Annotated in this window: 204 protein-coding genes, 1 tRNA gene, 1 other RNA gene, 2 pseudogenes, 1 CRISPR repeat array and 1 riboswitch (2 of these 210 cut by a window edge); of the genes and pseudogenes, 97 read left to right on the top strand and 111 right to left on the bottom strand. The window is 36.7% G+C overall.

What is annotated here, in order from left to right:
• The 7 genes from IGK81_RS06855 to IGK81_RS06825 all read left to right on the top strand — a co-directional run.
• Window positions 1-268, top strand: partial view of an iron-sulfur cluster biosynthesis family protein gene (locus IGK81_RS06855; protein WP_010719080.1) — the 3' portion only. It extends 83 nt beyond the left edge of the window; 268 of the gene's 351 nt are visible here — the last part of the coding sequence; the start codon falls outside the window, past its left edge; it ends in the stop codon at window positions 266-268.
• 27 nt (window positions 269-295) lie between these two features.
• A complete protein-coding gene (locus tag IGK81_RS06850; protein WP_034698118.1) occupies window positions 296-1,234 on the top strand; it encodes a magnesium transporter CorA family protein in 939 nt (312 codons plus the stop codon).
• Window positions 1,235-1,263: 29 nt separating this feature from the next.
• Window positions 1,264-2,157, top strand: coding sequence for an SDR family oxidoreductase (locus tag IGK81_RS06845; protein ID WP_010719082.1), 894 nt, complete (start codon window positions 1,264-1,266; stop codon window positions 2,155-2,157).
• 18 nt (window positions 2,158-2,175) lie between these two features.
• Complete coding sequence (gene amaP, locus IGK81_RS06840; protein WP_034698115.1) at window positions 2,176-2,745, top strand: alkaline shock response membrane anchor protein AmaP; 570 nt, start codon at window positions 2,176-2,178, stop codon at window positions 2,743-2,745.
• 12 nt (window positions 2,746-2,757) lie between these two features.
• Window positions 2,758-2,940: a DUF2273 domain-containing protein gene (locus IGK81_RS06835; protein WP_010719084.1), complete on the top strand. Its 183-nt coding sequence runs from the start codon at window positions 2,758-2,760 to the stop codon at window positions 2,938-2,940.
• A gap of 14 nt (window positions 2,941-2,954) precedes the next feature.
• Window positions 2,955-3,755 carry an Asp23/Gls24 family envelope stress response protein gene (locus tag IGK81_RS06830; protein ID WP_034698113.1) on the top strand — a complete coding sequence of 267 codons (801 nt, stop codon included), beginning with the start codon at window positions 2,955-2,957 and terminating at the stop codon, window positions 3,753-3,755.
• 486 nt (window positions 3,756-4,241) lie between these two features.
• On the top strand, window positions 4,242-9,461 hold the full coding sequence (locus IGK81_RS06825; RefSeq protein ID WP_034698111.1) for an LPXTG cell wall anchor domain-containing protein: 5,220 nt from the start codon (window positions 4,242-4,244) through the stop codon (window positions 9,459-9,461).
• Window positions 9,462-9,584: 123 nt separating this feature from the next.
• Here IGK81_RS06825 and IGK81_RS06820 read toward each other — a convergent pair whose 3' ends face one another.
• Both IGK81_RS06820 and IGK81_RS06815 read right to left on the bottom strand, forming a co-directional pair.
• A complete protein-coding gene (locus IGK81_RS06820; protein ID WP_010719089.1) occupies window positions 9,585-9,806 on the bottom strand; it encodes a helix-turn-helix domain-containing protein in 222 nt (73 codons plus the stop codon).
• 8 nt (window positions 9,807-9,814) lie between these two features.
• Window positions 9,815-10,288 carry a DUF2975 domain-containing protein gene (locus tag IGK81_RS06815; protein WP_010719090.1) on the bottom strand — a complete coding sequence of 158 codons (474 nt, stop codon included), beginning with the start codon at window positions 10,286-10,288 and terminating at the stop codon, window positions 9,815-9,817.
• A gap of 640 nt (window positions 10,289-10,928) precedes the next feature.
• On the opposite strand from IGK81_RS06815, the gene IGK81_RS06810 reads away from it, so the two are divergent.
• From IGK81_RS06810 to IGK81_RS06765, 10 genes are all read left to right on the top strand, one after another.
• Window positions 10,929-12,215: a sensor histidine kinase gene (locus IGK81_RS06810; RefSeq protein WP_034698104.1), complete on the top strand. Its 1,287-nt coding sequence runs from the start codon at window positions 10,929-10,931 to the stop codon at window positions 12,213-12,215.
• Between the two features lie 2 nt (window positions 12,216-12,217).
• Complete coding sequence (locus IGK81_RS06805; RefSeq protein WP_034698101.1) at window positions 12,218-12,964, top strand: LytR/AlgR family response regulator transcription factor; 747 nt, start codon at window positions 12,218-12,220, stop codon at window positions 12,962-12,964.
• Window positions 12,965-13,072: 108 nt separating this feature from the next.
• On the top strand, window positions 13,073-13,669 hold the full coding sequence (locus IGK81_RS06800; RefSeq protein WP_034698099.1) for an accessory gene regulator B family protein: 597 nt from the start codon (window positions 13,073-13,075) through the stop codon (window positions 13,667-13,669).
• Window positions 13,653-13,811 (top strand): cyclic lactone autoinducer peptide, encoded by a 159-nt coding sequence (locus IGK81_RS06795; protein WP_034698094.1) that lies wholly within the window; start codon window positions 13,653-13,655, stop codon window positions 13,809-13,811. The genes IGK81_RS06800 and IGK81_RS06795 overlap by 17 nt, the downstream gene beginning before the upstream one ends.
• Before the next feature lie 689 nt (window positions 13,812-14,500).
• The gene (amaP, locus tag IGK81_RS06790; RefSeq protein WP_034698091.1) at window positions 14,501-15,064 is read left to right on the top strand and encodes an alkaline shock response membrane anchor protein AmaP; all 564 of its coding nucleotides are present in this window, start codon (window positions 14,501-14,503) and stop codon (window positions 15,062-15,064) included.
• 12 nt (window positions 15,065-15,076) lie between these two features.
• Window positions 15,077-15,265 carry a DUF2273 domain-containing protein gene (locus IGK81_RS06785; RefSeq protein ID WP_010719095.1) on the top strand — a complete coding sequence of 63 codons (189 nt, stop codon included), beginning with the start codon at window positions 15,077-15,079 and terminating at the stop codon, window positions 15,263-15,265.
• Between the two features lie 12 nt (window positions 15,266-15,277).
• Window positions 15,278-15,823, top strand: coding sequence for an Asp23/Gls24 family envelope stress response protein (locus tag IGK81_RS06780; protein ID WP_010719096.1), 546 nt, complete (start codon window positions 15,278-15,280; stop codon window positions 15,821-15,823).
• A 36-nt stretch (window positions 15,824-15,859) separates the two neighbouring features.
• The gene (locus IGK81_RS06775; protein ID WP_010719097.1) at window positions 15,860-16,102 is read left to right on the top strand and encodes a GlsB/YeaQ/YmgE family stress response membrane protein; all 243 of its coding nucleotides are present in this window, start codon (window positions 15,860-15,862) and stop codon (window positions 16,100-16,102) included.
• 282 nt (window positions 16,103-16,384) lie between these two features.
• On the top strand, window positions 16,385-18,145 hold the full coding sequence (locus tag IGK81_RS06770) for a 1-deoxy-D-xylulose-5-phosphate synthase (protein ID WP_412003848.1): 1,761 nt from the start codon (window positions 16,385-16,387) through the stop codon (window positions 18,143-18,145).
• Between the two features lie 202 nt (window positions 18,146-18,347).
• Window positions 18,348-18,821: a YbaK/EbsC family protein gene (locus IGK81_RS06765; protein WP_034698084.1), complete on the top strand. Its 474-nt coding sequence runs from the start codon at window positions 18,348-18,350 to the stop codon at window positions 18,819-18,821.
• Between the two features lie 283 nt (window positions 18,822-19,104).
• Here the strand turns inward: IGK81_RS06765 and IGK81_RS06760 are convergent, their stop codons facing one another.
• Window positions 19,105-19,875: an ankyrin repeat domain-containing protein gene (locus tag IGK81_RS06760; RefSeq protein ID WP_034698082.1), complete on the bottom strand. Its 771-nt coding sequence runs from the start codon at window positions 19,873-19,875 to the stop codon at window positions 19,105-19,107.
• 228 nt (window positions 19,876-20,103) lie between these two features.
• Between IGK81_RS06760 and IGK81_RS06755 the strand changes: the two genes are divergently transcribed.
• From IGK81_RS06755 to pbp4, 4 genes are all read left to right on the top strand, one after another.
• On the top strand, window positions 20,104-20,718 hold the full coding sequence (locus IGK81_RS06755; protein WP_034698079.1) for a flavin reductase family protein: 615 nt from the start codon (window positions 20,104-20,106) through the stop codon (window positions 20,716-20,718).
• Window positions 20,719-21,176: 458 nt separating this feature from the next.
• Window positions 21,177-21,342: riboswitch (M-box (ykoK) riboswitch) on the top strand.
• Between the two features lie 113 nt (window positions 21,343-21,455).
• Window positions 21,456-22,649, top strand: coding sequence for an FtsW/RodA/SpoVE family cell cycle protein (locus IGK81_RS06750; RefSeq protein WP_034698076.1), 1,194 nt, complete (start codon window positions 21,456-21,458; stop codon window positions 22,647-22,649).
• A 79-nt stretch (window positions 22,650-22,728) separates the two neighbouring features.
• Window positions 22,729-23,610, top strand: a complete 882-nt coding sequence (locus IGK81_RS06745; protein ID WP_010737634.1) for an LCP family protein — start codon at window positions 22,729-22,731, stop codon at window positions 23,608-23,610.
• Window positions 23,611-23,731: 121 nt separating this feature from the next.
• A complete protein-coding gene (gene pbp4 / locus IGK81_RS06740; RefSeq protein WP_412003847.1) occupies window positions 23,732-25,768 on the top strand; it encodes a penicillin-binding protein PBP4(5) in 2,037 nt (678 codons plus the stop codon).
• A 113-nt stretch (window positions 25,769-25,881) separates the two neighbouring features.
• Here the strand turns inward: pbp4 and IGK81_RS06735 are convergent, their stop codons facing one another.
• The 8 genes from IGK81_RS06735 to IGK81_RS06700 form a co-directional block, all read right to left on the bottom strand.
• The gene (locus IGK81_RS06735) at window positions 25,882-27,084 is read right to left on the bottom strand and encodes a tetracycline resistance MFS efflux pump (RefSeq protein WP_034698070.1); all 1,203 of its coding nucleotides are present in this window, start codon (window positions 27,082-27,084) and stop codon (window positions 25,882-25,884) included.
• A gap of 175 nt (window positions 27,085-27,259) precedes the next feature.
• Window positions 27,260-27,712, bottom strand: a complete 453-nt coding sequence (locus IGK81_RS06730) for a MarR family transcriptional regulator (protein ID WP_034698067.1) — start codon at window positions 27,710-27,712, stop codon at window positions 27,260-27,262.
• 71 nt (window positions 27,713-27,783) lie between these two features.
• Window positions 27,784-28,935 (bottom strand): cation:proton antiporter, encoded by a 1,152-nt coding sequence (locus tag IGK81_RS06725; protein WP_010719107.1) that lies wholly within the window; start codon window positions 28,933-28,935, stop codon window positions 27,784-27,786.
• A 242-nt stretch (window positions 28,936-29,177) separates the two neighbouring features.
• Window positions 29,178-29,702 (bottom strand): DUF308 domain-containing protein, encoded by a 525-nt coding sequence (locus IGK81_RS06720; protein WP_034698062.1) that lies wholly within the window; start codon window positions 29,700-29,702, stop codon window positions 29,178-29,180.
• 70 nt (window positions 29,703-29,772) lie between these two features.
• Window positions 29,773-30,120 carry a DUF2200 domain-containing protein gene (locus IGK81_RS06715; RefSeq protein WP_034698059.1) on the bottom strand — a complete coding sequence of 116 codons (348 nt, stop codon included), beginning with the start codon at window positions 30,118-30,120 and terminating at the stop codon, window positions 29,773-29,775.
• Window positions 30,121-30,286: 166 nt separating this feature from the next.
• Entirely contained in the window at window positions 30,287-31,822 is a 1,536-nt protein-coding gene (gene ahpF, locus IGK81_RS06710) for an alkyl hydroperoxide reductase subunit F (RefSeq protein ID WP_034698057.1), read from the bottom strand.
• Between the two features lie 11 nt (window positions 31,823-31,833).
• Entirely contained in the window at window positions 31,834-32,397 is a 564-nt protein-coding gene (gene ahpC, locus IGK81_RS06705; protein WP_431393336.1) for an alkyl hydroperoxide reductase subunit C, read from the bottom strand.
• Between the two features lie 212 nt (window positions 32,398-32,609).
• Entirely contained in the window at window positions 32,610-34,157 is a 1,548-nt protein-coding gene (locus IGK81_RS06700) for a helix-turn-helix domain-containing protein (protein ID WP_034698053.1), read from the bottom strand.
• A 143-nt stretch (window positions 34,158-34,300) separates the two neighbouring features.
• Between IGK81_RS06700 and IGK81_RS06695 the strand changes: the two genes are divergently transcribed.
• Window positions 34,301-35,626, top strand: a complete 1,326-nt coding sequence (locus tag IGK81_RS06695) for an LPXTG cell wall anchor domain-containing protein (RefSeq protein WP_431393338.1) — start codon at window positions 34,301-34,303, stop codon at window positions 35,624-35,626.
• A gap of 125 nt (window positions 35,627-35,751) precedes the next feature.
• On the opposite strand, the gene bsh is transcribed toward IGK81_RS06695, so the two are convergent.
• The 6 genes from bsh to IGK81_RS06665 form a co-directional block, all read right to left on the bottom strand.
• Window positions 35,752-36,729, bottom strand: coding sequence for a choloylglycine hydrolase (gene bsh, locus IGK81_RS06690; protein WP_034698051.1), 978 nt, complete (start codon window positions 36,727-36,729; stop codon window positions 35,752-35,754).
• A 304-nt stretch (window positions 36,730-37,033) separates the two neighbouring features.
• A complete protein-coding gene (locus IGK81_RS06685; protein WP_010737621.1) occupies window positions 37,034-38,059 on the bottom strand; it encodes an AI-2E family transporter in 1,026 nt (341 codons plus the stop codon).
• 131 nt (window positions 38,060-38,190) lie between these two features.
• The gene (locus tag IGK81_RS06680; RefSeq protein WP_034698048.1) at window positions 38,191-38,622 is read right to left on the bottom strand and encodes a MarR family winged helix-turn-helix transcriptional regulator; all 432 of its coding nucleotides are present in this window, start codon (window positions 38,620-38,622) and stop codon (window positions 38,191-38,193) included.
• Window positions 38,623-38,680: 58 nt separating this feature from the next.
• Window positions 38,681-39,091 (bottom strand): organic hydroperoxide resistance protein, encoded by a 411-nt coding sequence (locus tag IGK81_RS06675; RefSeq protein ID WP_010719118.1) that lies wholly within the window; start codon window positions 39,089-39,091, stop codon window positions 38,681-38,683.
• A gap of 210 nt (window positions 39,092-39,301) precedes the next feature.
• Window positions 39,302-40,150 carry a YitT family protein gene (locus tag IGK81_RS06670; protein WP_034698045.1) on the bottom strand — a complete coding sequence of 283 codons (849 nt, stop codon included), beginning with the start codon at window positions 40,148-40,150 and terminating at the stop codon, window positions 39,302-39,304.
• A 289-nt stretch (window positions 40,151-40,439) separates the two neighbouring features.
• Window positions 40,440-40,829, bottom strand: coding sequence for a PaaI family thioesterase (locus IGK81_RS06665; protein ID WP_034698042.1), 390 nt, complete (start codon window positions 40,827-40,829; stop codon window positions 40,440-40,442).
• 128 nt (window positions 40,830-40,957) lie between these two features.
• Here IGK81_RS06665 and menB point away from each other — a divergent pair, with 128 nt between their 5' ends.
• The 38 genes from menB to IGK81_RS06475 all read left to right on the top strand — a co-directional run bounded on the left by menB (window position 40,958) and on the right by IGK81_RS06475 (window position 80,935).
• On the top strand, window positions 40,958-41,773 hold the full coding sequence (menB, locus tag IGK81_RS06660; protein WP_010719121.1) for a 1,4-dihydroxy-2-naphthoyl-CoA synthase: 816 nt from the start codon (window positions 40,958-40,960) through the stop codon (window positions 41,771-41,773).
• The gene (menE, locus tag IGK81_RS06655; RefSeq protein ID WP_034698039.1) at window positions 41,718-43,244 is read left to right on the top strand and encodes an o-succinylbenzoate--CoA ligase; all 1,527 of its coding nucleotides are present in this window, start codon (window positions 41,718-41,720) and stop codon (window positions 43,242-43,244) included. Before menB ends, menE begins: the two co-directional genes overlap by 56 nt.
• Window positions 43,225-44,586 (top strand): isochorismate synthase, encoded by a 1,362-nt coding sequence (locus tag IGK81_RS06650; protein ID WP_034698037.1) that lies wholly within the window; start codon window positions 43,225-43,227, stop codon window positions 44,584-44,586. Before menE ends, IGK81_RS06650 begins: the two co-directional genes overlap by 20 nt.
• A complete protein-coding gene (gene menD, locus IGK81_RS06645; protein WP_034698034.1) occupies window positions 44,583-46,331 on the top strand; it encodes a 2-succinyl-5-enolpyruvyl-6-hydroxy-3-cyclohexene-1-carboxylic-acid synthase in 1,749 nt (582 codons plus the stop codon). The genes IGK81_RS06650 and menD overlap by 4 nt, the downstream gene beginning before the upstream one ends.
• Window positions 46,324-47,160: a 2-succinyl-6-hydroxy-2,4-cyclohexadiene-1-carboxylate synthase gene (menH, locus tag IGK81_RS06640; RefSeq protein WP_034698031.1), complete on the top strand. Its 837-nt coding sequence runs from the start codon at window positions 46,324-46,326 to the stop codon at window positions 47,158-47,160. Before menD ends, menH begins: the two co-directional genes overlap by 8 nt.
• Window positions 47,150-48,262, top strand: coding sequence for an o-succinylbenzoate synthase (gene menC, locus IGK81_RS06635; protein ID WP_034698527.1), 1,113 nt, complete (start codon window positions 47,150-47,152; stop codon window positions 48,260-48,262). Before menH ends, menC begins: the two co-directional genes overlap by 11 nt.
• Window positions 48,263-48,588: 326 nt before the next feature.
• Window positions 48,589-50,358 (top strand): glycoside hydrolase family 13 protein, encoded by a 1,770-nt coding sequence (locus tag IGK81_RS06630; protein ID WP_034698028.1) that lies wholly within the window; start codon window positions 48,589-48,591, stop codon window positions 50,356-50,358.
• Between the two features lie 98 nt (window positions 50,359-50,456).
• Window positions 50,457-51,716, top strand: coding sequence for an extracellular solute-binding protein (locus tag IGK81_RS06625; protein ID WP_034698025.1), 1,260 nt, complete (start codon window positions 50,457-50,459; stop codon window positions 51,714-51,716).
• Window positions 51,717-52,123: 407 nt separating this feature from the next.
• On the top strand, window positions 52,124-53,422 hold the full coding sequence (locus IGK81_RS06620; RefSeq protein ID WP_010719129.1) for a carbohydrate ABC transporter permease: 1,299 nt from the start codon (window positions 52,124-52,126) through the stop codon (window positions 53,420-53,422).
• Window positions 53,423-53,425: 3 nt separating this feature from the next.
• Window positions 53,426-54,277, top strand: coding sequence for a sugar ABC transporter permease (locus tag IGK81_RS06615; protein WP_010719130.1), 852 nt, complete (start codon window positions 53,426-53,428; stop codon window positions 54,275-54,277).
• 12 nt (window positions 54,278-54,289) lie between these two features.
• Window positions 54,290-55,105, top strand: a complete 816-nt coding sequence (locus tag IGK81_RS06610) for a maltodextrose utilization protein MalA (protein WP_034698022.1) — start codon at window positions 54,290-54,292, stop codon at window positions 55,103-55,105.
• 149 nt (window positions 55,106-55,254) lie between these two features.
• Complete coding sequence (locus IGK81_RS06605; protein WP_010719132.1) at window positions 55,255-56,421, top strand: class I SAM-dependent methyltransferase; 1,167 nt, start codon at window positions 55,255-55,257, stop codon at window positions 56,419-56,421.
• Window positions 56,422-56,472: 51 nt separating this feature from the next.
• Entirely contained in the window at window positions 56,473-56,643 is a 171-nt protein-coding gene (locus IGK81_RS06600) for a hypothetical protein (RefSeq protein ID WP_158000810.1), read from the top strand.
• 518 nt (window positions 56,644-57,161) lie between these two features.
• Window positions 57,162-58,454 carry a proline reductase-associated electron transfer protein PrdC gene (gene prdC / locus IGK81_RS06595; protein WP_269778944.1) on the top strand — a complete coding sequence of 431 codons (1,293 nt, stop codon included), beginning with the start codon at window positions 57,162-57,164 and terminating at the stop codon, window positions 58,452-58,454.
• A 26-nt stretch (window positions 58,455-58,480) separates the two neighbouring features.
• Window positions 58,481-60,376, top strand: a complete 1,896-nt coding sequence (gene prdA, locus IGK81_RS06590) for a D-proline reductase (dithiol) proprotein PrdA (RefSeq protein WP_034698016.1) — start codon at window positions 58,481-58,483, stop codon at window positions 60,374-60,376.
• A gap of 13 nt (window positions 60,377-60,389) precedes the next feature.
• Window positions 60,390-60,698 carry a CBO2463/CBO2479 domain-containing protein gene (locus IGK81_RS06585; RefSeq protein WP_010719135.1) on the top strand — a complete coding sequence of 103 codons (309 nt, stop codon included), beginning with the start codon at window positions 60,390-60,392 and terminating at the stop codon, window positions 60,696-60,698.
• On the top strand, window positions 60,699-61,424 hold the full coding sequence (gene prdB / locus IGK81_RS06580) for a D-proline reductase (dithiol) protein PrdB (RefSeq protein WP_080292465.1): 726 nt from the start codon (window positions 60,699-60,701) through the stop codon (window positions 61,422-61,424). It begins immediately after the preceding gene.
• Window positions 61,425-61,436: 12 nt separating this feature from the next.
• Complete coding sequence (gene prdD / locus IGK81_RS06575) at window positions 61,437-62,174, top strand: proline reductase cluster protein PrdD (protein ID WP_034698010.1); 738 nt, start codon at window positions 61,437-61,439, stop codon at window positions 62,172-62,174.
• 21 nt (window positions 62,175-62,195) lie between these two features.
• Window positions 62,196-62,675 carry a glycine/sarcosine/betaine reductase component B subunit gene (locus IGK81_RS06570; RefSeq protein WP_034698007.1) on the top strand — a complete coding sequence of 160 codons (480 nt, stop codon included), beginning with the start codon at window positions 62,196-62,198 and terminating at the stop codon, window positions 62,673-62,675.
• A gap of 13 nt (window positions 62,676-62,688) precedes the next feature.
• Window positions 62,689-63,705, top strand: a complete 1,017-nt coding sequence (locus tag IGK81_RS06565) for a proline racemase family protein (RefSeq protein WP_034698004.1) — start codon at window positions 62,689-62,691, stop codon at window positions 63,703-63,705.
• A 116-nt stretch (window positions 63,706-63,821) separates the two neighbouring features.
• Complete coding sequence (locus tag IGK81_RS06560; RefSeq protein ID WP_010737601.1) at window positions 63,822-64,694, top strand: sulfite exporter TauE/SafE family protein; 873 nt, start codon at window positions 63,822-63,824, stop codon at window positions 64,692-64,694.
• A gap of 199 nt (window positions 64,695-64,893) precedes the next feature.
• Window positions 64,894-65,925, top strand: a complete 1,032-nt coding sequence (selD, locus tag IGK81_RS06555; RefSeq protein ID WP_080704582.1) for a selenide, water dikinase SelD — start codon at window positions 64,894-64,896, stop codon at window positions 65,923-65,925.
• A 69-nt stretch (window positions 65,926-65,994) separates the two neighbouring features.
• Window positions 65,995-66,594, top strand: coding sequence for a sulfurtransferase-like selenium metabolism protein YedF (gene yedF / locus IGK81_RS06550; protein WP_034697998.1), 600 nt, complete (start codon window positions 65,995-65,997; stop codon window positions 66,592-66,594).
• Between the two features lie 10 nt (window positions 66,595-66,604).
• Window positions 66,605-66,862, top strand: coding sequence for a DUF3343 domain-containing protein (locus IGK81_RS06545; protein ID WP_010737598.1), 258 nt, complete (start codon window positions 66,605-66,607; stop codon window positions 66,860-66,862).
• A 12-nt stretch (window positions 66,863-66,874) separates the two neighbouring features.
• Window positions 66,875-68,770, top strand: coding sequence for a selenocysteine-specific translation elongation factor (selB, locus tag IGK81_RS06540; RefSeq protein ID WP_034697995.1), 1,896 nt, complete (start codon window positions 66,875-66,877; stop codon window positions 68,768-68,770).
• 1 nt (window position 68,771) lies between these two features.
• The gene (locus IGK81_RS06535; RefSeq protein WP_034697992.1) at window positions 68,772-69,896 is read left to right on the top strand and encodes an aminotransferase class V-fold PLP-dependent enzyme; all 1,125 of its coding nucleotides are present in this window, start codon (window positions 68,772-68,774) and stop codon (window positions 69,894-69,896) included.
• A 14-nt stretch (window positions 69,897-69,910) separates the two neighbouring features.
• Window positions 69,911-71,311, top strand: coding sequence for an L-seryl-tRNA(Sec) selenium transferase (gene selA, locus IGK81_RS06530; protein WP_034697989.1), 1,401 nt, complete (start codon window positions 69,911-69,913; stop codon window positions 71,309-71,311).
• Complete coding sequence (locus IGK81_RS06525; protein ID WP_034697986.1) at window positions 71,308-71,808, top strand: CD3072 family TudS-related putative desulfidase; 501 nt, start codon at window positions 71,308-71,310, stop codon at window positions 71,806-71,808. The genes selA and IGK81_RS06525 overlap by 4 nt, the downstream gene beginning before the upstream one ends.
• Window positions 71,801-72,343 carry a CD3073 family putative ECF transporter S component gene (locus IGK81_RS06520; protein WP_010737592.1) on the top strand — a complete coding sequence of 181 codons (543 nt, stop codon included), beginning with the start codon at window positions 71,801-71,803 and terminating at the stop codon, window positions 72,341-72,343. The genes IGK81_RS06525 and IGK81_RS06520 overlap by 8 nt, the downstream gene beginning before the upstream one ends.
• 110 nt (window positions 72,344-72,453) lie before the next feature.
• A tRNA-Sec gene (locus IGK81_RS06515) sits at window positions 72,454-72,550 on the top strand.
• Between the two features lie 424 nt (window positions 72,551-72,974).
• On the top strand, window positions 72,975-73,853 hold the full coding sequence (locus tag IGK81_RS06510; protein ID WP_051641753.1) for a methionine ABC transporter ATP-binding protein: 879 nt from the start codon (window positions 72,975-72,977) through the stop codon (window positions 73,851-73,853).
• Window positions 73,846-74,499: a methionine ABC transporter permease gene (locus IGK81_RS06505; RefSeq protein WP_010719143.1), complete on the top strand. Its 654-nt coding sequence runs from the start codon at window positions 73,846-73,848 to the stop codon at window positions 74,497-74,499. The genes IGK81_RS06510 and IGK81_RS06505 overlap by 8 nt, the downstream gene beginning before the upstream one ends.
• A 12-nt stretch (window positions 74,500-74,511) precedes the next feature.
• Window positions 74,512-75,360, top strand: a complete 849-nt coding sequence (locus tag IGK81_RS06500; protein WP_034697983.1) for a MetQ/NlpA family ABC transporter substrate-binding protein — start codon at window positions 74,512-74,514, stop codon at window positions 75,358-75,360.
• Window positions 75,361-75,600: 240 nt separating this feature from the next.
• On the top strand, window positions 75,601-76,233 hold the full coding sequence (locus tag IGK81_RS06495) for a PepSY domain-containing protein (protein WP_034697980.1): 633 nt from the start codon (window positions 75,601-75,603) through the stop codon (window positions 76,231-76,233).
• 75 nt (window positions 76,234-76,308) lie between these two features.
• Window positions 76,309-77,241 (top strand): dihydroorotate oxidase, encoded by a 933-nt coding sequence (locus IGK81_RS06490; RefSeq protein ID WP_034697978.1) that lies wholly within the window; start codon window positions 76,309-76,311, stop codon window positions 77,239-77,241.
• A 325-nt stretch (window positions 77,242-77,566) separates the two neighbouring features.
• A complete protein-coding gene (locus IGK81_RS06485) occupies window positions 77,567-79,015 on the top strand; it encodes an amidase (protein WP_034697976.1) in 1,449 nt (482 codons plus the stop codon).
• A 234-nt stretch (window positions 79,016-79,249) separates the two neighbouring features.
• Entirely contained in the window at window positions 79,250-79,939 is a 690-nt protein-coding gene (locus tag IGK81_RS06480) for a hypothetical protein (protein ID WP_034697974.1), read from the top strand.
• Between the two features lie 6 nt (window positions 79,940-79,945).
• On the top strand, window positions 79,946-80,935 hold the full coding sequence (locus IGK81_RS06475) for a sce7725 family protein (protein ID WP_034697970.1): 990 nt from the start codon (window positions 79,946-79,948) through the stop codon (window positions 80,933-80,935).
• Window positions 80,936-81,009: 74 nt separating this feature from the next.
• Here the strand turns inward: IGK81_RS06475 and IGK81_RS06470 are convergent, their stop codons facing one another.
• The 3 genes from IGK81_RS06470 to IGK81_RS06460 all read right to left on the bottom strand — a co-directional run bounded on the left by IGK81_RS06470 (window position 81,010) and on the right by IGK81_RS06460 (window position 84,684).
• Window positions 81,010-81,567: a guanylate kinase gene (locus tag IGK81_RS06470; RefSeq protein WP_034697968.1), complete on the bottom strand. Its 558-nt coding sequence runs from the start codon at window positions 81,565-81,567 to the stop codon at window positions 81,010-81,012.
• A 202-nt stretch (window positions 81,568-81,769) separates the two neighbouring features.
• The gene (locus tag IGK81_RS06465) at window positions 81,770-82,951 is read right to left on the bottom strand and encodes a NupC/NupG family nucleoside CNT transporter (RefSeq protein ID WP_034697966.1); all 1,182 of its coding nucleotides are present in this window, start codon (window positions 82,949-82,951) and stop codon (window positions 81,770-81,772) included.
• A 230-nt stretch (window positions 82,952-83,181) separates the two neighbouring features.
• The gene (locus tag IGK81_RS06460) at window positions 83,182-84,684 is read right to left on the bottom strand and encodes a DUF1846 domain-containing protein (RefSeq protein ID WP_094940296.1); all 1,503 of its coding nucleotides are present in this window, start codon (window positions 84,682-84,684) and stop codon (window positions 83,182-83,184) included.
• 156 nt (window positions 84,685-84,840) lie between these two features.
• On the opposite strand from IGK81_RS06460, the gene IGK81_RS06455 reads away from it, so the two are divergent.
• The 11 genes from IGK81_RS06455 (at window position 84,841) to IGK81_RS06405 (ending at window position 97,383) form a co-directional block, all read left to right on the top strand.
• Window positions 84,841-85,032 carry a hypothetical protein gene (locus tag IGK81_RS06455; protein ID WP_010719153.1) on the top strand — a complete coding sequence of 64 codons (192 nt, stop codon included), beginning with the start codon at window positions 84,841-84,843 and terminating at the stop codon, window positions 85,030-85,032.
• A gap of 329 nt (window positions 85,033-85,361) precedes the next feature.
• Window positions 85,362-86,258 (top strand): hypothetical protein, encoded by an 897-nt coding sequence (locus tag IGK81_RS06450; protein ID WP_010719154.1) that lies wholly within the window; start codon window positions 85,362-85,364, stop codon window positions 86,256-86,258.
• A complete protein-coding gene (locus IGK81_RS06445; protein ID WP_034697961.1) occupies window positions 86,258-87,325 on the top strand; it encodes a hypothetical protein in 1,068 nt (355 codons plus the stop codon). Before IGK81_RS06450 ends, IGK81_RS06445 begins: the two co-directional genes overlap by 1 nt.
• Before the next feature lie 138 nt (window positions 87,326-87,463).
• Window positions 87,464-88,396, top strand: a complete 933-nt coding sequence (locus IGK81_RS06440; RefSeq protein ID WP_412003842.1) for a cation diffusion facilitator family transporter — start codon at window positions 87,464-87,466, stop codon at window positions 88,394-88,396.
• A gap of 192 nt (window positions 88,397-88,588) precedes the next feature.
• Entirely contained in the window at window positions 88,589-89,377 is a 789-nt protein-coding gene (locus IGK81_RS06435) for an AzlC family ABC transporter permease (RefSeq protein ID WP_010719157.1), read from the top strand.
• Window positions 89,370-89,687, top strand: a complete 318-nt coding sequence (locus IGK81_RS06430; protein WP_010737579.1) for an AzlD domain-containing protein — start codon at window positions 89,370-89,372, stop codon at window positions 89,685-89,687. Before IGK81_RS06435 ends, IGK81_RS06430 begins: the two co-directional genes overlap by 8 nt.
• Window positions 89,688-89,838: 151 nt before the next feature.
• Window positions 89,839-91,452 (top strand): polysaccharide biosynthesis protein, encoded by a 1,614-nt coding sequence (locus tag IGK81_RS06425; RefSeq protein WP_010737578.1) that lies wholly within the window; start codon window positions 89,839-89,841, stop codon window positions 91,450-91,452.
• A gap of 157 nt (window positions 91,453-91,609) precedes the next feature.
• A complete protein-coding gene (locus IGK81_RS06420; protein WP_010719160.1) occupies window positions 91,610-92,458 on the top strand; it encodes a DegV family protein in 849 nt (282 codons plus the stop codon).
• A 158-nt stretch (window positions 92,459-92,616) separates the two neighbouring features.
• Window positions 92,617-93,096: a DUF6530 family protein gene (locus IGK81_RS06415; protein WP_010719161.1), complete on the top strand. Its 480-nt coding sequence runs from the start codon at window positions 92,617-92,619 to the stop codon at window positions 93,094-93,096.
• Window positions 93,097-93,117: 21 nt separating this feature from the next.
• A complete protein-coding gene (locus IGK81_RS06410) occupies window positions 93,118-95,352 on the top strand; it encodes an AAA family ATPase (RefSeq protein ID WP_034697959.1) in 2,235 nt (744 codons plus the stop codon).
• 381 nt (window positions 95,353-95,733) lie between these two features.
• The gene (locus tag IGK81_RS06405) at window positions 95,734-97,383 is read left to right on the top strand and encodes a glycoside hydrolase family 13 protein (RefSeq protein WP_034697957.1); all 1,650 of its coding nucleotides are present in this window, start codon (window positions 95,734-95,736) and stop codon (window positions 97,381-97,383) included.
• Between the two features lie 167 nt (window positions 97,384-97,550).
• Here IGK81_RS06405 and IGK81_RS06400 read toward each other — a convergent pair whose 3' ends face one another.
• From IGK81_RS06400 to IGK81_RS06380, 5 genes are all read right to left on the bottom strand, one after another.
• Window positions 97,551-98,105, bottom strand: a complete 555-nt coding sequence (locus IGK81_RS06400; RefSeq protein WP_034697955.1) for a TIGR01440 family protein — start codon at window positions 98,103-98,105, stop codon at window positions 97,551-97,553.
• A 16-nt stretch (window positions 98,106-98,121) separates the two neighbouring features.
• Window positions 98,122-98,610, bottom strand: a complete 489-nt coding sequence (locus tag IGK81_RS06395; RefSeq protein WP_034697953.1) for an ECF transporter S component — start codon at window positions 98,608-98,610, stop codon at window positions 98,122-98,124.
• A gap of 3 nt (window positions 98,611-98,613) precedes the next feature.
• Window positions 98,614-99,414, bottom strand: a complete 801-nt coding sequence (locus IGK81_RS06390) for a hydroxymethylpyrimidine/phosphomethylpyrimidine kinase (RefSeq protein ID WP_412003841.1) — start codon at window positions 99,412-99,414, stop codon at window positions 98,614-98,616.
• Window positions 99,415-99,751: 337 nt separating this feature from the next.
• A complete protein-coding gene (locus tag IGK81_RS06385) occupies window positions 99,752-101,272 on the bottom strand; it encodes an AMP-binding protein (protein WP_034697949.1) in 1,521 nt (506 codons plus the stop codon).
• Between the two features lie 159 nt (window positions 101,273-101,431).
• On the bottom strand, window positions 101,432-102,451 hold the full coding sequence (locus IGK81_RS06380; RefSeq protein ID WP_034697947.1) for a tyrosine-type recombinase/integrase: 1,020 nt from the start codon (window positions 102,449-102,451) through the stop codon (window positions 101,432-101,434).
• A gap of 306 nt (window positions 102,452-102,757) precedes the next feature.
• On the opposite strand from IGK81_RS06380, the gene IGK81_RS06375 reads away from it, so the two are divergent.
• The 4 genes from IGK81_RS06375 (at window position 102,758) to IGK81_RS06360 (ending at window position 105,918) form a co-directional block, all read left to right on the top strand.
• Window positions 102,758-103,831 (top strand): ABC transporter permease, encoded by a 1,074-nt coding sequence (locus IGK81_RS06375; RefSeq protein ID WP_034697946.1) that lies wholly within the window; start codon window positions 102,758-102,760, stop codon window positions 103,829-103,831.
• A gap of 3 nt (window positions 103,832-103,834) precedes the next feature.
• Window positions 103,835-104,524, top strand: coding sequence for an ABC transporter ATP-binding protein (locus IGK81_RS06370; protein WP_010737568.1), 690 nt, complete (start codon window positions 103,835-103,837; stop codon window positions 104,522-104,524).
• Entirely contained in the window at window positions 104,517-105,110 is a 594-nt protein-coding gene (locus tag IGK81_RS06365) for a TetR/AcrR family transcriptional regulator (RefSeq protein ID WP_034697944.1), read from the top strand. The genes IGK81_RS06370 and IGK81_RS06365 overlap by 8 nt, the downstream gene beginning before the upstream one ends.
• Before the next feature lie 229 nt (window positions 105,111-105,339).
• A complete protein-coding gene (locus tag IGK81_RS06360; protein ID WP_034697942.1) occupies window positions 105,340-105,918 on the top strand; it encodes an SGNH/GDSL hydrolase family protein in 579 nt (192 codons plus the stop codon).
• A gap of 127 nt (window positions 105,919-106,045) precedes the next feature.
• On the opposite strand, the gene IGK81_RS06355 is transcribed toward IGK81_RS06360, so the two are convergent.
• The gene (locus IGK81_RS06355) at window positions 106,046-106,918 is read right to left on the bottom strand and encodes a MurR/RpiR family transcriptional regulator (protein WP_034698518.1); all 873 of its coding nucleotides are present in this window, start codon (window positions 106,916-106,918) and stop codon (window positions 106,046-106,048) included.
• 201 nt (window positions 106,919-107,119) lie between these two features.
• Here IGK81_RS06355 and IGK81_RS06350 point away from each other — a divergent pair, with 201 nt between their 5' ends.
• The 9 genes from IGK81_RS06350 (at window position 107,120) to IGK81_RS06310 (ending at window position 114,730) form a co-directional block, all read left to right on the top strand.
• A complete protein-coding gene (locus IGK81_RS06350; protein ID WP_010737564.1) occupies window positions 107,120-108,157 on the top strand; it encodes a Gfo/Idh/MocA family oxidoreductase in 1,038 nt (345 codons plus the stop codon).
• A 158-nt stretch (window positions 108,158-108,315) separates the two neighbouring features.
• A complete protein-coding gene (locus tag IGK81_RS06345) occupies window positions 108,316-108,609 on the top strand; it encodes a hypothetical protein (RefSeq protein ID WP_034697939.1) in 294 nt (97 codons plus the stop codon).
• 171 nt (window positions 108,610-108,780) lie between these two features.
• Complete coding sequence (locus tag IGK81_RS06340; protein ID WP_010719176.1) at window positions 108,781-109,011, top strand: hypothetical protein; 231 nt, start codon at window positions 108,781-108,783, stop codon at window positions 109,009-109,011.
• A 170-nt stretch (window positions 109,012-109,181) separates the two neighbouring features.
• On the top strand, window positions 109,182-110,126 hold the full coding sequence (locus IGK81_RS06335; RefSeq protein WP_034697938.1) for an L-lactate dehydrogenase: 945 nt from the start codon (window positions 109,182-109,184) through the stop codon (window positions 110,124-110,126).
• A gap of 273 nt (window positions 110,127-110,399) precedes the next feature.
• Window positions 110,400-110,870 carry a hypothetical protein gene (locus tag IGK81_RS06330; RefSeq protein ID WP_034697936.1) on the top strand — a complete coding sequence of 157 codons (471 nt, stop codon included), beginning with the start codon at window positions 110,400-110,402 and terminating at the stop codon, window positions 110,868-110,870.
• Between the two features lie 301 nt (window positions 110,871-111,171).
• Entirely contained in the window at window positions 111,172-112,014 is an 843-nt protein-coding gene (locus IGK81_RS06325; protein WP_051641752.1) for a hypothetical protein, read from the top strand.
• Between the two features lie 811 nt (window positions 112,015-112,825).
• Window positions 112,826-113,308 carry a hypothetical protein gene (locus tag IGK81_RS06320; protein ID WP_051641751.1) on the top strand — a complete coding sequence of 161 codons (483 nt, stop codon included), beginning with the start codon at window positions 112,826-112,828 and terminating at the stop codon, window positions 113,306-113,308.
• A gap of 303 nt (window positions 113,309-113,611) precedes the next feature.
• Window positions 113,612-114,319 (top strand): hypothetical protein, encoded by a 708-nt coding sequence (locus IGK81_RS06315; RefSeq protein WP_034697932.1) that lies wholly within the window; start codon window positions 113,612-113,614, stop codon window positions 114,317-114,319.
• 213 nt (window positions 114,320-114,532) lie between these two features.
• A complete protein-coding gene (locus IGK81_RS06310; RefSeq protein ID WP_034697930.1) occupies window positions 114,533-114,730 on the top strand; it encodes a hypothetical protein in 198 nt (65 codons plus the stop codon).
• Between the two features lie 827 nt (window positions 114,731-115,557).
• Here IGK81_RS06310 and IGK81_RS06305 read toward each other — a convergent pair.
• The 11 genes from IGK81_RS06305 to IGK81_RS06255 form a co-directional block, all read right to left on the bottom strand.
• A complete protein-coding gene (locus IGK81_RS06305) occupies window positions 115,558-116,544 on the bottom strand; it encodes a hypothetical protein (RefSeq protein WP_034697928.1) in 987 nt (328 codons plus the stop codon).
• Between the two features lie 426 nt (window positions 116,545-116,970).
• Entirely contained in the window at window positions 116,971-118,881 is a 1,911-nt protein-coding gene (locus IGK81_RS06300) for a hypothetical protein (protein ID WP_051641750.1), read from the bottom strand.
• A gap of 171 nt (window positions 118,882-119,052) precedes the next feature.
• The gene (locus IGK81_RS06295) at window positions 119,053-120,744 is read right to left on the bottom strand and encodes a hypothetical protein (protein ID WP_438757727.1); all 1,692 of its coding nucleotides are present in this window, start codon (window positions 120,742-120,744) and stop codon (window positions 119,053-119,055) included.
• Window positions 120,745-121,299: 555 nt separating this feature from the next.
• On the bottom strand, window positions 121,300-121,584 hold the full coding sequence (locus tag IGK81_RS06290; protein WP_174270245.1) for a hypothetical protein: 285 nt from the start codon (window positions 121,582-121,584) through the stop codon (window positions 121,300-121,302).
• A 102-nt stretch (window positions 121,585-121,686) separates the two neighbouring features.
• Window positions 121,687-123,876: a DNA topoisomerase III gene (gene topB / locus IGK81_RS06285; RefSeq protein ID WP_431393346.1), complete on the bottom strand. Its 2,190-nt coding sequence runs from the start codon at window positions 123,874-123,876 to the stop codon at window positions 121,687-121,689.
• A gap of 264 nt (window positions 123,877-124,140) precedes the next feature.
• Window positions 124,141-125,328, bottom strand: coding sequence for an LCP family protein (locus IGK81_RS06280; protein WP_034697922.1), 1,188 nt, complete (start codon window positions 125,326-125,328; stop codon window positions 124,141-124,143).
• Between the two features lie 127 nt (window positions 125,329-125,455).
• Entirely contained in the window at window positions 125,456-126,319 is an 864-nt protein-coding gene (locus IGK81_RS06275) for a shikimate dehydrogenase (RefSeq protein WP_431393348.1), read from the bottom strand.
• A gap of 266 nt (window positions 126,320-126,585) precedes the next feature.
• Entirely contained in the window at window positions 126,586-127,356 is a 771-nt protein-coding gene (locus tag IGK81_RS06270) for an ABC transporter ATP-binding protein (protein WP_431393350.1), read from the bottom strand.
• Between the two features lie 2 nt (window positions 127,357-127,358).
• Entirely contained in the window at window positions 127,359-128,240 is an 882-nt protein-coding gene (locus IGK81_RS06265) for an ABC transporter permease (protein ID WP_010737553.1), read from the bottom strand.
• On the bottom strand, window positions 128,237-129,277 hold the full coding sequence (gene trpX, locus IGK81_RS06260; RefSeq protein WP_034697916.1) for a tryptophan ABC transporter substrate-binding protein: 1,041 nt from the start codon (window positions 129,275-129,277) through the stop codon (window positions 128,237-128,239). Before trpX ends, IGK81_RS06265 begins: the two co-directional genes overlap by 4 nt.
• Before the next feature lie 356 nt (window positions 129,278-129,633).
• Entirely contained in the window at window positions 129,634-130,278 is a 645-nt protein-coding gene (locus tag IGK81_RS06255) for a hypothetical protein (RefSeq protein WP_034697913.1), read from the bottom strand.
• A 202-nt stretch (window positions 130,279-130,480) separates the two neighbouring features.
• Here IGK81_RS06255 and efbA point away from each other — a divergent pair, with 202 nt between their 5' ends.
• Entirely contained in the window at window positions 130,481-132,190 is a 1,710-nt protein-coding gene (gene efbA, locus IGK81_RS06250) for a fibronectin-binding protein EfbA (protein ID WP_034697911.1), read from the top strand.
• Between the two features lie 145 nt (window positions 132,191-132,335).
• On the opposite strand, the gene IGK81_RS06245 is transcribed toward efbA, so the two are convergent.
• The 29 genes and pseudogenes from IGK81_RS06245 to IGK81_RS06105 form a co-directional block, all read right to left on the bottom strand.
• The gene (locus tag IGK81_RS06245) at window positions 132,336-133,895 is read right to left on the bottom strand and encodes a DUF4097 family beta strand repeat-containing protein (RefSeq protein WP_080704581.1); all 1,560 of its coding nucleotides are present in this window, start codon (window positions 133,893-133,895) and stop codon (window positions 132,336-132,338) included.
• The gene (locus IGK81_RS06240) at window positions 133,876-134,211 is read right to left on the bottom strand and encodes a PadR family transcriptional regulator (RefSeq protein ID WP_034697908.1); all 336 of its coding nucleotides are present in this window, start codon (window positions 134,209-134,211) and stop codon (window positions 133,876-133,878) included. The genes IGK81_RS06245 and IGK81_RS06240 overlap by 20 nt, the downstream gene beginning before the upstream one ends.
• Before the next feature lie 172 nt (window positions 134,212-134,383).
• Window positions 134,384-135,190, bottom strand: a complete 807-nt coding sequence (locus IGK81_RS06235) for a YusW family protein (protein WP_034697906.1) — start codon at window positions 135,188-135,190, stop codon at window positions 134,384-134,386.
• A 263-nt stretch (window positions 135,191-135,453) separates the two neighbouring features.
• Window positions 135,454-136,266 (bottom strand): MetQ/NlpA family ABC transporter substrate-binding protein, encoded by an 813-nt coding sequence (locus IGK81_RS06230; protein WP_034697904.1) that lies wholly within the window; start codon window positions 136,264-136,266, stop codon window positions 135,454-135,456.
• An 11-nt stretch (window positions 136,267-136,277) separates the two neighbouring features.
• Complete coding sequence (locus tag IGK81_RS06225; protein WP_034697902.1) at window positions 136,278-136,949, bottom strand: methionine ABC transporter permease; 672 nt, start codon at window positions 136,947-136,949, stop codon at window positions 136,278-136,280.
• Window positions 136,946-137,668, bottom strand: coding sequence for an ATP-binding cassette domain-containing protein (locus IGK81_RS06220; RefSeq protein WP_034697899.1), 723 nt, complete (start codon window positions 137,666-137,668; stop codon window positions 136,946-136,948). The genes IGK81_RS06225 and IGK81_RS06220 overlap by 4 nt, the downstream gene beginning before the upstream one ends.
• 405 nt (window positions 137,669-138,073) lie before the next feature.
• A pseudogene (locus IGK81_RS06215) lies at window positions 138,074-138,633 on the bottom strand (transposase); the annotation flags it as partial.
• A gap of 146 nt (window positions 138,634-138,779) precedes the next feature.
• Window positions 138,780-140,039 carry a hypothetical protein gene (locus IGK81_RS06210; protein WP_431393352.1) on the bottom strand — a complete coding sequence of 420 codons (1,260 nt, stop codon included), beginning with the start codon at window positions 140,037-140,039 and terminating at the stop codon, window positions 138,780-138,782.
• A gap of 243 nt (window positions 140,040-140,282) precedes the next feature.
• Window positions 140,283-140,456 (bottom strand): hypothetical protein, encoded by a 174-nt coding sequence (locus tag IGK81_RS06205; protein ID WP_010719204.1) that lies wholly within the window; start codon window positions 140,454-140,456, stop codon window positions 140,283-140,285.
• Between the two features lie 721 nt (window positions 140,457-141,177).
• The gene (locus IGK81_RS06200) at window positions 141,178-142,086 is read right to left on the bottom strand and encodes a LysR family transcriptional regulator (RefSeq protein WP_034697890.1); all 909 of its coding nucleotides are present in this window, start codon (window positions 142,084-142,086) and stop codon (window positions 141,178-141,180) included.
• Window positions 142,083-142,787 carry a carbonic anhydrase family protein gene (locus IGK81_RS06195; protein ID WP_412003835.1) on the bottom strand — a complete coding sequence of 235 codons (705 nt, stop codon included), beginning with the start codon at window positions 142,785-142,787 and terminating at the stop codon, window positions 142,083-142,085. The genes IGK81_RS06200 and IGK81_RS06195 overlap by 4 nt, the downstream gene beginning before the upstream one ends.
• A 31-nt stretch (window positions 142,788-142,818) precedes the next feature.
• A pseudogene (locus tag IGK81_RS06190) lies at window positions 142,819-143,460 on the bottom strand (YfbR-like 5'-deoxynucleotidase).
• A 239-nt stretch (window positions 143,461-143,699) separates the two neighbouring features.
• Window positions 143,700-143,999: direct repeats of the CRISPR family, unit length 36 nt; unit sequence GTTTTGGAAGCATTCAAAACAACATAGCTCTAAAAC.
• 183 nt (window positions 144,000-144,182) lie between these two features.
• Window positions 144,183-144,833, bottom strand: coding sequence for an orotate phosphoribosyltransferase (gene pyrE, locus IGK81_RS06185; protein WP_164445105.1), 651 nt, complete (start codon window positions 144,831-144,833; stop codon window positions 144,183-144,185).
• The gene (gene pyrF / locus IGK81_RS06180; RefSeq protein WP_034697882.1) at window positions 144,815-145,531 is read right to left on the bottom strand and encodes an orotidine-5'-phosphate decarboxylase; all 717 of its coding nucleotides are present in this window, start codon (window positions 145,529-145,531) and stop codon (window positions 144,815-144,817) included. Before pyrF ends, pyrE begins: the two co-directional genes overlap by 19 nt.
• Entirely contained in the window at window positions 145,528-146,457 is a 930-nt protein-coding gene (locus IGK81_RS06175; RefSeq protein ID WP_412003834.1) for a dihydroorotate dehydrogenase, read from the bottom strand. Before IGK81_RS06175 ends, pyrF begins: the two co-directional genes overlap by 4 nt.
• On the bottom strand, window positions 146,454-147,230 hold the full coding sequence (locus IGK81_RS06170; RefSeq protein ID WP_034697876.1) for a dihydroorotate dehydrogenase electron transfer subunit: 777 nt from the start codon (window positions 147,228-147,230) through the stop codon (window positions 146,454-146,456). The genes IGK81_RS06175 and IGK81_RS06170 overlap by 4 nt, the downstream gene beginning before the upstream one ends.
• A gap of 177 nt (window positions 147,231-147,407) precedes the next feature.
• Entirely contained in the window at window positions 147,408-150,593 is a 3,186-nt protein-coding gene (carB, locus tag IGK81_RS06165) for a carbamoyl-phosphate synthase large subunit (RefSeq protein ID WP_034697873.1), read from the bottom strand.
• 2 nt (window positions 150,594-150,595) lie between these two features.
• Entirely contained in the window at window positions 150,596-151,672 is a 1,077-nt protein-coding gene (locus tag IGK81_RS06160; RefSeq protein WP_034697869.1) for a carbamoyl phosphate synthase small subunit, read from the bottom strand.
• A gap of 5 nt (window positions 151,673-151,677) precedes the next feature.
• Window positions 151,678-152,958, bottom strand: a complete 1,281-nt coding sequence (locus tag IGK81_RS06155) for a dihydroorotase (RefSeq protein WP_034697867.1) — start codon at window positions 152,956-152,958, stop codon at window positions 151,678-151,680.
• A gap of 18 nt (window positions 152,959-152,976) precedes the next feature.
• Window positions 152,977-153,903, bottom strand: a complete 927-nt coding sequence (locus IGK81_RS06150) for an aspartate carbamoyltransferase catalytic subunit (RefSeq protein ID WP_412003833.1) — start codon at window positions 153,901-153,903, stop codon at window positions 152,977-152,979.
• 12 nt (window positions 153,904-153,915) lie between these two features.
• Window positions 153,916-155,199 (bottom strand): solute carrier family 23 protein, encoded by a 1,284-nt coding sequence (locus IGK81_RS06145; RefSeq protein ID WP_010719216.1) that lies wholly within the window; start codon window positions 155,197-155,199, stop codon window positions 153,916-153,918.
• Between the two features lie 13 nt (window positions 155,200-155,212).
• On the bottom strand, window positions 155,213-155,752 hold the full coding sequence (gene pyrR / locus IGK81_RS06140) for a bifunctional pyr operon transcriptional regulator/uracil phosphoribosyltransferase PyrR (RefSeq protein WP_010719217.1): 540 nt from the start codon (window positions 155,750-155,752) through the stop codon (window positions 155,213-155,215).
• A 238-nt stretch (window positions 155,753-155,990) separates the two neighbouring features.
• On the bottom strand, window positions 155,991-156,902 hold the full coding sequence (locus tag IGK81_RS06135; RefSeq protein WP_034697864.1) for an RluA family pseudouridine synthase: 912 nt from the start codon (window positions 156,900-156,902) through the stop codon (window positions 155,991-155,993).
• Entirely contained in the window at window positions 156,899-157,363 is a 465-nt protein-coding gene (lspA, locus tag IGK81_RS06130) for a signal peptidase II (protein WP_010719219.1), read from the bottom strand. The genes IGK81_RS06135 and lspA overlap by 4 nt, the downstream gene beginning before the upstream one ends.
• A 4-nt stretch (window positions 157,364-157,367) precedes the next feature.
• Window positions 157,368-158,066 carry a CBS domain-containing protein gene (locus tag IGK81_RS06125; protein WP_010719220.1) on the bottom strand — a complete coding sequence of 233 codons (699 nt, stop codon included), beginning with the start codon at window positions 158,064-158,066 and terminating at the stop codon, window positions 157,368-157,370.
• Window positions 158,053-158,439, bottom strand: a complete 387-nt coding sequence (locus tag IGK81_RS06120) for a hypothetical protein (RefSeq protein WP_010737532.1) — start codon at window positions 158,437-158,439, stop codon at window positions 158,053-158,055. Before IGK81_RS06120 ends, IGK81_RS06125 begins: the two co-directional genes overlap by 14 nt.
• Before the next feature lie 357 nt (window positions 158,440-158,796).
• The gene (locus tag IGK81_RS06115) at window positions 158,797-158,952 is read right to left on the bottom strand and encodes a CPBP family glutamic-type intramembrane protease (RefSeq protein WP_232622369.1); all 156 of its coding nucleotides are present in this window, start codon (window positions 158,950-158,952) and stop codon (window positions 158,797-158,799) included.
• A 396-nt stretch (window positions 158,953-159,348) separates the two neighbouring features.
• Entirely contained in the window at window positions 159,349-159,801 is a 453-nt protein-coding gene (locus IGK81_RS06110) for an LMxysn_1693 family intestinal colonization protein (RefSeq protein WP_034697861.1), read from the bottom strand.
• A gap of 329 nt (window positions 159,802-160,130) precedes the next feature.
• Window positions 160,131-161,801 (bottom strand): formate--tetrahydrofolate ligase, encoded by a 1,671-nt coding sequence (locus IGK81_RS06105; protein ID WP_034697858.1) that lies wholly within the window; start codon window positions 161,799-161,801, stop codon window positions 160,131-160,133.
• Between the two features lie 182 nt (window positions 161,802-161,983).
• Between IGK81_RS06105 and IGK81_RS06100 the strand changes: the two genes are divergently transcribed.
• The gene (locus IGK81_RS06100) at window positions 161,984-162,190 is read left to right on the top strand and encodes a cold-shock protein (RefSeq protein ID WP_010719225.1); all 207 of its coding nucleotides are present in this window, start codon (window positions 161,984-161,986) and stop codon (window positions 162,188-162,190) included.
• 851 nt (window positions 162,191-163,041) lie between these two features.
• Here the strand turns inward: IGK81_RS06100 and IGK81_RS06095 are convergent.
• Window positions 163,042-163,431: a hypothetical protein gene (locus IGK81_RS06095; protein ID WP_232622368.1), complete on the bottom strand. Its 390-nt coding sequence runs from the start codon at window positions 163,429-163,431 to the stop codon at window positions 163,042-163,044.
• 385 nt (window positions 163,432-163,816) lie between these two features.
• On the bottom strand, window positions 163,817-164,239 hold the full coding sequence (locus IGK81_RS06090; protein ID WP_034697854.1) for an EbsA family protein: 423 nt from the start codon (window positions 164,237-164,239) through the stop codon (window positions 163,817-163,819).
• 77 nt (window positions 164,240-164,316) lie between these two features.
• On the opposite strand from IGK81_RS06090, the gene IGK81_RS06085 reads away from it, so the two are divergent.
• A complete protein-coding gene (locus IGK81_RS06085; RefSeq protein ID WP_010719229.1) occupies window positions 164,317-164,718 on the top strand; it encodes a ribonuclease HI family protein in 402 nt (133 codons plus the stop codon).
• A 50-nt stretch (window positions 164,719-164,768) separates the two neighbouring features.
• Here the strand turns inward: IGK81_RS06085 and IGK81_RS06080 are convergent, their stop codons facing one another.
• The 3 genes from IGK81_RS06080 to alaS all read right to left on the bottom strand — a co-directional run bounded on the left by IGK81_RS06080 (window position 164,769) and on the right by alaS (window position 169,656).
• A complete protein-coding gene (locus tag IGK81_RS06080) occupies window positions 164,769-165,908 on the bottom strand; it encodes a cation diffusion facilitator family transporter (protein WP_034697851.1) in 1,140 nt (379 codons plus the stop codon).
• 20 nt (window positions 165,909-165,928) lie between these two features.
• Window positions 165,929-166,525: an ECF transporter S component gene (locus IGK81_RS06075; RefSeq protein ID WP_010737525.1), complete on the bottom strand. Its 597-nt coding sequence runs from the start codon at window positions 166,523-166,525 to the stop codon at window positions 165,929-165,931.
• 488 nt (window positions 166,526-167,013) lie between these two features.
• Window positions 167,014-169,656 carry an alanine--tRNA ligase gene (gene alaS / locus IGK81_RS06070; protein WP_034697848.1) on the bottom strand — a complete coding sequence of 881 codons (2,643 nt, stop codon included), beginning with the start codon at window positions 169,654-169,656 and terminating at the stop codon, window positions 167,014-167,016.
• Window positions 169,657-170,022: 366 nt separating this feature from the next.
• Here alaS and IGK81_RS06065 point away from each other — a divergent pair, with 366 nt between their 5' ends.
• Entirely contained in the window at window positions 170,023-170,451 is a 429-nt protein-coding gene (locus tag IGK81_RS06065) for a GNAT family N-acetyltransferase (protein ID WP_034697845.1), read from the top strand.
• A 130-nt stretch (window positions 170,452-170,581) separates the two neighbouring features.
• Here IGK81_RS06065 and IGK81_RS06060 read toward each other — a convergent pair whose 3' ends face one another.
• Complete coding sequence (locus tag IGK81_RS06060; protein ID WP_034697842.1) at window positions 170,582-171,931, bottom strand: DEAD/DEAH box helicase; 1,350 nt, start codon at window positions 171,929-171,931, stop codon at window positions 170,582-170,584.
• 100 nt (window positions 171,932-172,031) lie between these two features.
• The gene (locus IGK81_RS06055; RefSeq protein WP_034697840.1) at window positions 172,032-173,177 is read right to left on the bottom strand and encodes a VanZ family protein; all 1,146 of its coding nucleotides are present in this window, start codon (window positions 173,175-173,177) and stop codon (window positions 172,032-172,034) included.
• 131 nt (window positions 173,178-173,308) lie between these two features.
• On the opposite strand from IGK81_RS06055, the gene IGK81_RS06050 reads away from it, so the two are divergent.
• The gene (locus tag IGK81_RS06050) at window positions 173,309-173,635 is read left to right on the top strand and encodes a hypothetical protein (RefSeq protein WP_034697837.1); all 327 of its coding nucleotides are present in this window, start codon (window positions 173,309-173,311) and stop codon (window positions 173,633-173,635) included.
• 92 nt (window positions 173,636-173,727) lie between these two features.
• Here IGK81_RS06050 and IGK81_RS06045 read toward each other — a convergent pair whose 3' ends face one another.
• The 9 genes from IGK81_RS06045 to IGK81_RS06005 all read right to left on the bottom strand — a co-directional run bounded on the left by IGK81_RS06045 (window position 173,728) and on the right by IGK81_RS06005 (window position 183,033).
• Entirely contained in the window at window positions 173,728-175,080 is a 1,353-nt protein-coding gene (locus IGK81_RS06045) for an APC family permease (protein ID WP_034697834.1), read from the bottom strand.
• A 66-nt stretch (window positions 175,081-175,146) separates the two neighbouring features.
• The gene (locus IGK81_RS06040; protein WP_034697831.1) at window positions 175,147-176,100 is read right to left on the bottom strand and encodes an L-threonine 3-dehydrogenase; all 954 of its coding nucleotides are present in this window, start codon (window positions 176,098-176,100) and stop codon (window positions 175,147-175,149) included.
• A 178-nt stretch (window positions 176,101-176,278) separates the two neighbouring features.
• Complete coding sequence (locus IGK81_RS06035; RefSeq protein WP_034697827.1) at window positions 176,279-177,469, bottom strand: glycine C-acetyltransferase; 1,191 nt, start codon at window positions 177,467-177,469, stop codon at window positions 176,279-176,281.
• Between the two features lie 488 nt (window positions 177,470-177,957).
• Window positions 177,958-178,644 (bottom strand): HD domain-containing protein, encoded by a 687-nt coding sequence (locus IGK81_RS06030; RefSeq protein WP_034697824.1) that lies wholly within the window; start codon window positions 178,642-178,644, stop codon window positions 177,958-177,960.
• Entirely contained in the window at window positions 178,645-180,168 is a 1,524-nt protein-coding gene (locus IGK81_RS06025; RefSeq protein WP_034697822.1) for a carboxypeptidase M32, read from the bottom strand.
• Between the two features lie 30 nt (window positions 180,169-180,198).
• Window positions 180,199-181,362, bottom strand: a complete 1,164-nt coding sequence (locus IGK81_RS06020; RefSeq protein WP_034697820.1) for a THUMP domain-containing class I SAM-dependent RNA methyltransferase — start codon at window positions 181,360-181,362, stop codon at window positions 180,199-180,201.
• 238 nt (window positions 181,363-181,600) lie between these two features.
• Window positions 181,601-181,971, bottom strand: an RNA gene (gene rnpB, locus IGK81_RS06015) — RNase P RNA component class B.
• 18 nt (window positions 181,972-181,989) lie between these two features.
• Window positions 181,990-182,403, bottom strand: a complete 414-nt coding sequence (gene gpsB / locus IGK81_RS06010) for a cell division regulator GpsB (protein WP_010719243.1) — start codon at window positions 182,401-182,403, stop codon at window positions 181,990-181,992.
• Window positions 182,404-182,493: 90 nt separating this feature from the next.
• Window positions 182,494-183,033: a DUF1273 domain-containing protein gene (locus tag IGK81_RS06005; RefSeq protein WP_034697818.1), complete on the bottom strand. Its 540-nt coding sequence runs from the start codon at window positions 183,031-183,033 to the stop codon at window positions 182,494-182,496.
• Between the two features lie 62 nt (window positions 183,034-183,095).
• On the opposite strand from IGK81_RS06005, the gene recU reads away from it, so the two are divergent.
• Window positions 183,096-183,743: a Holliday junction resolvase RecU gene (gene recU / locus IGK81_RS06000; protein WP_034697815.1), complete on the top strand. Its 648-nt coding sequence runs from the start codon at window positions 183,096-183,098 to the stop codon at window positions 183,741-183,743.
• Entirely contained in the window at window positions 183,733-186,114 is a 2,382-nt protein-coding gene (locus IGK81_RS05995; RefSeq protein WP_431393355.1) for a PBP1A family penicillin-binding protein, read from the top strand. Before recU ends, IGK81_RS05995 begins: the two co-directional genes overlap by 11 nt.
• A gap of 45 nt (window positions 186,115-186,159) precedes the next feature.
• Here the strand turns inward: IGK81_RS05995 and nth are convergent, their stop codons facing one another.
• The 10 genes from nth to IGK81_RS05945 all read right to left on the bottom strand — a co-directional run bounded on the left by nth (window position 186,160) and on the right by IGK81_RS05945 (window position 196,807).
• Window positions 186,160-186,822, bottom strand: coding sequence for an endonuclease III (gene nth, locus IGK81_RS05990; protein ID WP_010737512.1), 663 nt, complete (start codon window positions 186,820-186,822; stop codon window positions 186,160-186,162).
• A 1-nt stretch (window position 186,823) separates the two neighbouring features.
• Complete coding sequence (locus IGK81_RS05985; RefSeq protein ID WP_034697809.1) at window positions 186,824-187,525, bottom strand: DnaD domain protein; 702 nt, start codon at window positions 187,523-187,525, stop codon at window positions 186,824-186,826.
• A 227-nt stretch (window positions 187,526-187,752) separates the two neighbouring features.
• Window positions 187,753-188,040: a DUF5960 family protein gene (locus tag IGK81_RS05980; RefSeq protein WP_014834686.1), complete on the bottom strand. Its 288-nt coding sequence runs from the start codon at window positions 188,038-188,040 to the stop codon at window positions 187,753-187,755.
• Between the two features lie 314 nt (window positions 188,041-188,354).
• Window positions 188,355-189,611 (bottom strand): hypothetical protein, encoded by a 1,257-nt coding sequence (locus IGK81_RS05975; protein WP_034697806.1) that lies wholly within the window; start codon window positions 189,609-189,611, stop codon window positions 188,355-188,357.
• A gap of 406 nt (window positions 189,612-190,017) precedes the next feature.
• A complete protein-coding gene (locus IGK81_RS05970) occupies window positions 190,018-191,370 on the bottom strand; it encodes an NADH oxidase (RefSeq protein ID WP_010737508.1) in 1,353 nt (450 codons plus the stop codon).
• Between the two features lie 286 nt (window positions 191,371-191,656).
• Entirely contained in the window at window positions 191,657-192,097 is a 441-nt protein-coding gene (locus IGK81_RS05965; RefSeq protein WP_010719254.1) for a Fur family transcriptional regulator, read from the bottom strand.
• 164 nt (window positions 192,098-192,261) lie between these two features.
• The gene (gene cysK, locus IGK81_RS05960) at window positions 192,262-193,188 is read right to left on the bottom strand and encodes a cysteine synthase A (RefSeq protein ID WP_010719255.1); all 927 of its coding nucleotides are present in this window, start codon (window positions 193,186-193,188) and stop codon (window positions 192,262-192,264) included.
• A 136-nt stretch (window positions 193,189-193,324) separates the two neighbouring features.
• Window positions 193,325-194,185, bottom strand: a complete 861-nt coding sequence (locus IGK81_RS05955; protein ID WP_034697803.1) for a glucosaminidase domain-containing protein — start codon at window positions 194,183-194,185, stop codon at window positions 193,325-193,327.
• A gap of 274 nt (window positions 194,186-194,459) precedes the next feature.
• On the bottom strand, window positions 194,460-196,454 hold the full coding sequence (gene tkt, locus IGK81_RS05950) for a transketolase (RefSeq protein ID WP_034697800.1): 1,995 nt from the start codon (window positions 196,452-196,454) through the stop codon (window positions 194,460-194,462).
• Window positions 196,455-196,552: 98 nt separating this feature from the next.
• A complete protein-coding gene (locus IGK81_RS05945) occupies window positions 196,553-196,807 on the bottom strand; it encodes a DUF896 family protein (RefSeq protein ID WP_034697797.1) in 255 nt (84 codons plus the stop codon).
• Between the two features lie 148 nt (window positions 196,808-196,955).
• On the opposite strand from IGK81_RS05945, the gene lexA reads away from it, so the two are divergent.
• Both lexA and IGK81_RS05935 read left to right on the top strand, forming a co-directional pair.
• Window positions 196,956-197,579 (top strand): transcriptional repressor LexA, encoded by a 624-nt coding sequence (lexA, locus tag IGK81_RS05940; RefSeq protein ID WP_010719259.1) that lies wholly within the window; start codon window positions 196,956-196,958, stop codon window positions 197,577-197,579.
• A 507-nt stretch (window positions 197,580-198,086) separates the two neighbouring features.
• Window positions 198,087-198,305 (top strand): hypothetical protein, encoded by a 219-nt coding sequence (locus IGK81_RS05935; protein WP_010719260.1) that lies wholly within the window; start codon window positions 198,087-198,089, stop codon window positions 198,303-198,305.
• Window positions 198,306-198,580: 275 nt separating this feature from the next.
• Here the strand turns inward: IGK81_RS05935 and IGK81_RS05930 are convergent, their stop codons facing one another.
• The 7 genes from IGK81_RS05930 to obgE form a co-directional block, all read right to left on the bottom strand.
• Window positions 198,581-199,093 (bottom strand): adenine phosphoribosyltransferase, encoded by a 513-nt coding sequence (locus tag IGK81_RS05930; RefSeq protein WP_010719261.1) that lies wholly within the window; start codon window positions 199,091-199,093, stop codon window positions 198,581-198,583.
• A gap of 13 nt (window positions 199,094-199,106) precedes the next feature.
• On the bottom strand, window positions 199,107-201,404 hold the full coding sequence (gene recJ, locus IGK81_RS05925; RefSeq protein WP_034697793.1) for a single-stranded-DNA-specific exonuclease RecJ: 2,298 nt from the start codon (window positions 201,402-201,404) through the stop codon (window positions 199,107-199,109).
• A 207-nt stretch (window positions 201,405-201,611) separates the two neighbouring features.
• A complete protein-coding gene (locus IGK81_RS05920) occupies window positions 201,612-202,049 on the bottom strand; it encodes a LapA family protein (protein WP_034697790.1) in 438 nt (145 codons plus the stop codon).
• A gap of 10 nt (window positions 202,050-202,059) precedes the next feature.
• A complete protein-coding gene (locus IGK81_RS05915) occupies window positions 202,060-202,848 on the bottom strand; it encodes an SDR family NAD(P)-dependent oxidoreductase (RefSeq protein ID WP_010737503.1) in 789 nt (262 codons plus the stop codon).
• On the bottom strand, window positions 202,832-203,785 hold the full coding sequence (gene rnz / locus IGK81_RS05910; protein WP_034697787.1) for a ribonuclease Z: 954 nt from the start codon (window positions 203,783-203,785) through the stop codon (window positions 202,832-202,834). The genes IGK81_RS05915 and rnz overlap by 17 nt, the downstream gene beginning before the upstream one ends.
• A gap of 164 nt (window positions 203,786-203,949) precedes the next feature.
• A complete protein-coding gene (locus IGK81_RS05905; protein WP_010737501.1) occupies window positions 203,950-204,501 on the bottom strand; it encodes a hypothetical protein in 552 nt (183 codons plus the stop codon).
• Between the two features lie 267 nt (window positions 204,502-204,768).
• A complete protein-coding gene (gene obgE, locus IGK81_RS05900) occupies window positions 204,769-206,082 on the bottom strand; it encodes a GTPase ObgE (RefSeq protein WP_010719267.1) in 1,314 nt (437 codons plus the stop codon).
• Window positions 206,083-206,411: 329 nt separating this feature from the next.
• Between obgE and gap the strand changes: the two genes are divergently transcribed.
• Window positions 206,412-207,422, top strand: coding sequence for a type I glyceraldehyde-3-phosphate dehydrogenase (gene gap, locus IGK81_RS05895; RefSeq protein WP_010719268.1), 1,011 nt, complete (start codon window positions 206,412-206,414; stop codon window positions 207,420-207,422).
• 131 nt (window positions 207,423-207,553) lie between these two features.
• Here gap and IGK81_RS05890 read toward each other — a convergent pair whose 3' ends face one another.
• The 3 genes from IGK81_RS05890 to IGK81_RS05880 all read right to left on the bottom strand — a co-directional run bounded on the left by IGK81_RS05890 (window position 207,554) and on the right by IGK81_RS05880 (window position 212,282).
• Complete coding sequence (locus tag IGK81_RS05890; protein ID WP_232622367.1) at window positions 207,554-209,554, bottom strand: hypothetical protein; 2,001 nt, start codon at window positions 209,552-209,554, stop codon at window positions 207,554-207,556.
• A 355-nt stretch (window positions 209,555-209,909) separates the two neighbouring features.
• The gene (locus IGK81_RS05885) at window positions 209,910-210,845 is read right to left on the bottom strand and encodes an alpha/beta hydrolase (protein ID WP_034697773.1); all 936 of its coding nucleotides are present in this window, start codon (window positions 210,843-210,845) and stop codon (window positions 209,910-209,912) included.
• 342 nt (window positions 210,846-211,187) lie between these two features.
• Window positions 211,188-212,282, bottom strand: coding sequence for a DUF871 domain-containing protein (locus tag IGK81_RS05880; protein ID WP_010719272.1), 1,095 nt, complete (start codon window positions 212,280-212,282; stop codon window positions 211,188-211,190).
• A gap of 184 nt (window positions 212,283-212,466) precedes the next feature.
• On the opposite strand from IGK81_RS05880, the gene IGK81_RS05875 reads away from it, so the two are divergent.
• Window positions 212,467-213,225 carry a peptidylprolyl isomerase gene (locus IGK81_RS05875; protein WP_010719273.1) on the top strand — a complete coding sequence of 253 codons (759 nt, stop codon included), beginning with the start codon at window positions 212,467-212,469 and terminating at the stop codon, window positions 213,223-213,225.
• Window positions 213,226-213,352: 127 nt separating this feature from the next.
• On the opposite strand, the gene fabZ is transcribed toward IGK81_RS05875, so the two are convergent.
• The gene (gene fabZ, locus IGK81_RS05870; RefSeq protein WP_010719274.1) at window positions 213,353-213,793 is read right to left on the bottom strand and encodes a 3-hydroxyacyl-ACP dehydratase FabZ; all 441 of its coding nucleotides are present in this window, start codon (window positions 213,791-213,793) and stop codon (window positions 213,353-213,355) included.
• Between the two features lie 216 nt (window positions 213,794-214,009).
• Here fabZ and fabI point away from each other — a divergent pair, with 216 nt between their 5' ends.
• On the top strand, window positions 214,010-214,765 hold the full coding sequence (fabI, locus tag IGK81_RS05865; protein ID WP_010719275.1) for an enoyl-ACP reductase FabI: 756 nt from the start codon (window positions 214,010-214,012) through the stop codon (window positions 214,763-214,765).
• Window positions 214,766-215,217: 452 nt separating this feature from the next.
• On the opposite strand, the gene IGK81_RS05860 is transcribed toward fabI, so the two are convergent.
• Window positions 215,218-216,231: a branched-chain amino acid aminotransferase gene (locus IGK81_RS05860; RefSeq protein ID WP_034697772.1), complete on the bottom strand. Its 1,014-nt coding sequence runs from the start codon at window positions 216,229-216,231 to the stop codon at window positions 215,218-215,220.
• Between the two features lie 168 nt (window positions 216,232-216,399).
• Here IGK81_RS05860 and IGK81_RS05855 point away from each other — a divergent pair, with 168 nt between their 5' ends.
• Window positions 216,400-217,314: a mechanosensitive ion channel family protein gene (locus tag IGK81_RS05855; protein ID WP_034697771.1), complete on the top strand. Its 915-nt coding sequence runs from the start codon at window positions 216,400-216,402 to the stop codon at window positions 217,312-217,314.
• Window positions 217,315-217,404: 90 nt separating this feature from the next.
• Here IGK81_RS05855 and cbpB read toward each other — a convergent pair whose 3' ends face one another.
• The 7 genes from cbpB to IGK81_RS05820 form a co-directional block, all read right to left on the bottom strand.
• The gene (cbpB, locus tag IGK81_RS05850) at window positions 217,405-217,905 is read right to left on the bottom strand and encodes a cyclic-di-AMP-binding protein CbpB (protein WP_010719279.1); all 501 of its coding nucleotides are present in this window, start codon (window positions 217,903-217,905) and stop codon (window positions 217,405-217,407) included.
• A gap of 107 nt (window positions 217,906-218,012) precedes the next feature.
• Window positions 218,013-218,525 carry a metallophosphoesterase gene (locus IGK81_RS05845; RefSeq protein WP_010737496.1) on the bottom strand — a complete coding sequence of 171 codons (513 nt, stop codon included), beginning with the start codon at window positions 218,523-218,525 and terminating at the stop codon, window positions 218,013-218,015.
• Entirely contained in the window at window positions 218,522-219,871 is a 1,350-nt protein-coding gene (gene rph / locus IGK81_RS05840) for a ribonuclease PH (RefSeq protein WP_034697770.1), read from the bottom strand. The genes IGK81_RS05845 and rph overlap by 4 nt, the downstream gene beginning before the upstream one ends.
• 3 nt (window positions 219,872-219,874) lie before the next feature.
• Window positions 219,875-220,696 (bottom strand): glutamate racemase, encoded by an 822-nt coding sequence (gene racE / locus IGK81_RS05835; RefSeq protein ID WP_010737494.1) that lies wholly within the window; start codon window positions 220,694-220,696, stop codon window positions 219,875-219,877.
• Window positions 220,697-220,966: 270 nt separating this feature from the next.
• The gene (locus IGK81_RS05830) at window positions 220,967-226,744 is read right to left on the bottom strand and encodes a hypothetical protein (protein ID WP_438757694.1); all 5,778 of its coding nucleotides are present in this window, start codon (window positions 226,742-226,744) and stop codon (window positions 220,967-220,969) included.
• A 561-nt stretch (window positions 226,745-227,305) separates the two neighbouring features.
• Entirely contained in the window at window positions 227,306-230,011 is a 2,706-nt protein-coding gene (locus IGK81_RS05825) for a hypothetical protein (RefSeq protein WP_051641774.1), read from the bottom strand.
• 602 nt (window positions 230,012-230,613) lie between these two features.
• Window positions 230,614-230,686 carry the final stretch of a DUF4430 domain-containing protein gene (locus IGK81_RS05820; protein WP_223603268.1) on the bottom strand. The gene runs 326 nt beyond the window's last position, so only the last 73 of its 399 coding nucleotides appear in the window; its start codon lies off the right edge, out of view; it ends in the stop codon at window positions 230,614-230,616.

Here is a 230,686-nt window from a genome sequence, read left to right as displayed (position 1 = left end):
TGATTCTTCAGATCCGTTTTTAAGAGATAAAGGGGCTTGTGCAAAAGGCAGTTTTTTCCAGATTATTCCTTTCTTTGTAGAATTTGGGAAATACGTCAATAAAATCGAACATCCCACTCTGGAAATCTACACATCTAAATTAGAGCAATCTTATTTAGGTAGACATTTGAATCTTGCATATGACCACCAATTAAACAGTTTCTCTTTAGAAAATGAGATTGTTGTCTTGGATCGTAACATTAAATTAAGCAACTGTTTCTTTAGCTAACATCCTTTGTAGAAAGGGAGATTGATCATGCTGGACTATTACTTTATTGGAAAAGAGAAAGTAATAACGACAGACAAAAACAACTATAATTGGCTCGTGATCGACAGTAGTGACACTAAGGAAATCGAACAGGTGATTGAAAAGTATCGTTTACCAAAAGATATCTTTGTTGGAACTTCTCTACCAGAAGAAGTTTCAAGAATTGAAGAGCTTGTGGGGACGAATTTGAACCATCCGATTTCCTTAGTGCTACTGAATTTGTCCAACCAGGAACAGAAAATCGAGAATCGATTAATGCCTATTTCGTTTATTTATTCGGATGAGTTATTGATTAGTTGTATCGATAAAAAAACGGACTTTTTTGATCGAGTATTAGCAAAACATGGGAATAAGATCAATTCTTTTGAAACACTTATTGCATATTCTGTCTTGAACATCTATACCCATTACGTGAAAGAACTAACAGAAATGAAAAAGAGGATTGATTCCCTCGATCAAGAAGCGCGTAAAACGACGGAAAACGAAGAACTATATAAGCAAGCGGATTTAGAACGGGACATTGTTTATATTGACCATACGTTGAGAGATCAAAAAGGGACTTTAGATACCTTATGGCAATCAGAAGATTTTGTTGAGAAATTAGCTGATGCTCGTCTACTTTATGACATCCAATTGAGACAAAGACAAACAGAAAAAATGATTTTGATCTATCGTGACTTGTTAGAAAGTATTGGGGATCTTTTTAATGGAATGATGGACAATCATTTGAATCATCTAATGAAATATCTTGATTCGGCGGCACTAGTGATCTCTGTTCCAGCATTGATTGCAGGGATTTGGGGGATGAATACTGGCGGATTACCTGGTAAAAGCTCTGGCTTAGCCTTTTTATTAGTTATCTTTGGCTCGATCGTTGTTGCAGGAGCTGTAGGCTACCATCTTTACCGAAAAGATTATACAAAATAAAAAAGTACCAAACTATGAGGAGGATACACATGACAGAACCAAAATTAATTGATCCACGTAAACTTTACCATACTGAGGAATTTCCTAAACAAGACCAGGATACACCAGCATTACAAAAAGAAATGCAACCAGTTCCTGACTGTGGAGAAGAATCTTATGAAGGATCAAATCAACTAGAAAATCGCCGTGTTCTGATTACTGGCGGAGACTCAGGGATCGGGCGCGCGGCAGCTATTGCTTTTGCAAGAGAAGGGGCAGATATCGGCTTACACTTTTTCCCAGGAGAAGAAGAAGATGCCAAACAAGTAGCTTCCTATATTGAAAAAGCAGGACGAAAAGTTGTTTTACTACCATATGATCTTAGAGACGAAACAGCGCCTAAAGAAATCGTTGAAAAAGTTGTCAGTGAATTAGGTGGCTTAGATACATTAGTATTAAATGCGGGACAACAAATCTCTTGCCCGGCTATTGAAGAAATTCCATTAGAACAAGTGAAAGATACCTTCATGGTGAATATCTTAGCGATGTTTGCGATTGTTAAAGAGGCGGTTCCGCATATTCCAGCAGGAGGGGCAATTATCAACACTACTTCTGTTCAAGCGTTCAATCCAAGTGAACATCTTTTAGATTACGCTTCCACGAAAGCAGCTATTGCAAACTTTACAATTGGCTTAGCAAAACAATTAGCACCAAAAGGCATTCGTGTTAATGGAGTAGCTCCTGGTCCTATTTGGACACCACTACAGTTAGACGAAGGACAACCGGAAGATTCTATTCCTGAATTTGGCCAACAAAGCTTGCTTGAACGTGCCGGCCAACCAGTAGAATTAGCTCCAGTTTACGTTTTCTTAGCTTCAAATAAAGCGAGCTACGTTACTGCACAAATTTATGGTGTAACTGGTGGGGAAGCTATCAACTTATAAAAAATGGGAGGTGCCAGGATGAATAAAGGGACTAAAACAATTGGTGTCATTTTTTCTCTGCTACTTTTGTCTATTCTACTATTTGTCGTCTTGATCAGTGCGGTCTATCCTTTACCATTGATGCTTGAACGATTCCGTTTCTTTACAATAACGAATTACTATATGCAGCAATATATTTTTTGGGTAGCAGTCGGCTTAGCGATTCTACTAATTATTGCATTATTGATCGTCATTTTTTATCCGAAAACGATTGGAACCTTCTTATTGAAAAAAGGGGACGGCGAATTAACGTTAGACAAAAAAGCGATTGAAGGTATGGTTCGTTCACATTTACATGAAGATGAATTCATTCACTCACCTAAGGTTAATATCAAAGCTACAAAAAATAAGATAGCAGTTACAGTTAAAGGTGAATTAAAACGGACTTCTTCATTGATCGGGAAAACAAGAATATTGATGGATGAAATCGAAAAAGAAGTGAAACAGTTACTCGGCACAGATGAGCAAGTAAAAGTGTCGGTGAAGTATACAGGCTACCAAGCACCTACCAATAAATATCAAACAAACGAACACGCTCGTGTGGAATAAGGAGGGGCACAAATGAATGAACTTTTTGCTGCTTATAAGCTTCCGATCATTTGCGGAGCAATTGGGTTGATTCTCGCCGTACTATTGATTACAGTGGGATTCTTTAAAACCTTGTTGCTGATCCTTATGGCGATCATTGGCGTGGCGGTCGGAATGTATTTAAAACAAACGAAAATTTTTGATCATAAATCTTAGGAGGAAATTCTATTATGGATAACAACAAAACAAACAACCAAAACAAACCAGTATCTGCACATCCAGATCCAACGACACCGAACAATGCAAATGGTGTTCATGATGCTAAAGATAAAACAGCACCCGTTTCAGCACATCCAGATCCGGTTGTACCCAACGTTGAAAACAAAGTGGCTCATGATAAAAAAGAAAACGAAGGACAATCAGGACAACAAGGGAAACATGAAAATTCTAGTAAACCACAAGAACATCATGGAGATCAGCCAAAACCTCCAATGCCAGGGCATACACCACCTAAGCCAGAAGCCCCAGCAAAAGATCCAAAAAACACAACGGAAAACGGTGAATCTATGAATGGTGATGTGACATATGAAGATAAGGTCATTCAAAAAATCATAGGCATCTCCTTAGAAAAAGTGGATGGATTATTAACAGCTGATGGTGGCTTCTTCTCTAACGTGGCAGAAAAATTAGTCAACACTGATAATGTAACAGCCGGTATTGACACGGAAGTTGGGAAAAAACAAGTCGCTGTTGATCTTAAGATCGTTGTCGAATACGGCAAAGACATCGAAGAAATTTACCAACAAATCAAAAAAATCATTGCCAAAGAAGTTCATGAAATGACACATCTAGATGTCATTGAAGTCAATGTCGATGTGGTCGACATTAAGACAAAAGAAGAATATGAAGCAAACAGTGAAACAGTTCAAGATAAATTGACAAATGCGGCAAAAGCCACAGGAGAATTTGCATCTGAACAAACGGAAAAAGCCAAATCAGCAATTGAGCAACAAAAAGAAAATAACCAATAATCAACTGATTCAAGCAAGAATTAGCTGTTCGTTCAGTCGCTAAGTAGTTGAAAGCGAAGTAACTAAAAATTAGTTTATTTATAGAGTCAATAGAAGAGATCGAGACAAGTTTTTGTCTCGGTCTCTTCTATTTTTGGCTAAGGCTCCTTTTTTAATGGTAAGTAAAATGTTTTACATAACAAAAACAGCTTCTGTCTTTTAGTGTTTGTCCATTGTGAAAAAGTGACATTACATATTCTTGTGATTCACATTAAACTTAAGAAGTAGGGTTTTATTGAAGTTTTTCCATAAAAATAAACGTAAAAGGGGCGAATTGGGAGAAAAGAAAAAAACTTAAGAAACATAACGTTTTAACTTTACTAAATTGGCAGAAACAAAGGAAGAAATCAAACATAAGTATGGCATAAAAAGGAGTCTTTCTTATGAGAAAACAGACATTACTTTTCTATTGCCATTTAAAGATATAGCCTTAAAAGGAGGAGTACATTGAAAACCAGAAAAAAGTTATTACATAGTACATTAATATTAGCGCTAGCGCTTGGACAAACCAGCGGGACAGTTGTTGAAGCTGTTTCGATGTTAAGTTCAGTGGGAAGTATTGATGTCAAGAAAATTTCAAAAATGAATGAAAAGAAAACTACGACCAAGAAAGAAGTAAAAAAAGACGAGAAACGCACGAAGGAAAAAAACACCGAGAAAGACAAAAAAGTTGCTGGTTCAACAGAAAGTAATAAAATAAAAAGTTCAATTGAAAGTTTTGCTAATCCGACATTTGAATTACCAATACCTGTTGGAGCTGACATTATAGCGGCATCTACTGACTCAGAAAAAGAAATTGGAAAAGCTGTAAATGAATTTCTTTCTAAAAAGTTGAATCATATGATAGATAATTCGACAGATGATTTTAAAGTAGGCGATACAATTACTTATAAAATTCCTGGCGTCTTTCTAGGTGGGAATACGAATGGAGCTGAAATCATTTCTAGTGAGTTCAGTGATTTCTGGGAGAACTGGGAAAACTCTAGTAATTATAGAGTCACTCTTCTAAATATTTTAAGAGGTACATATGCCTTGTTTTATGTTACTAGTGAATCAGAAAGTGGAAATTGGCAAATGAAAATTACCACCTCTGATCAAGCTAATGGACTTTATTATGTAGCACCTTCAGATAATAATTTATATGTTACCTTTACGCGACTAAAAGTAGCTATTCCACAAAAAGAAGTATTCAAAGTAAGTAAGTTCCCTTATAGTAATATCAATCATGATTATGGGGTAGCTTATACTACTCGTTATGTTCCGATGACGTTTAACGTTGATTTTCCTAAAAGTAAAGGAACGCTTAAGGCAGAGGTAAAAGATGGTCCTCATGTGGTCGAAGAAAAGAGCTCTCCTAAACCAGAAGATTATGTAGAGGTGAAAGATAGCCTTGGAAAAGTGACTTATACATGGATAACAAAACCAGATACAAATAAACTAGGAAATCAAAACGTTAAGGTATTAGTGGAAGATGAAACAGGTCGGTCAAAAGAACTAACATTTACGATGACAGTTAAATCTCTGCTCACAGTAAAAAAGGAAGCAGGTGAAATCTATCAATATTCTCTTTTGCCAGATGTCAATGATTATTTTGAGGTAACCACGGAAGGATCCTATACGCTTCAATGGTCTAATAACCCAAACACAATGACAGCAGGAATACATAAGTGGGAAGCTACAGTAAGAACCTCTGATAACCGAGAAATAACGAAATCAATAACCATGAGAGTGCTGCCACATCCTGAGTTACAACTAAAATTAAAACCGATTGAGGATCGTACCGTAACCTTGGTGGAGTCGTCTGATACGTTAGCCAATACATTTAAAAACTATATTGAAGAGGCAACACTGTTAGGGGAACCTGTAGCGATTGATGATCTTGAGTTTGTTGCGAACGAATCGTCCAAGACTGAATTTCAATCGGTTGGTACCCATGAAGTACGCATCACTGTGCAAGCAAAGCATCCTAATTCTAATGTTATGATCAAAGGATCTGGAACTACTACCGTGAACGTACTATGGGGTAATACCATCTTAATACGTTCGGTTGATGGCTATTCCGCCGGAGCTTTTGCGTTAGATGGTAGTAATTCTAATAGTGCCCCAGCTACGCTATCGATTCGTCAGGGCATTGCGTCTCCTTTAAATGAAGGAGTTGGCGATATGACCGATCCATTTGGTCTTTATTATCGTTTGGAAATCTTGCGTAATGGCAATGAAATTTACAAACAAGAGGTGCCGAAACGTGCCACGTTACAAGAAATCATGAATGATTATGGAGATGCTAATAACAACACTACGGTACAAATGAATGATATTATCCAAATCACATATCCAAGCAAGACACCTAATGCTTCGGTTGTGATGATTAAGGAAAAAGAAAATGATTTTACGTATGGTACGGAGATCGCTCGTTACCGTGTGACTCCTTATGGGTTTGATCCAGCACCTGTCATGACGGCAGAAAGTGCGGAAAAAGCGTTCGTTTTAGGCGAAGACGTGAAGCAAACGAATTTGAATGAACTAGTAAAAAATGTGCGGATCAACGGTGGGGTAGCGGACAATGAATTTTATACAGTAGAACCTCTTGATGAGTTTGATACCAGCACGATCGGTAAACGAAATATGCGGGTCAAAGTCACGACAAAAGATAAACTTGCTTCTGAAATCATTGAGATTTCTTATCAAGTGAAATGGGGAGACACTTTTGTTATTAAAGGTTTGAAAGAGGCGACAGTTGGTGCGTTTAGTTTATTGAAGAATCAAAATCAATGGCAAATCCAAGCTTCTCAAGGAGTGGACGGCACAAACTTAAATGATCCGGTGGATAATTATTTTGGGCGTGATACCTACTATTCTATCGAAGTTTTACAAGGAGCTACCAGCAAGTTCCGTTATGAAGTGGCAGGTAATCAGTCGATTCGTGAATCCATCCAGGGATTCAATAATGGGCAACCGTTGACGGTCAGTAATGGCGACGTGATCAAAGTGTATCATGCCGATCCTCTTGGGAAAAATCTTTTAATGAAAGATGAATTAGTCAAGGATTATACGATTGGTTCCAATTATGCCTATTATGAAGTCACTGACCATGGCTTGGAACCAATTTTAGCGGTTGCGGCTGATTCGATGGCTCAAGAATTTATCTTAGGTGAAGATAGTAGTAACGTTGATGGTGCGAAGTTGATCAATAGCATTACGATTAATGGAACGGCAGTGGGAAGTAATCAATATACAGTCAAACAAATGAGTGATTTTGATACTTCGGTGGCAGGATCACAAACGATCAACGTGCGTATTGATACGAAAGATGGACTCGTTTCAAAAGAAATCGAGGTTCCTTATGAAGTTAAATGGAACGATACGATTTTGATGAAAGCTCAAAATGGTCAATCAGCCGGAGCCTTTTCATTACATTCTGGGACTTCCAGTACGAATCGTGTATTAGTCTTTAACCAAGGATTAAAAACCGATCTCAATGCACCTATTAGTACCGATTCTTCGCTTTATTATTCCATTGAAGTATTGCGAGACGGGCGTTCTGTCTATCTACAAGAGGTACCGGGACGTGCTTCTCTCCAACAGGTAATGGACAATTTTGGGACGAAACAAACGTTAAATGTCCAAGCCGGTGATGTCGTTAAAATGTATCATCCTCAACGTTCAGAAGGTAGTTCTGTCTTACTGGTAAATGAAACAGAAAAGGACTATACCTATGGTTCTCCATATGCTAATTACCGCATAACTTCTTATGGTTTTGAGCCCATGCCGGTAATTGAAACTGTAGGACCAAATAAAGTTTTTTCTTTAATGGAAAACACTCAAAATATAGACTTGAGTCAGCTATTAGCGAATATAACGATCAATGGTGAACGGGTGGAAAGCAAAAATTATAAGATTACGCAACTTTCTAAAATGGACACCTCTACTGTTGGTAAAAGAGAAGTCAAATTAAATCTTAAGCCAGAAGATGGCTCAGCAGATATTGAACTGGATGTTCCTTATGAAGTGGCTTGGGGAAGTACTTTCTTACTTAAAGGGTTAGATGACCAGAATGTGGGCGCTTATAGTATTGTGGAACAAGGCGGAGAGTGGACGATACAAGCTGGCAAAGGGGATGATTCCACCGTTTTATCGGATCATGTGAATAGTGCCTTTGGTCGCGATACTTACTATCGAATCGAAATAGTAGGAAATCCAGAAAATCAGTCCGAAGAAAAAACAGGTGTCACTGTCGAAAATATTATGGGCTTAGATCCGACTACTCGATTATCGGAACAAATAAAATACCAGTATGATGTGACGGGCAATATGACAGTGTGGCAGGCGATCAATGGGTTTAATAATGGCCAACCATTACCGATTGAGGAAGGGGACATCGTTAAAGTTTATCATGCAGAGGCGAAGAATAATTTATTGATGCGAGATGACTTGTCGAAAAATTATACAGCGGGTTCCAACTACGCCTATTATCAAGTGGCCAGTCAAGAATTTGTTCCCATCACTGAGATGGAGGCTGAAACAGTTTCGCATGAATTTACCTTGGGCGAAGATACCAGTGACATTGATGGAATGGATTTGATTAAAAATGTCACTTTCAATGGTCAAAAATTAGAGACGACATTATATGATGTCGAACAAGTTTCTGACTTTGATACAAATACCACTGGACAGAAAATGTTAAAAGTGAAATTGTCTACCGCAGATGAGGTGACTTCTACAGAAGTGGAAGTGCCTTACGAAGTGAAGTGGGGAAGTACGATCCAACTAAAAAATCAAGATGGCGATACTGTAGGTGCCTACAGTTTGATAAAAGAAAACAAACAAATCAAACTCCAATCATTACAGGGAGAAGACGGAAGTGACTTATCGAACCGTATCACAGAATATGATGACATGGAAATTTACTATGGGATTGAAGTTTTTACAAATAACAGCAGTAAATATAAATACGAAGTTCGCGGTACGCAAACAATTGAACAATCGATTAATCGATTCAATAGTGGGGAACCATTAAAAGTTTCGGTGGGAGATCAAATTAAAGTGTATCATGCCGATCCAAGTGGGAATGTCTTGATGGCAGAAGAAGAAGAGCGAAATTACACTTATGGTTCCAATTATGCGTATTACAATGTGACTGAATATGGGTTTGAACCAACAGGAGATTTTACCGTGACACCAGCAGAAGCGAAAATAGTTATCGATACGAAACGTGTGGACCTTAAAAATCTTTTGAAAGAAGTTAAAGTCAATGGCAAAGAGCTGCCGAAAACTGCTTATACGGTTGCATTAGATCCTGAAACAGAAATCGATACTTCTTCTTTGGGGTATCGTGTTGCTAAACTAGTCGTGAAAGCTGACCGTTCCTATGGTGGTTTTTCTACTGAAACTGAAGCGGCTTATGAAGTGGTGGAAAAAGGGACGGATGGTGCTTTAGAAGATGGTACAGAAGATAGCATGACTGAAGATAAAGAGATCACAGGAACAGATTCAGAAAAAAAGAACTCAAATGGAGACAATACAAGTGGCGCAAAAAATGGTAATTTACCAAAAACCAATGAAACAAAAAATACGGTTTTTACTGTATCAGGTGTCTTGATTGTTAGTTTAGCGGGAATCATCCTGTTTTGGAGAAAAAGAAAAGCAAATAAAAATTCTAAAAAATAAGATAATCAGTTATTAAAAAGCCCACGTTAGCTAGACTACAGCTGCCGTGGGCTTTTTTGTCGGTCTTCAGATTGATTAGAAAGTAGTTAGCTTTCATTGGTGTCACTCAACTAAAGAAATGAGCTACTCTCTCATTTGGCTTGTATCTTGATATTCGAGGATATCACCTGGTTGGCAGTTTAAAACTTCGCAAATCTTATCGAGCGTAGAAAACCGAATCGCTTTTGCTTTACCATTTTTTAAAATAGAGATATTAGCCATCGTAAGACCTACTTTTTCACTCAGTTCGGTCACGCTCATTTTTCGCTTGGCTAACATGACATCTAAATTGATAATAATAGACATTCGACACCTCACACTGTTAGATCATAGTCATTTTTTAAATAAATGGCTTGTTTGAGTAAATCAATCAAAATGCTTGAAAGGATGTAGATAAAAAAAGGGATAAAGAGTAAGACGAAAGCGATGAGTAGGATTCCTGGACTATCGCTCATATCAGCTATTTGATAAAATTTTGGCAAAATACCAAATGCAAGGATCGTGATACATAAAAGGCAAGATCGGATTTTACTGCTAAGCTTTAGACTCTTCTTAGTAAAAGTTTCCTTTGAAGGGAAGGTTTTGACTAAGCGGAGCAGGAAGAAATTGAGCAACAAAGTCACTAGAAGGATCAGGTAAAGAACTAGAATAAATAGTGTAGTTTGCCAGTTGCTAAATGGATTTGTAGGATTTGTACTCAATTGAATAGTTAATAGCGTTCCCAAGAGAAGGGGAACAAAACAAAAAACAGAAACGATTAATTGGATAAAGAACAGTTTGGATTTCATAAAATGCCTCCTAAATTTTTATTAGTATAGCATGAGGTTTGTTCATTATCAATAATTATTTATCGATAAACGATAAATAAAAGGATGGACAAACGCCTTTTTCAATAAAGAAAAGGCGTTCTAACGAATCATATTATATTTTAAAGCTGTAAAACTATTACTAAAAATGGACTATTTCTCATTTAAACAATGTATTCCCTAACCACTAATACATCCTTGTAACCCTGAAGTTACGCCAGTGGGATTAAATTTCATCAAAACAAATCAAAATCTCGCATAAAATATTTATCGCAATAGATTAATTATAACATATCTTTTGCAAAAAAGATATTTAATTTAGATTACATTTGCGATAGTTTTAAATAACAGAACTTTTAAGTAGAAAAACGTATCATTATCATGTTTATACCCTCCCAAATCTAAAGTAAATATGCTAAAATCACAAATAACAACGAAGATCATGATTGGTTGGGAAAATTTATTTCTATTTTTCGTTATTAAAATTAGGTGTACAAATAACTAATTGTTTTATTTTGTTTGGTTGTGGGGAGTGGAGAAACAAAATACGCTAGTATAAATTGTTATATAAGTATGGATAAAAAATTCAGATAAAATTATTAGGTTGTTAGGGGAAGTTTAAATGAAATTAAATGAAGAAAGTTTATTTATCCTAATTTTGATTGGTCAGCTTTACACTGTTTTTATGGCTCTTGGTTATCTAAGGAATCTTTTATCAAATAAAAAGTTTCAGTTGTTTTCGTTTGTTAGTGTAATCGCTTATATTGCTTTATATCAATGGATCAATATCATAGCGACAGTTATCTTATGGGCTGGGTTATGTCTAAGTATCTATATCATTGATCGAAACATTGATATAGCGATATTTTATCCTTCGATTATTTTATTTTTCTACATATTCATTGATGGAACAGCCAAATATCTATATAAAATTTTAGGGTGGGATATCAGCGATTTTTTTACAGCTGTTTTAGGAACAGGTTGTTTGTGGATCGTTACTGTTTTTCTAAAAAAAATGGTCATACCAAAGATTATTAGGGATAAAACGACTCTAAAAATAGCGGCCATTGTTGTTTTTTTTACGATTATTGTTTACTTTATTAACATTTGTAGTGATCGTTTTTCTGTTTTAGCAAGATTCCTAGTTATCAGTAATGAATTATTTACGGTTCTTTATGGTGTAATGTCTACCATAATTTATTGTGTACTACTTTTTATCAAGAAAAAAGAATTCGAAACACGAGAACAGCAAAAAGAAATGCGTCACCTGATTGAATACAGCGAACAGATCGAAAATAACTATCTTGCATTACGAAAATTTAAACACGATTATAAGAATATTTTGTTTTCAATAGAGGATTATATTCAAACAAAGGATATTGAAGGGCTGCAAAAGTATTTTTATCAAAGTATCAAAGCTACTGAAACGATTTTTGAAGAAAACAATCTCCCAATTGCTTCGATTTCAAATCTTAAAATTAGAGAGATAAAAAGCATTATTTTGAGTAAATTATACGTGGCTAGCCAAAAGGGTGTCGAAGTAAACGTAATGATTCCAACACCCATTACGGATATCGCTATCTCAACAGTCACACTTGTTCGTATGCTAGGGATTATACTGGATAATGCAATTGAAGAATCAGCCTTTTTAGAAAAGGGAAAAATTGAATTGACTATTATGGAGGAAGACAAAAATTGTTTTTTTGTCTTAATGAATCAATGTCGTTCGAGTATTCCTAAATTACATGAATTGAAAAAAGTAAATTTTACTACTAAAAAAGGAAATCAAGGACTAGGACTAACGAATCTGGACGAGCTTGTTCATTTGAACGAGAATGTTTTTTTAGAAACAAAAATTGAAAACAATCGCTTTATACAAATCATAACGATTAGTGGAATGAGGGGCTAGTAATGTTAAAAATATTTGTTTGTGATGATGAAATTGCTCATCGTAATAAGCTTACTCGAATGATTACAAATTATTTATTGATGAAAGACTATGATGTTCAATTCCAATTTGCTACGGATGATCCAATGATGATCTTGTCGTTTATTTCAAAACATAAAACAGAAGGAATCTATTTTTTGGATATTGATCTAAAAACGGATTTAAATGGGATCGAGTTAGCAAAAAAAATCAGAGATTACGACCCAACAGCAAAAATCATTTTTGTGACAACTTATACAGATCTAGTCTATTTAACTTTTTTATACAAAGTAGAAGCATTAGATTACATTGTCAAAGATAATATGGATACTTTTCAAAAGAGAGTGACGGAATGTATTGACGTCGCAATTGAACGCTATTTGAATACAAATCTGGAAACTAGACCCCAAATTTGGATTAAGAATGGTCCAATTGATGTAAAGTTATATGTCGATGAGATATTTTATTTTGAATCTAGTCCAACACCCCATAAATTGATCGTCTATTTAGATAACCGCAGAATTGAGTATATAGGGAAGATCAAAGAAGTAGAAAGTATGTATGAGGTATTTTGTCGTTGCCATCAATCTTATGTAGTTAATCTGATGAATGTGAAAGAAATCAATAAAAAAGAACGAGTGATTACTATGTCCAATGGAGCAAAATGTTTAGTTTCTACTCGTCATTTAAAAAAAGTAGTAAATCAGTTCAAGAAATTAACCAGTTGTTGATTACATCTCCAGGTATTCCGCACTTTTGATCAAATAACGTTCACTTTTGATAAAACCAACTATCTTATAAAAAAACAAATATAATATAGATGAAAAGGAGCGGATCAAATGTCGGAAGAATCTATATCTTTAGAAGAAAAAGTTTCAAAAACAATTAGTAAGCGGATAGGAAGACAATTACAATTGTCAGAAATTGACTTGGCAAAAATGGAATATGGATTAGCTGTTCTTCTGGTAATTAGTTCAAAGATATTTTTTATCTACTGTTTAGCTGGGTGTCTTCATATTATTCTGCCGGTTTTGACTACTCATTTGGCATTTACACTAATGAGAAGAACAACAAAAAGTTTCCATGCAAGAGATAGTAATGTATGTACGGCCTTAAGTCTATTTTTCTTTGTCTTATTACCATATCTAGTTACTACTTTTGCTGTAGATGTCACAAGAGCCACCTTTATGATCTGCAGTCTCATGATTTGCTTGATCTTGTGGTTCAAAGGGATAGTGATCGCACAAAAACCGGCGAAAAGTTCTTTGCTAAATGGAAAGAGCCAGATGATAGTGGTCAGTTTGTTCCTAACTATTTTTGGTGGGATTCAATCAAGTAACCGTATTCGTACCTTACTGTTGTTAGGCATGATGATCTCAACCCTTTTAATGTTTGTTCAAAAAAGAAAGGATGAAGAAAATGTTAAAAAAAATTAGCTCAAAAAAATTAAAATACATGCAAATTTTAGCAACTGTTGCTATTGCTGTTGCTACAGAAGCTATAGGTAAAGGAACAATGTGTACAGGAATTATTTATGAACCAAAAGTACCTGATGCATTGAAACAAATCGAGAAATAAACTTGGAAATAGAAATACTAGTGGAATAAAAAGAATTCATTATACGAATAAGTCTTAGGATCAAAAATAGTAGTTGCTATTTTGACCCTAAGACTTATTTTTTTCGATAATTTTGTAAGAGCAAAACAAATATAAAAAAGAAAAAAGATTCCCATAATGTCGTTGTCCAACTAAATTCTTTTGAAATTCCAAAAAATAAATTCCCTGCATTAGAAACGATTAAATAAATTAAGGTAGTTATTAGAGCATAAATTATTTTCTTTACCATAATCTCACAACACCCCTTTTTTCAAAAACATGGCTAAAGCGTTCCATTTCTTCAAATGATCTTTACTTAAGTATAATTCATTTAAAAGATATTTGGAAAGAAATTTTATCTGTTTTTTACAGATAAGAAAGAAGAAAGAGAGTAGGAAACGATAAATATTAGAAAATTTTCATAGCAACTGATAGTTTTTTGTAATAATAACTGAGCATTATCTTTGCATTTTTTAATGTAGACTACTATCCTTTAAATATACCCAATAGAAAAAAGGCAATACAGTCTATTGGAGGGAAACGTTATTTATGAATGATTGTCATAGAAAGTGAAAAAAGGCTATTAGTATTAGCATGGCATGGTAGCGCTTTCTATTAAATCTTGTAAATAACATGTGTGATCACGGTCAATTAGAAGTAGGAGGTGGAGAATGAATAAAGGGTGGAAGATCGTCGGTATTCTTGCAAGTTTATTCTTGCTGACGGTGCTTTTAGGGATTGCGTTGATCAACGCACCGTATATGATGCCAGAACAGTTGGAACGTTTTCGATTTTTTGTCATAACGAACTACTACATGCAACAATATCTATTTTGGACAGCTGTCGTTTTTGCTATACTTGTGCTTATTTTGTTATTAGTTGTTCTTTTCTATCCAAAATCCAAAGGAACGTTTGTTTTAAAACAAAAAGATGGAAAACTGACTTTAGACAAGAAAGCAATCGAAGGGCTTGTGCGATCACAATTACATGAAGAAGAATTTGTTGGTTCACCAAAAGTTCGAGTACGCTCAACAAAAAATAAAATCAATGTCCATGTAAAAGGGGATTTAAAACGAACATCCTCTTTAATTGGTAAAACAGGAGAATTGATGCGTGACATTGAACAACAAGTGGCACGAGTACTTGGTACTGAACAAAACATCGCTGTAGCTGTTACTTATAGTGGATTTGAAGATTACGACAGTAATGCACACAAGCACGCTCGAGTAGAATAGGAGGGGCCCATCATGAAAGAGATATTTTCAGCGTACAAGCTCCCTATTATCTTCGGGGGACTTGGCTTACTGTTAGCTGTTTTATGGATAACAGTTGGATTTTTTAAAACACTTCTAATATTAATCATGACTGCTATAGGTGCAGGCATTGGTTTTTATTTGAAAGAAACAAAAATATTTGATCAATTTTTTAAATCTTAGGAGGAACTGGACATGGAAAACAAAGAAATCAAAAACACAAATACAATGACATCTGAGAATAACCATATTTCACGTGGAGAATTAACTTACGAAGATAAAGTAATTCAAAAAATCATCGGTTATGCTTTGAAAGATGTTGATGGTTTATTAACATTAGATGGCGGTTTCTTCTCAAACATTGCTGAAAAATTAGTGAACACGGATAATGTCACAGCAGGAATCAATGCAGAAGTTGGTAAAAAACAAGTAGCTGTTGACTTAGATGTCGTTGTAGAATACGGAAAAGATATTGAAAATATCTATGATCAAATTAAAGACTTGATCAGCCGTGAAGTGAATGATATGACACATTTAGATGTAATTGAAGTGAATGTGAATGTAGTTGATATCAAAACACAAGAAGAATATGCAAAAGATCAAGAAACTGTCCAAGACAAAGTGACAGATGCTGCTAAATCAACTGGTCAATTTGCTTCAAAACAAACAGATAAAGCAAAAGCAGCTATGAATAAAGGAACACAAAAAGTGAAAGAAAACACTGAACCACGTGTTCAGTAATTGATTGTTAGTAAAAGAAATTAGGAGGAAATTAAAATGGGATTTATTTGGTCATTAATCGTCGGTGGTATTATCGGAGCAATTGCAGGGGCTATTACAAATAAAGGTTCTTCAATGGGAATCATTGCTAACGTAGTCGCAGGTCTAGTTGGATCAGCGATCGGACAAGCTTTACTTGGCACTTGGGGACCAAGTATCGGGGGCATGGCAATCGTTCCATCATTGATTGGTGCAATCATTCTTGTATTGGTCGTATCATTCTTTGCTCGTAAACTGTAAGAATTTGATCGGATCATTTGATCGATCATAAATAAAATCAGAAGCTGAGACAATAATTGTCTCAGCTTTTTTTATCTACTTTAAAAAAATTCGGTCTAGTTAGTAAAGTTTATTCGTGTAAGCTGTTTAGAATAAAAATATCATTGTTATTGTGAAGTTTTACTCAAAATCCTCTTGACTTAGAGTTGACTCCAAGTAGTACAATATCTTTTGTGGTAACAATTACTAAGGCCGAAATGAGTTATTCTTTTCGGACATGTTATTGCAAAAGGAGAGAGAATAGTGAGTATAAAGACAAACATCTTAGACCAAATCAATGGTCCAACAGAGGTAAAAAAACTAACGATAGACAAAATGTCTGAATTAGCTACAGAAATGAGAGAAAAGATTTTACAAAAAAATAGTGCGATCGGAGGACATGTCGGCCCAAATTTGGGTGTCGTGGAATTAACAATTGCTTTCCACCATGTGTTTGACTCGCCCAAGGATAAAATTGTTTGGGACGTTTCCCATCAATCTTATGGACATAAGTTATTAACTGGTCGTAAAAATGGATTTGAGGAGGGAAGCTACCACGAAATTAGTGGCTATTCCAATCAACATGAAAGTGAACATGATTATTTTACTGTGGGGCATACTTCAACTTCGATCAGTTTAGCGGTCGGTCTTGCAAAAGCCCGTGATTTGAAACAGGAGAAAGGAAATATCATTGCTTTTATCGGGGATGGTTCCTTAAGTGGAGGCTTAGCTTTTGAAGGTTTGAATAATGGTGGAACAATCAATTCTAATTTGATCGTTTTAGTGAATGACAATGAAATGTCCATTGATGAGAATCAGGGAAGTTTATATCGTCATTTAGCAGAGCTTCGTGAAAGCAATGGGACAAGTAATGATAATTTATTTAAAGCGATGGGGTATGATTATCGCTACATTGCGGATGGTAATGATTTAGAAACAGTAATTGAGGTTTTCAGAGAAATTAAAGACATTGACCATCCAATCGTTTTACATGTTCACACCGAAAAAGGTCATGGCTATGAGCCAGCCGTCGAAAACAAAATGAAATATCATTGGCATGTACCGTTTGATTTAGAAACAGGCGAAGCGAAAAATGCTCCTACTAGTGAAAGTTTTAATCAAATAATTATGAACTATCTTGATGAAAAAACGAAAACAAGTGCAACGCCTATCGTGGCTGTGAATGCTGCGATTCCAGGAATGTTTGGCTTAAAGGAATTTCAAAAAAAACATCCAGAACACTACTTTGATGTGGGGATTGCAGAACAACATTCGATCACATTTGCTTCTGCTTTAGCATCTCAAGGGATTCGACCTGTGGTATTCCATTCAAGTGTGTTTTTACAACGAGCATATGATCAATTATCTCATGATTTAGCGATCAACGAAAATCCAGTAGTCATTCTAATTGGAGGAGCAAGCATCTCAGGAAGTGATCGTACTCACCAAGGGACTTTTGATATTCCTTATCTTTCAAGTATTCCTAATATTAAATATCTAGCGCCAGCTACGAAGGAAGACTTACTATCGATGTTGGATTGGAGTTTATCACAAACCGATTCACCGGTTGCTATTAGAATCCCTGCTCATGGTGTGACATCTGGTGAAGCGATCGCAGAAGACTACGCTATTCCAAGATACCAACGTCTGGTTGCTGGAGATAAAGTTGCGATCTTAGCACTAGGTGGCTTCCTTGAATTAGGTAAACAAGCTTTAGAAGAATTTGCGAATCAGGGGATTTCAGGCACATTGATTAACCCTGGAACGATCACCGAACTTGATCATGAAACTTTAGAAGAATTAAAAGAAAATCACCAATTGATTATCACTTTAGAAGATGGTAGTCTTTCGGGCGGATTTGGTGAAAAAATCAGTCGCTATTATGGAGATTCAGCAATCCAAGTTCTAAACTTTGGTTCTCAAAAAGAGTTTACTGATAGTGTACCTATTCAAAATTTGTATGAACGTTACCATCTGACACCAAAACAAATCGTAGCAGATAGTCTTAGCAATTTAAATCAATAGAAAAAAACAGAGTAAATTCGTGATATCAAACGAATTTACTCTGTTTTTTTTAAGAAATCCGACTTAAATAAACTATATTTATATTATGTAAACAAAGTTAGGCATAAACCGAACGAGTAATGAAATAAACATTGCTTTTATCGATAAGAATCCCATAGAATAGAAAAGTAAAGAAATAATCTATTTTTAAGGAGGTATTTTTTTGATTGATTTGCAAGAAATATTTACACAAAACCAGATTGAGTTTGAACTTTATCGCCATCGTCCGATTTATACCAATGAGGATGCGTTAGTTGTAAAAGAGGAACAAGGGTTTAGTGGTACTGAGACGAAGAGCTTGTATCTAAAAGATAAACAAAACAATCGCTATATTTTTTTAACCTTCACGACTAAAAGAAGCGACTTTAAAAAATTAAGCAAACTGATTGGTAAAAGAGTGTCAGTTGTTTCGGCTGAAGAAATGGAAGCGGAAACGGGACAAAAGCCAGGTGCTGTTTCACCATTTGGTTATGAATCATCTGTTCCTGTCATTATTGATGAAGAAATATTCGCTCAGGAAAAATTAGTATTTGCACCTGGTAGACCTGATCAAACCTTGGTAGTCAAAGTGGCTGATTTAGATAAGATCATTCAAATATTAGAAATAAAAACGTATGTATTACCAGCAGGGAAGTGACCTGTAACCATAATGAAACAGGTTCATCTTAAGTAAAACCTTTTGTTTAACGTAAGGTTTCGTGATAGAAAAACTGCGCATGAGTAAAGTAGCAGATGTGACGTTCCATATCAAAAAGCTTAGCTGATCAGAAAGTAAATCGAACATGGTTCAGACAAAAACGATGAGACGATCGTGAAAGTAAAACAAAAAAGCAAATGTCTAAGCTATAAACAAAAGTGTCATTTTGTTATAAAACATCGATCATCAGCTTTTTTATTTGGAAATTATTTTGTTCCTGTAATCAAGTTAATTGAGATAATAGTTGATCATATCCTAATTCTCTGGCATAATCTTCGGCAGTTTTCCCTTGATTATCACGCAATTCTTTATTTGCACCATGAGCCAATAATTCTCGGACGATGTCTTGGTAGATCTTTGAGCCATCTCGCAAAGCCACAGCTTCAATCAAGGCAGTATAGCCATAATGATTTTGATGGTCGATATCAACACGACCATCAGTTAGCAAAAGTTTGACGTTGGCTAAATGTCCTTTTTCGGCAGCTGGTATCAAGGCATTACCACCAAAACGGTTAACGATCGACTGATCAGGTTCACTATTTTCAAGCATATAAGCAAGAATCTCAGTTTTTCCTTGTGCGCCAGCATATAAGTAAGGGCTATCTTGAATATGATCTTGTAAGTTGATGTTCGCACCGTGATCAATGAGGATTTTTGCAATATCGATCATATTATGGTGGACAGCAATCAATAATGGGGATTCTCCTTTTTCATTTTGTTCATCAATCATCGCAGTTGATTGGTCTAACAACGTTTGAACTAGATTTAAATCCTCGGCACTAACAGCTTGTAACAAGCGACCTGGAGCAATTGACATTGGTGTTTCCTCCTTTGATGGATGGTTGGAATTAGTTGGTAAAGGCGCAGAAGTTGTAGAATCCAAAACAATCGAATTCGTGCTAGTATTAGTACCATTTGATTGAGAGGAATGATCGGCACATCCTGCAAATACCAATAACGTAGGGAATAACCATAGGATTGAATAAGGTTTCATGAAAACGCCTCCTCCATATTATTTTAGTTGAAATAGCCATAAACAGCAAAATAAATACTTGCTAAACAATGCACAGCTCTTTATATAGAGGCAAAAACGTAATAAGCAACGCTTCCAAGACGGATTCTTGACAAAAAAAGAACAATGATAGATAGTAAAAAATAGTGTCTGACTAAATCTAGACAGGAGAACAGCTTTTGATTCTGTCAAATGAAAGTAGGGGAGTAGATGTTTACACGTTTGTCATCTCAATTAACAGAAAGAGAAAATTATAAATTACTGATTGGTTCAATTATTCCCAGACCAGTAGCTGTTGTTTCAACATTAACTGAGAAAGGGAACTTAAACATTGCGCCATTCAGCTATTTTAATATCGTTAGTTCAAATCCACCCATCGTTTCGTTAGCTGTCCAAAGAAAAAATGAGCAGATGAAAGATACTGCTAAAAATATCTTAATAAGGAAAGAAGCAATTATCCAAGTTTTAGATGAGCTAAATGTGGTGGAGGTCAATAAAACAGCAGCAACTCTTCCGCAAGAAGAAAGTGAACTAACCTTGACTAACTTGACTACGAAAATAAATAGGAATGGTTCAATTCCACCAATCAATGAGTCAAAAATTGTTTTTGAAACGGATTTATATGACCATCTCGAAATTAAGAATGAGCAAGAAGTTACTGCCGATCTTTTCTTATTAAAAATCCATACGTATCAATTAAATGAAGAGGTATATGATCCAGTATCCGGGAAGATCGATCCCAAGAAACTACAACCAGTTAGTCGATTAGCAGGGAATGATTATGCAACCTTAGGGAAAATCTTTACCATCTCTAGGCCAAAGTGAACCACATGACGATAAATATGTTATTTTTAGAGGATGTATAATCCTAAAAATAGTATTATAATATTGGCGTAAGTTCATTTCTTTCATGAATGGAGTAAGAAATTAAATTTAGCTAAAACATTTTTTAGTTATAAAAAACAATAAAGTTTTTTTAGGTAAACCGAATGATTTAAAGTTTTATTTGAAATATACAAGTAAAAAGGCAGATATGAGGTTTTCTGGTGCATGGATAAACTGGTATGTAAATGTTAAGATAACTTTATAATTTATTCCGAAAAGTGAAAACGAGAAAATTAAAACAGAAAAATCAATTAAGTTAGCAAAGGATTTTCATATTAAACGACTTCCTAAAAAGGGGAAATATATTAAAGATTGATTAATTTTGTTTTTTTATCAAATAAATGATTGCTAAAATAGTTAAAGAAGCTTACTATTAACTCTGTAAAAAATAAAAATAGTAATAACCTTGTTAGGTGAGGCTCCTATACAAATATATGCTATTGCTCAGAAACGTCGAAAGACGCCAATGAGTCAAACAGGAATTGTCGGATTAAGGCTTTTTCAAATAGCTAAGAGTGTTTCTTTACGTTGTATAGTGCTAAAACTCGGACGATGAGATGATGCTAGGTCAGAATTCTTGTTCGAAAAGGTTTCTGACCTTTTCTTATATTCTATAACTGATTCTATATTTAACTGCTCGTATTCGCCTAACTTGTGTAAGAGGAGGGGGATATGCGATGTGGAAAAACAGAAAGATCGACTGGTTGATTTTAGGCCCTTATTTGGCTTTGTCAATTGTCGGTCTTTTAGAGATATATAGTGCTAGTTCCTATCGTTTATTGGTAGCAGGAAGTGATCCTAAAAGCTTATTTATTCGGCAATTTTTGTTTATTATTCTTAGTTGGGGCGTAATTGTATTGACCTATTCCATCAGATTACAAGTTCTACTGAAACCAAGAATAATAAAAGCTGGATTGATTGTATCGGGCTTATTATTAGCGATGATGAAACTCGGGATTTTTGCTGTAACAGTTAATGGTGCCCAGCGGTGGGTTTCAATCGCTGGAATCCAGTTTCAACCGTCAGAAATCGCAACCATTTTTTTGATTTTATATTTAAGTCGTTTTTTTAGAAATGACCGCAGTGTTCCTGAGAAACTTCATATACCAGTGTTGATCGTGGGCGGAATCGCCGTGCTTGTTTTGTTTCAACCTAAAATTGCGGGAGCACTGATGATTTTAGCTATTGCTGGAGCTATCTTTTGGGCTGCAGCTATTCCCATTAAAAAAGGGTTGATAATTATCGGAGCAGCGATTGCTAGCTTGATCTTAGTAGCTGGCTTAGTTTTACTACTTGAAAAGCATCATTTGTTACCTTCATTTTTTGAACACGCTTATGACCGAATCGCAATGGTTCATAATCCTTTTTTAGATGAACATGGTGCAGGATACCAGATGAGTAACTCTTACTATGCACTATACAACGGTGGCCTATTTGGTCGAGGAATGGGGAATAGTATTACTAAAAAAGGTTATCTCCCTGAATCCGAAACAGATTTTATTTTCTCAGTCATTGCTGAGGAGTTTGGGTTGATAGGCGCATTACTTGTTTTGTTTTTGCTTTTCTTATTATGTATGCGAATCTTCCAAAAGAGTACGAAACAAAAGAACCAACAGGCAACTTTGATCTTAATTGGTGTAGGGACATGGATACTCGTTCAGACAAGTATCAATATTGGAAGCATCCTTGGTTTAATTCCAATGACAGGTGTACCATTGCCATTTGTCAGCTACGGAGGAACAAGCTATTTAATCTTGTCTTTCGCTATTGGATTAGCTTTGAATATCTCGTCTCGACAAGTGAAAGAGAAAAATAAGCAGGTTGAGAGGTTACAACTCAAGAAACCTGAACTGTTAAACAAGAACAATTAAGAATCTCTCAATTGGACTATCATAATAAAAAAATGGCTATATTTCAAGTAAGAGGTTCGGTTAGAAAGAGGAATCGAAAATGAAAACATTTCAAAAAGTGATTTTAGGTCTATTGACGGCAGTCGTCATTGTCATCGGCTATTTTTCTTTTGAGTTTGTTCATGGTTATTCTTCAACGAGTCGAGCAGACGATGTACCAAAAGTAGAAGCCAAAAGTGTTCCTAAGATTATCAATGTGGCATTGATTGGCTCTGATGCCCGGTCGAAAGAAGAAAATGGACGTTCAGATTCTTTGATGATTGCTCAGTATAATCAAAAAACTAAAAAAGCAAAATTGGTTTCGATTATGCGTGATTCTTATGTAGATATACCTGGGCATGGTCAAGATAAGATCAACGCAGCTTATTCATATGGCGGGATTGATCTTTTGAACCAAACATTGAAAGAAAATTTCAAATTTGAAACACCTTATTATGCAAGTATCACCTTCCAAGATTTCATTGATTGTGTCAATGAGCTATTCCCTAACGGCGTAGATATCAATGCTGAGAAAGATTTAGACTTGGATGGTGTATACATCAAAAAAGGTGAACAAACGATGGATGGGAATACCTTATTGCAATATGCGCGTTTTAGAGAAGATGCTGAAGGAGATTTTGGACGGATCAGAAGACAACAACAAGTGATCAAAGCAATTTCTAAGCAATTAAAAGATGTGACTTCCATCCTTAAATTACCAAAAGCAATCGGTCAACTCTTGGGAAGTATTAAAACGAATTTACCTGAAAGTGTATTAATTGATTGTGGCATTGATTTCTTAAAAGATGACAAACCAATTGATACGTTATCTGTACCAGTTGAAGGTAGTTGGAATTTTAATGATTACACACCTTCTGGTAGTGTACTAGAACTTGATTTAGAAAAAAATCAATTAGCAATCAATCAGTTTTTAGACCAATAGATTTACATTTTATTTAAAGTGTAAGAAGTTAGAAACAAGCGATTGTCGTTGTGTTCTAGCTTCTTTTCTTATGGTAAAATGGATAGAAGTTAAGATAAGAAAATGTGAGCGGAGGGACAAAATGAAACGAAGTGACAATCATCATAGGAACAAGACTGGCGTTTATCTAACAAGTGCCCTTGTTTTGGTTCTTGCGGCTGGTGGCGGGTATTTTTACTATCAAAAAACGCAAGAAGAGCAAGTGGTTTCAGCAGGAGAAAAAACGATCCAACAGTTTGCGGAACGTTTGAGTACTGGCGATTACAAAAAGGCGATGTCATACACGCAAATTGATTCACAGACTAAGAAGACAATTTCTGAAAAAGAAGCTCTTGAAAAATACCAAAACATTTACGGAGCTGTGGCCATAAAAGGCTTGGAAATCTCTAATTTAAAAGTGACGAAAAAAGATAGTGAAACCTATTCTTTTTCTTATAAAGCTAAAATGAATACAAGCTTAGGCGAATTAAAAGACCTATCATATAAAGGAATTTTGACAAATAAAAATGATCAGATCAAAATCAACTGGCAGCCGAACTTGATTTTTCCTCAAATGGAAGATACAGACAAAGTAAGTCTGACTAGTGAGGAAGCTAAAAGAGGCGATATCCTTGATCGAAATGGAAAGAAATTAGCAACGACGGGCAAATTGAAACAGTTAGGGATCGTTCCTAGAAAGCTAGGAGAAAAAGAAGAGAAAATAGCAAACATCAAAGCAATTGCTGCAGCTTTCGATCTTTCAGAAGATGAAATCAATCAAGCTATCTCTCAAAGTTGGGTACAACCGGACTATTTTGTTCCTCTAAAAATCATTGATGGACAAACCCCCGAATTACCAAGCGGAGCAGCGATCCAAGAAGTTGATGGTCGCACCTATCCGTTAGGCGAAGCAGCAGCGCAATTGATTGGTTATGTTGGTGATATCTCAGCAGAAGATATCAAAAAGAATGCTGAATTAAGTAGTAATGGTAAAATTGGTCGTTCTGGTCTGGAAATGACTTATGACAAAGAACTACGTGGCACCAATGGGGGGAAATTGAGTATTACGGATGCTGATGGGACAGAAAAAGAAGTATTGATCGATCAAGAAGTGAAAAATGGTCAGGATATCAAATTAACTCTTGATGCCGATGCTCAAAAAATCGCATTTGATAGTTTAGGTGGAAAAGCGGGTTCAACAGTAGCGACTTCGCCAAAAACGGGTGAGTTGTTAGTATTAGCGAGCTCTCCAAGTTATGATCCAAACAAAATGACAAATGGAATCTCTCAAGAAGATTATCAAGCCTATACGGAAAATAAAGACCAACCATTTATTAGTCGTTTTGCTACCGGTTACGCTCCCGGATCTACATTTAAAATGATTACTGCCGCAATCGGATTAGATAATCAAACGCTGAATCCAGACGAAGTATTGACGATCAATGGATTGAAATGGCAAAAAGACCAATCATGGGGATCGTATCAAGTTACTCGTGTCAGCGATGTGCCTCAAGTCAATCTGAGAAATGCAATGATTTATTCAGATAATATCTATATGGCTCAAGAAACCTTGAAAATGGGTGAGAAGAAATTCCGCGAAGGATTAAATAAATTCATTTTTGGGGAAGACTTAGATTTGCCGATCAGCATGAATCCCGCACAAATCTCAAATAAGGATAGTTTCAAGTCAGAAATCTTATTAGCAGATACTGGTTATGGGCAGGGAGAACTGTTGATCAATCCGATCCAACAAGCAACGATGTATTCTGTTTTTGCTAATAATGGAAATCTCGTTTATCCAAAATTAGAGATGAATAAAGAAACGAAAGTCAAACAAAATGTCATTGCTTCAACAGCTGTACAGACGATTCTGCCAGATTTGAAAGATGTTGTTCAAGATACAAATGGTACCGCTCATTCTTTAGCTGCTTTAGGCATACCGATAGCAGCAAAAACTGGTACAGCTGAAATCAAAGAAAAACAAGATGAAAAAGGACAAGAAAATAGCTTCTTATTTGCTGTGAATCCTGATACAAATGGTTATCTCATGATCAGCATGTTAGAAGATAAAGCAGAAGGTGATTCTGCAACGAAACGTGCACCTGAGTTACTCCAATACTTGAATCAAAACTATCAATAGACGAATCAATAAAACTAATCAATGACTGTAGTCCCTACTTACATTTAGACTAGGAAACCTAAATTATTTAGAAAACTACAGTCACTCGATTAGTTTTTTTATATAGGGATATTTTAGAATGATCTTTTTACTTTTGGTTTAACGATAAAAGTAGCTAAACCTAATAAAATGAATCCAATAATGAATGGCATCGTATGATGGAAAGTAGCATATAGTTGACCACCAATCATCGGACCGATCACTCTAGCTAATGCTTGGATGCTTTGTGAAGCCCCTTGGATTTTTCCTTGGTCCTCTTTGCTAGCATACGTTGAAATCAAACCATTATAGGAAGGACTAAAAATCGCATCACCTAGCCCGAAAAAGACCATGCCGATGATAAAGCAGGGGATCGAGCTATAAAAAGCGGAAAGGATGATGACAGAATAACCAATCATTTCACTGGTAATACCCATAGTGATGATCTGGTTTTCTCGCCAAAATTTTAATAAAATCGGCATAATCAACAGTTGAGCAAAAATGTCCATAATGCCAATTAACGAGAAAGTAAAACCGATGATAATTGGCGATAGATGGAAAGTATCAATTGAAAATTGAGCAAAAATCGCTTGGAATGAGCCGTTGGGTAGCCAAATCAAAAAACCTGTGATCAATAACCATTTGACTGATCGAAATGTGAAAACCAATTGGAGTTGCTTGAAGGGATTGATTTGCTGAAGAGAAAGATTTCTTGTACGTTCACGTTTAGTCAAACTTTCAGGCATGAAAAAATAACCGTAAACCGCATTACTCAAAGACAAAAAGGAGGCAACGTATAAGGGAGTTGCTGGTCCGTACTGTGCCAAGAACCCACCAATCAAAGGACCTGCTGCAGTTCCAATCCCAACCGTCGCGCTAATCCATCCAAAATATTTTGTTCGACTTTCAATTGGTGTCAAATCAGCAAAATAGGCAAGAATAGCTGAGATTTCACCGCCGGTCAGCCCCTCAATTATTCTACCAAGAAAAAGTATCCATAAAGCTCCACCAAAGCCAAATAAATAGTACCCAATCGCAGAGCCAAACAAACTACTGATCAAAATAATTTTCCGACCAAACCGATCACTGAGTGCGCCTAACATAGGGGCGGCTAAAAACATGGAAAAAGCATAGATCGCACTGAGTAGTGTCACCGTGGTTGCTTGTTGCTGTGTGTTTTTTGTGTATTGCTCTACCATAAATGGGATGACCGGATTAACGATTGTTAACCCTAATCCAATCAAAAAGACCGAAGTGAAACCAAAAACGAGTGCATGTTTGTTGATTGTTGTATTCATATCAAAACTCCTTAGCTATAAAATGTTTCCTAGGAAACATTTTATATGGTATACGTTTATTGTTTCCTTGTCAACAATAAACAGAGAGATACTACGATAGAAGAATGAAATCTAACGAAGCAGAGAGCAAAAAATCAACCGTGATCTTAAGATCACGGTTGATTACACATGCACTTTATTTTTCTAGTTTTGTTCTTTTTAAATTTTCTCTAAAGCGACCGATAAAACGAAAAACAGTATCAAACTCTTCCTTAGTCATTTGTTGAAAAACGACCTCATTTTCTTTAAGAAATTCTTCATGGAGCTTTTGATGCATTTTGTTAATACGCTGACCTTCAGCTGTCAGGCGAAAGTAACGCTCTTTTTTATTTTCAGGTTTCTGATAGCTTTCAAGTAAGCCGTTAGTGATCATTTTTTTAGTTAGCTTACTAATCGCTCCACGAGTCATGTAACTAGCATTTGCTAATTTGGTTACATTTGGATTTGGAATTGATGCTACTTTTTCGATTAAGGCGATCTCATTTAAAGAATAGCCTTCGAGTACTTGTTCTAATTTTGGTTTATTACGCCAAGTGATCTCGTTAGTCAGATCGACCATTTCACTAATCAATTTAAGTCTTGAGTCCATTTTTCACCGTCCTTTTTCTCTAGTATAACGAATGGACATTATCATCACAACATTCATTGATAGATAGTAAGTTAATTGGCGTATACTTTTTTAGTGAAATATTTAAGAATCAGAGGTGAGATCAGAGTACTTAACAAAACAACGATCACTAAAGGAGAGTAGTAGTGATTTTCAATCAAGTTGCTTTGTTGTCCGATCTGTAAAATGATCAGTGCCATTTCACCACGAGAAATCATACCAGCTCCTACCATGAGTGCACTGTTGGAAGAAAAACCAGAGAATTTTGCTCCAATATATCCGCCAATAAGTTTAGTCAGAATCGCTACGAGTGTCAAAATCAAAATAAATAGTATCTGTTCACTAAAGTTAGAAAAATCTACTTCTAAACCAACACTCACAAAAAAGACGGGGATGAATACTGCATATCCTAAAGCTTCAACATTATTGTAAACTTCATGTTTTACTTTTGTTTGACTCACTGCAATCCCAGCAAAAAATGCCCCAATTACTGAACTTAACCCAATCAGGTCTGCTAAATAAGACATTCCTAGGCAAATGACTAATGACATAATGATAATGGCTGAATTCGCATAGATTTTTTCTGCTAGAGACATTAAAAATGGAGCGATCCATTTCACTAATAAAAAGATAAATAAGAAATAGAATAGTTGTTCCAACAAGAGTAAAGGAAGGGGTAGGTTGCTCGTAGACTTACCTGTTAAAAAAGATAAACTGAAGCTTAGCACTAGAACAACCAGAATATCATCAACAACAGAGGCACCTAGAATCGTTGATCCTTCCTTCGTATTCACAACATTTAATTCTTTTAATACTTCGACAGAGATACTAACAGAAGTCGCAGCTAAAATAATCCCAAAAAAGATTGCTTCATTGTTCGCTACTTGAAACGCCTCGCCAGTAAGCCAACCGAAAAAGACAGGGAAGAGGATTCCTAAAAGTGCTACAAACATTCCAGGTTTAAAATATTTTTTCAATAAGGATAAATCACTTTCCAAACCTGCTAAGAACATCAGCAAAATGACGCCAATTTCAGAAAAATCATGAACCAAAATATTAGGATGAACCCAGCCAAGTCCTGCTTGTCCTAGTAATACACCAACTAACAATTGCCCAATAACAGCCGGAATCCCAAATCTTCTTGAAATATGCGAACCAATTGTAGTTGCAACAAGGATTAGACACAAGATACCAATAAACTCCATAAGATAGTCAAACCTTTCTTTATTCAATAGTCTCAAATATATAATAACATTAATTATTTTATTTGTGGTAAAAAGAGATTGCATAAGAAATCAGCAATCAGAGACTCGGAAAATGAAAAATTTTAAAGCAAATAAAAAGAGGGAGCAAACAGAAAGTTTACCCCTAGAAACGAAAGATATTTGGAAAAAGCAACTTCTTCCATCTTCTAGGTAAACTAATAGTCATGCAACCTCTTATTTACTTACGAATATCTCTTGTTCACTTTAAAATAGCTAATGATTTCTGAGATACCCATGAAAATTAATAGCCCACCAAATAATTGGAAGAGTATCATAACGCTTTTGAATGGATTGAATAATAAAATCAAACCACCAATCAATAAGAGAATACTATAAGCACTCCAACCTTTCGAACGGGTATTAAGTCCAACGAATAATTGAAAGAGACTTTTTAGGATAATAACTAAACCTAAGATAACTGGTAAGAGCGAGACGATTGCTGCTGCAAAGACCCACACGATTAGTGCGAGAATAAAAAATGCAATCCCGCTAATTAAACCAAATCCCCATGCACCCGTTTGTTTTCGGTTTTTATTTGCTTCTAAAAGATTCAAAATCCCCAATAAAACAAAATACGCTGTAATGAGGTAGCCAATAAAATGGAATACAGCTGTCGGATTGATCACAATTGCAAGTCCGGCAATGATGTAAATGGCTGACCTTAGCAATGCGTAACGCTGAAAATTAGTACGTATCATTTCAAACATAACATAACCTCCTTTTATTCTATTGTAACGGTAAACGGTTATTCTACCAAACAAAAACCTGTTTTTTGATTTAGCTTCTTAATATTTTATCCATTTTCTTGCCTTTTGCAAGTTCATCAATTAGCTTATCTAAATAACGTATTTCCTGCATCAGTGGGTCTTTGATCATTTCCACTCGCACACCACAAATCACCCCAGTTATCAACTGTCTGTTTGGATTCAGTTTGGGTGCTTGTTCAAAGAAGACTTGGAACGTTACTTCATTTTTCAGTTGTTTTTGTAATTCTTCTTCGGTATAACCAGTCAACCAGCGGATGATTTCATCCACTTCTGACCGAGAGTGTCCTTTTTTCTCAGCTTTTTTTACATAGAGAGGGTAGACACTTGAGAAACTCATGGTGAAAATTCGTTGATTCATGATAGCACCTCCTACGATAAGTTTTCTTTTATTATATTCGTTTGTTCAATAAATGTGTACTTATCGCTATTATCAAAACAGAAAATAAGCATAAACAAAAGGCTAAGGCAAGTTGATGAAAAAAACGCCTTAACCTTTACATATTCTAAAGTGCATTTACTATTCTTTAGTTTCTCATTAAATAGTCAAATGCACCAAGGGCTGCTGTAGCTCCTGATCCCATAGCAATAATGATCTGTTTATAAGCACTGTCTGTACAATCACCTGCAGCGTAAAGACCTGCTTCACTGGTAGCACCATGGGCATCAGTGATGATTTCTCCTCGATCATTTAACTCAAGTGTTCCAACTAACCAATCCGTATTAGGAACCAAACCAATCAGAATAAACACACCTGAAACAGCTATTGTGTGTTCTTCCTGGGTGGAACGGTCGATATAACTCAACGAATCAACCTTTGTCTGACCACTGATTTCTTTCGTCTGGGCATTTAGAATGACAGTGACATTTGTTAAAGTAGCTAGTTTATCTTGTAATACTTGATCTGCTTTAAGTGTCGGAAGAAACTCTAAAATATATACATGTTTCGCCAACCCAGCTAAATCAATGGCAGCTTCAATCCCTGAATTTCCACCACCAATCACTGCGATTTCTTTTCCGGCAAAGAGGGGACCATCGCAATGAGGACAATAGGCAATTCCTTTGTTTTTAAATTCTTTTTCACCAGGAACATTGATTGAACGCCAATGAGCTCCTGTTGCAACAATCGTTGTTTTTGATTTCAGCTGATTGCCGCTTTTTAAATTGATTTCAAAGAGATCTGCTACTTTTTTTAGTGACACAACTTGTTGATTTGTCATAACATCAACAGGATAAGACCGTAAATGTTCTTCGACTTGTTTCATCAATCGTGGACCTTCTGTGTAAGGTGTACCGATTAGATTTTCGATGCCTAACGTTTCTACGACTTGACCGCCAAGTGTATCAGTTACGAGTCCAGTACGGAGGCCTTTTCTAACTGCGTAAATCGCTGCGCTGCTTGCTGCTGGACCGCCACCGATAACTAGAACGTCAAATAATTCTTTTGTATTGATTTCCTTTTGTTCCATAAGATTCGGGCCAGCTATTTTTCCTAAAATTTGTTCAATCGTCATTCGTCCACTAGCAAATTCTTTTTCGTTTAAATAAACGGTTGGCACGGCCATGATTTGTTTTTCAGTGATTTCATGCTGATACATTCCACCTTCGATCATCGTATGGGTGATCAACGGATTTAAAACCGCTAAAATGTTTAACGCTTGAACAACATCAGGGCAGTTGTGACAAGTTAAACTGACATAGCTCTCAAAATGTAGAGGTTGATGAATTTCTAAAATGGATTGAATCAAAGTATCAGCTATTTTAGGTGGTCGTCCACTTACTTGTAATAAAGCAAGGAGGAAAGATGCAAATTCGTGGCCTAAAGGAATACCTGCGAAAGTAATCCCGCTAGTCTTTTGTAAAGAATTGATTTCAAAGCTAGGGGTACGTGGCAACTTCTTTTGTTCAACCGTAATTTTATCAGTCATATCTGCCACTTCGTTCACAAACTCGAATAATTGTTGAGAATTGGCAGTGTCATCTGTACTAACCGAAAAAACAACTGGTGCTTCCATTAAATCAAGATATTGAGCTAAATTTTGTTTCGTTTCCTTATCTAACATCGGCTCATCCTCTAAATCTTTCCAACAAGATCGAAACTAGGTTTTAGTGTTTCACCACTTTCTTTCCATTTCGCTGGACAAACTTCACCAGGATGCGTACGTACGTATTGTGCGGCTTTGATTTTGTCAATCAAGGCATTTGCGTCACGTCCAATACTATCAGCATTGATTTCCATTGCTTGTACGATACCATCTGGATCTATGATAAAAGTTCCTCTTTGTGCAAGTCCACTTTCTTCATTCAATACATCAAATAAACGAGAAATGTGGTGAGAAGGGTCGCCAATCATGGCATATTCTATTTTTCCGATAGCTTCAGATGAGTCATGCCATGCTTTATGTGTAAAGTGGGTATCCGTTGAACAAGAAAATACTTGGACGCCTAGTGATTTTAATTCATCGTATTGTTCCTGTAAATCCTCTAATTCTGTTGGACATACGAAAGTGAAATCTGCTGGATAAAAGCAAATAATACTCCAATTACCAGTAAGATTAGCATCGCTGATATCGATAAATTCTCTGTTTTTATAAGCTTGTGCGGTAAATTCTCCAACTTTTTTTCCAATCAATGACATATGAAAACCTCCAATTTATTTTGCTTTATTTATAATTAATATAATTTAATAACGGTTGCAAAGTCAAAGGTTTTTTGGTTATTTTAAGAATGTCTCGTAAAAATAGGAGGTTATTTATAGGTGCAATAGAAAAAGCCGTACATGGGAATAGTGGCTGCTTCCTTTGTTTAGTAGGATTCATCGACTATTTTTCCATGAACGGCTGCATTGGATCATTTATTAGAAAATGGTGTGCAAGATGTATAATCATTTTCTTGTTTTAATTCAAAGATATATCCAGCAATTTGAGTAATTACTTTTTTCCATTCTTGCGGTGTCACATAATTGTCCAATAAATAGATTTTTTTGATATGTGACGGCAGATGCTCTAAGGGACAGTCACTGACGATGATATCACATTCTTCCATATAATTTTTTTGGATGATGATCGACTCGGAAGAAAAGATCTGCTCGATTTTGACCATCAAATCTTTACTCACATAAAAATCCTTGGTGTAATTGATACCTATGACGATCGAGTGTTGAGGTTTAAAGCGATCATACAAATGAAGTAAGTCTTCAACGATCCATTGCATATTTTCTTTGATCAATAGATCTGGCAGCTCTTTACTGATTTTTTGTCTAAAAGTGACGTAGAATTGTTTGATCTCATTTTGTAAGTTTTCAAAATTTTCTTTTCCTTCATATAAAGTATAGGTAGGTAAAGGAGTATTGGGTTGATCAGGATTCAAAAAAGTACTGAAAAGTTTATTTCGAGCAAAGTTCAAGGCATAAAGTTTTTGTTGGTTGACTGGTACTTTTAAATGAAAGTGTCGGCTAAAAGACTCCACTAGCTTTTTAGAGTAAACGATGTAAGGAACATTAGCTTCTAGTAACATTTGGTAATGTTGAAAGCTAAGCTCGTCACTTTCTAGTTTTGAGATCGCTAATCTTGCTAACAGGTTGATTAAAACCCGCTGCTCATGACAGATAGATAAATGATCGTTAAGTAAATCAAATTCTGGAGTAACCAAGTATTCAATATAGTCATATTCTTTAAACTCTCTTTGGACATTCTTCAACGATGTAACTGGAAAGTTCTCTACACAGATTTTTAATAGTAAAAATAATTTCTCTTTCATCCCTCCACTTAGGGCATCAAGTAATTCTTGTTTAAAATAAGTTGTTAGTTCATACGTAATAGATTGTGGGGTTTCCATGCCGTAGGGGACAGAAGTATTTGAAAAAATATTCCAATAAACATCTAAAAAACAATACTGGATCTGTACTTCCGTTCCTGCTACGATTTTTTTTCCTTTAGCTGTAAATTTAAATGCAATCCCATACAATTTAAGGAACTGATTGACAGCTTTCATTTTGGAATAAAGATAAGAGGAGCTGTAATTTGTTGTTTGACTAATGCTAACAATTGAATGACCAGTTGGTTCTAACAGGGCTGTTAAAATTTTAAAATTTGTCGATTCTAAACAGTATTTACCAAATAATTCATAATAACATTTTGCACTATCTGTATTCTTTAAATCTAACTGGACAAATTTCTTTTGCCTGATCAAAGAAACATCTTCTAAATCAAGTGTCATAAAATCCTGTTCTAACTCTTGGAGATAAAGCAAAAAATTAGAATCAGACATCTCAAAATAATCAGCGAGGTAGTGAGTGGTAATGAAGAATGGGTGTTCTGCAAGAAAAAGAAAAATATTGAGCTTGGTAACACTTTTTTTATTTAAAAGATACTTTTTGATTGCTTCTTGTGTTTGCATGTTATTCCTCCATTTGATTTTCCATCCAGCATTTTACTAAAAAATTAGCTATTTTGAACAAAAAAACAGTAATAATATTTTAGCCGTTTGTATTATCTTATGTATTGCAAGCCAAAAGTGTTTGAAACGGGGGAGATGTAAAAATGAATCACTTAAAACTTATAATGGCTACTGTTGCTTTGACAGGCCTATCGGTAACTGCCGAAGCAACGCAACAAGTAAAGATTGAAGAGCACCACCCAATCGTTACTAAAACGAAAGAGCCTGGGTGGGCAAACGTGAATTGTATCACACTACAGGATGAATTTTCCACAACAAATTCAGGAATCATGAAATTTCCGGTGGGAAAAACGGTACCAGTCAAAGCCAGTGTCAGCTATTCAGGCGATAGACAACCAATCTCACAATCCAATGTAGTATTTGAGAATGTTGATCCAGCATTGACGATCGGGTACGATCCAACTACGCTTCAGATTAATGGACATAAGGCTAGTTTTACCTTTACTGTAACATTAAATCAACATTTAACAAAGCCAGCATTATTTACGATCAAAGTAGCTGATGGCAGTCCGACAGATAATCAGCATCTTACGCCTTATAGTCAACGTCAGACAGTTGAAGAAATGCTTAATGTTGATGAGGATAATTTTACCGAATTACCAGAAATTGAACCAACTGATCCAACACCGGAAGAAAAGCCAGATCCAGTTGAACCAACTGATCCAACGCCAGAAGAAAAACCAGAACCAGTTGAACCGACTGATCCAACACCGGAGGAAAAACCAGATCCAGTCGAACCGACTGATCCAACGCCAGAAGAAAAGCCAGATCCAGTCGAACCGACTGATCCAACACCGGAGGAAAAACCAGAACCAGTTGAACCGACTGATCCAACACCGGAAGAAAAGCCAGATTCAGTTGAACCGACTGATCCAACGCCGGAAGAAAAGCCAGAACCAGTTGAACCGACTGATCCAACACCGGAAGAAAAGCCAGAACCAGTTGAACCGACTGATCCAACGCCGGAAGAAAAGCCAGATCCAGTCGAACCGACTGATCCAACACCGGAGGAAAAACCAGATCCAGTTGAACCGACTGATCCAACGCCAGATGAAATGAAAAAACCTCAAGTGGAAATCGAGATACCTAAGAAAGAAGAGTTTCCAACTGTGGGGGAATCTTTAATTGACGTTAATACGAAAAATCAAGTAATTTTGCCAGATATGATCAAAGAAAAATCGCACCAGATGTCTTTATCAGGTAGTTTAACGCCTAAAAATGAAAACAATTATGAAATAAACAATGATAATTTCTCAGATAATGAAAAATCTCTTGGTAATGGTATAAGTGGTAAATTACCAAAAACAGCAGATAAAGCAACACCAAGTTTTATGTATCTTGGGTTTACACTTATCATTTTCTCTATTTTCGGAGTGAGAAAGTTACGAAATAGTGAAAAACAAAGTTAAAGCAAACAAATAACATTATTATTAAAAGAAGAGAATGAGGAGCACATCCTCATTCTCTTCTTTGATAAAATAGAAAATTACTAGAAAAATAAGTGATGAACCATAAGTATTAAATCACTTATTTTTTATTTGTTTAAATAATGTATTTGTTCTTGATCAACCACTGGATAAGTAATCAATTCAGTGCCTTCGAGATTTTCTTTATGCATTTCAACTGCGGTGATGTGGTGATTGTTGTAAGTAGTATAGTAATAGATCCCTTTGTCCATGTTACAACAAGACGAATAGATCGTATATTCAAACTTCCCATTTCCTACATCACACAATCCTTTTTGTTGTTCCACGGAGGTTAATATATGGAAAAATTGGTTCACGCTCTCCATATCTGAATCTCCTGAGACTGATTGCCATTTTGTAAAGGCAGCTTTTACGAAACGAGAAGCAGATGATAAATCGCCTGGTAAGCCTAATCCACCCATTCCACGACTATACACATCCAACTCTAGATTTTTCGCAAAATGATTGGAAGATACAGTAGGAGAAACATGACGGTAGTTATTTAAATTAAACAATTGATAATCAAAAGGTGGATTATTTGTTAATACACCGACTGGATTATTGTAAATTTTCAAACCATCAATGGTTGATTCGATCACGAGAGCTTCATTTTGGTCAGCAAGCATCCAGTGAAGAGGAGAAAGTGGAAGTTCTTCACTAAAATTGATATTTACTAAGTTGATCTCAGCAAGTAATTTTTTTGCCTCATCGATTGTTGCGCATTTTCCTAATAACCAAGGGATAAATTCGAATGGTGAGATATTGGTTTTACCAGAGTCTTCTTCAAAGTAATGAGCATTTTCAGGGAAATTCAAACCTGCCATGCTAAGTCCTTTTTCATTTGTTGCTTCAAAATATAACGGATAATTATCAACAACTGCAGCCATACCAATTAACGCATAGTGAGAGGGTAGAGGATCCGTTCGACGAAATTTAAAAGGATAGTTTCTAGGCGTAATGGTCACTACTTGTCCATAAGAAAGCTCTAAATCTAAGTTTCGTCCAAAATAATGATCTTTAGTTGCATAAACAATGGACGTACACATGATACATCTCCTCCTTTTATTAATATAAATTAATGATAATACCAATTTTAATTTTTTACCAGAAAAACTGATTTTTGATAAAAACAACTCCTATTATAAAAAAAGATCTTTTCTAAGATGGATTTACTTTGTAAGGATTAACAAGACAAGTGTGCGGTGTTCTAGAAAATTTTAGCGCAAAATAAGCCGAAGAATGCCCTAACTAGAAGGGATTCTTCGACTTATTTCTCAGAGCTAGAGACGTCACAAAATTTTTATGACAATTAAACTGAAGTAAATCTTACAGGTTCTGATTCAAAGAAAGTCACTCTTTGAGGGGATGGTTGGGAATTTCTTTCACTTTTAATATATCTAATAAAAATGTAAAAATTGGAATACCAACAATCAAACCCCATACTCCTAAAAAGCGTTCGCTGATCAATAATACAATAAAGGTATAGAAAATCGGTAATTCTGTTTTACTAGACATCAATTTTGGATTCAAAACATAAGATTCAAGTAAATGGACGATTAAAATCGTTAATAAGATGTAAACCACATCTTTTATGCCACCTTGAGAATACGCAATAAAGGATAAGGGCACACAAGAGATAATGACACCAGCAACTGGGATCAAACTTAAAATAAAGATCATAATTGCTAAACTAAGCAACTGATGGAAACCAAAAGCAGCTAAAGCAATTGTTGTGAGGATCGTGTTTAATAAAGCAATAATGAACTGTGCCTCTAATACTAATCCAAAGGTATTGACAAATTTATCAGCAAAGTAATAAATGTCTTGGAAGAACCAAGAAAATTCGCCTTTTAAGAATAAGCGGGAAAATAGGATTGTTTTTTTCTTTTCGATCATAAAAAAGAAACTTAAGATAAAAGACATAGTAAAGGCGACAGCCATCTTACCAAAGTCTTGCAAATAGCCTAAAGCAATTGATGCACCATTTTGTAATTGTTCAAAGAAATCATTTCTTTCAATGTAATTATGGATATAAAGTAAAACCGGATCAGCGTCTTTGGGTTGATGTTCATAGAAATTGATGACTGATTTGACCATGTCAAATGTTTGGTGTACCAAGACGGGGATATAAATTGTAAATGCTAAATAGATTAGGTAAACCACAAGAGCATAAACAATAATGGTTAATACCCCGGTTGGAACCTTAATGAATCGTTGGATAATTTGCACTAAGTGAATCATTAAATACGTAAAAATAAAAGTTAGTAAAATTGTTGTAATCATGCTTCTCACAAGAAAAAGGACTACAATAATGATTAATAGAACAGTCATACGACGAATTTTTTCATTCGCCAAAAAGCGTTGGTAAACAGACAAATCAACAACCTCCAAGTAATTTAAGTCATAGCGTACATATTTGATTATAAAGCGGAAATAGGGAATTAGGAAGAAAAAAATAAAAACTGCAGACATTGATGAGCAATGTCTGCAGTTTGACTGTTTAGTTCCTAGTGTTTTTCCCGAAAATTAGTTAGCATTTTCTTGCTGAGTTTTTGCAAAAGAACAAGCTCATCCGGTTCAAGTGGAAGACTCGCTAATATTTTAGCAGGAATATCTTTTGCTTTTTCTTCTAAAGCTTTTCCATTAGAAGTCAGTGATAGAATCGTAATACGCTCGTCTTTATCTGCTCTTCTTCTTTGAAGTAGGCCTTTGTCAGCCATTTTTTTTATGACGGGCGTCAAGGTTCCAGAATCTAAACAAAGTAAGCTACCAAGTTCTTTCATTGTGACTTGTTGGTTTTCCCATAAAACAAGCATTACCAGGTATTGCGTGTAAGTTAAATCTAAAGGCTTCAGCAAAGGGTTGTACGAGCGAATGATTTCTTTAGAGGTGGCATATAAAGGAAAGCACAACTGGTTTTCTAAATATAAATCTTCCATTTTCTCCACCTCGATTCTCGTAGTTCCTTGTTAGCATAGCTGATTTTGTAATAAATGTCTAGCTGTTAACGGCAGTCAATGTCACTTCAATATTACCTGCAGTTGCTTTAGAATATGGGCAAACCTTATGAGCTGCTTCCAATAATTCTTGTGTTTCTTCTAAAGAAAGACCTTCAACATGACCTTCAATTTCAACGCCTAAAACAAAACTCATTTCATTTTCAGCATACAAAGATACTTGAGCACTGATGGTAGAAGCACCAGAGATATTTTTTTGATTTTTGATCAATTCTAACGCACTATTGAAACAAGCACTGAAACCTGCTGCAAATAATTGCTCAGGATTCGTTGCATCGGCTACACGACGTCCAGGAGCCGCAATTGCAAGTTCAAATGAATGATCTGGACTATGAACTTCACCTGAACGACCACCAGTATTGATCATTTTTGTAGAATACATTTTTTTCATAAAAAACACTCCTTTAAATTTGATTTTGTACAATTAAATTGTATACAACTTAATTGAGAAAGGCAACTAATTCGTTTCAGCATGGGCATAAAAAAAAACGAGCGACTACACGTTATGGCATCACTCGTTTTAGATAAATTATTTAAGCAGAATCAATTTTTAGAAGAAATACAAAAATAGAAGAGGAAGTATTTATGAATAAGCCTCTTATTACTCAATTGGATGGTAAGTGAAGCCACTACCAGTTACTTCAGCTACACTGCTGACAATCACAAAAGCAGTAGGGTCGATTTCTTCGATCAATGGTTTGACTCTTGAAAACTCCTGGTCTGTTACGACGATCAATAAAACTTCTTTAGATTTGCGGTTGTAGCCACCTTTTGCTTCTAATAAAGTTAAGCCACGACCAATTTCCGCACTTAAACGTTGGCGGATTTCTTCGATAGAAGTTTCGCTCATCACCATTATCGATTTTTTACGATTCATTCCTGTTTCAATATATGACATTACAATCGAGGTAATGACGATCGAAAGAATGGCATATAAAAATTCTTCAAACCCAAAAATAAATAAATTAAGTGATACAACAAACGCATCTGTTACCAATAAACCAATCGAAGTATTCAAATGAAAGTACTTTTTGAAGATCAGTGGTGGAATAGTTGTTCCGCCACTTGAAGAATTATTTTTGTATAAAATAGCGACACCCAGAGCAAAGATCGCACTACCAAAGATCACTGAAAGTAAACGATCCGACGTTATCATCATTTCAGGGACGACCGCAATAATCAGCGGAAAGACAAGACTTCCAAAAAGCACTTTGAAAAAAGGTTTTTTTCCAAGAAATACAAGAGCTAATACCAACATGATGATATTTAATACTAAAATGACCATTGCACGATCAAAACCTAAAGCCGATTCTAAGAGAATACCTAAACCACTTACACCGCCTGCTGCGATATGGTGGGGGCCTAAAAACATATTGATACCTACGCCTAAAATGGTTAAGGCAAACATTATTTTTATGTATGTCCAAATCATCGTTTTCATTTGCTTCATCCATTCACATCCATTCATTATTATATTTTAATTTTTTAGTGCTTTTTTCATTATAACGTAATATTCACCTAAAGTTAACTACTATTTTAAAAAAATGTTAGGTTAGTCTAACATTTCAAGTCGAGAAATAGAGGTGCTATGAGTTCACTATGTTGCTATAGATAGTGAATATTAATATTTTTTATCGATTGAAATAAAAATGAAAGATGTCTTTTACTTTTCCTTATTTCGATAAAGAGCAAATAAAGATGGAAATTTAATGAATGAAAGGTTGGACATAAATGCAACGTCATGTCGATTCGTTACGAACAGTTAGTGTGCAAGAACCATTGGCAATAAGATGAGCAGGGGTTGGTTCGTTTTCTTTTTCTAAATAAATTTCAGCTGCCCAAAATTGGATAGAGCGTCCAATTTTAGTCGGACGTGCGATCACTTGTAATTGTCCATTTTGAGCGCTGTTAAGGTGGTTGACGTGTAAATCTACACCTACCGCATATTGTGGCGAGCTTAAATGTTGGTTAGCACCAATACTACAAGCGGTTTCAATCAAGATACCGTTGATTCCGCCATGAAGGAAGCCAAAAGGTTGGAGATGGATGTCAGAAATCGGTAGTAACAATTCAACCTGTTCTTTTGAGATAGATATTGTCTCAATCTGTAAATATTCGATTAAATTCATTTTTAGGTTTCATTCCTTTTTTTGTTTTTTTGAATAGTATAACAGAAATTCTTAAAAAATATAAAATTACAAACGTTTTCTTTGGCTTTTGTGTATAATAAGAATGTTCAACTTAGAGGAGGAATAAAATGAGAGAATGGCAAACAATTAAAGACTATGAAGAAATACTTTTTGAAAAACATGGTAAAATAGCAAAAATAACAATTAATCGACCTCAAGTACACAATGCATTCACTCCAAAGACAGTGTTTGAAATGATTGAAGCTTTTACTATTTGTCGAGAGCGGCAAGATATTGGTGTGATTATTTTAACTGGGGCAGGAGATCAAGCATTTTGTTCTGGTGGAGATCAAAAAGTTCGAGGAAATGGCGGGTATGTAGGTGATGATCAAATCCCTCGCTTGAATGTGCTAGATCTCCAACGCTTGATTCGGGTCATTCCAAAGCCTGTGATTGCTATGGTCAAAGGTTGGTCGATCGGTGGGGGCAATGTCTTACAACTTGTTTGTGACATCACAATTGCCGCTGAAAATGCGAAATTTGGACAAACAGGTCCGAATGTAGGAAGTTTTGACGGCGGTTATGGATCAGGCTATCTAGCTCGAGTGATCGGTCATAAAAAAGCAAAAGAAGTCTGGTTTATGACGAAACAGTATTCCGCAACAGAAGCTTTAGCAATGAATTGGATCAACACAGTGGTACCTTTAGCCGAAATTGAAGACGTAACGATAGAGTGGGCAGAAGAAATGTTGAAGAAAAGTCCTTTAGCATTAAGAATGATCAAGGCTGCAATGAACGCAGATACAGACGGACTCGCGGGGATCCAACAATTAGCAGGGGATGCCACTTTACTGTACTACACAATGGCTGAAGCTCAAGAAGGACGAGATGCATTCAAAGAAAAGAGAGAGCCTGACTTTGACCAATTTCCTAAATTTCCCTAACAAAAAACCAAAAAGTTGGTTGCAACGACAAGCATTAAAACAGCCAGATCAGCCAGCCTTTTATACGAAAGATGTTTGTCTAACGTTTAGTGAATTGAATCACTATGTACAGCAACTTGCTTATTATTTCAAACGTTTTATAAGCAATCAACAAAAAACTATTAAAAGAGTAGCCATTTTGAGCGATAATCAGACAATGATGTATCAGTCGATCTTAGCTCTATGGGAATTAGGAATGGAGATCCAATTTCTAAATACAAGGTTAACCAGTGAAGAACTAGCTTATCAGTTAAAAGATGCCAATACACGACTATTGATCACTGAACATCCTGAACATTTTTCCTTTGAAAATGTAACCATCATTTCTTTCCCGAAAAAAAAGGAACTAATCGGGAGAATTAATGAACCACCAATTGATTTCGGCTATCAATTGGAGCAAATAGCCTCGATCATGTATACATCTGGGACTACTGGAAAGCCAAAAGGAGTACCTCAAACTTTTTCAAACCATCAAGCAAGTAGCCTAGCTACACAAAAAAGTATGGCTATCGAGTCTGGCGAGAATTGGCTTTGTTGCGTCCCGTTGTACCATATCAGTGGTTTATCGATTCTTTTACGTTCCCTTGTTTTAGGAATTAGCGTTCATTTATGTGAAAAATTTCACCCATCAGAAGTCAACCAACTGATTTTAAGCGAAAAAACCGCTTATTTGTCGTTAGTCACGAAAATGTTAAAAGATCTGTTGCCGTTTGTACCAGAAGACGGTTATCCTTCTTCTTTGAAGCAAGTTTTATTAGGTGGCGGTCCGATTGAATCTACCTTACTTAAAGACTGTTGCCAGTTGAAGCTACCCGTTATGTTGTCTTATGGCATGACAGAAACATGTTCCCAAGTTGTCGCAGGTAAAATCAATATACATTCAAAGTTTAAAGACACGGTTGGTCGTCCGCTAATGGGTGTGCAAATTAAAATCGATGGGACAGATCAAGCGAATGAATCTGGAGAAATTCTTTTGAAAGGTCCGTCGATCGTTAAAGGATATCTCAACGGAAGAGATCGACATTCGTGGACGAAAGAGGGCTGGTTTTGTACTGGTGATTGGGGCTATTTAACAGATAGTGGTGAACTAAAAATTCTTAGTCGAATGAGTGAGCGAATCATCTCTGGCGGAGAAAATATTTACCCTGCTGAAATTGAAGCAATTTTTTTAAAAAGTCAGAAAATTACAGAGGCTATTGTTATTGGTAGAGCCGATCCTAACTGGGGGCAACGCCCAGTAGCTTATTTGAAATTAATAGATAAGGTCAGCGTTAATGAAATTTGCAATCTCATGGAGCCACTTGCTTCCTACAAACATCCTGACGAAATTTTTGTCATCAATGATCTACCAAAAACAGCCTCAGGAAAACCATTAAAACGACTTTTTTTAACAGAAGAAAGAGTGAACTATATTGACTACCAACTTATTTAATCTAAATCTACAGGAAGTACCTGAAGCTGACTATGTATGTTATAGCTTTAAGATTCCTTATGAACCGTTAGCAAATCTCTTTGCAAAAGCAAGTGACTTTAAAGGCACACGTTTCTTTTGGCAAACGCCAGACAAAAATGTCGGTTTCTTGGGGTTTGGGCGTAATCTTTTAAAGAAGCGTGGAAACTGGTCCACCGAAGACCTGATAAATGCCAAACAAGAGTTTTTTAAAAAACTTTCGTTTCTGGTTCCTGAAAAAGAGACTCCGATTCTTTTTGGAGGATTACCTTTCGATGCTGAAAACAAAAAACAAGCGCCTATTTGGGGAGAATTGGCAGAGGGCTATTTTATTCTACCCGAACTATTAATCAAGCAAAATCATCAGCAACTAACTGTTGTAATAACCGCAAGGAATCATTTTAAAACTTTAAAAAAACTCGATGAGTTTATTAAAGAAAAAATGAGACTCATTAATGAAATGAAAGAGCGATGTGTCCCAGATTTTTCGCCAAGTCAAATATTAAAAGAAACTGAAGTAGCTGTTCCTCATTTCTTAAAAGCTGTTGAAGAGACGATCGAAGTCACAGCAAATAAAAAATCAGCACTTAAAAAAGTGGTTTTAGCAAGACAGATGCAATTAGTTGGCAAAGAATTTTCTGTTGAAAAAATCTTACTTCATCTGATTAGTCAACAACCAAACACCTATCACTTTGTTTTAGAAGCAAAAGGTCAAGCGTTTATTGGCGCAACACCTGAACGTTTGCTTCAGGCGACTGATACCCATTTCTTGACCGCTAGCATTGCTGGCTCTATCGCTAGAAGTTCAAACGAAAGAGAAGACGTTACATTGGGAGAAAAACTTTTAAAAGACTCTAAAAATATTGGAGAACACCAATTAGTCGTCGAACGTTTAACAGAACAGATGCACTCATTTATTAAGGGGAAACTAACAGTATCAGATAAAAGTCTTTTAAAAAACCGAGACATTCAACATCTTTGTTTGACGTTGAAAGGGAGCCGTCAGGACGGTTTCTCATTTTTAGAAGTCATACGACAACTACATCCTTCACCAGCTTTAGGCGGTGTTCCTAAACAGGCAGCCATTGATTGGATAGCGGAAAAAGAACCTATTGGGCGAGGGTTATACGGTGGTCCAATTGGCTGGTGTAGTTTAACTGAGGATGTTGGTGAATTTGCAGTTGGTATTCGTTCTGGAGTAGTGAGTGATACTGAGGTCCAGTTGTATGCTGGCTGTGGAATTGTGCCAGATTCAACGCCTGAAGCGGAATACTTAGAAACTGCTCTAAAATTTCAACCGATGATTCGAGGTGTAAAAGAATGACGAACACAAAAGAGCTGACTGCTTATTTATTAGCATTTATTCATGGATTGAAAGAAAGTGGATTAAAAGAAATGGTCATTAGCCCAGGATCACGCTCGACACCACTGGCCTTATTGGCTTATCGTGACCCGGAAATCAATTGCTATATCAATGTGGACGAGCGTTCGGCTGCTTTTTTTGCGCTTGGTTTAGCAAAAGCACAAAAGGAACCTGTGGGTCTGATTTGCACATCAGGAACTGCTGCAGCAAATTATTATCCAGCCATTTGTGAAGCTGAGGCGTCAAATGTTCCACTCGTTGTGTTGACCGCTGACCGTCCACCAGAGGCGCAAGGCGTAGGAGCACCACAAACGATGGATCAACAACATTTGTATGGAAGCCATGTCAAAAAGTATATCGGAATGGCTTTGCCAGAAGAAGGAGAATCTTTTGAAAGATATGCGTTTTTTCAAGGTTGGGAGAGTGCGGCTGCTGCAATAAAAATTCCTAAAGGACCTGTACATGTGAATCTACCTTTTCGAGAACCTTTACTGCCGGATTTATCACAATCATTTACACGTCATTATTCAAGAAAAGGGGAAACGATCAATAAAGTAACTTCCTTTTCGTTACCAGAACTTGATTCTTGGTTGACCAAAAAAGGGTTGATTATTGTTGGAAGAGAATTGACCACACGACAGGCAACGAAAATGATTGAACTAGCTGAAATCGTAGGATGGCCTATTCTTGGTGATCCACTTACAAATTTAGGAAATTGCGGGAAAGAAAGCGACAATTATATTTCTCATGTTGATTTGATCTTTGCCGATCAACGCTTAGAAACACCCGAAATCGTTTGGCAGTTTGGTAACTTGCCATTGGCCAAAAACCTCATGCTTTATTTAAAGCAGTCAAAAGACCTGACTCATGTCATCATTGATGAAAGCGAATCTTGGAAAGACTGGTTACATCAAAGTAATTATGTTTTACCAATTGATCCACTGGCGTTTTGTAGCATGGTTAAGAACATGAGCGATGAAGCATTTCATACTCATGCAGATAGAAACTGGTTATCCTATTGGCAAGAAAGAGCAAAGCTTGCCCGACAAACGATAGAAACAACCTTACCCTTAGAGGCCTATAACGAAAGCAATGCCAGTAAGCGTCTTTTTCAATTGTTAAAGTTTGACGAAACACTCTTCTTGTCCAATAGTAATGCTATTCGTTTTATTGATCGCTACGCTGGTTTTTCAAAACAACGATTTTCAGTCTATGGGAATCGGGGAGTAAATGGTATTGACGGGATTATTTCAACAGCTGCAGGTATTTGTGCGGCTAAGAAACAGCAGATGTTTTTGCTGATTGGTGACTTAGCTTTGTTTCATGATATGAATGGGTTACAAATAATCAAAGAACTTGAGCTGCCGGTGACTGTGATCGTTTTGAATAATAACGGGGGAGGTATCTTTTCTTTCCTTCCTCAAAGGGAACTAGACAACTCTTTTTTTGATCCTTTGTTTTCAACACCCTTACATCTAGACTTGGAGAAAGTGGCAGATCTCTACTGCGGCGCTTATAAAAAGCCCAAATCGCTGACTGAATTTGAACAAATAGTTTGTGAAAGTCGAGAAAGAATAGACAGTAAAGACAACAGAGAAGAGAAAGAAAATTCAACTTGGACGTTGATTGAAGTCGTTGGCGAACAAAAAGCACCAGCAGAACTTTGGCAACACATGATTGAGGGATACGGTAATCGAAATGAGTGAGGGAAAAATAAAAATTAATGGTGTTAATTATGCTTATCGTTGGTTACAGCGAACATCTCCAATGAGACCTACTATCATTTGTTTACACGGATTTACCGGAACTTCCATGAGCTTTTCTTTGCCTTTTCAAGATTTAAATGTTTTAGCAATTGATTTGATCGGGCATGGTAAGACGGATGTTTATGTTCATCCTTATCGCTATAAGCTTCCATTACTTGTTCAAGATTTAGCACAATTGGTTTTGCAATTAAAGATCGATGCTTTTTATTTGTTGGGGTATTCCATGGGGGCCCGTACCGCGTTAACTTGGCTGATTGAACAACCAAAAGGAATTTTAGGCATCATTATGGAAAGTGGTACACCAGGCATCTATTCGCTTAGCGAAAGGCTCATACGTCAAAAAAAAGATCTTCTATTAGCGCAAAAGATCATGACTGAACCATTGTCTAGTTTTGTGGATTATTGGGAATCGATTCCATTATTTGAAAGTCAAAAAGAACTACCTGATTCGACAAGAAGAAAGATTCGCCAAGGAAGACTTATGCAACAACCAATTGGTTTGGCGCTTAGTTTGATGTGCATGGGAACTGGGCAACAGACGAATTACTGGCCATCGCTTAGAAATATCCAAAGACCGATCCTTTATTTAGCAGGAGAATATGATGATAAGTTTCAAAAAATCGGAAAAAAATTGGTTGAAGAAAATAGTCTGTTTTCCATGGCGTTGGTTCCCAAAAGTGGACACTGTATTCATCTAGAACAGCCAACGAAATTTGTTTTCCTAGTAAATCAATGGATAATGGAGAAAGAAAAAAGTGATACAAATTAGAAAAATCGAGCAATTACAACTTAAATTACCTTTGACTACCCCTTTTGAAACGAGTTATGGAATTCTAACTGAAAAAGCGTTTGATTTATTGATAATCGAGGATGAATTAGGCAATCAAGGAGTAGGAGAGTTGGTTTCTTTCCAACAAGCGGACTATATTGAAGAAACGATCGACATGAGTCGCTTGATCATCAAAAATGAATTGATTCCTTTACTTACTATGTCTCCAATCAAAGAGCCTTTCGAAGTTCAGCGACGATTGACGAAAGTGCAAGGGAATTTTATGGCAAAAGCAGCCTTGGAAACAGCTATTTGGGATTTATATGCCAGACGAAAGAATGTCAGTTTCCGAGAAATTTTCAAAAGTACGAAAACAGAATTAGCAGTTGGGATTAGTTTAGGTATCCACACAGATTCTGCAAAATTGTTAAAACAAGCTCGAATGTATGTTTCTCAAGGCTATACGCGGTTGAAGTTAAAGATCAAACCAGATTACGATATCGAACCATTAACCTTATTACGAAAGGAATTTCCTCACTTGCTTTTGATGGCAGATGCCAATTCTGCTTATACATTAAAGGATCTACCGGTATTGTTAGAATTGGATCGATTAAACCTAGCGATGATTGAACAGCCTTTTAATCAACGGGATTTTATCGAGCATGCGTATTTACAGAAACAATTAAAAACACCAATTTGTTTAGATGAGAATATTCGTACACTAAATGATGTTAAAACCGCTCATACCTTGGGAAGTTGTCGTGGGATTAATCTAAAAATCCCCAGAGTGGGTGGGATCGCTGAGGCATTATCCATCGTAACATTTTGTCGTGAACATAACTTGACAGTGTGGCTAGGTGGAATGTTTGAATCAGGAGTAGGACGTTGCTTAAATATACAATTTGCCAGCCAAAATGACTTTACTTTCCCTGGCGATATATCGGCATCAGATCGCTATTACTACGATGATATCATCAAAAATAAAGCTTGCCTCACTGATGGGAAACTTGCAGTTCCCTTAGGAAAAGGCAATGGGGCAGTCCTTGATCAAGAAAAAATCGAACGTTATTGCTACAAAAAGGAACTCCTTTTTTCTCAATAATAAACGTTTGACAAATAATATGATCACTGTGGTCGTTGTAGAGATACACCAAGTAATCAGAAAGAATCCAAAAGCAGCTCTTTCTCTTTTGGATTCTTTCTTTTTGTTGAACTTTTTTTATATGAATCAGCAAGTAGCGAGTATAAAATTACACTTTCTACAATACCGATAATTCAGCTAATGTCGCCATTGACCTAACTTCTCCTTTTGATGAGATAATCATGGGAAACAGAATTCTGTTACCGATAACATAAATGAAAGCGTTGTCTTTTGTTGTTCACTCTTTTATAGTGAACACGTAATCTTAAATATGAAGGAGGAAATACATGAACACCGCAGCAATTTATCATCGACCGGAAAGTGAATATGCTTTTTTATATACAGCTGATACTTTCAGAATTCGTTTACGTACCTGTAAAGACGATGTAAAAAAAGTTTATCTTATTAGTGGCGATCCTTATACGATTGATTCACAAAAATGGTATCTGGAAGAAATACCAATGAAAAAAAGTCTGAGTACTTTAGTTCATGATTACTGGGAAGTGGAAAAAACAAGCTCGACTAGAAGGTTACAATATGGGTTTCATATCGTAGGGATTGATGGCACAGAATGTTTTTACGGGGATCAAGGGATTTTTGCGTATGAACCAGCAAACTTAGCAGAAGCAAATTACTATTTCCGGATACCCTATTTTCATGAAATTGATCGTTTCAAAGTGCCGCAATGGGCAAAAGAAACGATTTGGTACCAAATATTTCCTGAACGATTTGCGAATGGCGACTCAACTAACGATCCAGCTCATACGCTACCATGGGGAAGTAAAGCACCTGACCGAGATGATTTTTTTGGCGGTGATTTACAGGGTGTGATTGATCACCTCGATTACTTAGTTGATTTGGGAATCAACGGTATTTATTTTTGCCCGATTTTCCAAGCTATGTCTAATCATAAATACGATACGATCGACTATTTGAAAGTTGATCCAGCCTTTGGTGACGAACGCTTGTTAAAAGAATTAATCGAAAAAGCGCATAAAAAGGGCATCCGCATCATGTTAGATGCTGTTTTCAATCATATTGGTAGCGACTCGCCCCAATGGCAAGATGTGATCAAAAATGGCGAAAAATCAATTTATAAAGATTGGTTCCATATTCATTCTTTTCCAGTGGATGCCTATCAAATGACGAATTTACCCGAAACAGCAGCAAATTTATCTTATGATACGTTTGCTTTTACACCTTTCATGCCTAAACTCAACACAGCAAATCCTGAGGTTCAATCGTACTTACTAGATATTGCTGCTTATTGGGTGAAAGAATTTGATATTGATGGGTGGCGTTTAGATGTCGCTAATGAAGTCGATCATCATTTCTGGAAATTGTTCCATGAAAAAGTCACTGCAATCAAACCAGATATTTATATTTTAGGCGAAATCTGGCATTCATCCCAAGCTTGGTTACAAGGAGATGAGTTCCATGCTGTAATGAACTATGCGTTTACAGACTCAATCAAAGACTATTTTGTTAAACGAAAAATCACTGCTTCACAAATGGCAAGTGGCATGAACCATCAGCAGATGCTGTACCAAGATCAAGTAAACGAAGGAACATTTAATTTATTAGATTCCCACGATACTGCGAGAATCCTAACCTTGTGTAATGGAAATAAAGAGTTGATGAAAGCTGTACTTACTTTCATGTTTTTACAAAAAGGCGCACCTTGTATTTATTACGGAACAGAAATCGGATTGACTGGAGAAGATGATCCTGATTGTCGTAAATGTATGATCTGGGAGAAAGAGCAACAAGATACGGAATTATACGGTTTTATTAAAGAATTGATTTATCTTCGGAAACGATTATCTGAAATTTTAATCACAGGTACGATTTGCTGGGAGCTAATTGATGATAGTCAAGACGTGATTCATTTTTCTCGTGAATTGAACGGCCAAAAGATCCATGCTATTTTTAATCAATCTTCTACAAGTTATTTGGTTGATCAGAAAAATGAAATTATCTTAAGCCAAAATAGTGAATTATTAAATGATGGGAAAGCTGAAATTCAACAATTCGGATTCATTTTGATGTGTGAATAACTTGTTACCGGTAACATGCAGAAAGCGTTTGCAAGTTGTCGTTTTATAACAGTATACTCTTTATACAAACAACATTTATGGAAGTGGAGGAACAAAAAGTGAAGAAAAACTATGTTAAAAAATTAGGGTTGGGTTTATTGTCACTTGGTATTTTAGGTGGATTAGCAGCTTGTGGTAATGGAAAAGCTGATACAGCTAGCGGTGAAAATGATGAAAAAACATTAACTGTATCGGTAGATTCTGGTTATAAAGATTACATCAATGAGATCAAGGGTGATTTTGAAAAAGAGAATGATGTCAAAATCAAGCTAGTTGAAAAAGATATGTTCGATCAATTAGAAGCGCTTTCTTTGGATGGACCTGCCGGTAAAGGACCAGATGTGATGATGGCAGCCTATGATCGAATTGGTGCGTTAGGACAACAAGGCCATTTAGCGGAAGTCAAATTAGGAAATGAAGCCGACTATGATGAAACAGATAAAGCACAAGTGACCTATGATGGAAAAATTTACGGCGAACCAGCGGTGATCGAAACATTAGTCTTGTACTACAACAAGGATCTAGTAGATGCAGCACCAACCACTTTCAAAGAATTAGAAAATCTAGCCAAAGACAAACGCTTTGCCTTTGAATCAGAAGCAGGAAAAAACACTGGATTCTTAGCAAAATGGACTGATTTCTATTATTCTTATGGTTTACTAGCAGGCTATGGCGGGTATGTTTTTGGTGACAACGGAACTAATCCATCAGATATTGGTCTAAATAATGCAGGATCAATCGAAGGAATCACTTATGCTACAAACTGGTTCCAAAATGTTTGGCCAAAAGGGATGCAAGATATCAAGAGTGCAGGCGATTTCGTTAGCCAACAATTCATGTCTAACAAAGCAGCAGCAATCATTGATGGTCCTTGGCAAGCACAAACTTATAAAGACAACAAAATCAATTATGGGGTAGCAAAAATTCCAACATTGAACAACGGCGAATCTTATCAACCGTTTGGTGGAGGAAAAGGTTGGGTAGCAAGTAACTATTCTAAAAACAAAGAATTATCACAAAAATGGTTAGACTATGTGACAAACACAAAAAATCAAGAAAAATTCTTTGAAATGGTCAATGAGATCCCAGCTAATCAAGCGGCACGTGAAACAGCTAAATCAAAAAATGATGAATTGACAACTGCGGTGATTGATCAGTATGAAACTGCGCAAGCAATGCCAAATATTCCAGAAATGGCTGAAGTTTGGACTGGTGCTGAAAACTTAATGTTTGATGCAGCTTCAGGTTCTAAATCGCCAAAAGAATCTGCTAACCAAGCAGTGAAAACCATAAAAGAAGCGATTGAGCAAAAATATTAAAAGTAACAAAGCGATCTCTATTCACGATCAAATGGATATTTTTACTAGATGTGGTGATAGTAGACCACTAAATCTCATTTGGTCAACCAAATCATAAAACAAGTCATGGATCAATAGGTGAAACAGTTGAACGGTGTATTTTCTTTAACTGTTTCACATTGATTCGTGTGAATAACATCCACGAGCAGAGTTTTTTTATAGCAACTGAGTGAGGACTACAAATGAATGGAAAATGGTTTTTGATAGCAATTATTGATGACTGTCATGGATAGCTACTATTTATAGTTACTATTTATAGTTACTATGTATAACTGCTATGAATAGTTACTTATAGATGGCTATTATGGATAGCCGACTGATTCATTTCCTTGCGCAAAGAATAAAATAGTAGTACTGGGGGTATCGTTATGCAAGACGAACAAAATAATATCAATGTAAGAAAAATTACACTTATGTCTCTCATACCTGGCTTAGGGCAATTTGCTAATGGTCAAGCGTTCAAAGGAATCGTATTTCTAGGTATTTTCGTAGCATTTATTCTACAACTGATAGTTGGTGGCTTCCACTCTTTGATTGGCTTAGTCACACTGGGAACGGTTCCGATGGAGGATCACTCCTTATTTATTTTGATTCAAGGAACGCTGCAACTAATCATTACGGTTATTTTTTTTATTTTCTATGGACTGAATCTGTTAGATGCCAAACGTGTCGCAGTTTTACGCAAAGAAGGTAAGAAAATCAACCGAACGATGAAGGAAGTTATACATAATATTGGTGATGAGGGTTTTCCTTATTTGCTTACACTTCCAGCCTATCTTTTGATGATTTTTACGATTATTTTTCCAGTTCTAGTCACATTATTTACAGCATTTACCAACTATGATTTCAAACATATCCCACCTGCTAGTTTGATTGATTGGATCGGAGTAAAAAACTTTTTTAGTATCTTCTTCTTAAGTTCTTACCGTAATACCTTTTTCTCTGTGTTTTCTTGGACTGTTATTTGGACACTATGTGCAACGACACTTCAAATCACATTAGGTATTTTTACAGCCGTTATTGCTCACCAAAAATTTATTAAATTTAGACGTTTTTTTGGTATTATTTTCCTTTTACCATGGGCGGTACCAGCATTTATAACAATTATGAGTTTCTCTAATATCTTCAATGATAGTGTGGGGGCGATCAACACCCAAGTGATTCCTTTTATCAATCATCTGCCATTCGTAGACATTAGCGCGATTTCATGGAAAACTGATCCATTTTGGACGAAAGTTGCGATCATTATGGTTCAAGGGTGGTTAGGATTCCCTTATATCTATGTCATGGTAACAGGTATTTTACAATCCATTTCTGAAGATTTATATGAAGCAGCAAAAATCGATGGTGCAAATGCTTGGAAACGTTTCTCTAATATCACGTTACCGGCTATTTTTCTAGTAGCAGCGCCAACGTTTATTACTCAGTATACTGGTAATTTCAACAATTTCTCGATGATTTATTTATTTAACAACGGTGGTCCTGGAAGTGTAGGAGGGGGCGCAGGTTCAACAGACATCTTGATTTCTTGGATCTATAAACTAACGACAGGAACCTCGCCACAATACTCCATGGCTTCAGCCATTACACTAATTATTTCTGCAATTGTCATTTGTGTTTCTTTACTTGTGTTTAAAAAGACTAATGCATTTAATATGGAGGACTAAGCGATGAAACAATTTAATTCAAGTGCTAAATTCCAACGAAGATTATCACAATTCTTGACCTATGTTTTTTTGATTCTTTTGTCGATCATCATTATCTATCCATTGTTGATTACAGCCAGTACAGCATTTAAATCAGGTAATATCGCTGCTTTTAGTCTGGATTTATCCAGTGACTGGACACTAGAAAATTTTAGACGGCTATTCTCAGAAACGTTATATGGTACTTGGTATAAAAATACCTTGATTATTTCCATTTTAACAATGGTTATCCAAGTGACTGTGGTAACTTTGGCTGGTTACACTTATAGTCGTTACCGTTTCATTGGACGCAAATCAAGCTTGATGTTTTTCCTGGTGATTCAAATGGTTCCAACGATGGCTGCATTGACCGCTTTTTACGTCATGGCTTTTCTACTTAACGCCTTAGATCGATACTGGTTCTTAACAATGATCTATATTGGTGGGGGAATTCCGATGAATACTTGGCTAATGAAAGGTTATTTTGATACTGTTCCACTTGATTTAGATGAATCTGCTAAATTAGATGGAGCTGGTCATTTCCGGATTTTTCTACAAATCGTTTTACCGTTAGTTAAACCAATGATTGCCGTTCAAGCATTGTGGGCCTTTATGGGACCGTTTGGAGACTTCATGCTCGCTAAATTTTTACTACGCACACCAGAAAATCAAACAGTGGCAGTTGGTTTGCAAACATTCATTTCTGATGTGACAAATCAACGGGTTTCATTATTTGCCGCAGGAGCGATCCTCATTGCATTACCGATTTGTTTATTGTTCTTCTTTTTACAAAAAAACTTTGTCACTGGTTTGACTTCTGGTGGCACAAAAGGTTAGGAGCAGGTGTTGATGCAAACATTTCCTTTGAATTACTTTTCTCATTTAAATAGTCCTAGACGTCTATTTGCTGGTAGAAGACAGTTGTCATGGCCTAAATTGAGTCTGATCTTTCTTTTCTTGGTCGCGTTGATGGTTATGCCGATTACCATGTATTATACCAATCAGGTAAAAGCAATCCCTATGGAGCAATTTTTGACAGTTCACCAACTAATTGATCAAGATGGAGTAAATAAATTTTCAGAATTACCCATGGAGAATGGGCAAATAAATCACTCACCAATAACGATTTATCAGAATAACGAAATACTGATTGGGTCAGGATTGACGAAAGAACAAAAAAACGAAAAAAACGCCTTTATTGATTTCGCAAAAAATCATTGGACAATCCAGCAAAAAGAACAGGGGCGTATAAGAACCTATCAAATGAATTACCAAGCGTCTTTCAATCCCGAATCAGTCCGAACGCCACAAGAGTTTCAAGCATTTTTAGAACAGGAATTTTACGCCAGTAATCGTCCAATGATTATTTTATCTTATAGTATGAGTTTAGGAATCATCTTATTTATAATGACTAGCTTCATTTTATTTGGTGCTTCTTTCTTTTTATGGCTAACTAGAAAGAGTCGTTTTTCTTCCATCCAAACATTCAAAGAAAGTGCCAATTTAATGTTGAATGTGATTGGAGTTGGCTCCATTATTGCCACGATTGTTGGATTCTTTTATTTTGATTTTGTTTTGATGTTAGGTATTCAATCAACTGTTTCAGTTCTTTTATTGCTATGGATTTTTGCTAAAACTGGCTTTAAAGATGAAGTCAAGGCCTAAGATCATCAACTAATTATGAGAAAATAAATGTGAAAATAATGAAAATTTGATAGGTAACAAAGATTTTTTTCTGAAAAATACCCTTCTGAGTTGATTCTTTTAATTTTTAGTATTAACGTTAAATAGTAGCAATTCTAAGGAGGAAAATCATGTTAGAAAAAACAGTATATAATCAATTATTTTCACGTTCTTTCTCCCTTCCAGTCGAAGTTACTTACTGGGATGGTACGACAAAACGCTATGGAGATACTGACAATCCTCCCCAAATCAAAATTAAGATCCATGAAGAAATACCAATGAAAGAAATCACAAATAACGCCTCTCTAGCTCTAGGTGAAGCTTACATGGATCATCGTATTGAGATTGAGGGAAGTATTCAAGCGTTGATCAACGATGCTTACCAACAAGCAAACAGCTTTTTAAGAGGGAGCGACTATTTAAAATGGCTTCCTAAAAAGCAAAAACACACAAAAAAACAAAATCAAGCAGATATTCATGCACATTATGATCTAGGAAATGATTTTTATGAAATGTGGCTAGATCCAACATTAACCTATTCTTGTGCTTATTTTGAGACACCTGAAGATACATTGGAACAAGCCCAAATCAATAAAGTCCACCACATCTTAGATAAACTTTTTATCAAGGATAATGATACGTTATTAGATATCGGTTGTGGTTGGGGAACCTTGATGTTTACAGCTATCAAAGAATACAATGTAAAAGCAACTGGTATTACCTTGAGTGAAGAACAATATAACCATATTACTAATCGGATCAAAGAAGAACATCTGGAAGATAAATGTCGGGTCTTATTAATGGATTATCGTGATCTAAAAGATGAAACGTTTGATCATATTACAAGTGTCGGGATGTTTGAACATGTGGGAGCAGACAACTTAAAAGAGTATTTTGGTGTCATCCAAAAATTACTAGCTCCTAAAGGAACAGCGTTGATTCACGGTATTACTCGTCAGCAAGGTGGGGCAGTTAATGCTTGGATCAACAAATATATTTTCCCGGGTGGATACATTCCAGGATTAGCAGAAATCGTAACAGATATTACGGATAATGATTTACAGTTAATTGATTTAGAAAGTTTGCGTCGGGACTATCAGCTTACTTTAGAACATTGGACAAATAATTTCCATAAAGTACAAGACAAGGTAACAGAAACTATGGGCGATTCCTTTTATCGAATGTGGGATCTTTACCTTCAAGCTTGTGCAGCATCTTTTGAATCAAGTAACATTGATGTTATCCAATACTTACTTGTTCAACCAAGTAATAATGATCTTCCAATGCATCGTGCATAAGGGGAGAAACCTAATAAAAAATATTAATTAAGATTCGCATGAAAAGAGGCTTTGAAAGAAGCGTTTAGCTCCTCCCTTATTATTGAGGAGTTGCTTCTTGAACGCCGTGAATCAGAGGTCGTAAAAACATCGGGTAGCTCTGATGACAATAAGAAAGAATTTTTTGAAACAGCTTCTCATGTTTTGAAAAATTCAGGCTTATTTCAAGGAGCTGATGTTTGAACGCCGTTTATTCGTTTTTAGAGATACTAGAAGAGACTGAGACAACTTTTGTCCCAGTCCCTTTTTTATTGTGAAAATGTCTAATGCTCTCTAACATATTTTTTTGATTTTTTATTAGCTAAAAAGGAGATGATTATCGAGCTGATTTTGCCAATAGAATAGAACAGATATTGAAAGAGCAACCGTGCTAAACTGTATTTTTTGATGAATGAAAATGAAAAAATTATGATAATCAAAATTGCATAGACTATATGTGTCGTTCAATAAAGTGAAAAAAATTTTTTCCATCAGTTCTCACTCTATGTATATAATCATTAAGTACATGTTGTTATTTTTTATCTATATTTAAATAAAAAACAATACATATATTTTCGTTGTTATAAAAGCATTTATAGAACTATAAATAACAATTGTTTATAAATAAATCGTTCATCAAACCTCCATATTGTGATATTATAAACATGAGCTGTGGGTGGCTAGTTTACTCAAGTTCAAGTAAAACAAGGGAGGTGAAAAGAGTGGAAAAAATTCTTATACCATTAAAACAACATGTAGGCGCTTCATCAAAGAGTATGGTAAAAACAGGCGAATATGTGCAACGTGGACAAAAAATTGCTAAACCAGATGGATTAGGAGCAAACATTCATTCTAGCTTTTCAGGCGTTGTATCAGAAGTAACCAACGATCAGATTGTGCTAAAGATTGATGAAAAGCAAAATTTTTCAAGTTATCTTCCTATTCCAGAAACATCCTCTTATATTCAAGCAATCAAAGAAGCCGGAATTGTCGGAGCTGGTGGAGCTGGGTTTCCGACAGATATAAAATTATCTTGTGAAATACCAGAAGGCATCTTTATCGCAAATGGTGCAGAATGTGAAGCTTTATTACTTCACAATGTAAAGCAAATGAAAAGTCAAATCAAACAATTGATTCGTGGAATAAAGTATTGCATGAGCATTACGAAAGCACCCAAAGGAATCATTGCCGTTAAAGGAAAACATCGAGAGTTAGTCATACAATTGTTAAAGTTTACCAACAATGAACCGACAATAGATGTTTACCAATTACCTGACATCTATCCTGCAGGCGATGAACGTGTAGTGATTCGTGAAGTGTTGAACATCACTTTAGACCCTGGTCAACTGCCAATCGAAATCGGAGCAGTAGTGGATAATGTTGAAACAATTAAACGCATTGTCGAAGCGATTGAACAGCGAAAACCATTTATTGATAAAGATCTTACGGTATCTGGTCGTGTAAAACAAAAGAAAACAGTCTTTAAAGATGCCCCAATTGGAACTCCTGTCAAGCAATTAATTGATCAAGTTGGAGGTTTTATTGAGCCCCATGGAGAAATTGTGATCGGTGGACCAATGACTGGTCATAGCGGCACGGAAGAAACCCCCATTACGAAAACCAGCGGAGGGGTATTGGTTGCTATGCCATTTCCTCAAGAACATCGAAAAATAGGACTATTACTTTGTGAATGCGGCGGTTCAGAAGAAAGAATGACTGAAATAGCTGAAAACATGGGTGCTGAAGTTGTTGCTACACAACGCTGTAAGCGAATGGTAAAAGTGAATGGAAGATATAGATGTACCTTGCCGGGTATATGTCCAGGACAAGCACAAACAGTCTTTGCTTTGAAAAAAGCAGGTGCTGAAGTTGTGATGACTGGAACTTGTTCTGATTGAACGAACACCGTTATTGGTGTAGCTCCTAGGTTAGGAGTTCCGGTTTATCATCATACAGATCATGTACTTCGGGCAGATGGGCACAGACTATATCGTAAATTACCTACAACGAAATAAATTTAAATTTTAGGAGGATTTAACGAATGTCTATTACGGCTGAAACTGCCCAAGAACATGCAAAAGATCTAGCTGTACTCTGTTGTCGTGCGGAAGCAGGCACAGTGATTACGCCAGAAAATCTAGAGGACCCCGCAATTTTTCTTGATCTAGAAGAATCAGGGTTGCTTGAATTTTCTGAAGATGTGTTAACAATTGAACAAGTACTTGGTACAACATTAAAAGAAACAACGGATGCGTTGATTCCATTGACAAAAGAATTACTGGAAGGTGTATCTGAAGGAATGAAAGAAGTTCATTTAAATGAAAAAAAAGAAGTTGAGACTTCTGAAACAATTGCGACGCCAATTCAAACTGCTTCATCTTCTGTAACAAGTGGTCAGACTATTAAAATTCATATTGCTGAAGGAAAAGGAATTGATTTAGAGCTTCCTTTAATGATGGCTGCTCAGTTAACCGAAACGGTAAATCCTGCACCGGAATCAATGATTCCTGAGCAAGTAACGCCAGTAATACCATCACCGGTTTTGGAAAACTCAAATCAGGTGAAAGAAAAAGTGATTCGTTCTGTACGACATGATCATCTAAAAATTGATCAGGTGATTTTTGGGGAAGAAACAAAAATCGAAGGAACAACTTTAATTTTACGAAAAATGACAGAAATTTGTGCTGAAGCAGTTGAACTGGAACAGCTCGTTGAAGATATGACTTTAGAAATCATTACACCAGATAAATACACTGAATATAGTGAAACGATTATGGACGTTCAGCCAATTGCCGCAAAAGTTGAAGGCGATCTTGGGCATGGAATTACCCGAGTACTGGATGGTGTCGTCATGGTTGTTACAGGGACGGATGCTAATGGAGTTCAAATCGGTGAATTTGGTTCTTCTGAAGGAGAATTAGATCGTAACATCATGTGGGGACGACCTGGAGCACCAGATAAAGGAGAAATCTTTATTAAAACCCAAGTGACAATCAAAGAACACGCGAATATGGAACGTCCGGGTCCGCTAGCCGCTCACAAAGCTTCTGATTACATCACTCAAGAAATTCGTGAAGCCCTCAAAAAAGCGGATGAATCATTGGTGATACATTCAGAAGAAATTATACAGAAACGTCGAATTGGCAATAAGAAAGTTTTGATCATCAAAGAAATAATGGGGCAAGGTGCGATGCATGATAATTTGATTATGCCCATCGAGCCAGTTGGAACATTTGGCGCAAAACCAAATGTTGACCTTGGCAATTTGCCAATCCTATTGGCACCAACAGAAGTATTAGATGGAGGAATCCATGCGTTAACTTGTATTGGACCGGCTTCGAAAGAAACTTCACGCCATTATTGGCGGGAACCGCTTGTTAAAGAAGCAATGGCAGATGAAGAAATTGATTTAGTCGGTGTTATGTTCGTCGGCTCTCCACAAGCGAATACTGAAAAATATTATGTTTCAAAACGTTTAGGAATGACTGTCGAAGCCATGGACATTGATGGTGCCATTGTAACCACTGAAGGTTTCGGAAATAATCATATTGATTTCGCTTCTCACATGGAAGAAATTGGAAAACGTGGAATCAAAGTGGTTGGCGACTCTTATAGTGCTGTTCAAGGAGCCTTAGTTGTTGGTAATTCTGAAATGGGCGCAATGGTTGATAATAATAAATCAAAACAAGGGATTGAAAATGAAATTTTATCAAATAATACCTTGTGTAGAGAAGACGCCATTCGTGATTTAGCTATGTTAAAAACGTTAATGGGTGGAGGAACAATTAAACCAGCTGAACGTAAATGGAATCCGAATGTCAAACAAAACAACATTGAGATTATCGAAAAAACAACAGGAAGAAAAATAGACCTGGAAGAAAATGAGCAATCTTTGCCGAAAAGTAAAAAACGTCAAGAAATTTATGAAAAAGAATAAAATAAGGTGCAAAATGGATAGAATCGAAAAATTAAAGTATGTCTCTACTGAACAAATGTTTGAAGGAATACTTGTTGAAGTTCGAGATGCGAGCGTAACTATTGATATCAAAGGACGACTAGGTCAATTAAAAATTCCGCGGCGCATGATTATTTCAGAGTACGATTTAAAAATAGGACAAGAAGTTGGATTTTTGATGAGTTATCCAGAGGTTTTGGAAGAAGCAGCCAATACTCATTACGTGGAAGCAATCACAGAACATGAACGTCGCCGTTTAAAAAATCAACAGAAGAAAATAAAAATGAGAGAGGAAAATGAGTAGATGAGTTTAACAGTATTCGAAGGATTACAGTCAGAAATTTTTGTACCAATCACACCTAAATCCGTCTTTACGCCCGTTAAAAAAGAGCTGAAAGAGATGCGGATTGCTTTAGCAACGGCAGCTGGTGTCCACTTAAAAAGTGATACACGTTTTAATTTGGCAGGAGACACAACGTATCGTGAGATTCCAGATGGAGTACCAAGTGAAGATTTAATGGTCTCACATGGTGGATATGACAACGCAGACGTTAATCGGGATGTCAATGCAATGTTTCCGATTGACCGATTACATGAATTAGTAAAAGACGGCTTTATTAAAGAAGCTGCCCCTGTACATTATGGCTTTATGGGAGGCGGCGGTGACCAAGATGCCTTTAATGAACAGACGGGACCAGAAATCGCACAAAAACTCGTAGAAGAAGAAGTTGACGCAGTTGTTTTAACTGCTGGTTGAGGGACCTGTCATAGAACTGCCGTGATCGTGCAGAGAGCAATTGAGGAAGCAGGTATTCCTACTATTTTAATCGCCGCATTACCACCAGTAGTACGGCAAAATGGTTCACCTAGAGCTGTAGCACCACGTGTACCGATGGGCGCTAATGCCGGAGAACCACATAATATTGACATGCAAACAGGTATCTTAAAAGATACTTTAGAAAGCCTAGTTTCAATTGAAACACCAGGGAAAATTGTGCCCTTACCTTATGAATATATCGCTCATGTGTAAAGAGGGATCAGCATGCAAGGAGAAACATTAAAAATGAAAGTTTTCCATATGGAAAAAGTTTCCATAGGAAATCAATTTAAGCTTGATCACAATCAACTACAGATAAAAACTGAATTTGATTGTCTGTGTGAGGATGTCAAATCCTTGACGATCCGATTGTTAGAGCCGGATCAGTTAGACCTAAAAACAAATACTATCATGGATATTTTACCAATTTCTGCTAAAGTATTAGGCGTTTTGGGGACGGGTATCACCCATACATTAACGGGAGTGTCGGTCATAATGACCGGCACAATCGATGAGGGTGAACAGCTCCATGAGTTTGGTTCTTCTGATGGTGTATTGCGTGATCATTTATTTTTAAATCGACCGGGCACACCTAACGCAGAGGATTACATTATTTTGATTGACTTACTTGTCAAGAAAGGAACACCTTTCGATCGTGAGTTATGTTTAAAATTGTTTCGGATAGTTGACAATTATCTACAGGAAATCCGAGAACAATTAAAGTTGCTAGATGGTAAGGAAGCAACGGAAACACATGTCTATGAAGAAAAAAGAAATCCGGGAAAGCCAAAAGTGACGTTGGTCAAGCAGGTAGCTGGCCAAGGTGCGATGTACGATATGTTATTATTTCCAGATGAACCTAGTGGGTTTAAGGGTGGTCATTCGATTATCGATATGAATAATATGCCCATCTTTTTATCTGCCAATGAGTATCGTGATGGTGCCATTCGTTCAATGGTCTAATTGTTAGAAAAGGGGATTTTTATGGGAATAGGACCATCAACTAAAGAAACTTCGATGCACCTTTTTAAAGATCCTTTACTGGATGTTTTAAGCAAAGATCCTGACATTGATTTCCAAGGTGTTATTATTATTGGCACGCCTCAAAGCAATGAAATGAAGCATCTAGTCGGACAACGAACAGCTACTTGGCTAGAAGCGATGGCTACAGATGGCGTTGTTTTATCAACAGATGGTTGGGGAAATTCAGACATCGATTTTGCCAATACCCTAGAAGAAATAGGTCGTCGTGGCATCAGTGTTATTGGGCTCAAATTTATTGGGAAACAAGCCAAGTTTGTCGTAGAAAATGATTATACAAAATATGTGCTGGATTTTAATAAATCACAAGCAGGGATTGAAACGGAAGTGGTTGGAGAAAATACGATCACTTTCTATGATGCAGTTAAAGCGCTCGCTTTTATAAAACTAAAGATGCGTAAAGATAATCAAAAATTGAAGTAACGTGGAGGTTAGTATGAAAGTATCAAAAATGATATCAGTAGTAGATACCCATACAGCTGGTGAAGCCGCTCGGTTAATTGTAGGAGGCATTCCTAAATTTCATGGAAAAACGATGGCGGATAAAAAAATATACCTGGAAACACAAGCAGATGATTTACGTAAAATGCTGATGCATGAACCACGAGGGCATAAAAATATGTTCGGGGCTTTTATTTGTGAACCGGTTCATGATGAGGCAGACTACGGGATTATTTTCATGGATTCTGGTGGCTATTTAAATATGTGCGGTCACAACACCATTGCGGCAATGACAGCAGCTGTAGAATTGGGCTGGGTAGATGTAGGAGAAGGCACCCGTGTGGTTAAAGTAACGCAAGATACACCTGCGGGGATTGTTTGCGGAGAGGTTCGTCTGGATGAAGATTACTCTGCGGAATCAGTCTCTTTTGAAAACGTGGAATCCTTTCTATATAAAGAAAATGTGGCAGTGAGTGTGCCCGATATTGGGACAGTTCATGTGGATATTTCTTTTGGCGGAAGTTTTTTTGCCATATTAAAAGCCGAAGAAGTTGGTTTAACCATTGAGGCGAAGAATGCGTCAAGATTTACTGAAGCAGGTCTAAAAATCCGCGAAGCGATTAATCAAAATATCGAGATCCAACATCCCCGATTAAAACATATTAAAACCGTTGACTTAGTCGAATTTTATGGTCCTGCTAAAAGTCCTGAAGCTACTTATCAAAATGTCGTGGTATTCGGGGATGGACAAGTTGATCGTTCACCTTGCGGAACGGGAACGAGTGCTAAATTAGCAACTTTGTATGCAAAAAATGAGTTAAAAATTGGTGAAAGTTTTGTCTATGAAAGTATCTTAGGAACGATGTTTAAGGGAGAAATTACAAAGGAAACACGTGTAGGAAACTATCAAGCGATTATTCCCAAAGTGACGGGATCTGCTTATATTACAGGATTTAATCAATTCCTTGTGGATCCTAAAGACTCATTAAAAAATGGATTTTTACTTGATTAAAATACACGGTATAACCATCCAAAATATGAATTAAATTCTCTAGTCCTAGCCATTTACAGATGGTTACACAAAAAATGATGGGTTAGTAAAACTCTGCTTACTATTAAGGAGGTATCATGGTACAACTACTGTTGGGTTTATTAAGCGTTTTATTACTCTATTTCTTATTCTTTTTTGTTCTCGACTTACTTGCAAATAAAGGAAATTGGGGTGGAGGAAATTATCTTATTTCTGGAACAATTGGGTTAATTACCGATTTTTTAGATACATTAGGGATTGGTAGTTTTGCGCCAACAACCATGTTACTAGAATTTACCAAGCAATTAGATAACGATCGACAATTACCAGGAACGCTCAATGTGGCACACTCTATTCCGGTAATCATTGAAGCTTTTATTTTCATTACTGTTGTTAAAGTATCACCCATTACTCTGTTTTCATTAGTTGCAGCAGCAATTGTGGGTTCGTTTGTGGGTTCGAAAACAGTCAGTAAGCTACCTGAAAAAAAGGTGCAGTTTTTTATGGGACTTGCTTTGATTGTGACAGCAATTTTAATGGGGCTAAAACAAGCTGGAATGCTGGATCTCTTAGGCTCTGGAAATGAAGCGACCGCTTTAACAGGTCTTAAGCTAATCATCGGCGTCATAGGTAATTTCCTTTTAGGTGCATTAATGACGATTGGCGTAGGTTTATATGCACCATGCATGGCATTAGTATACATGTTGGGGTTAAGTCCGCTTGTTGCTTTTCCTATTATGATGGCTTCTTGTGCAGGATTGATGCCCGTTGCTTCAGGTAACTTTATTAAATCTGGTGATTATGCGCGTAAAGTTAGTTTGGCAATTACGATTGGTGGAGTGATTGGGGTAATTATTGCTGTTAAATTCGTCACAAGTTTAGATTTGAATATGCTGACTTGGGTAATCATTGCTGTAATTATTTACTCAGGAATTACATATATGCGAAAAGGAATGTTTTCTAAAAAATAGAAAAGCTTAATCTAGTAGCAAAATGTGAAGGAGTGGAAAGAACTGTACAGCCACTTCTTCATTTTTAGTACACCAAACTAGCATAGTTATTTTAATGATTTGCCCGCTATTTTCTGATTGTTGGTGTAACTATAGAAAATGAAACAGTAAGCAGCAGAGGAAAAGTCATCAATTATTACACTATATGAAAAGGAAGTGGATGCCAATGAAAAAAGAAATCGAACAATTAATTATTTGTGGTGGATGTAATGCTAAGATTGGTCCTGGAAATCTAGGGAATATTTTAGCAGACCTCCCTAAATCCCAAGATGAAAAATTGTTAGTGGGCTTTGATGCAACAGATGACGCAGCCGTTATTAAATTGACCGATGAATTAGCAGTTATTCAAACGTTAGACTTTTTTCCTACTATGGTGACAGATCCTTATTTATTTGGCAAAATTGCTGCTGCCAATGCGATGAGTGATGTTTATGCGATGGGAGGGGATGTATTATCTGCCTTAAATATTGTTGCTTTTCCTGAAGAAAAAGAACTACAGGTTTTAAAAGAGATTTTAAGAGGTGGGGCTGAAAAAGTTCAAGAAGCAGGTGGAATCTTAGCAGGTGGGCACTCAATCCATGACCGTTCAGTCAAATATGGACTTTCTGTAACTGGCACAATTCATCCAAACAATATTTACAAAAATAATACTTGTCAAGAAGGAGATCACTTAATCTTAACAAAACCTCTAGGTGTAAGCATTATTACCATTGGTTATAGCGCTGGGGCAATAACCAAAGAAGGGTTTGCCAAAGCAACAAAAAGTATGGAAACCTTAAATAAATATGCGATGGCTATCATCAGAAAATATCCAATCACTAGTTGTACCGACGTAACAGGATTTGGGTTAGCAGGACATCTTCATGAAATGTTACATGACAATTTTTCAGCTGAAATCTATTCAGAAAAACTGCCATATTTTGAAGAAGCTTATGAAGGAGCAAAAGCCTTTCTTTTTACTGCTGGAGGACAACGAAACCGAAATTTTATGGAAAAAAAGATGGCCTTTTATGTCGATGACTTAGGGATCGAAGAGTTGCTATATGATCCACAGACATCTGGAGGATTATTGGTAAGTATCCCGGCTAAAGAAGCAAAAAAATTAGAAGAAGAGCTGAAATCAGCCAATATCTTAGCCAAAGATTTTGGCGTTGTTACGAAAAAAAAGACAGCAGAAATCATGGTTTATTAAGAAAAAAATTGTTCGATTAGTCTAACGAACTGATCCCATGATTAACCACACAAGGAAAGGAGAATCAAAATGGTTAAAATTAACGCATTGGGAAAAGTATGTCCCCTTCCAGTGATTGAAACAAAGAAAGCTTTGGAAGAAAACGATACAGTAGAAACAACTGTCGATAATGAGATTGCTGCACAAAACCTAAAAAAAATGGCGGGACAACTAGGTTATGATTATCAAGTAGAGCAAAATGATGCACAATCGTTTACTGTACGTATCTCCAAGAAAAAAGGAGAGGTAGCTTCTATTTATGAACAAGAACTTACAAGAGAAAATGATATTGAAGACAATTATATAGTTGTTGTCGACACGAATACGATGGGGCAAGGGTCGAAAGAATTAGGGAAACAATTATTAAAAATGTTTATTTATTCTTTAACCGAACAACCTGATTTGCCCGAAAAAATCATTTTCTACAATGGTGGGGTCCATTTAGTAAGCGACAACTCGGATTCCTTGGAGGATTTACAGATTCTTGCGGAAAATGGGATAGAAATTTATGCTTGTGGAGCCTGTCTTAACTATTATAATCTCAGTGAAAAATGTAAAGTCGGTGAAGTGACCAATATGTATCATATTGTTGAAATGATGCGACAATCTAAAAAAATCATCAAACCTTAAGGAGTAAACAATGAAGTCATATGGAGTGGTATTATTTCATTCGACACGTGAAGCAATGAGAGCTGAGCTGATGTGCCAATCAGCTAAACTATCTGTAAGAATCATTCCTACACCCGAAAAAATATATCTTAGCTGTGGTTTTTCTTTAAAATTTCCGCTAGAAGCTGAAAATCAGATACGTCATATTTTAGCTAAAAATAATGTGTCATCAGAAGGTTTTTATAAAGCGCTTCAAGTTGGATTGGATGTAACGTATTACTTATTATAAGGGGTAAAAGAAATGGCAAATATTGTAATTGGAACAGCTGGGCATATTGATCATGGAAAAACAACATTGATCAAAGCGCTGACTGGAATAGATACTGACACAACAAAAGAAGAAAAAAAAAGGGGCATGTCGATTAATCTAGGATTTGCTTACTTAAATTTACCAAATCAACAACGTGTGGGTTTCGTAGATGTTCCTGGCCATGAAAAATTTATTAAAAATATGGTTGCTGGACTACCTGGTCTTAATCTTATTTTATTAGTCATTGATGCTAGTGAAGGAATCATGCCTCAAACAAAAGAGCATATTGATATTTTGAATTTATTAGGAATCCACCATTTTTTAATTGTATTAACAAAAATTGATACGATTGATGCTGAATTGAAAGAACTAGTCATCGAAGATATACGTGATCAATTACTTCACACGCCTTTAGAAAAAACGGAAATAATTGAAACCGATGCCATTAGCGGAAAAGGGATCAAACAATTACTAAAAAAAATCGAAGCCTACACGGAGCAAACATCAGAACAAGTAAGTAGTGGAACACCAAGGTTAAATATCGATCGGGTTTTCAGTGTAAAAGGCTTCGGTACAGTAGTTACAGGCACTTTGCTGGAAGGGGAACTAACCGTTGGAGAAAACTGCTATCTCTATCCAAATAAGCGAAAAGTTCGGATAAGAAATCTTCAGGTACATGAAAATAATGTTCAAAAAGCATATGCTGGACAACGAACTGCCATCAATTTAGCAAACATTACCCGTGAAGAAGTCATGCGAGGGGATGTTTTATCAACCGCGGATTCTTTAGAGGAAAGCTGGATGTTGGATGTTAAGGTATCTTGTTTGGCAGGAACGGATGGGGGAATTAGTCTATGGGATCGGGTAAGAGTGCTGATCGGAACAAAAGAAGTAATGGCTCGTACTGTTCCATTAGGATTAGATTGGATTGGACCAAACGAAGAAGGCTTTTTGCAGTTACGATTAGAAGAAAAAGTTTCTGTAAAAGAAAAAGATCGTTTTATTCTACGCTCTTATTCACCCATGCATACGATTGCTGGAGGCGAAGTCTTAAACGCCGTTCCAAAAAAACATCGCCGATTCAAGCAGGCGATTTTAGAAAGCTTAAAAGCAAAAGAAAATGGCAATCTAAACAGTATGATAATTGATTTTATGTTAAATAAGAAACAGCCATTTACAGTAGAAAAAGAATTGTTGGCCTATCTGGGTGTCCCTCTTGATCAACTAAGCCATTCATTAGAAGAACTACAGGATAAAAGTCAAATCTTCTTTACCTCTTGTGGTTTTTTACTTTATGAAAGATATCAACAATTAGCAGGAAAAGCACAAAAGATCTTAGAAGAGTATCACAAAAAATATCGTCTACGGGATGGTATGCCTTTAGAAGAATTTCGATCTAAAATACGAAATGGCTTGACCGAAAAAGAAGTTTACGTCTTGATTCAATTATTAATAAAATTCAATGTAATCAAAGAACAACAGAAACGATTATCTGTTTATGATTTTCAAGTACAATTTAATAGCTATCAGCAAGTCGCCAAACAAAAAATTGAACGTTACCTAGAAAACAGTGGTTATATGCCGATAAAAAAAGAAAAGTTAGCCCTTTTAGACAAAAATGCTGAAGAAGTATTGGAAGCTTTAGATGCCACCAGCGCTGTTTTTTTAACCCACGAATATGTTCTGTCAGGAAAGATTTACCAGCAAGCTATTCAACAAATCCAGACTTATATCAAGAAAAACAAGAAAATGACACTGGCTGATTTTCGTGATATGACAAACTCGAGCCGAAAAGCTTCCATGCTTATTCTAGAATCAATCGATAAACTCGGCATCACGAAACGAGTAGAAAATTATCGGATTTTAGGGAAACAAGAAGGAGACTAGTATGACTATTTATTTAGATAATGCAGCTACGACAGTCCAAAAGCCGGTTTGTATGAAACAAACAATGCTGGATGTGCTTGAAAGTGAGAGGTATGGCAACCCAGCTCGTGGCGCTCATAGCTATTCTATTCGTGCTTATCAATTAATAGAAATGGCAAGAGATACACTAAAAAGTTTTTTTCATACCGGGGATTTATATGAAATTATTTTTTCTGGAAGTGTGACTATTGCTCTTAATGCAGTATTAAAAGGGTTCATTCAAGCTGGTGATCATGTATTGACCACAAGTTGGGAACACAATTCCGTGCTGCGACCACTCTATCAATTAGAAAAACTAGGCGTTTCCTACGACATTATCAGTAGTCATCCGATCACTGGACAGTTGAATTATGAAGAATTTACTGAAAAATTAAACGCAAAAACCAAAGTAGTGGTCTGCAATCATGCAAGTAATGTGACAGGGAATCTTTTAGATATTGAATGGATAAAACGTTTTTGCCACAAACATCAGCTGTATTTAATCTTAGATATTTCTCAAACAGCTGGTCATCTACCAATTGACTTAAGTGATGGGAAGGTCGCAGCGGCTTGTTTCACTGGACACAAAGCGTTACATGGACCACAAGGAACTGGGGGCATCTGTATTCACAAAAAACTGAAACTTACACCGATAATAACTGGTGGTGATGGTATGAAGTCCTTCTCTAAGGAGCAGCCGGATGAATTGCCAGCAATGTTGGAGGCTGGGACAGCAAATGTGCCAGGAATTGCTGGATTAGCAGCCAGTGTAGGTTGGCTAATGTCCCAAGAGACACCATCATTGGGAAACTACTTCTACCAAGAAGCGACGAAGATTTCAGAATTAACGTTTTATGGAGATTTCACGAAAGAGCATATAGACGTTTTTTCGTTGAATATCAGATCTGCAGAATCAGCTTTAATCAGTGACATTCTGTGGGAAGAGTTTGGCATTGCCACACGTTCAGGCTACCATTGTTCACCGCTAATACATCAAGATTTAGGAACTAAAAATACTGGAACTGTTCGAGTATCCTTATCCCGTTTTACAACAGAAGAAGAAATAGAAAAAACCATAAAGGCGTTGAGAATAATTGCAAAACGATAAAAAGCAGGTAAACGATGGCTAGAGAAATACAACGACGATTAGCAGATTTGCCTTCAGTGGATCGTTTATTAAAAACTCCTGAATTGCAAATATTAGAAAAGAAGTATTCTTACGGAGTAGTCAAACAACAGGTACAAAGTGTTTTAGAACAAACTAGAAAAACTGTTTTAAAAGAAGAAGTGTTACCTCCAGCGATTGAAGAACTCTGTATTCGAGTGATTGAAAAATTGAAACAACGAACATATTCGTTACAAAAAGTAATTAATGGGACAGGTACGATTCTGCATACAAATCTAGGACGTTCCTTACTTAGTAAGAAAATTGAGGAACAATTAAAGACAATAAGTTTTTCCTATTCAAATTTAGAAATGGATTTAACTAGTGGCAAGAGAGGTACCAGATACAATCATTTAACGCATATTCTAAAAAAACTTACTGGAGCAGAAGACGTCTTAGTGGTGAATAATAACGCAGCAGCTGTTATGTTAATTCTTGATACTTTGGCTACTGATAAAGAAGTATTGGTTTCTCGAGGGGAACTTGTTGAAATAGGAGGGTCCTTTCGTATCCCAGAGGTAATTACCGCAACAGGTGGGAAAATTAGAGAAGTAGGGACAACCAATAAAACGCATATTAGAGATTACCAACAGGCTTTGACTTCTGAAACTGGAGCGATTTTAAAAGTCCATACCAGTAATTATCGAATCATTGGATTTACAGAAACTCCTCACTTATCAGAGTTAGCTCTCTTAGCACAAAAACATCAAGTCCCGTTAATCAATGATCTGGGTAGCGGTCTACTCATTGACATGCGCCGCTTTGGCTTACCGTATGAACCGACTGTTCGAGAAGTAATCGAGCAAGGGTGTGATGTGGTCTCCTTTAGTGGAGATAAATTATTAGGCGGACCACAAGCCGGAATTATCGTAGGTAAAAAAACGTATATTCAGAGGATGAAAGAAAATCAACTACTGCGTGCATTAAGAGTCGATAAAATGACTCTAAGTGCATTAGAAGCAACTTTAGAACTTTATCTTGATGAAGAAGAAGCCATTCGCTCCTTACCAACTTTACAAATGCTATCGGATAAGATCGAAAATTGTTTGAATCGCGCACAAATATTAGCTGAAAAGTTAAAAAAAATCGAGCAACTCGAAGTCGCTATCGAAAAAGATTATAGTACGGTTGGTGGTGGAACGTATCCAGAAAGCTTATTACCTACCTATGCAGTAACAGTAAAAAGTAAGCGATGGCATGCGGAAGAGCTGCAACGAAGACTAAGAAAAGGAATTGTTCCAGTGATTAGTCGGGTAAAAAATGAGCGAAACTATTTAGATATGCGCACAATTTTTGAAGAAGAACTTCATCAGGTGTTCGTCAGTTTAGAAAAGATTTTTTGTGAGGAAATAACATGAAATTAAAGAGAGAATTTGTGGTTGTTTCACACTGCATCTTGAATCAACATGCGGTGATACCTGGATGGGAACGGGCTCGTGGTGCTTTTCCTTTGGCCATTTCTTTATTAAATCAAGGCGTTGCGTTGCTACAATTGCCTTGTCCTGAATTTTTGACCTTAGGAAAAGAGAGACCACCAATGACTTATCAAGAATATGTTGCTATACCAGGCTATCGTCAAAAATGTCAAAGTATGTTGCAACCAGTCATTCAACAAATCAAAGAGTATCAAGCGAATGATTATCGCTATTTGGGAATCATCGGGATCAATGAAAGTCCTAATTGTTCCATCTCAGCACAGCGAGGCGTACTAATGGAAGAGTATTTTGAATTATGTAAGAATCATGGGATTGTTAATCCTTATTTTGAAGTTCCAACTTGGTATACAGAAGAATCACAAGGCGATTTATATCAGAAATTAAAACTATTTTTAGAAGGAAAAGTAAACGATGAATAATAAAATGAAAATATTGACTTTATGTGCAATGGCCGTTGTTTTAAATGTTGTTTTAGGTGAGGCTGTTTCACTAATGAAAATCCCCTTATTATTTTTAGATACGATGGGAACGATTTATATTTCAACCAATTTTGGTATGAGTTATGGGGTAATGACTGGGATTGCCACTAATTTATTAATGGGGATCATCAGTGGACCGTTGGCTGTTCCTTTTGTATTCGTAAATATTGTTGTAGCAATTATCTGTTCTTTACTAGCGAAGAATGGATTTTCTTACAAAAAAGCGCTAATAGCAGGGGGACTATTAGCCGTTGTTTGTCCAATGATCGGTGCGCCGATCCGTTTAGCTTTATTTGGTGGTTTTACCGGTTCAGGAACGGACATCCTCATTTTTGCTTTCAAGGCTTCCGGTAAAGAAATGATCACTGCAACTTATTGGGCAACTGTTGCAGGAAATATTGTGGATAAGATGCTTTCTTGTTTACTCGTTGCTTGGTTTATGAAACGTTTACCGCAACGTATCCTAGTAAAATAAAAAGAGAACAACTAACAGATATTAAAGCTAGTCCAGTCTTTTATAACTACAAACATTCTAGCATTTGATATTGATTGAACAAACGAAAAATGTTAGAATGTTTTTATTAGGGGAGTGGATGGGTTCTGGTGTTCCCTCTGGTCTTCAAAACCAGTATGAGGAGTTAAGAGCTTCTTGGGTAGGTTCGATTCCTACACATTCCCGCCAATTGAATACATACAAAGCTAAAAACATAGATACAGAGCTGTTCTGTTGATGTTTTTAGCTTTATTTTTTTGTCGCCACTGCATTTCCACTGCATTTGATTATTTTTCGAGCTAGTTCATTGCTTGATCACTGTTTTCATCAAGTGTAAGAAAGGAACATTCTGCTTCTCTCTTTTTATCAATACTCATGTGATTAAAATCACATATTAGTCTCGACATGGCTATTTTTCCATGCTATATTTAATTCGAAAAGAAGAAATTAAAATATAGATGTGCGCATCTACTACATAAACAGACTTAATTATTAAGGATTTTTATCGTCTTTCTATTAATTCCCACATAGTTAAAGTTTTTATATGAATGCGCCGGAAAGGAATGAGAGCTTGATTTCATTTGAACACGTTTCAAAGTCTTTTGGAGGTACCATGATCCTAAATGATCTCAATTTATTTATACCAAAAGGTAAAATCTTTGGTATCATTGGACGAAGTGGTGCAGGAAAAAGTACAATGATTCGTTTAATAAACGGATTAGATCAACCAACAAAAGGTAAGATATCTCTATCAAAAGATGTGAAAAGCAGCACAATATTTCAACATTATGCCTTATTGCAGTCAAAAACTGTCGCTGATAACATTCGACTTGCTCTGAGATTTAGCAAAGTCAATAAGCAGGAATACGACAAAAGAATTGAAAACGTTTTACGTTATGTATCGATGATAGAGAAAAAAAGTACATATCCCTCCCATTTATCTGGTGGGCAGAAACAACGAGTGGGGATTGCTAGAGCGTTAGTAACGGAGCCTTCGCTTTTATTATGCGACGAAATTACTAGCGCTCTTGATCCAACCGCTAAAAAAAGTATTTTAAATTTGTTAAAAAAAGTGAATGAGGAACTAGGAACCACCATCATTTTGGTCACCCATGAAATGGAGGCGATAAAAGAAATTTGTGATGAAGTGGCTGTCATTGATTCAGGAAAAGTTATTGAACAGGCAACAACCAAAAAAATGTTTTTAAGCCCTCAAAGCAATTTAGTTCGTGAATTTTTAGCCGATATGATTTATCCTAAGTATCCAAAAAAAGAATCGATTTCCTTTAATTATGTCCTTTACTTCCTGATGAATGCCACAAATTATGCTCGTTTTCAAGAAAGTAAAATGGAGGGGACGGTCTATGATATCAAAACCATACATATTAGCGGAGAACGTTTTTTTGCGATGTATTTTCTAACAAATAAAATTCCTGATAATGAATTTATTGACCAACTAATTAGTTATGAGAAGGTGACCGTTGATGTTTGAAATACTTTCATCAGAGATCATTCTCAAAGCAACTTATGAATCGATTTATATGGTCAGTATTTCTTTGGTGTTTGCTATCGGCTTAGGAGTTCCTTTAGGCATACTATTAGCAGAGACCAGAAAACAAGGTGTTTTAGCTAATTCTCTTATGTACACGGTGTTACAGACGCTTATCAACATCTTGCGTTCAGTGCCATTTATCATTTTATTGGTGGCTATTTTGCCTTTTACTCGCTTAGTTGTTGGAACTTCCATTGGAACAACTGCTGCTATTGTCCCGTTAACGTTATATATTGTTCCTTTTATGGGCCGTTTAATCGAGCAAGCCATTCTAGAAATCCCTCCTACAATTATCGAATGTGCGAAAACATTAGGGGCAAACCGATTGGAAATCATTCTTTACTTTATTCTACCTGAAGCTCGACCGGCGATTATATTAGCCATTACTAATTCAATGATTGGACTAATTAATGCCTCTTCTATGGCGGGAACTGTTGGTGGAGGAGGAATCGGGGATTTAGCTATTTCCCAAGGCTATCAACGATTTAATAGTGGGATGATTGTTGTAACGGTAGTTATCTTAATTGTTTTAATAAACAGTATCCAATTTCTGGGAAATTATCTTTATCATAAAATTAAATATTAAGGAGTAAACTTCATGAAAAAAATAGTGACTATAGTCTGTCTGTTCGTATTGGTTCTCATTGGGGGTGGTTGTCATTCAAAAGATCAATCATCACATGCTCAAAAAAAACATGAAATTGTCATGGGGGTAACTGGAGGACCGTATAACGATTTATTTGATGATGCGATTGCACCTATATTAGAATCGGAAGGATATACGATTAAACGAATTGAATTTTCTCAATTTATCCAATCAAATACTGCCTTAGGTGAAGGAAAGATTGATGTAAATGTTGCTCAACACTCCGCTTATATGAATGTTTTCAATAAGGAGAATGGGACTGATTTAGTTCCTTTAGTTGCTACACCCTCTGTTCCGTGTAATTTGTACTCTTCCAAATATACAAGTAAAGAAGAGGTGAAAAAAGGAATGATGATTGGGATTCCCCAAGATCCGAGTAATGCAGCACGAGCCTATGCAGTTCTTGCTAAAGCTGGTTTTATTCAAGTGGATAAACAAGTGAAAAGTACCGACTTGACTGCAAAAGCAATTACAAATAACCCCTATCAGTTAAATATCAAAGAGATGGACACGAACACTTTACCACACGTGTTAGATGACCTTGATTTTGAAGTCATACCTGGAAGCACAGTTGAAGATGCAGGAATTCGAGAACAACTTCATTTGATCGAGCTAGAAAAAATGGTGCCTGAATTACAAATCGTAGCTGCTGTGACAAAAGAAAATGAAAAAACGGATTGGGCAAAAGCGATTAAGAAAGCCTACCAATCAGAAAAATTCCGTACATATATCAATAGTCATAATAAAGATAATTACTGGATCGTACCTGACATTTCTGAAACTGAGAATAGCAGCCAATAAAGATATTACATATTAGCAATTGAAAGGAAGCGTTGCGTTTTTACTTAAAACATGTTTTGCTTGTTCGTAGAAGCGGAGACAATTTTTTTCTTATTTTGATTTTTTAGACAAGACTGATTACTTTTTTAGTCTTGTCTTTTTTTGCTATTTAATGATTGATTTGTTCAAAAATGACAGAACAACTTTACTTGTGTATACTTAAATTAAAGTGATTTTTATTCAAGAAAGGAAATAAATTTTATGAAAACTAATGTTATTTTTTGTGGGCTATTTTCTTTACTATTGTTAGCAGGGTGTCAATCGAATCAGGCTACACCAGAATCAACGCCAGCGCCAGCGACTACGTCAACAAGTACTGGACAACAAGCAACTTCTTCAACCGAAGCATCAAATCAAACAATGAATTCTGGGACGAATGCAACAAAAGAGATCAAAGTATCTGCACAAAAAGCGATTGAGTTGTTTCAAAAAGAATATCCAAATGCAGCGATTACCAGTTTAGAATTAGATAGTAGTTGGGGAAGTTTCTTCTATAAAATTGATGGTGTTGATGATCAAAATGAATACGAAATGAAGATCAATGCAGCAAACGAAGAAATCCAAAAACAAAATCCTGAGCGTTTAGATCAAGATGAACAAAATGGACAGAAGAAACAAGAAGATGCTTTGGACACAAGTAAACTTCTAAGTATTGAAGAAGCAGCGAAAATCGCTGAAAAACAAGCGGGTGGGGGAACAGCCACTGACTGGGATCTTAGTAAGGAACTTAGTACCACTTACTGGGAAGTGAAAGTGAAAAACGGGAATAAGAGTACTCAAGTGAAACTCAATAGTCAAACGGGAGAAGTTTTAGCAACTGAAAATGATGATTAATTGTCTTGATCCTATTTGCTTTTGCTTGACTTGATGATAAACTAGAAAAAATGATTCATCAAAGGAGAGAATGACTTGACCTTAGAAACGACTTTTTTTAATCATACTTTTGCTAACCCTTTTATGAATGCCTCTGGTGTTCATTGCATGACAACGACAGAACTAGTTGAATTGGAACAATCCAATGCTGGCGCTTTTATCACAAAGAGTTGTACATTGAATGAACGTGCTGGAAATCCAGAACCCCGTTATTTCGATGTGCCTCTTGGAAGTATTAATTCCATGGGATTACCCAATCGAGGGTTTGATTATTACTTAGATTATGCATTGAACTATGAAAAACAGCAGACACAACCACTTTTTTTCTCTATTGCAGGTATGAGTGCAGCAGAAAATTTGGAAATGTTGACATTGATTGAAAAGAGTGACTTTCAAGGAATCACTGAATTGAATCTTTCTTGTCCCAATGTTCCTGGCAAACCACAGTTAGCCTATGATTTTGAGGCGACGGAAGATTTATTGCAACAAGTTTTTGCCCGTTTCACCAAACCATTAGGAATCAAATTGCCCCCATATTTTGATTTGGCGCATTTTGATCAAATGGCTGAAATTTTGAATCAATTTCCTTTAACTTATGTAAATTCTATTAATAGTATCGGCAATGGTTTGTATATCGATCCTCAAAAAGAAGCGGTCGTGATCAAACCTAAAGAGGGTTTCGGTGGACTTGGTGGAGAATATGTGAAACCAACCGCTTTAGCGAATGTCCGTGCTTTTTATACTCGCTTGAAACCAGAGATCAAAATTATTGGTACTGGAGGCATTCGAAATGGACAGGATGCTTTTGAACATTTATTATGTGGAGCAACTATGCTACAAATCGGTACCGAACTTCATAAAGAAGGACCAAAAATTTTTGATCGCATCACGAAAGAACTCGAACAGATCATGACAGAAAAAGGGTATCGAACCATCGATGAATTTAGAGGAAAACTAAAAACGATCTAATCGTTAACGATTCTCTAAGTGATGAAATAAAAGACAACAATAAAAAATAAGCCAAAGAATCCAAACATAGTTTCTCTTATTTTGGAAATCTTTGGCTTATTTTTATGCGATCCGGTGGTTTTAGAATAATAACTGGTGATTAGCTTTTAGTCTATTCGTTGGTTTGCCATGAATAGTACCTTAGCTATTAGGATTCAATAGGTGTATATAATTACTGATAATAGCACCACCGTTTCTAACATGAAGCGTAATCATTCTTTTTGTTTGTTGAATAGAAATATGAGAAAATGGCACAAAGGTATGACAAATAAAAGGAGGGATTTACTTGAAAGATGGCATGGAGATCGTGAAGGGTCTAAAAAAGAAGCAGTTCAGTTACAAGGAATTAGTCAAAGAGGTTAGCCAAAAGGTAGCAAAATTAAATCCAGAGTTAAATGCGTTCGTTACTTTTGAACCGAATCAACCGATTAAAGATGGGGCACCAATTCTAAAGGATGAACAGCCTTTAAGCGGCTTACCTTTCCCGTTGAAAATGTTAGGACAGGAAAAGCAAGGTTGGTTAGCTACATCAGGCTCAAAGCTTTTTCAAACTCATCGCTCATCTAGAAATTCAAATTTTGTTTCGCAAGTTGAAAAAATTGGTCTTATCCCACTTGGCCAAACAAATGCGCCAGAGTTTGGTTTTAAAAATATCACCGACCCACAACTTTATGGTCCAGCTAAAAATCCTTGGAATCTTGCGCATTCGCCAGGTGGTTCAAGTGGTGGGGCAGCAGCCGTTGTTGCTTCTGGCATTTTACCGATCGCTGGTGCTAGTGACGGTGGAGGATCAATTCGCATACCTGCTTCCTTTTGTGGTCTGATTGGCTTAAAACCTTCACGAGGAACGATGCCAGTTGGTCCTCATGCTTGGCGAGGTTGGCAAGGAGCAGCGATTGATTTTGGTTTGACCATTTCTATGAGAGACACCAAAGCTTTATTTGCAGGACTGCGAAGTATCCATTCAGGAGCGCCTTATCAAGTTTCGCCAGCGGAATGGCAAGAGCATCCACCAAAAAAACGGTTGAAAATCGCTGTTTGCACAGAATCACCGATCCACACAAAAATCAGCGATGAAGCACGACAAGCAGTGACCAATGCGGTGACATTTTTAGCACAAGAAGGCCATGAAATCATTGAAATCAATTACCCTCTTGATGGAAGAGCCTTGATTCAGTCTTATTATCAAATGAATGGAGCAGAAACAGCTAGTATGATTCACTCGATTGAATCTGGGTTAGGACGGTCGGTTGCTCAAAATGAACTTGAACCGATTTCTTGGGTACTACTAGAATACGGCAAGAAGGTTTCTGCAGCGAACTATATCCAGTCGCTTCATGTTTGGGATCATGCAGCAATCACAATGGAAGAACTATTTCAAACTGTTGATCTTTTTCTTTCACCGACAACAGCATTTACTGCTCCAGAAATTTCTACTGATCTTCAAAGCGATGAAATTCGGGCAAAAATGGCTGGAATCAACGAATGCAACGAACAAGAAAGTTTAGCAGTTATTTCTGAAATGTTTGAGGAAAGTTTAAAGATCACGCCTTACACCCAACTGGCAAATTTGACGGGACAACCAGCAATCAGTTTACCCACACATATTAGTGAGGAAGGTCTGCCTTTGGGTATCCAATTCATGGCTGCCAGAGGACGAGAAGACTTGCTCTTTCAAATTGGCGAAATCTTTGAAAATCATCAAAAATTCTATTTACCGCCAAGTTATCAATAATAGTCAGTTGAAGAAAAGCAGTTGGGACTAAGAAAAATTTAGACTCGACTGTTTTTTTCTGGCTGTCAGCTACCTCGTGACGATGTTTTGTCCCATTCATTTCGCAGGATTAAAGTGAACAAAAACTAATTCTAAATATTTTTAAGGAAACGATTCAAATAATAATTAACGATAGATTTTTTGTTGGATCTAAGGTAGAATGGATAGGCGAAAATATGTTCGGAGGTGGAGGGATTGAAAACTCCTTTAACGATCGAGATGGAAACTTCTCTTTATCAATACTGTATCGAACAAGGGGGCATTGTCGTAGAAGAGGTGACCATGCCTGACGACCATGGTATCGTAGATACATTAAGTTGTCTTACAAAGTTTGATGGTACAAGAGAGTGGCGTTGCTATGAGTTGAAAGTATCAAAAGCGGACTTTCGTTCCACTGCAAAATTATCGTTTGTCGGGAATTACAATTATTTTGTATTACCTCAAACACTTTTTGATGAAGTCAAAGCTGAAATCCCCACTGGTATCGGTGTTTTAGTTTATCGACCTTACGGGATAGCAGAAGAGATGCCAGCTTCTGGTACATTCATTATTGCTAAAAAAGCAATGAAGCAACCGTTAGCAGTGGCAGAAGAGGCGCTACTCAACCGTTTTATGGCTTCATTATTTAGAGAAGTAAGAAAAGCCAAACAGATGGAACGAGGCGTCAAATATTTTCCAACTGATCAGTTGTATAAAGAATTAAAAAAACGTTCAGATTCTCAAGATCCATTTGCCAAAGAGCGTTATTATGAACGATTTATTGAGGAAACAGAAAATCAAGCGATCCAAGATTTACAAGCAGAAATCAACGCTTTACAGCTAGATTATGAGAATCTTCGACAAAAGCAGCAAGTTAGACGCTTGCCAACAGAGCCATTGGAGTGAATAAGTATGTACTATCCTTATTTGAGAGGGAAACAGTTTGATCTTTTAGCATTAAAAGAAATGATTCAACAGAATCTATTATCTAAAAAGGTGGTTCCCATCATCGAACCAGTTCGTGATTCAGCTACCTTTAAAAACGTTGTCGAGTTATTCCAAAAAGTAAATCACCCGCTGATCATCATCGATAATCCCCAAGTGGGTCAGTTCAAACTTTTTGATGAACATTTACATTTATGGGAAGAAAAAGAAAATAGTTCCATTCAACATGCAATGATCATCACGTCCGATAATTACCAACAGATCATGGAGCAACCACCTAAATTGATCATTTTTGATGGACAACATCAGCCTCGTGATCCAAAAATATGGAAAGAACTTTCAAAAATGGATACTCATTTTTTGTTACCAGACCATAGTCGGTTCCATATCTGGTTACCAGAAAACAAAATCATCATAAAAGAAGCCTTTAAACCAAGAAAACACGTAGAAGATTATAGCGAAAAAATAGATGATTTTTTTAGCGACGACTATTTGTTTTTTAAAGAAGAGGGGAATCATGGCTTTTCAGATTTTACGATTGAAGGAAGGCGCTATTTTGATAAAGGTTTTCCTAGTCGGGCATTGGCACTTCATCTTACCTATGTTGATGCATATGGTAATCTCAGAGTAAAACATTTTATTTCTGATACGAACGATTCAGCTAAGGATCAAGCACTAAAGTTTTTTGAAGCTGTTGAAAAAATGCAACAGTGGGTATTGAGGAACCAAGATCAACTGTTGATTACAACGGGTATATTAGCCCTGCTTTCTTTGAAACAACAAAAAAAATTTCCTGGCTTAGGTGTATTGAAAAAATGGACATTGGTCCATCATTTAGAACTGCTCAGTTTATTATTAGACCAGCCGACTAATTGGTTACGTATGTATTCTAAAGTAGAAGAACTACATTCGCTGATTTGTGATATTGGACATACAGAACGACAAAAATTGGTTTGATTCCCCTCACTAGTTTATGTTTTGAAGCTAGTGAGAGATTTTTTTGCTAATCAATCCTGTTTATCAAAATAAGATTATTCTTTGAGCATTTTTATTTGTCGCTTAAATTGGTTTTTGGTGGCTTCTAACCCTTCATTATTTGCTAAAACAATGAGGTTTGGTAGTTTTTTTAACTCATCTAATTCCTTCGTGTCTTGCTCAAAAAGAGCGAGCCTTTTTTTGATTTGATCCGGAGCATCTCCACGTTGTTCTAAACGCTGCTTCAATTTGTTTTTAGCGATAGTCACAAATACTGGTTGGATCTGTTTCCCAAATGCATGATAGAGTGCCCAAAAACCAGCAGCTGTTAAAATCGTATAACAATCACCATTTTTCAACTTTTGAGCAATCTCCCTCTTAGTTGAACCATATTTATGTCCCGCATATTCATCCCATTCCACAAATGCCTGTTCAGTGATCAACTGCTCAAATTTGTCTTCAGAGAGAAAATAGTAATCTTTTTGATCGGTTTCACCTTTTCGAGGAGGACGAGTCGTCGAAGTGACAATTTTTTCTTTTGGTTCAAAAAGAGCACTAGCAATGGAGGTTTTTCCTGAACCAGAAGGACCAATAAATACATAACATTTGTTCATCATGAATCTCCTTTAACCCTTTATTTCTTTTATTAAACGATACACGAGAAAGTTTCTTTTAGCAATTGTTCTTTTCGCATAGATATTCCAGGTGGACGACAATAAATTTTGTCTTATAAAAAACACTCTCTTGAGTCTTTAGAAAATCGTCTAAAGAGCAAAGAGAGTGTTTTAAATATACAATTCAATTAAATTTAATCATTTAGACTAATAAACCAGTGACGATCGCACTTAAAAAGCTGACTAATGTGGCAGTCAACAAGATTTTTAATCCATGTTTCGCAACTAAGTTTCCTTTTTCTTCATTTAGACCTTTCATAGCACCCGAAATGATTCCAATGGAAGAGAAGTTAGCAAAAGATACTAAAAAGACAGATAAAATAGCTGTTGTACGTTCAGTAAAATGCAGATTCCCAGTAGCTAGTTCTGTCATCGCAACAAATTCATTTGTCACAAGTTTCGTCGCCATGATACTACCCGCATCCACAGCTTCTTTCCAAGGAATCCCGCTGATAAATGCAAGTGGAGCAAAGATGTAACCAAGAATTTCTTGGAAAGAGATCCCAAAGATTCCACTAAAAATGGCATTGATCATAGCAATAAGAGCAACAAATCCAATCAACATAGCAGCTACTGTAATCGCTACATGAAAGCCGTCAAGAATATATTCTCCAAGCATTTGGAAGAAAGTTTGTTCTTTGTTTTCTTCAATGATCAACTCATCTTCTTTTTCTTCTAATTCATAGGGGTTAACGACGGAGGCCAAGATATACCCACCGAATAAGTTCAATACCAGCGCAGTAATTACATACTTAGAATCGATCAACGCCATATAAGAACCTACGATCGACATCGAAACAGTCGACATGGCAGAAACGCTCATGGTAAATAAACGTTTTTCAGATAAGAAAGGCAATTCTTTTTTTATTGAAATAAAAACTTCAGATTGACCTAGTATTGCTGAAGCAACACCGTTGTAAGATTCTAATTTCCCCATACCGTTGATTTTACTTAAACCCAATCCAACTGCCTTCATGAATAATGGCAAGATCTTGATATATCGCAAAATCCCGATGATTGCAGAAATAAAAACAATCGGCATCAAAACATTTAAGAAAAACGGCGCACTGCCTTTATTGGCTACCCCAGCAAAAACGAAATTGACTCCTTCACCTGCAAACGCCAGTAAATGATCGAATACTTTCGCTAACATGGAAACGACTGCTGTACCAAAAGTCGTTCGTAACAAAATAAAACCAAAAATAAATTGCAACACGATCATCAACAGTAAAGGTTTTACTTTGATGGCTTTCTTGTTGGTACTAATCAAAAAAGCAAGGCTAAAAATAAAAAGTAATCCAATAATTCCTAAAATCTGACTCAAACTATCACTCCTAATCAAAATTCCGTTTAATTTTACACGTTTTATCGTTAAAATACTAATTTTTTGCTAAGATTATCATCGCTTTTTTAGACTGAAACGCATACATTTCAATTGAAACGGATACAACAAAATAAAACTCTTAAAAGATTATCAGTTGCACTTTTTCAGGTGCAATTTAAATAAAATCTTTTAAGAGTTTATTCAGCTATTTGTTCATAAAGAAACAATGCTTATTGATAAAATAAATTTTCCGATGGATAGAAGGGAGCACTTGTGATATCAATACCTAATTGTTTCAACGTTTGTTCATCATTTTTATTGACGATGACTGTCGAGTGAGCTTGAGCACCATCTAATTCAGCAAGTTTGTCATAAGCTACTTGAGCGATAGGGTTGGTTACCGCACTGATCGAAAGAGCAATCAGTACTTCATTTAGGCTCAATGTATCAACGGAAGAATGCAGTGCGGAAGACTTCATCCCTTGAATACGTTCTAGAACAAGTGGCGACAACAATGGAATATTATCTGAGATATGTGCCAAATGTTTGATCGCATTTAAAATGACGGCAGCAGAAGCATTCATTAAAGAACTGGTGCGTCCTGTAATGATCACTTCATCGGGTAATTGGATCGCGATCACCGCAGAAGGATCGTTGCTGTCATTTTGAACAGTTTTTGCATACTCATGAGCAGGCAATACCACTTGACGGTCTTCAGGTTGAAGACCTACTTCTTCCATGATCAATTTAATTCGATTTACTGCTTCCTCATCGATCAATCCTTTTTTGAAATCACACTCTGTTTGGAAATAGCGGCGGATGATTTCTTGTCGAGAAGCTTCTTGCACAACTTCATCATCAACGATTCCGAATCCCACACGATTCACACCCATATCGGTAGGGGATTGATAGATTGATTCTTTACCAGTGATTTTTTCAATGATCCGTTTGATTACTGGAAAGGTTTCAACATCTCGATTATAGTTTACAGCAACCTTGCCATAGGCATCATAATGGAAGGAATCGATCATATTGACATCTTTTAAATCCACAGTGGCAGCTTCATAGGCAATGTTTAGTGGATGTTTCAATGGGACATTCCAAACAGGGAAGGTCTCAAATTTTGAATAACCTGCTGATTGTCCTTTTTGGCTTTCATGATAAAGCTGATTCAAACATGTTGCTAGTTTGCCACTACCAGGTCCAGGAGCAGTAACAACAACGATTGGCTTACTGGTCTCAATATATTCATTTTTGCCAAAGCCGTTTTCAGAAACGATTTTTTCAACATTAATTGGATAATCTTCAATTTCTGAATGTTTGTAGACTTTGATATTACGTCTTTCTAATTTATTGACGAAGACATTCGTAGCTGGCTGACCATTGTAACGAGTAATGACGACACTATTGATAGATAATCCGTAGCCACGCATTTCGTCGATCAAGCGTAAAATATCCATGTCATAAGTGATACCATAATCCCCACGAATTTTATTACGTTCAATGTCTCCAGCGTAGACGCAAATCAAGATTTCTGCTTGGTCTTTTAATTTTTGTAACAATTTGATTTTTGCATCTTCTTCAAAGCCAGGCAAAACACGTTTGGCATGCTTATCATCGACCAATTTGCCTCCAAATTCTAAATATAATTTGTCATAGTGATTCACTCGTTCAAGGATATATGCTGATTGTTCTTCGATATATTTCTCTGAATCAAAACCGATTTTTTTCACGAGATTCCCTCCTTAAGTACTAAAGCATTTTTTCATTTTTTTTGATTTTCGTCAACTAGTAACTAACACCGGATTAAAACAACAGATAAAATCTCAAATCTGGCTTGTTTCATCTTAAATTCATTGGTATGATAGTTTTGATAAGGAAGGTGTCACATGAAAAAAAGACAGAAAAAGAAAAACGCATATAAACAATATATCCGTTCGATTTTTACCGGTTATGAAAAAATGCTCGAAAATACTGATTTAGAAGAGATGAAGTTTACTTATTTGAATGAAGAAACACTATTATCTCGTGATGAAAATCAGCGCATTCACTTCACAACCAGAGATCTGCCTCAAAAATAAAAAAATTACTGAGTGAAAAAGAGTGGGGGGATCTGTAGTAACCCCCAAAAGTTAGAATCTAACTTTTGGAGGTCGCTTCAATCCTCTTTCCACTCTTTTGTTTTACTCTCGATACGTAAGATTATTCAATAGTGAAAGTACAATAATCAGACCTTATCAAAACGGTGGATAATCAATGAATATTGATTAAAAGATACATAGAGGAGGAAGCCCTTTGTAACATTTTTTTCTATAAAATGGTACTATTAAATTATCAATTCAATAGTAAGTAAACTCAACCTATTGTGCTTCTGTCCAAGAAAGTGGATAACTGTGAGGAGGTAATCAAAATGAAAGAAACACCACAAGAAAATAACGAAGAAATCATCATTCAGCAAGAAGATGACACTACTTTTTTTGATATCAAAGAAAAAGCTAGCACGAATCTATCTCAACTGTTAGAGGATTTACAAGCATTTGAAAGAGCTGTTCGTGAAGAAAACATTCCAGAAATCTATCAACTGTATAATGGTCATTTAAATGAGGAATTGAAAAAAAGTTCGAATGAAAACCATGAAATCGATCAGCTATTAATGCGGAAAATCCATGATCGCTTTATTCAAGAATTTCCATTTATGGAGCTAGTCGAAAAGATTTCTCCTACGATGAGTTATTACAAGATCGGTACGTATTATCACGAAAGGCCAACAATTGGCATCGATGCTAGTCTACCGGAAATTTTCGTCTTGCCCCAAATTGACGAAGAGTGGGGCACCTATGCAAACCAGGAACCGGATGACTACAGTCAACAAATTAACGAACTTGATGCTAAAGTCATCACTGCAAAAGCCGAGATCGATCGTCTGGATGAAGAATTAAAAGAAGTGGATCGCCAAATCTCTGATCTGGATGACACTAAAGGATTCTTAAATCGTAAAAAAATTGATGAAGAAATCCAAGAACTGAAAAAACAAAAACAAGCATTATCGAATGAAAAATTAGGCTGGATGCCTTATCTTGAAGCACCTGAAAAAATCCAAAATCAAAAAGCTGCTTTACTTAACGAAGCAAAAGCGAATCAATTACGTGCAGCGATCGTTGAAAAAGAACAACGACAAATCAATCGCTACTTCGGTGGGATAGAAGGGTTCAGTCAAACCATCCATCATTTCCTAATGAATTACTTAGGTAATGTTGATCCACATGAAAACCCAGAAGTATCGATGCAAGAGGGAGGGGTAGAGTAATGAATGAGCATGAAGAGTTAGAAAAAAATGAAGAGCTGGAAGCACAATCGTTAGCAGAAACGACTGTGGCGGAAGAAGCAATAGAAACAGATCCTGAAAACTCCAGCAATCACTCTGCTTCTGAAGATGATTTGCTTGATGAAAATGAACAGGTCACTTCTGAACAATTAGAGGCAATTGAATCCAGTCATCCACATGAAGCGAGGGAAAATCAAGTCTATTTAGAAACAAAAGAAAAAGACCATCAAGACATTGTTCTTTTGATTGAAACAGCAGAGGCAGAATTAGCGGATTTACGCTTACGAAAATATCTACTTGAATCGGACTTTTCACAATTATTAGATGCTTTTGAACGCTATATCTTAAAAGCAGAACCTATTTCCCCGATTGGTAAGACAAGTTTGATCGAATACTTTACTTATGAGTTGCTAAAACCTTTAAATGATATTGGTTTGAAATTCTCTAATACCACTTATGATACTTGGGAAACACGACATTTTTCGATCAACTATCGTTTGAATGATTCCAATCAATTAGTATTTTCTTTTGTTCTTCCGACGATTGATCAACGATACCAAGTGGAATCACTCAACTTATTGGAAGTTTCACCAGAAACGATGGAAATCACGGTTCAGGATGACCGTGTGTTATCTTTGATTCGTTATTGGTCTGTTGAACGGGTATTCTCTGCTGGTCAACTGACTATTTTCAATCATAAGTTCAACCAAATATTAGCTCATGCACGTCACTTAGGTTTCTTAGTCAAGCAAACCTTACTAGATAACACCCAACCGTTACATCTGAATCTTCAAAGTCAATTTGAATTGACTGACCAGGTACTAGATGACATTTTTATCGTAGCGATGAAAAATCCTCAATATGATTTTGAAAAAATTGGAGAAGAAAAATACCAAGTTCTATTAGATAAAGGACAATCCATGATCATTTCCAAAAATCAGAAAAACCAAACAATGCTTGAAGTTTCTTCTGGGGAGTACCATCGATCAGTGATTGATTTCTTTATCAATTACGAATTTTTGGTTCCTTTGATGGTTCGAAAGGCTTAGACAGGATATAAACGTGTGGCAATCCTTAGAGAGATTGTCGCATGTTTTTTGTTCCGTCTGCAGGCAATAGATCACACGGTTCTTCCGAGAGATAGTTAACTGAGAAACTGTTGAGAAGAAAAGAAAGAAGGAAATAAGATGGAAAATTTTAAAAAGAGCGGGATGTTCTCTGTGATTGCCGCATTAGGTGCGAATATTTTAGTTGCAATCAGTAAATTTGTCGGTTATGCCATTAGTGGAAGTGCGGCAATGCTGAGTGAAAGTATTCATAGTATCGTCGATTGCAGCAATCAAATCCTTTTGCTTTTTGGGGATAAACGAGCGAATAGAGGGCAAAGCGAATTACACCAATTTGGCGAAGGAAGAGCAAAATATTTTTTTAGCACAATTGTGGCAACCATGCTCTTTTTTGGTGGGGGAGCTTTGGGAGTCATGGAAGCTTTTGAAAAATTGACCCATCCTGCGCATGAAGTTGATAACTCATTGATCGTTATCATTATTTTAATTTTTGGATTAGCCATTGAAGGAACGTCATTACGTATCGCTATGAAAGAAATCCATGAGTTGAATACCGAAAAGTTATCATTGATGAAATTTTTGAGAGAAAGTCGTCACAGTGAAATTTTGATCATCTTTACTGAAGATTTTTGTGCTGTGATCGGACTCATTCTTGCTTTATTAGGAACAGTCTTGACGATGGTAACAGGAATTGCGGCGTTTGATGCGATTAGCGGCCTATTGATCGGATTATTGTTGATGGGAGCTGCCATTTTCTTAGCAAAAGAATTTTATAGTTTGATTGTTGGTGAAAGTGTGACAACGAGTGACTTGATTAAAATCAAGCAAGCCTTTGAGCGTCCGGAAGTCTCTCGTTTGATCGATGTAAAGACCGTTCATCTGAGCCCAACTGAGGTATTGGTAGCTGCTAAAATCGATATCTTTGATCACCCAGAGACTGAATCGTATGCAATCATCAATAACATTGAAGAAACGATTCGTCAGTCTTTAAATGATAAAAAAGTTTATATTTATATTGAAACTGATAAATATGACCCTAATTATCGAAGATGACCATGCTGATTCTTCAGCAAAACAATGCTTTTATGTTGCATAAAAATAACTTGTTTATGATTTGAAATTTCAATATTCAAGCTTAAAATGAGAAAAATATAATATTGTTTTTAGATAAAACGGCTACAATTTCGTTTTTTTATGTTACAATGAGTCCGCTGTTTATTTGTTGTAATTGAAGGAGACATTTTGATGAATAAAAAGAAAAGTGCGCCATGGCTTCAGGCTTTGCACGCAGTAATGCCACTTTGCTTAAGTTATATACCAGTTGGGTTAGCTTGTGGTGTCTTATTGCAAAAAGTGGGTTTTGATCCAATCTTAACCGGTCTGTTGTCCATATTAGTATTTTCGGGTGGAGCGCAATTTTTAGTTGCTTCGATGCTAACAACTCAAGCATCTTTTGCAACGACACTTTTGATGGTATTTTTCTTGGAATTACGTTACACATTGTTAGGGTCGAGTCTTTCAGGTTTTATGAAGAAAGAAAAGAGACTATTCTTAGCGGTATTTTCACAATCGTTAAATGATGAAAATTATGCGGTTAATTATCTTAAATATTCAACTGATCCTACATGGAATAAGCGTAAAGCTTTATATGTAAATTGGTTTTCGATGGCTTCTTGGACAGGTAGTAACATGATTGGAAACATGTTTGGTTCTGTTATCCATGTAGATGCTGATCTCGTTCACTTTGCACTGACTGCGATGTTTATCTTCATGTTTGTCATGCAAATGAAAAATAAGCTGCTCATTTTTACAGGATTGTTTTCTGGTGTATTAGGCGTTACTTTCATGGTCATGTTCCAAAATACATTAGGATTAATTGCTGCGACGGTGATCGCCTCTTTTGCAGGGTTTGCTTTAGAGAAAGCTTTCAAAAAAGAGAAGGCAAAAAAATTAAAACGATTAAAAAACCGTGGCAAACATGTCAATGAACCACTATTCAACTTCCCAGAACAGGAGAGTCAACATCATGACTAAGACGTATCTTATTCTTTTAGTACTTAGTTTATTCGTGGTGGCTTATGTGCCACGACTATTCCCGATGCTCTATTTTACCCATCGGAAAGTCCCTTCATGGTTTAGTGAATGGATGAAATATGTGCCTGTTGCGCTATTCGCAGCTTTAGCATTCAAGGATGTCTTTATTACCCATGAACATTTAGCCATTGCTTGGAATATCAAAATCTTAGCTATGGTTCTCGTAGTTGGCGTGGCGTATAAAACTCATTCTATGGCATTATCAGTAGTAACTGGACTTGCTTCGGTATTTTTGCTGTCGATGTTTTAAACAGTTCCAAAATTTTGCCTTCTCTTAGTTTTAGAGAATGGCTTTTTTTTTGCCTTTTTTATTAAAATTTTAAGGATGATTTGTCCTTCTTTGAATTTTTGCTATAATGGGAAAGGTATTGATTTAAATATAGATAGTTGAGGAAAATTTAATGAATAAAAAATTGATGCAAGGAACATTTTGGTTAACCTTTGCTAATTTGCTTTGTAAGGTATTAGGTGTTGTTTACTTGATCCCATGGCTAAGTATGATGGGGAACAATCAAGAAGGAATGTTAGCGACCACTTTATACAATGTAGGTTATTTACCTTATGGCTTGTTCCTGATGCTGGGAACAGTTGGGTTTCCTAATGCGATTGCTAAAAAAGTCGCTGTAGCAACGAAAGAAAATGATGAACAGGGCTGTCGAACGATTTTTCGCAGTACCATCAATATCATGTTTGTCATTGGGATCATTTCTGCTGTGCTGATGTATCTTTTTGCCCCGATGCTTGCAGGAATCAGCCCAATTGCAAATGTAAATAATGGGATCTTAGCAATTCGTAGTTTGTGTCCGTCATTGATCGCCATTCCAGTTCTTAGTGCAATGAGAGGTTATTTTCAAGGGAAAAACAATCTGAGACCTTATGGGACCTCACTAATCATTGAACAAGCGGTTCGTGTCCTGGTCATTTTAGCAGGAACGTTTTATTTACGCGTCTTGACCGATGGAACGATTTTAGAAGCTGTTCTGATCAGTACAGTGGCATCCTTCTTTGGTGGGTTAGCAGCAATTATCCATATGTATTTCGTTGGAATAAAAAATGATTATTTCAAATTAAAAGATTTCTTGATCTCTAGTCGTTATTTCAAGCATGAAAATCGGGCAGAGTCGGTATCGATCATTCGTGAAACTTTACCTTTCATCTTTGTGGGATCTGTTATTACCATCGTGCAAATGATTGACCAAGTGACGATGAAGCCGTTGTTGCATTTTTTCAGACCTGAAATCACGAATCAACAATTGGAATTTTTATTTAGTCGAGCGTCAGTTAATCCCAACAAGTTGACATTGATCTTGATTTCTATGGTTGGTACAGTCGCAATCAGCAGTTTGCCGATTTTAAGTACTTTGAGAAAAAAAGATCGTTTGCAAATCGAAAAGACAGTAGGAGATAGTTTTTCAATTGCTGTCTTGATTTTACTTCCTTCTCTTGCGGGGATGTCATTATTGGCGGGTCCATTGTATACCTTATTTTTTGGATATGATCCTGATAGTGTCGGCTATTTCCAATTTGCCTTACTCGCTTCATTATTCTTTTCATTGTTCACGATTCTTTCGACGATGTTACAATCACTTAGCCATCATATGATTGCGATTCGGCTGACCGTTGAAGCGATTATTTTGAAAATTGTCTTTCAAGTGATTGGATTAGCACTATTTGGCGGTTATGGTATGAGTTTTTCAAACACAATGGCTTTTGCGATCGTGTTTATCAGAGGTTATTTCTATATGTGTAAAGAGTATCGAATCGCACCTCTAGCTAAAATCAGATTTTTCTTTCTTAAAACATTCCGCTCAACCTTGTTGATGCTGGTTCTTTGTTCGATTGTATTTATCCTATTGAACCTCCAATTGACGATGACGTCGAAAGCCCATGCTGTTGTTTATTGTGTTGGCCTTGGTGGAATAGGTGGGCTGACATTTCTCTTTGCTCAATTTGGCAGAAATGGGCTCCAATTACTTAAAAACTTCCAGCATCGGCATCACTCAACCAAAAATTAGGAACAACATCCAGTTCATGATAATTTTTTAAAGCTACAGAAAGTGAGAGGGACGTGATTGTTTCTCTCACTTTTTGAGTGAGAGGTTCAAATGTCATCTTTCTTATGATATAGTTAAATAGACTGGTAAAATTCTTTGAAATGAGGAAATTAAATAAATGAAACTTGCAGTAGTTACTGACAGTACGGCTTATTTGCCTGAACGAATCCAAAATCATCCTGATTTGTTCGTTATTCCGATCCCTGTCATTTTGGATGGGAAAATCTACAATGAAGGAATAGACATAGAAGCTGACGAATACTATGGGCTTCTAAATAAAAGCAAAGACTTCCCGACCACTTCACAACCTGCAGTTGGAGAAGTACTGGCGCTTTACGAAGAACTGAAAAGAAAAGGATACGATACCATCTTAAGTATCCATTTATCCTCTGGGATCTCCGGCTTTGTCAACACATTACATGCTATGAAAAACGACATTGACGGTGTAAAAATCGTTCCTTATGATTCTAAGATCACGAGTATGCCAATGGGTCACATGGTAGAAGCTGCTCTAGATTTAAATCAAAAAGGTCAATCTCTTGAAGAAATTATCGCACATATCGATCGTATCCGAGATAATACGTATGCTTATCTCATCGTGGATGACTTGAACAACTTAGTACGCGGTGGACGCTTGACTAATGGGGCTGCATTGATAGGTGGATTGCTTAAAATCAAACCGATTTTGACTTTTTCAGAAGGAAAAATCGTTTTATTTGAAAAAATCCGTTCAAGTAAAAAAGCTTTCGCTCGTGCCGAAAAAGTCATCGGCATGCGAAATGAGGAAATTGCACCACCTGTTAAGCTTTATGTGATTCATGCAAATAATTTGGAAGTTGCCATACAAGAAAAAGAAAAATTACAAAAGCAATACCCGCATGCTGACATTGAGATTGGTCATTTTGGTCCAGTGATTGGTAGTCACTTAGGAGAAAAAGCAATCGGGCTTGCCATCTCTGCGCAATAATTTGGATTATTCAATTCAATGCAAGCATCGTCTCTCATTCATTGGGATACGATGCTTTTTTTGCATTTTTTCTATATAAGGCGTATAATCCTTAAAAGTTTAGTAAATGAGTAAATCACTAGGTTAGTAATTTACTAAAAGAGAAAGGATGGATTTAGATGGAAATCCCAACAAATTTAAAACACAAACCTGTTATTGTCGTTGAAGACTATGATCAAGTTGATGGAAGAAATGCTTTGCATACGGATGCTAAAGGACTATCTTTAGGGTTAGCGCAATGGAATGATCGTGGAAAAGTTGATATTTCAGGCAAGGTATGGCGCCATACGGGTGAAAAATGGTCACGCCAATCGGAAGAACTACCAATCACTCGGATCTTAGATCTAGCAATTTTAGCTGCGCAAGGGAGTTTGTATTTTCAAGATGCGTATCGCTATGAAAAATTTTATGATCCTGAAAATCCAGTTGTCGATATTATTGGACTTCAAGGAAATCGAATGACGGTTGAAGTGGATACCAAAAATCCTAAGATCGATGAAGATATTATGCTCTATTATGACACGTTACAAAAAGATGGCGAATTGATCGGTGAACGTTTCCGAATTTTGAAACGTCTATTAGATGATTTAGGGTATTAAGGAAAAAAGGAGTGAGGTACATTGGAAGATTTCTCACTGACAAAAGACCGTCAATTTTCAAGTGTTGAAAAACAAATGATTTGGCAAAAGCCAACGAGTCATCGAACCAGTCAAGAAGAACAAAGAATCGCAGCTGAAATCTTTGAAAACTGGAATGATCCTGAAATGAAGATCAGTAACATCTTGCTTGAAGGGGATGCTGGGTCAGGAAAAACGCAACTGGCTAAAGCTCTTTCGGCTGATTTACAACTTCCTTATACGAAAATAACTTGTTTTGCGGATATGGATAAATCAGATGTCTTTGGTGCGCTATTGCCTATTGTTGAGTCTGACGTAGATGAAGATCAAGAATTGATTGATGCAATCAACCAAACAGAGACATTAGAGGCTGTCTTACGGTTAATCAAACATCATTATAATCTTAGTACAGAAATGGCTAAATCTAAACTGGCTGATTTCATCAAGCGGATGGAACAAAATGAAAATAGTAACGTTCGCTATAAATATTATCCCTCTGAAATTGTTCGTGCGATCGAAAAGGGGTATTTGTTAGAAATCCAGGAGCCAACGGTGATCCGTGATGCTTCCGTATTAGTTGCTTTAAATTCCGCTCTTGAGCCAAATGGATTATTGAATTTACCCACGGGTGTCGTCGTCCGTCATCCAGATTGCGTCATCATCATCACAACAAATCGGAACTACCAAGGTAATCGTCCGTTGAATGAATCTTTGAGAGATCGGATGCAACATGCTGAGAAGATGGATTTACCTTCACTTGAAGTGATGGCTGAGCGAGCCTTAGGTAAGACAAAGATTCAACAACCTGAACTGCTCTTGAAATTAGCGGAGATCATTCGTTTATTAGATGATACTGCCAAAGCGAATGCCATCAAGGGAGTGGCTGGTATGCGTTCCTATTTTTATTGGGCAAATACTTGGAAACAAGGGCAAGATCTTTTCCAATCGATTTATCCTAAAGTTCTCTATAAATTGACCACTGTTCCAGAAGAATTGGAGATATTAACCCAAGCATTAGAACAAAGTGGGCTTCTTGAAGAACTTCGTGAATTATTACGGCAAATAAAGTGGGGACGTCTTTCAGAAGAAGCTTCAAGAAATCGAGGCAGAATCCTTAACGATGAAGAAGCTGATGAACGTAATATCGATCAACTAGCAGAAGAAACGTTGTCTTTAATGGAAAATGAGTCGCCTGAGATCGAAGAAGAAACTCCATCAGTGGAGAATGCTGAGATTGAAGAGGAAAAAAAGACAGAGTCTTTTTCATTTGAACAAGAACGAAGTCAAGAAGTTTCAGGTCAGGGGCAACAGGAGCAACAAGCAGAAGATAATTCAGAAAAAATGTCTGCCTCTGATATGGAGGCTTACGACAAAGAAATCAAACGTGAGTTAACGAAAGAAGCACGACAAATAATGAAGGGGACGATGCACGAAAAAGAAGGACTGATCGTTCATCGACCAAAATTTGAACTCAAAGCACAAGAAGCAGAACAAATCAGACAACAAGTTTTACCGATCGTTGAAACATTAAGCCGTCAAATTTTAGATTTGTTGGAAAATGATGAATCAACGACTTATCAAAAAGGAAAATATGAAGGTCAACGGTTCAATGCGAGTCGTGTGGCCTATAATGACCTAGGTTATTTCGATAAGAAAAATCCACCCCACGAACAACCTTCATTGGCAGTGGCTTTAAGGATTGATGAATCTGGTTCAATGATTCGAGATGAACGAATCGAAGCAGCAAAAAAAGCAGCGATCGCCATCGCAGAATTTGCTAAACGTGTAAATATTCCTTTAATGATTTATGGAGATACAGCAGATGTCTCAACGAGAGAAAAGACCTCAATTTTTTCTTATAAAGAATTTAGTGATGATTTCCAATGGTTAGATGAGAAGTTAGTGACGATGAAACCACGACAAAATAATCGTGATGGTGCCAGTTTGAGACTAATCGCTAACAAACTAAGCCAAGAATCTGCCACGACTAAATTGCTGGTCTCGATTAGTGATGGCCAGCCTAAAGCTTTGCCAGACTATACTGGGAAGAAGGCAAGGGAAGATATCCAAAGCGTTCTGTCTGAATATGACCGTCAAGGAGTCATCTTTGTGGCTGCTGCGATTGGACAGGATCAAAAAGAAATCAAAGAGATATATGGGGAAAATCGTTTCATTGATATGACAGACATCAACGAGTTACCACAGCAATTGATCCAATTGATTGCTCGCTATTTGTAAATAGCTGAAAATAGCTGGAGTCACGTATAAGTCCATTCATCGACTAAGAGAGATTGTGACAGAAGTTCCTAGCTCTGAGAACAAGCCGAAGAATTCGAAAATAGTTCCTATTTTTGGATTTTCCGGCTTGTTTTTTTGTTAGAGCGACTGCTGGAACAAAGGGAAGAGGTTATGAACGCATTGTAGCGAATGGTTAAACACCATTTAGTTTATCTATCAGACTCTTTTTGATCGTTAATCGACTGTTAAATCCTCACATTCTGCAAACCAGATAACGAAACAAAAAAGGAAACTGTTAAAGAGAAAACGATGTTATCGGTAACATCAACAAAAAATAGTGGCATTGTTTTATAATAGAGAAAAAGAGAAGGGAAGAAAACAATGACTCAAACAAAAGCTTGGTGGAAAGAAGCGGTCGGATATCAGATTTATCCTGCCAGTTTTATGGATAGTAATGGAGACGGCATTGGGGATCTCAATGGGATTCGTGAAAAGCTTCCTTATTTAAAAAAATTAGGGATTGATTTTATTTGGATCAATCCAGTTTATTCTTCGCCTTTTATTGATAACGGTTACGATATTAGTGACTACCAAAATATTTTAGAAAAATTTGGAACGATGGCCGAATTTGATCAATTACTGGCAGAAGCACATCTACAAGGAATCAAAATCATTATGGATCTAGTCATCAATCATACATCTGATCAACACGAGTGGTTTATTGAATCAAAGAAGTCACTGGATAATCCTTACCGAGATTACTATATCTGGGTAGATGGAACACCTGAAAACGCTCCGAATGACTGGCAATCGATTTTTGGTGGCTCAGCTTGGGCATATGATGAACAAACAAAACAATATTATCTGCATGTCTTTGCTAAAGAGCAGCCTGATTTGAATTGGGAAAGCGAGAAATTAAAAAATGAACTTTTTTCTATGATTCGCTGGTGGTTAGATAAAGGGATCGATGGGTTTCGTTTAGATGCGATTTCCCATGTGAAAAAAGATGAATATTCTGTTAAAGCAACTGAAAACCCCTTTTCTCCTTTTCAAAATGTTTCCGGGATCGATGAACACTTAAATGAATTAAAAGATGTTTTTGATGACTATGACATTATGACTGTTGGCGAAGCTAGCGGGGTGTCGGCTGAAGAAGGTCCAGAATGGGTCGGCACTGATGGGTATTTTGACATGATCTTTGAATTTGACCATATCTCGATTTGGAAGCACGAAAAAGAAGGGAAACTTGATGTTATCAATTTAAAAAGAGCGTTAAGTGCCTGGCAAACCGCTTTAGACGGTAAGGGTTGGAATGCACTTTATATGGAAAATCATGATACACCTCGTTCAGTTTCTGTTTTTGGTGATCCTGAACATTATTGGCAAAAATCAGCAAAAGCAGTCGCAATGATGTACTTTTTCCTGCAAGGCACGCCATTTATTTATCAAGGACAAGAAATCGGTATGACGAATATGCCGTTTACTGCCATCGAACAAATTGATGCCGTCGATTCAAGACGTCTTTATAACCAATTGCTAGAAGAAGGAAAATCTCCTGAGGAAGCTATAGATATCGTTGCTGATACAACAAGAGACAATAGCCGAACACCTATGCAGTGGGGATCAGAAAAATATGCCGGATTCTCAACAAACGAACCTTGGCTGATGGTAAATCCCAACTATCATACACTTAACGTAGAAGAACAAGAAAACGATCCTTCGTCGATCTTATCTTTCTACAAACAAATGATCCGCATCCGTCGTGAAAATCAAGGATTGATCTATGGTTCATTCAAAGAATATCTCGCTGAACACGACCAACTCTATGTTTATGAACGATCATTTACCGATAAAAACTATCTGATTATGGTCAATCTTACGAGTGAAGTAGCAGAATATTCATTACCGAATGAAGTTGATGTTCCTTGGGAATTACTTCTCACGAATCAAGAAGAACGTGTATTTGAACGAGTGGGTAAGCTTGATCCTTATGAAGCGAAATTATTTGTAAACAGTAAAAAAAGAAACTAAAAAAGTTTGTCTTGAGCTTTCTAATGAAGTCCAAGGCAAACTTTTTTGACATACTGTATGAAGTTGGGTGACTGTACCTTTATAGAAATTAGATAATAAGTGAATATTTTATAATAAAGAATAACATTTACATAAATATTAGGTAGGTTATCAGTTAATTGATTCTTTTAAATCACTTCATACTCAGCTCGCGGACCACCAATGTATTTTGGACGTGAACGCAGAGCTGTAACATGCGCGGCTCCTAATGTTTGACTGCTTGGTCGAACAGGTACTTGAACGTGTTTGACATGCATACCGATGGAAGTATCACCGATATCGATCCCAGCTTGCGCTACCACATGTTCCACTTCTACTGGATCATCGAATTGGTCAAACGCTGCTACTGAACAAGCGCCACCAGCGTGTAAGGCTGGTACAACAGAAACAATTTCAAATTGTTTTTGCTCTGCTACGGAGCGTTCGACGACAAGGGCTCGATTAATGTGTTCACATCCTTGAACAGCTAAAGCGACTCCTAAAGGTTGCAATATTTCTCTAATCGTTTGGATAATCCACTGTCCAACTGGAGCACTTGAGTTTTTACCAATTTGTCCACCGACCACTTCACTGGTACTACATCCTAATACAAATAAATCGCCAGATTTTAAATTTGCTTCTGCTAATACCTCGTTGACCATTTTGGTTAATTCTTGTTTTAAAGATTCTTCTGTGATGCTCATTTTATTCTTCCTTTCATTACTTACTTTCTTTTTGTACTCTCGTTCGTTTTAGAGCTTGAGTGAGTGGTAAAGCCAATCCAACCCCTACAATATTTTGAAAAATATTTCCAGGAATAGAAGCTATCCCCGCAGGCCAATCATATAAAAACCAACCTGCTAAAAAGTAGCCACTAATCATCAGACAACTACCGATAAAAAGACCGACAAATCGACCTTTGCTTGTTTTTTCGGCAAAATAGCCACTGACCAATCCTTGCAAACCATGGATCAATAAGGAAAAAAGGGCCCATTGCGGATAACCTGACAGTAAATCGATGAATAAACCACTTGAGGCACCGACAACGAACCCACCAAATGGACCAAATAATAAAGCAGTGGTGTAGATGCCAGCTTCGCAGAGCGTGACAAAGCCGTTAGTTGCTGGTATTGGAACCAAAATTGTTAAAGATAATGCTACTGTTAAAGCGATCAGCATGGCATATATTGTCATTCGTTTCGTATTCAACGATTAAATCCCTCCTTTGATGTTACCGCCAGACCAGACACTGCCCGTTTGATCATTCATTTCAACACCGTTTAAAATACATTGATAAACGTAAGTTTTACTTCGTTGAATGGCTTGTGGGAGCGTATAGCCATGGACGAGATTCGCTGTAATAGCAGAAGAAAAGGTACATCCTGCGCCATTCACCGTTGATCGTGTTAATTTTTCCATTGTAAAAGTGGTTAGTCCGTCATGGCTATACAAAACATCGATTGCTTCATCGCCATGGATCCCAGAGCCACCTTTAACAACGACCGCTTTGCTTCCTAAAGTATGAATAAATTTGGTTGTCTCTATCACTTCATTGATGCTTGAAATTTTTTTCTTTCCAGAAAGGAGAGCTGCTTCTTTAAGATTGGGCGTGACAAGATCAACAAGGGGGAAGAGTTCTTTCACTAAGCACTCAATATACTGTTGATTCGCTAATGAAGTAGTTTCTTTAAAAGCTAAAACCGGATCAAGAACGATTGGGATTTGAGGGTGCTTTTTTAAAAAATCTCGGACGATCATGATTGCTTCAAGAGAATGCAATAAGCCAATTTTGATACCCGCTAAGTCTGTCATCTTCTGGATCGAAGCAAGTTGCTGTTCCAACCACTTAGCAGGTAGATTTTCTAAGAGGAATGCGTTGTTTTCGTCTAACATGCCTACACAGGTGAGCGCGCTCATTCCAAAAAGTTGAAAATTCTCAAAAGTTTTCAAATCGGATTGAATTCCTCCACCGGCAAAAGGGTCAGAACCACCAATTGTAAGTGTTTTTCTCATTGTTTTCCCTCCACGAAAAGAGTATAACGAAAGTTGTTAGAAAAGAAAACAGCCAATTGGCATATTTTTATGTCATCCAATTTTGCGTAGTCTTTAGATCACCAAATTTTATCTATCATCTGAATGAAACAAGTACACTGTATTGTTGGCAACTTAACAGCTAGAAGAAAACATAAGCAATACATACTCAAATGAACAACTTCATTAGATATTATTATCAATAAATTGAATCTTTTTTTGTCATTCCTACATTTTTAACAACTGAAAATTTTTTAAACAAAAGAGAACACTGACGTTATACCTGCTAGGTAAGAGGATAACGTCAGTGTTCTTTTTATTATGCTTTTAATTCTTTTTCAATTTGTAGTCGACGGACTTTCATCGTTGCAGTCCGTGGGATATCTTCATAATCTCTGATAATCGGCGTATTCAATCGAGGTAACTCATGCACTTGTTTCCACCAACGATACCAATCCATTTCGTGATTAGGAGCAAGAGAGATCAATGGTTGTGGTGCATTGTTTTTATCACGAACGATGACCACTTCCGATAGAAATTCTAATGAGTCTAACAAGAAATCTTCGATCGCTAAATTGCTATTGATTGTATCGATCAAATCCACTTGACGATCCTTTAAGAACAAATGCCCCTGTTCATCCATGCTGCCGTAATCACCGCTGTCCCACCAAGCACCATAAACATTTTCTTGGAAACGAGCATCTTCTTTATAATAAGTTAATGCACGACCTTTTGATAATAAATGGATGTGTCCATCTGTATTAGCAGGCAAGACGTTCCCATTTTCATCTGCGATCCGCGCTTTGGTTAAGTCGCCAAGTCCCACACCCATGTCTCTCGCATTACTCGTTTTTAAACTCTCTAATGTATGAGCTTTTAAAATCATCGGTCCGCATTCGCTTTGGCCATAAACTTGTAAGAAAACAGCTTCTTGATTAGGAGAAGTCCGTAAGAATGTTTCCATAGTAGAGTTGTTGATCGCATCAAAAGTGGAATGGTAATAACGAATACCAGCAAAAGCTTCTGGATATTCTTTCGCTGTAAAGCTCCACTGAACAAAGTTGTTTGGATGTGTTTCAAGTGCAATCGGTGGATTTTCTTTTAACATGACCACAACGTTTTCCCCTTGAGCATCCGCTAACGGCATCATTGGAAAGCCCATCGCCATCAATGAAGAAATACCAATATTGAAGCGAGAATGAACAGGAGAGATATGGAAAGCCACAAGTTTTTTCTCTGCGATCTTAGTAAAGACAGTTTTTTGCCATTTGGTGCGCCAGCCCATTGAATGAGCAGAATGACAAATCAATTTAGGGATACCTGTTGTTCCTGAAGTATGGGTCATATAAGAAATTTCATCGTTCCCCAATTGATTTTGTGCCACTGGTTCTGCTGGTTGAGTCAATAGTTTAGAAACAGCAATTTGTTTTTCTTTTGATCCATTTGAAATGCCAGCCACTCGTTCAGCCGTTTCGTCATCAAAAAGGATAAATGGATCTTCTAAACGGTCGACAAAGACTTCTAAAGTGGGGGTAGGGAAGTGATAAGAGATCATTGCTGGTACCGCCCCAAGATAAGCTGTTGCTACGGCTAATAAATAAGTATCAAAAGCTGAACTTTTGTAGATCATGACCTTATCACCAAGTCCGACACCCAAATGAGCTAATTGATAGGCACGAGTCAAAACGAGTTGACAGGTATCTTTGTAAGTGCTTTTAAAACCAAGTTCCGGAAAAGCTGCTAAGGGTTGGTCAAAGATGATTGGTACATCTGGTGTAGCATTCGCTGCTTCTTGAAAATTAGAAAAAAGATTTAGTGGGGAATAAGCGATTGTTTCCATAAGTCACACTCCGATTTCATTTAATAAACAAGTTGGTAAGCAAAGTAAGAAAAACTTGTGAATTAAATCATTTACTTTGCAAATTCAGCTATAATCTTAGCACAAACCCTAAATAAAAAACAGCTTTCTTTGTGAAAAAATGAATTATATTTCGTTATTTCATTTTTTGATACTTGTTATTTCCTTGTAAGAGAACTCTAACATCTTTTGATGGACTTCTTCAAATGAATGTTCATTGATATAACGATTACCATAAAGGAAATTGACGATATCCAGATCATCAAAATAAAGGGAAACGTAGTACCCGTAAGTTTTACGATATAATTCTGGCGAAATATTTTTATATACAGTGATTTTACTTAGTATTTGGCGAATCGTCCGTGGAGAGATTTGCTGGTCATGAGATGAACGAAAAGCAAAAGAATCAGGTCCTGTCCCAGTATCAGTTATTGCTAAATAGTTTTTAATGAATGGCAGTGCTTCATTGGGAATTGGCGACTGATTAAGCCGATTTTTTTTACGGCTAAGATGAATGATTTGTTTATTTAAGTCAATATCTTTTCTTTTTAATTCAACGACTTCATGGATCTTTAACCCGCAATATAAAAGAATAGCTACGATCGCTAAATTTCTTGGTCGGTTCCTTTTTTCAAAGCGTGCTTCTCGTGAAGAGTTAAAGCCATTCATAGGAATAAACAGATGCTCAAAGTCTTGAAACAAAGAGGCGTCTATGAATCGAGGCGCTGCAGCAGTAGTTTCAGGGAGCGTTTTTCCTAATAGAGATATTTCTTCAGTCAATAACCCTTTTTGATACAAAAACCGTAGAAAATGATTTAACGAATATTGTTTTCGCGAAAGACCATAATAGCTATTTTTAAATAACTGGTTTGTTTGTTGATCAGCTGTGGTCTGAAACGAACGAGTATGCTGATAGACTTTATCTAAAAAATTTAAATAGTCTTGTTTTTCAAGACGAAGAATAACTTCATCCGTGATCTCTTGATCTAAAGCTTCGTGAAGATAATCCGTGAATAAATGAAAATCTTTTGCATATTCATAACGACTGCTTAATGAAAGCTTTTTTTGATTTTCTTTTAAAAATTCTTGGAAAATAGGAGGAAGCTGTGCGATGCGTTGTTTTAACTTTTCTTGAATGTGTTTTCGTGTTTTTTGATCCATAAAAGAACCTCCTTTTTGTTCAAACTGGTGTTCTATTTTATTATTGTAGCTTATTTTTCGTTTTTCTTCTATTTCCTTTTACTGATATCTATTTATACCAACGTTTATTTGCTCATGATTCATATATATAGTAACATCGCCAACTATAAGAAAAACTGTAACCAATAAACAGAAAGACAATGATCTTGTAGTATGAACGAATTGTTTCATGAGTTTTGTTGAGTGACATTTTGTCACTGTTACGCTATACTTTTCTACAGTGACAAAATGTCACTATCGAAAAAGGAAAATGCAGGAGGGAAAGTAATGTTTTTAGCAATGAAAGAAATGAAATACGCAAAACTACGATACGGACTCATTATCGGTATCATGTTCTTGATTGCTTATGTCGTTTTCATGCTATCAGGTCTAGCAAGTGGATTAGCAGAAGAATTTAAAAAAGCGATTGATGATTGGGGTGCTCAAGAAATCGTTTTGTCCGAAGATGCTAATCAAGTGTTTGCAGCATCTCAATTGACAAGAGGCGACCTTGATCAAGTAAATGCGAAAGAAAAAGCACCGATTGGCTTATTCAGTGGAGCAATCAAGGGCAAAAACAAAGAAAATGTGACAGTCTTTGGTACGACTAACGATGCCTTTTTATTACCTAAAATCACAGATGGTCGGATGTTTGATAAGAAAAATGAAATAATTATCTCCCAAAATCTGGCACAAGATCAATATAAGTTGGGAGATCAAATCAAAATCGGTAGCGATGACCAAGCATTTACGATCGTTGGAATTTTTCCTGCCACTTATTATACGGTCTCACCAGTCATCTATACAGATCTAGAAACTTGGACACAATTAAAATATGGAGCCCAACCGTTTGCTTCAGATGACAAAAAGCCGATCAATGCGATCGTGACCAAACAATCAGCTGCAATTGATAAAGATGGCGCATCAAAAGATTTACAAAAACTGACGATTCCTGATTTTATTGAAAGTCTTCCAGGTTATTCTGCACAAAATATGACACTAAATGCAATGGTTTACTTCTTGTTTCTTGTCGTAGCAGCAGTGGTTGGCATTTTTATGTATGTCATCACTTTACAAAAAACGGCGATCTTTGGCGTAATGAAAGCTCAAGGGATTCGCAATTCATTTATTGCTAAATCGTTGATTGCACAGTCATTTGTTATTGGAGTCATTGGTGTCGCCTTAGCAGTTCTAGCTGCTTATCTAACTAGCTTGTTTTTACCAAGTGCGATGCCATTCGCTATTTTTTGGACACAATGGTTGCTATATAGTGGGGTCTTACTCGTTGTAGCAGTTGTAGGCGGCGTCTTCTCGATACGCACGATCACAAAAGTGGACCCAATCACCGCTATAGGAGGGTAAAAAATGAAAAATATTTTAACAATGAAAAATATCGTCAAGACTTTTGGTAGTGGACATACCGAAGTGACTGCACTAAAAGGAATTAATTTTAATGTCAAACAAGGAGAATTTGTCAGCATCATCGGTCCTTCTGGTTCAGGAAAAAGTACCTTCTTAACCATTTCCGGTGGGCTACAAACACCTACTTCTGGAGAAATCGCCATTAATGGTCAGTCTTTTTCCGATTTATCTGAGAAAAAAAGAGCCGATTTACGTTTTAAAGAAATTGGGTTTATTTTACAAAGTTCTAATTTGATTCCATTTTTAAAGGTCAAAGAACAATTTTATTTAGTTGATCGAGTCAGCCATCAGAAACAAAACGAAACCGTCATTGATGACTTATTGAAATCATTAGATATTTATGATCTAAAAGAAAGCTATCCTCGAGATTTATCTGGTGGGGAAAGACAACGTGTAGCGATTGCTCGTGCGTTGTTCAATGACCCTAGTTTGATCTTAGCAGATGAGCCTACCGCTAGCTTAGATACAGATCATGCCTTTGAAGTAGTCAAGTTACTTGTCAAAGAAGCACATGAAAAACAAAAAGCAACAGTCATGGTTACACATGATGCTCGGATGATCAAATGGAGCGATCGTGTCTACCGAATGAAAGATGGTGATTTGATCGAAGAAACGGAGGGATGGGATGCCTAAATCGACATTTCTTAATCTGCCGAATGAGAAGAAACAACGGCTTATTGAAATTTTACTTGAAAATTTTTCAGCTCGACATATTAGCCAAGTAAAAGTTGCAGATATTGTCGAAGATATGGCTATGTCAAGAGGGGCCTTTTATAAGTACTTCGAAGACTTGGAAGATGCCCATACCTACACGATCCAGTATTATTCGATTCAAATCCATCGAGATATTCTGAAATATATCAGTCAAAACAAGCAAGACTTTTTTCAAGGAATTGAAAATTACCTTGCGTGGTGTAGTGAACTGGAACAAAAAAGTAGTTATTGGCAGGCCATCCGCTTTTTAACGAGAAGTGATGATTTTACCAATCACCAAAGAACCAAGCCTTCTGCTGAATCAGGAAGATTAAAGGAATGGTTTAAGTTACTGAAGGCAAATGGTTTTCACATTACTTCAGAAGAAGAAGCGATTAGCTTTTTATATTTCGTCATGGATCTTGTGATCAATTCATTGACGGATTACATTGCGAATGACTGGACTACTGATGAGTTGTTGCAAGATTATCGTTACAAGGTAAAATGGCTGCAAAGAGGTTTGTAAACCGAACGAAGTGAATCTTGAATCCACTCGATTCATTTGTTAGCCGTTTCTTTTTAACTGGTAAGTAGTGTCCGTATTCAGAAAAACACTTCGATACTTCTTTGTGTCATCATCGATAACCAAATAAAAACCTTCGATAGAAAGTTCTTATAGTTGAGAGCAACGATTTTTCCTTTTTGATTCTCCGTGATAGAATTTTTATTGTAAGAAAAGAAAAGGGATGACACAGATGAAGAAAATTATACTATTTGGTGATAGCATTGCTGCTGGATTGTACCAGGGGGAGGTCGTCCATGCATTGGACCATGCGTTATCAACGACCTTAAATGCTTTAGGACAAGCTGATTTTAAGATCATTAACTTAGGAAAAAGAGGCGATTCAACGACAAGCAGCCTTGAACGATTGTCTCAACTTCCCCAAGATGAACGTACAGCTGACTACGTCGTTCTTAATGTTGGCGTTAATGATGCAATCAATCAAAGAGATAACCAAGAAGCCTATCGAAAAAACTTGGAGCAATTGATCAACTTTTTTAAACATAGCCAAGTGATTTTGATAGGGCCTAGTTACGTTGATGAAAAGATCAAAACCCAAACAATTCCTGAGATCTTAGTAGAGTATACTCAGATCGCAAAAGAAGTAGCAGATAAGAACAAAGTAAGTTTTATTGATTTTTATCATTATGAAAAATCTTTTGAGGACCCAACACTTTACTTGCAAGACGATGGGTTGCATCCTTCGAAGTTAGGCTATCACTTGCTAGGTGCTTTGATTGCACAATGTATCCAGCAAAAAGAACAAAATTAATCTACAGACCGAGTACCTCAATCTTTGCAGTACTCGGTCTGTAGATTTTTAGTTTCAAGTTTTATCATGACAAAAAGAATGAAGCGCGCTCTATTGGCTTTGACACACGGTAATAAACAACTGTTTTCTAATGGCGATATTCCTTCAACAAACCTTTTTGGATCAAGTCTTGTTTTTGTTTGAGATTCTGGATGTTTTCTTGATAATTTTGTGCATACATCACGGAATAAAGAGTGTTTAAAACATAGTCGAAGGCAATTTGTGAGGAAAATGTTGCCACTTTAGCAAAATCTAATTCATCTTGCGTAACGATGAGTTTCATCGTTGCTTGTTTTGCCATTTCTGAATGTTCATTTCCAGTGATTAATACAGTTTTAGCACCCACATGGTTTAAATGCATCATAATTTTTTCATAATGGTGAATCCTTCCACTATAAGTTAGAAAGATGGCGCAATCCTTTTCTGTTAAATTGGATGCATTCCAAGAAGAATCACTATACTCTTCAGCTAATATCAAAAATTTATTGATCTTGATTAGTTTATTTTGAAATTTGCGTGCTGTGATTTGAGAATCCCCTTTGGCAAAAATAAACATGCGATTCGCTTGATTCAATGCTGTGGCAATCGCATCAACTGACTGTTTCTCCAATTGAAGCTGTGCTTTTTTGATAGATTGGATCGACAAATCGGCCATTTTTTTAGCGATCGATTGACTATCATCTTTATCAGTAAAAGGAAAGTTTGGATCAATGATTTGATTGAACTGGGCTTTCATCTGATGGACTTCACGACCAAATTCAAAACGAAATTCTCTAAAACCAGAAAAACTCAATTTTTTACATAAGCGAATTATGGCTGAATGCGAAGTATACGTCGCTTTTGCCAATTCTTCGATCGTCATATAAACAGCTGTTTCTCTGTTTGCTTTGAGATAATCAGCAATTCTTTTTTCTGTTGTTGTAAATGCTTCTTGTCGTATCAATTGGTCTTCGATTAACATATGCTCACCTTCCTCATCCATCTTACTGAATATCCCTCTTTTTGACTACTATTTTTTGTGTAGGTTAAACATACCTGTCGATTATTCACTTAAAAAGATCACTTTCTTGAACATTTTTTTCTAACTGCGCTCAAATTAACTTTTAAAGGGACCATTCATTTATACTGATAGTAGTTAAAAACAAAAATTGGAGGAAAACGTATGTTAACAATTGCCTATCTAGGAAATGGAAAAAGTACCAACCGCTATCATTTACCTTTTTCACGAAAACTAAAAGATAAGATCAAAATCAAAACGATCTTTTCACGTTCAGAACCCACTTGGGAAACCTTTGAGGATATTCATTACACCAATCAACTGGAAGATCTATGGAATGATCCAGAAATCCAACTAGTTGTCATCACGACTCCGAGCCAATTTCATTATGAATATGCAAAATTAGCCTTAGAGCATGGAAAAAATGTCCTGGTTGAAAAACCGTTTGCTGAAACTTCTGCAGAAGCGAAAGAGTTATTTGAGCTAGCGAAGCAAAAAGATTTATTTATCCAGTGTTATCAAAATCGTCGTTTTGATTCTGATTTCTTGACCGTACAAAAAGTGTTGGAAAGTGGAAAATTAGGCGATATTTTAGAAATTGAGATGCATTATGATTATTTCAGACCTGAAGTTCCTGAATCGGCAACGGAATTTTCAACAGTCAATAGTTATCTCTACGGTCATGCTTGTCACACAGTAGATCAAGTAATTTCTTACTTTGGCGAACCAGATGACATCCACTATGATGTGCGCCAATTATTAGGAACGGGACGAATGAATGACTATTTCGATTTAGATTTTTATTATGGAACAATGAAAATCTCTGTCAAATCAAGCTATTTTCGTATTAAGGAACGCCCAAGCTTTGTGGTTTATGGGAAGAAAGGGATGTTTGTAAAACAGACAAAAGATCGACAAGAAGAGCATCTTAAACTATTTTATTTCCCAGACCATCAAGATTTTGGTATTGATTTACCAGAACACTACGGCACACTTACCTATATGGACCAAAATGGAAACTACCATGAGGAAAAAGTGATTTCTGAAGTAGGGGACTATAGTCGGGTCTATGAGGGAGTCTATGAAACGCTCATAAACGGAGCCGAAAAAGTAGTGAAAGACGAAGAAACACTTCTACAAATGAACATTTTAGAAACAGGGATCAAAGAGATCCAGGAAAAAGAAGCGCAAGCAAACAAATAAACCATTCACTGTTTATGATCATTCTGAAGGATTAAGCAAAGATTGATGAGAAACAAAAAAACAAAACCATTAAAATATGATGGGGAGGACACCTCATGTTTTGACAGTTATTTTGTTCTTATGTACTATAAAATAAATAACTGTAAGGAGGAATTCTCATGACAAATTATAACGGCGAAAAAGGCAAACGTTTAAGAGGTTCGATGGCGCCTAAAACCGATGATGAAGTAGCATTAGCAGGGACAAATTCTGGTGAAACAGAAAACAAACAAGAATCGTTATCTGGCACAAACTCTGGCGAAGCCAAAGATGTCGCTTTATCTGGTTCTAACTCAGTTGAAGAGGAAGAACCAAAGAAACCGAATGCTTTTGAAAAAGAAGTGGAAAAATTAGCGGAAGAAGTAAAAGAAAAATTTGAAGAATTGACATCTAAAAAAGATACTAAAAAATAGATTTGTCAGTTGCTAGTGATCCTATGAAAAAGACAGCTTTTACGCTGTCTTTTTTTATCCAAAAACTATTTTTCCGATTTTAGAAAAAAATGGTGTCTGCGCTTACCTTCTTTGTATTATGCTTTATTTATGAGAATAATTTTTTCTCAGCTAAACATTAGGAGGTAATATATGGAAAATTTTGGGTTACAGTTAATCAATTCGAGTGTGCTTGGACAAACCGATTTCATAAGTCTATTCACGACTTATTTATCAGATTATATGTATTTGTTCTTAGGTGGAGCCGTTCTATTTGTTATTTTGATGTTGTTATTAAGTAAAAAAATGTCCGATAAGCCTGCAAATAAAAGCGGATCTTCAAAAGGTGCTTCTAAGCAAAGCCAATATAAACGAATGAAATAGATCTTATTTTACTTTGAACAGATTGTTAGTTTACTAATAATCTGTTTTTTTGTTATAACTATAAAAAAATATTATAGTAACTATAAATATCATTATATTGAAAAATGTTTCTATCAGAACTATAATTTTCATGAAAATAACATATGAGATGAAAAGGAGCGTGTATCAACATGAGAAAAACCAGTAGAAAAGTAGTGATCGTTGGAACAGGCTTTGTGGGAACAAGTATTGCTTATGCCATGATCAATCAAGGAATTGCGAATGAATTAGTCTTGATCGATGTCAACCAAGAAAAAGCGGAAGGGGAAGCTTTAGACCTTTTAGATGGTATGGCATGGGGCGAAGAGAATGTTGCTGTTTGGTCAGGTGATTATAGCGAATGCAGCGATGCCGATTTAGTAGTAATCACAGCAGGTATCAACCAAAAACCAGGACAAACTCGTTTAGATTTAGTGAAAACAAATGCTGGAATCATGAAGGATATTGTTCGACAAATCATGGGAGCAGGATTCAACGGAATATTAGTTGTTGCTTCTAATCCAGTAGATATTTTGACTTGCATTGCGTGGAAAGAATCAGGGTTACCTTCTTCTCGAGTAATCGGAACAGGAACAACATTAGATACAACTCGTTTTAGAAAAGAAATTGCCTTGAAACTTTCTGTCGATCCTCGTAGCGTTCACGGCTATATTTTAGGTGAACACGGCGATTCTGAAGTAGCAGCTTGGTCCCATACAACAGTTGGCGGAAAACCAATCATGGAATTTGTCGAAAAAGATCATCGAATCGACGAAAAAGACTTAGATATCATTGCTGATAAAGTTAAAAATGCTGCCTATGAAATCATCGATCGAAAAAAAGCGACTTATTATGGAATTGGTATGAGTACAGCACGAATTGTCAAGGCTGTATTAAACAATGAACAAGCTGTATTACCAGTTTCTGCTTATTTATCTGGTCAATATGGAGTGAAAGATATCTTTACAGGTGTTCCATCCATCGTTGATGAAAAGGGTGTAAGAGAAGTTATTGAATTATCAATTACACCAGAAGAAGAACAAATGTTTAAACAATCTGTCAATGAATTAAGAAACGTATTAAACACCGTGAAATAATTGAATGAAAATAAAAAGGAGAATGAGCGTTTTGCTCGTTCTCCTTTTTATTTTTGTTTTAGAAAAAATAGTTCTCTAGGAGAAAGTGAATTGTAATAAAATGGTAGCATATTAGGTAAAGTTTTTGGGAAATGCATTTGAAACAACAAGAAAAAAATGAAGGAGGTGATTGATTTAGAGCAGAATAAGATTATTTTTTTTAAATTAGATGCAATAAATATTCTTTCTTCACTTATGATTATTTTATTCTAGAAAAAGGAGATAAGTACTATAATGCCTATAGATAATGCTGAGTTGATAAAAAAAGAAATTGAATTACGTTCAAAAATTGCTGGGGCAAGTGCTAAAGAAAATTTTTATAGTACCATGAGAGTGAGGGTTGAGCCACTAAAAGGTATGGATAGATTTAATCCTTCTAAACGAACAGAATACCAAAATAAAAAAAAATTTATTAAATTTATAGAAAAAAATACTCAAGAAGCATCGTCAAACAAGAAGGGTTATATACAACAATTGCAAGAGGTAGATAAACAACTTAAACAAGGAACTCTTCGGAATTTTGAACAAATAAGAGGAAAATCTAAAGAAGAAATTTCTATATTACCAGATTCTACTCATAATATGAATAGAACGCCTCGGGCATTTGAACAAATAAAGGGAGGCTCAAAATCATCTGTTCCATTGTCGCATTCTACCCCTAATATGGATAGACCACCAGCTTTGCCACCTAGAGTTGGAAGATAGACTTCATACATAAATAAGAAAAAAAGAAACGTATTAAACACCGTGAGATAATTGAATGAAAATAAAAAGGAGAATGAGCGTTTTGCTGCTCGTTGTCCTTTTTATTTTTGTTTTAGAAAAAATAATTTTCTAGTAGAAAGTGAATTGTAATAAAATGGTAGCATATTAGGTAACGTTTTTGGGAAATGTATTTGAAACAACAAGAAAAAAATGAAGGAGGTAATTGATTAAAAGCGTGATCAGCTTAAAAAGAATAAAAGATGACTGGTAAAATTACTAAATAAACGAAAGGAGATAGTATATGGAAAAGCAGAATACTCAGGAGTCAAGAAGCGGATTAGAAGAATCTGCAGTTCAACAAGATATTCACTCTATACATACAGAGCAAACCGTATCTGATAGGCAACAAAATACTTTTGACAAAGATCAATCGGAGATGATATATGCAGAACTGGTAGGCTTGCCTGAAGGAAAATTCAAACAGAAACCGGAAACAACTATTTATTCAACTATCATTCAGTCTCAATTAAGCTCTTCGGAGAAACAAGAAGATCAGTCTCAGCCTCTAAATAATAAAGGAGAGTCCCTTAAAAAGAATAATTTTGACATTGATGAAGATACTGGATGGGGCACCACTTTAAGTTCTGACGATTCACAAAATGATCGCCAACATGAACGAATTAGTAAGTCAACAAAAAATGACAATGATTCATTAGAGATACAATTTGAAAAAACACAACCTAATCCTCAAACTAACAGCAATTACAAATCTTTTTTTAATGAACTTATCCGCAAGGCAGCGGAAAAAAAGAGTGAACAAAATTTAGCTACATCGTCACATTTATCTGGACATCCTATTCCAGCACCACGTTATAGTAAACTAATTATTGTTGAGAACTCCGAAGGAAGGCTGCTTGGGGTGAATGAAAATACTGGATGGGGCACTTTTTTAGGTACTAAAATTCCTCAAAACAAAAAGCCTATTCCATTACCACGTACTAAAAAAAATGTACAGAAAAGTAAAAAAAATACTCCTGCACAGTGTACTTTTAAAGATCTAAAAGATAAAACGAGTAATATAAATCAAAATACTATTTCTTCTTCAAATGATTTGAATAATAGTAATAGGTCCCATGTAAGATAGATTTACTGCATAATCAAAAAATAACTACTCAGGTTTATAGCAGAGAATTGTACAAAAGAACTAACATCTCCTTATCGTTTTTTTTCGATTATAATTCAAGACATAAAAGGAAAGGAAGAAATTTAATGCCAAGAGAAAATATCTATACAGAAGATCCAACAATAAAAAAGAAAAATGCATAGTCTAAACAAGGAGTACCTGCTTAACTACATCAGGATATGGAGCCAGTTCCACCTTCGCCATTTCGAAGTAGTGTACTTCGAAATATGAAGCCAGCTCCAACTTTACCACCTCGGGCGTTTGAACAAATAAAAGATAGCGCTATGGGAGTCCCAAAACCACCTGTTCCATCGCCGCGTTCTACCCCTAATATGGATAGACCACCTAAAATTGAAAGATAGACTTGCTACATAAACAAAAAAAGAAATTACTTTAGCATAATATATAGAAGCGAAGGGTATAAGAGGAATCATCGAATTATCAATTACACAGCTACACAGCAGAAGAAGAATTGGTTAAAAAATCTGTCAATGAATTAAGAAACGTATTAAACACCGTGAGATAATTGAATGAAAAAAAGGAGAATGAGCGTTTTGCTCGTTTTCCTTTTTAATTTTTTTTAGAAAAAATAGTTCTTTAGTAGAAAGTGAATTGTAATAAAATGGTAGCATATTAGGTAAAGTTTTTGGTAAATGCTTTGAAACAACAAGAAAAAAATGAAGGAGGTGATTGATTTAGAGCAGAATCAGCTTAAAAAGAATAAAAGATGACTGGTAAAATTACTAAATAAATGAATGAAAGGAGATAGTATATGGAAAAGCAGAATACTCAGGAGTTAAGAAGCATATCTGATGGGCAGAAAAATACTTTAGCCAAAGATCAATCGAAGATGATAGATGCAGAGCTAGCAGGCTTGCCTGAAGGAAAAGTTAAACAGAAACCGGTAAATAATATAGGGGAGTCCCTTAAAAAGAATAAGTTAGACATGGATGAAAATACTGGATGGGGCATCACAGAAAGATACTCTGAAAAAACACAACCTAATCCCCAAACTAACAGCCATTACAAATCTTTTTTAAATGAACTTATCCGCAAGTCAGCGGAAAGAAAGAGTGTACAAAATTCAGCAAATGGTTTAGAGACTGACAATATCTTAAGCAGCGGGAATTCTCAGTCCGTTATGATAAATAAATCTCTGTATCATTTGAATGGACGAGCAGGCATTATTACAAATGTCACGCCCGAGACAAGACACAATATTGATAAAACTACTGGGTCTAATATCAATAGATAACCTGCATGGTCGGTTGATGAGATAAACAACAGAGTGAATTTTTATTATGTTAAGGATCTACTTGGCATAATGTATACAATGTAATCAATTTTTAGTGACTCGTTACTTGTATAATAGTGGTGCACTGATCCCTACAGTGTATAATAGAGAAATGCTATATCAGAAATACGATACATTTTTTGTTTCATTTAGATCGGCAGGAATTTAATTTTATGTTAATTTTTCTAATTCAGGGGAAAACAAGAAACCCCATTATTGGTTTTTCTTATTTAAAATTACAAATAAAAATAAAGGAAGAAAAAAATGAAAGAATTACAACCTACAAATCCTGTTAGCGAACAAGAATCACAAACTGCAAATCCTGTTAACGAACAAGATATCGAAGATCGTATAAATCAATTTTTGCAACAAAATGGTGGGAATCCTCCAATAGTATCAAGCAATATTTTTTCTAGAAACAAAAAAACAAACTTAGATGTCTTAAACAAGATAGAAACGCTTGGAGACGACCAACATAGTAAACGTTTAAAAATGTTGCTTCAGGAAATGAACGAAATGCACAAAAATTTAAATAAAGGTAACTTTAAAGGCCTGTTCCTTAGAGATCGAAAAGAAAATTACGAAAACTTTATTAAAGAAGCAGGATCAGATATTTCAGAAATATTATCTTCTCAAAAAAAAATTCAATATAAAGACGCTCTTAAGATAGCACTAGCAGGACTGTCTTACCAAGATAACTCAAACCCAAAAAAAGAATTGTCTAAAGAAAATAAAGCGTGGGTTAAACTTTTTTCTCTATTCAATAAAACGCAACGTGTTTGGATAAATGGACCTGGTCCAATACAACCTGATTATGACGACAACATTAAAAAAATGCGAAATCAATCAAAAAAGTTTGATGAAATCAGAGCTATGAGGAAAGTCAAGAAACTTTCCGAAAACAAACAGGATAAAGCAATCAATAAAAACCCTTCCAAAGAAAAATCAGAAGGTTCTTTCTTAGAAAGATAGAATTCATACATAAACAATAAAAAATAAAGAAAGAGCAACTAGACATAAGATTAGTCGCTCTTTCTTTATTTCTTCTTTTACTCTTTTTATTATTTCTTCGGTTAAACTGTCAAATTAGATTTATTCTCTAAATTAAAGTTGTCAGATGGATTTTGTTTAATAATTCTTCATTGTACAGTTCAAAATCAAAGAAATCTCTCATTGAAATTCCTAATGACGCTTTATAGAACTAAAAACTGGGTAGAAAAACAAGTATCGGTGTCATTAGCGGTCTTAGAAGAGTGTTGGAATGATTCAGGTTGTTATATCGCTGGTTTGATTGCTAACGGACGTAAAGGCATGACAAAACAACACAAACAAATGATCGAGAATTATAAGAGCACTGTTGATCTGATCGTTAGTAAGGAATGACTTGCATGAAATTGAATTGTAAAGATTATGATTGTAGTATGGAAAATGTATCTCTTCGTGGAAAGATCAAAAGAGTGTCGTCCAGATTATGATTGTTTTATTGTAGAGAATGTCACATGTGAATATTGTGGAGTTTTTGTTTCTAATTTTGTAAATTATGGATATGGACTTTTGCAAATCATACTAATATAGACAGATAAAAAATTTATTCGTGTTTAAATCTTGTCAAACACGATTTAATTGATATTTTATAATACAAAATAATTTTAAAATTTTGCAATGGTTCGAAAGAGTCATTTTTTTATCTTTTTAGTTTGATTTCGGTTTGAGGGGGGGTTAATTCACTTTGAATCTACTTTGTATAATATATATTATGTAAACTAAAATATAAAATTTTTATCTCTCTCCTTTAAAAAGCCACAAACCCTCTCTTCTTGCTATTTATTCTATTTCTTTTTACCAGATAGTATAAAAACGATTCTTTTCTTGTTCAACTAATCAGTTATATATATCTACGCATGCATAAACCATTTAGTATTAGAGCTATCCAGAAATCATTCACACCAAAAATAGATTTTGATGTGAATTTATCTATCCATATTTTGTTAGAGCGATGATTGATAGATGTATCCTAGAAAGTAGCGTTTTATCAGTCGATTAATATACCTTTAAAGTGTAAGAACGATTATATGGGGTTATAGACTGTTAAATAAAACTATGATTTATAGCAATCATTCATGCTATTTTAAGAATCCATTTACATCATTATTACGCAACAACTCAACTTAATCTTTAAAGAAATACTATAATCGAGGAACATTAGTTTTTTATCTGTCTATATTAGTATGGTTTGCTGATGCCAAAGTTAAACTAGGAGATGTTTGTGCATATCTTGCCTTAGCTTGTTCAATATTGTTTTCTAGTTTGTTTTCCAAAATTTGTTTTCTTTTAACTATATCAACTACTTTTCGAATCGATTCTAAACATTTTTCATCGACTCTTACGGCTTGATTTTCCCCACATTCTTTCGGTAAATTTTTTAGAAGTGCAACATCGTTCCATACAAAACTTCGATTAATTTCCTGCACTCCTTCAGCAATTAGGGTCGCCCGCCCCTTTTCATGATCAACCTTATATAGGTTATTGTTCCCAAAATATAGTAATGGCTCGTCTTTGTCATAACCGCTCTTGTTTTTAGCATCTAATGGATAATATACTACCGGTTCATTTTTACTCAGCCATTCCTGAAGTTTATGTTTTGAGTGATCAGTATGTTGTACCTCTCCATCATTTTGGTGATGTTCCTGGTCTTTATTGTTTAAAGAACCAACTATATTTATTAGTTCATTTTCTTTTTCTGTTGTCACCCATATAAACCGTGATTTTTTTCTATTAAACAGTTCTTCCAACCCAAATTTAATCAAGGTTGTTTCTTGATTCTGTTGTTTATTGTCTATGACTAGTTTTCTTGAACCGTCACTAAATTTAACGTTACTCGTAATCAATTTTCCATGACAATTTAGGTAGGACTTTTTTTTATTAACAATTTTCTGGCTTGAAATGATCTTATAAAGCTTCTCCTCTTTATGATCATAATATAATAACTGATTTTTCTCGGTATTTTTCGATTTTTTGGGCAGTTTCATGTGTAGTTGTTCATGAAAGTCGTTCTCGTCTCTCTGCTCAAATTGCTGATGAAACCTTAACCCATTCTCCTGTGTTAAATGTTTATGTTCTTGGATTTGATCAGCAGAAAATGCCAGAGATAAATATCGTTCCTCTGGTGATAGTTTGTCGCTTTTCTTCATCGTCATATTCCCTCTCCTTTTATGGCCTTGTATAAAAGTTCGTTTATTTACAGTCGTACTAGTTTTCTTTGCGTTTTTCAAGTAATTACTGAAACAAACAGCTTTTATCCGCTTTCCATTCTATATCTACACTTCAGCTTAAATAAAACTTTTATTTTAAAATGACAAAACAAAAAGGTCAGCATTTTCAATTTTGTTATCTGCAAATCACCTATTCACCAGCGTGCAAGGTGCAATCGGTTAAGTTGAACAATCATTCGCTGATGAAGTCTATCCAAAGATTCATAAAAAAACATCAAAGGTAGTAGTACGCCTTTGATGTCCTTAAACTTGGTTAGAATATTCATTTTAGTAATGATCCCCACTTTAAGACTAAAACAAATAATAATCACTCGTTCTTTTTATTCAATAAATCCGAAGACTATAATCATTTTATCTAGACGGGTCATTAATTTTTTGTTGAGGTTGTGGTGCAGGACGTTTCATTCTCCGTCTATTTAGAGCAGTGAGATTAGTGGCACTTTGAGTAAAGTTACCATGTTTGATTAACGCTTGAGCGTGCGTCGTCGCATCTTCTAACGAACTTCCACCTTGACTAATGTTCTCTACTGATTTTGTCTTCGTCATTTCTGCGGATTTAGTGGCAGCATGGATATTGAGTTCGCTTTTAGTAATGCTAAGAGCTTCGGTTAATGCTTTTGCGCGGTTTGTCAAATCTTCTATCGTACTTCTACCTTGAACGATATTATTTGCTTGGTTTATCTTCGCTATTTCTACAAATTTAGCGGCAACGTCGGAGGATATACTCCACTTTGAGTTGTTTGGAACGTTGGATGCTATTACTTTATCCCCTGATTTGAGCTTGCCGTTGTAAATTTGGACATTTTTAGCAACCTGCATAGCACTTTTTTGTTTAGGATCAACTAAATATAAATCGTTATCTTTCAATAAAAGTATCTTCGTATCTTTATTTCTGTTTTCATGCTTCTTGAGGTTATATACGTTATCATAATCAGGGTCTGTAGGAAAATGTTTCCGAGCCTCTTCATGATAAGCAATTTTCTTTTCCAGTTCTCCTTTTGGTAACCATATCATTCCATTTGACAACTCGAATTTAGAGAATAAATCTATTTTCACAGTTGTCTTCGGGTCCATTAATGCAATATGTGTTGCATCAGGCCAATTATAGAGGTTTTCACCAGCAATCAAATAAGCGTTTACAACTTTCGCTTTACGATCATCAATCGTTTCAATCTTTAATTTATAAAGAAAATCTTTCATTTCCCCTTCTTTATAATAGAATAGATCTTGGGCTAGATGAGGAGTTGGATTTTTTGGTATTGGCAATGATGAAAAGGCTTTAGCATTCACCATCCGACCCGATCGACTCTTTATCTGCTGTTTCTCCTCCATAATTTTAAAACCTTTTAGCCGCTGATTAATCTTTTCTAAAGTTTCCCCATCCACGCACATCGTTGCCGTTTTATCTCTTTTTTTCTCATCTCTATCTTTAGTAAAATTCCTTTCAAAGAAATTATTGGCATAAGCATTTTCCACATTGGAAGATCGGAACAGAGTAACTCTCATCCCTTGACTATTTCTTTTGTAAAATGTCCCTTTTAGATGTTCTACGTTATCAGCGATGAGTTTCGACTTCCTATTCTCTGTGTCCAATTGATAGAGATTGCCTTTGTGTAACATTAATTGAACATTCACTATGAGATCGGAGGACGTTCGCTTCGGGATCCCTATCTTGAGACTGTCACCAATGTATGTTTCATCTGGTTCTGTTATTGTACGCGCTGCTTTTTCGGCTTCTTTTGCTTTTTCGTAACGCTCATTCTTTTGGATGATATCGTACACTACACGTGAATTAACAAATAACGTGTGAGTATCCTTTGAATCATTTTTCGTCATCTTAGCGGGTACAACTAAATTCTGGTAGCTGTTTTTCTCTTTGCTTCCTTGTGTCAATTCATTATCTTTAAACTCTACATCCTCAGCAATTACATAAGCTGTTCCTTTTCTTGTTATTTGGTCAAAATTTTCAATGAAATAGAGTTTTCCATTGTTCAAGCATAATAGTTGATCGCTTGGATCATTATCTAGAATCTCATCTAGATTTTCTATTGGTTTTTTTATCTTATTGGAGAATACAGAGTTATCAGTTGCACGTTCTGAAATACTATGTGCTACCAATAGACGATAGTTCACATCAATCTTATTATTTGTCGTTTGATTTTGATCTTCCCTGATTTGCTCTTCAGAAAAACTCAGCTGTTTATACAACTCCTGCTCATTCGTTAGCGTTGTACTCTCGCTTTGATTATTTGTTTTCGGCATAGTGATTGCACCTTCCTATTTATGTTATTTTTACATAAAAACTTGTTTGTTTAGTTCCTAAACTTTTTTAAGTTCTAAGCTGTAAAACATTTCTAAAAACTAATATTTTTGGCGCACTTTGATTTTATACTTATTACCTGTAAGAAATAATCCTTCAATAAATTTCAATAATTACCTAGATGTTCCAGGTCTTGTTCCGATTGAAACGCATGAACGAGTGTCCATCTTCTGATTCTGATTCAGGAGTTGTCTTTGAGTTTGGCTTTTTCCTTTTGAGCGTTTTTGCAACTCTACTACATTATTACTTAGTTGAGGAATGTTCCTCGATTGGTTTATTTTTGCTATTTCAAAAATTTTAGAAGCTTTGTATGAAGATATTGGCCATTTCATATTTTCATTATGCGATAAGTTGGATAAGAGTATTTTATTATCTGATTTGATCTTACCATCTTCAAAATTGACATTAGCGGCAACCTTCATAGCCACCTTTGATTTATGATCAACTAAATACAAATTGGTATCTTTCAACAAAAGTGTATATACATCTTTGTTTCTATTTTCATGAGAAATCGTTTTTTGGAATTCAATAAAATACGCCACTTTCTTTTCTACTTCCCCTTTTTGTGTCCACACCAATCCCGAAAACAACTTTGGTACAGGAAATAAATTTAATTTTATATTTTTATTGATATCGTTTAATGCAAGATGGCTTTTATGAAGTTGATTATCAAGGTGTTTATTAGTAAGCAAATAAGCTTTTTGGACTTTCCCGCGATCGTTAATCTCTAACTTATAAAGAGCACGTTTGTCGTAATCGTAATAGATTGGGTCTTTATCGTTGTGAAGGTTTGGATCTTTTACTATTGTTAACTTCTTTAACGATGATATGCTATCAACATCCACCTCAGGCCAAGGTTTACTTTCTATCTGATCCTTCTTTTCCATAATTTCAAAATATTGTAATCGCTGATTGATGTTCTCTAGGGTATCGGCGCTTACATACTTCGTTTGAGTTTTTTCTCTTTTTTCTTTAGTAAAAAATGATCTTATCAAACCTATATTGTGAGACTCTTCAAGAGTATTAGGACTGAATAGCACCATTCTTAGCCCTTGCTCATTTCTCTTATAGATTGTTCCATATTGAAATTTTACGTTATCTGCGAGTAGTTTTGACTGTTTATTTTGGCGGTCAATTTGATAGAGCTTATCTTCATGCAACATTAATTGAACTTTCATTTCCGGATCCCTAGTTCCATACTTGGGGATCCCTATCTTAAGACGCTCACCAATATATGTTGGATCTGGTTGTGCTACTGTACGAGCTATCCCCTGAGTTTCTTTTGCATTTTCGAAAATCTCATTATTCTTGATAATATTGTACACTAAACTTGGACTAGCAAGTAACGTGCGAGTACCATTTTTCTTATTTTTTGTCATCTTAGGAAATTTAATTAAGGTTTGGTTGATGTTATGCTGAATGTTCGCTTGGAACAATCGTTTATCTCCATACCATACTTCCTCAGCAATTACATAAGCTTTTTTTTCTCCTTTTTGTGGGTCCAAATTTTCAATATAATAGAGTTTGCCTTTGTGTAAGCATAGTAGTTTATTCATTGGATTATCATCATGAATATTACGTATTTTTTCGCTTGGTATTTTTATATCATCGAGCAATTTAGAGAACTCATTTTGATGGTTTGAAATCATACCATCCAACAATATATGATCATTCACATCAATACGTTCACCTATTTTTTGTTGTTGATCTGTTTCGATTTCTTCTTCAGAAAAATTCAGATGTTCATACAGCTCCTGATCATTCGTTAACGTTGAACCCTCGATTTGATTATTTGTTTCCGGCATAATGATTGCACCTTCCTATTTATGTTATTTTTTGCATAAAAAATAATCATTTGTTTAGTTCTTAACCTTATTAAATATCTGGCATATAAGATTTTGTCGAAACAAAAGATTTTTTAATGCGCTTTTATTTTATAATTATTATTTGTGAGAAATAATCCATTAATTTCCATAAATAGAAATAAAAAGCACCACAAGAAATAACTTGTTATTCTCTAATTTTTTATGAATTGTCGTACCCACTTCTGCGAGCTTTAGCTGTTAACTTGTCTAAAACGACAATTTTCATTCTTAAACATCTAATGTTCAAATCTTATAATCACTAACAAATCAATAACCGACATATTCATTGATGTTATAAGTAAGTGAGCTTAATTCCTTGATAATAAACGGACTTAACCTAGCATTTCCAATAGAAAAAGATCTTAAAACACAAATGTGTTCTAAGATCTTTAGTTATATATTTTACTAATTTATCATGATACTTTTATGATAAAAAAATTTCAAAGTGAATTATCAAGCTCTATTATAGCTGTGAATGTGGTTTATTTCCGGTAATCAACCAAAATACTGATGCCATAATTGTGTCAATACGGGTAGAAAGTAAATGATTACTAGTGCTGCGATGACCATCAGTAATTGCTTGCGTTGTTTCTTTCGTTTCAACAGACTACTTGTTTTGTGTAAAAAGTATGTAGCACTTTTCGCTCCAGCAGTTAGTGTTGATAGTAGCAGTGTAGGTGAGTAAGCCGTAGGGTCTTTCGTGATAGACAATAATTTCGTACCATATTCTGGATATTTTAATAATGCTTGATAAACAGCAACGATCGTGATCGTTCCCATCAAATAATTTAACAATGAATGAACTTTTTTCAAACGCTTAAACTCCTTATTTATAAATCGTATGTTATTTTTGGATAAATAAATCAACACTTTTCGGAATAATTATTTTTCTTCTTTATTTTTTTCTCCTGATTTTTCCATCCACGGAAAAGAAAAACCGATCGAATAATCTGCTTTTAGTTCTAGTACCGCATCAAACTTCCCTTTTTTGCCAGTCAACCCTTTAACTACTTTACTAGTCTTACCTTTAGACAATAATTCCCGCATCATCGTTTTCGTCAGCTTCTTCTTTGCAATCGTTGGCCAAAGTTTAAAATCACAGGAAGCATTGGTACAAGTTGCTACTTTTGGATACAACATGACGATCCCTTGTTTACACTTTGGACATCTGCCTAGTTGATCATTTTTCTTCTCCAGCGCTTTGATTTGGCGCGTTCCAGTGATTTCTTCAGATAAATCGACTGAAGTCAGTTGTTTTGGCACGGATTCGAGTAAATGAAGGATGAATTTTTTGATGTTTGCTAAAAAGACTTCGGGTGTGCCTTCATTGTTACCGATCTTTTTGAGGTATCCTTCCCACTGAGCAGTCATTTCCGCACTAGTCAACAAAGGTTCTTGAGCGACCGCTTTACAAAGAGTGATTCCTTTAGCCGTAACAGTGATTTCATTTTTAGTGACCTCGATATAGTGACGTTGCTTTAGATTTTCAATAATATTGGCTCGAGTCGCTTCTGTTCCGATTCCCTCAACTTCTTTTAAGATTTCCTGTGCTTCTTCATCATCCAATGTTTTCCCTGCCGTTTTCATCGCAGTGATTAGTGTTCCCTCGTTGTATGGTTTTGGTGGTTGGGTTTCTTTTTGAATACTTTTCAGATCAACGCCGACCACCTGACCTTTTACCACATCTGGTAATACTTGGACTTCTTTCTGCTTGCTTTTGGTTGCTAAGATCATTTGCCACCCTTTTTTGATTGGGATTTTCCCTGTACTTTTTAAGCGAAGTTCTTGGACACCAGTATAAATTGTTGTTTCTTCATATACATAATTTTCGGCAAACATTGCCATAGTCGTTTTCGCTACTTGTAAATAGATGGCTTGTTGCAGACGTGATAATTGCGCAAAACGTTCCTTGGAAGGAATCGTTTTTGTTGGAATAATTGCATGGTGTTCTTGGACTTTTGTCGCATCAACATATCTTTTTTTCGACCATGTTTCAGGAGTCTCTACGCTGCTGATCCCTAAAAAATCTTTATAACGTACTAAGTTTTTCACCAAGTAGTGATGTTCATTTTCAGTAATGTAAGTAGAATCTGTCCGAGGATAGCTTAAAAATTTCTTTTCGTAGAGCCCTTGGGCAGCATCTAATGTCGCTTTGACACTCACCTTCATCAATTGGTTCATTTTTGTCTGGAGACTAGATAAAGAAAATAAACGTGGACTACTTAGTTGTTTTTCTTTTTTAATGACCGATAAGATCTGTCCTGATTGCTTCCCTAAATGCGCACCTGATTTTTCAATTGCTTGATGTAGTGCTTCGAGAGTTTTAAAATTCTGTTTGGGATCGATTTTCCCAGTAAACCGTCCATCATCACAACTGATCGTCGCTTCTATTTCATAGTATGGTTCTTTTTTGAAGTTTTTAATTGTTTCTTGTAACTGATAGATCATATATAAGGTTGGCGTTTGGACACGTCCTAAAGAAAAGCTGCCATCGATCCCTTTTTGTTGCAGTAAGAGACTATATAATGGACTCCCGTTCATCCCGATCAACCAATCCGCATTCTGTCTAGCTTTCGCTTCTTTATATTTAGGAAAATAGCTCTCGCCTGGACGAAGGTTTTTAAAGCCTTCATAAATCGCCTCTTTTTCCAGCGAATTGATCCACAAACGTTGATACTTTTTGCTTTTGGTGAAGGCTTGTGCTTGAATGATAATCGACCAAGCAATGGCTTCTCCTTCACGGTCTCCATCTGTCGCAATAATGATCGTATCCGCTGATTGTAATTCCTTTTTGACGATTGAAAATTGTGCTTGTTTTTCTTTCGGCACTTCATAGCGGAAGGTTTCTGGGAAAATTGGTAAGTTAGCTAAGGACCATTTACTCCAGCGTTCTTCATATTCACCAGGAGGGACCATGTCCACTAAGTGACCGAATCCATAAGTAATCGTTACTTCCCCACTAAACAACGGATCAACGATCTCATAATACCCTTCGTGACGTATTCGTTTCTTAAATGTTTCAGCATAAGCTTTTGCTTGGGAAGGTTTTTCAGCCAGTATAACAGTTTTCATTTTATCCCCTCCATGATTCTCAGTCTTAGAACAGACTTCTTTATTATGGAACAAACATTCGCATATGACAACCCAAAAACTATTTTTTCAAAAGAAAAAAACGACTGAAGACCCTTGTCTAACAGTCGTTTTATGAACTTAGCTTTTACAATTGGTGAAAATCCAAAGTGTTGAATCGTCCACCTATTAAAAATGGAGGACTTTTACCTAAACGAAGTGAAATAGATGATTACAGAGAGTAACTTCCTATTTCTTTTCTTCCATTTATTTACTTAAAAAATCACTGATTGCTGCGCGATTGGCGTCATTGTCGATCACCAAAATACTTCCGGCATAACTACTGTTTCCGAAGTTCCATGAACCTTCAACAGGCACACTTAAGCGATCCACACCACCGACACCTCGAGCAATCGACAAGAGATTTTTGATAATAAACAATGATGAAACATCCGTTGAGGTATAACCAATGGCTTTTCCGGCAGCGTAAGGGGCACGAATCAAGTTTAGGGGATTTTTTAGCTGACTAAAAATCGTATTCATGACTTGTTGTTGCCGTCTTACTCGACCAAAATCACCTTCTTCGTCTTTTCTAAAACGTGCATACTGTAAAAGTGTATGACCATCCATTTTTTGGACACCTTTTTTGATATCAACACCATCCAGATTCAAATCTTTCTCTGCATCGATCTTGATACCATTCATAAACAATGCATCGACCACTTTTTCAAACGATTTAAAATCGACTTTTGCGTAATACTGGCAATCAAGTCCAAAATTTTCTTTGATGGTTTGACGGACCAGATCAGCACCGCCATAAGCATAAGCTGCATTGATCTTATTTTGACCAACTCCTGGAATTGTTACAAAACTATCACGCATAAATGAGATCAATTTTGGTTTATGAGCAGGTCCATCTAACTGTAACACCATAATCGTATCTGCACGACCAGCATCCTCACCTCTCGTGTCACTACCTAATATCAGAATATTATGTGCGCCACTCGAAGACTGTACACCATCAAATGATTCCGTTGTAACACTCGGCAAACTGGTATCATGTTCTGCCATGGATTTCCCGACAAAAAAGGAAATGACTGAAAATAAGAATAAAAATAGGATAATGCCTAGAATGATTTTCCCCCACGAACGTTTCTTTTTTGGACGAACTTCTTTTGGCTCTTTCTTCCTCTTAAAAAAGCTTTTCTTCGTTTGATTAAATCCTTTTTTGTTTCCTGCTTTTGCATAGGAATAAGGGGTTTGATAGTCATTAGCTTGTCCTTCTCTGGAAGAATAAGAAGAATCCTGATCAGGTTGATAGATCCGAGTAGCTTCATCTCTTGAATCATTCAACGCTTTGTCCTTTTGACGTTCACGTCTAAAAAAACCGGTTGATTCTTTTTTTAATGGTTTTGCTTTTTTATGGATGTTCTTATAACGATCCATCCGACTCATTTTGTTTCCTCCCTGCTATCTGTACAAGTAAATAAAGGATACGCTATCTTCTTGATAAAAACAGCTATTTGAACCACAATTTAATAAAAAATAACGAAATGAGACAAGCCATTACACGTAAAGCTCGTCACACTTCTTGTTCTAATCGTTCTCGTATGTTCTGGACTGGCATTTCTCGATGTGTCCACAGTTCAAAAGCAATTGCTCCTTGATGAATCAACATACCTAAACCATTATAGGCTTTGATTCCCATTTTTTTGGCTTCTTGGATTAATCGTGTCTCACTAGGGGAGTAGATCAAGTCAAAGACGGCTAATTGCGAATGCAACAACTTTACATCAGCAATCGGTATTTGGTCTTTCTTGCTTCCCATTCCGATATCAGTTGCGTTGATCAATAGATTCGCCTGACTTAATCCTAATGCCAGTTGACTTTCGTCCGCATAATCATGTAGTCGGATGGGACAACCTGTTTTCTCAGAGACTTTCGCAAAATACTCTTTTAGTGGTAAAAAAGTGGCATTCAAACGTTTGTAAATCGTGATTTCTTGTGCGCCTTCTAGTGCCATTTGTACGACAATTGCTTTTGCTGCACCACCTGCTCCCAGAACAACGATTTTTTGATTTTTGATTGGATGCCCCGTTTCGTTGACGGAACGTACAAATCCTATACCATCTGTATTGTAGCCAATCAAACGTTGCTCCTGGTGAACGATCGTGTTGACCGCTCCGATCAATTCCGCTTCAGGGCTTAACTGATCAAGGTATGCCAAGACAGCCGTTTTATTCGGCATTGAAACATTTACGCCCAACATATCTAATGTGCGGATACTCTCAACGGCTTGTCTTAGGTTCGTTTGATCTACCTCAAAAGCCAGATAAACGGCATCAATACCCCAATGTGAAAATGCCAGATTGTGCATGAGCGGTGAAAGACTATGAGAAGCAGGCTTTGCAAAAAAGCCTGTGAGTTTTGTTTTACCAGAGATCATCTTTTTCCTCCTTATAAAATAAAACAACCATCCAATCCTCGTAAACATGACACGAGACATCAGATGGTCGATTGTTTAGTTCTGTTTCTTGTGCTTTTTCTTATGTCTATGATTGACGAGTCTTTCTAAGTTTAAAGGAGGTATGAGAAACTTGTCAACATGATTGTCAAACAAGCGGGGCCTCTTTCTCATTCATTTAAAACAAATCAATGTACTATAGGCATACTAGGCACAAAGTAGAAGGAAAAGCAGTCAGTAATCAAAAACTAATCTAACACTTCTTCAAAAAATTGTAATAGATCCGCTAGTGACAATTGCTCTTTTTCTTCTTTAGACAAATCTTTCACGATCCGTCCTTTTTGTAAAACGATCAGACGATTCCCATAATTCAAGGCATCTTCCATCCGGTGGGTGATCATCAAGCACGTCAAGTGTTGTTCAGTAATCCTGCGATTGGTTAATTGCATCAATGATTTGGCAGTTTTAGGATCGAGCGCTGCTGTATGTTCATCTAATAGCAGCAACTCAGGCGCTTCAATGGTCGCCATCAACAAACTCAATGCTTGGCGTTGCCCTCCTGATAATTCCCCAGCTGGCGTATCTAAATGCTGCTCCAACCCATTTCCAACTTCTTGACACAATTGATAAAATGTTTCTCTTTGGTTCTTTAGGTTACGGAGACGAAGGGGTCTTTTCTTTCCTCTTTTTTGAGCCAAAAGCAAGTTCTCTGCTACTGTCATCCTTGGAGCTGTGCCCATCTTAGGATCTTGGAACACCCGAGAAAGAAAAGAAGCCCGTTTTTCTTCTGTTTCTTTCGTGATATTCCGCTCTTTAAAAGCGATCGACCCTTGACTTAATTGTAATGTTCCTGCGATCGTGTTGAACAGCGTACTTTTTCCCGCACCATTTCCACCAAGGACCGTAATAAAATCGTCTTTATTGATTGTCAAATCAATTCCATCTAATAATACTTTTTCTTCGTTCATGCCATTGCTAACGACTTTTTTTCCATTTTTAATTGTGATGATCGCTGTCATGGTCAAACCTCCTTTTCAAAACCGGTTTTAAGTTTCAATGCTTGTTTTAACTGAGGAATCATCAAACAAATGGCTAAAATAATAGCGGAGAAGAGTTTGAGATATGTTGTGTCAAACCCAAGTTTAATGACGATCAGGATCAATAATTGATAGATGATGCTTCCCACGACAATGGCAATCAAGCGTTCTGCTAACGTTAATTCGTGGAAAATCACTTCTCCAATAATGATAGAAGCTAGCCCGATCACGATGACACCAATTCCTTTATTGACATCGGCATACCCATCATTTTGTGCAATCAATGCACCTGATAAAGCAATAACACCATTTGAAAGAGTCAATCCTAAGATTTTCATTCGATCTGTTTTGATCCCTAAGGAACGAGCCATCGTTTCGTTGTCTCCTGTCGCGATATACCCTTGACCTAAATCGGTATTGAAAAAGAACAGTAAGACACCAATCAAGAGACTTAATGCAAGCAAGCCAAGTAACACGGTATCAAAATAGTCAGGTAAATGAAGACCGTTGAACGTATCTTGTAAAATCGAATGATTCAATAAAGAAAGATTTGGTGTGCGCATCACGAATAAAATCACCGAGTTTAATCCAGACATAACTAAGATTCCGGCAAGGATCACTGGGATCTTTCCTTTGGTATACAACAGCCCCGTAACTAGTCCGGCAAGCATGCCTGCACCAACGCCAAGCAGTGTTGCTAAAACTGGGGAAATCCCATGAGTGATAGCTGTCACACAAACTGCTCCACCTAATGGAAATGATCCTTCAGTCGTCATATCAGGAAAATCCAAAATCCGATAAGTCATAAAGATTCCTAATCCTAAGATTGCCCATAACATCCCTTGTGAAATTGCTGATACGATCATTGTTCATCCCCCTCGTCTTTCGGTTCTTCTGAAACATTTTTAGCTTCTTGCTTTATTGAATCAGGAATCGTGATCCCTAATTTTTCCGCCTGTTTTTCATTGATGATGACATCGCCTTTATCAAAGACGTAAACAGGTGTCGTTGCTGGTTTTTCTTTTCCTAGTGCAAGCATCGCAGCCATTTTCCCACTTTGGACACCTAAATCATATTGGTTGATTCCGATCGTTGCCAAGCCACCTTGTTCGACCATTGAATCAACTGAAGGGATCACTGGGATCTTCGCTTTATCAGCTTCTTTTACCACTGTCTGCATAGCATTAGCAATTGTATTGTCTAAAGGAACATAAATGAAATCCACTTGTTGACTCATCACTTGGACAGTTTGGGCGATTTCATTCGTAGAAGGTACAGCATATTTTACTGAAGTCAAACCTGCTTTTTGAATCGCTTTTTCTGCTTGGCTTACTTGGTATTTTGAATTATCTTCTGAAGAAGCGTATAAAATCCCGACTTTCTTCGCATTCGGCAACAATTCAGCGCCTAACTTGATTTGCGCTTCAACAGGCGGCTGATCAGATACGCCTGTGATGTTTCCACCTGGTTCTTTTAAAGACTTCACTAAGCCGGCACCAACTGGATCTGTGACCGCACCTAAGACTAATGGGATCGTATTCGTTACATTAGCTAAAGATTGAGCAGCCGGAGTAGCGATCCCTACTAGGACATCTGGGTCAGCTTGTACTAATTGTTGACTCATAGTGGCTAATTTACTTTGATCTGCTTGCCCGTTTTGAAAGGAGATCGTTAAATTTTTTCCTTCCTCAAGCCCTGATTGTTCGAGACCGTCTTTGATCCCACGGTAAATTTCATCTAATGCCGGATGGCTCACATATTGCAAAACCCCAACGGAAACAGTTTGATCCGTTTCTTTTGGTTTCGATTCAGTAGAAGCAGGCGTTATTTTTTCATAAATAAAGGTTCCTACTAAGTAAAGCATAATAAGTGCAACAACTGTGATCAAACGTTTATTTTTCATTTTTCTTCCCCCTCATTCCTTTAATCATCATTATTCAAGTCTGGTTTCTGACACGAACTGACAAAAAAAGACAATCACCCCAACGGTAATTGTCTTCTTACATACAAAAAACCGCATAGATCAAATCTATGCGGTAGTCAAATTTCTTGTCCAGCATAGATACAAATTTTAGATTTGTACTCTAAAAAGTTGTATCTACGGTCAAAGTTCGCCATCAATACAACTTATCTACGCCAGTTACGCCAAGCTTGAGTTGTTCCTGCTAAAAATTGGTTTGATAAGTTCATTGTGGATCACCCTTTCCTTAATAATTAATCTAAGTCTAATCGAATTTAGCATGTTCGTCAACTGTTTTTTTATTCCGTCTTATTTCCAGCATTAAGATCTGTTCCCAGTTGAGCATTAGTCGAAGTCGTTTGCGTTTCTTTCCCAAGTTCTTCTTCTAATTTTTTGATATTCGCTAATGGCAAACGATTTAATTCGGGAATCAGCTGCGTAGGGAAATCACTTAACTGATTTGCGTTATAGACTAAGCGATTGGTTTCTTTGCCATTTTGGAAAAAGATTACCGTCAAATGCTCTTGCTTTAAATCGTAGCGTTGTTCTAATTCATTGACCTGATAAACCAATGGGTAAAAATAAATAGGGCGATTCAATTCCACCATTTTTTTTGGATCATGAAAAATGTCCATTAATGCTTGATACATTTCTCCACTTGGCACACTGAACAAAACTGAAATAGCTTTACTTTCTTCAATTGTTTGCGAGGCTTCATTGATATTCAAAGGTTTAAGCTTAGGAGAATTGATTTCTGCATAGACTAAGCTCTCCACCTGTGCTTCTCTAATATTTTTAGGAAAGACAAACATCGTGATCGTAATGACCAGTGAAACAAGGAATACGAACAATAAACGTATAAAATAGCGTTGTGGATGCGTATCGAAATCAGCCAAAAAATGATGGTATTTGACTTTGATGGTCTCACTTATCTCTTTCCACATAGCGATCACCTTCTTTTTCGTTTTCTTTTATTATACCTAAGTTTGAGGTAGATAGAAAAAAATACATTTAAAGAATATCGATTATTTTTCAATCCAGTATCTTTTTATGATCAAATCAGTTTATAACTACCTAGTAAATTGGTCTTTCTACGTTTTTTTCGTTATAATGAAACTACTTATGAAAAGAAATGAGGAATGAACCATGTCCTTTGATGGTGTCTTTACTCATGCAATGATCAATGAATTGCGTGAGACTCTATTATCTGGTCGGATTTCTAAAATCCACCAACCTTACGAAAATGAAGTCGTATTAGTGATTCGCTCACGTGGTAAAAATCAGCGTTTGCTCTTATCTGCACATCCCAGTTATGCTCGAATCCAGATCACTCAGATCGACTATCAAAATCCAGACACACCACCGAACTTTGTGATGATGTTACGCAAGCATCTTGATGGGGCAATTTTGGAGTCGATCGAACAAATCGAAAACGACCGAGTGATCCACTTTCATTTCACGAAACGAGACGAACTAGGAGATCTCCAAAATATCATCTTGATTGTGGAACTCATGGGACGTCATAGCACGATCATCTTAGTGAATAAAGAATCAGGAAAAATCTTAGATGCGATCAAGCATATTGGTAGTTCACAAAACACCTATCGTTCCCTTCTGCCTGGTGTAGACTATATTGCTCCACCTGAACAAAACCAGCTGAATCCCTTTAGTCAGGAAAAAGAAAAAGTCTTCCATCGGCTTTCTCAAATGGACTTGACACCAAAAGGAATCCAACAACAATTTCAAGGAATCGGTTTTGATACTGCGCAAGAATTGGTGGCTCGCTTAACAGAACGACCTAATGAAAAAATGCTAGTATGGCAAGAATTCTTCACAGCAATCGATACCCAACGCTCCCCTAGCCTTTATGAAGTAGCGGAGAAAGAATATTTTACGCCGATCAACTATCGTTTCTTTGACTCAAATACGCAACAAAAAAAGATGTACCCGACTCTCAGTGCGTTATTAGATGCGTTTTATCAAGAAAAAGCAGAAAAAGACCGTGCCAAACAACAAGGTGGCGAGCTCATCCGCAAGATTGAAAACGAGCTTAAACGAAACAGAAATAAACTGAAAAAACGGGAGCAGACCTTAAAAGATTCGGAAAATGCCGAAGATTATCGTCGAGATGGCGAACTATTAACTACTTTTATGGCTCAAGTACCTCGGGGCGCAAATGAAGTAACATTGCCTAATTATTATGAAGAAGATCGGCCGATCACAATCAAGCTTGATCCAGCATTAACGCCCAATCAAAATGCCCAAAAATATTTCCATCGCTACCAAAAACTAAAAAATGCCGTCAAATTGATTGGTAAACAGATCGAAGAAGCCAAAAATGAGATCGATTATTTAGAATCTGTCTTGTCTCAGTTAGAGATTGCTGGACCTATGGATATCGAAGTGATCAAAGAAGAATTGACAGCAGAAGGTTATTTAAAAAAGAAATCTTCGAAAAAACAAAAACGCAAGAAACCTTCACAGCCAGATCAATATCTTTCTACTGATGGTACGTTGATCTTGGTAGGGAAAAACAATCTTCAAAATGATCAACTTTCCTTAAAAACGGCGAAGAAAACAGACTATTGGCTCCACGCCAAAAATATTCCTGGCTCCCATGTCATTATCAAAAGTGACCAGCCATCTGATGAAACGATAACTGAAGCCGCTGAATTAGCTGCTTATTTCTCAAAATACCGTCATTCCGCCCAAGTACCAGTGGACTTGGTTCAAGTCAAGCATTTGCGCAAACCGAATGGCGCAAAACCAGGCTATGTGATCTATGAAAATCAAAAAACGATCATTGTTACTCCAGAAGAAGAAAAGATCAACAAGATGAAACAGATGACTAACTGATATAATGCAATTTAATCTAGTCAACAGTATCGCATCTGGCCATCATCGATGAGTAAGCACTCCCCTTTTTATTCGCTAACATGACAAGTGCCCCTTCCAGAAAATATCGGATGATTTTTCTGGAACAGGCACTTGTTTCTATTATCTAGCTTTTCCCCTCAAGTTCCTTTTTTAAGACCATGATATTGCCTTTTTCAGTGGAGATGTTTATAGTGTTCGCCTCGTCTTTTGTCTGCTCTTTAAACTGATTAGTTATTTCCCCGAACGTACTACTTAAATCAAAACGACTAACAACGTCTTGTGACTGCACCCACTTCACATGACCACTAGCACTTTTCACTGTTGCTTCTAAAGGGACTTGCTGACTGACGATAACCGTCCCTGAATCATTTCCTACCGATAAACCACCAGTTAAATCCGTCAACACCAATTTCCCAGAGCCATTTTTTATCGATGTGTCTCCTGCTTGTTTTTCAATAATCGTAGTCCCTTTCATATTACGGGCAGTCAATCGTTGAATCGCTCCTGATGAAACAATATTTTTTCCTTCGATATTATTCAATTCCATTTTTTCACTCATCGTTGAGAGAACTTTTATTACCCCACTGTCAGTCACTACCCGGATTTTTCCTTGACCATCAGAAAGAATTGTTTTTCCAACTTTATTTTTTATAGCCAGCTCAGAGAAAAATTGATGGACACTAACATCGGAAGATTGGCTGTTTATCTGGATCATTTTACTATAAACATCGGTTATGCTTATTCGTCCTTTTTTCATCTTCAAGTTGATCTTTTTTGCATATGTATGATTTAACGTTACTTCTCCTTGTTCTAAGTTAAAACGAAGGGATTTATGTTTGGTATTTTCCGGAAGATAAAAAACGACCTCGACTTTTCCCATACTTTGTGACCAGTCAAAAAATCTTGGGTGTCCAATGGTCATGTTCATTTTGCTGCTACTCATGCTGAATAGCTGTTTTTGATCTTGCTTTCTGATATGACCCTTGATTTCTACTTTCGCTGTTTCATTTTCGGATAGTTGGATTACACTAATATCTACTGGATATGTGGAAGACACATTCAACGACTCAATCGCATTTGCTTTAAGTTCTATGTCTCTTGTCAAAAATTGCCCTTGATAAACCCAGCTGTGATTGAACACAAGTAATAGGTTACATAAAAAACTAACTATTCCCACAAAATAAACTAGAAACAATCTCTTCCTTACCTGCTCAGGTTTCTTTAATACAATAACGAAGCATAACGAAAATAACGACGAAGCCACGGCTCCCCACATCATAACCTGTTCATAAATCAGATAATATAGCACCATCATCAAAAAATAGAAACTAGTCACTAGCAATAAAATTTGGAACAAAAACAAGAATAACTTACCTAGTTTGATCATCCAACGTTTTAAGCAAGAATTACGCTTCAATTTATATTCACGTACCAGGTCTTCGCCAGCAATTATATCTTGCTTTGCTTTCATCGCTTTTTCTAAGCGCTGGTCTTCATAATAAGCTTCAGCAATTTCTTGAGGACTTCCCAGAGCTTTTAAAATCGCTTCACAAGATTCTCCTTCTGCCATCCTTACTTTGATTTCTCTTGAAAGATCTGCTTTTATTTCAAGAAAAGCTTCTTTATCTTTTTCTAAAAATAATCCTTCTAACGCTTCAAAAAAATCATTCATTTGCTCTCTCATCTTCCTCCTGTTTTAACAATGCCACATTTTCTACAAACACCATCCATTCCTTATTTAAATCTGCCAGATATTCTTGTCCCAGTGAAGTGATTTGGTAGTATTTGCGTGCAGGTCCTCCTTTTGATTCTTTAAGGTAGGTCACACAATACCCTTCTTTGACAAATCGTCTCAATATTGGATAAAGCGCTCCTTCTGTAAGCGGAATATTTTTATTGACCAATTGGGTAATTTCATAACCATATCGATCCTTATTTTTCAGTAAATAAAGAACGCATAATTCCAATACACCTTTTTTAAATTGATTTGATTTTCCCAATAACTTCACCTTCCATAATCCATGCTGCCATGTTTTCTTTTTCTCTATTTTGAGTCTACCTTATTTTTCCCCCCTAGAAAAGAAAAAGGTGGACAGAAAGTCATGAGAACCTTGTGTTAGACTGATTCTCTAACGCATTCCCATTTATTCCTTATACACCTTTTTTCCTGATCTACTTATACTTGATTTTGAAATCTACTTTTGTTTTATCTGCATATTTCACTTTAAAAGCAAATTTTTTCAACCCTTTTTGATTCGCATGTAACTGCTCCATGATATGCGTTTTGATTTCTTCTTGACTGCTTGTTTTTGCATCTAGTCCTACAAACAGTGTTTCGACATAGGTCTGCGCTTTTGCATCCTGTAACTTAAGACCTGTTTGTTCATTTTTGACTTCTGCTTTGATTTTGCCATTTGACTTGACTTCATAATCTAGTTTGATTTTCTCTTTCTGATACTCGATTTCAATTTCAATTTCTTTTACCAATGCACGTAGCGCTGAATCGCCTGGTTTGTTGGTGTCTTCTTTTTCAGGTTCATCTTTTGGGACGGTTGGCTTGTCGACAGATCCAATTGTCCCAATGTTTATTGTACTGTAATTAGGTTTGTTGATGACAACGACTTTCAATTGGATATTTTGGTTATTTGCCATACTTGTCAAAATACCTATTGCTTGATATGTACTTTGCGCCATTCTTTTAGTAATTCGTTGTGCTTCAGTCGAAGAATAGCCAAGAGCCAACCAAACACGTTCGTTTTTCAATGAATCATACATGCGCTGAATGGACGCTTCTGTTGGTTCTAACACTATTCCCGTTACAGCTATTAAGTCTGCTTTGGTAAAACTCATGATCTTCTCATACTGGTTTTCTGAAATTACTGTTGCAGCACAAACATCTGGCGAGCTTACCAAAGTAGTGGCTCCAGTGGATAGAATGATTCCCGCTAATAATAAACCTGTCAATTTTTTCATTTTCATATGTATTCCTTCTTTCTGATATATGTAAGTATTTCTGTGTTGCACCACTAATATACAATGAATAGTACTTAGTGTCAAATAATAGTAAAAAAGTTAATCGTTAGCGTTTGGTTTATCTGTTGCTATCCTTGAACGGGTTCATCCAAGAAACTTCACTCTTGTCTTTCATGACAGCAAAAAAACGAGTAAGATGTCGAATGCCACCCTTACTCGTTTGTTAAAAACAGGCGTTTTGTTGATTTCTTCTCACTTTCTTTGTTCTTTTAAAAAGCTGGAATATTTGCGCCTTTCGAATTTTTCTTAATATACTCAGCGACTTCTTTCGTCGTCATTGCTTTTTTCAATACGTTGATTTTCTCGCTGTCTTTTTCCCCTTCTCTCGTTACCAATTGCAAAGCGTAATGTTTGCTGGCAGCTTCATCTTCCAGTAAAATCGCATCTTTGGTCGATAAGCCCGCTGGTTCTAAGTAAGCAGGGTAACAAAAGACCATCGCAATGTCCTTTTCATCGTAGGCTTTTACTAAATTCAATAAATCGATTCGTTCAAACTGAAGATTTTTAGGATTGTCAACGATATCCGCCACTGTACCGTTGAACCCCATGTTATCCTTTAATTTGATAACACCATTTTTATTTAAGATCGCTAATGCTCGACCTTCATTTGTTGGATCGCTTGGAATACCGACTTTAGCATTTTTGGGTAATTGATCAGCATTCTTATAATTTTTGGAATAAAAGCCCCCCGCAAAATAATAAATGGGTTGAACGGCGACTAAATCTGCTTTTTTTTCTTGATTGAACATTTCCATAAACGGTTCATGCTGTGCAAAATTGGCATCTGCTTCATCATGTTGAACGGCATCATTATAAGCTACATTGTCACTTACTTCCATAATATCAATGGTGTAACCCTGTTTCTCCACTTCTTTTTTGGCAATCTCCAAAATATCTTTTGATGACTCTAACTGAACAGCCACTTTGATTTCCTTTTTGTCTTTATCCGCTGAATGACCTCCACAAGCTGCTAAAGTTAAGATCGCAATCATTGCGAAACCAATCAAATAAAACTTCTTCATTCTTCTTCCTCCTATTTTCGTTTATCCAGTGTCTGAGCAACAAAGTTTCCCAGCATTTGTAAAATAAAGACTAAAACGATCATGATCACAATGGCGACATACATGACCCCATATTCATAGCGTTGATAACCGACACGAACAGCAAAATCACCAATTCCGCCACCTCCAATGACTCCCATGACAGTCGAATAGGAAACCATACTGACAGTCGTCGTCGTATACGCCAAGACTAAACCACTTCTCGCTTCTACTAGTAAAAAATGCCAGATATATTGAAAGCGAGTCGTCCCTAATGAATTGGCCAATGCATAAGTTTCGTCAGAAACATCCAGCAAGACCTGTTCAACTAGCCGGGCAAAGATAGTGATCGCAATGATACTAAGTGGTACAGAAGCTGGTATAGGACCAAAGGCTTTGCCTAATACCGCACGAGTTACTGGGATCAACGCAATCACAAATAATAGATAGGGAAAAGAGCGGATCACTGTGACTAAAAAATTCAAAGTCCAATAAATCCAAGGATAACGACCACGAACTTTAGGATTCGCCAAAAACAACCCTAAACCTAGTGGCAATCCGCCAACCACACACACGCCCATCGAAATAGCCATCATGATGCCCGTTTCTTCGAGACTGGTCAGTAGCGCTGGCCAATACTCCATCATGCTTTGTGAATGAATCATTGCGCTAAGCTCCTTTTTATTTTTTCAAAATACGTCAAGTTTTCTTCCGTATAACGTTGTGGGTGATTTCTTAATTCGCCAATCAACTCGCCATTTTCCATGACCAAAATTCGTTGGCATAAGCTTTTCACGGTTTCTAATTCGTGACTAACAAAGAAAATTGTCGGCTGGAATTCTTCATGGACTTTATGCAATAAACGAATCACACTTTCCGTATTTTCTTCATCTAGTGAGCTGGTGGCTTCATCACACAATAAAATTTCTGGGTCACGTGTCAACGCCCGAGCAATCGACACTCGTTGCTTTTCACCGCCAGATAGTTTTACTGGATAAACAGCATCTTTATGAGCCATCCCAACAAAATTTAATAAATAATCGATTTTTTCACGATTCTTTTTCTTTTGCAGCTTCAATGGTAATGCTACGTTTTCATAGACCTTCAAGTTATCTAATAGATTATGGTTTTGGAAAATCATCCCCATTTTTTGTTTTTGCTGCCTTTTTTCTTTTTTGTTCAACTTTTGAACGGCCACACCATCGATTAGGATTTCCCCACTACTAGGTTCTTCCATTAAGTTCAACAAACGAAGTAACGTGGATTTACCAGAACCGCTTTTTCCCACGATTCCGATGATCTCACCTGGTTCGATTGTCAAATGAATATTCTTTACCGCTTGCGTGCCTTCATAGCTTTTAGTTACATTGATCAATTCAATCATCTGTTCCTCCAACGAAAAATAGTACACCTTATCAAACTGTTTGATAAAAATAGATAAATCAGCTTATTGATTTTCTATTTGAATAAAAAACGCTTCCTAAATACTAACTGTTTCTATAATGGCGGAGTATTCGTAAAAAAGCAACTTTTTTACTCATCTTCTATCTGTTTTTTAACTGTATTAATAATGGTGTTTTATAAACCGATTTATCTGTATCTTTTAAGAACCCTCACTGTAACAAGCATGTATTCTATCTATTGCCATTAATCACCATAAGCTAACAACGTTGTTATTTCTTTTTTCAACAAATTCAGTTTATTTTTCATTAAAACGAAAAATAGGAGGAAAAGAAAAAGCGGTCAAACGATCGCTGTTGTCGATCGTTCAACCACTTTTTCAATGGCTCTATAATTTGAGAGCGGGACAATAGTTCTTTCTCAAAAAGAAAATAAGTTCGACTTTGATGGCTAGTGTCAAAATCGAACTTATTTTTTCTATTATGTACACTTTCCTCTCCATATATTTTCCTAATTTTCTTAAATTTAATGCCATCAGTGCCAAACCAATATCAATCGTTGCTCCTTGTTTCCCACGTAAATGGAAACGATGGAACGCCAAGTGAGTCTTTAGATGCCCGAACACTGGTTCGACCTCGATTTTCTCCTCTAAAAGCTTTTTTCTGCATTCTGCTTTGAAATAGCGCCCATTATTATTTACTTGAATTTTTCGCTTTTGTTCACTTTTCGCACGCGTACATTAACGACGGACTGGACAGTTCCGACAATCCTCACATTCATAGATTTTGAAATCTTGAATAAAGCCACCTTTATCTTTCGACTATCATTTTTGAACGGTATCGGACGATTCGCTGGGCAAATGTATTCATCTTGTTCTTCAAGGTAGTGCCAGTTTTCCAGGTTAAATGGATTCTCCTTGTATTTCTTTTTGTTTTCTTTGTGATAACTTAGGATTTTTTTGATTAATCAATTGATCAACATGAAATAACAAAAAAATCTGAGACAGAATGAGGTTCATTCTGACCCAGATTTGATTTTACACCACTCATCAGTCCTTATTGACAAAGAGCCAAGGTTTACACACTTTTTGTAGACTATCTTGTCATAGATATAGTTGTATTTTGTGCAATAGGTTTCTCTGAATTATTTAAAACTATACTTTCTAGTTTTTTTGAAAGGTTCTGTTTCAATGATATGTCTCTTTTGTTTCTTTCTTTAGCAAAGTTAATATTGAGTTTATTATACTCATTAAGAAACTTTTTTGCTTCAAAAGGACTTATTTTCCCTTGGCCTTCAAGCGAATTTATATGATTTACCTCCTTAATTATTTCAGCTTGAATATGAAATTTTTCCGACTCTAATTTTGGAATTATGTTACGATTTATCTCATTAAGGTCTGCTTTTACGTCACTAATATTACGAGGATTTTCAAATTGAGTCCTATACTGATCCTGTAATAGTAAAAGTAACTCTTTTTCTTGCCTACGGAAAGCATTGATTTCTTGAGTTTTCTCGTTGAACTGGGATATAAGTTTTTTACTTCTTATTAGAATACGTTCTGTTTCTTGTAGAGAAATAGTAGGTTGCTCTGTGCGTGATGTTGTCGTAGGTTGCTCTGTGCGTGATGTTGTCGTAGGTTGCTCTGTGTGTGATGTTGTCGTAGGTTGCTCTGTGTGTGATGTTGTCATAGTTGATTTACTTGTGCTCACAGAATGGGTTTTCTTTGATTCTATAGACTCTTGTAATTGATTTACCATGTCTTTACAATTGGATATAAGATAGTCGATATGCTTTTTATTTGTACTTAAAACTTTTATTTCTTTATAGCATTCTTTAAGCATTTTTTTGTTCTTTATTTTATGCTTTCTTAAATTTACCTTTTGCTGTGTCATTTTACCATATTCAATTACTATATCATTTCTTAGTTTACGGAATTTCGAGCAAAAATTTTGAACCCGCCGGAGATTCGTTTGTAATTGATTAACTTCTATAGAACTTTCAGTAGATATTCCCTCTTTTAATTTTTTAAAATTTGTCTCTTCTTGCTTAATAAGATTCTTTATTTTTTTATGTAAAAATTTTTTAGCAGAATATGGCTGTCTTGAAACATCATCTTGTATTTCATCTAAATGTTTTAAGTTCCCCTTATTTCTGTGTTTTGAGTGTAGTTTTTTGTGTGAATAAGTTTTATCAGATAAACGGGTGGTTTCATTCCTGTTTTCTAAATCTAGTACTTTTCCTAATCCCCTCCCTTGATTTTGGTTGTCTAAACTAGGCAGTGTCCTTGCTCCGCCTATTCCACTTGCTATGCTTAAAGCATTAAGAGCAGTAACTATCATTTTGTCTAATCTCATATGCCATCAATCTCCTTTTCATTTAATGATTTTCACTTATCCTACGGAAAATAAAAACTTATACAGAAAAAATTCTGTTTCAAAAGCCATAATGCACCGATCATCAAAAGTTAGACCAAAAATCTAACGTCTGAAACTTTAATTTTCCCAAAGTCTGTTCGAGTCTTTCTAATCAAACCAACTAGTCCTTCACGTTCCTATTTTTGTACCCAACGATAGAGTGCACATAGAGACGCTTCACTTTTAATAGATATTTACCTTAGCTACTACATTTTTATCTAAAAGAGTTAATTCTTGGCTACTATCTGCCACAGTAGATGGTTCATTTATTGTAGAAGCATATCCAGAGATTGTGCTTTCAGATACGCTAATTCCAATAGTTAAAATATCTAAAGATAAGATAAACTTATTTTTCATTTTCTATTACCTCGAAATCCAAAAAACAGAAAGCGCTTTCTGAATAAATCATAACAGAGAAATCAAATTATATATATAAAAGTCATAAAAAATAGTTTTCATGTCATAATCGTTCATTTTTTCTGTATTGTCCTTTATTTATAAAAAATTATTTCCACATCCACAGTCAATAAGAGCAACGAAATTCAATTCATTTTAGGATATAGATTAAGGTTTTGATATAAAAATTCGAAATTTTTTGCATACAAATAATTTACAATTGTTATTATATATTATAAAGGTAATTTATAAATTTATTCATTGTTCATTTGTACAGGTTGATCGTATTTTACAAATCAATCAACTAGATAAATTACTATAAGGAGTAGCGAGAGATAATTTAGTGATTGATATCTAAAAAGATACCATGAAAAATTGGTTTAGTTAAACAATTACGGAGGAGTAAATATTAGCGATTATGACGTAAAACACATATTTTATGAAATTTTTTTACATAACTTAAAGTATATAATATATCAGAATAAGAAAGCGTTTTTTTCTGAAAGTGCTATCTAACACCTTTTAAGGAGACTTAAAGAATGTGAAGAAAAAAATATTACTTGGTATTTATTTTGTCTCATTGTCTTTCAAAACACAAAAAATATCTGAGACAGAATGAGGTTCATTCTGACCCAGATTTGATTTTACACCACTCATCAGCCCTTATTGACAAAGAGCTTTTTCAATTTGTTTTGATCTGACTTAGTAAAACGGTTAGACTTTCCATGAATTTTTGTGCAATTTCGCTTAATTGGCGCTTAGCAGAATAAATCACATACAATTCATTTTGGGGACTATTTGCCAATGGAATCAAACGTAAATACTCTTTGATCTCACCAATGACCAGCCCAGAACCTGAAGCATAAGCATCTGTTTCTAACACGATATTCATCAATGTTCCCCGATCACTCGTATAGATCACCGTTTCTTGATCAGGACTTTCAATCAAGTCTTCATAAAAATAAGGAAAATTATTGCCATCTTGTGTAAATCTCACTTGCGGATAAGGAAGTAATTCTTCTTTAAAGATTTCTTTCTTTTCACTAAGCGGATGTCCTTGACGTAAAAAAATGTGCGTTTGAAATTCTCCTAATGAATGGGCAACTAGCTCCCCTTGCTCTAAGTAGCGCTTGATCCCTGCTTGATTATGTTCATTCATATAAAGAATCCCAATCTCACTATGCTGATCCTTGACTTCTTCAATCACATTAGCAGTCGTTGTTTCAATGATTCGAAACTGTTTGATCTCACTTTTGAAAGAAGAGATCAACTTTGCTGTTAAAGGACCTAAGAAATCATAATGTTGCGAAGCAATCGAAAAGCTATCACGCTTCTCATTCGTCAAATAATAATTTTCTAAAGACTCTAACTGTAAGAGAATCCGTTCCGCTCTTTTTAAAAACTCTTGTCCTTCCTCGGTTAGATACGCCCCTCGATTCGTTCGAGTGAACAGCGTGATCCCTAACTCGGTTTCTAATTCTTTGATTCCTGCGGAAAGACTTGGTTGTGCGACATAGAGTTTTTTAGCTGCTTCTCTGAAACTCCCATTGTTCGCCACAGCAATCACATATTTTAATTGTTGGAAGTTCACTGATGATCCCTCACAAAATAACTGATTGGACGATTTTTCAACGGTTGGAGCGGACGGTTGTTTGGTTGTGCATACTGTCCTTTAAAAGGAATCAAGAAATCTTTATTTAGTTTTTGCACTTGATCCATGACAAACCATTGGATTGGTCCACTCGTTGGTGGCGTAGTTAAAGAGCCGACATAATGGTAATGGCTTTTTTGTTCAGGAAAAAGAACCAATGGATTGGTCCAATGTTCATGTTTTTCTACATCCCAACTATCGCCATTGCCTCGATCGTACAACCAACCTTCATCCGTCGTTAGCTGAAACATCACACCAACAACTAAATTTTCTTTTTTGGCATTCATATGAACAAAGTGGAACTCGATATCTTCTTGATTCCCATTGATCAGATGTTCAGAAGGCATATGAAAATGGATATCTGTGAGATAATATTTCTGACCTTTAAATTCGACATAACTAAGCTGATCATAAGGAACCAAGTGGATCGTATTTTTAAATTCTTTATCTGTAAACCGTTGCTTCTGATAATGAAAAGCAATGGTATCTGATTGATCCTTCGCTGGTTCACAAGTGGTCAATGGAATGGGCGACTGCAATTCAAACGCCGCACCTTTAGCAAACCAGTCGCATAATTCAGCCCAATGTTCTGGTCCTCTTTCTCCCGTATATCCCCATTCAACATCCATATTCTTTTTCACTTTTATTCCTCCTGCATCTTTGCAAAATTTTCTATTGTTGACTATTTTTAACGATCGTGGAAACAGTCGCTAAAAAGTCTTCTTTCCCATAAAATTCTTGATTCAGTAATTCAGGGAAAATCTCGTTGAAGAAATACTTGACAGAAGGACGATGCTCAAACCCTTTGATCGTAGTTACCGCTTCAATAAACATCTCTTTATATACTTTTTCTGGATTGTTCTTGATGATCTCTTCAAATGATTCGTACAATAGATCGACTTTATCAGAGATTGCTAATAACTCACCTTCCACTGTGTCATCTTTTCCTTCAAACAATCACCGGCGGTATACTTCTTGAAACTCTTCCGGAATCTCTTGGTTGATGAACTCATCCGTCATCTTTTCTTCAACTGTTTGTAACATTCCCCGTAACTCTTTATTTGCATACTTGACCGGTGTTTTGATATCCCCGATAAAACGTTCTGTGTAATCGTGATTTAACGCTTTTTCATAAAGTAATTTCCAATCGATTGCTTGACCATGAACCTCTTCAATGTCACCTAAGACTTGAGCAATCGAAGCCACTCGATAAGAATGAGCGGCTACCGTATGTTCAGTAAATTTAAAGAACCCTGGCGCTCGTGTAATTTTTTCCAAATTATTCAAACCTAAAATAAATTCATTCAATCCCATAAAATAGCCTCCCCTTTACTTTTCCGATGATTTTATCATTAAATAACTATCTTTCGCAAACATCCCGTTTGTAAATCAACGAAAAATTAATCTTTTTACTGAGAATCACGCAATTTTACTATAAAAAAATAGAAACCAGAAAAACAACTCTAGTTTCCATCAAAATAATCATAAGATTCAAAACCAACTCTGTGTAAGCTCCTCGCCTTAAAAACGACAAGCGAAGCACAGCAACTATTAGTTCAGAAACATTCAAAACAACATAGCTCTAAAACTCTTTCACAATTTAAAACAGTATAACTCAAGTTTTGGAAGCATTCAAAACAACATAGCTCTAAAACTTAAATTTAAAGATTCCGTTTTCATCAATAGTTTTGGAAGCATTCAAAACAACATAGCTCTAAAACAAATTCCCTTTTGCAAGCAATCCGAAGTAAGTTTTGGAAGCATTCAAAACAACATAGCTCTAAAACTCTACTCCCGACACACCTCCCACGACTGGTGTTTTGGAAGCATTCAAAACAACATAGCTCTAAAACCTCGCAGAAATTTTTTTCTTACGAAATTCCGTAATCGCGCTACTCGTCCATAGCAAAACTTTCGTCTTGGATGCTTCCTTTGTTTCATTCAGTTGTTTTGTTTGATCCTAGTATACCATGGATTTTGTTCAACGAAAGCCCTTTTTTGAGTCTTTTGTTTTTGTTCCATCTTCGTTTTCTTCGTTACTGTTTTAACCAGTCCGCTGGATTCTTTTTCCATTCTTTTAACAAGGCTAATTCCGCTTCATCAATATATTTTTCGGCTAACGCTGTTTCGATTAAGACAGAATAATTCGTGAGAGTAAATAGTGGTAACTCTGCTTTGGCAAAATTTTCTTCACCTGCTGGTAGTTCATAGGTAAAGATCGCCGCTACGCCTAATACATTAGCGCCTTCTCTTTTGGCTGCTTCCGTTGCTTCTAAAACGCTTTGGCCTGTCGAGATCAAATCTTCGATCACAACCATTTTTTGACCTTCAAAAATCCGTCCTTCGATTTGATTGCCTTTACCGTGATCTTTCGCTTTACTACGAATATAAACCATTGGCAAGTCCAAGATTTCTGCCACCCATGCAGCGTGAGGGATTCCTGCTGTTGCTGTACCAGCAATGACTTCCACGTCAGGGAATGCTTGCTTGATTTTTTCTGCTAACCCTTGAGCAATTGCTTTTCTGACTTTTGGATAGCTCATCGTGATGCGGTTGTCACAATAAATCGGGCTTTTTAGTCCACTTGCCCACGTGAATGGTTCATTTGGGCTTAAGAAAACCGCTTCAATAGCTAACAAATCTTTGGCAATGTTCTTTTCAATCGTATTCAAATTGATCGACTCCATTCTTCTTTGATTGTTTGATAGGCTTGGTAGGGATCTTTCGCTTGAGTGATTGGTCGTCCAACCACGATAAACGTTGAACCAATTCCTCGAGCTTGGGCAGGCGTGACGATCCTCGTTTGATCACCTGCGACGCTTCCTTCTGGTCTGATACCCGGAGAAAGGCAAATGAAATCTTGGCGGGTAGCTGCTTTGATGCCACTTACTTCTAAGGCAGAAGAAACAACGCCATCTAGTCCGGCAGCTTCGGCACATTTCGCATAATGGATCACACTTTCTTCTAAGGGAACTTGGATCAATTGATCATGATGCATATCCGCTTCACTCGTTGAAGTAAGCTGAGTGATTGCTAATAACAATGGGCGTTTTTTGCCAGCAGGTTTTCCTTCTTCTAGCCCACGTAGTGCCGCTTGCATCATTTTGATTCCGCCAGCTGCATGGACACAAGTGATATCCACGCCTAGTTTTGCTAACCCACGCATGGCTTTTTCCACCGTGTTAGGGATATCATGAAGTTTCAAGTCTAAAAATACTTCATGTCCAGCATCTTTCAACCAACGAACAATAATCGGTCCTTCCTGATAAAATAATTCCATTCCGATTTTTACAAATAATTTTTCCTCTTCAGGGAATAGTTGCATAAATTGTTCCACTTCTTGCCACGTCGAAAAGTCTAAAGCAATAATTGGTCGTTGGTTCATTTCATTCGTTCCTCTCTTACTTCTTTGATTAGTTGTTGAAGGGATTCGATCCCTAATTCTGCCATTCGTACAGGTAGTTCTTCAATCAGTTTCGGACAAATGTACGGATCCGTAAAATTAGCTGTTCCTACTGCCACGGCACTGGCTCCTGCCATGAACATCTCTAAGACATCGTCAACGGTTTGGACACCACCCATACCAATGATCGGCAACTCGGAAACAGCGGCGACTTGATGGATCAAACGAATCGCCACTGGTTTGATCGCAGGACCAGAAAGACCACCTGTCTGGTTGGCTAAAATAGGTTGACGTGTTTTCAGATCAATCCGCATACCAAGTAGTGTATTGATCATCGTAAAGCCATCTGCCCCACCGCTTTCGATTGCTTGTGCGATAGGTACAATATCCGTCACATTAGGGGAAAGTTTCACATAAACTGGTACACTTGCAACCTTTTTGACAGCTTGTGTCAATTGAAAGGCAACGTCTGGGTCTGTCCCAAAGGCAATGCCGCCATGTTTGACATTCGGGCAAGAAATATTCAACTCGATCGCTTTGACATTCGGCGCTTCTCCAATTTTACGACAAACCTCGACATAGTCTTCTTCACAGGCACCAGCGACATTCGCAATGATAGGTAAATCTGGATAGACAGCTAATTCTGGTAACAGTTCATTCATGACAACTTCCAGACCGGGATTTTGCAATCCGATTGCATTCAACATACCGGAGGGTGTTTCCGCCACACGTGGGGTGGGATTACCAAACCTTGCATGCGGCGTTGTCGCCTTGACCATAATCGACCCCAATTGATTCAAATCGTAATATTTCCCATATTCTTTTCCAAATCCAAAGCATCCACTGGCTGGCATGATCGGATTTTTCAATTCCAAACCCGGGAGCTTAACTGCTAAGAGATTACTCATAAGACAACCTCTCCTACTTTAAAAATTGGCCCCTCGTCACAAACCTTGACACTTTTTGTTCCAGTTTCATCATCCGGTCGATGACAAACGCACGCATAACAAGCACCGATACCGCAAGCCATTCGTGATTCTAAGGACAATTGGACATTTGGATGATCCACAAAAAGTTGTTCGACTGTTTTTAAGAGACCATTTGCACCACAAGCAAAGACAGCTTTTGGTTGCTTATGAGTACTCATTAGCAGATTCCCGACGTTTCCATGGATCCCATAAGTACCATCATCCGTCGCTACTCTGGTTTCACCTAATTCATGAAACTTTGTTTCATGGTACATGACTTCTTTTGATGCAAATCCTAAAAAATTATTCACTTTTATGCCACGTGTAGTCAGTTGTTTGGCTAATTCATATAAAGGCGGAATACCAATACCTCCCCCTACGATGAACACTTCCTCTCCTGCGGACAATCCAGTTAGGTCAAAACCATTGCCTAATGGCCCTAAAACGTCTAAAGAATCGCCAGCCTTCAACGTAGAAAATTCTTTCGTTCCTTCACCTTCGATTCGATAGATGATCTGGCAAGTGTAGTTTTGTTGATCAATCGAATGGATACTGATGGGGCGGCGTAAAAGCAAATCTGCTCTAGGTACTCGAATATGCAAAAACTGCCCAGGTATTAACATTTCTTTGACCAATTCTCCTTTTAAAGTCAATTCATAAATACGTGGTGCTAGTTGTGTTTGTTGAATGATTGTCATGACTTCTTGCTTCATATCTGCTCTCCTCTTTGGGATTTTTCATTGCCAAACATCTCGACAAAAGTGATCCTTTCAACCGATGTCAGTAACAAGGCGAACGAAAATGATCACTTTTATCTCTGTTTAGGTGCCTACAAGCTATTTTAACTATTACTTAATCGTTATAGGAACTGTCACTTTAGAACATGCTGATCAAATCGCTTGTGTCGAAAAAGCTCGAGACTCCATTACCCGAATGATCGCATCCGCTGTATCTAATGAAGTAAATAAAGGAATACCATGTTCAACTGCTTCTCGGCGAATGATAAATCCGTCTTTCGAGGCATTTCCTCGATCTTTATCGATGGTATTAACAACGACCTGTGCTTTTCCTTCTCGAATCAACTCAACAACATTTTTTTCCGTTGCTTTTTCAGAGATTTTAGCAACAGGCGTGACGATCAGCCCATTTTTTTCAAAATAAGCTGCCGTATGCTTGGTAGCTAATAGGCTGTAACCAATTTCTGAAAAACGTTTAGCTAGCGCTAACGCTTCTTCTTTAGTTTCATCAGCGATCGTGAACAAGACGGCACCATAATCTGGCAGGCGTAGACCTGATGCTTCAAACGCTTTGTATAATGCTTTATCTAAGTTTTGATCAGAGCCCATGACTTCTCCAGTAGATTTCATTTCAGGACCTAAGTAGGTATCCACTTGTTGCAATTTAGTAAACGAGAACACAGGAGCTTTCACATGAACAGCGTTGGATTCTGGATATAAGCCATTCGTAAAGCCTAAGTCACTTAACTTTTCACCTAAGATCGCTTTTGTGGCGATTTGAGCCATCGGTATTCCTGTAACTTTACTTAAAAACGGAACCGTTCGACTTGCACGAGGATTGACTTCAATCACGTAAACTTGATTGTCGTGGATCACGAATTGGATATTCATCATACCGATACAGTTTAAACCACGAGCTAAGCGAATCGTATAGTCTTCAATGGTTTGTTTGATCTCTGCTGAGAGTGCTTGTGGCGGATAAACAGCCATGGAATCCCCCGAATGGACCCCTGCACGTTCAATGTGTTCCATGATTCCAGGGATTAGAACTGTTTCCCCATCACAAATGGCATCTACTTCACATTCACTTCCAAGCAAATAACGGTCAATCAAAACAGGATGTTCTGGGGAAGCTTTCACTGCATGTTCCATATAATCTTCCAAATCTTGTTGATTTTCAACGATTTCCATTGCTCGACCGCCCAAGACATAACTTGGTCTGACAAGAACCGGATAACCGATTTTTGAAGCGATTCCTACTGCTTCTTCTTTACTAGTTGCAGTATCGCCTAGTGGTTGAGGTACTTCCAGGCTTCTTAAGGCTTGTTCAAATAAATCACGGTTTTCAGCTCGATCTAGATCTTCAATTGTAGTACCTAAAATTTTGACGCCCGCTTGAACTAACGGCTCCGCTAAATTGATAGCTGTCTGACCACCAAACTGGACGATTACCCCAATCGGTTGTTCAAGTTCAATGACATTCATCACATCTTCAAAAGTCAGTGGTTCAAAGTACAGTTTATCAGAGATCGAGAAATCGGTTGAAACTGTCTCGGGATTGCTATTCATGATAATGGCTTCATAACCTGCTTGTTGGATCGCTTTAACTGAATGGACTGTCGCATAATCAAACTCGACCCCTTGACCGATCCGAATGGGTCCAGAGCCTAAGACAAGAACAGAATCTTTTTCGGATCGTTTGCTTTCATTTTCAACTTCGTATGAGCTGTAAAAATAAGGCGTCTGTGAAGCAAATTCCGCCGCACACGTATCAACCATTTTGTATACAGGTTTGATATCGGTTTTTTCACGGAGCTCTCTGATCTGCTTTGCTTCAGTTTTCCACAGTTCAGCAATCTTTTGATCTGTAAACCCGTTTTGTTTCACAGTACGTAAGACGTTTTCATCCTGCGGGTGTTCCAACAGTTCAGTTTCTAGTTCAACGATATGGAGCAACTTGTCTAAAAAGAACAAATCGATCTTTGTCAACTCCGCCAATTCTTCAATTGGATAGCCACGGCGAATCGCCTCTGCGACATAGAATAAGCGATCATCTTGGGCACGGACGACTTTTTCGATCAATTCACTATCATCGATCATGTTTAGTTCTGGTAGTTCCAAATGGTGTGTCCCGATCTCTAAAGAGCGGACAGCTTTTAATAGGGATTCTTCAATATTACGACCAATCGCCATTACTTCGCCAGTTGCTTTCATTTGAGTTCCTAAAACTCGTTCCCCATTCTCAAATTTATCGAATGGCCAACGAGGAATCTTAGCAACGACGTAGTCCAAAGCTGGTTCAAATTCTGCATAAGTTGTTCCAGTTACCGGATTCTTCATTTCATCAAGTGTTAAACCTAAAGCGATCTTAGCCGCCAATTTTGCAATCGGGTAACCAGTTGCTTTACTTGCTAAAGCAGAAGAGCGTGAAACACGTGGGTTAACTTCGATCACATAATAATTGAAGCTATGTGGATCAAGTGCAAGTTGGACATTGCAGCCGCCTTCGATTTTCAATGCACGAATAATCGCTAATGATGCATCACGCAACAGCTGGTATTCATGATCTGAAAGGGTCTGACTTGGAGCGAAGACGATCGAATCGCCTGTGTGGATACCCACTGGGTCAAAATTTTCCATGTTACAAACAACAATGGCATTATCAGCCGAGTCACGCATAACTTCGTATTCAATTTCTTTGAATCCTGCAATACTGCGTTCGATCAAACATTGGGTCACTGGAGAAAGGCTCAGACCATTTTCTGCGATCACTCGAAGTTCTTCTTCATTTTTACACATTCCACCACCCGTTCCACCTAATGTGAAAGCGGGACGAACGATGATTGGATAGCCAATTTTATTAGCAAATTCGACTGCTTCTTCAACAGTTGTGACGATTTCAGATTCGGGGATTGGTTGATTCAGTTCTTCCATCAACTTTTTAAATAAATCACGATCCTCTGCTTGATCGATAGCAGATAATTTTGTCCCTAACAGCTCAATGCCTAGTTCATCTAAAATACCAGATTCTGCTAGTTCCATTGCCATGTTCAAGCCCGTTTGTCCGCCTAAAGTCGGTAACAAAGCATCAGGACGTTCTTTTCGCAAGATCCTTGAAACAAATTCTAGTGTGATCGGTTCGATATACACTTGATCGGCAATTTCTTGATCAGTCATGATCGTTGCGGGATTGGAATTTACTAAAACGACCTCATATCCTTCTTCTTTCAAAGCAAGGCAAGCTTGGGTTCCGGCATAGTCAAATTCCGCCGCTTGACCAATGATGATCGGACCTGATCCAATCACCATAATTTTTTTGATATCTGTACGTTTTGGCATGTTTATTTCTCCTCTCCTGCATCCATCATTTCCATAAATTCATCAAATAAATGAAGCGCATCATGTGGACCGGGAGCTGCATCAGGATGGAATTGGACGCTAAACGCTGGATAATGGCGATGTCTAATTCCTTCCACAGTCCCATCATTTACTTCTACATGGGTGATCAGCAACTGATCTGGATCAACTGTTTTTTCATCCACAGCATAGCCGTGATTTTGAGAAGTAAAATCGATCCTTCCAGTCGCAATTTCTCGGACAGGATGATTCAAGCCACGATGACCAAATTTCATTTTATAGGTATCCGCACCATTAGCTAAGGCAAACAATTGATGCCCTAAACAGATCCCGAAAATTGGTATTTTCCCTTGGATTTCTCGAATCATTTCAATAGCTTCTGGTACGTCTTTTGGATCTCCTGGTCCATTCGTCAGCATGACGCCATCCGGTGCTAAGGAGAGAATTGTTTTTGCATCCGTATTATAGGGTAATACGGTTAAATTGCAGTTTCTTTTACTTAGTTCACGCAAAATACTATGTTTCAAACCAAAATCAATGACAGCCACATTTTTTCCAGTCCCAGGACTTGGATATGGTTTACTTGTTGAGACTTGTTGCACTTGGTTTGTAGCTAAAACGGTCGCTTTCAATTGATCAAAAGCATGTTCAAAGGAATCACCAGCATCCACGATACTCGCTTTCATCGTTCCAACTTGACGAATTTTTCGTGTCAATGCCCGAGTATCAACCCCTGAAATTCCAGGGATACCTTTTCGTTTCAAAAACTCGTCCAATGTCATTTGACTCCGCCAATTAGAAGCCACTCTCGCATGTTCTTTGACGACTACGCCCTTGCAAGTTGGTGCGATAGATTCATAATCATCACGGTTGACACCGTAATTTCCCACCATCGGATACGTAAAGGTAATGATTTGCCCATTGAAACTTTGGTCTGTGATCGTTTCTTGATAGCCTGTCATGCTGGTAGTAAACACGATCTCGCCAAACACATTATTATTCGCTCCAAATGCTTTTCCTTTAAAAACTGTCCCATCTTCTAAAATCAATAATCGTTCCATTTGCTTCACTCCCCTTTGTGCCACGCCAATTTTCCATCAACGAATGTTCCTAATGTTTCGCCCTTGACGTTCCATCCAACAAAAGGTGTGTTTTCGCCTTTTGATAAGAAATCTTTCTTATCGATTGTACTTGAGTGTTCAATATCGAAAATAGCTACGTCAGCTGGTGCCCCAACTGTCAATGTCCCAGCCTCTAACTGGAAGATTTCCGCTGGCTTGGTAGCCATCCAGTTGATCACTTGTTCGAGTGTGAAACGATTGGTTTCAACAAAGTGCGTATAAATCAGTTGGAAAGCTGTCTCACTTCCTACGATCCCAAATGGTGATTCTAAGAAACTTTTGCTTTTTTCTTCTAATCCGTGTGGCGCGTGGTCAGTCGCAATACAATCAATCGTTCCATCAAGAAGTCCTTCGATTAACGCTTCTCGATCTTCCTTTCCTCTTAATGGTGGGTTCATTTTCCAAAAGCCGAAGTCTTCGGGGATATCTTCATCAATCAAGATCAAATGATGGGGAGAAACCTCTGCTGTAACGTGGATACCCGCTTTTTTGGCATCACGAATGACCCGCACGCTTTCCTTGGTAGAAACGTGACAGACGTGATAGTGCACACCTGTTGCTTCAGCTAAAAGGAGATCCCGTGCGATTTGTGAGGATTCAGTTACACTTAAAATACCTGGCAAACCTAGTTCTTTTGCTTTATCACCAGCATGCATCACACCACCGAATAGTAACGATTCATCTTCCGTATGTGCTACCAGTGCTTTGTTATTTTTTGCTGCTTCTTTCATGGCTTGATACATCGTTCCTGCAGTCTGAACACCCACGCCATCATTCGTAAATGCAAATGCGCCTGCTTTAATCATCGCTTCTTGATCCACTAAGACTTCACTTCGAAGATTTTCAGTGATCGGTGCATATTGCAAGACTTTGACCACTGCATCTCGTTTGATCAAGTCATAGACCTGTTCTAATTTTTCCGGGGTATCAGGTACAGGGTTCAGATTAGGCATGGCACAAACAGTTGTAAAGCCGCCTCTTGCTGCTGCTTTAGTACCAGCTGCAATCGTCTCCTTGTATGTAAATCCTGGCTCTCTTAAATGGACATGGACGTCCACTAAACCAGGTGTGATCAGTTGTCCTTTGGCATCAAACACTTCATCAAATTCAGCCTCGGAAAATCCTTCGCCGATTGCTTTGATTTTTCCGTTTTCGATCCAAATTTCTGCAGGTGTTGTTTCATTCTTTCGTGTATTGATTTGACCGTTTTTAATGAGTGTTTTCATCTTTTCTTCCTCCTAGCTTTACGCTTTTCCGTTTAGTACTGCTTCTAAGATCGCCATTCTAACAAAGACGCCATTGCTCATTTGCTGTACGATTCGTGATTGTAGTCCTTCCACAAGGGAATCAGCTAATTCGACATCACGATTGACTGGCGCTGGGTGCATGATGATCACATGCTTTTGTAATTTCTTCGCACGTTCGACTGTTAATCCATACTCTTGGTGATAGGCTTCTTTTGAAAAACTTTCTTTCCCATCATGCCGTTCATGTTGTACGCGAAGCATCATCATGACATCCACTTGTTCTAATAATTCATCTAATGGCAGGTAATGCCCATAGACTTCAAATTCTTCATCGTACCATTCGCGTGGACCTGAAAAGAAGACTTGTGCTCCTAATCGTTTCAGCATTTGCATGTTTGATTTTGCTACTCGTGAGTGTGTGATATCCCCGACGATCGCTACTTTCAATCCCTCAAAGTAACCAAATTCTTCGTAGATCGTCATCAAATCAAGTAAGCATTGTGTTGGATGTTGGCCACTTCCGTCACCACCATTGATAATCGAGCATTGGATCGTTTTACTTTGGATCAATTCATCATAGTAATTTTCATCTCCATGGCGGATTACTGCAACATCCACACCGAGCGCAGACATCGTCAAGACCGTATCATAAAGGGTTTCCCCTTTTTGTACAGAACTCGTACTCGCTTCAAATTCAATCACTTCTAAGCCTAGTTTCTTTTCGGCTACATCAAAGCTCTTATGTGTACGAGTACTATTTTCAAAAAACAGATTCGTCGCAAAGTATTGCGGTTTTTGTGGTGTCCAGTTTGCTCCTTGTTTAAACTCTTGACCTCGTCGGATCAAGCCCATGACTTCTTGATCCGTTAAAGCTTCCACTGTCAATAAATGTTTTAAACTAATGCGTTCTGATTTGATGATCATGATAGTTCCTCCTTATTTTTCTTCGCTACGTGAAGTTTCGGGTAAGATAAGATTCAGAATGATACCAAGTACAGTTGCTAAAGCCATTGCTGATAACGTGAAGGTGCCTACTTCAAAAACCAAGCCGCCGATTCCGACCACTAAGATCACTGAAGCAATCAACAGATTTTTCTTTTTATCAAAATCGATTTTATTTTCGATCAAAATCTTCATTCCACTCGCTGCGATCACTCCGAACAAGATAAAGCTGATTCCGGAAATTACGGGTCCGGGGATACTTAAGATCAAAGCGCTTAATTTGCCCACAAATCCTAAAATCACAGCGAAAACTGCTGCACCACCGATGACGAATACGCTGTGTACACGAGTGATTGCTAACACACCGATATTTTCCCCATAACTTGTAACTGGAGGACCACCGACGAAAGCTGCGACGATCTGCGCTAAGCCATCTCCCATCAATGTTTTGTGTAAACCTGGCTCTTCAAAGAAATTACGTTTTGTTAATTTATTCAAGACCATCAAGTGTCCAATGTGTTCCGTCATCGTAACGAAAGCGATAGGTGCCATCGTCGTAATTGCCCCTAAGTAAAGCTTCGGTTCATATTGAACAAATGGAATCTCGAAGTTTGGTAAAGCGAACCAAGCAGCATCAGCGATCGGCTTTGTATCGACGATTCCGAAGAGTAAAGCAACGAGGTAGCCGCAAATGATCCCTAACAAAATTGGAATAAGTCCTAAAAATCCTTTTAGCCACATGTTGAAGAAAATCGTCAATGCTAAAGTAATCAATGCCACGGCTATATATTTAAAATCATAGTTGCCTTGGTTATACATTGCGTTCGTTGCAGCATTCGCTGCTAACCCTAAGCCGATTACCATGATCACGGGACCAACGACAATCGGTGGTAAAATTTTGTCCAACCAAGCTGAACCGATCTTTTTGATGATCCATGCGACGATCAAGTAAACCAGACCAGTCGTTACGGCTCCTTGGGCGATCGCTGGGTAACCGTCAGTCTTCATCAGCATTTGCATAGCTGCGATAAAGGCAAAGCTACTACCCAAGTAGGCTGGAATCTTTCCTTTAGTAGTAAAAAGATAAACTAATGTTCCTAATCCTGAGCTGACTAAGGCAATCCCTGGATCGATCCCCACTAAAATCGGCACAAGTACAGTAGCACCAAACATCGTAAAGAGATGTTGTAAACTTAAGCCGATCCAATGTCCTGTTTTTGGGCGATCGTGGATATCTAAAACCGCATCGTGATTATGGAATTTTTTCTGTTCTGACATATCAATTACTCCTCTATTCTTCCTCTTTCAAAATCATGATTCGATCTTTGCCGTCAAGTTCTTGCATTTCGACTAAGATTTCTTCTGTTTTAGCTGTGGGAATGTTTTTCCCAACATAGTCTGCTCGAATCGGTAACTCCCGATGTCCCCTGTCTACTAAGACAGCCAGAGAAATTTTTCTAGGACGACCATAGTCCATTACTGCGTCCATCGCTGCTCGAATCGTTCGTCCAGTGTAAAGGACGTCATCGATCAAAATCACTTCTTTTCCTTCTAGTGAAACGGGAATATCTGAAGAATGAAGTTCTGCTTCAGCTGGTGTTTCTTTTTTATCATCACGATACAATGTGATATCCAGCTCTCCGACCGGAACTTCGATGCCTTCTAGTTGCTTCAAACGATCGGCAACTCTTGATGCGATGTAAATGCCTCTTGTTTTTATCCCAATTAAAACAACATCTTGAATCGTCTGGTTTCTTTCAATGATTTCATAAGTGATACGTGTCAATGCCCGCTTCATGGTTACTTGATCCACAACTTCTTTTGCTTGCATGTTTGTTTCCTCCTTTTTTATACACAAAAAAACTCCTGCCCTAAGAGGACAGGAGGAATGTCTAGACTGAGTGTATATTTAGATACACTGATAGTTATACTACGTCATTGAGTAATCGATGTTATGGCGCACCATAGCTCTCTTACCCACACCCTTCTTAGCCTCACGGGACTAAACTTAAAGGAACTGATATGAAGTTTTTATGCTTTCGTTGTTAAATACTATACCGTTATCTAAATCAAAATGCAACACTTTTCCTTAGTTTTTCTAAAGTTTTTTCAAAGATTGTTGGAAGCGGTGCTTCAAAGACCATTTTCTGACCTGTGATTGGATGGGTAAAACCTAAGAGCTTCGCATGAAGAAATTGCCCATTTCCTTTCAATGTCTTACTTGGTCCGTAAACTGGGTCTCCAGCTAAAGGATAGCCTATATATTTCATATGCACACGGATCTGATGGGTCCTACCTGTTTCTAACGTCAACTCCACCAACGTAAAATCATTGAATCGTTCCAAGACATTAAAATGGGTCACGGCTGGTTTGCCATCTTCTCTGACTGCCTGCATTTTACGGTTCACTTTTGATCGACCGATTGGTGCGTTGATCGTTCCTTTTTCATGAGGAATCACTCCATGGACTAACGCTACGTATTTACGTAAAGAAGTTTTATCTTTTAATTGCTTGGCCAAAGATTCATGTGCTAAATCATTTTTCGCTACCATCAACAAACCTGAAGTATCTTTATCGATTCGATGGACGATCCCTGGACGGATCACACCATTGATCGACGAAAGATCTTTTACATGATACATTAAAGCATTGACCATCGTACCATTCGGATGACCTGCTGAAGGATGGACGACCATGCCTTGTGGTTTGTTGACAACGGCAACCGCTTCGTCTTCATAAACGATTTCTAATGGAATGTCTTCTGCTTCAATTGAAAGGGTCTCTGGTTCTGGCACAGCGATCACGATTTCATCATTTTTCTTCACTTTATAATTTGCTTTCACCACTTGTCCGTTGACCGAAACGGCACCATCTTTGAGCCAAAGCTGGATTTGTGAACGACTATAATCGTTGAATAAACCTGTGAGTACTTTATCGATCCGTCCTGTTTCTGTTTGAATCGTTGCGTTTAATTCTGTCATTTTTTCCCTTGTTCCTTTTCATCTAAAATAATGTATATCAAAATAAGAATCACACCACAAACAAGTGTCATATCAGCTACATTGAAGATCGGAAAATTCATAAAATCTGTTTGGAACATATCGACGACATATCCCAATCTTACACGATCAATAAAATTCCCAATAGCTCCTGCTAAAATAAAACTTAACCCTGTCAGCAACCATCGATTGCCCTGTTTGCGATTCTTGACCATCAATGTCACGACAACAATGACAGCAACCACTGTGATTATGACGAAAAACCACATCTTCCCTTCAAGCATACTCCAAGCTGCCCCAGTATTGCGTATATGATTCAACGATAAGACGCCTGGAATCAATGTCTTCGTTTCGCCTAAAGATAAATCATTGACGATCCACCATTTGACCCACTGATCAAGAGCCACTAATAATCCACTGATCATAAAATAAATTGCTAACAAAAAATCATTCCTTTTCTATTTGTTGATAAATATCTCTAGGTCTAATGATCCCCAGTAAGTTGCCGTCAGGATGACCATCTTTGGTAATCAGGACTGCTTCTAGAGTTCCTTGTTCCCGAAACATTGTTTCCACTTCATAAACATAAGTATGTTCAGCTACAAAACGATAATTCGTATATTTGCCATCACTAAAAATCAAATCAGCCGCTTTTTTATCTGTTAAATCAATGGTCCCTTTTTGACTTTCCTTTGCTAGCCAAAAACCAATGACCCGCAATGTCACAAGCGCTACGAATTTCCCTTTATTATACAAAGGAAACTGTGAGTATCGTTTTTTGGCAACCGTTCCTAACAAATCAAGTAAAGGAAGATCTCGTTCAAAGCCTGTGACATGTTTCGCAAAGCGAGGTAAAACCTTTGCTGGACGAATCAAGTCTTCTTCAATCTGCTGGATCTTATTGACTGCCCAATCATTGGGTTCAGCAATCACAAAATCCACAGCAATCCGATCGTGAACAATGGCATTTCGCAACTGCGCCAGCTGAAGCAAATCTTCTTCATATTGACGAATCACTGCTTTTTTGCGTTGGGCAAGTCGCCGAACTAACTCAGTAAATCCCATATTGCGGGCGTTACCCATTTCATCTCTCATCCATTTTTCGATCCGATTAAAACTACTTAAAAAAATATCAGAGTTTGCCATCTTTCTCCTCCTTGATCACATAGGCTTGGTTTTTGATGAAAAAAAAGAAGCCAATCATTACAAGTACCACGAACATACTATAAATTAGATTGTGTAACCACAATGCGCTTAATCCACTTCCTAAAAATAAAAAGGGATAAATCTGCAACAATAAGAGATTCATTGTAATGACGTATCCTTTGGACGGATGCGTTATTGTATACACTGGACTTTTTAACCAATAAAACGAAACTTGCATTGTAAAAGGTGCTTCTAACTTAAGTAAAACCGATTGATTATGATTCAATTGTCCTTTTTTCTTTCCATTGATCCGCAGTTGGATCGGACTACCCATGCCATAAAAACCTGTTCGTCTTGTCACTCGTACGTCCATAACGCCCCTCCTCCTGATGCTTTCTTAGTATACCGTAAAACACCCGAACAAGAAAGTAGATGTCTCAAAGTGTTTGAGTTCCCTATATTTAACTAATTTATAGACATTTTTTGCTCAAATGCAGCGAGTACAGTAAAAGTAGCCAACCAGCAAAACTATTAGAAATCTGTTGTAACATCTTTTTCACTCCTTATATATCCATTAAAAATGTTCGATCGAAAATAAAAGGATGACACAACTATCCGTAATGAATAATTGTGTCATCCTTTTTTACTGTTTAGAAGTATTTTTTTCAACCTCACTTTTTGTAAATCTCCACTTGCTTTAACTACTTTATCGTTCATTGCTTTGCAACAACTAAGTAAAGAATAAAAAAAGAAATATACCCACACCATTATAAAAAACATGGGTCAATATGGCGTACCACACATTAGAAGTTTTTATATAAACGAATCCAAATAGAACGCCGCAGAAAAAAAGGTTGAAATTTCCTCCGTGTACGATTGAAAACAAGAATGTAAGCTGATTAGACTAAATCTAAAAATCATTTCTTCTAAAAATACACCGTACGTTGTAGCACTTATTATATATTTTTTCAATTCACTATTAGCTAAAGAATTTAGGGGTAAGCTATTTGTATCAGGCAAAGCAGTATTAATGACAATAATACTAACAATACAAAAGACTGCTATAAATATGAGTTTCAGCCATTGTATTTCTACTAATGATTGATAGAGAAGCTGGTGGAACAACACCAAAAACATAAAACTTAGGATCAACGGAAACCAAGAAATCCAATCAAATATGAAATCATATTTAATTGGGATCCCTATATTTGGATCATAAAATAAATAATAAAGTAACTCAAGCAAAGAATGAATTTCCAATGTTTCTTAGTATTCCTATGTATCATATTGCTACATAATCAATATATTGTGTATTTGCTGTAGCAGTTTGAGTACGAATATATTTATTGTCTTCTTTACGATAAACTCGGTAAGTGACCGTTATTCTTGCATTTTGACGATACTTCTTGAATTTTCCGTTTACTGAGTATTCGTTCCCGATTTTAATATTCATTCCGAAGATCGTTGCACCAATTGATAATGTGGTTTTTCTATTGTGGGTTTCTGTACCCGAATATGTACGATTTCCTTTAGAAATACGCCAACTTTGAGGTTGTGACCAAGTTTTTGTCTGAATCGATAGTTCGTCTAATACATAGTACTCATCATCACTACAAATTGCTATGCCAGAACTATTCGTTTCATCGGCTAATACTGGAACACACGGAGTTACAGCAGTTCCTAAAGTCAAAAGTGACATAGACACCAAAATTGTTCTAAATAAATACTTTTTCAAAAATTTGCACTCCTATTTTAGTATTAAAAAAAACGTTTTCTTCGCAATGATTATAAATCATTTTATTTTAGACATATGATTGCTATCGTAAAAAGCTGGTTTGAACTCAAAATCGTCTATAAAAACACCATTATTTACTTGTAGACTAACACAATGTGTACAAAAACAAGTCAGCCCTTGTATGAACATATACAAGAGCTGACCTTATCCTTTTTATTGATCGAATAGTGGCTTTTACATGATTTCAGGCATTTACTCGTTTTTTGTGTATTCTACTGATTATTTTTGATAGATGACTTTTTTATGAAGCGTCCTATCTTCTTTCTTTTTTAGAATAACCCCAGTACTTCCCCATCACTAGTAACATCCATATTCAATGCAGCTGGTTTTTTGGGAAGTCCCGGCATAGTCATGACATCTCCAGTTAGTGCAACGATAAACCCAGCGCCTAATTTGGGAACGAACTCTCTGATGGTGATCGTAAATCCTTCAGGAGCGCCTAAAAGTGTTGGATCGTCAGAAAATGAATATTGGGTTTTCGCCATACAAATCGGTAATTTATCCCAACCATTAAGAACAAATTCATCGATTTGTTTTTTGGCTTTTTTACTAAAGTTGACCCCTTTTCCACCATAAATCTCTTGGACGATCGTTGTCACTTTTTCTTCGATAGTCGCTGTCGGTTGATACAAGGGCTGATAATCTGCTTGCTGACTATCAATCGCACGAACGACCGCTTTGGCAAGTTCAATTCCACCGTCTGCGCCATGCTCCCAAACACTTGCTCGTTGTACGATCACCCCTTGATTTTCGCAAAGACGTTCTAACAAAGTAAATTCAGCTTCCGTATCTGTCACGAATTCGTTGATCGCAACAATTACTGGGATATGGTATTTCTCCATATTGTGGATATGACGTTTTAAATTACTGAATCCTTTTTCCAATGCTGCTAAATTTTCCGTTTTCAGCTCTTCTTTAGTTGCACCCCCATGCATTTTCAATGCACGAACTGTTGCTACGATCACGATCGTATCAGGTGCCTTTTTCAAATTTGGAACTTTGATATCAAGGAATTTTTCTCCACCTAGATCTGCACCAAATCCAGCTTCAGTCACCACATACTCCCCTAATTTAAGAGCTGTTTGGGTAGCTAAAACACTATTACACCCGTGAGCAATATTGGCAAAAGGACCGCCATGGACAAATGCTGGCGTGCCATAAATCGTTTGTACTAAGTTTGGTTTGATCGCTTCTTTTAATAGCAGTGCCAATGCGCCTTCTGCTTTGAGATCACCAGCTGTCACTGGCTTTTGATCAAAGGTATAACCGACAACAATTCGAGCTAAACGAGCTTTTAAATCATCGATGTCTGTTGCTAAGCATAAAATCGCCATGATTTCACTTGCTACGGTGATGTCAAAGCCATCTTCTCTCGGTACACCTTGAATCGGACCGCCCAAGCCAACAATCACTTTTCGCAGTTCGCGATCATTCAAATCGACGACACGTTTCCAGATCACACGACGTGAATCGATTCTCAGTTCATTCCCTTGATGGATATGATTGTCCAAAAGTGCAGACAATGCATTATTAGCAGACGTAATCGCATGCATATCGCCAGTAAAGTGTAAATTGATATCTTCCATTGGTAATACTTGTGCATAGCCTCCGCCGGCAGCACCACCCTTGATTCCCATGACTGGACCAAGGGAAGGTTCTCTTAACGCAATCACTGCTTTTTTACCAATTTGATTCAATGCGTCCCCAAGACCTACCGTGATGGTCGATTTACCTTCTCCAGCTGGTGTAGGATTGATGGATGTAACTAAAATCAAGTGACCATCTGGTTTTTTCTTTAATTTCTTGATGGTGGAAAAATCGATTTTCGCTTTATATTTTCCGTAAAGCTCCAGGTCATCTTGTTGGATATTTAATTTTTCCGCAATTTTAATAATCGGTTTTAACTCTGTTTCTTGTGATATTTGTAGATCGCTCTTCATCAAATTACCCCTTTACACGAACTTTATACCCAAAACAAAAGAATTTGTTCAGTTATATCTATTATACCTTTTTTTATTTTAAAACAAAATAGGCAAGATTGCTTTTTTAATTTAATTGACGTATATATAAATACTCTTTATAATGTTAGTTATGATCAGACTTTAGAAAGGTCGTGAGAGCTTTGACCACAGGAACTGTGAAATGGTTTGACAACAAAAAAGGATATGGATTTATTAGTTATGATGAAACAGAAGAAATATTCGTCCATTTTACTGCAATTGAAGAAGAGGGATTCAAAACCCTTGAAGAAAATCAATCTGTAGAATTTGAAATAATCGAAGGAAACCGTGGGGCACAAGCCGCTCATGTCAAAAAAATGATCTTATAAGAAAGTTTCAACAATGAGTAACTTCTCTTCAAAACAGAAGAGATTGCATCAAAAATATTCAATTTAAAGAAAGACCGATACTCCGCAAAATGTTCTTTGCAAAGTATCGGCTTTTTTATAATTTTATAATTGCTTGAACGATAGAAAATCAACTTATGCTGCGTCTCTTCCATACAGTACAACGTTCACTAATATTACAAAATCTCACTTTTCAATAAAAAGATACATATTTCTGTTTGTTTTCTAATCCTATCGAAAGAAGGTTATCTCGAATTTATCAGATGATTTGAAAAAGACTGCTCGACTGTATTGAAAACTTGATTTCTAGCGTTTGCTTTAATATTTTTTACAAATTTCTTTTCTTTTTTCTTCGCTATTATTTCTTCTCGTTGTATCTATGCATCCTTCTCACTTATTTCCGAGTGAATGATGTCTTTCGCATCAGATTGTTTTCTTTTCAACATTAATTGCCATTTTAAAAGAATCTTTCTAAATCGAGACAACGGATTTAAAGAATCGACAATCCGAGCAAGGGCTTGATTGTTATATAGCCTTGGTTGATAATCTTTTTTGATTGCTTTTATACCATTTTTTTACGAGCTTTTCTAATAACTAGTTTCAACGATCACTTTCACTATTTATGATTCGTTCATTTATGTATCTTCTTGAACTGGTTCCTGAAGTTATTTCCTGCGAATCAAGCCCAGCCATGATATTTTTTAAGTCCTGAAGGTTATAACCCTGTGTTTTGCTGTTTTCTTTTAAAAATTACCTACCATTTATCACTCCTAATTGCTCAAAACACTGAATCAAACGATTGACATCAAAACTATGTGAACCCATAGAAAGATTCATCTCGTTGAGGTGATAGATGTCTGTTGACTCCTGGAGTAGCCCTTCTGCTGATTCGCTAAATTTCTTGAAATTTGCGCATTTTTCCAACTCGCTTGATTTGTTGCACGGACAGATAGCGAACGTATTTCTTGTTTATTGCCCGTCCTATCTTGTTTCGACCATCTACTCTGAGCCATTTTTATCCTTTTTTCCTTGTCGTTGTCTTTCCTTTCTTTTAGATTTTTTGACCGCATTCTCTTGATCTTTGCACGATTCTTCTTCCAAAGCCTCCCTATTTTTGCACGATTTCTTTTCCACATATTTCTTAGCTTCGCACCTCTTCTCTTGAGAATGCCTGTTTTCTTCCAAATTCGGTAGAGATCTTCAAACATTTTTTTTATTTCCACGTCCGTTTTTCTCCTTATACTTTTTCTGTAAGTTTTATTATAAATTAGAAAAAATGTTATCTTACTTCTTTTTTTCCTTTAAAAAATATTTAGTGCAAATTTTTTATAATATCCTTTATGTTATTAAGTTATATATCCCTTGGTTGAATGGTCAGGTGTCCATTACTTTATCGAAAGTTACTGGTCGAACATCATATCATCCATTTTTCTAGGGTCAAGTTCATACAAACGTCAGCAAGACACAATCAAGCCGAAGAATCTCACCCTGATCATAAAATGATCTTCGGATTCTTCGGCTTGTTTTCTCAGAGGTTATATATAGTTATGTTTTTCTCGCAGCTATTTTATATCTGCTGAATCAATTGGTTTAAACAAGTAAAATCAATCAGCTAGTTGTATTTACTTGGTTGTTAGTGCTTTGTTGCTCTTTACCTTCAGAATAGTAGGACAAAAAAGCTGTCTGACTTTTTTTGCGCATCAGATAGAAGGTTGGCTCAGCCTTCCCTACATATTTAATCTTTACACCTCTTTTGACCGGTGTTACAGAGTCAATATCTTGTAGCGGGATATTTTGGTCCTTCCAAAAAGCAGCATATTTAATTTTGATTGCATGGTTTTTCAAAATAAATGACCGACGATACCCAAGAAAAAGAAAAATTAAAAATAGCCCCATCACTAAGTTACTTTTCCAATAGGGTCTAGTGTTTTCAAGTGATAAAATCAAACTAAAAAATAAAATGATCAAAGATAAAGACCAATAGATGATCGTCTGCGCCCATTCCGGCTGCCAGCGAATTATTTTTTTCATTCTTTAACCTCGCATCTATTTGTAATGGTATAATTATAGCATAACACTATTTTTATAAAAAGGAGAGCTTCCTTATTATGATCAAAGTATACATTGATGCTTCCACAAAAGGCAATCCAGGACCTAGTGGTGGAGGCATTTTAATTATCCATGAAAATAAACAAGAACAGCTTACCGTCCCACTTTCGGATGGCTCCAATCATCAAGCTGAATTCGAAGTCTTTTTAAAAACTTTAGAAATTTTAAAGGAAAAAGGCTGGGTCAATGAAACAATTCTCTGTTATTCCGATAGCAAAGTACTTGTTTCTACAATCGACAAAAACCACACGAACAACGAAAGTTTCTCTTCCCTTCTATATGAGATCCAACAATTACTCGCTCAGTTCCATTTACTCATCTTACAATGGATTCCCGAGAGTAAGAATAAAGGGGCGGATAATCTGGCACGCCAAGCGCTTCAAAAACAATTAAACCCATAAAAAAAAGACTTTTTAGCTACTTACTAAAAAGTCTTTTTAAAGTTTCTGATTTAATAGAGAAGATAATTGTGATCAAAAGTAATATCGAGTTCAAAAGAACCAACCTTTTTCTCAATAGCTTGACGAATCTTTTCTTCTAAAACATCATCTGGCAACTTGAAATTCTGAGGAACTACAATATCGAATTGCAACTCTTTCCCTTTACGTATGATCCGTAAATCGTGCAACCTCAACTCTTCCCCCAATTCTTTGATAATTTGTCTCAATTGTTTCAATATCTTACGGTATTGTTCATTATGGATTGCTACCGGATCTAGATGACAAACTAAATCTACATCCAAAGTCTTTTTAAAGTCTTTTTCGATAATATCAATGATTTTATGTGCTTCATTCAAGTTTAAACTGTCGTCAACTTCAATATGAACAGAAGCAAACTTTTTATTTGGTCCATAATTATGAACCAACAGATCATGAAAACCTAAAATCGATTTATAAGAACTTAATTGTTTTTCCATTGTTTTGATTTCTTCAGCTGTTGGACGGCTACCTAGTAATTCATAGACAAAATCACGTAACATCATGATCCCACTAAAAATAATGTACCCGGCTAAGACAAAACCAACATAGCCATCAATACGCCAGCCAGTGAATCTTTCGATGCCTGCAGATACTAAAACAGCTAACGTCGTGAATACATCATTGTAACTATCTTTGGCTGTCGCTTTTAGTGCTTCTGACTGAATTGTTTTTGAAAATCTAGTGTACATACGTCCTTGTAAAAGTTTTAACAGAATCGAAAATATCAGGACAAGAAACACGATCGGTGTCAGGACTAAATGTTCCGGCCGAAAAATTTTCCGTATAGAAGCGTCCAAAAATTGAAATCCTACATACGTAATGATGATTGAAACAAATAAGCCACTGATATATTCAAATCGTTCATGTCCAAATGGATGTTCTTGGTCTGCGGGTTTTGCAGCAATCTTAAACCCAACAAGCGTCAAAATGGATGAAGCTGTATCGGATAAACTATTGATAGCATCCGCCATGATCGAAACACTGCCAGAAAAAAGGCCGATCATAAACTTCGCAACAAACAATAACATATTTGAGATAAGACCTAAGATTCCAGCTATAATACCTTTTTTGGTACGTTCTTGCCCACTAATCGTTTTTTGTTCTTTTGACACTTTTTCGCTTCCTTTATTCTTTATTCTGGTTTGAGTGGCGTTGCAGCAAACAGCGCTTTAGCAATCAGTGGCGTAATGATTCCGGCACCTATCGCTTCCGGAATCCCATTGATTGCGGCAACTCCTGCCAAAGTTTTAAATAATAGATCCGCATCTACGCCATACGCATCAGCAGTTGCCCCAGTATAAAACAGTCCCATAAACCCTAGAACTAAAAGTGTATTCACGAGTGAGCCAAATACTCCTGCTAAAACCGAACCAACGACTACAGAATGATAACGTTGATAAATCCAGTGAAAAATGATTCCTGCAACTAAGCCAACTAAAACTCTAGGAACAACTGAAATGATCGGATTGGTAAAGACGAGGGTATCAAATGGGGTCGTAGGCATGGCGTAAGCACGAATGATCGTGGCGATCCCCCAAAACAAACCAATGACCATGCCGTCTTTCGGTCCTAATACAACCGCAGCAACGATAACTGTTATGTGAATAATCGTCAAACTAATAAATCCTAAAGGAATAAACCCTAACCATGGAACCATTGCTTGAACGATAATGATTGCTAATAAAATCGCTCGTAAAACTAAACGAAAAGTTTTATTTTTACTATTCAATTTTACCCCCTCCTTTTTATTCTAATCGTAAAAGGTTTTGCTTTTTTGTCAATTAATTACTCTCAAAGAAAATGCTGATTGGTTGCATTCAGTTCTCATAAAATAAACCGAATTTGTCAACGGGATTTCCGTTTCAAACAAATTCGGTAGAACTTTTCTTTAACAAATAGGAGGATTCAATACTCCTTGAACAAAAAAGGTCGTTCTTGAGCCCTTTAGCACGTATGAAAATAAATAGTATTATCGGTGCTTCCTTAAGCAATAAGCGATCAGTGTTTAAACTATGAAAAGCTGTTTAAAAAATGACCGCTTACTCGCTTCAATGAAAGCATTCTATTCCCCATTATTTGCTAAAACAAGGTCAAGTATTCGCTCCTTGAAATAAGTTTTTTCTCTCCCAAACATAAAATACCGTTTCAAAAGGAGGTTATTATCATCTGAGCTATTCGACGCTTTCCCATTTTATTTGGAAAAGTATTTAAAGTTGATTATTGATTAGACAACCATGTTTTAGCTTCTGATAAAGCATCTGGGATACCAGCAGGGTTTTTCCCACCTGCTTGCGCCATATCAGGGCGACCACCACCGCCACCACCAACTTTTGGTGCGATTGCTTTGATCAAGTCACCAGCTTTTAGCCCAGCATCATTTGCTTCTTTCGTCATAGCGACTAACAAACTAACTTTTCCGTCTTGTTCATTTGCCAAAACAAGAATATCGGAAATGTTTTTTTGTTTCCATTGGTCTGCTAATTGACGTAATTGGTTCATATCTTTTACTTTTACTTGTGCAGTAATCATTGAATGACCACTAACTGTTTCCACATTTTTAAAGACATCGCCTGCTTGTTGGTTCGCTAGTTTACTTGCTAATTGTTCATTTTCTTTTTGTAGTTCTTTTAATTGTTGTTGTAATTGTTCCGTTTTTGATACAACCTCTTTTAATTGAGGTGATTTGACAATTGTGGCAACTTCTTTTAATTGTTTTTCTTCCGCTTCCAATAACTCATATGCTTCTTTACTTGTTACAGCTTCGATCCGACGAACACCGGCACCGATTCCTGATTCAGAAACGATTTTAAAGATCCCAATATTTTCAGTATTTGTTACATGGGTTCCACCACAAAGTTCGATAGACCATCCACCAATGTTCACTACACGGACTTCTTGACCATATTTTTCACCAAATAAAGCCATAGCCCCCATATTCTTAGCGGTATCGATATCTGTTTCGATGGTTTCTACTGGGATTGCTTCCCATATCTTCTCATTAACGATTCGTTCCATTTTTACTAATTCATCTGCTGTGATTTGTCCAAAATGAGTAAAGTCAAAGCGTAAATGTCCAGGAGCAACTAAAGAACCTGCTTGGTTTGCATGTTCCCCTAAAACTTCTTTTAAAGCTTTATGCAATAAGTGAGTCGCTGTATGGTTCTTAATGATGCGATTTCTCATCGGTACATCGATCAACAAGTGGTAAACTTCGCCTTCAGTCAATGTTGAAAGCACTTCTACGGTGTGCATAAATTGTCCATTCGGTGCTTTTTGAACGTCAACAACTGTCGCAACCGTTTCTCCAGAGGCATCAATGATCCAACCTTGATCAGCCACTTGTCCACCCATTTCTGCATAAAACGGTGTTTGATCAAAAATCAATTGACCTTGTCCAGCAGACAATTCACTCACTAGTTCTTCATCTTTGATAATCACCAATAGTTTGCTGTCTGATTCAACTTGATCATAGCCAATAAATTTACTATCCACTTTGATATCTGTTAATAGGGCAGATTGGACTCCCATTGATTTTTCTGTACTACGAGCAGCACGCGCACGTTGTCTTTGTGCTTCCATTTCTTTTTCAAAGCCTTCATGATCGACTTTCAAGCCTTCATCTTCTGCCACTTCTTCGGTCAACTCCACTGGGAAACCGTAAGTATCATATAATTTGAAGATATCTTTTCCAGCAAGTGTTGTTCCATTTGCTTTTTTGACTTCAGCGATCACTTGATTCAAGATTTCAAGACCTTCGTTGATTGTTTCATTGAAACGTTCTTCTTCGGTACGAACTACTTTTTCAATAAATTCTTTTTGTTGAAGGACTTCCGGATAATAGCTAACCATGATTTCGCCAACTACTGGAACAAGATCATATAAGAAAGCTTTTTCGATCCCTAATTTTTTCCCGTGCATCACTGCTCGGCGTAATAAACGACGAAGAACATAGCCACGACCTTCATTTGAAGGAAGCGCCCCATCTCCAATCGCAAAAGATAATGCTCGGATATGATCCGCAATTACTTTATAAGAAATGTCGGTTGTCGGGTTTTCCCCATATTTTACTTGGTTACTTAGTTTTTCTACCGCATGAATGATCGGTAAGAACAAGTCTGTTTCAAAGTTTGTTGGTGCGTCTTGAACGATCGAAACCATCCGTTCCAGCCCCATGCCCGTATCAATGTTTTTATGTGGTAAAGGTTCAAATGTATGATCTGGTTTATGGTTGAACTCAGAAAATACTAGATTCCAAATTTCTAAATAGCGTTCGTTTTCTCCACCAGGGTAGTTTTCTGGATCATCTTCTGCGACATCATTGTATGCTTCGCCTCGATCATAGAAGATTTCTGTATCAGGACCACAAGGACCCGCACCAATATCCCAGAAATTATCTTCAACATCTACAATGTGATCAAGTGGTAAGCCGACTTCTTCATGCCAGATTCGTTTTGCTTCTGTGTCTTTTGGATAAACGGTAACATATAATTTTTCCGGATCAAATGCCATCCATTCAGGACTTGTTAAAAATTCCCATGCCCAATGGATTGCTTCATTTTTGAAATAATCACCAATAGAAAAATTCCCAAGCATTTCAAACATTGTGTGGTGCCGTGCTGTCTTCCCTACATTTTCAATGTCATTCGTACGAATTGATTTTTGAGCGTTTGTGATGCGTGGATTTTCTGGTACGACAGAGCCGTCAAAATATTTTTTTAACGTAGCAACCCCTGAGTTGATCCATAAAAGCGTTGGATCGTTGACCGGAATTAATGATGCGCTAGGTTCAATCGTGTGTCCTTTTGATTGGAAGAAATCTAAAAACATTTGTCGAACTTGTGCACTACTTAATTGTTTCATTTTATTACCTTCTTTCTTTATTTTAAACGACAAAAAAACACCCTCACAGCCAAGGACGAAAACTCGCGGTACCACCTTGGTTGCAATGATGTTCGATCATTACCTCTTGAACTCGATAACGCTGAGTAGCGTTGATATTTCTATCAATAAAAAAGGGAGCAATTTGTTTTTTTGACTATTCTTTTTTCAGCCTGGAAAGAATTTTCTGTAAGTCAGACTTAAACAAACCATGTCCTTTTCGTACTTTACAAGTATACGTATTCTATTTTATTCTGTCAACCGCTCTTTTCCTTCAACTCTTATTTCTTTCTAGAATATTTTTTGTTAAGCTTGAATTACGCCTATTAATCAAAAGGAGAATCGATGATGCAAGTTTATTTTGGAAACAAGTCCTGGATCAGAGGGGCGAGTTTTTACCTTCGTTATCAGGTATTTGTTCTGGAACAAGGCATTTTGCCAGAATTAGAATTTGACGAAACGGACACTTCTGATAACTACTTTCTGTTAATGGAAAACAATGTTCCAATTGCAACATTACGTTATCAAAAAAAATCGTCCACTTGTCTTAACCCCGATCGTTTTTGCGTCGCCAAAAATTATCGCCAACAAGGTTTCGGTCGTCAGCTGTTGTCCTTAGCTGAACAGAAAGCGAAAAAAGAAGGCTTGCTATCAAGTTACCTAGTAGCAGAACTGACTGCCCTTAGTTTCTATCAGCAACAAGGTTACGAGACTTGTACAGATCCTTTTATCGAGGATGGGATTACCTGCGTAGGGATGCAAAAAGAATTGATTTAAGATCTATTATCACTAGATTATCTGCTAAATGAACACTTAAAAACAGACCAAAGGAATGCAGAAGACATGCAATCCTTTGGTCTTTGAGCTTGAAGTCATGACGTCTCTTTTAAAGGGTCTGGTCATTGACTTACTTATTGGAGTTTTTCTTATTTTTTCTTGCAGTTCTAGTTTGTTGTCTGCGTTCGATTTTACGGTCTTTTTTGTTCTTTTCAGCAATTGCCCAATCGATTTTCTTTTTATATCCAGGTTTGATTTTTTTCTTTTTCTTTTTCACTAAGCCGATCAATGTAGGATCCAGTGTATCTTTGGATTTTTCCCGTTTCGTCCGACGATTGCGGTCATAAGTCTTGATGATTTCATCATTTTTGATTTCCATCGGTTCAAATGTAACACCAATTTTTTCAATACTGTCAATCGTTTGTTCATCACTTGGTGAGTACAAAGTGATCGCAGTTCCTTTTAAACCATTACGTCCAGTCCGACCTACTCGATGGATAAAGAAGTCAAGGTCTTCAGGAATTTCTGCATTGATCACATGAGAAACCCCTTCAATATCGATGCCACGTGCCGCTAGATCTGTCGCAACCACGTATTGATATTCTAAGTTTTGAACTTGGCGCATCACCCGTTTTCGTTCTCTTGGAGTGATATCTCCATGGATTTTGGCTACTTTTAAGCCTTGATTTTTCAAATAATCAGCAATTTCATCCACGTGTTGTTTCGTATTTGCAAAGACAATTGCAAGGTAAGGATGACCAATTGTTAACAATTGGTAGATCATTCGATTTTTATCTTTCCCTTTAGTAGAGATCAGCCAATTCTCGATATCTTCAGAAATAACTGCTTTCGGTTTGATTTCTTCAATGATTGGATTTTCCATGTATTTACGTAAGAATGGTCGTAATTTTTCAGGAATCGTCGCTGAGAAAACTAAAAATTGCAGTTTTTCAGGCAATCGACTAGCAATTTGATCCACTTCATTCAAGAAGCCCATGTCCAGTGTCATATCTGCTTCATCTACAACAAATGCAAATGCTGTATGGATTTTTAATGCTTGTTCATTCATCATATCCAAGATTCTACCTGGCGTTCCCACTACGATCTGTGGTTGTTGATGTTTCAAGCGGCTCAATTGGCGTTGCTTATCCGTTCCACCTACAAAATTCGTCACTCGGATCTCTGGATCGGAAAATTTAGCGATCTGACTAGCAGCATCATAAATTTGAGTAGCTAGTTCACGACTTGGTGCAGTGATTACTACTTGTACTTCGGCTTTTTCCGCATTGATTTTTTGAAATAAAGGCAATAAAAATGTATGCGTTTTGCCCGAACCAGTTTGTGATTGACCAATGATATTTTTTCCTTTAGCGATCAAAGGAATCAAACGCTCTTGTACTTCAGTTGGTTGAGCAAAACCTTTTTCTGCTAACGCCTCATTTATATATGGTTTAAAATGAAATTGTTCAAAATTACTCATTTAAGTAAGCACCTCTTCTCTTTCTTTTTTACACGACTTTCGCATTATACCACATCCTCAAGCAATTTGCTTGATCCTTTTCAAAGTCGCTCACGATCCGCTAGTTCCCTTTTGATTGAATGGTACTAATCGTATGTGTTTGACTGGCTTTTTCATAGAACAGCACTCTTTTCTTACGAAGGAATGACAAGAAAAGATTCAGCATGAAAATAAACTGTGCAAATGCAACACCCAACACAATAAAAATCCCGCTTACCTGTAATACACCTGTCGTATGGTCAGTGATATGTTGGATCGTCTGACTAAGCCAAGCTAACCCATAAAATAAAAAGTAAAGATACCCATAACGGATAAACAGTGCTTTAAAAGAAAGTCGTTTTCCGTTATCTGAAACCACACGAATGCGTACGATTTTTTTACCTAAAGTGAGACCGTTTGTTACATATGGTATGACCATGAAATAAAGCAAGACTTCTAAAAATACCCACCAACTACTTGAAGTGATATCACCTATTTTCAAAGACAATTGAAGAGTCACAGCAATCAGTACGGATAAAACCGATAAGAAAGCCCAATCAATGAGATAGGCAACTAATCGTCTCGTTAGAGAAACTGTTTTCCCTTTTTCGTATGACACTTCATCCATTCTTGCTCTCGTAGGCAACATGAAGGTAAAGATTGGTGTCATAATGTACCCTAACGTTCCTCCGATCGTATTCGTCAATAAGTCATTGACATCAAATAGCCGATAAGGTCGAGGATAAATAAAATACAACCCACTTAACTGTGTCAATTCAAAAAATAAGGAAAGACAAAAACTTGCAATGATGGTTTTCACAAAAGATAATCGAAAATAATATCTTAAATAGATCCCGAAAGGTAATAAAAGCAAAACATTAAATACCGGTTCTAAAAAAACGCTTTGTCGCATCGCTGGTAAATACGTACTTGGATCAGATAAAACCAAGACGGTATTCTCTCGGAAATGGACCCATGATGCAAATAAATGTAATTCCATTTTAGGTCCGGTCATTTGAGCAACGGCTTCTTTTGAAGGCAACGGTAAAATAATCAAAAAATAAGCACATAACAAATAAAAAACAAACGAATATAAGATAACCGCTCTCGAAAAAATAAACGTTCCATACTTTCGATATTCATAAATGAAAAAAACCGAAGAAATCGCTAATGCCAAAAATGGAAAAACAATAAGTGCAAAGCGAATCGGTTCAATATAACTAGCCATAAACATCCCCCTTTTTCATCTTAACTAACGGTTTCATCTTATCAGTACTTTTGTAAACTATGCAAGTTATGGGGTAATTATTTTTAAATTTATATTAATTGAAGTATCATTAACAAAAGGAGGCGATTAGCGTGCTTAATATTTATTTTGTGTTTGGCGTACCCGCTTTTTTATTGATTCTCTATCTCATTTTTGCGTATATACGTAAAAAAACGACCATCCGCTATCTTGGATTTATCTTGTTAATTATTGCTAGTTTCATGCTCGTGTTTAACTTACAGACATGGCAACAAGCACTACTTGAAATGGAGCAAGCTTCCTCTCGATCTTTATCAGATCAATTAGGTTATCCGGTCTACTTGATTTGGATTCCCATTACTGTTGCTGGTTTTCTCGTCTTATTAAACCTTTTTCGTGCTTGGCGCCGACTAAAACAGTTAAGAAAAAAAACAGGATAAAAACGTGCATTCTCTTGTAGCTGGTTGGTAAAGTTAGCATTGCTTAACTTGACACGCTACAACAGAATGCACGTTTAACTATCATTTATATGTTAAACTACAGGATATTTATTTTTCAAATATAAATAAACAGGGATTCCGACTAATGTCAAAGCGATTCCGCTAAATGCTAAAAGTGTTTGTGTCAGTAACGTACTAACCACGATAAAAGCACCACCAAGAATGGCGATTAGCGGAATGATTGGGTATAGCGGAACTTTATAAGGCCTTTCAAGTTTTGGAGCTGTTTTTCTCAATATAATTACACCTACAAATACCATTGTATAAAAAATCCAAATCACAAAAACAAGCATATCCGTCAGCATATCAAATCCACCAACCATCATCATACCGATCGCAATCACTAGTTCCAAAACACCAGCAACCACTGGAATCTTCGTTCGATCGTTCAATTTTCCTAAGTGGTGACTGAAAGGTAACCGTTTTTCTTGGGCCATCACATAGGGCAGGCGCATCCCAGTAAGTGTATAGCCATTGATTGTTCCATAGACTGAAATCAAAATCCCGACAGTTACAAGTTTCCCACCTACGCCACCAAAAATCATGGTGGCCACTTCGCTAGCAGCATTACTGTTGCCACTGATTCCTCCAATCGAAGCTGTTTTTAAAAAGACGGTATTAACGAATAAATAAACAACCATAATCCCGATGATTCCTATAGAAATGGCTTTCGGTAAATCTTTTGCCGGTTTTTTTAATTCTCCTGCAATGTTTCCAACGTGAATCCAACCATCATAAGCAAACATTGTCGCTAACAAGCCCGCACCTAATGCTGAAAACAATGGCAGATCTTTTCCTGATTCTATGGGAAACAGCTGAAACTCTACTCCACCGCTGCGAAATAAGCCAAACAAGACGATGACTGCCAGTGGGATCAATTTACAGATTAAGGTAATGGATTGAAAAGTTCCACCAACTTTTGATCCTAAAAAATTGATCAGCATGATCGTCACAGCAGCTATAATAGCGATGGGGACAATCCATTGCTGTTCTAAGGCAAATAAGTTCACAAATTGTGTCCCAAAGATGATTGATAGTGCCGCTACATTTGCAGGAAAGTAAATCACAACTTGTGCCCAACCTAACAAAAAAGCAGCCGTTTGACCATAGGTTCGTTCGATATATTTGACCGTACCACCTGTTTCGGGGATCGCTGCGGCAAGTTCTGCACCAGTTAAACCAGCACAGACGGAGATGATCCCTCCCAAAAACCAAGAAAGCATATGTAAACTAACTGATCCTGTAACTTCTGCGACACTCGCTGCTTTAAAGAATACTCCCGCTCCAATCACTGTTCCCATCACAGTCGATAAAGCAGTAAAAAAGCCCATCGTTCGCTTTAGTTCGACTTTGTTTTTTTCAACCGATACTTGGTTACGTTCCATCGCTTATCCTCCCTTTATCGTAAACTCCCCACCACTCGATCGGAAGTTTACGATAAACTATAGTAATTAGACTGTTGCTGTCAATTTCTCTTGCAACTTGGTCAACATATCTTGAGTCATTTTATCTAGGTCGTAACGTGGTTGAAAGCCCCACTCTTTTTGCGCACAACTAATATCTAATGAATTTGGCCAAGAGTCTGCGATCGATTGTCGCACTGGATCAACTGCATAGTCCATTTCAAAATCAGGAAACACTTTTTTGATTGACGCTTTGATTTCTTCTGGTTCAAAAGACATCGCAGAGATATTGAATGCATTGCGATGAACTAAATTTTTAGGATCAGCATTCATCAACTGAACAATCGCCTCAATGGCATCTGGCATGTACATCATGTCCATAGCTGTACCACGATCAATAAAGCACGTGTATTTTCCTTCTTTGATAGCTGAATAATAAATATCCACTGCATAGTCCGTTGTCCCACCACCAGGTAAAGTTTTATAAGAAATCAATCCTGGGAAGCGTACACCTCGTGTATCTACGCCATACTTTGTATAATAGTAGTCACACAAAAGCTCGCCTGCGACTTTTGTCACGCCATACATTGTTGTTGGTCGTTGGAGTGTATCTTGAGGAGTCTCATCTTTTGGTGTATTAGGTCCAAAAGCGCCGATTGAACTTGGCGTGAAGAATTTTAACTTAAATTCTCTTGCGACTTCCAGCGCATTGACTAACCCAACCATATTGAGGTCCCAAGCGAACTTTGGTTTTGCTTCAGCGACAGCTGATAAAAGCGCTGCTAAATGAATCAAAGTATCTACTTGATATTTTTCGACTAACGCTCGCATTTTTTCGTAATCCATGACGTCTAAAATTTCAAATAGTTCACCATCTTCTAGCTTTTCAGGCATACGAATATCCGTTGCGACAACATTTTCATTACCCAAATCTTCCCTTAAACGTAAAACTAATTCCGATCCGATTTGTCCAAGACAGCCAGTAACTAATACTTTTTTCATACAAACACTCCTTTTTAGTTCATTTTCACTATCTATTAAAAATAAATGCTACCTACATTCCATCGACGATCAAAAGATAAAAAAAGGTGATTCTTCGATTTTCACAGAAACACAACCGAAACGCCCTATCCTGTGATCGTCTTTCTCTTAGATTTCAGGCGAGATCGTTTCTACTAAATCAAATGATGCCCATTTCATTTCCGACTTTTTGGTAAATCGCTACAGCATGATCGAGCATTTCTTTGGTATGAGCTGCAGTTGGCATATTACGAACACGACCTGTTCCCAATGGTACGGTTGGATAAACGATTGGTTTCACATATAGTCCATTTTCAATCAACTTTTTAGAAAATTGTTGTGTTAGACTCTCATCGCCAAGTATCACTGGAGTGATTGGTGTTTCCGACACGCCGATGTCATACCCGATTTTTTTCAGTTCTTCTTTGAAATAAATGGCATTTTCCCAAACTTTTTCGACTAATTCTGGATGATCTTGCATCAGTTGAATCGATGCTAGAGCAGCGCCAGCAGCACCTGGTGTAAGTGATGTTGAAAACAAGAAAGGACGTCCTCGTGATTTTAACCAGTCGATCAACGATTTAGATCCTGCGACATAGCCACCAACGACACCGATTGCTTTAGACAATGTACCCATTTGCATGTCAATTTTCTGTTGGAGACCAAAATGCTTCACTGTGCCGGCTCCTTTTCCCATCACTCCAGAACCATGGGCATCATCCACATAAGTAATCAACCCGTATTTTTCGGCAATTGGGATCATATCGGGTAAATTAGCTACATCGCCATCCATTGAAAAAACACCGTCTGTGATATACATGATTTTGTTATATTTCCCACTATTTACCGCTTCTTTTGCTTTTTCTTCTAGATCGTTCATATCTTGATGCTTAACACGAATGATTTTGGCACCAGAGAGGCGACATCCATCGATGATCGAAGCATGATTCAATTCATCTGATAAGATCGCATCCTCCTTAGTCATAATGGCTGAAATAGCTCCCATATTACAATTGAAGCCTGATTGAAAAGCAATCGCTGCTTCTGTACCTTTAAATTCTGCAATTTTATTCTCTAATTCTTGATGGATACGTAATGTGCCATTAATTGTTCGGACAGCACCTGCGCCGACACCATAGCGATTCGTTGCGTCGATACACGCTTGTTTCAGCTCCACTCGATCAGCAAACCCCAAATAATTATTCGATGCTAGATTGATCAAATTTTTCCCTGCTACCTCAATGATCGCACCATTTGCACCTTCAAGGATATCAATCGTGTTGTATAGTCCCTTTTCCTTCAATAAAGCCAGTTCCTGTTCTAAATAAGTTGACAATACTTCAGAAGACATGTCTCCACCCCCATTTTTCTAACCTTCAAGGTTGAGGAACGAATATGCAGCCTTTCATTCCTGTTTATAAGTATACCTTTTCTGATAGCGCTTACACAAATTATGAGAGTTATTTAACTGAGTATTTTCTTACATAACAAAACAATCGGTACTCCACTAACGAAATATTTTTTTACTTATTTTAGTAACTATCGTTATTTTTAAGAGGATCACATCTAGCTAATATCAACCCTTAACTTAATCAACTTTCCAATAAATATTCCATATATTCTGAATTTTCCGCCATTAGTTAGCCTTGTTTTTTGTTATGAAATAAAAAAACGAATATTCTATTTGTATATTAAATTCTTTTAATGTTTGCTTCTCTAGCTATATATTACTTGGTCCAAGGCGCTTACCTGTAGCTATTTTAAGAAGTCTTTCTCCCAACACAAAAAACGTTCCCTATGGTCATCAGTTACTACCAATAACCATAAGAAACAATATTTTTATTTATCGTCTGTTGCCAACCAGTTCTCGGGAGTAAAATCGGGATCGCCTACTGACCATTCATTGAAGAATTCAGCAATAAATTCCCGCATAAAGGCTTCTCGTCGTTTTGCTTCCTTTATACCATATGGGGTGTTCATCCTATCTGGTAATAAGAACAATTTTTCGTAAAAATGATTGATCACAGTGGACCCTTTGCGATAATCTTTTTTATTTTGATAATTGATTGGGTGCCGACTTTCATCAAAAATGGGATGGCCATGTCCACCACCAAAATAAGCCGTACGCAAAATACCAATTGCTCCTAAGGCTTCAAGACGATCTGCATCTTGAACAATTTTTCCTTCAATAGGTAATGCCATTTCTTCACCTGACAACCCTTTTGAAAAAGACAGGTTTTCAATAATCAAAAAGATTGATTCAATGGTTGCATCTGATAGCTCTAAACGTTGCAAAAATTGATGTAACTCTGCTTTTGCTTTCGTTTCATCGGCTACTACTTTATCATCGATCGTATCATGCAAATAAGCAGAAGCAAGGGTAATCAATGGATCAGCTTGCGGTTCAGTTGCTAAAATTTTCTCTGCTAATTTAACGACTCTTACCGTATGATCAATCCCGTGTCCAGTTTGATCCATTGCTAATTGCTTGAAACTGTAATCAGCAATTTCCTGCAGTTTCTCCATTTATTTTCCTTCTTTCTCGCTACTGAATTCAGCTACTTGATAGACCGAAAAATAGATTTTTTTCATGTAATCGATCAAATACTGCGGATTTAGCGCCTCACCGGTTGCATCCTGAATCAATTGCGTTGGTTTTCTAGATGCACCATATTGATGGATCTTTTCTTTCATCCATTCTTTGATTGGTCGATAATCATCGGATGCTAGCACTTCATCGATCGAAAGCTCTTTTTCTAATGCGTGAAGCAGTTGCGCAGCATACATATATCCTAAAGCATAAGATGGGAAGTAACCAAAACTAGCTCCTGACCAGTGGACATCTTGCAAGATTCCTTCTAAATCATTCGCAGGTCGTATTCCTAGATATTCCTCATACTTTTGATTCCAAATAGTTGGTAATTGAGCCACGTCCACGTCCTCATTGAAAATCATTTTCTCAATTTCATAACGAATAATGATATGCAATGGATAGGTTAAACTATCTGCTTCAATTCGAATCAAGCTTGCTTGGGTTTGTTTCAACGAGCGATAAAAGTCAGTAAATGAAATATCATCGAATGTTCCTTCTGCACATTGTTGGAAAAATGGATATTGTTTTTCCCAGAAACTTCGATTGCTACCAATAATGATCTCATTGAACAGTGATTGAGATTCGTGGATTCCCATCGAAGTACCTTGGTAAATCGGAGTATAAGCAAATTTTTCGTCAATATCTTGCTCATACATTCCATGACCAGCTTCATGGATCACGCCAAAGACTGCCATTTTAAAGTCATGTTCATTCCAACGAGTCGTAATACGTGCATCATTATGATTGATCCCGATCATAAAAGGGTGGATTGTGTCATCTAAACGTCCTCTTGAGAAATCATAACCTAACTGTTCAATCACGCCTGTGACAAACCTTTTTTGTTGGGCTTTAGTCATTTTTCGAGAAAGAAAAGAGGTATCTGGTTCATGCCCTTTTTCTGCTAAGGTTTTTCTAATTTCCATGATCCCTTCTTTTACTTGTTGGAAAACACGATCTAAGGTTTCAACAGACATCCCTGGTTCATATTGGTTGAGTAACACATCATAATCAGTTGCTTCGTCTTTTTTCCAATAGGGGATCAACTGTTTTGTTAACTCAATATTTTTAGTCAATGCTTCTTGAAAATCCGCAAAATTTTTCGTTTCACGAGATTGCTGCCATTGCACCTGTGCGGTAGAAGTTGCTGCTGTCAATGCAGTCATCAACTCTTCAGGAACTTTATATTCAAGTTCATAGTCTTCTTTGACCTTCTCAAACACGATTTTTCCCGTTTCAGATAATTCATTGGGATGTTCAGAAAAATATTGGATGGCTTCTTTGATCTTAGGTCCAATTTTCTTTGAGAAATAAAGACTATAAAGATAACTATTGACTTCACTACGATCCTCACTCGCTTTTTCTGGCATACCCGTTTGGATATCCCAATCTAAAATGCCCAAAGTTTGTTGCAAGAGATTGATTTCTTTTAGTTCTTTCATAAATTCTTTTTCATTCATCATTTATTCCTCCATCCATCCCATATAATTTTAAATCATTTTGTCTTTTCTTGGTGGCCGCGTTCCCCAGTATTGGAAGAGATCAGTCCGTAAAGCTCCGTTATACAGTTTACGTTTTTTAGTAGCTTTTTGCCCATAATATTCTTCAAAAGTAAGATCACTTGTCAAAATGTACTTACTCCATGTCTTTAATGGACGGAAAACATCGCCCATTTCTTCATACAAGCGACGAACCGTTTCTTCTTCACCTAAACGCTCTCCATAAGGTGGATTCGCGACGATTACGCCGTATTCTTTATCCGTTTTGAAATCTTTGACTGCTTGTTGTTTAAACGTGATTGAAGAGCCTAAGCCAATTTCTTCCGCATTCGCTTTAGCAATTTCGATCATCCGCCCATTGATATCAGAACCTGTGATATCAAGTTCAATATCATAGTCTGCTTGCTCTTCTGCCAATGCTCGAACATTTTCCATAACATCTTTACTAAACCAATCCCATGATTCACAAGCAAATTCACGATTAAATCCTGGTGCAATGTTGTGTCCAATCAAGGCAGCTTCGATACAGATCGTACCAGAACCACACACTGGATCATAAAACGGACGATCTTTTCGCCAATTTGTCAACATCACTAAAGCGGCTGCCATGTTTTCTTTCAACGGTGCGCCACCTTTTTCCAAACGATATCCCCGTTTGAACAAACTAGGACCAGTTGTGTCTAGTGTGATCATGACATGATCTTTTAGTAAAGCGACTTCTAATTGAAAATGTGCGCCAGTCTCCGTTAATGGAACAGATGCCGGACGGTGATAATACTTACGCAATCGTTCAACGATCGCTTTTTTAGTGATCGCCTGACAATCCGGTGTACTATAAAGCTTAGACTTGATTGATTTTCCTGCAACCGGAAATTCAGCATCTAAAGGTAGAAAGTCTTCCCAAGGTAATGCTTTGACTTTCTCAAATAGTTCATCAAAGGTAAACGCATCAAATTCCCCAACAACGATCTTTACCCTGTCAGCTGTTCGTAACCATAAATTTGCTGTAGCGATCGTTTCCATCGTTCCTTTGAAACGTGCCCGTCCATTTTCAACTTGACAATCTATGCCTAAGTCACGTAGTTCTTTTCCAACAAGGGCTTCTAACCCACTTGCAGCCGTTGCCACAAGATTAAATTCTCTAGTCGTATCCATACTTATCTCCTTATAAGAAAAGCTGAACGTGGTCGTCCAGCTTTTTGTAAAATCAAACCGAAAAATGAATCAGTATTTTTTTCATACTTGTCTCTAAATTACCATTCTTCACTCGTTCATTTTTGTGTTCCTGAACAAACAAGTCATTTATTGAATGGTATAAATCAGTGGTGACACTCTAATGTTAAAAAAAACCTTCACAACATGGTTGGAAGGTATTCCCTGTTATATTGCGGTTTTCTGTAAGCCATGTTCTGTACACTACTTTTCCAGGGAGAAAAAGCAATGTGGTAACCATCTATCTGCAGTTAACCTGCCTTTTTGTCTCGTTCTTAATTCCCAACAAAAAGCGCCCCTACCATTGTTTGGGTTGCTCGCTCGAGGGGTTTACCGCGTTCCACCGAATAAGTTTCCCTATCCGCTTCGTCACTGTGGCACTTTCAAGGATACTTAAGCATAGTTAAAAACCTTAGCTTGTTTTCCTGCCGTTACTCTAATAGAGCACCTTAGCTTATTGTTTCGCTAAGCACGAACACTACAGGCATCACAGCCTGTGCGAGCATGGACTTTCCTCAGCCTGATCATGTCAGACCGCGATTACCCAAAAACCGCAATGTATCATCAATCTTAGAATTGACGTGTCTTTTCGTTATCATCGTCACTTGCATTTGTGTAGTTGTTTGGGTTAGGTTGGGAAACATTCACTGTTGATGATTGTTGATCCAATTTTTTTCCAAATACTTCACGTTCAAGATTTGACAAACGTTTCAAGATATCGAAATTTGTGACTGCTGCACTTTTCGGTGTTTCAACTTGTTGAACACGCGTTTGTGCTGCTCCTTGTGTTTTTGATAATTGTGCTACTTTGGCACTTAATTTATCATTTTCTTCTTGTAAAGCAAGGAGTTTTTTGCTGTAAGTTTCATAATCTTTGATGATATTGTCTAAGAATTCATCCACTTCGATGGGATCATAGCCACGCATCTTTGTTTTGAATTCTTGTTGTAAAATGTCTTTAGGACTATAAACCAATTCCGCCATATTTACACCTCTAGTTTTCATTTACATAATAACAGTTTCTACCTATATCATTGTATCGGAAATAACTTGATAAATCAAACACTATCTGAATTATTCACTGAAATTTTGTAAATCATCCATACTGACTAGCCGAATTTCATAAGAATGATCCTGTTGATAGGTTTGCGCCTCTTTCAGAAAATACTGGGTTTTCCCTGGAAACTCAGTATCATAAATTAATAGACAGCCATCGGTATGGTCAAGTAAAAAACGCGTGTGGTTTCTTAATTGGCTAGGTGATTGATAGGCTTGATGGCTAACTGCTTCAACGTAGTCTGCTAACTGTTCTGCCATTCTTAACTTTTCTTGATTATTCTCATTCCAATTATTTCCAAACTCTTTGAATGGATAGATGATCCCCAACTTTAACTCAGGGTATTCCTGCTTTAATTCAGCAACTACTTCCGTGACCCATGTTTCTATACCCAAGTTTCCACTAGTAAGAACCCATTCAAGTCCTTCTTCGACTAATTGCTGTATCTCTTTTTTTAAGACTTTTTTAATAACCGTTATTTTAGGGTCATTTTCCTTAAAAACCCCAAGTTCAAAACTTCGATAACCGGAAATATACATCACTTTTAATCGGTCCATTTGAGTTTCCTTTTCTTTCTTGATTCTTTTTTGCTATAATGTTGGCTAGGAGTGTGATTAAAATGGTTTTACGCTATCCAAACGGCCAACCCTATCATAAGAATGCCTCTTTAAAGGAAAAAGTTCAAGAAAAAAGAGAATCAGCCATTGAATTTGGCAATCGAGGGATGCGTTTTGAAGAAGCAATTAACGAAAGTAACCAGTATTACTTAGCGCACCAAGTAGCTGTTATCCATAAAAAACCAACCCCCATTCAAATTGTTAAAGTAGATTATCCTCGACGTAGCGCCGCTGTTATTAAGGAAGCTTATTTCTCACAGGCCTCCACAACAGATTATAACGGTGTATATCGAGGTTTCTATTTGGATTTTGAAGCGAAAGAAACAAAGAATAAGACATCTTTTCCCTTCAAAAATTTCCATGCGCATCAAATTGACCATATGGAAGCTTGTCTAAAGCAACAAGGAATTTGTTTTGTCCTATTATGGTTTTCTACGTTGAAGCGTTGCTTTTATTTAGATAGTACTTATCTGATCGATTATTGGCATGCGCAAAAGAATCAGGGGAAAAAGTCGCTTCCGCTTTCATTGATCGAAAAAATAGGGATCGAGATCCAAACAGGTTTTTCGCCACGTATCCCTTATCTAAAAGCGGTAGATCAATACTTATCAACATTAACTATCGAAGGAGATCGCAAGAATGGCAAATGAGCAAACAAGAACTTCCAGACGAAACAGTCCCTCTTCTTCTAAAAAGACGAGTCAAACAAGAAATAAAACTTCTGGCAAAGGTTCCGGGCATAAGAAGCGTGGGCTTTTCATCCGTATCATCTTGATTTTATTTTCTTTGATTTGTATCGCTTTCCTAGCCGGTGTCGGATTATTTTGGTTTTATGCAAAAGATGCTCCAAAATTAACGGACACTGCATTAGATGCGACTGTTTCTTCTAAACTTTACACACAAAATGGCGAATTATTTGAAGATTTAGGAGCAGAAAAAAGAGAAAAGATTACCGCAAACGAATTGCCGAAAACGTTAGAAAACGCCATCGTTTCTGTTGAAGATCGTCGTTTCTATAAACATATCGGGATCGACCCAGTTCGGATCGTCGGCTCTGCACTTTCTAACTTTACTTCTGGAGGACTTCAAGGTGGTAGTACATTGACCCAACAATTGATTAAGCTCTCCTACTTCTCTACCAACGCTTCAGATCAAACCTTGAAACGAAAAGCACAAGAAGCTTGGTTAGCTGTAAAATTAGAACAACAAAAATCAAAACAAGAAATATTGACTTACTATGTGAACAAAGTCTATATGTCCAACGGATTATACGGAATGGAAACGGCAGCAGAAAATTATTTTGGTAAAAGATTACCAGAACTTTCATTACCACAGACTGCTTTGTTAGCTGGAATGCCACAAGCGCCTTCTGCCTATGACCCATACCAATATCCAGAACAAGCAAAAAAACGGCGAGATACTGTTTTATATACCATGTTACAAAACAAGAAAATCTCTCAATCAGAATATGATGCTGCAGTGAATACACCAATCGATGATGGTCTTCAAGAGATGAAAAAAGAAGATGATAATTCAAAAATCGTTGATAATTATGTCAAAGAAGTCATCAATGAAGTTCAAGAAAAAACGGATAAAAATGTATTTACTGATGGATTGGATATCTATACTAACTTAGATCTAGACGCACAAAAACATCTTTATGATATTGTCAACACTGATGACTATGTCAACTATCCTGATGATGAAATGCAAGTTGCTTCTACGTTGATCGATGTCAATACTGGTCAAGTAAAAGCGCAAATTGGCGGTCGCCATATTGCAGAAGATGTCACACTAGGTATGAACTTAGCTGTTAATACTTCTCGTGACTTCGGTTCGACGATGAAACCAGTCACAGATTATGGCCCAGCTTTTGAATATCTAAAATATTCTACAGGAAAAACGATCAGTGATGCTCCTTATAACTATGAAGGAACCTCAACACCAGTAGGCAACTGGGATAACCGTTTTATGGGGACGATCACCTTAAGACAAGCCTTGTATCTTTCCAGGAACGTTCCAGCTGTCAAATTGTTCAATGAAGTCGGCGCAGATAAAGTCAGCACCTTTTTAAAAGATCTTGGAATTGAATATAGTACGATCCATCAATCAAATGCGATTTCAAGTAACACAGAAAAACAAGACGGCACAAAATATGGCGCTTCTTCCTTGAAAATGGCGGCTGCCTATGCTGCTTTCGCTAACGGAGGAACGTATTATAAACCACAATATGTCAATAAGATCGTCTTCCAAGACGGCACAGAAGAAACGTTCGATCCCGATGGTAATACAGCTATGTCTCCAGAAACAGCCTATATGGTCACAGATATTTTAAAAGATACATTAACAAAAGGAACTGGGACGAATGCGTTGATTCCTGGATTATACCAAGCTGGGAAAACCGGGACTTCCAACTATACGGATGATGAGTACGCAAAATTAGGAACTTCTAGCGGTGTGTATCCTGATATTTTATTTGCTGGTTATACACCAAACTACGCCATCTCAGTATGGACCGGTTATAACAACAAAATGACTCCTGTCACCTCTGCTTCGTCTCATGTTGCTTCTGATGTTTATCGAGAATTAATGAAATATGTATCATCCAGCGTCACAAATAGCGATTGGCAAATGCCTAGCGGACTGGTAAGATCTGGCGGTGAATTATACTTTACCGATCAACTCAAGAAAACACCAAGTACGACGATCCCTTCAACAACGGCGCCATCTTCATCAGTGACACTGGTACCTGAAAGTTCGACACCGGTATCTTCTTCGTCGGAATCGACAGAAACTTCAACAACTGAGTCATCTGCCGAATCATCGACATCGTTAGATAGTTCAAGTGAAAAAAATGATTCAAGTAGTTCAGCTGAAACGCCAGAAAATAGCAGCAGTAGTCAAAGCTCTTCATCTTCGGCAACTCCTGAGTCATCCACGACACCACCAGCGCAAACACCTCCGGAGAACAATGCACAGTCCGGACAGTCCTCTAGTCGTTCAACGTCTTCTGGCACATAACAAAAAAGGAAGTTGAGAAAAACCTCAACTTCCTTTTTTTATCTTTTATTTTACGTTCAATGTTTTTTCTTTCATTCTGTTTTTTCCATCTTGACACATGTCTAACAAGGGGCAAACTTCACACCGTGGACTTCTTGCCGTGCAATGATAACGACCAAAAAATATTAAAGTGTGGTGAGTCTTGACCCATAATTCTTTTGGTACTTTGCGCATCAACGTTTCTTCTACTTCCAACACCGAGGCATTCAACTTACAAATCCTTAAACGTTTTGTTACTCTCTCGACATGAGTATCCACAGCAATTGCTGGTATACCAAAAGCATCACCTAAAACGACATTCGCTGTCTTTCGTCCAACTCCTGGAAGAGAAATCAATTCTTCTCTAGTTTGAGGAACTTGACCTGAAAAGCGATCCATCAATTGTTGGGCACATGCTTTGATATTTTTTGCTTTATTGCGGTAAAGACCAATCGTTTTGATCTTAGGGATAATGTCATCAATCGGAGCCGCAGCCAGCTTTTCAGGAGTTGGAAAAGCTTCAAAAAGAGCTGGGGTCGCTTTATTAACTGAGACATCGGTTGCTTGAGCACTGAGTATGACAGCAATCAACAGTTCATAAGGGTTTCGATGTTTTAATTCACCATGTGCTTCTGGGAACATGTCGTACATTTTTGTCAAGGCTTCCATTGTTTTTTGTTTACTTAACATATTATTCCTCCAGCCAATTTTTCAACGTAACTTTTGGCAAGGCTTCTGGTTGTGCGTTAGTGCTTTCCACTTCTTTTTGTAACATTTGTTGTTTTCGTCTTTTTTGATCTTCTTCTACTTGTTGCTTCGTCTTTAAATTTTTACGTTCCCAAGACAACAAGATTCGATCCACATAGTTAAAACTATACGCTTGATTCAAAACAGCCTCACGTAAAGCAAGTTTCAGAATTTCCGGTTGATAATGATCTTCTTCTAACCATTGACCGATCCGTTGAAATTCGATGGCTGACAATGGGCGACCAAATTCCTGTTCAAATAACTGATAAACAGACTGCACCATTTTTTCTTGACTTAAATCAGCTTGTTTTTGATTTTGACTTTCCAAAAAATTCCCTAAAATTTCATATATAGGATATAGATTGTAACGATCAGCTTGCTTACCATCAATTGTTGCTGTTTCAATTTTAATAAACCCATTACTGATCAAGTGATTTAAAATTTGATAGATACGCTCTTGTTTGACACCCATATCCAACGCAATCGAGTGTAAATCTGGGAAAAAGTCTCCTTCGAGTTGCGCCCTTTGCAATTGCAAAATAAATAAAAACTCTTCTGCTTGTAATCCGATACGATGATAATTTTTTAACAACAAGTTCGATATCGTTGTTTGTCCTGCTTTTAAGTAATTTTCTAAGTTCAACATGATTTTTCCCTCACTTCAAATCCAGTATACGGAAAAAGCTTGTTCGAGGCAAGGTAGCTTTCCTTTACTTCTATATGTTTTTTATTTTTTGTTTCACTTTTTCACTTTTCGGAATAAATATAATATTCGCTCTATCAAAGAGCATCTGCCGTCGCAAAAAAAGCCAGGTCTCCCAATCATCATTCGATTGAAAAACCTGAACTTTTTTTAAATGATTAGAGAACTGCTTATTTATCTTCTTCCGTTTGCAAGACGTAAGGTTCTCCTTCATAAGTATACTCCGTATTGATTGTTCCGTCGTTTTCATCTGAATAAACGCGACGACTGAATGGGAAACGATGGGAATTGCCATCTTTCGCTACTTCCCCACTCATTAGATAATAATCCTCTTGTGTTTCATTCAATTGGTTGATTACTTGATCAGCTAATTGATCGACATTGATCGTTTCATCTTTTGCTTCTTTTTTATAATCATCCAGAAATGCTGCTTGTTGTACAAAATATTCTTTTTCCATTATTTGATTGCTCCTTCGTTATCGTTTGACATGATTTTCATCATCCTCTATTTATTTTGTCAGAAAACGAATTGAAAGACAACTTATAGCTTTTATGTCTAAGAATTAAAAGAATACTTTATCTCAAAATAATATTAAATTTTGTCTACTTTGTTATCTATGTGCTTATTTAGACCTAAATTTTTTCAAACTACTTCCTCACTTATCCCCTTACAAACCTAGGCATATTAAAAAGACGCTATTTTTTAAATATAGAAAACAGTAATTTTTCAAATTATTTCATTCAATTGATAGACTTGACTATCTATATACTTTCACTTGGATTTGACATCCATTTTACTGGAATAATCAATACAATCGTTTTTTTTGTTATTGCTGACGCTCAGATTTTTATCATCTGATGTCAGTTGTTTTCTTGTATGTAATTCATTTTTCACACTAGCATTTATACTAGCATTTCTTGTTAAATGATGAAGATTCTTACGGATATTTTCTTCATCAAGTATTCCTTTTAAAATCTCCCCCAAGTTTGGTAATTGCCTTTTTGACGAGGTGAACACCTTAAAATTATCAAACGATTGACTTTTTTTGAAAGTAAGCGGCGAACTTGAGTCGTTGATTATACTATTGGTAAAACTTGCTGTAAATTCTCCCTGAGAGTATTCCAAAAAATAATAGGGGTTTTCAGCAATTCTTTTTTCTCGTTGTTCTTTAAGCTCTAAATAAACGTTATATAGATGAGTCAACGCACTGACTTGTTTTTTATTAAATCTCGCTTCTTTTATAAAAGCTTCAAGTAACATCTTACGATTATCTCTGGTATTTCCTACCTTTGGCTTAATTGTTCTACTTTTTAATTCTACTGGTAGTTTTTTTAACCCAGTAGCTATTGTCTCTTGAAAAATAGATTTCTGACTGTTGTAGAGAACGACTCTAAAAGTCCCAAAAAGTTCTTTAACCGTACAATTTGCCATTCCATTATATCCCCTCATACTAAGATTGAGGTATGTAGGGTCTATTTTTTCTTCGCCTAATTGCTGAATAACTTTTGCTGTATTGCAACGACTATCTTTGTGATGTTCAAATTTTGTCTGGAAAATGATTTTACTTAAAGTACTTAATTTTTCTGGAAGAATCGTTGTGAATACACCTGATGGACGATCACTGTTCGTATCTTCCAATTTATCAATCATCGCTACTAAATAATGTCCTTCTTTTCTATAAAGGATTAATCCAAATACATGATCCTGAATTTTTTTAGTGATATATGCTGGAAAAATTATAAAATCTGTTGGATCATCTTTTTTCATGTTTTCCATCATTTGCTGTAACTCTTTGGGATTTTTCATTTCATAAAATTTAATCGTTCTTTTCAAGGAATCAATGATTGCTGGTTTTTTCTCTCGGTCAATCAATGCTTCCTGTTCATCATTTTCAAGCATTTTAATAAAAGTTGAGAATAACAATTGATAATTTTTTTTTCCTTCTTCACCGACTGCTTTAAAATCTCCTGCATCAGCCAACCCATAAGCGAGTGCCAACAACATATAAGATCGTTCAAACAAGTTCATAACATCACTCCTGATTAGAATAGTTGAATTTTATCATATAAAAAAGAAACAAAAGAATCTCTTTTTCTTATTTTTAGAAAAAAAGATTCTTTTGTTTCGATAATACCCGTTGATACCTTTACGTAAAAAAAAGAGGGACTGGGACAAAAGTTGTCTCAGTCTCTTCTAGTATCTCTAAAAAACGAATAAACGGTGAGACAAAAGTAGCATCTTCGGAAATAAACCGAAATTTACCAAAAATTTGAGAAGCACCAAGTAGGTAACAATCAACATCAAAAACTAGTTTTTGTGTTTCTTGTCAATTTTCGGAAATTCCTTCTTATTTCTTGATGCTGAACACTTTTGTCTCAACCTCTCGTTGATAGCTATAAAGCGAATAAACAATGTTCAACCATTCGCTGATTGCTTATTGTGCAGTTTCGATTTCGCCCAACGCAGCTTGTGCCAATAGGTTCAAGTAGTTCCATGGACGGTCAAAATGAGGTTGGAAGAAGAAATCAGATAGCGCTAGATCTTCAACGGTCATTTTATTTTGAACAGCCAGTGACATCGTATTTGCTGATTGAGTGATATCATATTTCGACATGAATTGGGCACCGACAATGCGGTTTGTCCCTTTTTCATAAACCAATTCCATCATCACTTTTTCATTTGTTGGCATGAATTCTGGACGATAATTGTCTTCAAAGACCGTTGCTTGGACTTCTAAATTATTCATAGGTGCGCTCTCTTTTGTCACCCCTGTTGAACCAATCGTCCAACCAAATAGGTAAAGTCCAGACGTTCCTTGCGTTCCACGATACGCCATTTTATGTTCAGTCAAGTTATTTCCTACTAACAATCCTTGACGAACTGCGTTAGTTGCCAAAGGAATATAATTTTGGGTACCACTTGGGTTATAACTTACTACAGCAGAATCCCCTGCAGCAAAGATATCTGGATCACTTGTTTGCATGTATTCATTAACTTTGATGGCTCCATTAGGTAACGTATCAACTTTTCCATCAACTAATGTCGTATTTGGTCTAAAACCAACACATAAGATGACCATGTCCGCGTCAAAAGTTTCTTTAGCAGTTGCTACTTGTTTCACTTTACCCTCTTCATCCGCAATAAACTCAGAAACATTTTCACCTAATGCTAGAGTAACTCCACGGTCGACAAGTTCTTTTTCTAATACATCTGTGAATGGTTTATCAAGATATTTATTTAAAATACGATCTAAACCATCAATCAATGTAACTTGTTTACCAGATTCAACAAAAGCTTCGACTAATTCGATACCGATATAACCGCCACCTACGATGACCACCCGTTTTGCATCTTCTGCTTGTGCAATAATTTCATTTGCTTGGTTATAGTTTTTACATAACAAAATATTTTTTGATTCAATTCCTTTGATTGGCGGAATGATTGGCCAAGAGCCAGTAGTCATTACCAATTTATCATAAGAAACTGTTTCAACTTCACCAGTTTTTAGATCTTTGGCTGTCACAGTTTTCTTTTCAGTATCCACGTCAGTTACATCATGTTCCATTTTTACAGTTGCACCTAAAGAATGTAGTTCTTCAGGATTAGAATAGAATAAACCGGCTGGGTCTTTTACTACACCACCCACGTATAATGCGATCCCACATGATAAAAAGGAAATATTATCATTTCGCTCGTACACAGTAACATCCGCTTCTGGGTGATTTTTTAAGATACTTTTAACAGCTGCTGTACCCGCATGCGTGCAGCCAATTACTACAACTTTCATATGTGAATCCCTCCGATTAACGATTTGTCCTTCGACAAGTTTAAATATAGCAAAAATAAAACGGATACAACAGTTTAATGCTTGTGAATTCACAAATTCAACCTTGTTGTTTTCTGTTCATTCTCCTGCGCAATTGCTGATTACTCCACGATTTACTTGTGAAAACAAAAACATATACTATAACCTTTGTGAAAGAAAGAGAAAAAAATAAAAAAAAGTCAGTGATTTGTTTATCAAACTGACTAATTTTTTATTTTTTCATATTTTTATCAATACTTTCAGCAAACTAAATCGCTTGTTCTTTTTGACACTCAGGACAGCGACCATATAATTCCAAACGATGCTCATTGATCTCAAAGTTCGTCAATCGACCAGCTGCCATTTCGATGTCCGCTAAATCAGGATAATGAAAATCGACGATCTTTCCACAATTTTCGCATATCACATGATAGTGACGTTTTGAACTAAAATCGAATCGACTAGATGAATCCCCAAATTTCATCTCTTGTACAAAGCCAATTGAAGTAAACAATCTTAAATTGTTATAAACTGTTGCCACACTCATATTCGGAAAACGATCTTCCAGAGCACGATAAATTTCGTCAGCAGTCGGATGTGAATGATGTTCAATCAGATACTCTAAAACTGCATACCTCTGAGGTGTGATCCGTATATTTTCCTTTTTCAATTTTTCGATTGTTTCTTCAACTAATAGTTTATTCTCCATTTTTAACACCCCGCGTTGTTATTCTCGTCCTATCATACTATTTTTACTTTTTAAAATCTACTTTTCATGAAAAGAAATTTCAAATTAATCATAATATTGCGAAAAAAGACGCAATTAAGGAAAAAATCTCCTTAATTACGTCTAAATGTTGTGGTAAGAATTCTTTACATTTCTTGATAAAGCGCTGTTGACAAATAACGTTCTCCGTTATCTGGGACAACCGCTAAGACTTTTTTTCCTTTACCTAACACTTTCGCTTCTGCCAAAGCAGCAGCAATCGCTGCGCCTGATGAAATGCCTACTAAGATTCCTTCTTTTTTTCCAACTTCTCTAGCAGTGGCTAACGCTTGATCCCCTGTTACAGAAACTACCCGATCATAGACGCTCGTATCCAAAGTATCTGGCACAAACCCTGTCCCAATTCCTTGAATTTTATGTGGTCCTGCTTCTTTCCCTTCTAAAATCGCTGATTCGGCTGGTTCAACTCCAATGATTTCAATTGCTGGATAGACTCGCTTCAACTCTTTACCAGCACCAGAAATCGTTCCTCCAGTGCCAATCCCTGCTACAAAAGCATCTAACCCATTCACACCAAACGCCTCTTGAATCTCATGTCCAGTTGTTTTCTCATGGATAGAAGGATTGGCTGGATTTTCAAACTGAAGTGGCAAGAAGTAGTCATTTTCCGCTGCTAAACGTTTCGCTTCTTTGATTGAGCCACTGATTCCATCCTTACCTGGCGTGAGCAGTAATTCAGCACCATAACCTTTCATCAATAAGCGTCGTTCGATACTCATCGTTTCTGGCATCACGATGATCACTTTATACCCTTTAGCTACCCCAACCATGGCTAATCCGATCCCTGTATTTCCTGAAGTCGGCTCGATGATTGTGTCTCCTGGCTTAAGAAGGCCATCCCGTTCTGCTTTTTCAATCATACTTAATGCAATCCGGTCTTTTACACTACCACCAGGATTAAAAAATTCCAATTTCACATAAACTTCCGCTGAATCTTCTGGAACCAAATGATTAAGCTTAACGATCGGTGTCTGACCAATCAATTCTGTAATCGAATGATAAATTTGTGTCATTTTAAGTTCCTCCTTAATATTTTCTTCTATTCAATGATAATACAACTAAGAAACTTCTGGCGAATAATTCGCCTTTTCAACGTAAAAAAACAGGAAAGCTGCGAAGAGCCTTTCCCGTTTTTATCTCTTAATTTAACTAAACGTTTATTTCTTGTCCGACTAATAAGGAATAGTTAGACATCGTCATCCCATTTTTAGCCATTAAGTCGTCAACTGACAAACCAAATTTCTGAGCGATATCCCACAAAGTATCGCCTGAAACGACTTTATAAGTCTGGCTGCCGCTTGTTGAAGAGGTAGTTGACGTAGTAGTCGTTGTGGTAGTACTTGTCGTCGTTGTGGTACCAGAAGAAGGCGTATCAAATCGGGTTAAATTATACGTATTAATCAATGAGTTCAATTTTGCTCCGTAACCCGGATCTGTTGCATAACGACCAGTTAGATATGCTGTCGCATCGTAAAAACTCGTGGTATTACTTTTCCAAACACCAGCATAATGATAGTCTCCAGTTGAAAAACTAGTTGAACGCAAAACGTTGGCATGATCTTGCAGAGATTCCCAATAAGAAGAATATTTACGGAAAGGTTCATTCATCGTGACCCATTGTCCATTAAGATATTCCTTTGTAGCCATATAAACGACTTGACCACTATAACTTCCTTTAACTCCGAATAAATTATAGTTTGGCGCACTTGCCAGGCTAGATGTGCCATAAGCACTTTCTAATAAAGCTTGGGCAATCATGACCGATGCATATAAATCATTGTTTGCAGCCACTTCAGAAGCTGCCCAACCGATTTGATTGATGAAAGCTTGTGGATCTGCAGTCGTTTGTGTGACCTGCTCATCTGCTCGTACATTTTGCGGTGCTGCTGTAACCATCATTGGCCCCACTAAAAGAGTTGTCCCCATCAAAGGAGCAATCGCTTTTTTATTGATCACCATGGTTCTTTTATTCTTTTGGTGTCGGGCACTGCGGGTTTTCAGCTCTTGCATTCGAATTCCTCCTCAAAAAAATAAAAAACTCTTGATAAAGTTTCCATCTTTAAACAATCTTAATTAATTAAATTATACTTTTAATTTATGGGAAACTCAAATCAATCTTTACTATTTTTCTTTTTGTAACACGAACGTAATGTTAAAGAAACATTAAGTAATATTAAACACGAATCATTATTCTAATTTTCTACTACAAAAAAAGAACATCTGAAAATAGTCTCCTTTTTTCAGATGTTCTTAAACGTTTGTCGTAAAACTTCTTTAACTCATTTTATAATTGGTTGAAAGTTGCTACAACATTTTCCACTGTGAAACCAAATTCTTCAAGAATTTTATTTCCTGGAGCAGAAGCACCAAAATGATCGATCGTGATAGTTGTTCCTTCTGTCCCAACATAGCGTTCCCAACCAAATGAAGCTGCTGCTTCAATAGCTACTCGTTTTGTTACGGCTTTTGGTAAGACGCTTTCTTTGTATTCTGCAGATTGTTTTTCAAATAAATCGAAACTTGGCATTGAAACGACTGAAACATCTTTTCCAGCTGCTGCCAATTCTTTTTGTGCTTTGACTGCTAGATCCACTTCAGAACCAGTCGCGATCAAGATACCTTCTGGTGTTTCTCCTTGAGCTGGTGATAGTACATAAGCTCCTTTTTTCACCATTTCGTCTGCCACTTCTTTCGTTGATGGCAGAACTGGAAGATTTTGACGACTTAAAACCAAGATCGTTGGTGTATCAGTCGATTCCATTGCTACTTTCCAAGCAGCGCGTGTTTCATTCCCATCGGCTGGACGAATCACGTGAACACCTGGCATACATCTTACAGACGCTAATTGTTCGATTGGCTCATGTGTTGGTCCATCTTCACCAACCGCCACTGAATCATGTGTCAACACGTAGATGACCGGTGTATTTTGAATAGCTGCTAAACGGACTGCTGGACGTAAGTAATCAACGAAAACAAAGAATGTACCGCCATAGATACGAGTTCCGCCATGAAGCTGGATACCGTTCATCGCAGCTGCCATCGCAAACTCACGAACGCCAAACCAAATATTACGACCTTCATAATGTTCTGGAGTAAAGTCTTTGTCCGCAGTGACCATCGTATTATTCGAACCTGATAAGTCCGCTGATCCGCCCCAGAAATTTGGGATTGCTTTTGATAACTCTTGAATCACTTCTTTGCTTGAAACCCGGCTAGCTTGACTTTCGCCTACTTCATAAGAAGGTAATTCAGCATCCCAGTCAGCTGGAAGTTTTCCAGCAAACGCATCTTCAAATTGTTGAGCTAATTCTGGATAAGCATGTTTATAGTTTTCAAACATTTCTTTCCATTCATTTTCAGCTTTTTGCCCTTCTTCAACCATTGTTTGGTGGAATCTTTCAGCTACTTCTTCTGGAACTGTGAAATCAGGATACTCCCAACCATACACTCCTTTAGCCATTTTAATTCCATCATCGCCAATTGGTGCCCCATGGACAGCAGAAGTTCCTTCTTTAGGAGCTCCGTAGCCGATCACTGTTTTGACTTCGATCAATGTTGGTTTTTCAGTTTCAGCTTTTGCTTCTTCGATCGCTTGATTGATGGCTTCTAAATCATTCCCATCTTTAACCAAAATATGTTGCCAGCCATAAGCTTCATAACGAGCTCCTACATTTTCAGTGAAAGCTTTTGAAGTAGGACCATCTAATGAAATATCATTTGAATCATACAATACGATCAATTTACCTAATTTCATGTGAGCAGCCATTGAACTTGCTTCTTGCGAAACGCCTTCCATCAAGTCGCCGTCGCCACAAAGAGAATAAGTATAGTGATCTACCACTTTGAAGTTTTCTCTGTTATAGGTTGCTGCCAAGTGAGCTTCTGCCATTGCCATACCTACAGCCATAGCGATTCCTTGTCCTAACGGTCCAGTTGTTGCTTCTACTCCGTCAGTATGATTGACCTCTGGATGTCCAGGTGTTTTTGAATTCCATTGACGGAATTGTTTTAAGTCATCGATTGTGACTTGATAACCTGATAAATGTAGTAAGCTGTATAACATTGCCGAACCATGTCCTGCGGATAAGACAAAACGGTCACGGTCAACCCAATTTTTTGAAGTCGTTGGGTTCACTTTCAAATGTTTCGTCCAGAGTGCATATGCCATTGGGGCTGCCCCCATTGGTAACCCTGGGTGTCCAGAATTTGCCTTTTGAACTGCTTCAATACTTAATGTACGGATCGTGTTAACGCCAAGTTGGTCGATTTTGTCGAACAAAATAACCCCTCCTATTAATTTAGGTTTTTTTTACCTTTATTTCTTACTTACTAATTTTATTAGATACGTCTAGAAAAAGCAATGTTTTTTAGTAATTATTACTGAAACTTATTTCCTCGACGATGTAAGCCTTTTTCACGTTGGATTTCTTTCAATTTTTCTGGAGTGACATCGTTACCTTCTGGATCAACGATTTTCATCCCTTCGATATGGTGTCGCATCCCAGAACGAAAAGCAGCCAGATACTCTTCTCTTAACGCCAATTGTTCTTTTTCTTCGTCAGCTGTTAAGCCTTCTGTTTTCTTTTTTTGGGCCAGTTCGTTGATGCGGGTAATTTTTTCCGGTGATAACATAGCAAGTCCTCCTTTTTACTCTACTTCATATTATATAAAAATTACGAAAAAAACAACTAGTATAAAATATTTTAAATACGAACATTTGTTTGAAAGAAGTAGTTTTATGTGGTACTATTTAATTATTAATTGAAAGAAGGTGTACTCTGTGGCCCGACAAACCGAAACCAGACAAATCGAAGTCTTACGATATATCCACGAGCAAGTTTCCCAAAAAGGCTACCCACCAACTGTTCGGGAGATCGGAGAAGCGGTTCAGCTTTCTTCTACCTCCACAGTTCACGGTCATCTTGCACGATTGGAAAAAAAAGGATTTATTCAACGTGACCCTACGAAACCACGTGCAATCGAATTAACAAAACAAGGATTAGCCAAAATAGGGGTAAAACCTTCCACGATTCCAGTGCTTGGTGTGGTCACTGCAGGTGAACCGATTTTAGCAGTTGAAGATGCGTCCGATTTCTTTCCGATCCCTCCTAACCTTTCTTCTGAAGATGGAAGCTTGTTCATGTTGACGATCCGCGGAGAAAGTATGATCAATGCAGGAATTTTAGACGGAGATAATGTAATTGTCCGTAAACAAGAAACTGCCCAAAACGGGGATATCGTGATTGCAATGACCGCCGAAGATGAAGCGACTTGTAAACGATTCTATAAAGAAAAAAATCATTTTCGTTTACAACCGGAAAACGATCTTCTTGAACCGATCATTTTAGATCAAGTCTCTATTTTAGGTCGAGTCGTTGGGCTCTACCGCAGTCATATCTATTAAAGACGATTTTTTTGACTAAACTTAAGTGAAGGTCTTACTCGCATACTCATTTATTTGCAGTAACTGCTATATCTATCAATAAAGACTGAAAAACCCGGGGCAAAGTGTCTCGGGTTCTTTAATGGGCATTAAGATGGATAAACGATGATTAAGTGTCCATAAACGGCCTGAGTTTTTTCTCTTGTGCTTTCCTCACTCCTTAAATAAAATGCACCGATCTCCTACTTTTTTGTCGATCTTTGTCGTATTTCCATTTCGATTTTTTTCATTTGGTACCACTACAATCGTCGTTTACCTACCATGATCTGCGGCATGATTTAGATCAAATACCGCTAACTGCTTTGAATACGGTGAATAAGCAAATGACCTGTGCTGGTTTAAAAAAATTCTGAGTATTACACACATAGATTTCGATCTTTTTTGTTCTTCCCTCTTTACAAAACGAACAAAAGTTCGTATACTAATTATACGAACTTTTGTTCGCATAAAATAATGAGGTGAGAAATCATGAAATCAATGAGACGTCTTGGCTTAGTATTAATGGTATTATTTTTAGGCATTATTATTGGTAATTTTGGTATGCGTACAGCATTGTTGATCTTTGTTCCGTTGTTTGCTTTATGGTTTATGTTGTGGGATGAAAAGAAATACCGTCAGTCTGAACGGCGTCGGATTCATGATGACACTTTTTATCCAGACTCCTATTATCGATCGAGACACTCTTGATCTTGACCCATAAAGAATCCTGAATAACGAAATAAAAAAAACACATATGTAAGAGTCAGAAAACGGCTCATGCACAAAAAAGTAGTCGATTGTTCCCCCCATCAAAAAACAATTGACTACTTTTACAAATACACCTGCACAAACTAAAAATAGTGAGCAAGCGTGCTTAGGATTGCTTCACAAAAAAGAGAGTGGGACAATTAGTCAGAAAAAATCTGATTAACGTCCCACTTCTTTTTACATTTATTTTTAATGTTTATTAAGCAAAAAATCGTTTAATATTCCATCAAGGTGATCATATCATATCCTTCGATTTTTTCACGACCATCTAAGTCCATTAGTTCGATCAAGAAAGCACAGCCAACAACGACACCGCCCAATTTTTCTACTAATTCGATGGTTGCTTTGATCGTTCCCCCTGTAGCTAATAGGTCATCACAAATCAAAACTCTTTGTCCAGGTTGGATCGCATCTTTATGGAGTGTCAATGTATCTGTACCGTATTCCAGTCCGTAAGTTACTTCGATCGTTTCACGAGGCAACTTCCCTTTTTTACGTACAGGCGCAAATCCAACTCCTAATTCGTAAGCTACAGGACAGCCAACGATGAATCCTCGCGCTTCTGGTCCTACAACCATATCGATTCTTTTTTCTTTCGCATAATCTACGATCTGTTTCGTTGCTTCTCTGTAGGCATCTCCATCAGCCATAAGGGGCGAGATGTCACGAAAAATAATTCCTTTTGCTGGATAATCAGGAATACTTGCAATATATTTTTTTAAATCCACTATTTGTCTCCTCCTAGGTTGTTAACCTTTTTTTAATAGAGGGAATATCACTTAACAATAAGAATTCCTCTACTTTAATTTTTTTTATTCGTTGCTGATAACGCACGCTATCAGTCAACGGATGACTTTTGGGATTAGCGATCTTTTGCAAAACGCCATCTTCTATTGTAACAAATTTCAATTCAAAAAACACCTGAATCATAAAAATTAATAATTTTTGTGGTATTTTTAGATATTGAGCAATTGAGCCTAATTTATAGCGAATATCTATTTTTTCTTGTGTATGGATTAGTTTGAACAATTTGGCATATTGTTCTCTTGATCCAACTCCATTCAAATAAGCTTCTTCATAAGAAATCCCTAATAAGTACATTCGATCGAAAGAACCAAAGGCAAGGATTTCTTTTAATATTTCTAAATCATTTGGACAATCAACTACCAGCAAGGAATGATATGAATTATCGTGGATCAACTGCTTGATATGTTCCACACTTTCGAACACGTGGACATTGTCTGTAGCCAGTCCAGAGATTTCTTTTAAAGAAGAGCGATCAAACGCAAGATACAATGTTTGTGGATCAACCTTCGTTAACTGACGGTATCTCTTTGAACGCCAATCAAAAATTTGAAATCCATCAACAACAAAGTCTGATACCAGCAATTGCGGTTTTTTCCGACCGTTCCATTCATTGATAGCTAATTTACCAACGATATCCACTGGATTATTTAACAGCTCAGCTTCTTGGTCGCCAAAACCAAATGCTACCGCATCTAACGGACTAGCTTCTTCCATCAATGTTAACTTCAAATGTTGCTGACTCGTACCAATTCTTTTCACATTTTCAGCCAAGATTTGGCGAAACAGAAAGTGAGGTACCGCATTGTCAGTACCATATGGTGCAAGTAACTTTAATTCATTAAGCAATTCAATGGTTACATCTTTGGGTGTAAGGACTTCGTCGATCGGTAAAGCTGCGCCTTTTGTCAAATCAATTTTTTGTTCGGAAACATACTGATTCATTCGTTTTTGTAATTCTTGAAGATTATCACTAGGCATCGTTAACCCTACAGCAGCATGGTGTCCTCCAAAGAAAGTAAATAAGTCACGCATCGCATCTAACATTTCATATAGATTCAGGGCTTCGACACTTCGACCAGATCCTTTCGCTGTACCATCTTCTTTGATTGTTAAGACGATCGTCGGTTTACCAGTGGCATTCATCAGCTTACCAGCTACGATCCCCAACACTCCCTCATGCCACCCAGGATGGGCAAGAAGGTGGATCTGATTCGTTTCATCAATCATTTCCAATGCTTCTTGGGTAATTTTTTCAACGACTGTTTTTCTTTCTTCATTGATCGTGTTGAGTTTTTTGGCATACGTGAGTGCCGCTTCCTCATCAAAGGTAGCTAGCATCTCGACAGCTGGATTAGGATCACCCATTCGGCCAATCGCGTTGAGCCGAGGGGCAATTGAAAAGCCGATGGTCGTTTCATCTGCTTCTTTCATAGAGACGCCACTTTCATTAAATAAAGCTTGTAAACCGATCCGTTCGGTTTCTTTGATCGTATCTAACCCTAAAGCAACAAGTGTGCGATTTTCGCCTGTCATTGATACTAAGTCTGCAATCGTTCCAATCGCCACTAGATCTAAAAATTCAGCAGGAGGTTCTTCTAATAATGCTGTTGCCACTTTAAAAGCTACTCCGACACCTGCTAGATCAGGAAACGGATAATTCCCTTGTGGATGTCGTGGATGAACGATAGCGTAGGCTTCAGGTAATTCACTGGGCATTTCATGGTGATCTGTGATGATTACATCAACACCTGCTTGTTGCGCATAAGCTACGGCATCGTGACCAGCCACACCATTGTCCACTGTAATGATCAATTGCGCACCTGCATCGATTTTTTCTTGATAAACGGCTTTGTTTGGTCCATAGCCATGGATAAAACGATTGGGTAAAAATGTTTCGACATTGGCGCCGAGTAGCTCCAATGTTTCTTTCATCACTGTCGTACTTGTAATCCCATCTGCATCGTAGTCACCATAAACGACTATTTTTTCACCATTGATCACCGCTTCTTGGATTCGACTGATGGCTTTATCCATGTCATGCATTAAGTAAGGATCATGCAATTCTTGATGTTTGGGATTCAAAAATTCTTTTACTTTCTCTACATCACGATAGCCTCGTTGCCAAAGTAATTTGCCAATAAAAGGCGATAGATTCTCTTGCTTTATACTTTGAAGAAACATTTCAGTCGGTTCTGATTCACTTAATTGCCAATCATAATTTGCTTGTCTCACTTGCTCACCCCTAACCTAGTTATTATAGCAAACGAAAAGTTTAAAAAAAAGAAGAAAGATAGCCACAAACACATTAAAATGGTCTTCAAAAAGTCGTTACTCACTTTTTGAAGACCATTTGACAAACCCGAAACTCAGCCTTTTACCTTTCAGCCAAATGTAACAATGGTTCCTGCCATCTTTTATTTTGATCTCGTTCATGAAACTTTAGTCAAAATAATTATAGCTTTGCTTTGCTGAAATTTTCTGCGTATCAGATGTTGTCGACTGCGCTTGTTGTAGTTGTTTTTTCGTTGCTTGTAATTCTGCCTGATAAGCAGCTTCTAATTCTGCTCGTTCATTTCGGAATGTTCGTTGTTGCTCTTCCTTTGCTTCAGCAATTTTTTTATCAAGATTCTCTTGATAATCTGATAGTTCCTGCTTTAATTGTTTGATTTGTTTTTTCTGTTGCCATAAAGTGGTTGATGCAGTAACAAAAACAATCAATGCACCAATAATCGCCGAACCAATGATAACTAAAATCAATGGTGCAGAAAATGAAGCAATCCCAAAGTTAACAGGAACATTTCTATTGTTTAATACAGCAAATACGACAATAATCAAGACAAGCAAAAATCCAATAATCACACTACTTTGTTTTTTCATACTCTTTCACCTACTTTTTATTAAAAATCCCACTTGCGAGGTAGTCGCCAATAGTCGGAAAGAGAGTGTAAAATTTAGCCGCTATTTCAAGAAGGACAGGACGATTCACTTCACGCTTTGGATGTTCCATTGTTCGTACAATTGTTTTTGCTAGTTTCTCCGGTTCTAAAACAAGTTGACTAACTTTTTCTAAATAACTGCCGGTAGGATCAGCTTTATCAAAAAATTCAGTAGCAACCGGTCCTGGATTCACCGTAGTGACTGCCACTCCAAGTGGTCTTAATTCTAATCGTAAGGCATTAGAAAAGCCTAAGACAGCAAATTTTGTTGCTGAATAGATCGTTGATTTTGCCGTCGCCATTTTCCCAGCCATTGAAGCAATATTGATGATATGTCCTTGCCTTCTTTCAGCCATATCAATCGCAAATTTTTGAGTTAGGACCATCATTCCTAGTACATTTACTTCAAACATATCGTAAGCTTTTCCTAAATCGAAAGTTAAAAAATCTTCAAAAATGCCAAAGCCGGCATTATTGACTAACACATCTACACGTCCGACTGTTTGCATCACTTGTTCATAGAGCCGATCGACGCTGTCAGGGTCACTCACATCTACTGGAAAAGCATAGGCTTCCTTTCCGCTTAATCTCTGACATTCTGCTTTAACCTCATCAATCAATTGGCTTCGTCGAGCACAAGCAATGACGATGGCACCTTTTTTTGCAGCTTCATAACAGATTTGAGCGCCCAATCCACCAGAACTACCGGTAACTAAGACAACTTTATTTTCTAAATTCATTCTTTTCCTCCTCACGAAATGGAATATCGACAGTATCAAAATCTTTCATGATCCTTGTATTTCCAAAGACCTCACGTGCCTCTTCTTCTAGTTCTTGCGCAGCTTTTCCTAAATAGCGCGCACTAATATGGGTTAATAACAAACTTTTCGCTGCTGCTTCTTTAGCTACTTCAGCCGCTTGATAAGTCGTCGAATGGAAGTAGTTCTTTGCCAGCTTGGCTTCATTTTTGTTAAACGTACTTTCATGAACCAAAACATCACAGTCTTGGGCCAACACGACTGAATTTGCTGTCTTCCTCGTATCACCTAAAATCGTAACGATCCGCCCTTTTTTGTCTGGTCCCACAAACTGCTTCCCGTCCACAACCCTTCCATCAGGTAATTGAACAGATTCTCCTTTTTTCAACTTTCCATATATTGGTCCAGCCGGAATATTCAGTTCTTGTAATTTTTCAACTTGAAGCTCTCCTTTATGGTCATGTTCCACAACCCGAAAGCCATAGCTGGCAATTCCATGATCTAATTTTTTAGTATAGACAGAAAAATGCTGATCTTGAAAAATCGGCTGATCTTCAACTAACTCGATGAATTTCAACGGATAGCCTAAACGTGTTTGCGAAACAGCTAACGAAGTTTTGACAAATGTCTCGATTCCTTTTGGTCCGTAGATCTCCAAGGGCGTATCTCCCCCTTGGAATGAACGACTGCTTAACAAGCCTGGCAACCCAAAGATATGGTCACCATGTAAGTGAGTAATAAATATCTTTTCAATCTTTCTTGGACGAATGTTGGTACGTAAGATTTGCATTTGCGTTCCTTCACCACAGTCAAATAACCAGACTTCATTTCTTTCATCCAAAAGTTTTAATGCAATACTGGTAACGTTTCGATGTTTGGCAGGTACCCCTGCACCAGTTCCTAAAAATTGTAATTCCATAATCTACCTGACTTTCTTTAAACTCACTATTAATTTTATGGGAAATGTGTCGGATAATCAACCGAAAGTCCGTATTGCTTCCTAAATAATTGCATTTTTATTGGTACTAAAAAAAGAAAAACGCCTTTTTCACGCGTTTCTCTTTCTTTATTCTGTTCGTCTCTTTATTGAGGATGTTTGTCTTTCCACGATTTCCGTGCCGTTTCTTGTGTTTGTTTTTCGACTTCTTTGGCAGCGTGGACGTCTTCTTCGACCTCTTCATAATCTAAGCGAGTAATTTCGCCACCTAAATCCATCATGACTAATTGGTTCAAAGGACGATTATCTTCTTCTTCAGCAATCAAAATCAAACCGGTTGCTCCTTCGCCAATTTTATTGCCCACAAAATCAAAAACTGTCTGAGCATCTTGGATTTCTTTGGCATCCTGCGTAGCACCGATCATCCCGCCAGCAAACCAGCCTAAAAGAATCCCTAGTGGGCCTCCCAAGACACCGACTAACATTCCGATTAAACCACCTTTTGAAGATTTATTGTTTCCAGTAAAATCCAAAAAATCCTCTATTTTGAATTGATGCGTTCCATTAGGATCATGACTAATCACTGCCATTTGTTCACCCTTGATGGCACGAGAAGCGTGTAATCGTTTGATTTCAGAAAATGCTTGGTAAGCTTGACTCTCTACAGGGAAATTCAAAATAATCACTCGTTTGCTCATAAAAACACTCCTCTATTCATTTTCTTTATTCTAACTTTTATTTTAAAAAAACAAAAGGAAAAACCCTTTAATAAATAACACATAAGAAATATAAATTTTTCCTATTAAAAAATCTTTCTGAATACTATTGGTGATAGCTTAAAAATTTTTACCAAAAGACAAATCCTACCATTGCTTAAACCAAAAAAGCGCCAAACCATTTTTCTGGTTTGACGCTTTGTTGATATTGAGTGTTAACATGGGCTCTTTTCATGAGCATACGTAATCTTATTCGACAAACTCAAATTCAAATTCACCAATTCTCACTAGATCGCCATCTTTTGCTCCACGGGCACGTAAAGCTTCGTCAACGCCCATTCCTCTCAACTGACGAGCAAAACGCATAACAGTTTCATCGTGATCGAAATTCGTCATTTGGAATAGTTTCTCAATTTTTTCTCCTGATAAGATCCAAGTAGCATCAGGATCGCGATCGATTTTAAATTCTGGCCCTTCTGGATTGAATCCGTATTGAACTGTTTCTTCTTCGATTTCTTCATCATATAACGGAAACTCTGGTGTTACTTCTAGAAGATCCGCTGTCGCATTCAGCAATGGATCAATGCCTTTTCTTGTTACCCCTGAAACTGGAAAAATCGGCATATCGTCTGCAAATTCATCTGTTTTTTCTTTATTAAGCTGCTCTTTGAATTTTTTCAAATTTTCTTCTGCGTTTGGCATGTCCATTTTATTGGCTACAATTATTTGAGGTCGTTCCAATAAACGAAGATTATAAGTAGACAATTCATGGTTGATCGCCAAATAGTCTTCGTAAGGATCTCTGCCTTCCATCCCACTCATATCAATCACATGTAAAATAACACGAGTACGTTCGATATGACGTAAAAACTGCGTTCCTAAGCCAACACCTTGAGAAGCTCCTTCAATCAATCCAGGAAGGTCCGCTGCTGCAAAACTGCGTCCATCGCTAGTTGTTACCATACCAAGATTTGGTACTAATGTCGTGAAATGGTACGCGCCGATTTTAGGCCGAGCAGAAGAAATAACTGAAAGCAGCGTTGATTTACCTACAGATGGAAAGCCAACCAGCCCAACATCAGCCAAGACTTTTAGTTCTAATTCGATTCTGCGTTCTTGACCTGGTTCGCCGTTTTCTGCAATTTCTGGTGCTGGGTTTCGTGGAGAAGCAAAGCGGATGTTTCCTCGTCCCCCTCGACCGCCTTTAGCAACGACTAAGGTTTGACCATTTTCAATCAAATCGCCTAACAAAGCGCCTGTTTCAGCATCACGGACAGTCGTTCCTTGAGGGACTTTTACATAAGTATCTTCTGAACCCCGACCGTGCATCCCTTTACTCATTCCGTTTTCTCCTGGCTGTGCTTTAAAATGGCGATTGAAACGAAAATCCATTAATGTACGTAAACCTTCATCAACGATCAAAATGACGTCACCGCCACGACCGCCGTCACCACCAGCAGGTCCTCCATCAGGTACATATTTTTCTCTGCGAAAAGCGACCATTCCGTCGCCGCCTTTACCGGCCTTCACATCGATGGTTACTTGATCTAAAAACATGGACATCTTTAAGTCCTCCTATTTTAATTATCTATTATTCATTTGACTGCCTGAATTTCCACAATAAACAAAAGTCTTATTTATTTTATCGGTCAAAAGCTATTTTGTCTATCGTTTCAATTAAACTTTCCAGGTTTTGTTCATTTTTTCTATTCTACTTAAGGAAATTGTTTCAAAGATCTCCTAGTGCTTTTCACCTCTCAGACCATTTTATCACTTTACTTTTGTAAGTATCTTTTTTTGACAAATTTTGTGAACAGGAGGAAAATGACAGTGTATTAATCAAGGATGCGAAGTTTGCACCCTCAATATCACTAAAGGAGGAACTTTTGATTATGACAGTAAAAGTAGGTATTAACGGATTTGGACGTATTGGACGTTTAGCTTTCCGCCGAATCAAAGAAGTATCTGATGATATTGAAGTCGTAGCAATCAATGACTTAACTAGCCCAACAATGTTGGCACAGTTGCTACAATTTGATTCAACTCATGGAACCTATCCCGGTACAGTTACTGCAACAGAAGACTCAATCGTAGTAGATGGTGAAGAAACGCGTGTCTATGCTGAACCAGATGCAAGTAAAATCCCTTGGGTTAAAGAAAACGGGGTCGATATCGTACTGGAATGTACTGGTTTTTATACTTCGGAAGAAAAAGCACAAGCCCATTTGAACGCTGGGGTAAAACGTGTAGTGATCTCTGCTCCTGCTGGTGCAATGAAAACTATCGTATACAATGTAAATGATGATACGTTAGATGCTAATGATAAAATCATTTCGGCAGGCTCTTGTACGACAAACTGTTTAGCACCGATGGCTTATTTCTTAAATAATGAATTTGGTATCGAAGTGGGGACTATGACTACCGTTCATGCTTATACTTCTACACAAATGTTATTAGACGGACCAGTAAAAGGTGGAAATTTACGGGCAGCTCGATCAGCAGCTGACAACACGATCCCTCACTCAACAGGTGCGGCAAAAGCAATTGGCTTAGTTATTCCAGAGCTTCAAGGGAAATTGCAAGGTCACGCACAACGAGTACCTGTAGTGGATGGTTCATTAACAGAACTAGTTTCCATTTTAAAAACAAAAGTGACCGCTGAACAAGTGAACGAAGCGATCAAGAAACATACTGAAGACAATCCATCATTTGGTTACGATGATCGTCAAATCGTCTCCGGTGACGTAATCGGTACCACACAAGGTTCGATTTTCGATCCAACTCAAACAGAAGTCACAACGGCTGGCGATTACCAACTCGTAAAAACCGTTGCTTGGTATGACAATGAATATGGCTTCACTTGTCAAATGATCCGTTTGTTGGAAAAATTTGCTAATCTTTAATCGCCAAAAGATCACACGTTTTCAAAGATAGAAAATAGAGACCGTTTGAACGACTCGTTGAGTGGTTCAAACGGTCTCTTTGTCTAGTTCTTCTAAACTGGTTCAAAAAGAACGAGTGATGGTAAACCTTATCATCTCTCTTGATCAAAGATAGAATTTTTATAAACGTCCCTTATTTGCGAATTACTAGCTCGTGTTTTTTTCACTTTCTTTTGAGCAAAGTGTTCTGGATAAGCTATTTTCAATGCTCTTTCTTCTCCTAAATTATTCGCTAACTCTGTATTTTTTCCACTCAATTTCTCAAGATCATTAATATAAACATAACGCCCTAACTGCATTGTACTTGAAAAAATAGCAAAATCTACTGCGGCAGAAAAATGATGAAATCCCTGTTTTGATTTTAAATAAGCACTTTGATCAATGATATAATCCGTAACTTTTCCTCCATTGCTAATTAAAGATAAATCCCTTTGAAGGATAAAGTCACTTTTGTTCTTATCGTTGCTCTTATTGAGTGCTTGTGCTAGTTCTGATAGGTTAGATTTAGAAATTTCAAATTCATGTACACAAGGTAACAGACCATTTACTTGCGTTCTTTTTTGATAGTAACCTGTGGGATCAACCACTGAAACGATAAAGTTCCCGAAAGTATTTTTCCGTATCACACAACCAAGATTCTGTTTTTCATGAGGACCCTTGTCCTTCAACTTGATCTGAATATCATGAGAAGTAACTAGAAAAGAAGTTGGATCGCCTGGCATTAATCGAGAGAGTTCTTGTACAATCGAATTTTTTTCTAACTGATAATACTTACTATATTGAAGTGAACGGCTAATTGCTGCCACTTCATTTGGCAGAACAATCCCTCTTGACTGTTTTAATTGTTCTTCTGCTTTCTCAAATATTTCTTTTGGTTCCCGCAGCTCAGCTAGGTAAATCCCTCTGTCTTCTACTTCTACTGAATCTTGTCTAGACAGCGATTTTCTTTGTTGAGAAGTTGTGAGTATTGTATCTTCAATTTTTGTTTTCCAATTCTTATCCATATTTTCCACTTGTTCAGTTTTATTATGTACAATAACCATCGAATGAAGAAGATCTTCCGAATATTGTAATTGGTTCATCCTCTTAAGTGCTGCGTAATGAAACTCATTCATCAAACGTTTATGATTATTTTGTTGAGTTGCTGGTGTAAGATTGAAGTAATCCATTTGGGGCTTCGTTTGTTCATCAATGGCCTTAACCTTCTGACCTTGTATTTGACCGCTCTTTTGAACATCCTCATGAATTTGATCAATAGCATTCCCATAAAAAATGTAGTCAACAGTGTAATATAGTTGCGGAAGTAAGAAATGAAATTTTTTTGAATGTGATATATTCTTTGCCGTTTCTTTTATTTCTCGTTTATTCCTAAGATTCTCAAATTTATCCACTAGTGTAGTCATATTCTCATGGCTAGAGTGTAATGGCGTGCCCAATAGATTGGCTAACTCTTTGGTTTTGTCTTGATCGACTGCGTATTTGCGAATCGTGAGCTCTTGGTCATTCGAAGTTACCAATGTAACGAGATATTTATTGTTTTGATTTTGGATAATTGCTCCTGTTAAACTAGTGTATACAGGCTCGTTTTCAGTGGTGTCCTTAATCAACTCTTTTTCCTCTTTATGTAACGGTCTCCCACTTAGGAGTGGTAATACGAGAAAACGAGCTTTATCTCCACTTAAGTGTAAGAGTTCTTGTTCTATTTTTTGTGTCTCTTGGATAGCATCGCTACTCCGTTCGAATGAATCGTACATTGTAAACTGACCTTTTTCTTCAACTAAACTTGTTATGTTAGGATTGGCACTCACATTGATCATATGACTCCAATTTTTCAAATACTCTTTAAACATCGCTTTCGTCTCATTCAAATCAGGAATATGCCGAATATCTCCAACTGGAAGATCAAAAAATTGTTCATACATTTTGAAATTTCCAAATTTGTCTTGCTTATTTACTTCAATCGGAGGTTTTTTTTTGAATAAACGTTTTGTACGGTTCACAATTGAATGTTTAGTATCTTTAGAGGATATTGAATTGACTAATAATCGTGCGCGCAAAGCTTGTTCTAGTTCTAGTTTATTTGCCAGTGGCATTTTTTCGCTCCCTTTCTTGAGATCATTTTTTATAATAAAAATCGTTTCGTACGATTGATTCGCTTTTTTTCATGAAACGATTTTATATCCGTTTTTATGTCAAAAAGGCTCCTAAATTCATTTTCTCTATTTTCATTCTTCACAATGTATTTTTCGATAATGACAGAAAGGTTCCTCTTTGCCTATTCTTGATTTTCGTTCGTTTTTTTGTCTGATTTATGTAAAATTCTCAACCATATATGTAAGCAGTCACCCATATTTCTATTGTGAACGGATGACTGCCGGTAAATAAAAAGAATGAGTTCTCTCTATTAGAATCCTAAAATTATTTTTGTATTAGCTATTAGCAAACAACTCATTGGACATATTTTGCTAAAAACTCTTTGACGGTTTGCTGATACTTTTCTGGGTCTGCCTGATACGCTTTTGCGTGTTCGGCTCCCTTGACCACGTATTTTTCTTTTGGTCCCTTAGTTGCAGCATATACTTTTGCTAACATATTATAGGGAACGAATGTATCCGCATCACCATGGATAAATAACATTGGTTTCGTATTTTTAGTTAATTGATCAACGGCACTTGCTTCCCCAAAAAAATACCCTGCTCGAATTTTTGTAATCAAGCTAGTCACTTGGATCAATGGAAAAGAAGGTAAGTTGAACATATCTTTTAGTTGATATGCAAGTTCTTCATCAACTGACGAATACCCACAGTCTTCGATGATCGCTTTCACGTTATTTGGTAGCTTCTCACCGCTCGTCATCATCACAGTTGCAGCACCCATACTTACTCCATAAAGCACGATTTGTTGCGACTGCCCTGTTTCTGCTATGATTTTATCGATCCATTGGACGTAATCTTTTCGCTCTGGCCAACCGAATCCGATATAATCCCCTTCACTACGCCCGTGGCCTCGAGCATCTGGAACTAACACATTGTAGCCTAAATCATGAAACATTTTTGCATAATTTGCCATTGTTTCTGCATTCCCCATATAACCATGGGCAACAATAACTGTTTTATCACTTTTCTTTTCTGCTGGCAGATAGATCGCAGACAATTTCAAATGATCTATTGATGTTAGATGCCAGTAAGTGCGATTCTCTTTCTGATTGAACCACTTTGTCGCCTCGTTTTCTTTTGTTGTTTGAGAAGTTCCCGGCGTATCGTTTTCTAAAAAATCCTTTTCTGATGGGACAACTGCATAATTATAAAAATAGTTGCCTGCAAATAATAGAACCACTATCACGACAATAGCAATTCCGATTACTATTTTTGTCAAAAGTTTCATCGCTTTCCTTCCTTATTCCATTATTAATACTAATTCTTGATTAAGTATAAACAAAGAAGTTATTCGATGCAATCCTTCCAAGAGTAAATATAAAGCTCCACATCACCCATTTCTCTTCAAATTTCATTATAAATGGTTGTAAAAAAACCATCTTCACACAACTAATCTATCAAGATCAGTCTTGTTATCTCAGAGACATAACATCTTGACAAATTATTTAGACTAATCAATTTTTCAATCATTTTTACAAAAAAACTTCAAAACCAGTAGAATTAACCGGCTTTGAAGTTTCCCCGATGGTTCTTAGCTTTTAAACAAAAATAGTTTAAAAGTTAGGAACCATTATTTTTTATTTTCGATCATTTTAAAACTTGACCACGGTTTTAAGAAGTCTAATAAGAACAATTCATCTTCTGAAATACGTCCGACTACATTCACACGACCGTCATTTTTCATCTCTTTTAGCGCAATTTGAGTTTCACCTTTGTATTGGTCATACCCCACATTATCAATCAAGACATCCCCGCGAGACATGTCCCGGGTATTATGTGGTGGGAATGGTTTATCTTTATAGTAGATTCGTGTCATTGTTGATCGAAGGATATATTCTGAACGATCACCACGATAGCTGTGGAGATTATCAAACAAACAAATCCGTTCATCTTCGGTGATATCTTCTTCAACATCTACTTTCAACGTTGGATAATCTGCATTAAATGCTTCTGCCATCGCTTTTAGTTCTTCCTCGCTTGCATAAGCATTACCGATAGAAATATCATCGATCAAACCCGTAAGCATCAAGTGCTTGACTTGTGTAGAAATCTCTAAGTTTCGATGATCTTCAAGCGAACACAAACCGTCTTGCGTTGGCCATGGTCCGAAATCAGCGGTTTGAGAATTGACGAATGCCATTGTATTCAAATTATAATTTCTAAATTTTTCTGAGCAATACACAAAATGATCATAACTCAAACCAGAATAGCGATGAGGGTAAAAATTATGAGACCCTAACAAATTATTAGTATTCGGAGAATAACTCATGATGTTGTCAACATAACTAGTTCCAGAACTCATATTAATCTCAATCTTAATACCGTATGGATTGCGTGTCATTTTTGCTTCTTCAGCTCCCGTAAACCCGATATCTAAACGGATGCCGTACGCTCCCATCTTATGGAAAAAGGAAAGATCATCGTAGGATATCCCTAATTGTTCAAATAATGCTGGATTGATATCTACCATAACTTCCATTCCTAATTGGTTCGCATATTCCACAACTTTAGAAAAATCAGCTAAAACCTTCTCTTTGTCATCTTCTATTTGTAATAAGCTAGTAAATACACGTTTGAATCCATATTTATGTGCTAAATCCAAATATGCTTTGTCCTTTTTGAACGTTGAACGTTCCGGATAAATCGAAATACCTAATTTCCCCATCAGTTGAATCCTCCCAAAATCTTTTTTGTATCCACTTACATTATAACAAAAGCGCTTTAAATGGTCTACACCTTTGAGAAAAGTGATCATAAACGAAGAAATTATGAGAAAAAGAATAGGTAAATTGATCATTATTTGTTATCATTATAGATAACAAACTGATTATCTTTGAAAGGAACCAAAAATGAAAACAAAAAAACTTCTTTTAAGTATGGGATTGGTTGCAACCCTACTATTTGCAGCAGGGTGTAATCAAAGTGAACCAAAAACAAACACTTCTGAAACAACAAGTTCAACAGAAAAAACAACGGAAAGCAGTACAAAAGAAAGTGTCGATTTAAACGCACTCCCTCTTCCTCAATTGAGCAATGAGGTCGCTGCCAATGAAGATCTGGTTGAGATGGTCACATCAAAAGGGACAATCAAAATGAAATTATTCCCTGAATTGGCCCCTAAAGCAGTTGAGAATTTTATGACACATGCTAAAGATGGCTATTACGATGGCTTGACTTTCCACCGAGTGATCAAAGATTTCATGATCCAAGGAGGCGATCCTAAAGGGGATGGTACTGGCGGTGAAAGTATTTGGGGCAAAGGATTTGAAACTGAAATATCTAACCAGCTTTACAACATCCGCGGAGCTTTATCCATGGCACGTGCCCAAGATCCTAACAGTAATGGGAGCCAATTTTTTATCGTCCAAAACTCAGATGATATGCATGACGGACTATTAAAAGATGATTACCCTCAAGCAATCATCAATGCGTATAAAAATGGTGGCTATCCTAGTTTAGATGGTGAATATACGGTCTTTGGACAAGTCATCGAAGGAATGGACGTTGTAGATAAAATCGCAGAGGTTGAAACAGATGCCTCAGATAAACCAAAAGAAGCGGTTAAAATTGAAAAAATCAATATCTTACAAGAAGCGAAAGAATCATAAGACGAATCATTAAGTAAAAGCCGAAGAATAACGAAAGGTACTCCATTGCCCTTCGCTGTTCTTCGGCTTTTACTGATAACTGGGTCCTTGTAAATTCTGCTTTTATAAAAAAAGCCGCTTTACCCAATTAAGCATCTTTGTTCACAATAAAAGTAAACTCACACTCACAAACTTTTTTATCCTCGACATAAGCCGCAGATAAAGCGGTCCCTACTGCACCCTTCATTTTTGTGATTTCAAAATGACATTTCATCACGTCACCAGGAACCACTTTCTGGCGAAATTTCGCTTTGTTAATCCCACCGATATACGCTCTTTTGCCTAAAAATTCTTCTGATTTTAAAATCAGAATCGATCCAGCTTGCGCTAAGGTTTCTAGAATCAATGCACCAGGCATTACTGGATTATCAGGAAAGTGTCCTTGGAAGAAATCTTCATTGATCGTTACATTTTTCGTTGCGACGATTTTCTTTCCTGGTTCTAAGGTATCGACATAATCGATATAGCATATTGGATAACGATTGGGAATCAAGTCCATTACTTCAGTAGCTGATAATACGTAAGACATAATATACTCCTTCTTTTGGCTAATTGCCTTGATTATTACTTTGATTATCAAAGTATCATATTCTTAAATTTTTAGCAATCTTTTTTTATTATTAAAAAAAATAGTTTGACAATCAAAGCATTTTGACTAATAATAGAAAATCAAGAGGTTATTATTTTGCAATTATTGTTTATTATACAACCTATTAAATCTTTTTAAGATCAAAGGAGTGTCAATATGTCTTTTTTAGAAGGAAAGAAAATCGTCATTATGGGCGTCGCAAATAAGCGAAGTATTGCTTGGGGTTGTGCCGAAGCAATGATGAAACAAGGTGCTGAGATCATCTATACTTATCAAAATGAACGCATGAAAAAATCATTGCTTAAATTAGTCGGCGAAGATGCCTTTACGGTGGAATGTGATGTATCAAGTGATGAAAGTATTGAAAAAGCAATGGATGCAATCGGCGAATATGCTGGAGAAATCCACGGCCTAGTACACGCAATCGCATACGCAAACAAAGAAGAATTATCAGGAAACGTATCCGATATCTCACGTGACGGCTATCAATTAGCGCAAGATATCAGTAGCTATTCATTAATCGCTGTAACAAAATATGCACAAAAATATCTTGCACATAACAGCGGAATTGTAAGCATGTCTTATTTAGGATCAGAACGCGCTATTCCTAACTACAACATGATGGGAATCGCAAAAGCATCTTTAGAAGCAGCCATCCGTTACTTAGCTGCAGAACTATCTCCTAAAGGCATTCGTGTCAACGGTATTTCAGCTGGGGCGATCAAAACATTAGCGGTTACTGGCGTGAAAGATTACCAAAAATTGATTCAATTATCTGAATCACGTACACCAGATCAACAAGGTGTGACGATTGAAGAAGTCGGGAATGCCTGTGCCTTTTTAATTAGCCCATTATCAAGCGGAATGATTGGCGACATCGTTTATGTAGATAAAGGCGTCCACTTATCTTAAGAGAACCCTATTTACTTTAGTCATCCCATTTAAAACAACACGAATCGCTTTTTATTTAAGTAAGATAACGGAAAAATTCGTTTAACACTAACGAACTCACCGGTTTCAAATAAACTTTAAACGACGACCTACTATTGATAGGCTTATCAATATTGGGTCGTCGTATTTTGATTGATCCCTAAAGAAAATATGAGACCCAGACGATAATACGCATGAAATATGCCTATCTAGATTATTGTGGCAGATTACAAGCCATTTGATTGTTGATATATAAATAGTTTACATTTTAATATGAGTAAATTGTATTTTCTATTTGGTGATGGACAAACTCTTCTAAAGTAGTATGTGGCAAGAAAGCTTGTAAAACTAATTTTATAAAAAAACTAGGACAGATCATCTATATCTGTCCTAGAAATCGTAGCATCTCTTTTTTATTAGATTATACTGTTTGTTTATTCGACTACTTCGATCCAACCCTCAGGCGCTTCTACATCGCCAAACTGGATCCCTGTCAATTCATCATACAATTGTTTAGTTACAGGGCCAACTTCTGTTTCGCTATGGAAAACATGTAAGTTATTTTGATAATAGATCCCTCCGATCGGTGAGATGACCGCTGCTGTGCCACACGCTCCTGCTTCGGCAAATTGGTCTAATTGATCAATAAAGATATCTCCTTCGACAGCAGTTAAGCCTAAACGCTCTTCAGCCAATTGTAAGAGTGAATATTTCGTGATACTTGGTAAAATCGATGGCGATTGCGGTGTGATAAATTGCCCATCTTTAGTAATACCAAAGAAATTCGCTGCACCGACTTCTTCAATTTTCGTGTGAGTAGCAGGATCTAAATACACGCAGTCTGAATAATCTAATTCCTTCGCTTGTGTACCTGGCAACAGACTAGCTGCATAGTTCCCTCCTACTTTTGCTGCCCCTGTTCCATTAGGTGCTGCCCGGTCGTACTCTGATACGATAAAGTTCGTTGGTTTCAAACCACCTTTAAAGTAAGCACCAACTGGTGTACAGAAAACGACAAATAAGTACTCTGGCGCTGGGTGCACACCAATGTTTTCACCGACACCAATCAGAAAAGGACGTAAGTATAATGTTGCGCCTGTTCCATAAGGTGGTACAAATGCTTCGTTCGCTTTGACTACGTCTTTCACAGCTTCAATGAACATTTTTTCTGGTACCATCGGCATCAATAACCGTCTAGCACTTTGATTCAAACGACGGCTGTTTTGATCTGGTCGAAAAAGATTGATCTTGCCATCTTTTCTTCGGTAAGCTTTTAATCCTTCAAAGCATTGTTGTCCATAATGAAGCGCTGGAGAACCTTCATGGATTGTTAAATAGTTGTCTTCCGTCAATTCTCCTTTTTCCCATTGACCATCTTTCCACTTTGCAACGTAACGCCAAGGAGTTTTGATATATGAGAAACCTAAATTATTCCAATCCAATTGCATATTCATTCCACCTATCTTTGTTTTGTGAATATTTTAGCACTATCCTTGAGGTTTGTCATTTTATTTTTTGGAAAATTTCTGAAATTTGAAACAGTTTTGCTGATTTTCTTTTTCCCTTGTTCTTGTTACAATACAGTAGTGAGTATATATTTTAGAAAAGAGGATCTTATGTTTTTACAACTAGCGACAACAGCAACCACTTCCACAGGTGAAACATTAACTGACCAAGCAGTCCACCAAGTGAATGCTTTTCAACGTTTCTGGAATACGATCGATTGGGATGCAATTTTTGCAACCTTCATCCAAAAAGGACTTTATTTAGTTTTTTTAATTCTTTTATTTGCCATACTCAACCGTGTCGGAAAATATTTAATTGATAAATCTTTTAAACAATATTCTAAGAAATCGGTTTTGAATGAAAGTCGTTTAAAAACGTTACACAGTCTGTTAAATACGATTTTCCAATACACGATGGGTTTTTTCTTTATTTATGCGATTTTATCCGTCATTGGTGTTCCGATTGGTTCATTGTTGGCAGGAGCGGGAATTGCTGGGGTAGCAATTGGATTGGGCGCACAAGGCTTTATGAGTGATGTGATTACTGGCTTTTTCATTATTATGGAACAACAAATGGATGTCGGAGATTATGTAAAATTAGCAAATCTGTCAATTGAAGGAACAGTGGCTTCTGTCGGTATTCGGACGTTACAGCTAAAGGCTGTAGACGGTACGGTTCACTTTATTCCCAATCGAAACATCACGACTATCAGCAACCTATCCAGAGCGAATATGCAAGTTCTACTTGATATTCGCATCGTGCCGGAAGAAGGCTATGATTCTATCTACGAAATCATCGATCGTGTAAATCAACGATTAGCTGAAAAATACCAAGACGACTTACAAACTGAACCAACAATTTTTGGATTAGTCGATTTAGGGAACAGTAATTTTGCGATTCGAACCATTTGTTATGCCTTGAATGGAAAACAATTTGTTTTGAAAGAAGAATTTTTGAGTTCTTATGTAAAAGAATTGACAACAGCAGGATTTACCATTCCTAACAGCCCGATCAGCTTGAAATAAAAAAGATTGAGACGATTCCTTACGCTTTCCATTAAATGACCTTAATGGAGAAATAAGTGTAATCAGTCTCAATCTTTTTTGCTTTAATCGTTAACTAACGATGTCTAACTTTTCTTTTAATTCTTCGACTTTAGGCGAAACAATGTTTCGTCGTTCCAATTCATGCACCATATAGTTGACTGCCTTTAGTAGTTCTTTTCGAGTAATGATCCCTTTAAAAACTTTGTCTTCTGTAACAACCGGTAGAAAAGGTGAATCAACTAATAAATGGAGAACTTCTTCTAGTTCCCAATTTTCATCGATCGTTGCAACATTCGTTTCCATTACATCTGCAACGGTTAGTCCTTCTAATGGGTCCATGCTGATCGTTTGTAGATCGATCATTTTATTGACGACATCAGATAAGCTAACTAATCCCACAAAACGGTCATCTTTTCCTAGTACAGGGATCTTCGTATAACCTACTTTCGATAAAACAAGCAAACCATGTGATAATGGATGTTGATACATGACATTCGCTACATTTTCAGCTGAGATCAAAAAAGTCTCTCGATTTTGTAGCAATAACTCTCTTACAATCGGTCCAATCATTGGAGGGCCTCCATTTCAATTTCATTTCAACATAATTATTTTACCGAAAACGGATGCAAAATTCATATAAAAAATCGAGATTTTAGTAAAAATTAGAGATTTTTTGCTTACAAGGAAAAAGTGAAAGCCAGTTCCTCGACAGGTTGATGCGCTCGATTATAATATTGAACATTGACTTGTTCTCCACTGTGTTCAATCAAGGCATAAGAAGGGATTTGGATCGGTCCTCGTGGTTGCGAAATGCTTCCAGGATTCAAATACAAGACCCCTTCTACTACCTCACAACCAATTTGATGCGTATGACCAAAAAAGACCATTGTTGCTTGGTTGGCTTGCGCTTCAAGCGCTAATTGAGTAAGACCAAAACGAACATTTGCCAAATGTCCATGAGTGATAAATATTTTATCTTTCCCAGTATCAACCCACTCTTTTTCAACAAATCCCGGTCCGAAATCACAATTTCCCTTGACTACATGGAAGTGCGTCCACAATTGATCTTCTGGAGATAATTCTGAATCGCCACAGTGAAAGAAGAAATCCACTTTCGTTTGATAACGAGCAACTAGATCAGCTAAGATTTCCCGATCACCATGGTTATCACTGACAACTAAATATTTCATTTGTTTTCACCTTCCAACCAGCTTTGCCATACTTGGCTCAATTTCTTCATTGCTTGTGCCCGGTGGCTTACTTGGTTTTTTTCTACACTTGACATTTCGGCTGCAGTTTCAGTTGAACCGTCAGGAATAAATAGTGGATCATACCCAAAGCCGTTGTCTCCTCTTGGGATTCTTCCTACTTTTCCTGGCCATTGCGCTTCCACCACTAGACTTTCTTTATCCGGTGCAGCAAAAACCAAGGTGCAATGAAATTGCGCCGTTCTTTTCTCATCAGGAATCTCCGTCATCTCATAAAGTAATTTCGCATTGTTTCCTGCGTCACTTTTGTGTTCGCCGGCAAATCGTGCAGAGTAGATTCCTGGCATGCCACCTAAAGCATCTACTTTCAAACCAGAGTCATCAGCTAATACGGGTTGATTCAACAAATAAGCAATCGTTTCCGCCTTCAGCCGAGCATTTTCCTCAAACGTTGAACCAGTTTCTTCTACATCAGGTAATTCAGGATAGTCAAACAATGTTTTGACTTCATAACCAGCTTTGCCAAACATCGCTTTAAATTCTTCTGCTTTCCCAGCATTTTTGGTAGCAATAACGATCGTCTTCAAATCGTCCTCTCTTTCTGCTCGTTGCTCGAACAAGACATTTTTTTGTTCAAGAATCAATTGCTCAATCGCCGTTTTCCCATAAAAGAGCAGATCGTTTAATTGTTCTCCATCAAAGGTTGCTTCTTCCCCAGTTCCTTGAATCTCGACAAATTTGCCAGATTCAGTCATGACTAGATTCATATCGACTAGCGCTGCAGCATCTTCTTCATAATCTAAATCTGCCACACATGTCTGATCGGGTAAAATCCCAACACTGATAGCAGCTAAATGTTCAATAACTGGATCTTCACGTAAAACTTTTGTTTGAAGTAACTTTTCGACTGCTAATTTTAACGCAATAAAAGCTCCTGTGATGCTAGCCGTTCTTGTCCCACCATCTGCTTGCAAAACATCGCAATCAATGATAATACTACGTTCGCCTAACTTTTTCAGATCAACGACCGCTCTTAACGAACGACCAATCAACCGTTGGATTTCCATTGTGCGTCCTGAAAGTTTTCCTTTGCTGCTTTCTCTTCGATTTCTAGTATGAGTCGCACGTGGCAACATGCTATATTCTGCTGTTACCCAACCAGTTCCTGTTTCTCTTAAAAATGGCGGAACGTTTTCTTCAATCGTAGCAGAACAATTGACGATCGTATCACCAAAGTGAATCATAACAGAACCTTCTGGATGTTTAAAAACATTTGTTTCAATCTTTATTTTTCTTAACTGCTGAGGTTGTCTTCCATCGTGACGCATCTGTTATTTTCCTCCTAATTCAATATGCTCAACATTCAACTGATCGAGCATCAACCAATCTTGTGCAATCTCTTTAAAAAGCTTAGCTGAACCAGTCGTATAGAATTGGCATAACGTCCGCCCCTCATTGACTGAATTGCTGATTTCAAAATAGTCCAGCAACATCGAAACTTCCCCGACAGTCTCTGCACCTGAATCGATTAATGTTACACTTTCTCCCATAACGTTTTGGATAATCGGACGTAACAAAGGGTAATGGGTACAACCCAATACTAATGTATCGATTTTCTTAGTAACCAATGGCGCTAGTGTCTGGGCAACGATTTTTTTTGCAACTGACGAATGATATTCATTACTTTCCACTACCGAAACGAATTTTGGACAAGCCAAACTAGTCACGGCAAGTTCAGGTACCTTCGTTTTCAGCGCTGTTTCATAAGCACGACTTTTGATCGTTCCAAGGGTTCCAATAATCCCTACTTGTTTATTTCTTGTTTGTTTAACAGCTGCTCTTGTCCCAGGTAAGATCACACCAATGACTGGAATAGGAAGTGCCGCCTTGATTTCTTCTAAAGCAACCGCAGTAGCAGTATTACAGGCAATCACTAACATTTTGATGTTTTGTTCCACCAAATGATTCGTCATTTCCCAAGTAAATTCGATCACTTGTTCTGCCGGTCTAGGACCATAGGGGCAACGGGCAGTATCTCCAACATATAAGATATTTTCATTTGGTAATTGTTTCAATGCTTCTTTGACCACCGTCAATCCACCAACACCTGAATCAATAAAACCAATCGGGCGATTATCAGTCAATAGTATCATCCTTTTTTCTCAATAAATTCTATCTTCCTTATTGTGGACTTTTTAAGGTGATTTTTCAAGTACTACCTTTGTACTTCTATCCATAAAGCTTGAATAGCTCACACAGTCGATCTAAAGAATCACTAGTTTGACTTAATGATCTTAAGTTAGTTGTTTTTAGCAGATGAAGATTGCTCTTTATCTACACTTATCATGAATGATTGCGATTCGTTTTAGAGATACTAGAAGAGACTGAGACAAGTTTTGTCCCAGTCTCTGAGCAATTATGGTTTATCGACTAACTTCAGCTGATTCTTGAGATAAAGAATTCATTTGTTTTATATTTTTGTTTGGTTTTGGTAGAGTATTTTGTTCCGATCCTCGATTACTTAGTCTTTGATTCAATGGTAATGGAACTTGATCTATTGGATTTAGGTTTGTTCTATCTAGTTCGGGAAGCTTACTTAGCAAAGTTGTTTTTCCATTGATTATTTCGTTAAGCTCTTTTTTATCTTCTTTAGTAAGAGTAAGCATATAAGGTATATTGCGTCTATTTATTTCATTAAGTTTTCTGCTACCAATAAATTCCGCCATCGTAGATAGCATTTTGGGTTCTACCTTTTGGTTCTCTTTAAGTGCTAATGCAGTGTTCATTGCTCGAGATAACAAAAGCGCGTTGTCATCCACTACTTCAGCTATAGTCTTCCCATTTATTTTAATGTCTGCTTCATTTTCTTGTTTTTTATCTGTTTGTTGTTTCGCTCTTTCTCTGATTATATCCCGAAGTGCTTCTTTTTCTTCTATTCTCATGACAAGATTATCAGAAAGTGTATCCATATACTTTTCATCAAGATAACTATTCTCAATGGTAATTGCTATTTCATGTAAATCCTTTGGAGAGGTAGTTTTATTCTCTGAAAGTTGATAATTTACTTTTATTGTTTCAGCCAATAGGGAGACTATCTTATTCTGTACCACAGCATTTAATAGATTAATCCGGGCTGGTGCTTTTGGTAAAGTTCCTGGTTTTGGCGACGTATTTGGTTCCAAGCCTGGAGTATTCTCACTTTGATTTAGTAGAGTTCTTAAATTTGGTTTTGGTGATGTCTGTAGTGGATTCTTTGGTTTTGAATCTAAATTGTTTAGTCCTTGACTTAATGTTGAACTTAGGTTCATTTTAGCTGGTTCTTGTGAAATTTCGAGTTCCTTATTTAGCAATGTTGTTTTTTCATTTGTTATTTCATTAAGCTCTTTTTTATCTTCTTTAGTCAGAGTAAGCATATAAGGCATATTGCGTCTATTTATTTCATTAAGTTTTCTGCTACCAATAAATTCCGCCATCATAGATAGTATTTCTGGTTTTACCTTTTCGTTCTCTTTAAGTTCTAATGCTGTGTCCATTGCTCGAGATAGCAATAGTGCGTTGTCATCTAGTACTTCAGCTATGGTCTTCCCATTTATTTTAATGTCTGCTTCATTTTCTTGTTTTTTTTCTGTTTGTTGTTTCGCTCTTTCTCTGATCATATCCCGAAGTGTCTCTTTATCTTCTCTTGTCATGACAAGAGCGTTTGAAACCGTATCTATATACTTTTTATCAAGAGAACTATTCTCAATGGTAATTGCTATATTATGTAAATCCTTTGGAGAGATAGTTTTATTCTCTGAAAGTTGGTAAGCTACTTTTATTTCTTCAGCCAATAGGGATACGATCTTATCATTTATTACACTATTTGAGAATATATTCCGAAGCTTGTCTTTGTCTGCTTGTGTCAAGGCAAGCGTACGCATGAGCTCCAGTTTCTGGTCTATATTTAGGTTTAAATTCACAACCTCATTTGCTATCCTACGTAGTTTATTCGGGTTTGCAGGTCGTTTCTCTGAAAGCTGATGCTTATTTGTAATAGTAGTAGCAACAGCATGTACATTCTGCTGAAATAATTGTTCTGATTCTGTTGATTTTTTTTTGACATTATTACGTCTTTCATTCGCAATATGTTTTGCTATTTCCTTTAGATCATATTGGGCGTTAGGTTTGTATTTTTTTATAATAGCTATATTAGCAGCTTTCTTTTGTTCTTCGTATATAGACAGAAGAGTGTCTTGACCTTTTTCTGGTATTTTAAGTTCGAAAATAACTTCTCTTTTCTGTTCATCACTAAGATCTAATTTCGCAATCTTTTTTGCTGTTTTATTTAGTTTTTCTGGGGAGTTAGATTGATCCTCTGAAAGTTCATATGTATTTGTAATAGCTAGAGTAGCAACTTTCTTAATTACTTGTATTTTTTTTAGTTCTTTGTATATTGCCCGAAGAGTGTCTCTATCTTCTGTTTCTATTTCAAGTAGATGAATAATTTCCTTTTCCTTTTCCTGTGCTTTACTAAGATTTAAATCTATAAGCTCATTTGCTATTGCCTTTAGTTTCTCTTGAGGGGTCGTTTTTTCAACTGAAAGTTGATATTTACTTGAAATAGCTGTAGCTACAGTAAATATTTTCCAATTCAATTTCTCCTCAAATTTGTTTAAGTACATTTCTCGAAGAGTGTCTTGATCTTTTTCTGGTATTTCAAGTATTCTAATAACTTCTCTTTTCTGTTCATCACTAAGATCTAATTTCGTAATCTTTTTTGCTATTGTATTTAGTTTCTCTTGAGGAGTCGTTTTTTCAACTGAAAGTTGATATTTACTTGAAATAGCTGTAGCTATACTAACTCTTTCCCCATTCAAGTTCTTCTCTAATTCGTCCGAGTACATTTCTCGGAGAGTGGTTTTATCTTTTTCTGGTATTTTAAGTTCGAGAATAACCTCTCTTTTCTGTTCATCACTAAGATCTAAAGCCACAATCGTTTTTGCTATTTTATTTAGTTTTTCTGGGGAGTTAGATTGATCCTTTGAAAGTTCATATATATTTGTAATAGTTAGAGTAGCAGCTTTTATGTTAGCGTATTTCTGACTTTCTTGTGTTTTTTTAAGTTCGTTATATATTGTCCTAAGAGTTTTTCTATCTCTTGTTTTCATTTCAAGTAGGTGAAAAATATCCTTTCCAATTCCCTGTACTTCACTAGGATTTAAATCCATAAGCTCATTTGCTATTGCCTTTAGTTTCTCTTGAGGGGTCGTTTTTTCAATTGAAAGTAGATATTTACTTGAAATAGCTGTAGCTATACTAACTCTTTCCCAATGCAATTTCTGCAATTTCTTCTCTAATTTGTTCGAATACATCTTTCGAAGAGTGTCTTTATCTTTTTTTGGTATTTCAAGTTCGAGAATAACCTCTCTTTTCTGTTCGTCACTAAGATCTAAATCCACAATCGTTTTTGCTATTGCCTTTAAATTATTCTGGGAGTTAGGTTGATCCTCTGAAAGTTTATATATATTTGTAATAGCTAGAGTAACAGCTTTTATGTTAGCGTCTTTCTGACTTTCTTGTATTATTTTTAATTCTTTGTATATTGACCGAAGAGTGTCTTTATCTTTTTTTGGTATTTCAAGTTCGAGAATAACCTTTCTTTTCTGTTCATCACTAAGATCTAAATCCACAATCGTTTTTGCTATTGCCTTTAAATTACTCTGGGAGTTAGGTTGATCCTCTGAAAGTTTATATATGTTTGTAAAAGCTATAGTAACAGCTTTTACGTTAGCGTCTTTCTGACTTTCTTGTATTTTTTTTAATTCTTTGTATATTGTCCGAAGGGTGTCTCTGTCTTTTGTTTCTATTTCAAGTAGGTAAATAATCTCATGTTCCTGTAATGTACTAAGATTTCGATTTATAAGCTCATTTGCTATTGCCTTTAATTTCTCTTGAGGAGTAGTTTTTTCAACTGAAAGTTCATATGTATTTGTAATAGCTATAGTAGCAGCTTTTATTTCAGCGTCTTTCTGACTTTCTTGTGTTTGCAATAAGTCTCGTTTTTCTCTGTATATTTCCTCAAGAGTAGCTCGATCTTCTTTTGAGATTTCAAGTTTAGCAATAACCTCCCTTTCCTGTTCTTCACCAAGATTTAAATCCAGGATCTCAGTTGCTATTGTCTCTAGTTTCTCTTTGGGGACAGATTGGTTCTCTAAAAGTTGATATTTATTTGTAATAGCTAGAGTAGCATTATTTATTACCTGCGTTATTAATTCATTTACCTTGGGAATTTGATCATTTAGAAGCTCATATACATCATCTCTATTTATAATATGTAGATCGGAAATAAAGTTATAACACGTACTAGGTTTCAAAGGAAGATAATAGAATTTATCAAGGTCTTCAATTAGTGCAGCTTTTGTTTTTTCCGATAAAGGCGTGTTTGAATTAAGGTTATGTTGTTCATTAAGATAGTCAATAAAAAAGGTTCTATCTATGCTTTCCATTTCAATAGTTCTTTGTTGTAACAGGTTTTTCTCTTCTGGATTCAATGGACGATTGGAGATGTTTCCTTCGCTTGAAGTTGGATCATCTTTAGAAAGATCTTTATCTAATGCTACTAGTGTTTCCATATTAGTAGATTGCTTTTTCTCTTCAGTTAGTTCATAAGCAAGAGCAGGCTGATCTTCGGGCTGTGCTATTCTATTGCTTGGTTGTAACAGTTTTTTCTCTTCTGAATTCAATGGAAGATTGGAGATGTTTCCTTCGCTTGAAGTTGGATCATCTTTAGAAAGATCTTTATCTAATGCTACTAGTGTTTCCATATTAGTAGATTGCTTTTTCTCTTCAGTTAGTTCATAAGCAAGAGCAGGCTGATCTTTGGGCTGTGCTATTCTATTTCTTGGTTGTAACAGTTTTTTCTCTTCTGGATTCAATGGAAGAAGTAAAAGGATTCCTGCGGTTGAATTTGGATCATATTTAGAAAGTTCTTTACCTAATGCTACTAATGTTTTCACATTAGTATGTTGATTTTTCAGTTTATACTTTTTGGTTAATCTATAAGCAAGATTAGGCTGATTTTCGGGTTTTACTATTCTATTTCTTGGTTGTAACAGGTTTTTCTCTTCTGGAATCAGCGGAAGATGTAAGAGGATTCCTGCGGTTGAATCTGAATCATATTTAGAAAGTTCTCTATCTAATTTTGCGAATGTCACCGGATCAGTACGTTCCATTTTTAGGTTATACTTAACGGTTAACCTATCAGCAAGTTCAAGTCGATCTTCGGGTTTTACTATTCTATTTCTTGGTTGTAACAGGTTTTTCTCTTCTGGGATCAGCGGAAGATGTAAGAGGATTCCTGCGGTTGAATCTGGATCATATCTAGAAAGATCTTTTCCTAATGCTACGAATGTTTTTAGATTAGTATGTTGATGTTTTAGTTTATACTTTTTGGTTATTCTATAAGCAAGTTCAAGCTGATCTTCGGGCTGTACTATTCTATTTCTTGGTTTTAACTGTTTTTTCTCTTCTGGAATCAATGGAAGATGTAAGAGGATTCCTTCGGTTGAATCCGGATCATATCTAGAAAGATCTTTTCCTAATGCTGCCATTGTTTTCAGATTAGTATGTTTATTTTTTAGTTTATACTTATCGATTAATCTATCAGCAAGTTCAAACTGATCTTCGGGCTGTACTATTCTATTTCTTGGTTGTAACAGGTCTTTCTCTTCTGGAATCAGTGGAAGATGTAACAGGATTCCTTCGATTGTAGCTGGATCATATCTAGAAAGTTCTCTACCTAATTTTGCGAATTTCTCCGGATTAGTACGTTCCATTTTTAGTTCGTACTTATTGGTTAGTCTATAAGCATGACTTTGCTGATCTTCAGGCCGTACTATTCTATTTCTTGGTTGAAACAGGTTTTTCTTTTCTGGAGTCAATGGAAGATAGAAGAGGATTCCTTCGATTGTAGCTGGGTCATATTTAGAAAGATCTTTTTCTAAAGCTACTAGTGCTTTCATATCATCAGATTTATTTTTCTCAAGTTTATACTTATTAGTTAGTTCATAAGCAAGTGAAGGCTGATCTTCGGCTTGTACAATTACTTTTTTTCCGTTTTTTTTATTTAGTTTCAACCTATCCTTTAGTCTATAAAAAATACCACGCTGATTTTTGGACTGTACGCTTACTTTCTCTCCATTTTTTTTATTTAGTTTTTCCATGTTGTTTTCTCCTTTGCACTTTTATATACTGCTTTATAAATTTATCAGAAAAAAAAGGACATCAAAAACTTTTATTCCCAAATAAAGAAATTCTTGGAATTTAATACCATGGTATTTGTTCAAATTTTAGAATATTATTTTTAATTTCTGAAAATAATTAGTCAAGAATAGTGTTTTCAAAAAGATTATGCATGAATAAAGTTTTATTTGAGTCCACTTATACATAACTATTTCTTTCATAATTTTTTTCTGAATATATTTGCGTAACCACGTGTAGTGATTTGAAAAAAATAGTATTCCTGTATAAAAATATAGAAATACGTAATTTACGGATTTAATTCAATGCCATCATGAAAAATAGAAACTTTTTGATTAATTAACGAACAAATGTGAGAAAACAAAAAAATCTGAGAAAGAATGGGGTACCTTCTTGCCCAGATTTGATTTTGCATCACTCATCAGTACTTATTGACGTAGAGATGAAAAATATTAATCATCCCTAAAACAGCAAGAGCCGAACAATCCCTTTTCAGAAAATGATTCGGCTTGAGCAATTATGGTTCATCGACTAAATTCATCTAAACCTTTAGATAAGTGAATCGTTGGGTTTATTGGAGTCTGTGGTTTCGAGCTTAGACTGTTTACTCTTTTTAAAGGATTACCTTTTGATGCATTTGGTTTTAGCGATATCGGTGGTTCCGATCCTAGATTATCCTCACTTTTCTTTAGTAGAGATCTTAATTTTGATTTTAATGACGTCTGTAGTGGCGTAGTAGGTTTTGATTCAAGATTATTTAGTCCCTGACTTAATGTTGAGCTTGGGTTCGTTTTAGCTGATTCTTGTAAAGTTTCTACCTGGTTTAGCAACGTTGTTTTTTTATTTATTAATTCATTAAGTTTATCTCTATCTATTTCTGGTATTTCAAGTTCGAAAATAATCTCTCTTTTCTGTTGCTTATTAAGATTTAAATTCAAAATCTCATTTGCTATTGCATCTAGTTTTTTTGGGGGATTAGGTTGGTCCTCTGAAAGTTGATAGTTGGTTATAATAGTTAGAGTTGCATCATCTACTCCATGATAAAAGAACACTTCATCGTCTGTCTTATTTTTTTGTATTTTTAACAAGTCTTGTCTTTCTCTGTACATTGTCTTAAGAGCGACTCTATCCTCTTTTGATAGTTCAAGTACTCTAATAACCACCCTTTTTTGTTGCTCACTAAGATTTAAATCTATAATCTCATTTACCATTTTCTCTAGTTTATCTCGGAAGGTAGGTCGGTCATTCGAAAGTTGATATTTATTTGTAATAGCTATAGTAGCATCATTTATTCCCTTAAAAAAAAATGGTGCTGCTTCGGCAAAATTTCTTCGGATAATTCGTTTCTTATTGTTATTTTTATTAACTAATTGTGCCCCATCGCCACCATGTCCATTTTGTGTCCGATCATTTACTCTAGAGTCTGTCTTACTTTCTTTTATTTTTGGCAATATCTCAAGTTTTCTGTATATTCTCCAAAAAGCTTCTCTATCAGCTTCTGGTATTTCAAGACCCTTAATAACCTCTCTTTTTTGTTCATCACTAAGGTTTAAATCTATAATCTCTTTTGCTATTGCCTTTAGTTTCCTATGATGAGTAGCTTGATCTTCTGAAAGTTCATATTTATTTGTAATATAAGTAACTGAATCATGTACTAGCTGATTAAATAACTGTAATGCTTTAGCCCCTCTTATTATAACTTCTAACTTACTTTGGGGTGGTGTTGGCCATCTCTGTAATTCTTTAAATATTTCCAGAAGAACATCTTTATATTCGCTTTGTATTCCAAGATAGATAATAACCTCTTTCTTCTGTTCCTCGCTTAATTTTAAATTTAAAATCTCTTTTGCTATTTTCCTTAACTCCTCTTCGGAGACAAATAGTTGAAATTTATTTATAATGCCTATAACTGCATCACCTATTTGCTGATAAAATGATACTTTATCTTCACCTTTTGTGTTCTCATCTAATTTAGCACCTGTCTTACTTTCTTGCGCTGTTAAAAAGTCTTGTCTTTCTCTATATATTGTTTGAAGAGTGGCTCGATCTTCTTCTGATATTTTAAGCTCGAAAATAACCTCTCTTTTGTATTCTTCACTAAGATTTAAATCCATAATTTCCTTTGCTATTGCCTTTAGTTTCTCTTCGGGGACAGATTGGTTCTCTGAAAGCTGATATTTATTGATAATAGCTATAGTAGCATGAACAGCAGCATTGTTTGCTTGCTGATAAAATAACTGTTCTGCTTTCATCAAATTTATTTTGTATATTTTCCAAAGAGTGGCACTATCTTCTGTTTGTAGTCCAAGTTGGAAAATAACCTCCTCTTTTTGTTCCCCACTAAGATTTAAATCCATTATCTCATCTGCTATTGCCTTTAGTTTATTTTCGGGGATAGATAGCTGATATTTATTTATGATAGCTATAGCTACATCATCTACTTGCTGATAAAATAATATTTCATCGTCATCTTTTGTAATCTCTTTTAAATTAGCATCTGTCTTACTTTCCTGTGTTTTCAATGTGTCTTGTTTTTTTCTGTATATTTTCCGAAGAGTGGCTCGATCTTCTTTTAATAGTTCAAGTTTAGCTATAACCGCCCTTTTCATTTCCTCATCAAAATTTAAATCCATGACCTCATTTGCTATTGCCTCTAGTTTTTCTTCGGAGACAGTGTGGTTCTCTAAAAGTTGGTATTTATTTGTAATAGCTATAGTAGCATCATCTGTTAGCTGCGCTATTAATTCATTCATCTTTAGAAATTGATCATCTTTAAGCCTAGTTAATTCCCTTCTAGTTATATTCAGATCGAAAATAAAGTTATGACACGTACTAGTTTTTAAAGGAATATAATAGAATTTATCAAGGTCTTCAATTAGTGCAGCTTTCGTTTCTTCCGACAAAGGCATGTTTGAATTAAGTCTATGTTTTTCATTAAGATAGTTAATAAAAAAGGTTCTATTATTACTATTTATTTCTATATTTCTTTGTTGTAACAGATTTTTCTCTTCTAGAAAAGATTTTAGATAGGAGGGGATTTCTTCAGTTGAAGCTTGATCATCTTTAGAAAGATCTTTATCCAATGCTGCTGATGTTTCCAGATCAGTACGTTTCTTTTTCGTAAATTTATACTTATTGAATAGTCTATAAAAAAAACCACGCTGATCTTGGGACTGTATGCTAACTTTCTCTTCATTGTTTTTATTTATATTCTGTTCCTTGTTTGGCATGCTGTTTTCTCCTTTGAGATTTTATATACGCTTTATAAATTTATCAGAAAAAAAAGGACATCAAAAACTTTTATTTCTAAACAAAGAAATTCTTGGGATTTAATACTATTGCATTTATTCAAAATCTAGATTATCGTTTTTAATCTCTGGGAATATTTGGTCATAAATAGTATTCTCAAAGGATTCTACATCAACAGAATTTTATTTAGGTACTGCTATACCTAACTATTTCTTTAAAAATAATTTTTTGAATATTTGGCATCCAAGTGCGGTGATTTGCAAAAATAGTATTACTTTATAAAAACAGAAGAACATGTAGCCTGCAAATTCAAATCAATATCAACATGAAAATTAGAAGCTTTTTGATCAATTTATGAGACAATGTGAAAGAACAAAAAAGCTGAGATAGCATGAGGTACATTCTGACCCAGATTTAATTTTGCGCAACTTATCAGTTCTTATTGACCAAAAACCTTTTTTTAACAGATATTAAAACTAATCAAAAAAAAACGAAAATCAGAATAACTGATTTTCGTTTTTTCAGCTTGTTCATACGAATACTTTGACCGCACGCTCAAGTTAATTTTTGAACTGTTACACTCTTACTTGAATGTTGCTAAATTGAACACTATCTGATCGTTAGGTGATAATTTAATATCATTTGCTCCTTTTTCC

It is taken from the genome of Enterococcus sp. DIV0703, from assembly GCF_051711065.1.
GTDB lineage: Bacteria > Bacillota > Bacilli > Lactobacillales > Enterococcaceae > Enterococcus_B > Enterococcus_B hirae.
The sequence above is the reverse complement of the archived record's forward strand: the minus strand, read 5'-3'. Positions and strand labels throughout refer to the sequence as shown.

Excerpts from the sequence above, each read along its gene's own strand:
- IGK81_RS05855 (WP_034697771.1), top strand. The coding sequence starts at position 216,400 with ATGTTTTTACAACTAGCGACAACAGCAACCACTTCCACAGGTGAAACA.
- IGK81_RS06430 (WP_010737579.1), top strand. The coding sequence starts at position 89,370 with ATGACTAAGACGTATCTTATTCTTTTAGTACTTAGTTTATTCGTGGTG.
- pyrR (WP_010719217.1), bottom strand. The coding sequence starts at position 155,752 with ATGCAAGCAAAAGAAGTTGTGGATCAAGTAACCATGAAGCGGGCATTG.
- IGK81_RS05885 (WP_034697773.1), bottom strand. The coding sequence starts at position 210,845 with ATGAAACTTTTGACAAAAATAGTAATCGGAATTGCTATTGTCGTGATA.
- IGK81_RS06035 (WP_034697827.1), bottom strand. The coding sequence starts at position 177,469 with ATGTCTTCTGAAGTATTGTCAACTTATTTAGAACAGGAACTGGCTTTA.
- IGK81_RS06675 (WP_010719118.1), bottom strand. The coding sequence starts at position 39,091 with ATGAAAAAAATGTATTCTACAAAAATGATCAATACTGGTGGTCGTTCA.
- rnz (WP_034697787.1), bottom strand. The coding sequence starts at position 203,785 with ATGGAATTACAATTTTTAGGAACTGGTGCAGGGGTACCTGCCAAACAT.
- IGK81_RS06775 (WP_010719097.1), top strand. The coding sequence starts at position 15,860 with ATGGGATTTATTTGGTCATTAATCGTCGGTGGTATTATCGGAGCAATT.
- IGK81_RS06415 (WP_010719161.1), top strand. The coding sequence starts at position 92,617 with ATGGAAATCCCAACAAATTTAAAACACAAACCTGTTATTGTCGTTGAA.
- selA (WP_034697989.1), top strand. The coding sequence starts at position 69,911 with ATGGCTAGAGAAATACAACGACGATTAGCAGATTTGCCTTCAGTGGAT.
- prdD (WP_034698010.1), top strand. The coding sequence starts at position 61,437 with ATGCAAGGAGAAACATTAAAAATGAAAGTTTTCCATATGGAAAAAGTT.
- IGK81_RS06725 (WP_010719107.1), bottom strand. The coding sequence starts at position 28,935 with ATGGAGTTTATTGGTATCTTGTGTCTAATCCTTGTTGCAACTACAATT.
- IGK81_RS06570 (WP_034698007.1), top strand. The coding sequence starts at position 62,196 with ATGGGAATAGGACCATCAACTAAAGAAACTTCGATGCACCTTTTTAAA.
- IGK81_RS06390 (WP_412003841.1), bottom strand. The coding sequence starts at position 99,414 with ATGAGAAAAACACTTACAATTGGTGGTTCTGACCCTTTTGCCGGTGGA.
- IGK81_RS06680 (WP_034698048.1), bottom strand. The coding sequence starts at position 38,622 with ATGGAAGATTTATATTTAGAAAACCAGTTGTGCTTTCCTTTATATGCC.
- IGK81_RS06455 (WP_010719153.1), top strand. The coding sequence starts at position 84,841 with ATGAAAAAAAGACAGAAAAAGAAAAACGCATATAAACAATATATCCGT.
- IGK81_RS06295 (WP_438757727.1), bottom strand. The coding sequence starts at position 120,744 with ATGCCGGAAACAAATAATCAAATCGAGGGTTCAACGTTAACGAATGAT.
- IGK81_RS05970 (WP_010737508.1), bottom strand. The coding sequence starts at position 191,370 with ATGAAAGTTGTAGTAATTGGCTGCACGCATGCGGGTACAGCAGCTGTT.
- IGK81_RS05995 (WP_431393355.1), top strand. The coding sequence starts at position 183,733 with ATGGCAAATGAGCAAACAAGAACTTCCAGACGAAACAGTCCCTCTTCT.
- menB (WP_010719121.1), top strand. The coding sequence starts at position 40,958 with ATGAGAGAATGGCAAACAATTAAAGACTATGAAGAAATACTTTTTGAA.
- IGK81_RS06535 (WP_034697992.1), top strand. The coding sequence starts at position 68,772 with ATGACTATTTATTTAGATAATGCAGCTACGACAGTCCAAAAGCCGGTT.
- IGK81_RS06360 (WP_034697942.1), top strand. The coding sequence starts at position 105,340 with ATGAAGAAAATTATACTATTTGGTGATAGCATTGCTGCTGGATTGTAC.
- IGK81_RS06170 (WP_034697876.1), bottom strand. The coding sequence starts at position 147,230 with ATGAAGCAAGAAGTCATGACAATCATTCAACAAACACAACTAGCACCA.
- amaP (WP_034698115.1), top strand. The coding sequence starts at position 2,176 with ATGAATAAAGGGACTAAAACAATTGGTGTCATTTTTTCTCTGCTACTT.
- pyrE (WP_164445105.1), bottom strand. The coding sequence starts at position 144,833 with ATGGAGTCGATCAATTTGAATACGATTGAAAAGAACATTGCCAAAGAT.
- IGK81_RS05935 (WP_010719260.1), top strand. The coding sequence starts at position 198,087 with ATGAAATCAATGAGACGTCTTGGCTTAGTATTAATGGTATTATTTTTA.
- IGK81_RS06440 (WP_412003842.1), top strand. The coding sequence starts at position 87,464 with ATGGAAAATTTTAAAAAGAGCGGGATGTTCTCTGTGATTGCCGCATTA.
- racE (WP_010737494.1), bottom strand. The coding sequence starts at position 220,696 with ATGATACTATTGACTGATAATCGCCCGATTGGTTTTATTGATTCAGGT.
- menH (WP_034698031.1), top strand. The coding sequence starts at position 46,324 with ATGAGTGAGGGAAAAATAAAAATTAATGGTGTTAATTATGCTTATCGT.
- IGK81_RS06090 (WP_034697854.1), bottom strand. The coding sequence starts at position 164,239 with ATGAAAAAAATAATTCGCTGGCAGCCGGAATGGGCGCAGACGATCATC.
- IGK81_RS06350 (WP_010737564.1), top strand. The coding sequence starts at position 107,120 with ATGTTAACAATTGCCTATCTAGGAAATGGAAAAAGTACCAACCGCTAT.
- IGK81_RS06610 (WP_034698022.1), top strand. The coding sequence starts at position 54,290 with ATGCAAACATTTCCTTTGAATTACTTTTCTCATTTAAATAGTCCTAGA.
- IGK81_RS06225 (WP_034697902.1), bottom strand. The coding sequence starts at position 136,949 with ATGATTCATTCACAAAGCATGATGGAGTATTGGCCAGCGCTACTGACC.
- IGK81_RS05985 (WP_034697809.1), bottom strand. The coding sequence starts at position 187,525 with ATGTTGAACTTAGAAAATTACTTAAAAGCAGGACAAACAACGATATCG.
- IGK81_RS06795 (WP_034698094.1), top strand. The coding sequence starts at position 13,653 with ATGTTAAAAAAAATTAGCTCAAAAAAATTAAAATACATGCAAATTTTA.
- IGK81_RS06525 (WP_034697986.1), top strand. The coding sequence starts at position 71,308 with ATGAAATTAAAGAGAGAATTTGTGGTTGTTTCACACTGCATCTTGAAT.
- menE (WP_034698039.1), top strand. The coding sequence starts at position 41,718 with ATGCATTCAAAGAAAAGAGAGAGCCTGACTTTGACCAATTTCCTAAAT.
- IGK81_RS06315 (WP_034697932.1), top strand. The coding sequence starts at position 113,612 with ATGAAAGAATTACAACCTACAAATCCTGTTAGCGAACAAGAATCACAA.
- IGK81_RS06245 (WP_080704581.1), bottom strand. The coding sequence starts at position 133,895 with ATGAGAGAGCAAATGAATGATTTTTTTGAAGCGTTAGAAGGATTATTT.
- IGK81_RS05875 (WP_010719273.1), top strand. The coding sequence starts at position 212,467 with ATGAAAACAAAAAAACTTCTTTTAAGTATGGGATTGGTTGCAACCCTA.
- IGK81_RS06325 (WP_051641752.1), top strand. The coding sequence starts at position 111,172 with ATGGAAAAGCAGAATACTCAGGAGTCAAGAAGCGGATTAGAAGAATCT.
- gpsB (WP_010719243.1), bottom strand. The coding sequence starts at position 182,403 with ATGGCGGAATTGGTTTATAGTCCTAAAGACATTTTACAACAAGAATTC.
- IGK81_RS06020 (WP_034697820.1), bottom strand. The coding sequence starts at position 181,362 with ATGGATACGACTAGAGAATTTAATCTTGTGGCAACGGCTGCAAGTGGG.
- IGK81_RS06745 (WP_010737634.1), top strand. The coding sequence starts at position 22,729 with ATGAAAACATTTCAAAAAGTGATTTTAGGTCTATTGACGGCAGTCGTC.
- IGK81_RS06045 (WP_034697834.1), bottom strand. The coding sequence starts at position 175,080 with ATGGAACGTAACCAAGTATCGGTTGAAAAAAACAAAGTCGAACTAAAG.
- fabI (WP_010719275.1), top strand. The coding sequence starts at position 214,010 with ATGTCTTTTTTAGAAGGAAAGAAAATCGTCATTATGGGCGTCGCAAAT.
- pbp4 (WP_412003847.1), top strand. The coding sequence starts at position 23,732 with ATGAAACGAAGTGACAATCATCATAGGAACAAGACTGGCGTTTATCTA.
- topB (WP_431393346.1), bottom strand. The coding sequence starts at position 123,876 with ATGAAAACTGTTATACTGGCTGAAAAACCTTCCCAAGCAAAAGCTTAT.
- IGK81_RS06120 (WP_010737532.1), bottom strand. The coding sequence starts at position 158,439 with ATGGACGTACGAGTGACAAGACGAACAGGTTTTTATGGCATGGGTAGT.
- IGK81_RS05965 (WP_010719254.1), bottom strand. The coding sequence starts at position 192,097 with ATGGAGAATAAACTATTAGTTGAAGAAACAATCGAAAAATTGAAAAAG.
- IGK81_RS06085 (WP_010719229.1), top strand. The coding sequence starts at position 164,317 with ATGATCAAAGTATACATTGATGCTTCCACAAAAGGCAATCCAGGACCT.
- IGK81_RS05920 (WP_034697790.1), bottom strand. The coding sequence starts at position 202,049 with ATGAAAAAACAAAGTAGTGTGATTATTGGATTTTTGCTTGTCTTGATT.
- IGK81_RS06730 (WP_034698067.1), bottom strand. The coding sequence starts at position 27,712 with ATGGACTCAAGACTTAAATTGATTAGTGAAATGGTCGATCTGACTAAC.
- IGK81_RS06605 (WP_010719132.1), top strand. The coding sequence starts at position 55,255 with ATGTTAGAAAAAACAGTATATAATCAATTATTTTCACGTTCTTTCTCC.
- IGK81_RS06565 (WP_034698004.1), top strand. The coding sequence starts at position 62,689 with ATGAAAGTATCAAAAATGATATCAGTAGTAGATACCCATACAGCTGGT.
- cysK (WP_010719255.1), bottom strand. The coding sequence starts at position 193,188 with ATGACACAAATTTATCATTCGATTACAGAATTGATTGGTCAGACACCG.
- IGK81_RS06695 (WP_431393338.1), top strand. The coding sequence starts at position 34,301 with ATGAATCACTTAAAACTTATAATGGCTACTGTTGCTTTGACAGGCCTA.
- IGK81_RS06305 (WP_034697928.1), bottom strand. The coding sequence starts at position 116,544 with ATGACGATGAAGAAAAGCGACAAACTATCACCAGAGGAACGATATTTA.
- IGK81_RS05830 (WP_438757694.1), bottom strand. The coding sequence starts at position 226,744 with ATGGAAAAACTAAATAAAAAAAATGGAGAGAAAGTAAGCGTACAGTCC.
- prdA (WP_034698016.1), top strand. The coding sequence starts at position 58,481 with ATGTCTATTACGGCTGAAACTGCCCAAGAACATGCAAAAGATCTAGCT.
- IGK81_RS06365 (WP_034697944.1), top strand. The coding sequence starts at position 104,517 with ATGCCTAAATCGACATTTCTTAATCTGCCGAATGAGAAGAAACAACGG.
- IGK81_RS06810 (WP_034698104.1), top strand. The coding sequence starts at position 10,929 with ATGAAATTAAATGAAGAAAGTTTATTTATCCTAATTTTGATTGGTCAG.
- IGK81_RS06400 (WP_034697955.1), bottom strand. The coding sequence starts at position 98,105 with ATGAGCATCACAGAAGAATCTTTAAAACAAGAATTAACCAAAATGGTC.
- IGK81_RS06720 (WP_034698062.1), bottom strand. The coding sequence starts at position 29,702 with ATGTTTGAAATGATACGTACTAATTTTCAGCGTTACGCATTGCTAAGG.
- IGK81_RS06750 (WP_034698076.1), top strand. The coding sequence starts at position 21,456 with ATGTGGAAAAACAGAAAGATCGACTGGTTGATTTTAGGCCCTTATTTG.
- IGK81_RS06345 (WP_034697939.1), top strand. The coding sequence starts at position 108,316 with ATGACAAATTATAACGGCGAAAAAGGCAAACGTTTAAGAGGTTCGATG.
- IGK81_RS06435 (WP_010719157.1), top strand. The coding sequence starts at position 88,589 with ATGAATAAAAAGAAAAGTGCGCCATGGCTTCAGGCTTTGCACGCAGTA.
- IGK81_RS06160 (WP_034697869.1), bottom strand. The coding sequence starts at position 151,672 with ATGGAACGATTATTGATTTTAGAAGATGGGACAGTTTTTAAAGGAAAA.
- IGK81_RS05975 (WP_034697806.1), bottom strand. The coding sequence starts at position 189,611 with ATGAACTTGTTTGAACGATCTTATATGTTGTTGGCACTCGCTTATGGG.
- efbA (WP_034697911.1), top strand. The coding sequence starts at position 130,481 with ATGTCCTTTGATGGTGTCTTTACTCATGCAATGATCAATGAATTGCGT.
- IGK81_RS06620 (WP_010719129.1), top strand. The coding sequence starts at position 52,124 with ATGCAAGACGAACAAAATAATATCAATGTAAGAAAAATTACACTTATG.
- IGK81_RS06290 (WP_174270245.1), bottom strand. The coding sequence starts at position 121,584 with ATGGGAACGATCACGATCGTTGCTGTTTATCAAGCATTATTAAAATAT.
- IGK81_RS06500 (WP_034697983.1), top strand. The coding sequence starts at position 74,512 with ATGAAAAAAATAGTGACTATAGTCTGTCTGTTCGTATTGGTTCTCATT.
- IGK81_RS06025 (WP_034697822.1), bottom strand. The coding sequence starts at position 180,168 with ATGAATGAAAAAGAATTTATGAAAGAACTAAAAGAAATCAATCTCTTG.
- IGK81_RS05845 (WP_010737496.1), bottom strand. The coding sequence starts at position 218,525 with ATGAAATATTTAGTTGTCAGTGATAACCATGGTGATCGGGAAATCTTA.
- IGK81_RS06135 (WP_034697864.1), bottom strand. The coding sequence starts at position 156,902 with ATGACAGAATTAAACGCAACGATTCAAACAGAAACAGGACGGATCGAT.
- selB (WP_034697995.1), top strand. The coding sequence starts at position 66,875 with ATGGCAAATATTGTAATTGGAACAGCTGGGCATATTGATCATGGAAAA.
- IGK81_RS05945 (WP_034697797.1), bottom strand. The coding sequence starts at position 196,807 with ATGTTATCACCGGAAAAAATTACCCGCATCAACGAACTGGCCCAAAAA.
- IGK81_RS06375 (WP_034697946.1), top strand. The coding sequence starts at position 102,758 with ATGTTTTTAGCAATGAAAGAAATGAAATACGCAAAACTACGATACGGA.
- IGK81_RS06815 (WP_010719090.1), bottom strand. The coding sequence starts at position 10,288 with ATGAAATCCAAACTGTTCTTTATCCAATTAATCGTTTCTGTTTTTTGT.
- IGK81_RS06280 (WP_034697922.1), bottom strand. The coding sequence starts at position 125,328 with ATGAGTCGGATGGATCGTTATAAGAACATCCATAAAAAAGCAAAACCA.
- yedF (WP_034697998.1), top strand. The coding sequence starts at position 65,995 with ATGGTTAAAATTAACGCATTGGGAAAAGTATGTCCCCTTCCAGTGATT.
- IGK81_RS06370 (WP_010737568.1), top strand. The coding sequence starts at position 103,835 with ATGAAAAATATTTTAACAATGAAAAATATCGTCAAGACTTTTGGTAGT.
- IGK81_RS06715 (WP_034698059.1), bottom strand. The coding sequence starts at position 30,120 with ATGAATCAACGAATTTTCACCATGAGTTTCTCAAGTGTCTACCCTCTC.
- IGK81_RS06475 (WP_034697970.1), top strand. The coding sequence starts at position 79,946 with ATGTACTATCCTTATTTGAGAGGGAAACAGTTTGATCTTTTAGCATTA.
- IGK81_RS06040 (WP_034697831.1), bottom strand. The coding sequence starts at position 176,100 with ATGAAAAAAGTATTAGTTACTGGCTGTCTTGGACAAATCGGATCGGAA.
- gap (WP_010719268.1), top strand. The coding sequence starts at position 206,412 with ATGACAGTAAAAGTAGGTATTAACGGATTTGGACGTATTGGACGTTTA.
- IGK81_RS05860 (WP_034697772.1), bottom strand. The coding sequence starts at position 216,231 with ATGCAATTGGATTGGAATAATTTAGGTTTCTCATATATCAAAACTCCT.
- IGK81_RS05980 (WP_014834686.1), bottom strand. The coding sequence starts at position 188,040 with ATGGAAAAAGAATATTTTGTACAACAAGCAGCATTTCTGGATGATTAT.
- IGK81_RS06850 (WP_034698118.1), top strand. The coding sequence starts at position 296 with ATGCTGGACTATTACTTTATTGGAAAAGAGAAAGTAATAACGACAGAC.
- IGK81_RS06060 (WP_034697842.1), bottom strand. The coding sequence starts at position 171,931 with ATGAGTAATTTTGAACAATTTCATTTTAAACCATATATAAATGAGGCG.
- IGK81_RS06495 (WP_034697980.1), top strand. The coding sequence starts at position 75,601 with ATGAAAACTAATGTTATTTTTTGTGGGCTATTTTCTTTACTATTGTTA.
- IGK81_RS06105 (WP_034697858.1), bottom strand. The coding sequence starts at position 161,801 with ATGAAGAGCGATCTACAAATATCACAAGAAACAGAGTTAAAACCGATT.
- IGK81_RS06385 (WP_034697949.1), bottom strand. The coding sequence starts at position 101,272 with ATGGAAACAATCGCTTATTCCCCACTAAATCTTTTTTCTAATTTTCAA.
- IGK81_RS05955 (WP_034697803.1), bottom strand. The coding sequence starts at position 194,185 with ATGCAAGAGCTGAAAACCCGCAGTGCCCGACACCAAAAGAATAAAAGA.
- ahpF (WP_034698057.1), bottom strand. The coding sequence starts at position 31,822 with ATGTTAGATAAGGAAACGAAACAAAATTTAGCTCAATATCTTGATTTA.
- IGK81_RS06355 (WP_034698518.1), bottom strand. The coding sequence starts at position 106,918 with ATGTTAATCGAAGACCAATTGATACGACAAGAAGCATTTACAACAACA.
- IGK81_RS06510 (WP_051641753.1), top strand. The coding sequence starts at position 72,975 with ATGATCCTAAATGATCTCAATTTATTTATACCAAAAGGTAAAATCTTT.
- IGK81_RS06030 (WP_034697824.1), bottom strand. The coding sequence starts at position 178,644 with ATGGAGAAACTGCAGGAAATTGCTGATTACAGTTTCAAGCAATTAGCA.
- IGK81_RS06735 (WP_034698070.1), bottom strand. The coding sequence starts at position 27,084 with ATGAATACAACAATCAACAAACATGCACTCGTTTTTGGTTTCACTTCG.
- selD (WP_080704582.1), top strand. The coding sequence starts at position 64,894 with ATGCCAATGAAAAAAGAAATCGAACAATTAATTATTTGTGGTGGATGT.
- IGK81_RS06760 (WP_034698082.1), bottom strand. The coding sequence starts at position 19,875 with ATGAAACCTTATTCAATCCTATGGTTATTCCCTACGTTATTGGTATTT.
- IGK81_RS06450 (WP_010719154.1), top strand. The coding sequence starts at position 85,362 with ATGAAAGAAACACCACAAGAAAATAACGAAGAAATCATCATTCAGCAA.
- IGK81_RS06300 (WP_051641750.1), bottom strand. The coding sequence starts at position 118,881 with ATGCCGAAAACAAATAATCAAAGCGAGAGTACAACGCTAACGAATGAG.
- IGK81_RS06545 (WP_010737598.1), top strand. The coding sequence starts at position 66,605 with ATGAAGTCATATGGAGTGGTATTATTTCATTCGACACGTGAAGCAATG.
- menD (WP_034698034.1), top strand. The coding sequence starts at position 44,583 with ATGACGAACACAAAAGAGCTGACTGCTTATTTATTAGCATTTATTCAT.
- IGK81_RS06235 (WP_034697906.1), bottom strand. The coding sequence starts at position 135,190 with ATGAAAATGAAAAAATTGACAGGTTTATTATTAGCGGGAATCATTCTA.
- IGK81_RS06420 (WP_010719160.1), top strand. The coding sequence starts at position 91,610 with ATGAAACTTGCAGTAGTTACTGACAGTACGGCTTATTTGCCTGAACGA.
- cbpB (WP_010719279.1), bottom strand. The coding sequence starts at position 217,905 with ATGATTGGACCGATTGTAAGAGAGTTATTGCTACAAAATCGAGAGACT.
- IGK81_RS05915 (WP_010737503.1), bottom strand. The coding sequence starts at position 202,848 with ATGAATTTAGAAAATAAAGTTGTCTTAGTTACCGGTAGTTCTGGTGGA.
- IGK81_RS06585 (WP_010719135.1), top strand. The coding sequence starts at position 60,390 with ATGGATAGAATCGAAAAATTAAAGTATGTCTCTACTGAACAAATGTTT.
- IGK81_RS06615 (WP_010719130.1), top strand. The coding sequence starts at position 53,426 with ATGAAACAATTTAATTCAAGTGCTAAATTCCAACGAAGATTATCACAA.
- IGK81_RS06125 (WP_010719220.1), bottom strand. The coding sequence starts at position 158,066 with ATGGCAAACTCTGATATTTTTTTAAGTAGTTTTAATCGGATCGAAAAA.
- IGK81_RS06560 (WP_010737601.1), top strand. The coding sequence starts at position 63,822 with ATGGTACAACTACTGTTGGGTTTATTAAGCGTTTTATTACTCTATTTC.
- IGK81_RS06425 (WP_010737578.1), top strand. The coding sequence starts at position 89,839 with ATGAATAAAAAATTGATGCAAGGAACATTTTGGTTAACCTTTGCTAAT.
- IGK81_RS05890 (WP_232622367.1), bottom strand. The coding sequence starts at position 209,554 with ATGCCACTGGCAAATAAACTAGAACTAGAACAAGCTTTGCGCGCACGA.
- alaS (WP_034697848.1), bottom strand. The coding sequence starts at position 169,656 with ATGAAACAATTAAGTAGTGCACAAGTTCGACAAATGTTTTTAGATTTC.
- fabZ (WP_010719274.1), bottom strand. The coding sequence starts at position 213,793 with ATGTCTTACGTATTATCAGCTACTGAAGTAATGGACTTGATTCCCAAT.
- IGK81_RS06820 (WP_010719089.1), bottom strand. The coding sequence starts at position 9,806 with ATGTCTATTATTATCAATTTAGATGTCATGTTAGCCAAGCGAAAAATG.
- IGK81_RS06800 (WP_034698099.1), top strand. The coding sequence starts at position 13,073 with ATGTCGGAAGAATCTATATCTTTAGAAGAAAAAGTTTCAAAAACAATT.
- IGK81_RS06210 (WP_431393352.1), bottom strand. The coding sequence starts at position 140,039 with ATGAGATTAGACAAAATGATAGTTACTGCTCTTAATGCTTTAAGCATA.
- IGK81_RS06255 (WP_034697913.1), bottom strand. The coding sequence starts at position 130,278 with ATGTGGAAAGAGATAAGTGAGACCATCAAAGTCAAATACCATCATTTT.
- IGK81_RS06845 (WP_010719082.1), top strand. The coding sequence starts at position 1,264 with ATGACAGAACCAAAATTAATTGATCCACGTAAACTTTACCATACTGAG.
- IGK81_RS06055 (WP_034697840.1), bottom strand. The coding sequence starts at position 173,177 with ATGGCTAGTTATATTGAACCGATTCGCTTTGCACTTATTGTTTTTCCA.
- bsh (WP_034698051.1), bottom strand. The coding sequence starts at position 36,729 with ATGTGTACGTCCATTGTTTATGCAACTAAAGATCATTATTTTGGACGA.
- pyrF (WP_034697882.1), bottom strand. The coding sequence starts at position 145,531 with ATGAACCAACGACCAATTATTGCTTTAGACTTTTCGACGTGGCAAGAA.
- IGK81_RS06265 (WP_010737553.1), bottom strand. The coding sequence starts at position 128,240 with ATGATCGTATCAGCAATTTCACAAGGGATGTTATGGGCAATCTTAGGA.
- IGK81_RS06470 (WP_034697968.1), bottom strand. The coding sequence starts at position 81,567 with ATGAACAAATGTTATGTATTTATTGGTCCTTCTGGTTCAGGAAAAACC.
- IGK81_RS06405 (WP_034697957.1), top strand. The coding sequence starts at position 95,734 with ATGACTCAAACAAAAGCTTGGTGGAAAGAAGCGGTCGGATATCAGATT.
- IGK81_RS06320 (WP_051641751.1), top strand. The coding sequence starts at position 112,826 with ATGGAAAAGCAGAATACTCAGGAGTTAAGAAGCATATCTGATGGGCAG.
- ahpC (WP_431393336.1), bottom strand. The coding sequence starts at position 32,397 with ATGTCATTGATTGGAAAAAAAGTTGGAGAATTTACCGCACAAGCTTAT.
- IGK81_RS05825 (WP_051641774.1), bottom strand. The coding sequence starts at position 230,011 with ATGCCAAACAAGGAACAGAATATAAATAAAAACAATGAAGAGAAAGTT.
- IGK81_RS06330 (WP_034697936.1), top strand. The coding sequence starts at position 110,400 with ATGCCTATAGATAATGCTGAGTTGATAAAAAAAGAAATTGAATTACGT.
- IGK81_RS06310 (WP_034697930.1), top strand. The coding sequence starts at position 114,533 with ATGACGCTTTATAGAACTAAAAACTGGGTAGAAAAACAAGTATCGGTG.
- IGK81_RS06630 (WP_034698028.1), top strand. The coding sequence starts at position 48,589 with ATGAACACCGCAGCAATTTATCATCGACCGGAAAGTGAATATGCTTTT.
- IGK81_RS06155 (WP_034697867.1), bottom strand. The coding sequence starts at position 152,958 with ATGAAAACACTCATTAAAAACGGTCAAATCAATACACGAAAGAATGAA.
- IGK81_RS06380 (WP_034697947.1), bottom strand. The coding sequence starts at position 102,451 with ATGGATCAAAAAACACGAAAACACATTCAAGAAAAGTTAAAACAACGC.
- carB (WP_034697873.1), bottom strand. The coding sequence starts at position 150,593 with ATGCCAAAACGTACAGATATCAAAAAAATTATGGTGATTGGATCAGGT.
- IGK81_RS06805 (WP_034698101.1), top strand. The coding sequence starts at position 12,218 with ATGTTAAAAATATTTGTTTGTGATGATGAAATTGCTCATCGTAATAAG.
- IGK81_RS06005 (WP_034697818.1), bottom strand. The coding sequence starts at position 183,033 with ATGGACCGATTAAAAGTGATGTATATTTCCGGTTATCGAAGTTTTGAA.
- IGK81_RS06780 (WP_010719096.1), top strand. The coding sequence starts at position 15,278 with ATGGAAAACAAAGAAATCAAAAACACAAATACAATGACATCTGAGAAT.
- IGK81_RS06220 (WP_034697899.1), bottom strand. The coding sequence starts at position 137,668 with ATGATTGAATTGATCAATGTAACTAAAAGCTATGAAGGCACGCAAGCG.
- IGK81_RS06065 (WP_034697845.1), top strand. The coding sequence starts at position 170,023 with ATGCAAGTTTATTTTGGAAACAAGTCCTGGATCAGAGGGGCGAGTTTT.
- IGK81_RS06755 (WP_034698079.1), top strand. The coding sequence starts at position 20,104 with ATGTTTACACGTTTGTCATCTCAATTAACAGAAAGAGAAAATTATAAA.
- IGK81_RS06785 (WP_010719095.1), top strand. The coding sequence starts at position 15,077 with ATGAAAGAGATATTTTCAGCGTACAAGCTCCCTATTATCTTCGGGGGA.
- obgE (WP_010719267.1), bottom strand. The coding sequence starts at position 206,082 with ATGTCCATGTTTTTAGATCAAGTAACCATCGATGTGAAGGCCGGTAAA.
- IGK81_RS06700 (WP_034698053.1), bottom strand. The coding sequence starts at position 34,157 with ATGCAAACACAAGAAGCAATCAAAAAGTATCTTTTAAATAAAAAAAGT.
- IGK81_RS06275 (WP_431393348.1), bottom strand. The coding sequence starts at position 126,319 with ATGATCTCTGGTAAAACAAAACTCACAGGCTTTTTTGCAAAGCCTGCT.
- IGK81_RS06445 (WP_034697961.1), top strand. The coding sequence starts at position 86,258 with ATGAATGAGCATGAAGAGTTAGAAAAAAATGAAGAGCTGGAAGCACAA.
- IGK81_RS05880 (WP_010719272.1), bottom strand. The coding sequence starts at position 212,282 with ATGGGGAAATTAGGTATTTCGATTTATCCGGAACGTTCAACGTTCAAA.
- IGK81_RS05905 (WP_010737501.1), bottom strand. The coding sequence starts at position 204,501 with ATGAGCAAACGAGTGATTATTTTGAATTTCCCTGTAGAGAGTCAAGCT.
- rph (WP_034697770.1), bottom strand. The coding sequence starts at position 219,871 with ATGCGTCACGATGGAAGACAACCTCAGCAGTTAAGAAAAATAAAGATT.
- IGK81_RS06830 (WP_034698113.1), top strand. The coding sequence starts at position 2,955 with ATGGATAACAACAAAACAAACAACCAAAACAAACCAGTATCTGCACAT.
- IGK81_RS06145 (WP_010719216.1), bottom strand. The coding sequence starts at position 155,199 with ATGTCAGAACAGAAAAAATTCCATAATCACGATGCGGTTTTAGATATC.
- IGK81_RS06175 (WP_412003834.1), bottom strand. The coding sequence starts at position 146,457 with ATGAGTAATCTCTTAGCAGTTAAGCTCCCGGGTTTGGAATTGAAAAAT.
- IGK81_RS06520 (WP_010737592.1), top strand. The coding sequence starts at position 71,801 with ATGAATAATAAAATGAAAATATTGACTTTATGTGCAATGGCCGTTGTT.
- nth (WP_010737512.1), bottom strand. The coding sequence starts at position 186,822 with ATGTTAAGTAAACAAAAAACAATGGAAGCCTTGACAAAAATGTACGAC.
- IGK81_RS06665 (WP_034698042.1), bottom strand. The coding sequence starts at position 40,829 with ATGAATTTAATCGAATATTTACAGATTGAGACAATATCTATCTCAAAA.
- IGK81_RS06670 (WP_034698045.1), bottom strand. The coding sequence starts at position 40,150 with ATGAAGCAAATGAAAACGATGATTTGGACATACATAAAAATAATGTTT.
- IGK81_RS06835 (WP_010719084.1), top strand. The coding sequence starts at position 2,758 with ATGAATGAACTTTTTGCTGCTTATAAGCTTCCGATCATTTGCGGAGCA.
- IGK81_RS06340 (WP_010719176.1), top strand. The coding sequence starts at position 108,781 with ATGGAAAATTTTGGGTTACAGTTAATCAATTCGAGTGTGCTTGGACAA.
- IGK81_RS06505 (WP_010719143.1), top strand. The coding sequence starts at position 73,846 with ATGTTTGAAATACTTTCATCAGAGATCATTCTCAAAGCAACTTATGAA.
- IGK81_RS06270 (WP_431393350.1), bottom strand. The coding sequence starts at position 127,356 with ATGACAGCGATCATCACAATTAAAAATGGAAAAAAAGTCGTTAGCAAT.
- amaP (WP_034698091.1), top strand. The coding sequence starts at position 14,501 with ATGAATAAAGGGTGGAAGATCGTCGGTATTCTTGCAAGTTTATTCTTG.
- IGK81_RS06150 (WP_412003833.1), bottom strand. The coding sequence starts at position 153,903 with ATGATCATCAAATCAGAACGCATTAGTTTAAAACATTTATTGACAGTG.
- recU (WP_034697815.1), top strand. The coding sequence starts at position 183,096 with ATGGTTTTACGCTATCCAAACGGCCAACCCTATCATAAGAATGCCTCT.
- IGK81_RS06335 (WP_034697938.1), top strand. The coding sequence starts at position 109,182 with ATGAGAAAAACCAGTAGAAAAGTAGTGATCGTTGGAACAGGCTTTGTG.
- trpX (WP_034697916.1), bottom strand. The coding sequence starts at position 129,277 with ATGAAAAATAAACGTTTGATCACAGTTGTTGCACTTATTATGCTTTAC.
- IGK81_RS06205 (WP_010719204.1), bottom strand. The coding sequence starts at position 140,456 with ATGAAAAATAAGTTTATCTTATCTTTAGATATTTTAACTATTGGAATT.
- IGK81_RS06230 (WP_034697904.1), bottom strand. The coding sequence starts at position 136,266 with ATGAAGAAGTTTTATTTGATTGGTTTCGCAATGATTGCGATCTTAACT.